Raw genomic sequence first — 230,686 nt, 5'->3', positions numbered from 1 at the left:
ATTTTATTTCCAATTATAGCAACTTTGGCAGTAGTTACTTCATCCTGGTAATTTAAAAATCTCCCTTCAGACATTTTAGCATTTTCAATAAACTGAAAATCATAGGAAACGCCTTGTATACCGTAAACCAAGGCCTCTTTTCCATAATTTACAGACACATTACGGACAAATATCCTGGGCGATTTGTACTCAATTTTATCTCCAAACAATGCAAGTGAAGATTCATAATTTTCATTTTTCAGCTGGATACTCCTTCCGGGGTTTAGCCCCTTAAATTCTTTGGAAGTTACCCCCGGCCAAACCCACACGCTGGTAGCAGCATCTTCTTCAAATTCATGGGCAACACCATTTTGCATTCCCTGACCAAAACCTAATAAAATTACCAGAATAAAAATACCGGAGGCCACAGACAGACCTGTGAGGAAAGTCCGTAATTTATTTTTACGGATCGTGTCAAATATTTCCTGCCATCTTTCGAGATCGAGCATGGAGTTGGTTGAATTATAATTGATGGTTTAACCCCTTATAAATAAGACTTCAGGATATGGTAATTGTTACAGTAGGAACAGTAAAAAACTGTTAAAATCGGGGCTGTTTTTATGACCTCAATTTTCTGTAAACAAAGTAAAAAAGAACGCCCAGCAAAATATAAGGAAGCGCCATCAAATAAACAATCCCATTATTAATACCTTCAGCCATAGAATTATCGTCCTGACTTTCCAGAACTGCCCTGCACATGGCACATTGAGCTGCTGATAGCCGAGGCAGTAAAACGAATAGAATTACCAGTATAAAGTCTCTAATTTTCAATACAGTATATAGTAATTAATAAACATTATAAAATACATATTTTTAATATTCGTAATAAGGTGAAATCATTAAATAGACAATGACTCCGGTAACTGCTACATATAGCCAAATGGGGAATGTGATTTTCGCCAGCTTACGGTGGCGCTCAAAATCTTTTAAATATGCCCGGGCATAAGTCTTAAGCACAAGCGGTATGATAACAACAGATAACATAATATGCGAGAAAAGTATAAAGTAATATACATACTTAATTGCACCTATACCTCCATAAGAAGTAGAATCGGCTGTCATATGATATGCAATATACATTAGCAAAAACAGCAAAGACAGAACAATACATGTACTCATAATATTCTGATGCAAAACTCTTTTACCATTCTTAATGGCCCAAACGGCATAAATAAGTAAGATCGCTGTAATTCCATTTATAGTGGCATAGATTGGGGGAAGAAATCCTAAAGGCTCAGAATTCGGGATTTTGACACCAAATAAAACAACCACCACCAAAGGAACCAAAACTGATACCACAGTAATTATCCTGTTAAACTTCCGCTCTTCGGCTGCCATACTTTGTTTATTCATTTAAAAGCTTTTTTATGTCTTCCTTTAAAATACTGACCTCCTGTATTTCGCCTTCGTCATTTTCTCCCTGAGACTCACTAATGGTTCCTCTGTAATAAATAATTGGATTACCAAAATCGTCCGTTCGCGAGCGGAGATATCCATTTTTGTCGACAAGTGCAAATAAGCCCGAATGTTCAAATCCTCCGGGAACTCCCTGGTTTTCTGCTGCAAAAATATTAAATCCGATATTTGCCAGGTCATAGATTGCCTGCCTGTTACCGGTCATTAAGTGCCAATCCATATCATTAATACCATATTTCTCGGCATATTGTTTCAGAATCCTGGGCGTATCGTATTCCGGATTAATTGTAAACGAGGCTACACCAAAATTATCAAAGTCCCTGAACTCTTCCTGGATTTCAACCAAATTAGAATTCATAACCGGACAAATTGTAGGGCACGTTGTGAAAAAAAACTCCACTACATAAACCTTTCCTTCGTAGTCTTTTTCTGAGATTAAGAGGCTATCCTGATTGAGAAATTGAAAAGACGGGACCTTTCTTTTCTCATTATTCAAATAAATAAAATTGAGTGGTTCATCAGCCTCAGTTTGATTCATACGATCGTGTTCTATAATCGTACCTGTTTTTATGCGTTCAATAATTTTGGGAATAAATATTATGCCGAAAACAAGGATTACAAGGGATACCCAAACATAGGTGTATTTATTTTTCATTAATTGGTTCTATCAGCGTTGTTTTTCTTTAGTGCCAAGCGATACTCTGCCAGAATGATTTTTACATCATCCTCCATTTTATTATTAAGTTCGGCAACAGAGGTGGCGTTAAAGCCATACTTGGTGGTCTCCTCTTCATCGTTTGTCCTTCCCCTTAGATTTTTGTCCTTGTCAATTATGAAAACATAGTGGGTTCCTAAACTTTCGTCAAGACTGAGATTGGTCTTTAATGAATTGAAAACTGCTTCGATTCTTTCGTCTTCCGTAAATATAAAATTCCAATTCTTTATATCAACTAAATTGCCAAGTTCTGCTTTTAATTCCTCAACTTTTTCCTCAGTTCCTATAGGCATTATCATGACAATTTGAAAATCATTAAACTCATAGAATGGTTTGTATATTTTCTGATTCAGATTAAATGCATTGCCTTTTTTAAGTTCAACATTATATCCTAAAAAGCCCAAAATTGTAATCTTATTCTCGAAAGTTATATTATCTGCATTTTCAGGAGCATTTAGGACTTCCTCAGTCAGTACAGGAAGTTTTCCAAAATTGTTTACTCCGGAGGCAAAAAACAAGTAGGCAACCAGTGGCAGAATAAAAAGTACCACCAGAACGAATGTCTTTTTCATTTAACATTATTTAGACATTACAAAAATAAAAAAGACGGTTGTTATACCGTCTTTATGTGTTGTTAATTCCTTGTTAGAAATTCCAGGTTACGTAGCCGTCTTTAAAGACATTATAAATATAATCCGCTTCGAACAAGAGTATAAAAATAAGATAGGCCACCAAAAAAATTGGAGTCCATACAATGGCCCTTCGCAAGGACTTTTTCTCATCTCGCAAATGCATGAAATCCCATGCTATGTAGTAAGCTTTAACCAGGGTAAGGATTATAAAGATCCAATTAAGCAGTTTCATACCCAAAAATGTATTCACTGTAAGAACATGTGGTTTCGTAATCCCGAGAGCTACCTCTATAGCAGTGACTATTGTCAGGAAAACCAGTACACCCCATATCTTTTGGGTGTTGGATTTAAATTTTATTAGTCCTCTAAAAATCTCCAGCTTGTGCGCGTGTGCCATTTTAAATTGTGTTTATTATATTGATCTTCTTTTATTAATTCTTTGCGTCTTTTTCTTAAACCAGATAGAAAAACGTGAAAACAAATACCCAGACTAAATCAACAAAATGCCAATAGAGTCCTACCTTTTCGACCATTTCATAATGACCCCTTCTTTCATAAGTGCCCAGAATCACATTAAAGAAAATAATAATGTTGATAATTACACCGGAAAATACGTGGAATCCATGAAAGCCGGTAATGAAGAAAAAGAAATCAGCAAAAAGTCGACTTCCATACTCATTCCTTATCAGGTTGGCACCTTCAACAACTAATTTGGCATCTTTGATTTTATTTAATGATTCTTCCCTGGTCAAAAGTGTTTTTTCTCCTTCAGAATTAATGGTTTCTGTTCTGATCAGAATATTAGGATTTGATTTTAACCCTTCTGTAACCTCATTAACGGTATAGGAAGGAAGCGCTTCGCCCTTATAAAACCAAACACCGTTTTTTCTTTCATGATCCAAGCGCTCCGAAGGTAATTCCTTGGAAAAATCTGCTAACGCAGCCCTTTCACCGGTATCCGCTTTTACAAATTGCAAAATTCTTCCACCCTTTGTCTCCAAAGCTCCGTAATCTCCTTTTATGAATGTAGCCCATTCCCAAGCCTGAGAACCCACAAATATAGCACCCCCTATAATCGTAAGGAACATATAAATAATGGTCTTGTTCTTCATCATCTTGTGTCCTGCATCAACCGCAAGCACCATAGTGACAGATGACATTATCAGGATAAATGTCATAAAAGCAACGTAGTACATCGGAAAATTTCCATGAAAAAATGGAACGTGCGTAAACACCTCATCGGCTATTGGCCAAGTTTCGATAAATTTAAATCTGGAGAAACCATAAGAGGCTAAAAATCCCGAAAACGTCAAAGCATCCGAGACTATAAAAAACCACATCATTAGCTTTCCGTAACTCGCTCCTAAAGGTCGGTTTCCACCTCCCCAAACGCTTTCTTCTGTACTTGTTGCTACTGTAGAATCCATAAACAAATTTATCGTGTTATAAGAATAATGGCAAATTTACATTTTTTTCAACTATAGAAAAGCCCAAATAGGATTCAAATGAAATTTTATATTCATTTATTATCCAAAGAAATAAAAAAACAATATAAGATAGACCCATAAGAGATCCAAAAAATGCCAAAAAGTAATTCCCAGTTCAACTCCGAGGATATTATTGGCAGAGTAATTACCCCGGATATTATTGTACAATACCACCAAAAGAGAAATGAGCCCCGAAATAACATGCACAATGTGTACAGCTGCAATTAAAAAAATGTAAGACATTGTAATATTACTGGTAGGCCCGGTAAAATAGTATCCCTGCTCAATTAACTGAGAAAATCCGGAGAACTGAATAATAATAAACGCAATACCAAGTATCAGAGTTAAAAACAACCATTTAGTACCAAGGCCGGCGTTATTTGCCCGGATTGCTTTTTTTGCAAGGATGTAGGTGCCACTGCTTAGGATTATGATTGCGGTGCTTAATAAAAATGCCGACGGAAGAACAAAGTCCTTAAGCCAATCTGCGCGGGAACTGCTTACGATGTAGGCACTTGTCCATCCTGCAAAACCCATAAGCAGACTTGCTATTCCAAACCACAACATCATTTTCTTTGCCCTGGCTTTCTTTTCTTTATTTGTACCTTGTGTAAGATCCATACGAATTATAAAAATTTATCGATTACATAAACCAATTGCATAAGTGTTATATAGCTTACGCTGATCAACATAAGTTTCCTTGCGGATTTATTATCTCTTTTTTCAAATAATACAAAGCCAAAAACCAACATTACCAATCCCAAAATAAGGATTATTACAGCAGCCGGAATAGACAAATGTAATCTGCCTGTTATTCCAAAGGCCGGTATTACGGAGATGATTATCATCCATACGGTATACATTATTATCTGAATCGCAGTACCCTTATCCTTTTTCCCGGTAGGTAACATTTTGAAACCTCCTTTTTGATAATCTTCATCCAGCATCCATGCCAATGCCCAAAAGTGAGGAAACTGCCAAAAAAATTGAATCATGAACAGAGTACCCGGCTCAATTCCGAAATTATTGGTAGCAGCAACCCAACCCAGCATAAAAGGTATGGCTCCCGGAATTGCACCTACAAAAACCGATAAAGGTGTTTTTGTTTTTAAAGGTGTATAAACGCTGGTATAAATGAATATTGATATAGCACCAAACATCGCTGTTTTAGGGTTGAGTACATACAGGCTTACCACACCGGAAATTGTCATCAAAACAGCCAGGGTCATGGCCTTGTTAACAGACATTCTGCCTGCAGGAATAGGCCTGTTACGGGTCCTATTCATCAAAGCATCGAGGTCTTTTTCAATAACCTGATTAAAAGCATTGGAAGCACCTACCATACAATAACCCCCGAATGCCAATAGTAGTAGTGCTAATGGATTTACTTCATAGGCTCCTAAAAGGTAGCCGGCTAAAGATGAAAAGACAACGCTTAATGCGAGTCTTGATTTGGTAATCTCCTTAAAATCAGCAAAAGTCAATAAACTTTTTGTATTGTTTGCCGATCCAACAGCCGTCTTCATTTGAAATCCTTAATGTATAGAAAGTGAAGCATTATCTTCACTTTTATGAGGTGGCAAAGATAAGGCCCATTACATTTTCATGCAACCAATTGTGTTTGTTTATATTATCTTTAAAGCACTCATTAATAAATATATAAATCTATGGCCTTTTACAAAACTAAAGTCGGGTTTTTCATCTTCATTTCATCCTTTTGTGTTTCATTGTTATCTGCACAAGAGGAGGAAGTGGTTATAAGCATTGATAAACTTTCCAGCGACGTTTATATGCTTACAGGACAAGGCGGCAATATCGGTATTTATATTGGGCAAAAACATGTCTTTATGATCGATGACCAATTTGATCGTTTAAGTGATAAAATAAAGGCTGCTATTGCATCACTTACCAATAAGCCTATTGCATTTCTGTTTAATACACACATGCACGGGGATCATACAGGGGGTAATGCAAATTTTAATACAGACCTTACCACTCTGGTAGCTCATGATAATGTTCGAAAGCGCGTAATGGCCGGTCAGCAAAAAAAACTAGATGATAAAAAAATTACTTTGGCATACTACAATAACATGTTACCTGAAGTTACTTTTTCTGAAGATATAAGCTTTTATGACGATGATGAGACCATAATGGCATTTCATGTTCATAATGCGCACACAGACGGCGATGCCATGGTCTATTTTGTAAATAATGATGTAATACATATGGGCGATACCTATTTTGCCGGGAGGTATCCCTATATTGATCTGAAAAGTGGTGGTAGTCTACAGGGTTTTATTGATGCGCATAAAAAAGCATTGATGGTAATAAGTGAAGAGACTAAAATTATACCGGGTCATGGAAGACCTTCTTCAAAAAAGGAACTGGAAAGTTATGTTGGCATGTTAGAAGATCTGAAATCCAATATAATGGCTGCAATTGTGGCGGGAAAAAGTCTGGAAGAGGTAAAAAGCGACAACAGCATTAGTGCCGCTTATGATAACTCTCATGGCAGTGGGTTTATTAAACCCGAGGTTATGAGGGAGACCTTCTATAGAAGTTTAAAGAGTCAATAATTTAATACAGAAAAAAACCCTGCCGTTTTTTGCGGTCAGGGTTTAAATATATTATTGATTTTTGTGCTTATTGCAATTTAAACGTAATTGGAATACTAAAAGGCACCCTAACCGCTCTTCCTCTTTGCTTACCAGGAGTCATCCTGGGAAGTTTCTCAATAATTCTCAATGCTTCCTGTTCCAGGTTTTTATCCGGACCTCTGTATCTGATATTTCCAATGCTTCCATCCTTCTGAATGGTAAACATAACATTTACTCTTCCCTGTACACCCATTTCCTGAGCAATTTCAGGATAACGGAAATTTTTACGAATATGTTTTTGCATCATTTCATTGAAACAGGCTCTTTTATCACTGGCTCCTTCACAGCCTGGAAATATTGGCACATCTTCAATAACCGCAAATGGAACATCAATATCTTCTTCTATTTCCTCAACATCAACGTCTTCAACTTCTATAACTTCTTCTTCCTGACTTGTTTCTGTTGATTCAATCACCGTTTCTTCTACTTCTTCCTCATCCTCAACAACTTCAATAACTTCAGGAGCTGCAGGCGGTGGCGGCGGTGGAGGTGTTTTGATCTGTTCTGTCATGGGAACTTCCTCATCCAGATTATCTTCAACATTCAATGAAATGTCGTATTCATTAGTTTTATCATAAGTTTTCCACTCAAAGGCCCCCCAAACAATTAACATAACAAAGGCCAATCCTAAAACAAAATAAAGCCCGCTATTATTTCTCAAATCGGCTTTCGGATTCTTTTTTAGTTCCATCTTCTAAAATTTTAATATTCGCTAATTTAACTATTAATTTAATTAAAAAACAATTAATCTTTCCATTTTAACGGGGTTTTACCCAAAAAAAGAATAAATATTATGCCGCCTCCAAAAAAAGCGCCAAGGCTATTGGCAAGCACATCATATAAATCTCCGCTTCTGTAATTCGTAAATGTATTTTGAATTACTTCAATAACTATACCATAGATGATAACAACCACCATGGAAATAATTACTGTTCCTAATAGGTTAAATTGTCCTTTAGTCCGTTCCTTTATCAACATTGATCCCAAGATGGCAGCTATGAAATAAAAAACGAAGTGTACTAACTTATCAAGATGAGGAATGCTTATTTTTTGAGTGTCAAAACCCTCAAATGAATAGAGACTAAGTATAGTGATTAGTAGCATCCAGCAGATAAAACCACTGGTAAAAACATATTGTTTAAACACCAATAAGCTCCTTATAATCTGCCTCACTCATAAGACTATCAATCTCCGAGGCATCATTTATCTTCACTTTAATCATCCAGCCATCACCATAAGGGTCCGAATTCACTTTTTCGGGCTCATCCTCAAGAAGTTCGTTTAATTCGATTATCTCCCCACTTAAAGGCAGAAAAAGATCGGATACGGTCTTTACTGCTTCCACAGTTCCAAAAACCTCATCCCTGTCTAAAGTTTCATCCAATGTTTCTACTTCTACATAAACTATATCGCCAAGTTCTCCCTGTGCAAAATCTGTAATACCTACAGTAGCTATATCACCTTCGATCCTGATCCATTCATGATCTTTGGTGTACTTTAAATCGGATGGTATATTCATTTTATTTCGTTTTGTATTGCCCGCAAATGTACTGGATAATCTGTTTGTTTTCAAAAAAAATTAAATTAGATATGCGGCTGAATTCTGGAGTGGTTAAAAATTATAACATAACAAAATCTCAACAGATAAATCTTTGGTCTTTTCCTACAAACACGATGCTGAATAGGATTAATTTCCAAAATTATATCGAATGGTAAACCCTGTATTGATGGTAGTCTGTGGAAAGGCCGTAGAAACCGCGAATTTGGAGAAAGAATAGTCGAAAAAGAACAATGCATTCAGGTTTTTACTTAGAGCGTAGTCTGCCGTAAATTTGGTGGATAACAAATTCTGCCCTGCAGTTGTCTGATTATTATCCAGACTGAGATTCCTGATAATAGTAAGGTTATCTCTTAATGTAAAATCTGCCTTTAGATTTAAATCACCCTTCAAACGCTGCTTTTGCCCACCAATATTTGTTACAAATTTTACATCCTTGAAACGATATCCCAGTCCCAATGTATAATCCTGGCCATTTATCTCTGTAAGCAAATTATTATCGAAGCTAAAGGAATAAGCTCTGTCTGTGCCTACTTCTGCCACAACGCTTAATGAATTTTGCATTTCAAAATCTACCCTTATTAAGGGATTAAACTGGTCTGTAAGAACCACATTGTTAATAATATTCTCAGGAAGATAATCCTGTGTTTCCTGATTAATCGGAGGGAGATTGTCATTTACAAGCTGTGATCTTTCGAGGTTGGTTTGGAATGTATTTATACTGTATGCAGAACGATAACCATGGCTCAGAGAAAATCGTTTGAACTTCTTTTTAAACGATTTAATGCGCATTAACCCGGTATACTTAATATTCCAGTTAGGGACAGGGATTTCCCTAAAAGCATCCAGATTAACTCTGTTTACATCCTGACCGGTGTAGGCGGCAAAGAAAGCCGGCAAAATCACATCCTGGCTGGTGGGGCCATACCTCAATGGGTATCCATTTTCATCTACGCCTTCATCCGGACTCGACCTGTCCGAGAATAACCTCTCTGCTACGACAATTCTATTATTTTTGAATGTTTCAAAATTCTTCGATTGAAATTCATCACTTTTACTAAACGATGTGCCAATCATTATAGTTGATATACTGAAGTTTCCAAAAGTGTTCGGCGTCTGAGGTGTATACACCCCATCATTGATCTCAAAATTCTCCTGCAAACTGCTGGAAAATTGCCTGTCTGCCAATAAATCAATGGTCAAATCCCTGACCGGTTGGGCCGTAGCCGTAATATTCAGTTGTTTGTTAGTTCGTTTTATAAATTGTTCATTGAACTCGTTATAAGGGGTAAGCCAGCCGTTGCGGGCCGCTTCAAAGCGCACATCTTTCTGGCTTCCGAAGACAAATCCCAATGAAGGCCTTGTTGTTCCAATAAACCCGATAGACTGCGTATATCCGGGCAAAACCGTACCATTATTCTCTCTGTAATTTACGTTGATACGCTTCACCATTGTTACTATATCAATAACAGTATTGAATGCACCACTACTTTTCTTTTTTGGTTTTTCCTGCCCGGCAGCCGGGTTTCCCGCTTTATCGAGCCGAACAGCAGCAGTACCGGCATTTCCCTTGCCATCCCTCCTTTTAAGCCCTATCTGGTCATATAAACGTTGCATACTTAACGCGGCGGTGATGGTATGAGTATTGGCATTTTGAATAGTATTAATAACAGCATTTGGATCTCCAAGGGCATCCTGGACAACTTCATTTAAGGCATCACCCCCCCGTTGCCAATCAAAGTTACTGGTGTACGTATATTGCGCATTGACAAAGTCAAGAATAGGTATCTTGTTAAGTGGAATATCATAATTGAGCTGAAATTGCTGGGCATGGCGGTTAGGCTCTCCTATGTCGAAGAAGCCATTCCAGATATTCAGGTCGCGGTTAATATCTGAATCCGGGTTCCCATCCTCCGTAAAGTAGTTACGAACAATATTATTGTTAGAAGTCGTAATATTCAGGCGCAAAGATTTAGACAAACTATAATTAAGGGCATATTGCCAATTAAAAAGATAGTTCCTTTGCTGCAGTAATGGCAATGGAAGCTTATCCACGCCAGCCTCCAGAACATCCCTGAAACGCTGCTGATTGAATTGACGATTGTAATCTGACTGGACAGAAAAGCTGGTTGGCAACAAATTAAAATTCATTTCTTTCAACCATTTCAAATAACTCCCGGTAAACAGGGAATCCTGTTTTTCAAAAGGAGCTACGGAAGCAGGTTTAAAATTATAGTTATATACAAATCCTGTCTTTATATTCTGATCCTTTAAACTTGCTACCTCAAAATCCCTGTGCTCTGTTTCGTTGTAGGAGTAATTAAATGTAAAATTTTCAATATCATAAATATGGGACTTGGCTTCAGGACCCCTGTTTTTTCTTACCCCAATAAAGTTTATACTTGTCCTCTTTGTATAGTCTTCTGCCTGTTCCCTTATTTCCTCCTCTTCTTCCTTTGTATTTGCCGCGTCGATCCTGTCTTCAAGCTTTAAATCGTCATATACAGGATCAAATTCAGGGGTTATTAATTGCTCCGAAACGCCATAATTGAAAGGAATTTGTACATTCCATTTTTTAGGAAGAAGTTGTCCGAGAGATACATTTGTAACCACATCATAAGCTACGGCATCCTCCCTGGAGCGTTCATTTGGCCTTTGATCCACAGAGCCAAATCCCGGAGTGCTTTTACCCCCCGTAGCCGTGACATTAGCAAAATCTGCAAGGTTTGCATCAACAGCAGCAAGTGCAGCCCATCCGCCATTATTATCTAAGCCTGCCATGCGCAATTCGTTAAACCAAACTTCACCACGAGCGGGTAGGTTATCAATATTCTTTACACCCAGCATCGCACTTCGCAGTGTCCCTATTGATGGATTACCCCTTATTCCTATTCGAATCTGCCCTAATTCTCTTGGAGCAAACTCATCAACTGCAACTACTTCCCCATCTATTATTTCATAAAAATTAAGCTCATTCAAGGATTGGTCGGCGATACCTTGAGATTTAACTTTCGTAAGGTCACTCAGGGCAATATCCAATTCATTTATTTCCGGCCATATTTCTTCCGGAGTAGCAGAACCAAAAGGCGTAAATTTTAAAGGGACTTCTATTTGATAAAAATTTTCAGAGAAATCTGTCCCTATCCTAAGAAATGCAACCAGGGGCACATCGTCATCCAGGTAATCAGAATTCACAATCTTCTCCGCATGCAAAAACATCTTTAACCTTTTGTATTGCCGGACATCAATATTTACATTTTTAAAGACACCCCGGGAGTCCTGAGGTTCAAGATTCTCTACCTTGAAAGACAAAGACTGTTCATTTTGACGAATGATGGTGTTATTATTATTTAATTGCTCTCTAAGAACACCCGGGGGCAAAACATAAGGAATAGGCGTTCTGGAATTATTCTCTTCTATATTCACAGTGTTAACATCCACGACTGTGGCATCATCTGATGGGTCATCATTATCCGAGGAAAGAGTTTTTAAATAAGTTCTCCAATCGATACGCACAAGATCCAGGGTGGCAAATCGTAAAACTACATCATCTGTAAAGCCCGTAAGATACATCCGCATAAAACTGATAGATCTGAAATCCGTTACCCCGCCTATTGCATCTGTAAAATCACTTAATGGAATCTTGTATTGAATCCATCGACGGTTTAGTTGTGTTCCGTTTGGTAAATCAGGGGTGGTTCCTTCACTGATATCTGTTACATAGAGATCGTTAATCGTGGTGTTAGGTTTAATAGGAATGCGATACTCGAAATAGCTGTTAATTGTATTCATGGTAAGGTCGCGGTTAACGTCTTCCACATCGGGCAGGGTTGTAGATCCCCTGTCAGTATTTGTTACAGTAACAGGTGAATTTCCCTCAGTATTATTAAAGTCGATGTAGCGCTCTAAAATACCCCCTTCCCTATTCAGATAGTACTGAAAATTATCAAGTGCGGGATCTTCTGGTGGTCCATTGTAGCCCTGTGCTGCTTCCTGACTATTATCAAGGCCATCAAAACCAATATCCTGTAGTGATCGGTTAGTTTCACTGGCATCAAAAGCATAAACCAAAGACTGGGTAGCCGGCACTACCCCCCAAGGAGTAGGTGTAGTGAGATCATTACTCTCTACGCCGGGCAAACCGTTTTCATATTGTTTTCTTCCATCATTAAGAATGTCCTCTGAAATATTTCCCAAATTTATAACCAACTCACCGGGGCCGGTAGCTATGCCATCTACATAAGGATCCATGACCCAGAATTGAACAAACTCAACATTTGATTGTTCAAAATTTGTACTACTTAAAGAACGCATCATACCTGCCCATTTTTGATCGGGTTGCAGACCATCGAAAGTAGTGCTGGCATTATAAGGCCCTTTCTGATTTGGATAATAAGCCATATCAAAAGTATTCTGGACTGTAGTTTGCCCCTGGGCTATATCTGTCTGTGGAAATACTTCATCGATAAAAACCCTGCGCGTCTCATTTGTAGATATATCATCATCATTAATCCCCGAAGGACGCTGGTTTGTATAAAAAATAGGGTCTATAGTATACCAGGCCATTTTTGCCCTTTCAAAACCTGTTTCGAAATCCTGCTCTCCATCTATCTGAAACTCTACGGGCGTACTGGCCAATGACCAGCCTAATGACGAACGGATATCTATGAGGGCCTGAGCACCTTCAAAATCATCTAAATATGTTGTGGTTTCCCCTTGAAAGTCGGCATTTTTGGGAGAGTTTGGGTTGAGGTATGCGGCTTCCGCGCGAACAGATACATTAGAGGCTACATCCGTATCTATATTAGGTAATTTATTTACAAGCCTGGTTAGAAAAGGGACTTCTGTCGAAAAATTTGCATTAAGACCAAAAATGCTATTATTTACGGGCTCAACACCATAATTAGACTTCTGAGTCAGTGGCCTTTCATTCAGGTTTTGAAAAGTTCCTCCCAAAATAAAGTTCTGACTGAATTGGTGTTCAATATTAAAACCGGTGAATCTTCTGGTTTGCTGGCCAAAAATTGCATTGTTTTCTACAGAAATATTTATTGGTGTATTTGAAGCCTGTAAACTGGGGTCTAAAATCTGAACCGTTCCAGCCTGGTAATTTACCGTGTAATCTATTCCTTCCTGCAATTGACGGCCGCCTGCGGTTACACGGACAGATCCCCTGGGCACATTAAAAGCACCTATAGGGATACCGCTTGATCCTTCGGATTTATAGCGCCCTTTAAGTTTGAATCTGTTTTTCTCAGCATCCTGCAAAGAAGCGGCTTTGGTGAGGGCATACATATTTCTAAAAACATACTTTTGCTGGTTTTCGTTATATCCCTGATCATTATCTACATCATAGTCACCACCACCCAGGACATCAAATAAAAACTCTCCAAAAGGTTCTACCTTGGTAAATAGAATTAAACCATTCTGCGTGTTCACTGTAATACCCGGAACAAAATCGAAGAACCCATCCCCGCCTCTCTGAACATCATTAAAAGCATTCAGGCGGTCGAGATTAAAAACATCCAGCAGAATTCTATCCTGCAATGCTCCCTCCGGTGAATTTTCATCGGGCCATCCGGAACCAGGTCCTTCAACCACAGGTAAGATATAATTTCTGGGGGTCGGATCTGAATATAAAATATTAAACTTGAAATCTTCCTGACTAAGTTGAAAAGCACCTGTTGCATAAATGTTTTTCATCATTAGATCCCAGATAGGATCGGCCACATTGGTAATGTTACTCTTTAATAATTTAAGGACCAGCGTATTGTTATTAATTTGAGGTACCTCAACACCAGGTGAGACCGAAGTCGCATCTATGCCCCCATTTGCAAATTCCCCAACCTGAAAAATTTCACCATTATAAGTGTACTGAAAGGCTACTGCCAGCACTTCATCATTGCTTAAGCGCTGGTTCAGAGAAATATATCCCAATTGTGAATCGAACTGGTAATCTCTTCCTGTTTCCAGTTTTCTCGCGTTTTCCAAAATGGCATAGTCAAATCCCTGATTTATCTGATATCCCGTATTTATATCAAAACCATCATCTACTGTGGCAATATCTCTAATGTTGGAGTTTAAAACTCCCCCATTATCGATTAATTGAGGGTCGTAGTCATTTGCATTATTTCTTGGTAATTCCTGGTTAGTAGCTGAGGTGTTAAAAAATCCTGCCGGTTCGCCATTTGCAATTCCAATCCTGGTATTATCCTTAAGGGCCTCGCCCAAATCCTGAATAGCAACTATGTTCCTGACGTTAAGTGTTTGCTGGCCTCTATTTGTAACCCAAACTTCGAGACGGGTTATTTGAACCTGACTTTTAATAAAGGGGTAATTGGTTAAAGCGTCATCATATTGATCTCTAAAAAACTGGGCCAGAAAAAAGTGTTTGTCCTCATCGTAGTCCAGAGCAGATAATTCAAAATCATTCAAGGTTCCGCCACCCTGAGCCACTACCGAACTGTTTTGGGATTGTTGCTCCGAGAAGACCGCGGTTATAGTGGTCCTGCCAAATTGCAATTGTGTTTTTACACCGAAAAGGCTCTGAGCCCCTCTGATCAATGAACTATTTAAAGGAAAGCTCACATTACCTACCTCAATTTTTCTTATTATATCATCTTCGGTTGGTGTATAATCCAACTTTATTAAATTCTGAAAATCGAAAGTGGCCTCAGTATCGTAATTGGCAGTTACCTGCAAACGCTCGCCAATTTTGCCCAGCAAGCTTAAACTAATCCGCTGATCAAAATCAAATGAGAGATTGGTACGGTTTCTTGGAGAAAGAGCAGGATTGTCATTTTTTTGCCAAATAACACCGAGGTCCATCGCAACAGATCCCTGGGGGATAACTTCAATAGTATTGCCCCCAAAAATGGTTTCAAAAAATCCGCTGTTAACATAAAAATTTGGAAGCAGGTTTTTTCGGGCTTCCTCGGAGCCTTCTTTTTTCCCTGAGAAGGCATCTATTTTCTCTTTGAAATAGGACTTCATGTTTTCTTGTTGAACAAGATCCAAATACTGCTCCGGTGTAAGTATAATTGGGTAGCTAATATCAAAATCCCCCACCATCTCAGAATAGATATACATGTCTAGTTTGGGATCATAGGTATATTTGGAAACAATGCTATTGGGGTTTTCCATTGCAATTCTACCCAGAGCAAATCCTGTCTGAACTGAATCTACCTGTACAGAATCTGTCTCCTGTTCATTAGTCTCCTGGGCCTGTGCAGTATTCCAAACTCCTAGAAAAATGAAGGATAGTAAAAAAAGCTTAAATGAAAATGATTTAAGATTTGATTTTGCCCCTTTTTTCAAACTTATTACAAATTTTTAAGCGCATGTTTTATAATGTCCTCTGCGCTTAGTGAGGGGTCCTGGGCCAAAACCTTGTCCACAGCCTTTTCTGACTGTCTCCGGACAAACCCGAGAACCTCTAAAGCAGATAACGCTTCTTCTTTATTTGTATTGTTTGAATTTTGTGAAACTTCATCCAGATCATAGATTTTTAAAATCTTGTCTTTTAGGTCTAAAATTACCCGTTGTGCTGTTTTGGCACCTATACCCTTGACAGCCTGAATTGTAGGAACATCCCCACAGGCAATTGCGTCTCTAATCTGAAAGGGGGTGAGTGAAGAAAGCATCGTCCTTGCTATATTTGATCCGATACCGGATACGGACAATAATAACCTGAATATTTCTCTTTCAGAGTTTTCCGCAAACCCATATAGCGTATGCGAGTCTTCCTTTATTTGTAAATGTGTATAAAGCTGAATGTTTTCTGAATCTGAAATTTTTGAAAACGTATGGAGTGAAATGTTTACGAAGTAGCCAACACCGGCGCATTCTATTACCACATAAGTGGGATTCTTTTCAACAAGCCTGCCTTTTAGATGGGTAATCATTCGTGCTATATTTGTAATTGATTAGGTTTATTAATCTGGCTGGTTGTTCCGTTTCATTTTTACCTTTCGCCTTTTCTCACGCTCCTGAGCATCTATAACCGCAACAGCAGTCATATTTACCATTTCCTCCACACTGGCTCCTAATTGCAAAACATGCACAGCCTTTCTAAGACCGAGCATAATAGGACCTATTGAATCTCCGGCATGAAGCTCTTTCAGTAGTTTGTAGGTAATATTGGCAGATTCAAGATTTGGGAATATTAAGGTATTCACTTTTTTACCCCCGAGTGTTGAAAAAGGAAACTGGCTTTTTCGCAGTTTTTTATTCAGTGCAAAATCTGTTTGTATTTCTCCATCTACCACTAATTCCGGATTTCTTGCATGCAATATCTTAATGGCTTCTCTTACTTTAACTGCGTGCGGATGATTGGAAGAGCCAAAATTAGAATAGGAAAGAAGTGCCAAAACAGGATCAAAACCAAATGCCAGGCCAAGATTAGCTGTCATTTGGGCAATTTCAGCTAATTCTTCTGAATTTGGATCAATATTTATGGAAGTATCAGACAGGATCAAGGGGCCCCTTTGGGTAATCATAATATGCGCTGTTGCGGCTTTTGAAACATTATTTGCTTTTCCTATAACTTCAAAAATTGGTTTCACCACATTGGCATAAGCCCTTGAATGCCCTGAAATCATGCCATCGGCATCACCTTCCAGAACCATCATTGCCCCAAAATAATTGCGCTCTCTCATTTTGGTGTTTGCCCCGTATAAAGTAACCCCGCTCCTTTTTCTGGCTTCGAAGAATTTGGCAGCGTAACTCTTTCTTTTCCCTTCCGAATCTTCATCCTTAGGGTCAATAATCAATACATCTGCATCAAATTCCAATTCCTTTTTCAATTCCAGTATTACCTCTTTATTTCCTAACAGGATAGGAGTTGCAATCCCTTCTTCATGTGCAATTTGAGCTGTTTTTAATACATCAAGATGATTCGCTTCTGCAAAAACTATCTTTTTTGGGTTGCTCTTGGCCCTATTCATCAGCAGGCGCATTACTTTATTATCATCTCCGGATCTTTTAAGGAGTTCCTCCCTATATCTGTTCCAGTCTTCAATAGGTTCTTTGGCAACACCACTGTCCATAGCTGCTTGTGCTACCGCCGGGGGTATTTCCGCTATAAGCCTGGGATCAAAAGGTTTTGGTATTATATAATCTTTGCCAAAGGTTAATCTGGTTTCGCCATAAGCAATATTTACCTGTTCCGGAACCGGCTGTTTGGTAAGTTCAGACAATGCTTTTACGGCAGCCATTTTCATTGCTTCGTTAATTTTGGTTGCCCTGACATCCAGTGCCCCGCGAAAAATAAATGGAAAGCCCAGGACATTATTTACCTGATTAGGATGGTCAGATCTTCCTGTGGCCATAATAACATCACCTCTGGTTTTGCAGGCAAGTTTATAGTTTATCTCAGGATCCGGATTGGCCATAGCAAAGACAATAGGGTCTTTTGCCATTGACTTAAGCATCTCTGGCGTGAGGATATCAGCAATTGAAAGACCTATAAAAACGTCTGCGTCCAGCACAGCTTCCTCTAAGGTATCTATCTTCCGCTTTGTGGCAAATTCACGTTTTTCCGGGCTAAGGTTTTCCGCATCTTCGCGAATTACGCCTTTGCTATCCAACATTACAATATTCTCCGAAATCGCTCCAAAGGCCTTATAAAGTCTGGTACATGAAACCGCTGCAGCCCCTGCTCCACTTACCACGATTTTTACTTTATCAATTTTCTTTTTCGCTATCTCCAATGCATTTAACAATGCTGCCGCCGAAATAATCGCTGTCCCGTGCTGATCGTCATGCATCACCGGAATATCCAGCTCTTCCTTTAATCTGCGTTCAATTTCAAAAGCTTCAGGAGCTTTAATATCTTCCAGGTTTATCCCCCCAAAAGTGGGTGCTATGATCTTTACGGTTTCTACAAATTTATCTACATCTTTTGTATCCAGTTCTATATCAATTCCGTCTATGTCCGCGAAAATTTTAAATAATAAACTCTTGCCTTCCATTACAGGCTTGGAAGCCTCGGGTCCAATATCCCCCAGCCCAAGAACCGCTGTGCCATTGGAAATAATGGCTACAATATTTCCCTTGGCGGTATATTTATAGACATTTTCCTTATCCTTTTTAATTTCCAGGCAAGGTTCTGCTACGCCCGGGGAGTAGGCAAGAGCCAAATCGCGCTGGGTGGCATAAGGCTTTGTAGGAACAACTTTAATTTTGCCGGGCTGTGGCTTCGCATGATAGATTAATGCCTCCCTTCTTTTCTTTTCTTCGGACATGGATTCATTTTGAGTATCAAATTTAAGAGTATTTCTTTGGATACAAACATATCTTTGAATACAATTAAAATTACATCAATGTTTGGATGATATTTACGGGACTTTAATAATTCTTGCTGAAATAAAGAATCCAATAAAGTATTGACGCAGTAAGTAATAGGGCTGTTGAATTTTTGATTTTCGTTATTCCCTTATTACTGTTTCTTTTCAGCAGTTACGTTAAGGCGCAGAGCTAAAATTGCTGCAATTATAAAGAATGTGCCTCCAAAGAGCATTGCGTTTACGGCATTACCTCCCAGGAATAGCTTAAAGATTGGCCCGAAGGTAAGTGTTTCAATTCCCATGGGAATCACAATCATCATATTCAAAATACCCATATACACACCACGCCGCTCCTGAGGCACTATGTTAGAGACCATAGTATAAGGAATACCCATCATGGCGGCCCAACCGATACCGAAAAGTACCATTGGAAACAGGACATAAATTGGATCTGCAATAAAAGGTATGCTCATTAATGCTAATCCGGTACCAAATAAACTTGCTGCATAAATTTTCTTTCCGCCAAACTTTAATGTCAATGGAACCAAGGCTAAAGCAACAACAACGGTTGCAATATTGTAAGTCGTACTCATTTTTGCAGATTGAGCAGCTGCGGATGAGAGATCATATCCCATAGTTTTCATAAACAAGGGTGTTATAAATTGCCAATAAACAAATAACGCATACCATTGGAAAAGATATACTACCGAGAGCTTCCACATAAATTTTGGCATTTCCTTCACCGCTTCAGCAATTTCAATAAATGGCATTTTAAAACGTTCTGTAAAAGGCAATTTCTTATGCGAGTTAATTACCTCAAGTTCCTCATCGCTTGGAGGAATTTCCGGGGTTTTGAGAACAGACCATAAAATAGTCGTTACCGACAAAACCGAACCTATAAAAAAGGAGTAATACAACCATTTAGGAATGGAACCTGCTACCTCCGAACCGGCATCTCCACCAAACCAATCCTGGAACAAGAAAATTGAGGCATTGGCTAGTACAATACCGGCACCAACAAAAAGACTCTGCATTTGATATCCCAAACTTAATTGTCTACTGGGTAACTTGTCGCCTACAAAGGCCCTGTAAGGTTCCATAGCCATGTTGTTACCCACATCTAAAATCCAAAGTAACCCAACAGCAAACCATAGAGCCGGACTTAAAGGAAATGCGAACAGACACAAACTTCCAATTATAGCCCCGATAAGAAAAAATGGTTTTCTACGACCCCATCTCGGTGACCATGTTTTATCTGAAATGGCTCCAATAAGAGGCTGAACTATTAAACCCGTAACCGGACCGGCAATATTTAAAATTGGCAGCATATCTTCAGGGGCCCCTAAAAAAAGAAAAATAGGGTTGATCGCACTCTGTTGTAGCCCAAAACTGAATTGGATGCCAAGAAAACCGACGTTCATATTGAAAATTTGCCAAAAACTTAACTCGGGTTTCATAATCTTCATAGTACTCGCTTTGTAGATAAAACAAATTTAATTTTATTTTAAATACTTGGTAAACAGTGCTTCAATATAGCTCTTTATCTTTGTTAACAATAAAATCTTACTTAAAACTTACTTATTTCAGCTTCGAAAACGTTATAGTTCCAAAGGTGCCTTATTCCAGAAATTTTATGTTTCGCTTTAAACCTGAAAATTTCGTGCGTTTAACCGCGGATTTCTGAAAAACCCTCTTAAAAACGTCTTCCGTGATTTCTTCCCAGTCCTTTTTGGTCATTGATAACAGTTCCGGATGCGGATTAAAAAGCGGTTCTGCATGGGGTTTTGAAAATCTATTCCAGGGGCATACATCCTGGCAGATATCGCAACCAAAGATCCAGTCGTCAAACTTATTTTTTACAGAAGTCGGAATTTCATTCTTGAGTTCTATAGTGAAATAAGAAATACATTTGCTACCATCTACTACATAGGGCTCCACAATAGCTTCTGTTGGACAGGCATCTATGCAGGCTGTGCAGCTCCCGCAATGATCTGTGACCGGCGCATCATATTCGAGTTCCAGGTCAATAATCAGTTCTGCGATGAAGTAAAAAGAACCTAATTGCTGTGTAAGGAGATTGGTATGTTTCCCCATCCAGCCCAGGCCACTTTTGGCTGCCCATGCCTTGTCGAGCACAGGGGCGGAATCTACAAAAGCCCTGCCATGTACTTCCCCAATTTCTTCTGTGATGAATTCCTGAAGTTGCCTTAATTTGGATTTGATAACATGATGGTAATCCTGCCCATAGGCGTACTTGGAGACTTTATAGGTGTCTTTGTTTTGAATTTCCTGAGGATAATAATTCAGTAAAAGTGAAATAACAGATTTGGCGCCATCTACCAACAAACGCGGATCCAGGCGTTTGTCAAAATGGTTCTCCATATACTGCATTTCGCCATGCATATTGTTCTTCAACCACTTTTCTAAACGGGGCGCTTCTTCCTCCAAAAAATCAGCTTTGGAAAAGCCACAAGACAAAAAACCGAGGCGTTTGGCTTCAGCTTTAATTAAGTGTGAATATTTTCTTTTTCTATTCAACAATAGACCCTAAATTATTCGGAAAGAGGCTTCCTTTTTACTATCAATCTAAGATATAACTTATACAATTGGAAATAACCGGATTTATCCGGCGTGTTTCTTTGTTTTCAAAACATCCAGAACCCATGATTTCGACTAAATTAACTGATTATTCCAAAATGGCATTAAGCGATCAAGCAAATCAGGAAGTTTACCTTGGCTCAAAACTGATGGGCACAGTAACAGGTTTTAAGGAAATCATTGGGTTTACTTCAACGGTTTTCAAATTGGTACTAATTCGATACTGCTTAATAATCTGTGCTATAGCAATGATCATCTCATACATGGCAAAGTTGTTCCCTACACACATTCTGGGGCCAGCGCCAAAAGGATAGTAATAATTGGAATAGTCTCTTCTCAAGGATATATCGAAGCGGTCCGGATTGAATTCTTCCGGTGCATCCCAGAATGCCGATGCTCTGTGTAATTCGTAAACAGACATTAAAACCAAAGAACCCTTGGGAAAAATTTGCCCCTGAACAATATCATCCGATATTGCTGTTCTATCGATGACATAAGCAGGCGGATAGAGCCTTAAAGCTTCTTCTATACATTGTTTGGTGTACGTTAATTTAGAAAGGCACTGCATGAGGTCTTCAGAATCCAAGTCTGTGTTTTCAACTTCCTTTAAAACCTTATCCTGAATGGATGGGTTTTTAGCCAACAGATGAAGCGTAAAACTAAGGGCATTGGCAGTGGTCTCATGACCTGCCGTAAATAATATCAGGACTTCATCTATTAATTGCCGCCTGGGCATATGTGTGCCGTCTTCATAGGTTGCATTTAAAAGCATGTCCAGCAAATCATCCTTCTTTTCCCCGGATGCTATTCGCTCTTCGATGATATCATTTAGAATCTTCCTTCCCTGTTCGGCCAGCGCCAGGTGTTTATTAATTTTACCACTTAGTTTAAACCACCATTTGAGGTATGGCTGTCTCATTTCCCTGATTAACATCTTTTGGTTGCGCTCCGTATAATCCTGAAGCTGTTCCATGCTTTGCTGAATATCATACCGGCTAAAAAGGGCTTGTGCTACAACCTGGAAAGCCAAATCGCCCATTAAAGGAAATACATCCTGAGTTGTTCCGGGCTCTATTCTTTTTAATTCTGAGTCAATTGCCTGCTTCATGATACCCAATAAACCGATGAGTTTCTTTTTATGAAATGCGGGTTGTACCATGCGACGGTGTACCCGCCAATGTTCTCCATTCGAAGTCAGGATTCCGTGCCCGATATATTTTGCAAGATCTACGGTTTGGAGCTCTGATTTTTCATAATTTTTATGCTGTTTTTGAAGTATGTGCTTTATAATAGTAGCATCTCGAGTGAAGATAACAGCCTTTCGAAAACCAACGTTCACCTTGAAAATATCTCCATATTTTTCAAAATTAGCCCTGTGGAATGGCAAAGGGTTTTTTAGAATTGTCTTTCTGTTCTTAAAAACCTGAAACTGAGAAATTGTAGGAAGTTCTTTCACCTATAAACTATTTGTCAGGCTGAGGGCAGTCGAAGCCATTAATTTTGATAATCATGGTATTTATAATGTGTCGCATTCCTGCACTCAGAAAGAATTTGAAGTAATTGCCAATCACCACGAATCAAAGCTTCTTTTTTTCTTCTTGTCCACCCCTTTACTTTCTTTTCAAAATAAATTGCCTGCAATACATCGGCAAATTCCTGATAAAATTCAAGTTCAAGAGGTCTTCTTTTGTAGGTATAGCTATCCTTTTTAATTCCCGATTGATGTTGTTCAATTCTTTTATCAAGGTCATTGGTAATCCCTGTATAATAGGATTGATCTGAACATTTTAATATGTAAACATAATAACTATACATTTTCTGTTTTGTTTGGGCTTCGACTGCGCTCAGCCTGACATATTGGAATCCTTTTTTAAATAAGGCTTCGATCGCGCTCAGCCTGACATATTGGAATCCTTCTTTACTTAAGGCTTCGACTGCGCTCAGCCTGACATATTGGAATCCTTCTTTACTTAAGGCTTCGACTGCGCTCAGCCTGACATATTGGAATCCTTCTTTACTTAAGGCCTCGACTGCGTTCAGCCTGACATATTGGAATCCTTTTTTCCTTAAGGCTTCGACTGCACTCAGCCTGACATATGGGAATCCTTTTTTAAATAAGGCTTCGATCGCGCTCAGCCTGACATACATTAAATAAACTAAAATAAACCTGGCTGGGAACCTCCTTTAATACGGCCCAAATGGGTGTAGGCCAACTCAGTTACCTCCCTGCCCCTGGGTGTACGCATAATGAAACCCTGCTGAATTAAGAAAGGTTCGTAGACTTCTTCAATAGTTTCAGCACTTTCTGATACCGCTGTAGCCAATGTAGTAATCCCCACGGGGCCTCCTTTAAATTTATCAATAATTGTAGTCAGAATTTTATTATCCATTTCATCTAATCCATGGGTATCCACGTTCAGGGCTTTTAACCCATACCTGGATATAGAAATATCAATATTCCCATCACCCTTGATTTGAGCAAAATCCCTTACTCTTCTTAGCAAGGCATTACTGATTCTTGGGGTTCCTCTGCTTCTTCCCGCTATTTCAATTGCTGCATCATCCTCAATAGGAACTTTGAGTATATCTGCACTGCGCATTACTATCGTAGATAATAATTCCGTTCTGTAGTACTCAAGCCTGCTCGTTATTCCAAATCTGGCACGCATGGGAGCAGTTAATAATCCGGAACGTGTGGTTGCGCCGATTAATGTAAAAGGGTTTAAATTAATTTGTACCGACCTGGCATTTGGGCCGGTTTCAATCATGATATCAATTTTATAATCTTCCATGGCAGAGTACAAATACTCCTCAACTATTGGGCTTAACCTATGAATTTCATCAATGAATAAGACATCTCGTTCATCCAGATTGGTCAAAAGTCCTGCAAGATCCCCCGGTTTATCCAAAACCGGACCCGAAGTAATTTTAATTCCAACCCCCAATTCATTGGCAAGGATATGTGCCAGTGTGGTTTTTCCCAATCCCGGTGGGCCATGAAATAATGTATGATCCAATGCTTCATTTCGCTGGTTGGCTGCCTGCACAAAAACTTTCAGGTTCTCCAAGACCTGCTCCTGACCTGTAAAATCATCAAAAGTAATAGGTCTCAATGCACGTTCAATATCCAATTCCTCTTGCGAAAATGAGGAACCGGTTGGATCAAGGTTTTCATTCATATTTTCAAAGATAGTAAAAAAGAAAAGCGGTAAATATCACAAAATGTTCTTACTTTTTTATATCACGACAATTCCCCGGAAGCACATGATATTTGTCATCTTTTTTACAAAGATTTATTGCCTTCTTTGCATGGAAATTAGAAATTATCATTAAATTATCGCTACTTAGGAAAGTACAATCTTCAAAAACAAAAAATCAATGAAAACATCTTTTAATCTTGAAAAATACGGTATAGAAACAGAAAAGATATACAGGAATAGCAGCGTTCCGGTTCTTTATGAATTAGGACTTCGATTAGAAAAGGGTACTGCCATTTCTAATGTAGGTGCACTTATGACCTACTCCGGCGAAAAAACAGGCCGTAGCCCTAAAGATAAAAGAATCGTAAGACACCCCGATTCTGAAAATAATATTGACTGGGGACCCATCAATATTGGATTGGATGAGCATACATTTATGGTAAACCATGAACGTGCCTTGGATTTCTTAAATATCTGCGATCACCTTTATGTAGTTGATGCTTTTGCCGGTTGGGATCCAAAATACAGGCTTAAAGTCAGAATTATATGCACAAGAGCGTATCACGCACTCTTTATGCAGAATATGTTAATCATGCCAACTGCAGAAGAACTGGAAAATTTTGGAGAACCGGATTATGTTGTTCTTAACGCAGGAGGGTTCCCGGCTAACAGGTATACTTCTGAAATGACTTCTAAAACAAGTGTTGACCTTAATTTGGAACGCAAAGAAATCGTAATTCTTGGAACACAGTATGCGGGTGAGATGAAAAAAGGCATCTTCTCGGTTATGAATTATCTGATGCCTCTGGAAAATGTATTACCTATGCACTGCTCAGCAAATGTAGGTGAAAAGGATGATGTAACTATTTTGTTTGGTTTATCCGGAACAGGAAAAACCACGCTAAGTGCCGATCCTAAACGAAGATTAATTGGAGACGACGAGCACTGCTGGACAGACCAGGGTACATTCAATATTGAAGGAGGATGTTATGCTAAAGCGATTAACCTTTCAGAAGAAAACGAACCGGATATATATAATGCCATAAAATTTGGAACAGTTCTGGAAAATGTGGTATACGATAAATTCACCAGGGAAGTAGATTATACAGATACTTCTATAACTCAGAATACAAGAGCTTCCTATCCAATTGAGTATATAGATAATGTACAAATACCTTGTGTTGCAGGTCATCCGGAAAATATAATCTTCCTTACCTGTGATGCTTTTGGTGTGTTACCTCCGGTAAGTAAACTAACCCCTGAACAGGCTAGTTATCACTTTATTTCAGGATATACCGCAAAGGTGGCAGGCACCGAAATGGGTGTAACCGAACCACAGGCAACATTCAGTGCTTGTTTTGGGGCAGCATTTATGATGTGGCATCCAAATAAATATGCAGAATTGCTGGCAGAAAAAATCAAAGAACACAAGGCTACTGCCTGGTTGGTTAATACAGGATGGACTGGTGGAGCACATGGTGTGGGATCAAGGATGAGCCTTAAGTATACCCGGGCAATGATCGATGCAATTCATAATAATGATTTCGACAATGTAGAATTTACCACAGATGAGGAGTTTGGCGTTCAAATTCCACTAAGTTGTCCGAATGTGCCTTCTGAGATTCTCATACCAAAGAATACATGGGAAGACAAGGAGCAATATCAGGAAGTAAAGAAGAAGTTAGTAGGGCTTTTTAATGAAAACTTTAAAAAGTTCGAAGCTGATGTAAATAGCGAAATCGTGGAAGCGGGTCCTAAAGCAGATTTTACACTGCAGTCCTAACCACGCTGAGTTTACAAAAACCCCCATCACAAGGGCGATGGGGGTTTTTTTTTATAATGTCTCTAATAAAACTATTACTCCTCTCTCTTATATAACTCAGAAGTATTCAGAAATTCATTCAAAATTATTTTGGGGTTTCCCCATAAATAAGTCTTAGCTGAACCACTGGACGAGAGTTCTATAATTTTGTAGGCGTTCACCCATGCTCTGGCTGTTTCTCCTATAACAGCGCTCATAACTCCGGCTTCCATTTTTTGACCCTTAAGGTCGCTGCTTCCGGACAATTTTATATTCAAAGTATCCGCAGTCCCTTCAACCACTGCTGAGGAATTATTATGCATCTCAATAGTACCTTGGGCAGTTGTTGTATAAATATTGAGGTTTATCTTCTCTTTTAGAACCAGATCTATGGAATCAGACTGTATGTTTAGATTCCCTGAACTGGTTCCCTCCATGTTTAAACGAACAATCGAAGCCCGCGCATTTAATTCAATCTTAGAAGTTCCAAATGTGCTGATTTTAAGCTCATCGGCATTAATCATATTTTTTGTAACAAGTTTCCCTTGCTGCAAAACTATGCTTTGGAGTTCATTGTAATTTATTGTTATATCGAGTTGTTTCCTGGCTGTGATATTGTAAAAGGATCTTATAATAAGGGTGTTGTCTTCGACATCAAATCTTAAAATATCTATTAAATTATCATCTGCAGTAATTGAATATCCGGGAAGAGTAGTCTCATTCAAAGAGATTTCAAGATCATCCTTGACTTCTATCGCATTAAAGAAAGGCAGGTCTTCATTAACATTTACAATAGATTTATTGCCTTTTATCTTAGGTTTTCTCTGGGCACTAACCGCCAAAGTGGTGAATGCTAAAAAAAATATAACAAAGTTTTTCACGATAACGAATTTAATAATTATTCCCGCCAAAAATAAGTCAGTTATATTTTTTTATACAAACCTTATAATAATCCCTATATCAATAACAACAAAAAGCCCATCCTGGTGGATGGGCCTTACTATTTTGTAATTGAAACTTCGTCTTTAATGATTCAGTTCCTCTTCATCTTGTTGCAGTGGTATATTTTGCGGAACAAAATCCTGACCCGGAATTATGTACTCCCCATTTTCATCAATTTTGCTATAGTCATATGCCCATCTGTGTACATGCGGAATCTCACCTTCCCAGTTTCCATGGAAATGCTCTATTGGTGCAGTCCACTCCAATGTATTGGATTTCCATGGGTTTTGCTCGGTGGGTTTCCCATAAAAAATACTACTTATGAAATTATATAAGAAAACTAATTGAGCAAGCCCGGCTATTAGAGCAAAAACTGTAATAAGTATATTTACATCTGTCAATTCATCGAACATTGGGAAGGCTGTGTTTTGATAATAGCGTCTTGGAACGCCGGCCATACCAACAAAGTGCATAGGAAAGAATACGCCGTACGCACAGATTGCAGTAACCCAAAAATGCACATAGCCCAGATTCTTATTCATCATTCGCTTAAACATTTTTGGGAACCAATGGTAGACCCCTGCGAATAAGCCATATAAGGCTGAAATACCCATTACCAGGTGGAAGTGAGCCACAACAAAATATGTATCGTGAACATTAATATCCAAAGTACTGTCACCAAGAATAATACCGGTTAATCCACCAGTTATAAAGGTCGACACCAATCCTATAGAGAAAAGCATTGCCGGATTAAGCTGTAAATTTCCCTTCCACAACGTGGTGATATAATTAAATGCCTTGACCGCAGACGGGATTGCTATTAAGAGTGTTGTAAATGTAAATACGGATCCTAGGAATGGATTCATTCCCGAAATAAACATATGGTGCCCCCAAACTATGGTTGATAAAAATGCAATTGCCAAAATTGATGCTACCATTGCTCTATAACCAAATATTGGTTTTCGGGCATTAGTAGACATAACTTCAGAAGTTATCCCCAGGGCAGGAAGGAGTACTATGTATACCTCGGGATGCCCTAAAAACCAAAACAAGTGTTCAAACAATACAGGAGAACCTCCCTGATAGTGCAAGACTTCACCCTGAATAAAAATATCAGACAAAAAGAAAGACGTTCCAAAACTTCTATCCATTATCAAAAGTAAAGCAGCTGATAGCAATACGGGAAAAGAAATTACTCCAATTATTGCGGTTACGAAAAACGCCCAAATAGTTAATGGAAGCCTTGTCATAGACATCCCCTTAGTTCTGAGGTTGATTACCGTTACAATGTAGTTCAATGATCCCAATAAGGAAGAAGCAATAAAGATCGCCATGGATACCAACCACAATGTCATCCCCATCCCGGATCCTGGCTGTGCCATTGGCAGAGCACTAAGCGGCGGGTAAATTGTCCATCCTGCAGCCGCGGGTCCTGCCTCCACAAAAAGCGAAATAACCATGATAACACTGGATACAAAGAACATCCAATACGATAACATATTTAGGAAACCTGAAGCCATATCTCTTGCCCCAATCTGCAATGGTATCAGAAGATTACTAAAAGTACCGCTTAAGCCGGCTGTAAGGACAAAGAATACCATTATGGTACCATGTATGGTAACCAATGCCAGGTACATATCTGCATCCAAAACACCACCTGGTGCCCAACCTCCTAAAAATGTCTCGAAAATAGGAAATGATTCTCCGGGCCAGGCCAATTGCATTCTGAATAAAAGAGACATAGCAATGCCAATAATACCCATAATCAAACCAGTTATAAGATACTGTTTTGAAATCATCTTATGATCCTGACTAAATATATACTTTGTTACAAATGTCTCTTTATGATGATGTACATGATCATCTGCGTGATCATCAACGTGGGCATGTGCAGTAACAGACATAATTAAATTTTTTTATATTAATCTTCTTTTTATATAGCCTTATTTATTGTATCGATGCCATGGTCTGACTAAAAGTCTGCTGACTTTCAATCCATGCATTATACTCTTCTTCACTTTCTACAATGATCTTCATCTGCATATTATAGTGCGATTTACCACAAATTTTATTACACAACAAGACATAATCAAATTCCCAGGGATCGGAGTTATCCTCGCCATTGGCTGCGCGTTCTGCTCTAATTATATTTGTCCTCTTTACCTTGTCTACCACATCAGGATTCATTCTCATCTCAGCTGTAGTTATAGTAGGTGTAAAAGAGAACTCCGTGGTCATTCCGGGCACGCAATTCATCTGGGCTCTAAAATGTGGCATATAAGCCGAATGCAATACATCCTGCGAACGCATTTTAAAGTTTACTTTTCTTCCAACAGGCAGATGTAATTCTTTTACAATAATATCATCAGAAGCATTGGGGTCAGATTCATCCAATCCCAAAATATTTGCCTTATCAATATCTATCATTCTAACATTGGAAGTTCCCAGTACATTGTCTGCACCACCATATCTGGCAGTCCAGTTAAATTGTTGTGCATAAAGTTCTACAATCAGAGGATCATCTTCATCATTGATATCCATTATGCTGGTCCAGGTGTATAAACCCCATAAGATTAATCCGGCTAAAACAATCACCGGAATTATCGTCCATATAAATTCCAGCCTGTCATTATCTGCAAAGAACAAAGCTTTTTTACCCTTTTCACCGCGATATTTATACCCAAAATAATGCAATAAAGCCTGGGTAAGGGTTTGTACAAAAAAGATGATTATAAACGAAACAAGCATTAAGTAATCATAATCACCTCCATGAGCCGAAGCAGCTTCAGGCAATAACACTTTAGTGTATTTATAAAAACTAAATATGGTTATCCCATAAATAAATATCAAAAAAGCAAACAACAAGTAACCATTATACTTGTTATCCTTATCCGTCGCCACTTGTGAATCTATTGTCTTTAGCTTGGACAATTCAAAGATTTTGGTCATTTGCCAAATTGCAATTGCCACGAGTACTAAAACAATTAAGATCAATAATGTAGTCATTGTATGTATTGAAATTATACTTTAAAATTACTAATAATGAAAATGCCTGCTTTCTTCTATAAAAGGATTACGACTCGGCTGCAAGGGAGCATGGGTTAATGCCCGGAAAACCCAGAAAATAAAAGCTCCTGAGAAAAAGAGAATTGCACCTATTTCCGGAACCCCAATATACCATTGGTCTCCAACCGTTGCCGGCATTATCATATTAAATATATCTAAATAATGTCCTGCAAGTAAAACGATGCCGGTCATAATTACAAACCAATTCACCCTTTTATAATCGCTGTTCATGAGCAACAATAATGGAAATACAAAATTCATTGCTACCATTCCAAAAAATGGCAGGTTATAATCTTCAATCCTAGTAACGAAATACGTAACTTCTTCAGGAATATTAGCATACCATATTAACATAAACTGACCAAACCAAAGATAAGTCCAGAAGATACTAAAGCCAAACATAAATTTTGCAAGGTCATGGATATGGCTGTCATTAACATCCGGCAAATACCCTTTTGATTTAAGGTAAATAGTAACCATGGCGATAACAGTTATGCCCGAAACGATCATACTTGCAAAAACATACCATCCAAAAAGTGTACTGAACCAATGCGGATCAACACTCATAATCCAATCCCAAGACATAATGGATTCTGAAATAAGATAAAATACAAGGAAAGCTGCTGAAAATCTGAAGTTCTTTTTGAAATTGGAATTATCATCTGCATTATCCTGAGCAATAGAAAGTCTTCGTGATATTTCACGGTAACCAATCCATCCTCCAAGGAAGATGGCAGCACGTATCAGAAAGAAAGTAGGATTGAGATATCCGGCTTTATTCTGAAGCAATTTGTCATGAGCCACAACATCGGCATCCATCCATGTAAACATATGATTGAAATGCAATACGGATAGTACCAGTATTACAAATACAATTATTCCACCAGGAACCAGGTATGCTGTAATTCCTTCCATTACCCTGAACAACAAAGGTGACCATCCGGCTTGTGAAGCCCTTTGAATACCATAGAATGCAAGGACACCTAAAGCAATCATAAAGAAAAAGAAAGCAGCCACATATAAAGCAGCCCATGGTCTGTTTTGCAGTTGGTGTAACAAGTGCTCATCATGATCGCTATTGTGATCAGAGGCCCCACCGTGGTCAGAAGCCATAGCATGGGATGCTTCCTCTCCATGAGAATCTCCATGACCGTCATCATGCGCGGCCACCATGGCTTTGGCTTCCTCTACCGTAGCTGGTGCAGACACAAAGCCAATACCAATTCCCAATACCCCAACAGCCATGAGAATAAAGGAAGCTATTTTTAATCTGTTTGAAAACGTGTACATATTAAAGGTCTATGTATTATTTTGTTAAGTCTTGTTTCAATTGCATTACGTATTCTGATACTTGCCAACGCTCTTCATAATCAAGCTGTCCTGCATAGGAACCCATGGAATTCAGTCCGTAATAAATAGTATGATAGGTGCTTCCAACGGTAATATTCCTTGCGGCATCAGCATAACTGGGCACCCCCAATATTTTTTCTCTTTTTACCAAAGTCCCTTGGCCTTTTCCCAGGTTGCCATGGCATATACCACAATATATGGTATAAAGTTCTTTGCCTTTGGCAAGATTTGCTTCCATTAGCAAAGTATCCAATGGACTTGGTTGCATTCTCGCCATTTCCTTGCCCTCAAGATCATTTGCAAATTCATAAGGCAACCACCCTCTGTGAATTGTATTTTCCGGAGGAGTCATAGCTTCAGTACCGCCTGGAAGAAAATCTACTTGCTGATAGGTTTCATAACCAACCGGCTCATACATATTTGGCATATATTGATAATTTGGACTATTGCTATCTGCACATGCAGAAACCAATCCAATTATTGCCAGAATCATTACTATTTTTATAAAACCCTTCATTTTCTAATGACTGTTTTTAATAATGTTCAACTCTACTGCCCCTGTATCCAACAACAAGTCCTTCAATTCAGACTCATTATTATGCACTTCAATCTCCATAATAAAATGAGCGTCTGTTGTTCTAACATCAGGGTTCTCAGCTTTTTTAAATGGCCATAACCTGCTGCGCAAATAAAATGTAATCACCATTAAATGTGCTGCAAAGAAAACCGTTAATTCAAACATAATTGGCACAAAAGCTGGCATATTTTCTATGTAGCTAAAGCTGGGTTTTCCACCAATATCCATTGGCCAGTCATCGATCATTATGTACTTCATCATAACAATAGAAACAATTAACCCCAAACATCCATACATAAAGGATGTAATAGCAATTCTGGTCGGAGCTAAGCCCATTGCCTTGTCCAAACCATGCACCGGGAACGGGCAATAGACCTCCTCGATGTGATGTTTTTCAGCTTTTACCTTTTTAACGGCGTGCATCAGTACATCATCATCATCATAATATGCGTGGATAACAGTAGCTGCCATAATTATTTATCGTTGTTTAAAAACATTTTTGCTTGTCCCGCCCAATCATCTCTCTGAGCTCTTCCGGGAAAAGCACCAGTAAGAGCGTCTAGCATATCATATTCTTTCTGTGTCATTTTGCTCACCTGTAAAAAGCTGAAAATACCCAATTTATTCAGGGTTTTTTCCATTAAAGGGCCAATCCCTTTTACCTTTTTAAGATCGTCCGGCTCCTGAGTTCCCGAATCAAAACTACCAAGTGTACTAAGCAAACTTTCTTTATCAGGTTCTGCAGAAACAGCAGCCTCCTCTTCATTACCAATAATTGTTTCCCTTACAATTCCATTTTTACTTATAGTATATAATGGTTTGCCAGCATCTCTAAGGGCTTTAAAACGAGATCCTGATGATTTTAAAATAGATTTTACCTCAGCCTGAGCAATTACCGGGAAGGTTCTTGAATATAATAGAAAGAGCACAAAGAAGAAGCCAATAGTACCTATGAAAATTCCAATGTCCACAAAAGTTGGTGAGAACATAGTCCATGAGGAAGGTAAATAATCCCGGTGCAATGATGTAACAATAATCACAAATCTTTCAAACCACATACCTACATTTACTACGATAGATATAATAAATGAAATTACTATGCTGGTTCTGATTTTCTTGAACCACATGATCTGTGGTGAAACAACATTACAACTCATCATCAAAAGATATGCCCACCAATATGGTCCTGTTGCCCTGTTTAAGAAAGCATACTGTTCGTATTCAACACCTGAATACCAGGCAATAAAAAGCTCAGTGATATACGCACAACCGACGATTGAACCCGTAATCATAATTACTATATTCATCAGTTCAATATGCTGAACGGTAATATAATCTTCAAGGTGACTTACCTTTCTCATAATTATCAAGAGTGTTTGCACCATCGCAAATCCTGAGAATATTGCTCCCGCAACAAAGTAAGGCGGGAAAATAGTGGTATGCCAGCCCGGAATAACAGAAGTGGCAAAGTCAAAAGATACAATAGTATGTACAGAAAGTACAAGTGGCGTTGCCAGCCCTGCAAGAACAAGTGAAACCTCTTCAAAGCGCTGCCAGTCCTTCGCGCGGCCTGTCCAACCAAAACTAACCAAACCGTAAATTTTCTTTTGGAAAGGTTTAACAGCCCTGTCGCGAATCATACCAAAATCCGGGAGTAAACCTGTCCACCAGAACACCAATGAAACAGAAAGGTAAGTTGATATGGCAAAAACATCCCATAACAAGGGTGAATTAAAGTTAACCCATAAGGAACCAAACTGATTAGGTATTGGGACAACCCAATACGCCAGCCATGGTCTACCCATATGTATTATCGGGAATAAGCCTGCCTGAATTACAGAAAATATCGTCATGGCTTCCGCAGATCGGTTAATTGCCATTCTCCATTTTTGCCTAAATAATAAAAGTACTGCAGAAATTAAGGTTCCGGCGTGTCCAATACCTACCCACCAAACGAAGTTTGTAATATCCCAGGCCCAGTTAACTGTTTTGTTAAGTCCCCAGGTTCCTATACCAGTCGATATTGTGTAAATTATGGCACCTACCCCCCAAAGGAGTGCTGCCAATGCAATGGAAAAAACAATCCACCATTGTTTATTAGCCCGTCCTTCAACCGGAGCTGCAATATCTACCGATACATCATGGTAGCCTTTGTCCCCAAGAACTAAGGGTTTACGTATTGGTGCTTCGTAATGCGACGCCATATAGTTTTATTATAGTTGTATTCTTCCTTAATTGATTATGCTTCATTTGTGTTTCTCACTTTTACCTGATAAAACACATTTGGTTTTGTTCCAACGCTCTCCAGTAAATGATACATCCTGTCATTCTTCTTTAATTCCGTAACCTGACTCTTTTCGTCATTTGAATCGCCAAATACTATAGCTCCGTTGCTACATGCATTGGAACACGCCGTCTGAAACTCGCCATCCACTATTTCCCTGCCCTCGCGTTTAGCATCAAGAATTGTTTTTTGGGTCATCTGGATACAGAGAGAACATTTCTCAATGACTCCTCTGGACCTTACGGTAACATCAGGGTTAATGACCATTTTTCCCAGATCATTATTGAAGTGATAATCAAACTCATCATTATTATTGGTCAGGAACCAGTTAAACCTTCTTACTTTATAAGGACAGTTATTGGCACAATATCTTGTTCCAACACATCTGTTATATGCCATATGGTTCTGGCCCTGACGACTATGTGAAGTTGCTGCCACCGGACATACGGTTTCACAAGGTGCATGGTTACAATGCTGACACATTACAGGTTGAAAAGCAACCTGAGGATTTACTGCAGCCTGTTCCATTTCTTCAAAGCCCGACTTGGTCTGTGAAGCACCTGAAAATTCATCTTTTTTAGTATTGTCCTGGTCAAAAGTATCTTCAGAAGAATAATATCTGTCTATTCGCAACCAGTGCATGTCTCTGGATTTCCGAACCTCTTCTTTACCAACTACCGGTACATTATTCTCCGCATGGCAAGCTATTACACAAGCACCGCAACCGGTACATGCATTAAGATCTATAGACATATTAAAGTGATGTCCAATAGACCTGTCAAAACTATCCCAAAGATCAACCGTTGTAGCCGGAACTTCCTGATGGTTCAATGATACCTGAGGTACATGATTCCATTCCGAATGATCTTTTGTGTTAAATATCTCTAAAGTGGTTTCCTTTATGATATCACCTCTACCCATGAGGGTGTTATGAAGCTGGATACAAGCAAATTCATGCATTCCTGCTGCTTTTTCCAGAGTTACATTTTGCACACTATTGAATCCCTGGTAAAGGGTATAGGCGTTAACACCGGTCTGCATTTCAGTTTTCATACCTACCTTACGGCCATATCCGAACGAAAGTCCCACAGTTCCTGCAGCCTGTCCCGGCTGAATCATTACAGGTACGTTTTCCAGGGTAAGCCCGTTTACCGTAAGTTTTGCATAGCTTCCGTTAAGACCACCATTAGCCACATTTTCATTTATCAGTCCCAGTGCAGAGGCATCCGCTCTGGACACAGTAACATAATTATCCCAGGTTACTCTCGTTATGGGATCAGGAAATTCCTGCAACCAGGGGTTATTTGCCTGCTGGCCATCACCCATCCCTATTTTTGGATAGAGAACGAGTTCCATTCCCTCGGTTGATGAATTTGCCAGTGAACTAACCGCTGAAGAAATTGGTGCTACAGTTGTATTGGTTTCTGCCTGTTGGTTCCTTGCCTGAACATCGGCAGTAGTTTCTCCTTCTTCATTTGCTTCCAGCACAAAAACACCATCATGCAGTGCCTTGTTCCAGGATGCTTCATTCTCTAAACTCCAAGATTGCTTAATGTAATTGTAATAACTTATATCACTTCCCATCCAGATCAGAAGCGACTGTTGAAATTGCCTGGTATCAAACAGTTCCTTTATAGCGGGCTGCATAAGGCTGTAGTGTCCTTTTACGAATTCTGCATCGCCCCAGGATTCTAAGAAATGATTAGACGCAGCAGTAAATTCTGTAATTTCTGTTGTTTCATTCCAATTCGTAGAAAAAGTAACCGTTAAATCTACCTTTGAAACACCTTCAGCAAAATCAGAAGCGTTAGGGAGGGTATACATAGGATTCACACCGTCCATAATCAAAGCTCCGACCTTACCGGAATTCATATCCTGAATAAGACCATTAACCGCCTGGGTATTTCCTTGTCTGATATATCTTTGTTTGCCCGGGTGAAACGCCTCACTGGCCAGCATCTCATTTATAGACAAAGTGACTGCCTGTGCATTTACATCGTCCAGTCCTGTTACAACAACTGCCTTATTTCCCGCTTTCTTAATTTCGGCTGCAACATCGTCTACAGCTTTGCTGATAGCATCACCGAGATCAACGCTAACAGCGCTGTTGTTTAGTTTGCCAAATAAACTCGCCAGTGCCTTTTTCTGTTCTGATGGCTTTAGTGCAATACGCTTATCTGCATTTGCTCCGGTAAGTGACATATTGGATTCAAACTGAATATGTCTGGACATTTTGCCTTCTCTGGGAATTCGCCCTTTGGAATAACCACTGTCATATCCGCCACCTTGCCAATCAGCCAGGAAGTCTGCACCAAAAGAAACAATGATTTCAGCTTTTTCAAAATCATATGAAGGCAGCGCTCGTTCTCCAAATTTAGCTTCATATGCAGCCAAAGCAGCATCTTCACTTACGGCGTCATAGGTAATGTGATTAACATTAGCATAAACCTCTTTAAACTCACCAATCAACTTTGAAGTAGACGGGCTGGCATAGGTTTGAGTAAGCAATACTATTTGCTTCCCCGAATCCTTCAATCCTTCTAAGCTGTTTTTTACTGAGGCATCCAGTGCACTCCAATCAACAGCTTCCCCATTTGCCAATGGGCCTTGTAATCTGGTGCTGTCATATAGTGAAAGAACAGATGCCTGTATCCTGGCATTGCCATTGCCATTTGATTTAGCTTCCTTGTTGTTTTCAATTTTAATGGGTCTGCCTTCCCTTGTTTTTACCAAAATACTGGCAAAATCATACCCATCGGCTATAGTAGTAGCATAATAATTTGCGACACCCGGGATTATTTGTTCAGGCTTTACAACATACGGTATAGACTTTCGAACAGGGCCTTCACAGGCGGCTATGGACGCCGCAGCAGTACTGAACCCAACATATTTAAGAAAATCTCGCCTATTGGTTGTACTGGCAGACAAATTCTTCTTATCCCCTAAAAAATCATCAACTGGTATTTCTTCCGGAAATTCGTTTTGTCTTAGCGTCTCAACAATGGAATCGTTGGGATTTAACTCCGCTTCGCTTTTCCAATACTTTTTTGATGCCATACTATATATCTGTAATTAGATGCTTGTTTTTTTCTTAATAATGACACTTGCCACATTCCAAACCGCCCATTTGTGCTGCGGTAAGACTTTCCACGCCATATTTTTTTGACAATTCTTTATGTATTTTGGCATAGTAAGCGTTATCCTCTACCTTAACATTTGTCTCTCTATGGCAATTAATACACCATCCCATAGTTAGTGACGAATATTGATACATAATCTCCATTTCCTCAACAGGGCCATGGCAGGTTTGACATTCAATACCAGCAACGGAAACATGTTGAGAGTGATTAAAATAAGCCAAATCCGGAAGGTTGTGAATCCTTACCCATTCAACGGGCTTGCTCTCTCCTGTATATTTTTGATTCTCCTCGTCCCAGCCTACTGCTTTATACAACTTCTTAATTTCCCCGGTGTAGAATTCATTTGTATACCCATTGGCCAAATCTTCCGGACTTGGACCTTCAGGATTTCCTTTGTATTCATAAATGGATTTATGACAATTCATACAAACATTTAATGAGGGGATCCCTGAATGTTTTGACACCCTTGCTGAAGAATGGCAGTATTTACATTCAATTTTATTATCTCCGGCATGTATTTTATGAGAATAATGGATAGGTTGAATTGGAGCATATCCCTGATCTACACCCACTTGCATCATCCATCCATAGGCAAAATATGCACTTGCCAATAGCAGAAAAATGGAAGAAACCAGAACCAGGAACTGATTTTGAGCAAAAGCTTTCCATAATGGCGTTCTCTTAACGGCTTTATCCTTTTCAAGCACAACGCCATTAGCTTCGGCTATGCGCTGTAATGTATTGTTCACTAAAAACAACATCATCACCAGCAAGGCAAAAACCAATACTAGTGCCCCTAAAATAATTTCATTGGTAATCCCCGAAGAGTCACCACCTCCATCACTTGCTGCAGTTGCAGTAGCTGCGGCCACAGGCGCCGGTGCAGGAGCAGCTGTATAAGCCAAAATATCATCAATATCCGCATTGGAAAGCGTAGGAAAGGCAGTCATTGCTGCCTGATTGTACTCCTCGTAAATTTTATTTGCATAGGAGTCACCGGAACTAATCATTCCGGCACTATTTTTTATCCATGCATATAGCCACTCTTTATCTAACCCCTCCTCTTCAGCCAGGCGGCTCTCGACATTAGCCAAAGCCGGCCCCGTCATTTTCCTGTTTAACGCATGACAGGCGGCACAGTTCTGATTAAATAGCTGTTTTCCGTTTGCAGCATCTCCGGAAACCGCATCAGCTGTTTCAGCGGCGGCTTCAGTATCACCCGTAACACTGAGTTCAGAGTTTTCTTCCTGAGCTAATAGAGGAATTGAAAAGAATAGATAAGCTACTAGAGTAAAAGCTAAAAGTTTCGAAATCTGATGGCGGTACAAAACCTTTTTCATATTTAAAATATTTCTATCTTAATTCTGGCACGATAATTACTGGTATAATAAGAAAAAAAGGTAATTTATCGCCGCTCAAATTGACGACAAAAATAAGACTTTGACTTTATTTGAGAAATGTTAAGGGTTTTATAATTTATAATTTATATTAATTCTAAATAAGCGGTTAAGCTTTTGTTTAACCTTCAATAAATTACTTTTGCATTATATGTTTAAACTCAATAAAGTTAACACCATGAAGACGGCAATACTATCAGTAATACTTCTTGGATTCATCACTTGCGGTATGGGGCAGAGCGGGGAAATCAGCATTAAACAAGATGCAAGTATTACCCGTCTTCTGGACGTATATAAAATAAGTAATTCCGAATCCGGTTTCTATACAATTCAGGTTGGATTTGGCTCTTATGCCAAGGCAGAAGAACTTAAACAGCAAGTTGATATTGATTTTCCTGACCTAAAAGCGAAAATTATTTTTGATTCCCCGACTTACCGGGTTCAGATTGGTCAGTTTAAATCGAAGCTGGAAGGGGAACGTAAATTCAGAGAGGTTCGGATAAAATATCCTGAATCACTTTTATTAAAACCAGAAAAAGCAAAAACGACCAATTAGGTCGTTTTTTTTTTCATTCATTAAATCTATCCCGGGAAAAAGAAATTTCTTTAGCCTAAATTACCAAAGAATACATGGTCCGGATTAAAGCTTTTTCTTTACCGCCACTTCCTGGAAGGCTTCTACAATATCGCCTTCCTTTATATCATTATAGTTCTTTATCTGCAGTCCGCAATCATAGCCTTTGGCAACTTCTTTTACGTCATCCTTAAACCTTTTCAAAGAAGACAGTTCTCCTGTAAATATCACAACACCATCTCTTATAAGACGTATACTGGAGTTTCTAAATATTTTGCCCGTGGTTACCATGCAACCAGCAATGGTACCTACCTTAGATATTTTGAAGGTTTCCCTGATTTCGGCTGTACCCGTAATTTCCTCTTTCATCTCCGGAGACAACATCCCCTCCATCGCATCCTTGAGATCATTGATAGCGTCATAAATAATTGAATACATCCTTATATCAATCTCTTCTTTGTCCGCAATATCCCTTGCATTGCCCATTGGCCTTACATTAAATCCAATTACAATAGCATCAGAAGCTGAAGCCAATAACACATCAGATTCAGTTATTGCCCCCACCCCTTTATGAATAATATTGACTTGTATTTCATCTGTGGACAACTTCTGGAAGGAATCCGTTAATGCCTCCACAGATCCGTCAACATCTCCTTTTAGAATAATATTCAACTCTTTAAATTCACCCAAAGCAATTCGCCTGCCAATTTCATCAAGGGTAATATGCCTTTGCGTTCTTACTGATTGTTCACGCTGAAGCTGACTCCTTTTGGAAGCAATTTGTTTGGCTTCTTTTTCATCTTCAAACACATTAAATTTATCCCCGGCCTGTGGTGCCCCGTCCAATCCCAAAATGGAAATTGGTGTAGAAGGACCGGCTTTTTTTACCGACTTGCCACGTTCATCCTGCATTGCCTTAATCTTGCCACTGCAAGTGCCCGCCAAAACGTAATCTCCTATTTCCAAAGTACCGGTCTGCACCAAAATAGTAGAAACATATCCTCTACCTTTATCCAGAAATGCTTCCACTACGGTACCGGAAGCTAACTTATCCGGATTAGCTTTTAATTCTAAAAGTTCTGCCTCTAAAAGAACTTTTTCCAAAAGATCTTTTACACCTTCACCTGTTTTTGCTGATATATCATGAGATTGAATTTTACCGCCCCAATCCTCTACAAGTAAATTCATGGCCGCCAAACCTTCTTTAATCTTTTCAGGATTTGCTGTAGGCCTGTCTATTTTATTAATCGCAAAAACTATTGGAACACCTGCCGCCTGAGCGTGACTTATAGCCTCTTTGGTCTGAGGCATAATATCATCATCCGCAGCAACTACAATTATGGCAATATCTGTAACCTGCGCTCCCCGTGCCCGCATCGCAGTAAATGCTTCGTGGCCCGGCGTATCCAAAAAGGTAATTTTCTGCCCTCCTGATAATGCAACACTATAGGCGCCTATGTGTTGCGTTATACCTCCACTTTCTCCGGCAATTACATTTTCCTCCCGGATGTAATCTAATAATGATGTTTTACCGTGATCGACATGACCCATAACCGTAACGATGGGTGCTCTGGGTTTTAAATCTTCCGGTGCATCTACTTCTTCTTCAATAGATTCTTCAAGATCTGCTGTAATAAACTCAACCTCATAACCAAATTCTTCAGCTACAATTGAAAGTGTTTCAGCATCCAGTCTTTGGTTCATTGTAACCATGATCCCCAGAGACATACAGGCAGAAATTATTTCAGTAGAAGAAATATCCATCATGGTAGCAACTTCCCCAACGGTTACAAACTCCGTAACCTTAAGTATTTTACTTTCCAGCTCCTGTTGTTCCAGATCTTTTTCAGTCTGTTGTCTGTGCTGGTCTCTTTTATCCCTTCTATACTTTGCCCCTTTTCCTTTTTTGGATTTGCCCTGAAGTTTTTCCAGGGTCTCTCGCACCTGTTTTTGCACTTCTTCTTCCGTTGGCTCTAACTTTGGTGTTGACGCAAAACGCTGTCCTTTTCTTGCCGTGGTTTTACTTCTGCCACTGCCAGGTGAACCATTACTAATAATCCGCTTTCTTCTTTTGCGCTTATCTGCTTCGGAAGATTCTTTAGCAGTTTCCTTCTTTTTTTTGGGTTTATCAAACTTGGAGAGATCAATTTTATCTCCCATTATTTTTGGTCCGGATAGTTTTTTATACTGTGTAGTGATAGAGTCGACCTCATCCGGCTTTTCTGCCTCCGGCACTTTTACATCCCCTTTTTTTTCCTCCACAACCTTTTCCGGCTTAATTTCTTCAGCAACGTCTTTGGCTATAGTTTCTTCCTTTTCTTCGGCAATTACCTCTTCCTTTGGGACGGGTTTCTCTTCAACTTTCTTGGGTTCTGGTTTAGCCTTTTTACCGGCTTCAAGATCAATTTTACCTACTTTTTTTGGTCCTGACAGTTCAACCCTGGCTTTCACTACCTCCCTGGAGGCAGCTCTTTTTTCTCTTTGCAGTCTTTTTTCTTCCTGCTCCTGCTCCAATTGCAGCCTTATAGCTTCTTTTTCCTTGCGCTTTTCTTCACCTACCTCCTGGGATGCAACTTTCTTGCTCATATCCGTCTGGAATTCGTCTAAAAGAACCTGGTGTATGTCTTCAGAAATCTTTGTAGTAGGCCTGGCATCCACCTTATGCCCCTTAGAAGCAAGGAATTCTACCGCTCTATCCAAAGAAATATTAAGTTCTCTCAAGACTTTATTAAGCCTTATTGTTGCATTGTCTGCCATAAATACTATTTACTCTCTACTTTTATACTGCTAATATATAGCTTAATCTTCAAATTCTTCTTTAAGGATTCGTACGACGTCCGAAATAGTTTCCTCCTCCAGATCGGTACGTTTCACCAAATCATCTATATCTTGCTCCAAAACACTTCTGGCGGTATCCAGACCAATCTTTTTTAGTTCTTCAATTATCCAGCCCTCAATTTCATCAGAGAACTCTGTAAGCTCTACATCTTCTTCCACGCCTTCACGGAATACATCTATCTCATAACCAGTAAGCTGTCCTGCAAGTCTTATATTATGACCACCCCTGCCAATGGCTTTTGAAACTTCTTCGGGTCTCAAGTATACCTGAGCCGTCTTTTTTTCATCATTTAAAGTCACCGTGGAAACACGAGCAGGACTAAGTGCGCGGGTAACCATTAACTGTGAATTATTTGTCCAGTTAATAACATCTATATTTTCGTTTCCAAGCTCACGCACTATTCCATGAATACGGCTTCCTTTCATCCCCACGCAGGCCCCTACCGGATCTATTCTGTCATCATAAGAATCTACTGCCACCTTAGCTTTTTCACCTGGAATTCTAACTGCTTTTTTTATGGTAATTAGTCCATCGAACACTTCTGGTATTTCCTGAAAGAACAATTGCTCCAGGAAGACTGGCGAAGTTCTAGACATTATGATCATTGGCTTATTACCCTTGAGCTCGACACTTTCGATAATACCCCTCACATTGTCTCCCTTTCTAAAAAAGTCAGAAGGTATCTGTTTATCCTTGGGAAGGATTATTTCGTTGCCTTCATCATCCAATAAGATAATAGCCTTATGTCTTATATGGTGCACCTCAGCAGTATAAATCTCACCTTCAAGGTCTTTAAATTGCTTATATATGGTAGTATTGTCATGCTCATGAATTTTGGATATAAGGTTTTGACGTAAAGCCAAAATTGCCCTTCTTCCGAGGTCTATAAGTTTAACTTCTTCAGAAACATCTTCCCCAACTTCAAAATCAGGTTCAATCTTACGAGCTTCGGAAAGGGATATTTCCTCATTTGGTTCTTCAACTTCCCCATCTTCCACAACTATCCTGTTTCTCCAAATTTCCAAATCTCCTTTGTCCGGATTAATAATAATATCAAAATTATCATCGGATCCAAATTTCTTTTTTAAAGCGTTCCTAAAAACGTCTTCTAATATCGCCATTAGGGTTACCCGATCAATGAATTTATCATCCTTAAATTCCGAGAAAGATTCGATCAATGCAATATTTTCCATTTTGCCCTGTAATTAAAATTTTAATTTAACTTTTGCCTCATCAATTTCAGATATGGCTATTTTTTTTCTTTTCTGAACGGTTCTTTTTCCTTTGCCCACTGGTTTCGGTTCACGTTCTTTCCACTCCAGTGTTATGCTGTTTTCTGTAGCCTCGGTGAGGTCGCCTTCATAATTTTCAGCCGCTGTTTTTACGACTAACTTCCTGCCAATATTTTTTGGGTACTGGCGGGCCATCACAATAGGTTCTGCCGCACCTGCTGAAGTAACTTCAAGGGAAAAATCATGTTCCTCCCTATCTAAATTGTGTTCGATGGCTCTGCTTATGGCCATACAGTCCTTAAGGTTTACTCCTTCATCTCCATCGAGGACGATCCTGATAGTGTTATCAGGAGTAATTGAAAAATCAATTAAAAACAATTTTTTATTCTCCTCCAGTGCCTTCGCTAAAAGCTCTTCAACTTGTGTCTTTAACATAACCATAAGTAACAAAAGAGGGGACAATTTGTCCCCTCATGAATACAATTATATTCTTTCAGTGGCGCAAATATACAACTTTTTTTGATTCCTAAAACAGAAGCTTCCCCCATTTATAATACATACTATTAAGTGTATCCTGAACGTTTGATTTTTAGCAGTACTTTTATAAAGGATGCAATAAATCCAAATAATTCAATCAACCCATGGACGTCTTTAATTCCTATAACCTTATAATTGAGGCTTCGTTAATACTTATTCTATCGTTTTTATTTAATGGCATAGCTAAAAGGACAAACATTCCTTCAGTTTTAATGCTTATCCTCCTGGGCTTTATTTTACAATTCGTTCTGAAGTATTTCACGGCGGAAAAAGTCGATTTCTTTCCAGCGCTTGAAGTTCTTGGCATAATCGGCCTAATTATGATAGTCCTTGAAGCTGCATTGGAACTTGAGTTAAAAAGGGAAAAACTAATTCCCATTTTAAAATCAATGGCCATAGCCCTGACCGGTTTAATAGGCTCTGCCTGGGTTGCAGCATTGATTCTACATCAATTTATCCCGGAAATGTCTATGGATGCGGCATGGTTATATGCCACACCTTTATCAATCCTGTCCAGTGCTATTATCATTCCAAGTGTTAGTGAGCTTTCAGAAAAGAAAAAAGAATTCCATATCTATGAGAGTACATTTTCGGACATTATGGGAATCATGATGTTCTATTTCCTGGTAAGTGGGTTAAATCCTGCTGAAGATTCAGGTGCCGGAGGTTTCGCTCTCAATATTCTGCTAACAATAGTCATTTCACTCATTGCCAGCTATGCAATAATTCTAATTTTTCAAAAAATTAAAAGTCAGGCTAAATTATTCCTTCTAATAGCTGTTCTGCTACTGCTATACGCGATTGGCAAACAATTGCATCTCTCCTCATTACTGATAATACTCATTTTCGGGTTAGTAATTGCGAATATGAAATTGTTCTTTGGAGGAAAACTTTCCAAATTTCTTGAGTATGAAAAAGCACATAGAATATACCATGAGCTTCATATAGTTACGCTCGAAACGGCCTTTGTAGTGCGCACTTTCTTCTTCGTTATTTTTGGATTAACTATTGCCATAGCTTCGTTATTTAATATACAGGTAGTATTGGTAAGTCTGCTTATTATTCTTTCAATTTATGTGATACGGTTTGTCATCCTAAGAACATTTATAGGCAGTGATATTCTCCCTCAATTATTTATTGCTCCAAGGGGGCTTATTACAATTCTCCTTTTTTATGCAATTCCCGCGGAGGCACAGGTAGCAAACTTTGAACCCGGGATTCTGCTTTTTGTAATTATAGGCACAAGTCTTATAATGACCTGGGCTATGATTAAGGACAAGAAAAAAATGAGCACTATTCTGGATCTGGCAGACAGGGAAATTGAGATATTACAGGAGGAAAGCGAATTAAATAAAGAAAGAGATCTTCCGAAACCTTCCGCTCCCGGGCTACCTGATGAATTAAGTCAGGATTCCCGATGATTCATCACAACATTGAAAAATATTAAACTACGCTTTTGTCTGACATCGGTATATCAGATGTAAAAATCCAGTCAATTTTGGAAATTCCAAAACTGTAATGGAAAATCGGAGATTATCCACCAGGATGACCAGTATCATTTGTTTCCAATGCTAATGTTGTTTTCTTAGCCTTAAAATGTTATCGAAACAAATATTTTGACAAATGAATACTATAAAGTTTACTGCAGTAATTCTTATACTTCTATTAACATCCTGCGTTAGCCAGAAAAAATATGCTGCCGCCCATGACCGGGCTGCACTGTGTGAAACTAATTTAAAGAATAGCCAAAACGAGAATTCAATGTTGGAAGCCAGTATTGCCAATGAAAAGAACAGGGCCAAATCCCTTGAACAACAATTGGAATACTTTAAAAGCACCAACACCAACCTGCTGGAACGCCTATCAGATCTTGCAGTTGTTAGTAAATCTGGTGCCGAGAGTATCAAGAAATCTCTTGAAGCCCTAAACGAACAGAATAAATATATTAAGGATCTTACATCATCTATGCAACGGAAGGATTCTCTAAACCTGGTTCTTGTAATGAACCTTAAACGCTCGCTGGAGAATTTTGACGATGAGGACATCAACATCGAAGTAAAGAAAGGTGTAGTCTATGTGTCTATTTCGGATAAGATGTTGTTCCGCTCTGGCAGCTATCAAATTAGCAACCGTGCGGAGGAGGTTATAGGTAAAATCGCAAAGATTGTAAACGATCATAAGGAATTGGATATCCTTGTAGAAGGACATACAGACAATGTGCCAATTTCCACTGAATGCATGGCAGACAACTGGGATTTGAGCGTAAAAAGGGCCACATCAATAGTGCGTCTGATGCAAAACAAATTTAACGTTCAACCCTCAAGAATGACTGCAGGTGGACGGTCGGAATATTTACCTAAGACCACCAACGAAACGGTAGAAGGTCGCGCAAAAAACAGACGGACAGAGATTGTGATCCTGCCCAAGCTAGACCAATTCTTTGAATTGATGGAGCCCCCAACTACAAGCCTGGAAATGGAAGAGTGACAAGTTATCAATCTAAGGCTCAATACTCTTTGACTAAAATTGATCAAATGAACAAAATTATTACACTTACTATGAATCCGGTTGTGGACAAAGACACTTCTGTGGCAGGCATTGTTCCTAATAAAAAATTACGATGCATGTCGCCACGGTACTATGCGGGGGGAGGTGGCATCAATATCTCACGGGCACTCAAAAAATTAGGTGGTGACTCACTCTGTATGTATGTCGCGGGCGGACCTTATGGCATTCATTTACAGCAGTTGGTATCAGAAGAAGGCATCCAGCAAAGAGTAATCGATATCCGGGGATGGACACGCGAAAACCTTTCTGTAACGGACACAAACACCAATTTACAGTATCGCTTTGGTGTGCCGGGACCGAATGTAATTAAAGAAGAGTGGGAGGAAGTTCTACAAGCAGTGGAAGAGAATATTGATGAAGGTGACTATTTGGTGGCCAGCGGAAAACTTCCTTTGGGAATTCCAAAGGATTTTTATGTTAGTGTCTCCAAAATTGTAAAAAAGAAAAACGGACGGTTTGTTCTGGATACTTCCGGCGATGCCCTTTTACCCAGTATGAAAGCTAATATTTTCCTGATGAAACCAAATCTTGCTGAATTTAGCATTCTTTGTGGCGCGGAGTCTATATCTGTTTTGGAACTGGATTCTCTGGCTAAAAATTTTTTAGATGAAAATGCCGTAGAAGTGCTGGTGGTTTCCCTTGGGGCAAAGGGCGCTCTATTGGCTACCGGGGATGTAATGCAATATATTACCGCACCCACTGTATATCAAAAAAGTGCCATTGGAGCAGGCGACAGTATGGTTGCGGGAATGGTATATAAACTCTTACAAGGTAAATCAATTTCTGAAATGGCTCAGTATGGGGTCGCCTGTGGAACAGCCGCCACCTTACACCCCGGCACACAGCTTTGTAAAAAAGAAGATGCAGACCATCTGTTTGAATGGATTAGTTCGCAAAATGTTAAAAAAACAAAAAAAACACCTAACCTGATCTAAATCATGTCATACATCATCACGGCTGCTTATTTTAGCTGAACATTTAAAAAAAGTTCTTTGAATAATATTAATATATGGGTTTTTAAATCGGGGGAATTAAAGAGCCCATAGGAATAGAAACCGTCTTGGACGCCCTTTAAACCTTTTGAATTGCGAACGGATCTAGCTGATAGTTCCTATTAGGGATCAGTGTAAGCGGTCATTGGGAAAAATTGACAGTTTCTTGGAAACCGGGATATTTCGGTATCCCGGTTTCTTTTTAAAATTATCAGAATGGGTTTTTTTATTGTGAGAATAAGAAAATCTAAAAATACAGAAGCCGTCAAAGGCATCCATTAAACCATTTGAATTGCGAACGGATCTAGCGATAGTTCCTATTAGGGATCAGTGTAAGCGGTCATTGGATAGTGTTGACAGTTTCTTGGAAACCGGGATGCTTTTGTATCCCGGTTTCTTTAAAAAAAGGATTGATTTATATAGTTGTTAGAAGATATAAGTCAAATGAAGTGTTAAATACCTTATTTGCCCGCATGAATAAGACATTATCTTAGAAATAGGATAATGAAGGATTATGTTCGGAAGCAACAAAAGTAAAAAACACTTCATAGGAAACAGGAGACTTCGGTTTCCTGTTTCTTTTTATAACTACCCCAAACCATGAGAGACCTTATTCCATTTAAACAACGTAACGTTTGTATTGATCTGCTCAAAAAGTAATTTCGTTTTTTGACAAGTGAATATGTCGATTCAGTTTTTTGATGGTAAAAACATTACCATCCATCATAATATTCAAGCTGAATGGCAATTTCCTGAAGTTTTAGACTAAGATACCAAAAGAAAAATCCCAACACCTGACAGCACTGGGATAGACTTATAATTCTAGTTGGCCTACTAGGACTCGAACCTAGAACGACTGGACCAAAACCAGCTGTGTTGCCAATTACACCATAGGCCATTAGTGTATAAGAGCCTGCAAATTTAAGACAAACTTTTATTTGCACAAATATTTTGGATACATTCCACTAAAAAAAGAACCACACGCTGCTGTTAAAGGTTTGACAAAATTATAAGCCCATATCTATTTTAATTAGTAAATTCGCCCAGACTGGTAAACTTCATAGTACATGTTTTCAAAGAATTTCGAGAAATGGGACACCATCCTTGGATGGGTCGTTTTTTTTATAGCCCTTATAACTTACGCTATTACCGTAGAACCCACAGGGAGTTTTTGGGATGCTGGGGAATACATAACAACTTCGGCCAAATTGCAGGTAGCACACCCACCGGGCGCTCCTTTACTTCAAATGATTGGCGCCTTTTTTGCCATGTTCGCTTTTGAACCTGACCAGATTGCACGAATGGTAAATTATGTTTCCGGCGTTTCCAGTGCTTTTACCATTTTGTTTATGTTCTGGACCATTACCAATATTACAAGAAAGTTAATATCCAAAAAAGAAAAGTTTACCAATAGTAATGCCATCGCAGTTTTGAGCAGTGGCCTGGTCGGCGCTTTGGCATTTGCTTTCTCAGATAGTTTCTGGTTTAATGCAGTAGAAACAGAAGTTTACGCCATGGCGAGCTTTATTATGGCACTGTTATTATGGCTTGGGTTAAAATGGACAGATGATCTTGAGGATCAAAGGGGCAACCGATGGTTGATACTTATTTCCTTTGTAGTTGGTCTTACCTTTGGTGTTCAGTTTATGGGCTTTTTGGCCATTCCAACAATAGGATTATTATACTATTTCAAAAAATACAAGACCACTACCGTTAAGAACTTTCTTTTGGCCAATATCATTGTAGTTGCAATATTAATGCTGGTCTACAAATTTTCATTGACCTACGTTCTAAAATTATTTGGCTGGAGCGAAGTTTTCTTTATTAACAGTATTGGTTTACCATTTAATTCGGGGACCGTGATTATGCTTTTAATTTTTATCGGTGCCTTTTACTATGGATTGAGCTACACAAGAAAAAACAATTACAGGGTAGCCAATACTTTGGTCCTCTGTGCAATGTTTTTGTTCCTTGGATTTTCTTCCTGGCTTATGTTACCAATCCGGGCAAATGCCAATGTGGTAGTCAATGAAAATAATCCTTCTGATGCGCGCTCATTGCTCGCATATTATAACAGAGAACAATATCCTCAGGTAGATAGCCCTATTTATGGCACGTATTATTCAGATACGTTTGCCCCGGCAGGACCGGAAAAAGATGATAAACCAAAATATGAAAAAGATGAAGAGCTCGGCAAATACATTATTGTAAATAAATACAAGAATGCAATGCAGGGTCCCAATGAAGATCACAGGGGCTTGTTACCCAGAATGTGGAGTGATCAGAACGCGGAGAACTATATGAAATATTTCGGCCCTTTGAATTTTAGAATGAAGACCTCTAATGAAGAGTTACGAAAAGCGGTTACACAAGTTAAATCGGGTCTTGCCAATGGTGAGATAGATGAGGAGCAATATATTGGTTTTTTACGCCAATTCGGGGAATATTTGGAAGTAGAACCCCCTAGCGTGTGGCAGAACATTAAATATATGTTTCAATTTCAATTTGGTTACATGTACTGGCGTTATTTTATGTGGAATTTTGTCGGAAAACAAAACGATGTACAGGGCAGATATAATGGCAATGGCGAATGGTTAAGCGGAATAGGGTTTATTGACAGCCTGCGCCTGGGAAGTCAGAAGAACCTGCCTAAAGATGTTTTGGAAAATAAAGGAAGAAACACCTATTTCTTTTTGCCCCTGATTCTGGGAATTATAGGTTTGGTTTTCCAGTTCACAAAAAACCCTAAACAATTCTGGGCACTTTTTGTGTTTTTTATATTTACGGGAATTGCAATACAATTCTATACTAATCCCTATATTTTTCAGCCAAGGGAACGGGATTATTCTCTTGTTGGTTCCTTTTATATTTTCGCCTTGTGGATTGGTTTAGGGGTATATGGCCTGTATGAGGAATTTAAAAAATTTATAAATCCAAAGGTGCTGGGACCGGTTATTCTGGTGATATGCCTTTTAGCTGTACCCGGAGTTATGGCCTTTCAGAATTGGGATGATCATGACCGCTCTAATCGCTATACCGCACGTGCCAGTGCCAAAGCCTATCTGGACTCATGCCAGGAAGATGCAGGCGCTATGTTATTTACAATTGGAGACAATGACACTTTTCCACTTTGGTATGCACAGGAAATTGAGGGATACCGGACTGATATACGCATAATTTGTACCAGCCTTTTCGCAACGGATTGGTATGTAGATCAAATGAAGCGAAAGGCTTACAAAAGTGACCCCATACCCTCTCAGCTTACACATGATCTTTACAGATATGGTAACAGGGATGTAATCTATTATCAGGGACTTCCAGGGGTGGCTGAAAAAAGATGGAATATCAAAGATTTCATGAATTGGGTGGGCAGTAATAAACCTCAGACAAAGTTCAGATATATACTTGAAAAACAAGGTGCTGACCTAAGTGAATATTCCGAGAGCACTTTAGATCTTGTTTATTATCCGACTAATAAAATCAGAGTCCCGGTTAATAAGAAAAATGTATTGGAAAGTGGGCTCGTTAAAGAAAAAGATTCTGCCTTAATTGTTGATTATATTGATATAGACCTGCCCAAAAGTGCCTTGCCAAAAAACAGGATTATGATGTTGGATATTATTGCCAATAATGATTGGGAAAGGCCAATCTACTTTTCCGGCGGAAGTTTTGACAAAGCAGAATACATTTGGATGAAAGAGTATTTACAGCTTGAAGGGTTAGCCTATAAATTAGTGCCAATCTACACCAAGAATCAAAGTTCTTTTGAAATGGGACGAATAGATACGGAATTAATGTACGAAATTGTAAAAGGATGGGATTGGGGAAATTCAGGAAGTTCAGATATCTATCATGACCCCCAGACCCGGTCACAAGGTTTATCTTTCAGGGGCAATCTTGCAAGGTTAACGGAAGCTCTGATTAATGAAAACAAAATAGACAAAGCCAAAGATGTAATTAACATTGCCATAACCAATATGCCTGTAGAGCACTATGGTTTTTATGCTTTTGTAGAACCTTATGTAGCTAGTTATTACAAGGTAGGGGAAACAAAGAAGGCCCGGGATTTGTTCTATAAATTAAGGGATATTTATCAGGATCGATTAGACTATTATTCCAGTATACCACTAGATGAACAATACGATAATATTGAAAACATTATTGGTGACATGGAAGCATATAGAAGAAATATTGATATTCTTATTGAAAACAATGACAGGGAGTTGGCAGAAAAAGAAACTTTAATTTTTAATGAGCATATAGACAGGTTCAGTCATTTCTATAAAGATGAAGTATTAGAAGAACCGCCATTAATAGAGGAGTCTAATCCGGATATGTCAGATACTCTGCAGGTTGAAAAAGATTCAATTCCTGATGAATGAGTAAGATCCGGGCCTAGAACTTGCCGGAGTATGGAAATGTAAATTAAATCTTATCAGAGGGTATTGAATCTGGAACCAATATTAAAACTTAAAGATATTCGTTAAGTATTCCTATCAATGTATTCGCATCTTGTTCGCCACTTTGCCTCCATACCATTTCCCCTTTTTTGTAGATCATAAGGGTTGGAAGACCTTTAATTCTAAGTGCTTGTGATAATTCTTTATTCTTATCAACATCTATTTTTATAACCTTTCCTTTGTCTCCCAGGGCGGCTGCCACATCCCGCAAGACGGGGTGCATAGAGGTAGATTGTTCGTTCCACTCCGCATAGAAATCAAGTAACACGGGGATATTTAAATCTATAAGTTCACCGAATTTCGACATATAAAATACATTGGGTTATAGATCAAATGTATGAAAAAATGTTAAAAAATCTGGCATCCCCTTAAATTTGGGCATTACTTGGAAGTTAAATTCAAGTTAATTCTTTCTTTTTTAAAGTAATAACGGTGATTTCAGGCCATATCCCAACTCTTCCGGGGTATCCTAAAAAACCGAATCCACGGTTGACATTTATGAATTCTCCAAGTTCTTCATAAACTCCTGCCCAATACTTATAGCGCCATTTAACCGGACTCCATTTCACCCATCCGGGAATTTCAATCCCAAACTGCATTCCATGTGTATGGCCACTTAGTGTGAGATGATAGTGGTACTTATCTTTTAAAACTACATCTTCCCAATGAGATGGATCATGGCTCAGAAGGATTTTGAAATCGTCCTGGCTAATTTCAGAAGCAGCCTTTTTTAAATCACCCGACTTTCTAAAACCTCCTCGTCCCCAATTTTCTACGCCAATTAAAGCCAATTTATCCTCCTCTTTTTTCAGATATCTACTCTCATTCAGCAAAAGATCAAAACCCATTTCTTTTTGCATAAGTTTAAGATCATCCAAATTTTGCATTTTTTCCTCTTCTGTATCCCAGCTTATATAATCTCCATAATCATGATTCCCCAGAATTGAATATTTGCCGTCTGCGGCCTTTAAGCTCGAAAACAATTCAGCCCATGGTTTCATTTCATCAGCCTTATTGTTTACCATGTCTCCGGTAAAAAAAATAACATCACTCTTTTGCTTATTGATCAAATCAACCGCATATTCAATTTTTTTTCTATTATCAAAACTTCCGCTGTGAATATCTGATATTTGAGTAATCTGATATCCATCAAAAGCAGGCGGCAGATCTTCATATTCCATTTGGTATTTCAATACTTTAAAATTGTATTTCCCCCTATACATCCCGTATAGCAATGATCCAAAAGGAATTGCTGCAATTCCCATTGCTATCAAACTTAAAAACCTCCTTCTTTCCGGCAGGCTGAATTCCCTGTCGGTACCATAAAATTTATGATACCCTGCGGAAATGAATCTGAAAATATCTTCAGAAAACAGAAATATTATCGTGATTATTTTAAACGTAAGGATGGCAATTAAAAACCCAAAAGCATAACTTTTAGGCCTGCTTAGTACCCTACCGCCCTCCTCGCCAAAGGTAAATTGAAAAATAAAATTTCCAAGCACCAGCAGGGATATCGCTGCAAATACAAAATAAACCCAAGGAAACCTGCTTACGGTCTTCAGGGCTTGTAAGGTATAGAATCCCAGAATAAGATAAATTATTACAAAAATTATCCAGCGCAGCATATATTTTTTTTACAAATATATTTCTTTAGAAGAGTATTACTTTACATCTTCACCATTATTTAACGCTTTGAACCAGAGTACGTACTATCTCCGGATCGGTTAGGGCTATTTCATCATCTTTCAGATATGTTGCGTTGTTCATTGAAGGTTCAGGGGTTTTTTCAAGTGTTTTTCTAAACATTAACCCCGAAAGATGTATTGCTTCAAATCCATTTTTTTTAAAAAGCAGCACGTTGTTGTTTCGTATTCCCCCACCAGGCATAACAATACATTTATTTACTTTGCTTTTCCACAATACGAGCTCATTTATGGCCTCTTCCGCCTTTTGCCTTCCCCCGGAGGTCAAAACACAATCAGCCCCTAAATCTTCCAGTTCAAATAGAGTTTTTAAAGGGTCTTCTACCCAATCAAACGCCCGGTGAAAAGTAAAATGCAAATTCCTCGCTGCAGAAATTAATTCCCCGGTTCGCTGCTTATCCAGGGTGCCGTTTGAATGCAAAACTCCCGAAACAATTCCGGATACACCAAGATCTGCGCAAAGAGCAATATTTGTTTTCATAATCTCAAACTCATCCGCAGAGTAAGTAAAATCGCCACTGCGTGGTCTTATTAAAACATGAATTGGAATAGTAAGATTTTCTGACACCTTCTTTACCAAACCGTAAGACGGTGTTACACCTCCTACAGCCAATTCTGAGCAGAGCTCTATCCTGGCGGCACCGGCTTGCTCTGCATTGAGGGCAGATTGATAAGAATTGGCGCATACTTCTACGATCATTTCATATATTTAGACAGATAAAAATAAGCAACCCTACCAGATGAAACGTAGAAAATTTTTAAAAAATTCTTCCTTAAGTACTGCCGGTATCTTTTTCTGCTTCAATTCTATCGGCCTGCGAAACAGAAAAGAAAGAAGAAACGCCCCATGAAATACAAAAACCAATTGTCATTGCAACATGGGATGTACCCAATGCAACGAACAAAGCCTGGGAAGTTCTTAGCAATGCCGGTAACGCTTTAGACGCAGTAGAACAGGGAGTAATGATTGAAGAAGCAGATATTGAGAATCAATCTGTAGGTAAGGGGGGCAGGCCAGACAGGGAAGGTAATGTTACCCTGGGGATGCATGTATAATGGACAAAGACAGCAATTGCGGAGCCGTTGTGTGCCTTCAAAATATAGTACATCCGGTTTCAGTTGCTAGGAAAGTTATGGAAGATACGCCTCATGTAATGCTCGCGGGAAAGGGTGCCGAAATGTTTGCATATGAAAGGGGTTTTAAAAAAGAAAACTTACTAACGGAGAAATCGAAGAAGGAGTGGATAGAATGGAAAAAACTTCAAAATACCAACCTGTTATAAATATAGAAAATCATGATACCATTGGGATGTTAGCAATTGACAATAAAGGAGATCTTGCTGGTGCTTGCACAACTAGTGGAATGGCCTATAAAATGGCAGGTAGTATAGGTGATTCACCCATAATTGGAGCCGGATTATTTATAGACTATGAGGTTGGCGGGCCCACAGCTACAGGAGTTGGGAAAGAAGTAGTTCGCACTGTAGGGAGTTTTCTTATTGTAGAATTAATGAGGCAGGGTAAAACACCTCAAGAGGCGTGTGAGGAAGGTGTAAAACGCATCATAGAGAAAAACGAGGAGAAACTGGATTTCCAGATTGGCTTTATTGCCATTAATAAAAAGGGGGAAACCGGAGGTTATTGCATTCAGCCCGGTTTTACCTACAGGGTCTTTTCCGAAAAAGGACATAGCAATAACACAGCAAGTAGCTATATAAGCACTTAAATACTTTACTAAAGCACTTAAACTTTGTAGATTTGAAATTCTACTAGAACTCAAAAAATGGCAGACCAGAAAAGACTTTTTTTATTGGATGCATACGCTCTGATATTCAGGGGATACTATGCCCTGATTAAAAATCCCAGGATAAATTCCAAAGGAATGGACACTTCGGCAATCATGGGGTTTGTAAATTCCCTTTTTGATGTTATAAAACGGGAGAAGCCAGACCACCTCGCCGTTTGTTTCGATAAGGACGGTAGTGCGGAGCGCACAGAATTATTTGCAGAATACAAGGCAAACCGCCTTGAGACACCAGATGCTATTCGGGTAGCAATACCAATAATTCAGGATATTCTTAAAGCCATGCATATCCCTTGTATAGAGGTATCTGGATTGGAAGCCGATGACATTATTGGCACATTGGCCAAACAGGCAGAGAAAGAAGGCTACAAAGTTTACATGGTAACACCCGACAAGGATTTTGGACAATTGGTATCGGAAAATATTTTTATGTACCGCCCTTCCCGAATGGGTAACGGTGTTGAAATTTGGGGAATCCCTGAAATACAAACTCGATTTGGAGTTGAACGCCCCGAACAAGTGATTGACTATTTGGGAATGATGGGAGATGCCAGTGATAATATTCCGGGACTTCCCGGAGTTGGAGATAAAACTGCCAAAAAATTTATAGCCGAATTTGGCTCCCTGGAAGGTTTGCTTGCAAATACGGATAAGCTTAAGGGGAAAATGAAAGAGAAGGTGGAAGAATATGCCGAGCTGGGCAGACTGTCCAGGAAATTAGCAACAATTTGTGTAACCTGCAATGTTACATTTGACGACAAGGATTATGAATTGTCTGAACCAGATAGTGAAGAAGTACAAAAAATATTTGAGGAATTAGAATTCAGAAGGCTTAAGGAACAATTTTTAAGGATTTTCTCCAAAGAAACTGAAAATGCAGTTACTGAAGGTAAAAGTGAAGAACCAAAACCTAAAAAAGAGCAGCAGGCTGCCGGAAGTGGCCAGTTTTCTCTTTTTGGAAGTGATGGGGATTCTCCGGCGACATTAAAAGAATTTTCCAGCAGAAAAACCATAAATGATGTAGCCCATGTGTATCAGAGTGTTTCACCGGGGATGGGCATGAAGTTATTCCTTCAAAATCTAATGAAACAAACCAAGGTATGTTTTGATACGGAAACAACCTCTTTGAATCCTCTGGTAGCCGAACTCGTGGGAATCGCTTTTTCATGGGAAGCGCACAAAGGTTTTTATATACCTTTTCCGGAAGGACTTGAAAATGCACAGGAATCAATTGAACAGCTCCGTCCATTTTTTGAAGCGGAACATATAGAGAAAATTGGTCAGAATTTAAAATATGATATCAAAGTACTTCACAAGTACAATATTACAGTCAAGGGGAGGTTATTTGATACCATGCTGGCCCATTATCTTATAAATCCGGATATGCGCCATAACATGGATGTTTTATCAGAGACCTACCTGAACTATACACCAATTTCCATTACGGAACTAATAGGAAAAAAGGGTAAAAATCAACTGAGTATGCGCGATGTTAGTCTGGATAAACAGACAGAATATGCAGTAGAAGATGCGGATATAACATTTCAACTTGCAAATCAGTTTGCAAAGGAACTCAGGGAAGCCAAAACACAAGAGCTGTTCAGGAATATTGAAGTTCCGTTAGTGAGTGTTCTCGCGGATATGGAATTAGAAGGGATTAACCTTGACAAGGAATTTCTTCATTCACTTTCAAAAGATTTAGATGAAGACATAAAGAATCTGGAAGTAAAGATTTATCAGGAAGCCGGAGAAGAATTTAATATTGCATCCCCAAAGCAGTTAGGTGAAATTTTATTTAATAAATTAAAACTTGTCAACAAGCCTAAAAAAACAAAAACGGGGCAGTATTCTACTTCTGAAGATGTACTTTCTTCTCTTGCCAAGGAACACGACATCATTAAAGATGTCCTTAATTATAGAGGTCTGGCCAAACTAAAGAGTACTTATATTGATGCATTGCCGGAGCAGGTTGAAGAAAGTACGGGCAGGGTGCATACAGATTATATGCAGACTGTAGCTGCCACAGGAAGATTGAGCAGCAATAATCCTAACCTTCAAAACATACCAATCCGAACCGAGCGAGGCAGGCAGGTGCGTAAGGCATTTATTCCAAGAGATGATAATTATCTTCTTCTGGCCGCAGATTATTCTCAAATAGAACTTCGTATAATTGCTTCTCTAAGTAAAGAAACAACAATGATTGAAGCCTTCAAAAAAGGCGAAGACATTCACGCTTCAACCGCTTCAAAAGTTTTTAACGTTCCTCTGGAGGAAGTTACAAGAGATCAGAGAAGTAATGCCAAAACTGTGAATTTTGGTATAATATACGGAGTATCGGCATTTGGATTGAGCAATCAAACAGATTTATCGCGGACTGAGGCTAAGGAACTAATTGACACCTACTACAAGACGTACCCAAAACTGCGAAATTATATCAGCGATCAAATAGATTTCGCCAGGGAACACGGTTATGTGCAGACAGTACTTGGCAGAAGACGCTATTTAAAAGATATTAATGGCAGTAATGCCATTGTGCGAGGTGCTGCAGAAAGAAATGCCGTTAATGCACCCATACAAGGCAGCGCAGCAGATATAATAAAAATTGCCATGATCAATATCCACAAAAAACTTACAGAGGGGAATTATAAATCCAAGATGCTCCTACAGGTGCATGATGAACTGGTATTTGATATTTATAAGCCGGAACTGGAAGACCTAAAGGTCATGATCAAAACCGAAATGGAAAATGCTTATGAACTGCTTGTGCCACTTGATGTAGAACTGGGTATCGGCAAAAATTGGCTGGAAGCGCACTGATACAAAAAAACCCTTTGAACTATGCAAAGGGTTTTGATAATCCGTATTTGTGTATTTCTTATTATCTTTTTGTAAAGATCAATTCACCACCATCGTCAAAATTGGCAAAATCTAATTCCACAGCATTTACCCTCATCGTATTTCCTGAAATGATTACCTTGACCTTAGTCTCTATTTCATTCTCGTCTATATAGGTAAGAACTCCTCCTTCATAAAGATAACTATCTACACTAGTGTCTTTCTCAGTTGGACATGGAACATCAAGCCCTGTTCCTCCGGTAATTACGTTAATATCCAGGTAATTTCCTGAATTTTCTGTGATAACAGTTTGGTCCGCATTAAAAGTAATCGTCAGAAGAGAGCAATCTAATGCCGATAAAAAACTTAAAATATCCCGCGCAAATTTTTCATCGTCACTTGCTGTGTTGTCATCAATTTCCAATGCGGTTAATTCCCATGACCCAATAATATCATTTTCCTGATTTGTATCATCTTTGTCTGATGAGCATGAGAATAATAAAGCTGTTGCAATAAAAAGGGCTAATAGGTTACGTTTCATTTTTTTCGGTTTATTAAGATTTCATCAGTTGAAAAACGTAAAATATTACCATATAGTATGTTTGGTTAGCTGGTTTAGCAAACGATTTAAAATAAAAATCAACGGTCCTTTGTTTGTCCATTCATATAACAATCAAAATCTTGCGCTATATATCAGAATCAAAAACACCTGATTATTTTAAAAAAAATTGAGAAATAAGGGTTTGCATTTAAACTTAATAGTTGTACATTTGCAGCCCGTTAAACGGGATTAAAGTGTTTAATTAATAAATATAAAGTAGTGGATACATTAAGCTACAAGACCAAATCTGCTAATAAGAACACCGTTGAAAAACAGTGGTTATTAGTTGATGCCGAAGGCCAGACTTTGGGACGACTTGCTTCTAAAGTAGCAAAAATTTTAAGAGGCAAATACAAACCAAGTTTTACACCACATGTTGACTGCGGGGACAATGTTGTAATTGTGAACGCAGAAAAAATTCAACTTAGTGGAAACAAATGGGAAGACAAGACCTACCTAAGGTATACTGGCTATCCCGGAGGTCAAAGATCAACCACTGCTCGGGAACTCTTAGATAAAAATCCCGCAAGCATTATTGAGAAAGCAGTAAAAGGTATGCTTCCTAAAAACAAACTGGGGGCCGAATTATTCAGAAACTTAAGAGTTTATGCCGGAACTGAACATGATCAGGAAGCACAAAAACCAAAGGCTATTAACTTAAATGACCTAAATTAAATGGACATAATTCATAAAATAGGTAGAAGAAAAACGGCAGTTGCGCGCGTATATATTTCTGAAGGGAAAGGTAAGATTACTGTTAATGACAGGGCATTAGATGATTATTTTTCTACTGCTACTTTACAGTATAAAGTAAAGCAGCCTTTTGCTTTAACCAATACCGTAGACAATTACGATGTTAAAGTTAATGTTTTCGGAGGTGGAATAACAGGTCAGGCAGAAGCAGTGAGATTAGCTTTGTCCAGGGGCCTATGTGAGATTGAAGCAGAAAACAGGGAATTGTTAAAACCTGAAGGATTACTTACCAGAGATCCCAGAATGGTTGAACGTAAAAAGTTTGGTCAGAAAAAAGCAAGGAAGAAATTCCAATTCTCCAAACGATAAAATATAGTCCTGGAACGAATTCAGGATTTTAACCCAAGTTCATTGAAAGTCTCGGTTTATAGAGACAATTAAAAATCTAATCCTTCCGGTTACTTATATTTAGAGTATCAATAAAAGGAGGTATAGATAAAATTTAGTTTAGCATCTAAATGCTGGAGGCTTTCCCTTAAAAAGGAATACCACTTCAACATTGCTAATTCAAAAGAACGTAAACTAAGTATAAAAATGGCTAAGAAAGCTGAAGTAAAAGAATTATTGGAAGCAGGTGTGCACTTTGGACACCTTACACGAAAATGGAATCCGAATATGGCTCCCTATATCTACATGGAGCGGAATGGAATTCACGTAATCAATTTGTACAAAACAGTCGCTAAATTGGAGGAGGCAAATGAAGCCTTGTCTAAAATTGCAGCTTCCGGAAGGAAGATACTGTTTGTGGCTACAAAGAAACAGGCAAAAGATATTGTTGCTGAGAAAGTGGCCAATGTAAATATGCCTTATATCACCGAAAGATGGCCAGGTGGTATGTTGACCAACTTTGTAACTATCAGAAAGGCAGTTAAAAAAATGGCTTCTATTGATAGGATGAAGAAGGACGGGACCTTTAATACCCTTTCCAAAAAAGAGCGCTTACAAGTAGACCGACTTCGTGCTAAATTGGAAAAAAACCTTGGTTCTATCTCGGATATGACACGTTTACCCGGGGCTTTATTTATTGTAGATACTATGCGGGAACATATCGCAGTAAAAGAGGCCCAAAAATTGAATATTCCAATATTTGCAATGGTAGATACCAACTCGGATCCAAGGCCCATCAATTATGTAATTCCTTCCAACGATGATGCATCCAAATCCATCAATATTATTTTAACGGAAGTTACAAATGCAATTGCCGCCGGTCTGGAGGAGCGCAAATCTGAAAAACAAGCTGAAAAAGAAGGTGTTGCCCAAGAAACTGCCGCCCCTTCCAAAGCAGAGGTCGTAGAAAAAGTTGAGGAAGAAAAGGCAGTGACTGCGAAAGCCCCTAAGGAAGAAAAGGCTGAAGCTCCTAAAGCAAAAGATACTCCTGAGCAAGTAAAAGACGATGCTGAAGTGATATCAGAAAAGAAAGAAAAACCCGAAGCTAAAAAAGCTGTAAAAGCAGAATCTGACGATCTTACAAAAATTGAGGGTATAGGTCCAAAGGCTGCTGAGGCACTTTCTAATGCCGGAATTGATTCATATGCAAAACTAGCGAAGGCAAATGCAGATAAAATCAAGGAAATTCTAACTGAGGCAAGTTCCAGGATGGCGCATTTAGATCCAGGTTCCTGGCCAAAACAGGCAAAAATGGCTGCTGATGGTAACTGGGATGAATTGCAGGACTGGCAGGAGAAGGCTAAGGGAGGAGTAGAATAACTAAAGGTTTATAAAATAATTTACAACTGAACATGGGTTAACATGTTCAATAAAAAGAAAATAAAATGGTGAAAATTACCGCCGCAGAAGTTAACAATTTAAGAAAGACAACTGGTGCAGGAATGATGGACTGCAAAAATGCACTTGTCGAAGCCGAAGGAGATTTTGAAAAAGCTATTGAAATCCTTCGAAAAAAAGGACAGAAAGTGGCTGCAAAGAGAGCAGATAGAGATTCATCTGAAGGAGCCGCTATTGCCCAGGTTAATTCTGACAAAACCAGTGGAGTTTTAATTTCTCTTAATTGTGAAACAGATTTTGTTGCCAAGAATGATAGTTTTGTTGCCCTGGCCAATGAGCTGGCTAAACTTGCACTTGATTTTGACAGTAAAGATGAATTCCTGAATGCAAATTACAATGGCATTAGCGTAAAGGAAAAACTTACTGAGCAAACCGGTGTAATTGGTGAAAAAATTGAAATTGGCGGCTTTAAAAAACTGAATGCCCCCTATGTTGGATCTTATATTCATGCAGGTAACAAGATTGCAACTTTGGTAGGACTTTCTAGTGCAGTTGAAGGTGCGGATGTAGCGGCCAAAGATATAGCTATGCAGGCAGCAGCTATGAATCCGGTTGCACTTGATGAATCGGCAGTAGATCAATCCGTTATTGATAAGGAGATAGAAATAGCCAAAGACCAGTTGCGTCAGGAAGGTAAGCCCGAGGCCATGCTGGACAATATTGCAAAAGGCAAATTAAAACGTTTCTTTAAAGACAATACTCTTGTTAACCAGGATTTTATTAAAGACAGCAAGCAGAGTGTTTCTCAATACATCCAATCCGTCAATCCTGATTTGAAAATAACAGGCTTCGAAAGGTTGGCTTTAGGCTAAAACAACAATTTAATTATTAAAAAACCACTTTTCAAAAGAGAAGTGGTTTTTTTATGTGTGAAATCCTAAACTTATTGTTAAAGAAACATTTACTATTTACAGGAGGGCTGTTAGCCTTTAAGCCATGCTTTTCTGAGTTTAGATTGAGGTGTGTTCTCCAGGCTATCAATGGGCACAATAGTGGTCACTTTTAGCATCGGCGTCCCAACTTTCCCTTGTAAGGTTAAATCTTCATCACCACGAGTAACAACCATGGTGATTTCCCTGTCGGATGTCCATCCAAAACTTTGTCCAATAATAGGTCTGATGGATTCTAATGAAATTGGCATCCCGTCAATACTTCTTATTGTATCACCTCCTTGTGCACCAAGATCTGTAAAGAAAGTGTTTAATTCAATCCCGTTTCTGATAAATATCGCATCATTATTGCTTGGATCAATATCTATAAAAGGCACCTCTCCATTTAAGAAATAACCGCTTCGCTCCTGACTATCTGTAGTCCTCAATCCTACCGAGGCTAAAATCTCGTCATAATCCAAAGGGGTATTCCCCTGGACATATAATTCAAAAAATGATCTGATTTCAGGATAGGTCATTGCCACGATTTCATCAATAATTTCGTCATCCTCAAATGGTGTGTCATCGTCATATTTCTTTGAAAGTTCCTTCATTAACCACAATACTCCTTTTTCTCCATTGCTCAGGTCCCTGAGCCTGATATCCAAACTCATATTTAATAAAGTTCCTTTTTCATATACATTGGCATAATTTCCTTTATAAGGGTTTTCCAAAATATTACTACTCATAGTTGTAAATGACATTTCATCATCATAGGATTTGGAATTGTTTATTTTGTCTACAATTCGCGTGAAGAAGTCAGCCTCATCAATCAGCCCTTGTTGGATCTGGAATAGGTTGGCGAAATATTCTGTAGTTCCTTCATACATCCACAGATGTTGAGACATTTTAGGATCGTTGAAATCAAAAAATTGAATTTCCTTTGAATGGACATTCAAGGGAGTAACAATGTGAAAAAATTCATGTGAAACCACATCTATCATTGCCGTTTCGAGGGCCTCCAGTGGCATTTGCTCCGGAAGTACTACAACGGTAGATGTATGATGTTCCAAAGCTCCGAATCCTGAAGCATCATTTTGATCCAGTGTAGATAGATACAATAGTATGTTATATTCCTTTGTTCCGTCTATTTCACCAAGAAAAGCCTTTTGAGCACGCATCATGCGCTCCATACTCTCTTTTAGGTCTGTGGCCGCATAGCGGTCATTTGGAGAGTAAACACTAAGATTAATTGTAATATCATTTATAACAAACGAAGCTGTGTTTTCCTTTGCATAGAGAATTGGGTTATCTACTACTTCAAAATATCTTGAAGCGACAAATGTATCTGTCATACTTTCAGCTACTTCCGGCTTTTTGTTCAATGATGTTGTGGGTACCAGGTTTGAAGGAGAGGAAATAATTAATTCGTAGGGCACTTCCTTTAATCCCTCGAAGTATCCCACAAAACCATGAAGATTCAAAACAAAATTTTTATCCTTTAAGATATTTGTGCCGGCAGGAGAAAATACCGGATCGTTTAATTCACTTTCAGTATCATAAGTGTCCGTAACATAATAAGATATCTTATCTAATTTTGTGGCATCGGAAATATTCCACTCATTGGCTCCAATTGACGTAACCAAAAGTTCATTACCCTTATAATCATAGGCTTTCAGGTCCTCAATATACTTTCCGTAGTTATCTTCACTATATGTTCCCGGAACTGTTTTTGGGATAAAGAAGGAAATGTTGTTCTTACTAAATGATCCCGGATTAATAGTTACATTAACCCTGTCATTTGCAACATTTACCAAATCTATAGTTGTTTCAATAACTGTATTTTCTTCAGATAAAACAGATTTTGAAGTGCCACAACTATATAATAAAGCAAGCAAAACATATAGGATAATTAATTTTTTCATGTATATCTGTGATATAATGGTTAAAAAACAAGATTATTAAAATTAATCCAGATCATGATAATCATTAGCAAATAATTAAGATGAACATTAAACCTATTAACGAAGACTTCTCATAAATATTTTTGATTATTTTTGTTTGCGAATCAGCTTAGGACAATATGTTATATAAACGAATACTTCTTAAACTCAGTGGTGAAGCACTAATGGGCAACAAACAGTACGGGATTGATGCCGCTAGACTGGCTGAATATGCACAAGAAATAAAGGAAGTGGTGAATCTGGGTGTTGAAGTAGCGATTGTCATTGGCGGAGGAAATATTTTTAGAGGACTTGCGGGTGCAAGTAATGGAATGGACAGGGTTCAGGCAGATCATATGGGGATGCTGGCAACCGTCATAAATGGCCTGGCATTACAGAGTGCTTTGGAACTCAATGGTGTGCAAACAAGATTACAATCTGCTATAAAGATAAACGAAGTTGCGGAACCATTTATTAGAAGAAGGGCTATGCGCCATTTGGAAAAAGGACGAGTAGTAATTTTTGGAGGGGGTACCGGAAACCCATATTTCACAACAGATTCTGCTGCAGTTTTGAGGGCTATTGAAGTTGAAGCAGACGTTATCCTAAAAGGCACCAGAGTGGATGGTATTTACACGAGTGATCCTGAAAAAGATAAAACGGCTACCAAGTTTGAAACTATTAGTTTTAATGACGTCCTTACCAAGGGCTTAAAAGTAATGGATACAACAGCATTTACCCTTAGTCAGGAAAACAATCTGCCAATTGTTGTTTTTGATATGAATAAAAAAGGTAATCTCCTTAAAATAGTATCAGGCGAAAATATTGGGACGGTAGTGGATCTTTAGTTTAGTATAATTTGCGTAAAATAAGTTATAAAGTTTGTTATGGACGAAGATGTTAAATTTATTTTGGAAGCCACCAAAGAAAGTATGGATGGCGCTATTGTGCATTTGGAAAAAGCATTAGTTAAAATTAGAGCAGGAAAAGCCAACCCCTCAATGCTATCAACGGTAATGGTAGACTATTATGGCTCTCAAACTCCCTTATCGCAAGTATCTAATATAAATACACCAGATGCGCGAACACTTTCTGTTCAGCCCTGGGAAAAAAGTTTGCTGACAGAAATAGAAACTGCAATTATGAATGCCAACCTTGGTTTTAATCCAATGAATAACGGAGAGGTGGTCATTATTAATGTTCCTCCTCTAACTGAAGAAAGAAGAATACAATTAGTTAAGCAGGCAAAATCGGAGGCGGAAGATGCCAAAATCAGTGTTCGAAGTGCAAGACAGGAAGCTAATAAAGAAATAAAACATCTGGGTATTTCAGAAGATCTTGAAAAAAATGCAGAAATAGATATTCAGGAAATGACCAATATGTACACTGAAAAAATAGACAAGATACTTGAGGTCAAGGAAGCTGAGATTATGAAAGTTTAATTCATGCTGCGCCGTCCTTTCAGCTAATTATTTGGATATGGACCAGTATCCATTAATTAAGTTTTCTACTATCCCCTAAAATATATCGCAATAATCGCTGCAATAACTATAATAGCAGAAATGACTATCAAAACCCTGTATAGAATAATTGCAATTTTACTATAGTTTTTTTCATCGGTCATAGCATCATTTCTTTAACAATTTTCATAGTGGAATTTACTATCTCGCAGTTTTACATCCTTTCAATTTACATAAATTCTGTAGCAAATAACCTTTTGAGATGAAAATGTTGAGATTCACTATTTTATAAAGCGTTTCTAGGTACAGTCCTCGATGTTTTCTACCTTTGCCGCTATTAAAAAATATTATGCCTGTTGAATTGGTCTTCAGACCCGGGTGCATTCTAAGCCCATTCAATTTTTAAATAATAATATGGTTTCGAAGATTACAAGTGGATTTTGGGCTAAGGTTGGAAGAATAATTCTTAGAAACAGAATTCTGATTTTAGTAGGAATCGCTGTCTTCACTGTTTTTCTGGGTTTTCAATGGAAGAACATGAAATTTTCCACCTCTGAGGCCAATTTACTCCCCGATAATCACCCGCTGAATATTGCCTATGAAAATTTTCTTCAAAAATTTGGCGAAGAAGGAAATACAATTGTTTTTGCTATTAAAGACAGTTCGCTGTATGAAGTTGAAAATTTCAACAGATGGAACAGATTAAGCAAACAATTGGCAGCTTTTCCGGAAGTAGATTACGTTGTATCTGTAGATAATCTTAAGGAACTAATAAGGGACAAAAAGGAACAGCAATTTATTCTGCGTCCGTTAATTGAGCAGACCCCGGTAAATGATATTGAGGTAGATAGCCTAACCCAATATATGTTCAATAATTTACCTTTCTATGATAACCTGTTGTACAATAAAGAAACGAGGACTATAAGAACACTTGTCTATATGGACAAGGATATAGTAAATACTCCGGTTCGGAAAGACTTTATTCTTAAAGACCTTCATATACTAATATCCGACTTTGAGAAAGAAACAAATATGGATGTTCGGGTCTCAGGAATGCCGTATATACGCACCATGAATACCCAAAATATAATTAATGAAATTGGAATATTCATTGCAGCAGCTCTTATTGTTACTTCCCTAATTTTCTTTTTCTTTTTCCGCAGTATCCGTGCAACATTAATTTCCATGTGTGTAGTCCTTATTGGAGTTATGTGGGCCTTTGGGATCCTGGGGCTATTAAAATATGAAATTACAGTTTTAACAGCCCTTATTCCCCCGCTTATCATAGTAATCGGGATACCTAATTGTATTTTTCTAATTAATAAATATCAACAGGAGGTTAAAAAACATGGAAATCAGGCTTTATCATTAAAAAGGGTCATATCAAAAATTGGTAATGCAACACTTATGACGAATGTTACCACAGCATGTGGTTTTGCCACCTTCATCATAACAGACAGTAAACTTTTGACTGAATTTGGCATAGTAGCTTCAATAAATATTCTATGCATCTTTATTCTTTCCATACTTATTATACCAATAGTGTATAGTTTTATGTACCCTCCAAAATCAAAACATCTGAAACACCTCAACAAAAAATGGATAGATGCTTTTGTAAACTGGATGGAACACATAGTAAGAGAAAAAAGGATCACTATTTATTCAATCTCATTGATAGCATTGATAATTAGTATTATTGGAATTTATCAAATCAAAATATCCGGGAATCTTGTTGAAGATATGCCTAAAAGCACCGGGTTTTATAAAGACATTCAATTTTTTGATGAAGAGTTCAATGGAATCATGCCTATTGAAATTGTCATAGATACAGAAAGGAAAAATGGAGTATTGAAACCGGTTACACTAAAAAAAATGAATGAGCTGGGGGAAATGATTGATGAGACCCCGGCTTTATCAAAACCCATATCCGTTGTTAATTTAGTAAAATATTCCAAACAAGCTTTCTATAATGGAATTCCTAAATATTACCAACTACCCACTTCTCAGGAATACAATTTTATTATGGATGTAGCCAGAAAGTCTCAGGGAAATGAAGGCTTAATTGAAAACTTCGTCGACAGCACAGGGCAGGTTGCCAGGATCACCACTTTCATCAAGGATGTTCCTACAGAGCAAATGGAAGAAATTGAAAAATCGATGCTGGATGAAATCAGCAAAATATTTCCCGCGGATCGATTTAATGTATATGTGACCGGGAAAGCACTGCTTTTTTTAAAAGGCACCAAATATTTGGTAAAAAATCTGGTACTGTCCTTATCCCTAGCTATTGGGTTAATAGCTTTATTTATCGCATATTTATTCCGTTCCTTCCGAATGATCGTTATTTCCCTGATTCCGAATCTTTTGCCCTTGGCCATTACTGCGGGTGTTATGGGTTTTGTGGGAGTGCCAATTAAACCTTCTACAATATTAGTTTTTAGTATCGCATTCGGGATATCGGTTGATGATACCATTCACTTTCTGGCTAAATACCGACAAGAACTCATCGCTAATCACTGGCGCATTCAAAAATCTGTATATGCCGCTTTACGGGAGACCGGTGTAAGCATGTTTTATACCTCTATTGTCCTTTTCTTTGGATTTTCGGTATTTACAATTTCCAGTTTTGGAGGCACGGTTGCTTTGGGTGCATTAGTATCGGCTACACTGCTCTTTGCCATGTTAGCCAATTTAATTTTACTTCCTTCACTCCTGCTCTCCCTGGAGCGGAGCATTGCTAACAAGGAAGTTCTAAAAAAACCTCAAATAGACATCCTTCCAAAAGAGGAGTTGCCCAGAGGCAGATCATAAGATTGATCCAATGGTTTTCACTTGCCATTTTATAAGTCGTTTAAAGCCGTATATTTTGACCAATAAGTTATCTTTGCCATTTAAATTCAGAACTGATCTGGTATGAAATCATACAGTATAAATGAGCTACTTCAGTCACCCCCTTTAAAACAAAAGGTAGAAGTAAATGGATGGGTCAAAACATTTCGAAGCAACAGATTTATTGCATTGAATGATGGTTCCACCATTAAAAACATTCAATGTGTGGTCGATTTTGAACGATTCGATGAAGATTTACTAAAGAAAATTGCAACGGGTGCTGCATTAAAAATAAAGGGTGTCCTTGTGGAAAGCCTTGGAAAAGGGCAAAGTGTTGAGATACAAGCAGAAGAAATTTTTGTTCATGGCCTCTCCGATCCGGACAGCTATCCCATTCAACCCAAAAAGCATTCAATGGAGTTTTTAAGGGAACAGGCACATCTAAGGATACGCACTAATACCTTTGCTGCCGTTATGCGTGTGAGATCGGCTCTTTCTTTTGCGATTCACGCGTATTTTCAGAAAAACGGATTTTACTATTTTCATGCCCCAATAATTACTGGCTCGGATGCCGAAGGGGCAGGCGAAATGTTCAGGGTCAGCACATTAGATCCCAAAAATCCCCCTTTGACAGACAGTGGTGAAGTAAATTATAAAGAAGATTTTTTTGGGAAGGAAACCAATCTTACGGTCTCCGGGCAACTTGAAGCAGAAGCGTATGCTATGGGATTGGGCAAAGTCTATACATTTGGCCCAACTTTTAGGGCTGAAAATTCTAATACTTCCAGGCATCTGGCAGAGTTTTGGATGATTGAACCTGAAATGGCTTTTTACGATCTTAAAGACAATATGGACCTGGCAGAAGATTTTATTAAAAATATCATTTCTTATCTGTTGGAAAATTGTGAAGAGGATTTGGCATTCTTAGAAAATCGGCTTCTCGATGAAGAGAAAACAAAGCCAATGGCGGAACGAAGCGATATGAAGCTTACAGAAAGGTTGAAATTTGTAGTGGATAATGAATTTATTAGAATCACCTATACCGAAGCAATTGACATTTTAAGAAACAGCAAGCCAAACAAAAAGAAAAAGTTTCAATATCTAATTAACGAATGGGGTGCAGATCTGCAGAGTGAGCATGAGCGCTATTTAGTAGAAAAGCATTTTAAATGTCCGGTTATTTTATTTGACTATCCTGCTAAAATAAAGGCGTTTTATATGCGTTTAAATGAAGATGGGAAGACAGTTAGAGCTATGGATATCTTATTTCCCGGAATAGGAGAAATTGTAGGAGGCTCTCAGCGTGAAGAGCGATTGGATGTCTTAAAAGAAAAAATAGCAGCTTTAGGGATTGATGAAAAAGAACTTTGGTGGTATCTGGATCTAAGGAAATTTGGAACTGCTGTTCACAGTGGATTTGGACTAGGTTTTGAACGTATGGTGCAATTTACTACCGGAATGGGCAATATAAGAGATGTGATCCCTTTTCCCAGAACCCCGCAGAACGCAGAGTTTTAAGGCCAAAATCACAACATGATATTAATTCTTTAACTTTATAGATAGGAAAAGAATACAAGCTTATGCTCAAACAGCACTTACAGTTTAAATTATCGCAAAAGCTATCTCCGCAGCAAATTCAGTTGATGAAACTTATTCAGCTGCCTACACAGGCATTTGAACAACGAATAAGCCAGGAACTTGAAGAAAACCCCGCATTGGAACGAGGTAAAGAAGAAAAGGATTCATTAGATGATGATTTTAACGAAGACTTTGAAGGTGACTCAGAGGGCGAAAGTATAGCAGCAGAAGATATTAATATTGATGATTACTTAAGTGACGATGAGGTACCTGACTATAGAACAAGAACCAGTAATTATAGTCCGGATGATGACGAAAAAAGCATTCCTTATGCAGCCGGCATTTCGTTTCATCAGTATCTGATTAATCAATTAAACACCATATATCTCAGTGATCAGGACTGGGCAATTGCCGAATTTTTGGTTGGTAGTGTTGATGAGAGCGGATATATAAGGCGGCCCCTCGCTGATATTGCAGACGATTTGGCCTTTACTCAAAACATCTATTGTGAAGAGGAAGATATTAAACGGGTCTTAAAAATTGTCCAGGAATTGGATCCGCCCGGTATTGCTGCAAGAACATTGGACGAGTGCCTTATACTTCAGCTTAAACGCAAAGAGAGAACTTCAAGTATTGAATTGGCGATTAACATTCTGGATAAATCTTTTGAACAATTTACCAAAAAACACTTTAAAAAATTACTTCAGAAATTTGATATAACTGAAGAGGAACTTAAAGAAGCCGTTGCTGAAATTGAAAAATTAAATCCCAAGCCAGGAGGTTCTTATTCTGGCAGCAATAAGGTAATTGAACATATTGTTCCGGATTTTTCTATTAAGATTGTGGATGGAGAGCTGGAATTAACCTTAAATGGAAGAAATGCACCAGAACTTCATATTTCCAATGAGTATAGCAATATGTTGGCTGGTTATAAAGGTGCTAAGGATAAATCCAAAGCACAAAAAGATGCCGTTATGTTTATCAAGCAAAAATTGGATTCTGCCAAATGGTTTATAGATGCCGTTAAACAGCGGCAGCAAACACTATTTGTTACTATGAATGCGATAATGCAATATCAAAAAGAGTACTTTCTCAGTGGTGATGAACGGAAATTGCGACCCATGATCCTGAAAGATATTGCAGATGCTATTCACATGGACGTATCCACAGTTTCGCGGGTTGCGAATAGCAAATATGTTGACACACCTTATGGCACCAAACTAATTAAGGAATATTTCTCTGAATCAATGAAAAATGTAGAAGGAGAAGATGTTTCTACCAGGGAGATCAAAAGTATTTTGGAAACCGTAATAAAGGATGAAGAAAAGAAAAAACCACTAACAGATGATAAATTAGCAGCCATCCTAAAACAGAAGGGATATCCAATAGCAAGGCGCACTGTGGCTAAATACAGGGAACAAATGGGTATTCCTGTGGCCCGTCTAAGAAAACAGATTTAATGAAACTGTTTTTCAAAATATTCTCTTATTTGTTTCATCCTATTTTTGTGCCTGTTGCAGGAACCATAACTTATTTTGTAATAACCCCGAAATACAGCCCTCTTGAACTTCAAAGTGGCAATATTTTACCTATTTTCATTCTAACTGTTATCATACCTATTATCAGTTTTCTAATTCTGAAAAACCTGGGAGTTGTTAGTTCTATTTTTTTGCCGGGAACAAACGAACGCAAATACCCATTGATTATCCAAATTGCTTTGCTTCTGATGATCATAATAAAGGTAATCCCCAATAATTATACCCTGGAACTGTATTTTTTCTTTGTAGGATTGCTCAGTGCTACGATGGCCTGTCTGTTTTTGATTTTTCTCAAGTTTAGAACGAGTCTGCATATGGTAGGTTTGGGCAGCTTTCTTATGTTCTTAATAGCCCTGAGTATGCATTTTGAAATAAATATTATTTTTGCAATAAGTCTTTTTACTTTATTGACAGGAATACTGGCAACTGCCAGGCTTTATCTCAACAGACACAGCAGAGCTGAAGTCCTTATAGGCTTTATTATTGGATTTGGGTCGCAATTACTGACTATCAAATTCTGGCTATAGCACTAGAGAATGTAAAAGATAATTCCTATTCTTAAAGGTCTGAATTCAATTGATTCGCCTTCTACCGTGCTTATATTATCGTTGAACAAATTACTAAGTGCGTAATAGGCATGTACATTAACGGTGCTATAACCAAAATTGAGCATAATACCATATCTAAAATTACGGACATCAGTATTATTAAATGATATTTTAGCAGAGTCAGAAACAAACTTTGATCTACTCCCTACCACATAGCCTAATTTCATTCCTGCGTAAACCCGCCAAAATTTATAATCACTTGGTGTAGACGTACGCCATCTGAGTTCAATGGGAATTTCTATAACATGGGTATCCAATTTATTTCGCTTATAAGACACCTCGGAATCAAGCACAGTATATTCCAAACCATTCTCTGTTTTATCAACGAACAGGTTGGTATAATAGTTATTATAGGCATATCCCAATCCCACACCAAATCCAAAATTCCTGCGTTTGTTTAAGGGAAAGTCTTTAATAAATCCGCCCATTAAACCGTAAGAAAAATTACCCTGGGTAACACCATCTGGTTTGTTCAGCACCAAATTATATGTTATACCAAGATAAAATTGATCCTCCAGATATTTAAGATCCTCAGCCTTTGAACTCTCTTGTGCACAAAGATTTATTGTGAAACTTATAATTAAAAATAGTATATGGCGTTTCATAGGATTTTAAAGGTAAATAATAAACGAAACCAAGAACAAAAAAAAGTGCTTCAAAATATTTTTTGAAGCACTTTTTACGATTAATTAAGTATGAAAGTTAATTCTTTACTGCAAATTTCTAAAAGCATCACCCTCATAAGTCGTGTAATTGACCTTTAGAGCATTTACTTTTCTTAACTCTTGTTTTATATCCGATATAAGACCCATATTGGCGTCTTTATCTACTTTAAGAGCAGTAGTTAGGACATTCTGTAGTTCCTGAGCCTTTTTAGCTCTCTCCTGCAAAATGAAATCTCCAACTTCGGAAACGTTTGCAAATTTGTCATTCAGTTGTATTTTTGGTTCCGTACCAAAAACCTTCTGATATTCTCGGGTAGGTTTCCCTACATAGATGTATAATACCCTATCCTTTTTTTCCAGCTTCTTTACCTCACTCGCATTTGGCAAGGTATTCTGAACCATTAACGAGCTGTCTTTCATTACGGTTACCGTCATAAAAAAGAACAATAGCATGAAAACAATATCAGGCAAGGAAGCCGTAGATACCGCGGGTAAATCCCCATCTTTTTTCTTATTAAATTTTGCCATAATTATAACTTAGCTCCTGATTAATTACTGGTTGATGTTTCTGCCTCAGACAACTTTTGAGGAAAGAGTTCTTGTATTTTCTTAACCTTTTCCTTCAAATCATCCCTAATGCCTGAAGGTGTTTCAGGGTTTAGAAATTCTGATTCCATTTCTGTAAAATTTCTTCCATACAGACGTTGTCCCTCTCTATTACGAAGATCATTGTAAGCTCCTACCAACTCATTTTGAACTGTGATATAGGTGCCATAACTTGTCTCCCGGTCATTTTTCAGAGATATAATGGCTTTTGTAGGATTATCCGATGAACTGTCATCCTTTTTACCCTTACAATAGTTACAACTTCCATCACCCCCATTATCAAGAAATGCAATTGCTCTGGCTCTGAGTTGTTTAAGATCAAGCAACTCTTCTTCTACCAACAACTGACCATTCTTATTGATATTAACAGTAAAAATGTTCTTTTGTTTAATTACAACATCTGTGTCTGGCGGCTCCATCGGCGGAAGCATCCTGTCTAAACCGGCATCTGTTTCAATAGTAGTCGTTACTAAGAAAAAAATGAGCAGTAAGAAGGCAATGTCTGCCATAGATCCTGCATTAACTTCTGGTGGTCCTCCTCTTCTAGGCATAGTTTAAAATTTTTATTTGTTTGTCATTTTCTTAAAAGCACCCAAGGCCATAGCTACAACAGCTATAAGGACAAGGAGAAAAAACATATTGAGACCAGTCCCAATTCTTCTTATCGTAGTTTCTGAAGTTGCAATACCCCTGTTGGCCATTTCTTCGATACTAACATCCGTACCACTCGCAAGAACATAAGAAAAGATAACAACCAGCACAAATCCGCCAATAACCATCAGGGTTTTTTTCAGACTTTTAGGATTTGCAAATAAACTCTTTATTGTAAATACAAGACTTACGGCTACTGCTATTCCCAGCAAAATGTATGTGATAATAAACATAAAATTCATGGCAGCACTACCCACTGCTTCTGAAGCAGGAACATCTCTTCCAGGCAGCTGATACCAGAGTATAGCCGATAGCACTCCTAAAACAACCAATACTATTTTAACAATTTTATTCATAATATGTATTATTTAGTGTGCGAATTATTTTTTGTGGTCTACCAACATATCGATCAACGTGATCGACGAATCTTCCATGTCGTTTACAATAGAATCTATTTTAGCAATAATATAATTATAAAAAATCTGAAGAATAATAGCCGTTATCAAACCAAAAACCGTAGTTAATAAAGCAACCTGAATGTCCCCTGCAATTAATGAGGCACTAAGGTTACCAACCGCACTAATCTTCTGGAAAGCCTGAATCATACCAATAACCGTTCCCATGAATCCTAACATAGGTGCAATAGCGATAAATAAGGACAACCAGGAAACATTTTTCTCTAACTGACCCATCTGAACACCACCATAAGCCACTACTGCCTTTTCAGCAGATTCAATGCTCTCGCCTGCTCTGTCCAGACCCTGGTAATAAATAGACGCAACGGGTCCTTTCGTATTTCTGCATACTTCCTTTGCAGCTTCAACACCTCCGGATGCAAGGGCATCTTCCACTTGTTGCTTCAATTTTGAAGTATTGGTACTTGCCATATTTAAATAAATGATTCTTTCAATAGCAACTGCCAAACCTAAAATTAAACATAATAGAACAATCCCCATGAATCCAGCTCCACCTTGAATGAACTGCTCTTTTAAAACCTGGGTAAAACCTTTAGCCGATTCACCTGCAGCTTCTTCCTGAAGCATAATAGTAGCAGTAGCTGCTGTTGCAGATAAATTGGAAACTATTGCGCTCGCTTTTGCGCTTACCGTATTTGTGTTTAGAACAAATAACCCGGCCATTGCCAGGATCGAGAATAATCTTTTCATTTCTTTCAAACTTAAATTTAGTTAGTTAATAGGGTTAAAGATAAAAAAAAAATACAATTAAAAAATTAAATCTTTGCACTATTAGGAGGCCATTATTACCGAATTTGATAATTCTTTCCCATTCGTGTTAAAAATGTTAATTTTGGTTTCATTATATCCAAAAAACTAATTACAGATTTTTTGTTCCTAGCAGAGAGGAAGGGATTCGAACCCTCGATACACTTTTGGTGTATACACACTTTCCAGGCGTGCGCCTTCGACCACTCGGCCACCTCTCTATACTGTAAATTACAGGGCGAGCAATTAACAAAAAAAAATTTGGTTTAAAAAACTTTCATCACTTAATTTTAGGACAATTCTCCTCTTAATGAAGTTTCAAAAATTGTTCTAAATGATTTATGTGAAACACCACTGCCCAAAAGGTACATAAGTTTGGTGATTGCTGCTTCGGAAGTGATATCACTTCCATCTATGAGCTGAATTTTCCTCAGTTCTTCACTTGTACTATATCTGCCCATAATTACTGAACCCCCGGAACATTGAGTTACATTTACAATATGCAACCCTTTCTTTATTGCTTCCTTAAGATCTGACAATAACCACTCATCCGTTGGAGCATTACCTGCGCCATACGTCTCAAAAACCAGTGCTTTCAAATTGGGTATGTTCAGTATTCCATGTAGCAATTCACGGCTAAATCCTGGAAAAAGTTTAAAAATTGCCACATTCGTGTCCATTGTCTTATGGACTGCCAGCTTTTGATTTTTTTTATGTTTCAGAAGATAATTACGATTTATCTTTAAATGAACACCGGACTCCGCCAAAGCCGGAAAATTTAATGAAGAGAAGGCCTGAAAGTGCTCAGCATTAATTTTGGTGGTTCTGTTTGCGCGGTATAATTTGTATTCAAAATATAGGCACACCTCCTGTATTACCGCCTGGCTGTTTTCCTGCAATGCTGCTATCTGAATAGAGGTGATCAGATTTTCCTTGGCATCAGTACGCAGGTCTCCAATAGGCAATTGTGAACCCGTAAAAATTACAGGTTTAGAGAGATTTTCCAGCATATAACTCAAGGCTGATGAAGAATAGCTCATAGTATCACTACCCTGAAGTACAACAAACCCGTCATAGCTGTCATAATGCTTTTCAATTATAGAGGCTATTTCAACCCAATGTGAAGGGTTCATATCAGAGGAGTCTATTGGTTGCTTAAATGATATACTTTCAATTTTACAATCCAATTGGCTTAATTCGGGGATATAAGTAACTAACTTTTTAAAGTCAAAAGCTCTTAAAGTTCCGGAAGGATAATCTTTTACCATACCTATAGTACCCCCCGTATAAATAAGTAATATTCTGACTTTTTTGCCCATTTAGCAAAGTGAATTTTTGTTGAGAACTATTTTATAAATATCGCTTTTGTGACTTCATAAGGTTTATATTCCAAATACCTCTTTTGAATTCCTGGTCGTAATATCGGCAACAACTTTCTCGTCCAGACCATAGATTTGGGAGAGCTTTTTTAAAACCTCCAGTAAATATACACTTTCATTGCGTTTACCTCTATAGGGTGCAGGGGCCAGGTAAGGGCTATCTGTTTCCAATACAATATGATTCAGGTCAATCCTGTTTAAAAACGTATCAATTTTTCCGTTTTTAAAGGTAACTACTCCTCCTATCCCCAGCTTCATATTATAACTCAATGCCCTTTTCGCCTGTTCTTCAGTACCTGTAAAACAGTGAAAAATCCCAAAAAGATCCTCTGATTTTTCTTCTTCGAGGACTTCAAAAATTTCATCGAAAGAGTCTCTGCAATGAATGACTATAGGTAAGCTATATTTTTTTGCCAGGCTTATTTGAAATTTGAAGGCTTTTCGCTGTTCTTTTATATAAGTCTTATCCCAATAGAGATCTATTCCTATCTCGCCTACCGCATAGAAATGTCTTTGAGACAACATATGTTCAACATGTTTGAGTTCTTCTTTATAACCATCTTTTACATGAGTGGGGTGTAAACCCATCATCAAAAACATGTTTTCAGGATATCGCTTTTCAAGATCCAGCATGGATTGGGTATAGCCAGCATCTATAGCCGGTATAAAAAAGCGTGTGATACCATTGCTTATGGCTTTTTGTATGACTTCATCCCTATCCTCATCAAAGGCTTCATTATACAAATGGGTATGGGTATCCGTTATAATCATAGAGCAAAAATAGAATTATCTTTGTCAAAAAACATATTGAATGAGTAAACTGAAGAAACTTTTAAAAAATAAAGGATATGCCAAAATTCCACTGGTTCTTGGGGACACCAACCATTTGGAAGTTACTGCCCGCATTAATGGAGTTTCCGGGCGCTTTATTTTAGATACAGGTGCATCTAATACCTGTGTGGGCGTTGATAAAGCCGGCTATTTTAAACTTGTTTCAAAGGACTCTGAGATCAAAGCCGCTGGCGCCGGAGCTACCGACATGGATACACTGGTTTCAGTAAAAAATAAAATTGAAATGGGAGGATGGAAAAAGGCAAAACAACAGATAGTAGTGTTTGACCTGGTGCATGTTAATGAAGCCCTCAAAGCACATAAATCCCTTCCGGTAGATGGGATCATTGGGGCAGATATCCTGATAAAATGTAAGGCAGTGATTGATTATGCTTCCAGAAATCTATTTTTAAAAAACAAAAAATAGCCTTAGTACAATTCTACTCCTTATAATTCTATAACTCCAGTGACTTTTCAGGAGATCCATCCATTAATATTTCCACAGGGTTTTCCAAAGCTTCTTTTACTTCCACCAGAAATCCTACGGATTCTTTCCCATCAATAATTCGATGATCATAGGATAATGCAACGTACATTATTGGCGCAATAACTATAGCGCCTTCCTTTACAACAGGCCTTTCTACAATATTATGCATACCTAGAATTCCGCTTTGGGGTGGATTTATTATGGGGGTGGATAACATTGATCCAAAAACTCCTCCATTGGAAATCGTAAAAGTCCCTCCGGTCATTTCGTCTACGGTAATCTGTCCATCCCGTGCTCTAATAGCAAGACGTTTAACTTCTGCTTCAATACCTCTAAATGTAAGATTTTCAGCATTTCTTATAACCGGCACCATCAGACCTTTTGGACCAGAAACGGCAATACTTATATCACAAAAATCAAAAGATACCATCTCTTTGCCATCAATCATGGAATTTACAGAAGGGAACATTTGCAATGCCCTGATCACAGCCTTTGTAAAAAATGACATAAATCCAAGACTTACATCATGTTTATCTTTGAACGTTTCCTTGTATTGTTTTCGTAATGCAAAAATTGCCGACATGTCTACTTCATTAAATGTAGTAAGCATAGCCGTTTCGTTTTTAGCAGCTACAAGTCGTTCTGCCACTTTGCGTCTTAACATGGAAAGCTTAGTTCTTTGTTCTCCTCGCTTACCACCTGTAGGAGTGCCCATTGAAGGAACAGATTTCACCGCATCTTCTTTGGTAATTCTTCCATCCTTGCCTGTTCCTTTTAAACTTGCGGCATCTATGCCTTTCTCGTCAAGTATTTTTCGGGCAGCAGGCGAAGGCACGCCTTTAGCATAGGACTCTTTTGCAACTTCTTCCCTGACATTTTCTTCCTGCCGGACAGCAACTTCAGTTTTGTCAACCTTGGTTTTTTCGGTACTTACATCTCCATCTTTTGGTTTTTCCGCACTGGTATCTATCAGGCAGACAACTTCTCCAACGGCCACAGCATCTCCTTCTTCGGCTTTCAAGGTAATTATACCACTCTCTTCAGCGGGCAATTCCAGAGTTGCTTTATCCGAATCTACTTCGGCAATTGCCTGGTCCTTTTCAACATAGTCTCCATCGCTAACCAGCCATTCTGCTATTTCAACTTCGGTAATGGATTCACCCGGAGATGGAACTTTCATTTCTAAAATCATGCCTTACACTTTTATATCAGTTTCTTTAATTATTATTACTAATAAAATCTTCTTTTACCGGAAGATAATCCATTCTAATCTCTCCATTGACTTCAATGCGATCAAAATATAATTTGGCTCCTATTGAATCTTCCATTTCCAATGCATTTTGCAAACTTAAATGCAAGTGAGCTTCTGTTGAATTCCCGGAGTTACCGCATTTGGCAATAATTTCTCCCTTTCTTATGTCTTGCCCCTCTTCCACAACTATTGAGTTCTTCATTAAATGCGCCAGTAGCACATACTCATCTCTATCGGTTCGCAAGACTATCGTATTTCCTGTCACTTCCTGCACATTGGTTTCTCCCGGAATATTGTCAGGCACCCCATCAATTACTTTAACCACCCGGCCATCACATGGTGCTATGATATCTTCACCGAATGCGAAATAGCTTTCGTTTAGTAAAGGATCTCCCTCATAAGAGGCCCCGTCTTTTACCTTCAAAATATCGTAGGCATATTGCTGTGTCTCTTCAAGAACATGATAATTCTCCGCTTCCGTAACTCCTCCCCAATATACAAACCATTCCCCATTAAACGGTAAACTAATTAAGGTAGTATTTCTTTCCAGTATCGGTTTCTCCAGAGGCTTAGTCCTGGAAATTGACAAACCATTTATCTTATTCTGAGGCGATAGTGTAACTGTCATATCTGCTACAGACTTATCAAAAATTACCCTGTAAACATGTGCACCTTCCCGCAAAGTATAAAATTGCATAGATTCGATCTCACCGGTTAATCTCTTAATATTTTTTTCAAAGAAATTTCTGGTTTCAATACTGGTGTATGCATTTTTCATCCCGGCATCGTATAAATCGTAAATACCATCGTAATCACCATTGTTAAAGCGCTCGGTAAATACGGAAACAAACCTTTCATAATTAGGTTGCTCATCCTGCGAGAATAATTTAAGAGAAATGAATACCAATACTATTAGTACAATTCTCATGCCTTCCCGTATTCATTTTTAGTAACCCGTCTGGTCATATTGTCTTTGGTTTTATCAAAGACGTAATCTATAACCTGCTGCTGTCGTAACTTGGACCGAACGGCACTACCGGCCGCAGGAGATGCATAAAAACGTCTTGATGCTACACGAAACTTTTGAGCCTCGCCATAATGGGTAAACATATGGCTCCATGCACCCATATTCCTTGGTTCTTCCTGCGCCCAAACCCAATCATTGGCCTTTTTATACTTCTTGATAATTGCCGTCATTTTTTGCTCAGGCACCGGAAATAGTTGCTCCACCCGTACTAAAGCAACATCATCTCGATTATTGGCTTCTTTAAAGGCAAGCAAGTCGTAATAGAATTTTCCGGTACAGAAAACAAGGCTTCTGACCTTATTAATATCCGCACTGGCGTCATCTATTACCTCCTCAAAACAGCCATTGGAAAACTCCTCTACACTGGATACAGCTCTTGGATGACGCAATAGACTTTTAGGTGTAAACACAATTAAGGGTTTTCTAAAATTTGCTTTCATCTGCCTTCTTAACAAATGAAACATGTTCGCAGGAGTAGTACAGTCTGTGACATACATATTGTCTCTTGCACATAATTGAAGATACCTTTCCATTCTTGCTGAGGAGTGCTCTGCACCCTGCCCCTCATATCCATGAGGCAGAAGCATTACAAGCCCATTTTGTAATTTCCATTTATCTTCTGCTGCTGAAATATACTGATCTATCATTATCTGGGCCCCATTACTAAAATCACCAAACTGGGCTTCCCATATGGTTAGCGTATTTGGACTGGCCATGGCATACCCGTAATCAAAACCTACAACACCGTATTCCGATAAAAGAGAATTATATATCTGAAATCTGCCCTGCGTTTCACTCAGATTGTTTAATAACATTATCTCTTCCTCACTCTCTTCCACTTTCATTACTGCATGGCGGTGTGAGAAAGTCCCTCTTTCTACATCCTGCCCGGACATACGAACATCAAAACCTTCTTCTAAGAGGGTGCCGTAGGCAAGTAATTCTCCCATTGCCCAATCCAGCTTATCTGTCTCAAAGAACATTTTTTTCCGATCCCCCACGAGTTTTTCAACTTTACGCAAAAACTTTTTATCCTTTGGTAGCTGCGTAATAACCTTTGCAATTTCAGCTAATTTTGCTTTATCATAGGTTGTATCTACGGGATCTAGCATCTCCCATTCACGGACATTTTGAAAACCACTCCACTCATCAGCCATAAACGGGGTAATAATGGTCTTATCTTCTTTTCTGGAATCTTCCAGTTCTTCCTCCAGACTTTCTTTATACTCCAGTTCCAACTCCTTAACAAAATCTTTATTTATGATTCCCTCTTCAATTAACTTTTCGGAATATATATCTCTTGGATTCTTATGCTTGGCTATGGCCTTATACAATTTAGGCTGCGTAAAACGAGGCTCATCGCCTTCATTATGCCCATACTTTCTATAGCCCAGTAAGTCGAGAAAAACATCACTTTTAAAACGCATTCTATATTCCAAAGCAAACAGGGAAGCATGAACCACGGCCTCTACATCATCAGAATTAACATGTAAAACAGGACTTAAGGTAACTTTGCCAACATCCGTGCAATATGTGGAAGATCTACCATCGAGATAATTCGTAGTAAACCCAATTTGATTGTTTACCACAATATGAATTGTACCATTGGTCTTATAACCATCTAATTGTGCCATTTGTACTAATTCATAGGCTATTCCCTGTCCGGCAATAGCGGCATCTCCATGAACTACAATTGGCAAAACTTTAGAAAAGTCCTCCGGATAATGTGCATCTTGTTTTGCCCTGCTAATACCTTCGACTACTGCACCGACGGTTTCCAGATGCGAAGGGTTGGGAGCAATATTCATATTAATTTTATTCCCATTTTCTGTCTTGCGCTCGGAGGTCCAACCCAAATGATACTTTACGTCCCCGTCAAAAATTTCCTCCTCATAGTCCTTGCCTTCAAACTCACTAAAAATATCTTTGGCAGATTTTCCAAAAATATTGGTCAGAACGTTAAGTCTTCCCCTATGGGCCATCCCCATAACAAATTGCTTGACGCCCATTTCAGCTGCTTTTCCTATAACCGCATCAATTGCAGGGATAAGCGATTCATTTCCTTCCAGTGAAAATCTTTTTTGACCCACATATTTTGTGTGTAAAAATGCTTCAAAAGATACGGCCTGATTAAGTTTTCGAAGAATCTGTTTCTTACGGCCAGCGTCGAAATTCGGATGATTGTCATTTACATTTAACCATTCCTGTATCCATTGAACACGTTCCGGTTTTCTAATGTACATGTATTCCACACCAGTAGCGTCACAATATATGCGTTGCAAATGGCTGATTATCTCACTTAACTTTCTCGGACCCAACCCAATCACTTCACCAGCATTAAACACAGTATCCAAATCATCTTTGGATAATCCAAAATTTTCTATGTCCAGGGTTGGCGTATATTTCCTTCTTTCTCTAACAGGGTTGGTTTTGGTAAACAGATGACCCCTGCTACGGTATCCATCAATTAACTTTACCACTTGAAATTCTTTGAACAAGGTCTCAGGAATCGAAACCGCCTGTCCATCAACAATAACCGGTGAGCCGTTTAGATCGGATATGCCTACTTCATCGAGGGCACTTTCCATTCCAAAATCAAATCCCTGAAAAAAAGCCCGCCAACTAGGCTCAACACTGTCGGGACTTGTGAGATACCTGTCATATAATTCAGCAAAGAAAGACGTATGCGCGGTATTTAAAAAGGAATATTTATCCATAAACGCCAAATCAATATATTGTAAAAAATTAGATCAAAAATACAATAATTAATAGTTTATGAGATTATATAAGGGTGTATTAATTAAAAATCATAGCTCATGGCCTTGAAACGATTATTCAGATATAAGTATTTTGCTTTGGTAGTGGTTTTCACCTTGGTGAGTCTGACTTCTTATTCACAGCAATTGAAACCACAAAATGAGTTTTGGAGAAATGTGCGATATGGAGGTGCCTTAGGTCTGGGATTCGGAAGTAATAGCTTTAGTATTGCAGTTGCTCCGAGTGCTATTTATCAGGTAAGTGAAATGTTTGGAACAGGTTTAGGATTGAATTTTGAATATTCCAAATTCGGAGATTCTGAATTTACCGCTTATGGGGGAAGCATTTTAAACTTTTTTAATCCAATACCACCTATACAATTATCAGCCGTACTTCAACAATTAAGGGTTAGTACGAATTATAGTTCTTCTTCTCTCTTGCTGGATGAAAACTACTGGACTACCGCTCTTTTTATGGGAGTGGGATACAGCACCAGAAATGTTACTTTTGGCATCCAATACGATGTGTTACATAATGACCGAAGTATTTATGCCGATCCCTGGGTGCCATTCATAAGGGTGTTTTTCTAGATTCGTATTCGATATAGCAACTATTTATACTTATGCCGAAACCATACTTTTTGCCAGACCCTTTTTAAAATAAGAAATGTATAATGTTCACTAATATGCTGATCACCAATGTTCAATGTTTTTTTTGCCGTTGCTTCAGGTAAATCCACAACATACAGGAGATTTAAAAAATCTGAAAAATTCTCCTCAATCAGAAATTGAATGTTTTTTTGCAGTAAATATTTGAGTTCATTCGGATTGCACCCGGCCGGTAAGTCCAATGTTAAATTAGCTAAACCAAAATCCTTTTGAATTTGCATTACAAGATCTTCGTACAACTGAACCGAACTTGCATACCAAATTAATTCCCCGCTTTCTTTGAATTCAGGCATCATATAATGCAGAAACGTTATTTATTCAAAACTACTAAAGCCACCTGCAACAGCTTTCAGGATAACTATTTTTTTCATTTCAACAAGTAACTTTTTGGCGTTTAATTTCGTATTTTTTGTTCCCAGTCCCAGGCAGATTTCATAGCCTGGTCTAAGGTAGAACATGCTTTCCAACCTAAAACCTCATTGGCTTTTTTAGTATCGGCATATGCAGTGGTAATATCACCGGGCCTCCTTTCTACGATAGAATAATTAAGTTTCTTTCCGGAAACCCGCTCAAAACTAGCAATAACTTCAAGTACCGAACTTCCCTGGCCTGTTCCTACATTATAGACTTCATAATTCTCCGGGTTCTCTCCTTTTAAAAGCCGTTCTAAAGCTACTACATGGGCTTTTGCCAGATCAACCACATGTATATAATCTCTAATACATGTGCCATCCGGTGTCGGGTAATCATCCCCAAAAACCGAGAGTTGTTCTCTTAAACCAATCCCCGTTTGTGTGATAAATGGAACCAAATTTTGTGGGACACCAATTGGTAGTTCTCCTATTTCCGCACTTGGATGAGCCCCCATTGGGTTAAAATATCTTAAAGAGATAGCTTGCAATCCGGAATTTACTTTACAAGTATCTTTAATAATTTCCTCTCCAATCTGTTTTGTATTACCGTAGGGTGATTCTGCCATTTTCACCGGAGCATCCTCCGTAATAGGCATTTTATCTGCTTGTCCGTAAACAGTACATGAGGAACTGAAAATAAAACTCTGCCTTTTTTTTGCGGTTATCTCCTTCAGCAGATATATGAGAGTACTTAAATTGTTTTCATAATAGTGCAAAGGTTTTTCCACACTTTCCCCAACGGCTTTTGAAGCAGCAAAATGAATTGTTCCCATTATATCTGCGTGCCTTGTGAAAAAATCCCCAACCTTTTCTTTTTCCCGCAAATCAATTTTCTCATAAACCGGCCTTTTACCCGTAATTGCAAAAATGCCTTCCAGGACATTCTCGGAGGAATTGGAACAATCGTCTATGATTACAACTTCATAGCCAGAATTCTGCAACTCTACCACAGTATGTGATCCAATAAATCCGAGCCCCCCGGTTACAAGTATTTTCATTAATAGCTTTTTAATTTAAAATGAGTAGTCAAACGGTGGTTGCCAGGAATCAAATAACTAATTTTTTAAAAACTGAATTACCGTATCAGTGATAAATGAGATTTGGTCATCCTCCAATTCTGTATGCATAGGAAGTGATATAACTTCGTTGATAAGCGCATTGGTCACAGGAAAATCAGATTCCCTGTATCGTGGATCCGCATAAGCTTTTTGTTTATGTAATGGAATTGGGTAATAAATTCCAAAAGGGATATTATTTTCAGCCAGATGCGTGGCCAGTCCATCTCTTTTGTCATTCATAATTCGAATTGTAAATTGATGGAACACATGACAATCACAGTCTTCGCAAAACCCGGAACAAGCAATTCCGGTTTTAGGTAAAACGATCAAATCATGTCCCCGGAAAGCGTTCATATATTTACGGGCAGCCTCTCTCCTCCTGCTGCAATATGCGTCAAGATGTGGTAGCTTTGCGCTTAAAACGGCTGCCTGGATAGTATCTAATCTGGAATTCACACCAACAACATCATGATGGTAACGGGTATACATTCCGTGGTTAACAATTCCTCTTATAGTATGAGCCAGTTCATCGTCATCTGTAAATATTGCCCCACCATCTCCATAGCAACCCAGATTTTTGGATGGAAAAAAAGAGGTAGAGGCCACATGGCCAATTGTACCGGCTTTTTTCTTCTTACCATTCTTATAGGTATAATTGGCACCTATAGCCTGGGCATTATCTTCTATAACAAAAAGGTCATGTTTTGCAGCAATACTCATGATGGCCTCCATATTTGCGCACTGACCAAAAAGATGAACAGGCACAATAGCTTTGGTTTTTGAAGTTATGGCCTTTTCAATGGCATTTGGGTCTATATTAAAAGAGTCTGGTTCAACATCCACTAATACCGGTGTCAGCCTTAATAAGGCGATTACTTCAACAGTAGCTGCAAAAGTAAAATCTGCAGTAATAACCTCATCTCCCGGCTGAAGCCCCAGACCCATCATAGCAATTTGAAGGGCGTCTGTGCCATTAGCACATGGAATTACATGTTTTACCTGTAAATAATTTTCCAATTCTTTTTGAAAGGAATGCACCTCCGGTCCATTTATGAAAGTTGCAGAATTTAATATCTGATTTATGGACTCATCTACCTGCTTTTTAATGCCTTGGTACTGACCTATAAGATCAACCATTTGTAGCTTTTTCATAAGCGCTTGTTAAGTGAACAATATTACAAAAATAAGGAACCCCGGCCAATGAAATTTAACAAAGAAGCGTATTTTAGCTGCAAATTCACAGTACGTGTATATCCTTTATAATTTAGCAATATATATTACCTCCTTATTCCTGCCTGTAATTGCATTATTCAATGCCAAAGTCAGCCTTTTCGTCAATGGAAGAAAAAGTGTTCTCACTGAATTAAAAAAACATATTACAGATAAAGATTCTACTATTTGGATACACGCTGCCTCTCTTGGGGAATATGAACAAGGGTTGCCAATTGTAGAAAAACTAAAAGCAGAGTATCCCACATTTAAAATTGTAGTCTCATTTTTTTCCCCATCCGGTTATGAAGTAATAAAGCAATCCGCCACTGCCGATTTGGTAACTTATCTTCCGCTCGATACGGCTCACAATGTTAAGAGGTTTATTAAATTACTGCAACCAAAAATAGCCATTTTCATAAAGTATGAAATCTGGCCAAATATGCTAAAAGAACTTCAAAACAAGGGTATTCCCATCCTTCTTATTTCCGCAATTTTTAAAAATGATCAGACCTATTTCAAATGGTATGGCGGATTTATGAGAGATGCGTTGGAAAGATTCTCGCATTTCTTTATTCAGGATTCTGAATCGGAAAAATTATTGAATTCTATAGGCATCCATAATACCACTATAACCGGTGACACAAGATTTGACCGGGTTTCTGAAATTCTACAGCAAAACAATAGGCTGGAATTTATGGATAATTTCACTCAAAATAACTCTTGTTTTGTAATGGGCAGTACATGGCCTGAGGATGAAGAGCTATTGGTAGCATATATTAATGCATCTTCGCATGAAATGAAATACGTAATTGCTCCTCATAATATCGTTCCTAAAGAAATAGCGCGACTTCAGCACCAAATAAAAAAGCGGACGGTTTTATTATCTGAAATTTCGGAAAACTCTCCAGTGGATCCTGAAGTTATGATAGTAGATACTATCGGACTATTGACCAAAATCTACAGTTATGCGGATATCGCTTATGTAGGAGGGGCTTTCACAGCAGGAGGGCTTCACAACACCCTGGAACCTGCTGTGTTTGGGATACCGGTTATTATTGGTCCAAATTATACCGGATTTAAGGAAGCTGAAGAATTGGTTAAGCTTAGAGGAATTTTTACAGTCAGCGATATAGCGGAGTTTACCCACCTGGCGGATAAATTTATTCTGGATTCTGATTTCAGAACTGAAACCGGTTCTATAAATACCTCTTACATCAGCAATAATAAAGGAGCAAGCATCCAAGTAATGAATCATATACGTACATTACTGTAGTTATTCATAGTTGATTAGATAGAATTATGACAAAGTAATATTGGTTGTCGAGGAGTCGCACAATAGTAAATTGAACTTTTTCTAAACCGGTATATTTTTTGCGATTACACTAAAAACAGGACTGATGAAATTTGCCCCTTTTCACACCTTAATGATATGTCTTTTGATTTGTTCAATATCCTGCAAGGATAATCCATCGGAAGCTAATGAACCAGACAAGAAACAGAACATCGTACCCAATTCTGAACGCAATTTTGACAATAAGAAAAATCAGGATATAAAAGAAGATCCCGGCACCTTAAAACCTACAAAAGAACAATTGGACAGGGCTATTGAAAAAAAGAAAAAAAATAGTATTTTGGATTCTTTGAAACCAAAGACTGCCTGACTTCCATTCCTATTTGATATTCTCTTCCTTTTTTTTTGCTAGATTTACCAAAACCAGCAAACCATGGACAAAAGGATTTTCAGAATATCACTAACCGCCGCATTGGCAGGTTTTTTATTTGGCTTTGATACCGTTGTAATTAGCGGGGCCAATTTGCCTATTAAAGAATTGTGGAACACTTCACCATGGTTCCATGGAACTTTTATAATGTCCATGGCTTTGTGGGGTACGGTATTAGGGTCACTTTTTGGAGGTATACCATGTGATCTTTTTGGTCGGAAAAAGACCTTATTCTGGATTGGTGTTTTATATTTTGTATCCGCTATGGGGTCTGCTTTGGCCGTTGACCCCTATATGTTTTCTTTCTTCCGGTTCATTGGAGGCCTGGGAGTGGGTGCTTCCTCTGTTGCTGCTCCAATTTATGTTTCGGAGATATCATCATCTAAGAACCGGGGACAATTAGTAGCTCTGTATCAATTCAATATTGTTTTCGGGATTTTTGTGGCCTTTATTTCCAATTATTTGCTCAAAGGTTTCGACGGTGCCAATGACTGGCGCTGGATGCTTGGGGTAGAGGCTATTCCTGCCTTAATATACAGTATAATGGTTCTCAAAATTCCCAACAGCCCTCGATGGCTGGTTATAAAAAAACAAGACAATACAAGGGCGTTAAAAGTGTTGGAATTTCTTTCAAATAAAGAACATGCAAAGCAAAAGCTCGAAGAAATAAAGAATTCCTTTAAGACTACGGATGTAAAAGAAAAGCTCTTTACAAGCAAATACAAAAAACCACTTATACTCGCTTTTTTACTTGCTTTCTTCAACCAGTTGTCCGGCATAAATTTTGTGCTTTATTACGCACCCGAGATTTTGGAAAGGGCAGGCCTGGCTGCCAGGGAATCCTTGTTCAGTTCTATTTCCATAGGTATCGTCAATTTAATTTTTACCCTTGTGGGGATACGATTAATTGATAAGATGGGCAGACGCAAATTAATGTATATAGGCTCTATAGGCTATATCATTAGTCTGGCGATGGTGGGTTGGTGTTTTTACAGCGGAGCCGATTCTACTGTACTTCTTATTTTTATTCTGATTTTTATAGCTTCACACGCTATCGGGCAAGGTGCTGTTATATGGGTTTTTATCTCAGAGATTTTTCCAAACAAGGTAAGAGCATTTGGCCAGTCATGGGGCACAGGCACGCATTGGGTTTTTGCCGCTTTAATCACACTCGTTACTCCAATATTCCTGGATGCCAATGATGGGATTTTTAAGGACAACCCCTGGCCAATCTTTATATTCTTTTCCTTTATGATGGTATTACAATTGTTATTTGTAATATTTATGATGCCTGAAACCAAAGGAATTTCACTCGAGGACTTAGAAAAGATGCTAAGCCCGGATAAAAGTTCTTAAAAAGGAAACTCCCTTTTACCGAAAATTCAGGTATTACATCTCAAAAAGGCCTGTTGTGATGGACTTTTAGTCGAATTATGGTATTCCAAATGTAATTTTATTGTCATAAATATGTACATTGTAGGAAATTATATGAATTATGGAAGATCAATTAACATTTGGCACAAAGCTCCTTAATGGGTTCCTGAGCATAATGGTAGTGGTTTTGGTCTTAATTTTAGCCGCCGTAGTGATTTGTCTTATTTTGGCAGGTCTTGGCTTCTTTTAGAAAAGACACAAATCCGGTTTTCCCCAATCTTGCCCCCTTAACTTTTCCTATTTACTCTTTTTTTTGACCGTTTGGAATTTATTAGCCGGATATCCTTTTATCAGCTTAGGATAAAAGTGATATTCAACAAAGGAATTGCCAAAAAAAGTTATTGCCATTGACTTTCCAAACAGTTTTGTTGCTGAACTAATATCTCCAAATTCCGGTTAGTTCGGTCTTAGTTCCCAACAGGTAGTTGGAACTCCGATTCAACAAACACTCATCTCATTATTTTTTCAGAGCAAATTATTCCTGTTAATAACCATCTACTTATGTATATTGCAAATAGAAACTTTAAAGAAGATTTAATGCGCTTCAGGACTCTTCCGTATTTTCTTTTACTAATTACAGGATTATTTAGCTGCAATCAATTAGAGAAAACAAAGACCATTAAATTGGCTCATGGGCTGGATGTAAATCACTCCGTTCACAAAGCTATGGTTAAAATGGGAGAGGATTTAAAAGAACTTTCAGGCGGCAAACTCGGCCTGGAAATATATCCCAGTCAGCAATTAGGAACCGAGCGACAATGTCTGGAGCTTTTACAAATTGGAAGCCTGGATATGACCAAAGTTTCTGTCGGTGTACTTGAAAATTTTGCTCCCAAAATGAAAGTCCTGGGACTACCTTTTCTTTTCAGGGACAGGGCACATGCTTTTAAAGTATTAGACGGACCTGTGGGGCAACAATTATTGGAGGATGGAGAAAAATACTGGCTTAAAGGTTTGGGCTATTATGATGCCGGCAGCAGAAGTTTTTATACAAAAGACAGGCCAATAAATTCTCCCGAAGACCTTGACGGGCTAAAAATAAGAGTGATGGAAAGTGTTACTGCCATAGATATGGTATCTGGTCTGGGAGGTTCCCCAACGCCTATTTCCTGGGGTGAATTGTATACGTCTCTGCAACAAGGGGTGGTAGATGGTGCAGAAAACAATCCACCAAGTTTCTACTTATCACGTCATTATGAAGTTTGTAAATACTATACGCTGGATGAGCATACAGTTTTACCCGATGTACTTCTGGCCGGAACACATTTATGGAAAAGACTTTCTACAGAAGAAAAAGAATGGCTTACACAGGCTGTTGAAAAATCTATTATTTATCAGAGGAAATTATGGCTACAGTCCGAAGAAGAAGCATTGAATGCAGTGCAACAGGCTGGTGTTGAGATTATCAGACCAGATAAAAGCCTGTTTTCTGAAAAGGTTAAGGGCATTTACCAACAGTACGAAACGAATGAAGAACTATACACACTAATACGAAAGATTCAGGAAACACAATAAATGGAACTAAGAAAAAAGATAGATAAGATTCTGGCCAGGCTTTTGATACTCATTATGAGCATTATGGTAATTAATGTTCTCTGGCAGGTGTTTAGCAGGTATTTTTTGGGAGCCCCCAGCTCCTTTACCGATGAACTGGCGAGATACCTGATGATATGGGTAGGTATACTGGGAGCAGCCTATGTTTCAGGCAGAAATAAGCATGTTGCCATAGATGTCCTTCCCTCTCGATTAAGCACAAAAACTCAAAAAAAATTAAAACTAATAGTCCGGGTTTTAATTATCCTTTTCTGCTTGTTTGCTTTGGTCATTGGCGGTTCCAGATTAGTCTATGTTACTTATGTCTTAGACCAATACTCCCCTGCATTGCAAATGCCATTAGCTGCAGTATACATAATTATACCTGTTAGTGGTTTGCTAATCATATATTATAAAATGTCAGATATTTTAAATCAATAAAAGCTATGGATTATATTCCTATTCTTGTTTTGGTGATAAGCTTTATTTGCTTGCTGGCTATTGGCACCCCTGTGGCCTGGAGTATTACTATATCTGCATTGCTCACCATGTTGGTGAGCATACCGGCATTACCTGCACTTACAACGGTCGCTCAACGTATTGGGACAGGACTGGACAGTTTTGCACTCCTCGCCATTCCATTTTTTATTCTCTCCGGTGAATTAATGAACAAAGGAGGTATAGCACACCGGTTGATAGCCTTTGCAAAAACATTGGTTGGTGCGCTACCCGGTGGACTGGCACTAATAAATATAATTTCAGCTATGTTAATGGGTGCTATTGCGGGATCGGCTATGGCATCGGCATCTGCTATGGGAAGTATTTTGGGCCCTGAAATGGAAAAAGACGGATACTCCAAAGAGTTTGGTGCTGCTGTGAACATAACTTCCGCTACCACCGGACTCCTTATTCCTCCCAGTAACGTTCTGATAGTATATTCCCTGGCAAGTGGCGGGGCATCTATAGCAGCCTTATTTTTAGCAGGATATATTCCCGGTATCCTCACTGGTTTATTATTAATGCTCGTAGCTTCTTTCTGGGCCAGAAAAAAAGGGTATAAGCTTGGAAAACCAAGTACATTCAAGAATATATTTAAAACATTTATTGATGCGGTTCCCAGCTTATTTATGTTGGTGGTTGTAATAGGAGGCATAGTAACAGGCATATTTACAGCTACCGAAGCATCCGCTATTGCTGTGCTTTACAGCGTTATACTTGGCTTTATTTATAAAGAAATCACCTTTGATAAACTACCCCAAATTTTATTGGACTCATCTGCTACAACAGCGATCGTAATGTTATTGATAGGGGCATCCATGAGCATGTCATGGGCACTGTCTTTCGAAAATATTCCCCAGGATATAAGTACCGGTTTGCTGAGTATTAGTGATAATAAAATTATGATATTACTTATCATAAATCTACTGCTGCTGTTTGTTGGCATATTTATGGATATGACTCCGGCGGTACTTATATTCACACCCATATTTTTACCTGTAGTGATGAAACTTGGCCTGGATCCTGTGCATTTTGGAATTATTATGATTTTGAACCTATGTATAGGTTTGTGCACTCCACCGGTAGGCTCAGTGTTATTTGTAGGTGTTGGCATCGCCAATACCACCATCGAAAAAGTAATTAAACCACTCCTTCCCCTTTTTGTGGTAATGATTATTGCCTTGTTTCTGATTACCTATTTCCCACAATTAAGCCTTTGGCTGCCAGGCTTGTTTGATTTGTAATACGAGCCATATTATTTATGAAGTAATAGCTAAGGCCTTTTGAATTTTGAATTAGGATAGCTTGGTTGAAGCCAGGTAAAAAGTTATTAAACCGGCTAGTATTACAGGTATGGAAAAAATCATAAAATTCTCTGCCATTGAAAGCCCGATCCCTATAAGGACACCGCCCAGAGCCGGGCCAATAACACCCCCTAGCCTTCCAACTCCAATCGCCCAGCCCAGCCCCGTTGTTCTGAATTCTGTCGGATATATCCTTGCGGCCACAACATATAAGCCAACAAATCCACCCTGTAGGGTAAACCCGAGCAAACCAATTACAAAGAGCAAGGTATTAGACCCGATAAACATTTTAAAAGTAGCCATCAAAATCCCTGTTATGCCTAAAAATAATGCCACTGTCCTCTTTATTCCCATTCTGGAAGAAATATAGCCCTGGCTAATGATCCCGAAAAAGGCCCCCATATTAAAAACCGTGCCGGCATAGATTGCCAATGACATTGAAAGACCAGTAGCCTCTGTAAGTTTTGGTATCCAGCTTAGCAGAAAGTACAAACACCCGAATGCCATAAATAAGGCCGTCCATAACTGGAGTGTAGGCATACTATATTCTTTGTTGAGTAGCTTGTTTACAGGAATACCCGAAGATTTCAACTCTATTTCCGGTAGACTATCCAATGCAACGTGCTCCATTCTCCCCAATATCTTATTCACAAGATGTAATGCACCTTTGGGCTGCTTTTTCAGATAATAATAAATAGACTCTGCCAATAAAAAATAGATAAGTGGCAAGCAGATAAAGGAAGCCAGACCGGCCAGTATAAACATAACGGCCCAGCCATACTCAGGCACTACATTTGCTGATACCATACCGGTTATAACAGCTCCAACCGGATAACCCGACAAAACAAAACTGACCCAAAAATCCTTTTTACGATCCGGAGCATATTCCGCAGTCAGTGTAGCTGTACTTGCAAGCATGCTTCCTATGCCTATGCCACTTAAAAACCGTAAAAATATCAACTGGGTAATGGTTTGCGACCAGGCCGTCATTAGTACGCTGGCACCCATTAAAAAAGCACTAATCAGTATCATTCTCTTTCTTCCTATATGATCGGCAAAAGGTGCTAAAAACATAGCCCCAATCATCATCCCCGCAAGTCCGGAACTAAAAACCATGCCCAGCTCCTCCGGCCCAACCTGCCAGGATGATGCTATAGCAGACGCGCAATAGGAAATAACCATGACGTCCATCCCATCGAGTATATTCATGACAAAGCATACAAAGAAGGTGGTATATTGTAATTTTGACAGAGCCTGTCCGTCTATTAGCTCCTTTGTTGTTTTTTGCATTCCCTGGTTTTTAGATTCAATAGATCGGGCTAAAACACTTCTATTAGTCTTCTGTTAATTGGCTTAAATTTTCAAAAAATCCTATAGATTATTGAAACTGATTTTTAAGTTCCTCCTATTTTGGATTGATTAGGTAAAGTTATGGATTTAGATACATTGGATAGTATTGAACACACTGTAAGTTTAATTTCTAAGACATTTTAAGGAGCATCAAAAAAAAATTGTTTTCGTAATAAGGTTGCCTATTTAAAAAGCCGACTTTTAGAAGTTGGCTTTTACCTTTGTGCAGGCGGAGAGACTTCCCGCCTATGGAGGGATAGACTTCTCGTCTCTCCGAAATATCAACTTTCCTGAAAAGAAAAAACCTCCGATCTTCGGAGGTTTTTGTAATCGTACAGGCGGAGAGACTTCCCGCCATAGGCGGGATAGACTTCTCGTCTCTCCGCAATATCAACTTTCCTGAAAAGAAAAAACCTCCGATCTTCGGAGGTTTTTGTAATCGTACAGGCGGAGAGACTCGAACTCTCACACCTTTCGGCACTAGATCCTAAGTCTAGCGTGTCTACCAATTCCACCACGCCTGCAAAAACTATTTTTCAAAATACAGAATTAGACCCTAAGTCTATCGTGTCTGCCTCCCGATAGCTATCGGGACCACCACGCCTGCATTTTCCGTACCGATTGCTTCTCCTTCGTAATACTATGGAGAAGGAACTACCGGTTAAACGGGGATGCAAATATAAAGCAAAATTTCAATTTAAAAATAATTGAACTTCAAATTTATCTGCCTTCTTTTCGTAAATTTAGCCATTCTTCAAACTTTTGATAATGCAAAACATAAAGGCTTACCTGGATCAACACAAAGAACGTTTTATCAATGAACTTATAGAGCTCCTGAAAATGCCCTCTGTTAGCGCAGATTCAGCCTATTCCCATGATGTGCTTGCCACGGCTGAAGCTTTTGCAACTTCTCTGAAGAATGCGGGTTGCGATGTTGTGGAAATTTGTGAAACTGATGGATATCCTATCGTATACGGCGAAAAAATTATTGATGAGAAATTGCCAACAGTTTTAGTTTATGGCCATTACGATGTTCAACCCCCGGATCCATTAAACTTATGGGATTCTCCTCCCTTTGAGCCAGTTATTAAAAAAACGGATCTCCACCCCGATGGAGCAATATATGCCAGGGGAGCTTCAGATGATAAAGGCCAGGTATATATGCATGTTAAAGCCCTGGAGTTTATGGTTACTAACAATACCCTTCCCTGCAATATCAAATTTATGATTGAAGGTGAAGAAGAAGTTGGAAGCGTAAGCTTGTCGGCATTTGTGAAAGAACATCATGAAAAACTTTCAAATGATATTATTCTCATTTCAGATACCGGACTTATTGCAAATGACATCCCCTCAATTACCACCGGGTTAAGAGGGTTAAGTTATGTAGAAGTAGAAGTTACTGGTGCAAACCGGGACCTCCATTCCGGGCTTTACGGCGGAGCTGTGGCCAATCCAATCAACATTCTGGCAAAAATGATTGCCACTTTACATGATGAAAATAACCATATAACCATACCGGGATTTTATGATAAGGTAGATGAACTCACCAAGGAAGAAAGGGCCGCAATGGCCAAAGCACCTTTTGATCTTGATGCCTATAAAAAAGCACTTGATATCCAGGATATCTATGGAGAAAAATCCTATTCCACCAATGAAAGGAACTCCATTCGCCCCACCCTTGATGTAAACGGAATATGGGGAGGATATACAGGCGAAGGAGCTAAAACAGTAATCCCAAGCAAGGCATACGCCAAAATATCCATGAGACTGGTACCTCATCAGGACTGGCAGGAAATCACCCGGTTGTTTACACAGCATTTTGAAAATATAGCCCCTCCCGGCGTAAGGATAAAGGTTAACCCGCATCATGGCGGGGAGAGCTATGTAACACCTATAGACAGCATTGGCTATAAGGCCGCGAGTAAAGCTTTTGAAACTACTTTTGGAAAAGTTCCGGTACCCAAAAGGAATGGAGGAAGTATCCCTATTGTACCTCTATTCGAGGAAGAATTGGGCAGCAAATCAATCCTTATGGGTTTCGGCCTTGACAGTAATGCCATCCATTCCCCCAACGAACATTTCGGGGTCTGGAACTATTTAAAAGGAATTGAGACAATTCCCTATTTTTATAAATACTATACCGAACTCTTTTCCCAAAGAACTTAAATTTCTCAAAAGGCTTTGCTTTCCCAGAAATATTTAGGGAATGCTTTCAGATAGCATAATACCGACTTAATAAGCTGTTTTTATTTCATTTTAGTGTAACAAATCAGAACAAATTGCGTTCTAACCAGTAGAATCAAAAACGAACACTATTATGATACGACGCTTTTTTATCCTCTGTTCCGGAGCGGACACGGGCATTCTGGAATCCTGTTCTTCAGGAGAGCAAAACAAATACGCGGGCATTGGAGCAACTGTTTTTTTTACGGCTGTAATGGCCTTTATCGCCGCTTCTTATGCACTCTATACGGTATTTGACAACCTTTATACTGCTATCTTCTTTGGCCTTATTTGGGGCCTGTTGATTTTTAACCTGGACCGGTTCATAGTCTCGACCATTAAAAAAAGAGACAGCTTTAAAAGTGAGTTTTTACAGGCAACTCCCAGGATAATTTTGGCAGTCATTATTGCCGTTGTGATATCCAAGCCGTTGGAAATGAAAATTTTCGAAAAGGAAATCAACCAGGTTTTATTGGAACAAAAAAATGAACTCACCCTTGCAAACAAAGCGCAAATTGCCCGGCAATATACCCCTGTGGTAGCGAATCTGAATGAAGATATTACTTCGCTTAAGAATGAAATAAATATAAAGGAAGCAGAGACCAATGCCCTTTACGATACCTATATTTCCGAGGCAGAGGGAAGAGCAGGAACAATGCTTTTGGGCAAAGGACCGGTGTACAAGGAGAAAAGGGAAAAGCACGATGCTGCCCTGTTGGAATTAAGACAATTAAAAGAGGCCAATGCACTGAAGATTGCGGATAAAGAATCTCAAATTGCTGCTTTAAACAAAGAATATTCGCTGGCGGTTGAAGATTCTCAACCAGTCATTGACGGATTTGATGGCCTTATGGCCCGCATAAATGCGTTGGGAGAATTGTCATGGTTTCCATCCTTTTTTATTTTCCTGCTTTTTCTTGCCATTGAAACCTCACCAATAATTGTAAAACTTCTCGCTCCAAAAGGGCCCTACGACCTTAAACTGGAAGATGAGGAAAGTGCCGTGGAAACCTGGGTGATGCAAAAAGTACAACAACGTCAAAAAATCCTGGCTACAGACACTTTACTGAATGAGAAAATATATGGTGAAATAGCAGAGGAAGAAGCCGTTTATACCTATAAAAAACAGAAAGCAGAAGAATTGCTTCGACTACAGGCAGATACTTTTCATGATTTGCAGATTAAAAGTTTGTAAGTTTTCTAAACCTTAAAAAAATCAGGTATCTGAGATTAATTACCCCAGATCCTTGCCCACAATTCTATTAAAACGTTTTGTGCATCTTCTTTGAATTTTGGAGTTTCTTCCACGATGACCTCATTGTTTATTTTAAGGAGCTTGTAGCTAAAAGCAAATTTGGGATTAATAGGATTAAGGCTAATCAAGCCAAAACGAAGGTCATTGAAGAGCAGGGATTGCTCCTTGCGTGATATCGTATACCAGCCTTCTGCTATTTTTATAAGGCGATGAATTTTATCCTCACCGGCCAGGTCTCCCAATAAGCGATGGTTTTTAGGATATGCCCTGAATATAATTGGCTTAGTGTCGAACAGTGAATATTCACCTATTAAATATTCTTTGCCGGCATCTACATTGGCAGTCCAAAGTATGGAATTAAAAGGTGTAGGCCTGGTCTCTATCTGTTCAAAAGCAATGCGCTGCTCCTTCAAATTATCGGTAAACTTTATATAGGTTATTCCTTTCAATAGCAATGTTACTGCCAGATAACCACTGCTAACCATAAGTCCTATTCTATTATACTTTCTCCTCTCGGGTGACAGTCTGTGCATTCTCATGCTTAAAATCAGAAAAAACAGAAAAGGAAAAGTATACAAAGGATCTATAACAAAAATATTCTGAAAGGCCAGACGAAGATCAAAAGGCCAAAAAAGTTGAGTGCCCCAGGTAGTAAAGGAGTCCAAAACAGGATGGGTAAACAATCCCCAGAACATAAGTTTAGACCATTCCTGCCAGCTAACACCAGATTTTATCTCGATTTTTGAAATGATCCAGCCAAAAACAGGTGCAAACAAAAGGCTAAACAGAATAGAATGACTAAAACCCCTGTGCCATTCCGTGGCCGTAACGGTATCAACAAAATAGCGACTCAAGACATCAAGATCCGGGATAGTGCCTGCTATTGCCCCATAAAACATGGCTTTATTACCCACCTTTTTGCCTAGCACAACCTCTCCTACAGAGGCCCCTAAAACTATTTGTGTTAATGAATCCATATACTATTCAACTATATTCATTTTCTTCAATAAAAATGAGGCATTCATATTCTGACAAATCCCTTTTTTGAATTTATAATCAAAATGCAGTTCATCCTCTATAATTTCCGCATCAAAATAATAGTTTTCAACCTTGTTGAGACTTTTAGCCACTTCACAAAGGCTTAAGTCATGAGTAGCAATAAGTCCGGTGGAATCAGAACCAACTAATTTTTCAACAAACTTTCTGGAACCTATTGCCTTATCCGTGCTGTTGGTCCCTTTCAGGATTTCATCCAGCACAATAAAATATTCATCATTCCTGATACTATCAATAATAAACTTCAGGCGTTTGAGTTCAGAAAAAAAGTAGGATTCATGCGCAGTTAAAGAATCTACAGTGCGCATACTTGTTATAAGTTTTATTGGCTGGTATCTTACCGAACTTGCGCATACCGGCAAACCTATATTGGCCATAATAATCTGGAGTGAGATGGTACGAAGAAATGTGCTCTTACCGGCCATATTGGCGCCGGTGATAACAAAAAATTCTTCCCTGCAAATCTTAAAATTATTTGTTACCCCTTCTGCAGGGTCCAGCATAGGATGAGAGACATTCACCGCCTCAAGGACAAGATCATTTTTTATTATTTCAGGAAAGGAATATTCGGGGTGATTAAAAGCAAAATTTCCGAGGCTATTGTAAGCATCAAAATTAGCAATGGAATTCAGCCAGCGCTCTACATTCTTACCGTGTATACCAATCCATTTTTCTATGTTACAGGCATATCTCAGGTCCCATAACAGAAATCCATTTGCCAGGACTCCAAAAAGCATATTATTTCTTTGCTCGAAGCCATTGAGCATTCCTGAAAATTGTTTAAGAACTTTGGAAACCCTGATCCCATTCTCCAAAATGTTATTTTTTTCTTTTTCCAAAACTCTGGCTTGAAAATTCATATCCTCAAGAAGCAAAATCAATTTTTGATACTGCCTAAAACTGTTCTGTAAATTTGATGTGTTCTGAGAAAGGATATTAACCTTCCTCAAATATTTACCTGTAATCCCCAGGCCAATGAAGAACCAAAACAGCAATCCCCATCCCGGTAAATAGTTAAAGTAATAAAGGCCAATTGCTGCCAGGGAGAAGACTGAAAAAATATTGGGGAATATCTTCATCAGTTTAGGAACGAATGTCTGATATGTTTTTAACCAGCCAATTAAATTCTCCGACGAAATCTCCGTTTTTATCAATCCGGCAACCGCAGAAAATTCCTGTCTCCATTCCGCTATGGATCGAAGTTCTTTTATCGCTTCCTGTTTGTCAATTACATTTTCGATATTGTTTTCCGTAAGCAGTGCAGCCAATGATTTACTGCCTTCCGCTATAGCTGTTCGATTGCAATATTGGTAAAAAGATCCCTTCCCGAAAAGATCTATATCCTGACTATAAAAATGGCCGGGATCTATAAATTCATTACCATCTGGTAAATGATAATATTTTCTGCCCAATACCTGTAACTCCGTTTCATTTATGGAGATCAAAGCCTTCAGTCTGCTTTTCTGGTAGTTCAGGTCTGTATGTCTTGAAACCAAAAAAATGAAGAGTATTGCGGAAAACAGAATAACCAAAATGATGTAATCAGAATTGTCGTAAAGTAAGTATATCCCCAGAATTGTAAGGACAAAAACCGAAAGTCTAAGCATGCCGGAAACCTTTAATTGCCTGTTCACCTTAAAAAGCAAGTTGTTCAGGCTGTCCAGCCTTTCGTAGTAGAATTTAGTGGGATTAAGCATATAATCTTGCTCTTTGAATTCAGGTGTTAAAGATATAGTATTATAAAAGGTATTTGAAGATTAAATCATACCCCCGAGCTCTGCTTTTTGTTTTTTTGTTAGCCCGGAAACAACCAATTCATAGGAATGATGGACAAGGTCTGATATAAGGTTTGCAGGTAATTGTTCCAGAAACAAGGTGTTCCAATGTACCTTGCTCATATGATAGCCCGGGATAATAATCCCGTCATAGGTTTCCCGCAACTCAATAGCCCTTTCAGGGTCACATTTCAGATTTACCTGTGTTGGAATACGTTCCAGGGGGGCAATGGTAAAAATTTTACCCATCACTTTAAAGACCAGGGTATCGGCATCAAAAGGAAATTCTTCCGTAACTCCTTTTTTTTGCAAACAAAGTTCTCTGAATTCCTCGATATTCATTTTAAAAAGCCCTTAATGCAATCCTTAACTGAAATATTTTGTGAAATAAGCTGAGGTTATTCTTCGAAAGGTTATAGTTTGATCCCCTGCGAATCATAAACGATTACTTTATTCCACAGGTTTTGTGCCTCTTCAATAAATTCCAGATGTGCCTTTTCATTTTGGTACTTCTCCTGTTCTTTGGCAGATTTAAAACTTACAATCAGAGCATAAGTAAAGGAATCGTCTACAACATCACGGGTGGCCTTAGGTGGTTTTCCCACATAGTGCGTATTTGCATGTTTCGACTTCTTCATGAATTTCTTCATTGCCTTTTCAAATTGCTTCTGGTCTTCCTCACTATCGGGATTATTGAGCCAAAAGTATACGGTGTGCACAAAACGTGGATCTAAATTCTTCATTTGTTTATCTTGTTGACTATAAGCTGTTATGCTAATAAATAAAAGGGTTAAAATACAAACTGTCTTTTTCATTCTATGATGATTTATATTAAAATAATTATTTTTCAATAAAAGGTTTATTGTGTTCACTTAATTCCAAAGCCGAGTAATCCAATTTCCAACCGATAGTTTCAACGATTTTCTCAATCAATAAAACTGCTTCCAAAGCTTCCCGCCTTGCTGTATCCATCAGGCCGCTTTCAGGGATTTTCTCCATAACATGTTTTTTTGCTTCCTGATTCAATGACGTCAGATCACTTGGCGTAAATGAATTGAAAAGTCCGTTTTTTATATCGTAGAATTCAAGTTCCGGTTCTATTGAAAGAACTTCAGGTTGGGGAAAGTTAGAAAGGATTATCTTTTTTTTATCCGTGTCGGCATGCATAAGAACCTTTTTGAGATCGTATCCTATTTGAGCTTTTGCATTAATTACAATCAAAGCCTTCTTTTTACTGCTAAGCAGGCTCATAAAATGTTCCCTCGTATTCTCATACCTGTAAATCTCGGCAAAATCCCCTTCCACTGATATTAATTTACAAACACTTTTAATTTTTTCCAGGATAATAGTAGATTGATGTTCCGTAAGTTCTTTCCTCCTCTTTATTCGAAATAATGAATACATCCAATACATGAGGATAGCACCTAATACCGATCCTAAAAAAAGTTCAAAAATACTTTCCATTGTTCTTTCCTAATTTACTTAAATGTGAGTACTTAAATCCCTTCACATACTTTAAAACTAATCCCATATTGTCGTCCGGGGAGGAATGGCAAAATAAAATATTCATTGTTCCTTTTTTTAAAGGAATAGAAATGTTTTCCCCAGAAAGATTAAAAACTATATCCAATTCCCCAAATTTACAAGGATTTTCATGATTCCAGTACTTTATACAAAACCGGCCTGCTGGGGCTGGCGTCATTTTCAATGGGCGCCAGTTGCAAATTCAAAATATAAGTTCCGTCTTTAATAAAATTCTCCACAAAGATAAATTCCGTAATAGTGGCCTTTGTTCGCCTCTGGCCTTCCAATTGCCAGAAAGCATTATGGGCCAGAAGAGCACCATTGTCTTTTTCTTTGTCAACTGATGGGAGGTCTATCAGCAAATGATCTATCCCTTTATCCACTAAATATTGCGCGGCTTCTTCCAATAGATAAGGTGGATTGGTGCCGGAATACTTCCTTGATAATTTTTCTGTCAGGTTAGGCAAGGTCCGGATGACGATTGCTTCGCAATTTTTATTTCCAATTGCATATTGAATTTGCTTTTTAGAGACCACAAAATCATCCTGATACTTTTCCGGGGCAATAGTTACGACCTCCGCAAGGAAAAAGTAGCTGGTAAGTTGTTTATTTACAGAATAGCTTTCTTTTGCGATATGTCCGAGGCATTCTGTATGAGTTACATGTGCATGAGGATTAAAATTGATGTCGTTAAAATTGACTGAAGCGCCTTCTGAAACTTTGCCAATAAATCCTTCCTCTACATGCGGCACTATCAAAGGTGCATCCAGGTTCCAGGCCCGGAGATTAGATTCATTACCTTTTAAAGAAATTGAAATATCCAGCGGTTTTGAAAGGTCTATCTGATAATCCCCGCTCTTGTGTTTTATATGTGCCAGCATAAATCTTAAGGTAAGAATCTTAATTCAATTTAATCATAAATAAATCACTTGCGATCCCATCGCACAAAAACTTTCCTTTTTTAGTAACCCCTAGCATTTCCCTATCGGCAAAAAGCAATCCCTCTTTAATATATTTATCTGATTGTTTTAAAACGTAGTCATAGTAAAATTTGCCAAATTCTGTTTGAATTTTCTTCAGTGATATCCCCCAAATCGTCCGAAGCCCGGTCATGATATATTCATTATATCTGTCCATAACAGTTAAAATTTCTTCTTCCAATGGCAGTATATCCTGATTAATGGATTTTATATATTTAGAATTATTTCTAATATTCCATCCCCTTTTCTTACCGTCATAAGAATGTGCAGAAGGACCTATTCCCAAATACTTTTTCCCCTGCCAGTAGGATGTGTTATTCTTTGAATAAAAACCCTCTTTCCCAAAATTAGAAATTTCATAATTCACAAACCCTTCCGTTTCCAATTTGTTAAGTAACAAATAGAACTGTTCTTGTGCTGTTTCATCATCGACATCCGGAATTAACCCTTTTTCTATAAATGCCTTCAAGGCCGTTTTAGGCTCCACGGTTAATGCATAACTAGAGATATGTGGTAGGTCATAAGATAGTGCCCTGGCAATATTCTCCTCCCAGCGCATGTTTGTCAGCCCGGGTATCCCGTAAATCAGATCAATTGAAATATTGTCGAAATGTTTCCGGGCCTCGATAAGACAATTATGGGCATCATCGGCAGTGTGTGCCCTATTCATCAATTTTAGGTCCTGATCAAAAAAAGACTGTATGCCAATACTTAGTCTGTTGACGGCTGAATCGCTGAGTTCATCAATTTTGCTTACCGATAAATCATCGGGGTTGGCCTCCAATGTAATTTCCGGGTTCTCTATTACCTGATAATACTTGCTTATTGCATCAATTATTTGGGCAATTTCATTTTTTTCCAATAAGGACGGTGTTCCCCCTCCAAAATAAATAGTTTCAATTTCCTCATTTTTGAATTCCTCTTTTCTCAAATACAGTTCCTGCTTCAGAGCCACTATCATAGCATCTTTTTTGGCCAGGCTGGTTGAAAAATGAAAGTCACAGTAATAGCAGGCCTGTTTGCAAAAAGGGATATGGATATAAATGCCTGCCATTAGCTATTTTGAAATAGAACAATTAGGTAAGACAAACCAAAGCTTAGGTTTACATAGGCAATATAGGAAAGTATAAATACTATAAATGACTTTATGATAATCACTGATTTATTTGTGCTTATAACAGAACACATAGCATAAATAAAATAAACTAACATTAGAAGTATTTCTAAAAGTTTCATTTCCTTACCCACTCCTACCACTAAAAATAAATTCAGAGTAATTAATAGAGTATTAATCCCTGTTAAATAAAAAGAAATGGCAAAATATTCCGCCAGGGAATATCTCTTGTAGAAGAATAATTTCGAAAATAGGGCCAGTGTGATTACAAAAATAAAAAGCAGCTTATTGATATTGAACAACATAAAATCACGTGCCTTGATTAAAAGCTGCCCATCCTTAGTGCTTTCAACTTCAACCACGTTATCATTAAAAGGATCAAAACCAATTGCCGAACGAATAACCAGATATGCTACTGTGGTAAGTAAAAAAAAGGCAACTGGCTTATAATATTTTTTTCGTTTACCCTCTAGATACTCTCTTAATACAATCCCGGGATTTACGATAAGTTGTTTTAATGTTATAAAAAACGGTGCATTTAATGATAAGGCAGCATCAATAAAATCGTGGATAGTCTCTTTAAAGCTTACTTTATATACAGAGGTGCGTTGTCCACAGTTTTCACAATATTTATTTGAAACCGTAATTCCGCAATTCCTGCAATATTTTAATTCGGAAGTCAATGCTGTTTATTTTAATCGATCTTCATTTTGTTTTACATATGCAGACCATCCGGTATAATTTTTACCTGCCTCTACCCTTCCTTCATTATAGAAATGACAAACTGCTGCCGCCAGACCATCTGTACTGTCCAAGTTTTTAGGTAGTGATTTTAATCCAAGTGTGCTTTGAAGCATTTTTGCAACTTGTTCCTTACTGGCATTACCATTACCGGTAATGGCCATTTTTATTTTTTTGGGAAAATATTCTGTTATTGGAATCTGTCTGGAAAGCCCGGCCGCCATAGCTACTCCCTGCGCCCGGCCAAGTTTTAGCATCGACTGAACATTTTTGCCATAAAAGGGAGCTTCTATGGCAATTTCATCCGGATGGTAGGTGTCAATAAGTTCAATGGTTCGCTCAAAAATAAGTTTGAGCTTGGTAAAAGGGTCTTTGTATTTTTTGAGCAGTAATTCATTCATTTGAATAAATGTCATCTTCTTACCGGTCACTTTAATAATCCCGAATCCCATGATAGAAGTTCCGGGATCGATACCCAATATTATTTTTTCGTTTTGCACTTTACTTGGTTTCCTCTGAATTTAAAACAATCGGGATTCTGAATTTGGCATTTACGGGCATTCCTCTTTTTAAAGCAGGCCCCAATGGGGGAAGACTTTTTAGACTTCTGCTTATAATACCATCAAATTCAGGAATCTGTTCCTGAATAATTCTGTTTTTATCAATATTCAAAACACTGATTTTTCCTTCTTTATCGACGAGGAAATCTACATATACCGCTTCATTAACATCTTTGTCTAATATAAATTCAAATTCCTCCAAGGTCTTTGAAAAATGCAATAGCAATGTATTTTCAAAGCACTCTTTTTGTGAAGATTTGGACACTGATTCGTCACAAACTTCAAAAAGGGGGAATTGATCAACGTCATTCCAGTTTATTGCCTGTAATTCTTTTTCCACCAATTGTTGTGTTTTCACTTCTGAAGAAGTAAACAAATCACAGGAGGACAGCAGGCATAGACAAGACAAAATTAGCAACTTCCTCATTTAATAGGTATTCTTGCGGAAAATTACGACTTTTTCGGGCAAATAGGTCTCAGAAATTACGGATTTCCCGCTTCCTCAAAAAGACATGTAACAAATAGACCCTATCTTCGTCCTATAGCAAATTGTTTTCATGGACATTACCTTGTTCTTTTTGGGGTTCATTTTTATGATAGTGGGCATTCTGGGGAGTTTTTTACCTGTATTGCCCGGCCCTCCGGTAAGCTGGATAGGATTATTGCTATTGGTCCTTACAAAGGCAATTCCTAATGACTGGTGGTTTTTGGGGATCACTTTTTTGGTTGCGGCAATTGTATTTGCATTAGATTACTTAATTCCGGCAATAGGCACCAGAAAATTTGGCGGAAGCAAAGCCGGGATGGCAGGAACCATTATAGGGCTGCTTGTTGCCATTTTATTTCCAATTCTTGGTGTTTTTGGAATAATAATCTGGCCGTTTATTGGTGCACTTATAGGGGAACTCATTAATAAAGCAGATAATAAAACAGCCCTCAAAGCTGCTTTCGGCTCATTTATTGGCTTTCTTACCGGTACCTTCCTGAAATTTGTAGTAACTATAATTTATCTGGGGCTTTTTATAGCCAAGACATGGGAATACAAAAAAGAACTATTCCCGTTTTTTTTTAGTTCTTAATTAAACCATACTACCTTATCCTGAATGGGCTTTCTTTCCACAACAGAGATTTCCTCTTCATAACGTCCCATATATAAAAATCCGAGGCATTGCTCTCCATCTGCCAGCTCAATAAACTCCCCCATATATTTAATAAGACCCGGGGAACTCCAATAGCAGCCTATTCCCATTTCCGTACAACATAGCCACATATTCTGAACAGCCATTGAAGTAGCGGCAATTTCCTCCCATTCGGGAAGGCTTTCTTTCGGATCCCTCTGCATGCATATTGCTATGACCGCCGCAGATCTGCCTGGGTTACTCAGAAGTTTTTTTACTTTAAAAGCCTTTGGGTTCGTTTCGGTCTCCTTATACTTTTTTGCAAGGAACTGACCCAATTCCTCTTTTGAATTTTGCAAAAAGACCTTAAACCGCCAGGGTTCCGTTTTCTTATGGGTAGGTGCCCAGTTGGCAGACTCCAGGATTTTTTCAATCTCCGATTTGTGTATCGGCTGTTTTGTGTATTGTGCGGGAAATACAGAACGCCTCTTTTTAATCAATTCAAATACCATTCGAAACATTTTAGTTTTGCAAAGTTAGAACTTCTAATTGTGATATAATATTCAAATTAAAGTGGGGTGTCAATCCTATTTTTCTGAAACTTATTGAATACATTTATGGTACCAAAAAAATGATTTAATGGTTTCATCAACGCAAACCTTTCTCTATGGCGAGGAAGAACTTAGTTGCAGCATAGCGCTGGGAATTGAATCTGGATCTGTGCAAGGCCTGTTATCAGATACCGCCAGAAATCGGGTTCGGAAGAGCAAGCGTGTGGTTGAAAAAATTGTTGAAAAAGGACAAGCCGTATATGGGATAAATACGGGGTTCGGACCCCTGTGCACTACAAATATTTCCAAAGAAGAAACCAGAGTTTTACAGACAAACATTCTCAAAAGCCATAGTGTTGGTGTTGGCAAGCCAATTAAATCTGAATTGGCTAAACTGATGCTTATTTTAAAGATTCACGCTCTTGCCCGGGGGTATTCAGGAATAGCAGAGGAAACATTAGACCGGATTCTCTGGCATATAGAAAACAATGTCATTCCAATAGTGCCGTCGCAGGGTTCCGTAGGGGCTTCAGGTGACCTGGCACCGCTTGCGCACCTTTTTTTACCTCTTATAGGTTTTGGCAAAGTGTATTATGAAGATACCACCATCGAGACCGGGGAATTATTCAGAAAAACCGGACTTAAGCCACTGGAACTTGGTCCAAAGGAAGGATTGGCACTAATAAATGGTACCCAGTTCATCACAGCACATGCAATAAAAGTGTTAGACAAATTTCACAATTGCCTGACTCATGCAGATATTATAGGAGCAATGATGGTTGAAGGTTTACAAGGCTCCATAAAACCATTCTACTCTGAATTGCATGGGCTACGTCCTTTTAAGGGAAATATTCATGTGGCAGAGCGGGTTAAGCTGCTCCTGAAAGGTTCTGAGATAATGGAAGATCATATTGACTGTGAACGTGTGCAGGATCCCTATTCTTTGCGTTGTATTCCCCAGGTCCATGGGGCCTCCAGAAACGCCTGGCTGCATCTCAAGGAATTGGTTCAGATAGAATTAAATGCTGTAACAGATAATCCGGTTATTATTAATGAAGAACTGACAATAAGCGGTGGTAATTTTCACGGCCAGCCATTAGCCATGGCATTGGATTATGCCTGTCTGGCAGCGTCCGAACTGGGCAATATTTCTGATAGGCGCATATATCTTGCACTGGAGGGTAATCCCGGGGTTCCAAAATTGCTAATGGAAGATACGGGCATTAATTCAGGATACATGATCCTGCAATATACGACTGCGGCTTTGGCCAGCGAAAATAAAGGACTTTGCTTTCCTTCGAGCGCAGATAGCATCCCTACTTCCATGGGGCAGGAAGACCATGTAAGCATGGGTTCTATTGGAGCCAGAAAAGCGCTGCGTGTTCTTGGAAATCTTGAAAAAATATTAGCCATAGAACTGCTGACTGCCACTCAGGCTTTTGAATTCAGGAAACCTTTAAAATCGGGAATTTTGCTTGATGAAGTACATAAAGAAGTTCGGAAAAAAGTGGCCTTTGCCAAAAAAGACCGGGTTTTTGCCGATGATATAGAGCAAGGGATAGAATTGGTACAGAAACAAACCATCATACAACGTATTCATGAGGTTTGTAAAAGAGAGCAACTTTCTTTAAAGACGACTTATTCAGAGGAGTTTGAAAATTATTAACGACTATGAAGGAGCTAATACTTATTGGTCCATTAAGCCAGGTAATTACTATGACGGGAATACCCTTAAAAGGACCTGTCTCAGATAACCAGCTTCAGCTTATTGAAGATGCAGGGATTTTTTGCGAAGATGGCCTGGTCAAATCAATAGATAAATATAAAAAGCTGCTATCTGAATTAAAAGACGTGGATGTTCAATTAATTCAGCTGGAAGGAAATCATATTTGCCTTCCGGGGTTTGTGGATTCTCATACACATATTTGTTTTGGAGGATCGCGCGCCAGGGATTATGCCATGAGGAATGCGGGCAAAACTTATTTGGAAATAGCAGAAGAAGGGGGCGGTATCTGGGACACCGTGCAACAAACAAGGAAAGCTACCCAAAAAGAATTGGTCAGGGGAATCCTTAAAAGGGCCAAACAGCATCTTAAAAACGGTGTTACCACCATTGAGGTAAAAAGTGGTTATGGACTTTCGGTAGAAGAAGAACTGAAAATGCTTAAAGCAATTAAAGAGGCTGACAACCACTACCCGTTGGATTTTATTTCAACTTGTTTAGCTGCACATATGCTCCCCAGAGATTTTAATGGAAGTTCATCAGAGTATCTTTCAGAAATAAGTGACCAATTGTTCCCGATATTAAAAAAAGACAAATTGGCAAACAGGGTTGATGCTTTTATTGAGAAAGGGGCATTTAATGAAGCAGACATCACCCCATACCTGACAAAAGCTGTTGAAATGGGTTTTGATATTACCATTCACGCAGATCAGTTTTCAGTTGGAGGAAGTGCGGTTGCGGTTAAATTCAATGCCGTTAGTGCAGATCATTTGGAGGCAAGTACATCTTATGAAATAGAGTTACTGGCCAAAAGCAATGTTATTGCCACAGCCTTGCCGGGGGCCTCATTAGGCCTGGGCTGTAATTTTACCCCGGCAAGGAAAATACTGGATGCAGGTGGTTCCCTGGTTATTGCCAGCGATCACAATCCGGGTTCAGCTCCCATGGGAGACCTGCTTACCCAGGCGGCCATATTAGGGACCATGGAAAAATTAACGAATGCCGAAGTACTGGCAGGAATTACATTCAGAGCCGCTGCTGCTCTCAAGCTTGCTAACCGCGGGAAATTACAACAGGGTTATTTTGCGGATTTTAGTTTATTTCATACTTCTGATTTTAATGAAGTACTTTATAACCAGGGGTCTTTCAAACCGTGCATGGTATTTAAAAAAGGGAAATTAATCTACGATAAACATAAGCCCTAAAAGAGATGGATAATTCCAAGACACAATTGCGTTTTCGAGATGAGATCCTGATGGGAATTCCGAAGGAATTACCAGCACCAAAATCGCGTATTGCTGAATTAAATCATGCACCAAAGAGAAAGCAAATACTGAGCCGGGAAGAAAAAAAACTGGCCATAAGAAATGCATTGCGCTATTTTCCCGATACCTGGCATGGTGAACTTTCTAAAGAATTTGCTGCTGAATTGGAAAAATATGGCCGCATTTATATGTATCGTTTTAAACCCGGATATAAAATGCATGCCCGGCCAATTTCTGAATATCCTGCCACAACCGTTGAAAGTGCAGCGATAATGCTTATGATACAGAATAATCTGGATCCTGAAGTAGCACAACATCCTGACGAATTGATAACCTATGGAGGAAATGGTGCGGTCTTTCAGAATTGGGCACAATATCTCCTTACTATGAAGTATCTGGCTACCATGACCGCAGAACAAACCCTCCATATGTATTCGGGGCATCCAATGGGATTGTTCCCTTCTTCAAAGGACGCACCCAGAGTAGTAATAACCAACGGTATGATGATTCCTAACTATTCCTCTCAGGAAGATTGGGAAAAATACAATGCCCTGGGCGTAACTCAATACGGGCAAATGACTGCCGGCTCTTATATGTATATTGGACCACAGGGTATAGTTCATGGAACCGCGATTACTGTAATGAATGCATTTAGGAAGGTATTGTCAAAAACGGAATCCCCAAAAGGGAAAATATTTCTCACTGCGGGCCTGGGGGGCATGAGTGGCGCGCAGCCAAAAGCCGGAAATATTGCTGGCTGCATTACAGTTTGTGCAGAGGTAAATGAAGCGGCTGCAACCAAAAGATTTGAACAGGGTTGGGTAGATGAGCTCCATAAAACTTTTGATACGCTGATTGCCCGAACCAAAGAAGCCATAAATAAGAATGAAATAGTTTCCCTTGCGTATGTCGGTAATGTAGTGGATGTATGGGAACGGTTTTGCGAAGAAGAGCTTTTTATTCATCTCGGATCAGATCAAACCTCTTTACACAATCCATGGGCCGGAGGGTATTACCCGGCTGGACTAACCTTTGAGGAAGCAAACACCATGATGGCTGAAAATCCAGGACTCTTTAAGGAAAAGGTTCAGGAATCTTTAAGACGACAAGTAAATGCGATAAATAAACATGCGGCTAAAGGAACCTATTTCTTTGACTATGGCAATGCTTTTTTGCTGGAGGCTTCCAGGGCCGGTGCGGATATCATGTCCGAAAACAATATTGATTTTAAATATCCATCTTATGTTCAGGATATTTTGGGCCCAATGTGTTTTGATTATGGTTTTGGCCCATTCAGATGGGTTTGTACCTCCGGAAATCCTGAAGACCTGCAGAAGACAGACGCGATAGCTTTAAACGTAATGGAGCAAATTAGACAAACAGCACCAGAAGAGATTCAACAGCAAATGGAGGATAATATAAAATGGATTCGTGAAGCAGAATCGAATAAGCTGGTAGTAGGTTCACAGGCCCGGATATTGTATGCAGATGCAGAAGGAAGGATTAAGATTGCCGAGGCTTTTAATGCAGCCATTGAAGCAGGCCAAATTTCTTCCCCAGTCGTCCTGGGAAGGGATCACCATGATGTAAGCGGTACAGATTCGCCATTCAGGGAAACCAGCAATATTTATGACGGAAGCCGGTTTACGGCAGACATGGCTATCCACAATGTAATAGGAGATAGTTTTAGAGGTGCAAGCTGGGTTTCTATTCACAACGGTGGCGGGGTCGGATGGGGCGAAGTTATCAACGGTGGTTTCGGGATGGTACTCGATGGCTCAGGAGAGGCTGCTAAACGCCTGAAAAATATGCTGTTTTATGATGTAAATAATGGAATATCACGCAGGAGCTGGGCCAGAAACAAAGAAGCACTATTTGCAATTAAAAGGGAAATGAAGCGAAGCCCGGGTCTAAAAGTTACATTGCCCAACCTGGTAGCTGATAAATTATTAGACGAATTATTTGAATAACCCAATGAATTTGTACAAACCAACAGACGAAAATATTTGGACAGGACGCGAAAGCAGTAAGGATTTGTATGTTTATCAGAAAGTAAAACAAATTGACCTTGAAATTCAAAACATACCTGTCACAGCAAATAATTCTTTTATATTACTGGGTTATGAATGTGATGAAGGGGTACGAAGAAACGGAGGAAGACAAGGTTCCGGGAAAGGGCCTCAGGCTGCCCGAAGCCAGTTGGCAAAACTACCACATCATTTAGATGAAAGTACAGCTATTTTTGATGCCGGCAATGTGGTATGCCTTGGGGATGATATGGAGAAAGCGCAAAGCGTATTGGCTGAAAAAGTAACTCAGGTACTGAATAATAAGGGGATGCCTTTATTGTTAGGAGGGGGTCATGATATAGCCTATGGACATTATAATGGAATTAAAAAGCATATTGAGCGTGATCAAAAAATCGGGATCATCAATCTTGATGCCCATTTCGATCTGAGATCTAATGAAATTGGCAACAATTCCGGAACCCCATTTTATCAAATAGCAGTTGAATGCCAGGATGAAAATCCAGGTTTTTCTTATTTATGCCTGGGGATAAGAAATGATGCCAATGACAGTATTTTATTTCAGCGCGCCCGTGAATGGGATGTTAAATATATAGAGGCCGAACTCTTCCACAAGGAGAATACCTCTTATGTGATCAATAAGATAAATGAGTTCTGTGAGGAGCTCGATTTTATATATCTGACCATTGACTTAGATGGTTTTTCCTCTGCTTTTGCGCCTGGTGTTAGTGCGGCTTCGCCTATGGGTTTTTCTGTAGATATCGCCCTTGTTGCAATACATACCATCATCGCAACAAATAAACTGATAAGTGCTGATGTGGCCGAACTAAACCCATCCTACGACCGGGATGACCAAACAGCCAAATTAGCTGCAAGCCTGCTTCACTTTATTATGCACAAAGTTGCACTACTCTAGCCAGGATTGATAGTAAGTGCCATCATCTATTTTTAGAGCGGCATCCGTTAATTGCAATGGTTTAAATGTGTCTACCATTACTGCGTATTCCTCCGTACCACTTTTGCCTATACTGGCTTCATAGGTGCCCGGATGAGGGCCGTGCGGGATCCCTGCAGGGTGCAAAGAAATGTACCCTTTATCAATATTTTTGCGGCTCATAAAATCTCCTTCCACATAATAGAGCACTTCATCCGAATCTATGTTTGAATGATTGTAGGGTGCCGGTATGGCCTGTGGATGGTAATCATACAGTCTGGGACAGAAAGAACATACTACAAAAGCACTGGTCTCAAAAGTCTGATGCACCGGTGGTGGCTGATGCACCCGCCCTGTGATTGGTTCAAAATCATGTATTGAAAAAGCGTACGGGTAGTTATAACCATCCCAGCCAACCACATCAAAAGGATGTGAAGCATATATCATATGATGCAACTGACCTTGTTTCTTTACCTTAATAAGGAATTCTCCAAGTTCATCATGAGTTTGCAAATTTTCCGGTAACCTAAAATCGCGTTCACAAAATGGTGAATGCTCCAAATGTTGCCCAAACCAGTTCCTGTATCGTTTTGGCGTATAAATTGGATGATACGATTCTGTTATGAAGAGCCTGTTATCCTCATCTTCAAAAGTAATCTGATAAATCATGCCACGGGGTATCAGAATGTAATCCCCATAGCCAAAAGGAATTTCACCCAGCATAGTTTTCAGGATTCCTTTACCCCTGTGTACAAATAGTAATTCATCGGCATCCGCATTTTTATAGAAATAATCCGTCATTGATTTTTTAGGGGCTGACAGGGCCAGGTGAACATCGCTATTGAATAACACAACTTTGCGGCTATCGAGATAATCATCCTCAGGAGATACCTGAAAGCCCTTAAGCAATCTGGATTTTATATTATACTTAACCGCTGCCTTAGGGGAAAGGTCTTCCGCTTCACCAATATCTTTGACCATAGTTGGACGGTATAAATGATACATGAGGGAAGACATCCCGTCAAATCCTATGGTTCCGAATAGTTGCTCATAATGCAAACTGCCGTCTTTTTTCTTAAAAACCGTGTGTCTTTTATGTGGTAAATCTCCAAGTTTATGATATAATGGCATGAGCAAATCTGTTTAAAAATCATCACTAAAATTACGACAAATTGGAGGTTTTGTAAAATAATGCCATATAAAGTTCGGGCAATTTGCATTTCATGCCAAACAAAGTATGTTCCAAACAAAAAAAGCCTCCCAAATTGGAAAGCCTTTCATTGGTAAGTGTCAAATAAATATCGACATCTACACACATACACCATTATTAATGATGTACAACACAACACTACAAAGATATGAAAGGATTCCAAATTAGTTGTTATAAACTGATCGATTTCTATTCCGGACCTGAAGGTACTGACTATTAACCGGGCATCCTTATCCTGGTTGATCTACTTTTATGCCCATTAAAAAAAATGATCCTGTTTCTAAATCCAACCAGAGATATCATTTGAAGTAGCGCACAAAAGCAGCTCCCATAATTATTACTCCCTTATTCCTGGTTTTTGGAAGATTCCTACAATTAATAGCAGGAAAAATTAGCAAGTACTTACCGTTCGTCGATGTTTTTGAACTATGTCGAAAAGATCGGGTTTCTGTTAAAAACTCATTTCCGGGATAATGTGCCAATAGCGAGGTTTTTAGTCGGACATACCATTCATTGATCGTAAAATTCAACCGTGACTGTCTTTCCTGAGTAACTTTATAAAAGATTCCCCCAATCTAAAACCACCTTACAATGCTTAAAAATATACTTTTTATAGTGCTTATTGGGATCTGCATCTCTTCCTGTACTCTGGATTCAGTTTATGAGTATACGGATATAGAAGAGACTGAGGCAATTTCTTCTGACCTCACCGAAAACCAGTTTAAAAATCCCCTTGGCAATGAAGAACTGGAAATCTATAATTGGATCACCCATGTTCAGCTAAACAACGGGCTTTTAACAAGTACCGAAGATTCAAACTTTGTTTCGCTCTACGATAATTCATTAGCTGCCTTGGCATTCATTTCTGTTGGAGAATATGCAAGAGCAGAACAAATTTTTGATTTTTTCAATGGAAAAATCGAGTCAGAATTCATACCAAACGGAGGAGGCTTTTTTCAATTCAGAGATACTACCGGGAACAATGGCAATACAATTTGGCTTGGCGATAATGCCTGGTTATTAATCGCTCTAAATAATTATAAAGAAAAAACAGGAAATAACAGCTATAATGAACTGAGCAAATTACTGGAAAATTGGATCAGGAGTTTGCAGGATGAGGATGGAGGCTTATGGGGTGGTTTCAGAGAAAATGGACAAAAAATTCATAAAATAACCGAAGGAATTATAACCGCATTTAATGCTATTGAAGGTTATGATGACTTTCATAGCGGCATATTAGCTTATCTTAAGCAAGAGCGATGGGATCTGAATGACAGGCTTCTGGTAGCATGGCCCGAAAATGAGGTACACTATTATGCCATGGACCTGCATTCGCTGGGTTATTTAATTTTTGAAAATTTTCCAAAAGAGGTGCTTTCCAAGGCTGAACGTTACAAAAACACCCAGGTGGCCAGTTTTAACGGAGAAACAATATCGGGCTATTGTTTTGATGAAGACAAGGATGTAATTTGGTTAGAAGGTACCGCTCAAATGGCCGTGGCTTTTAATTCAGCAAATATGGTAAGTGAAGCAAATAGCACACTTCAGGAGTTGCAAAAAGCGCAAATGAAGAATTCTTCCTGGGATGGTGCAATGGGTATCCCGTATGCAACCAATGAAGGCACCAGTTATGGTTCTTCTTTATTGTGGGATGAGGCTCCTATCACACCGGCTATTTCATCAAGTATTTGGTATTTGTTTAGCGTACTTAGCTTTAATCCTCTGGATTTTGGACGGCAAAAAAATATTCCGGCTGAAGATATGTTCTGGAATAATTAATTTTCCACAGATTTATAATTGCTTTAACACCGGTCTTTTTTGATTTTAGATAACTTTAAAATAAAAAATGAAAACTTCTGCAATGTTCTGGGTTGGGGCAACTACGATTCTTTTAATAATAGTTACTATAATGGCCTCTATGAATTTTGCCTTTAGCTGGGTTTTTTATCTTACGGTTCTGGGTCAGACAATGATAGTTTACATGGTCTATAAAGTACTTACAGACCATTATAAAACTTCAAAAACATTTGAAGACTTTTATGAGGATAACCCGGTAAGGAAATAACCCAATCTATTTCCCGGAGACAAATTTCACCTTATATAATAATTTTACTAGTCGGGCAATACCAGAAGAGGTATTGGTGTATGAAAGGCTATGCGCTTCACAACTGGTTCTCTAACCAATTCTTCCAAAAATCCGTGGCGGTAATACACTAATGAGAGCATTTGTATACCATACTCCTTTATGAAAAATTCAATTACATCTGATTTGCTGGCAAAATATGGCATGCTCCTTATAAAATGAGGTACAGAGGAAACATAATCCAGCAGTATATCTTTATTTGAGTGTTGGTACTTGTTTAATTGTTCCTCTTCATTTATATGCATTATATTTATTGTAGCTCCAAACTTAGCAGTGAGCTGCATCAAAGGCGCAATTACTTCAGCGCTAAAATTTCTTTTAAAATCCGTTGGGAAGCCAATTCTAGTTGGCTTTATATATTCAAAATTTTCAGGCACTGCAAGGATTGGACACGTTCTTACCGCCTTAATGATTCTTACGGTATTGCTGCCTAAAAAAACCTCCTCAAAGCCGGAGGCTCCTTTTGTACCAGTTACTATAAAATCAATATCCTCGCACTCTACAAGCTCTTTGATCTCTTCGGTAAGCAAATTAAATGAAGATACACTTCTAAAGCTGTGTTGCGGGTATTTATAATATGCATTGATTTCATCCAGCAGCTCTTCTAATCCCTTTTCAGAATCCGTTCGGACGTTATCTTCCAATAAGCCACCATGAATAGTTGTGGCCATAAAACGACTATGAACTATAGCAGGGGTATAGGTATTTAACAGATAAAAAATACATTCTTCATCTTTAAAAAATTCGACTGCATACTTTATTGCATTTAGGGAATTTTTGGAAAAATCTGTTGGCAATAATATTCTTTTCATACACCCGATTAATAAAACAATGGTGTAAAAATACTTCTGTGATTAGATCGAAACAATGATATATGTCAGGTTTTCAAATCCAATGCAACTATTGGCAGGGCTTTATTTAAGGCAGACGAGGAGTATATAGGAGTTTTTTCTAAAATCCTTCAGCAAGATCTCTTAGTTTCTTTTCATCCAAAATTCCAAGTTTCTTACCGGAACTTTTTAACAAGCCCTTCTTTTTAAATTCCGAAATAATCCGAATGCAGGATTCTGTAGCAGTACCCACAACATTGGCAATATCTTCTCTGGAAAGAGTAAGAACTAAATAGCCTTTCTCGTCCTCACCATAGTTAGATTTAAGATAAAGGAACGCTTCCGCAATACGTTGTTTTACAGTTTTCTGCGAAATATTTACGATTACATCATCTGCTTCTCTAAGGTCATGCGCCATAAGACGAAGCACTTCATAAGTGAAATCAGGATTCTTGTGTAAGGTATTAACAATTACTTCTTTTGGAATAAAGCAAAGCTCCATATCGTTAACGGCCACTGCGCTCAAATTTGAAGTCTCCTCTGCAATTACGGAACGCTGACCCATTACTTCACCCTTAGTAGCCAATTTAACTATTTGGTCTTTCCCATTGGAGCTTAGTTTGGAAAGCTTTGAAACTCCTTCCTTTACGCAAAAAACACCATTAAGTTTTTCACCTTCTTCGAAAATTGCCTCCCCTTTTTTAATAACCCTGGAGGTTTTTGAATCCGATACCTGCTTTAACTCTTCCTTACTCATAGCACGCAAAGAATTAAACTGACGTATTATGCAATTCTCACACCTGCTTTCAGAACCCATAAATTTTTGTTTAGGCTTTAGTAGCCCAAAATTATCGAAAAGGTGACAAATATCATATATATTTTCTGTAAATTACTACAATTTCGCGATCAGGTAATTAGCAAATGTTTCAGAATATGACTAAATGTTACCACTGTAGTGATAATTGCGGCACTACAGCGATAGTATTTGACGAAAAGAACTTCTGTTGTAACGGGTGTAAAACGGTTTATGAGATTTTTCAGACGAACGATCTGACCTATTTCTATGACCTGCAATCTGGTGCGGGTACTTCTCCCAAGGCAATTGAAGGAAAATATGATTTCCTTGATTCCGATAAAATCTCCCAACGATTAATTGAATTCGATGATGGAACAATTCAAATTGTAAATCTTTTCATTCCCGGCATACACTGCAGTTCGTGTATATGGGTTTTGGAAAATTTAAAAAAATTACATCCGGGAGTCACAAATTCACAGGTAGATTTCCCTAAAAAAATGATTCGGGTAACATTTAAAAGAGCAGGGATTTCATTAAAGGATTTGGTTATTCTACTGGCAAGAATTGGATATGAGCCTTATATCTCCCTTGATGATTATGATAAAGGGCAAAGTACAACCGACAGAAGTATTTTGTATAAACTTGGAGTTGCGGGTTTTGCTTTTGGAAATATTATGTTTTTATCCTTTCCGGAGTATTTCGAAGTAGGAGAGTTTTGGCTCGATCAATACAAAGGTTTATTCAGGTGGCTGATGTTTGCTTTTTCACTGCCTGTGGTATTTTATGCAGGCAGCGACTATTTTATTTCCGCCTATAAGGGATTGCGCTCGAAGCTTTTGAATATTGATGTGCCAATAGCTTTAGGAATTCTTGTCCTTTTTTTACGAAGCAGTTTTGAGATAGCCTTCAATCTGGGTTCCGGATTTTTTGACAGTCTCACCGGATTGATATTTTTCCTCCTGATAGGCCGGTTCTTTCAACAAAAAACATATTCATTCCTTTCGTTTGAGCGCGATTATAAATCCTATTTTCCAATTGCGGTTACAAGATTAAATGAAAAAAAGAAAGAGGAAACGGTTCAGGTATATGATATAAAAAGAGGCGACAGATTACTAATAAGGAATAAGGAACTCATCCCGGTAGATGGAATCCTAATAAGTAATAAAGCCCAAATAGATTATAGTTTTGTAACCGGAGAATCTGAACCTGTCAAAAAAAATTCCGGAGATAAAGTTTTTGCCGGAGGCAGACAGACTTATGGGGCTATTGAAATAGAAACTTTGAAAAGTGTTTCCCAGAGCTATCTTACGCAATTGTGGAGCAATTCTGTTTTCGAAAAAGACAAGGCAACTACATTTCAAACCTTAACGGACAGTATTGGAAAACGTTTTACTATCGCTGTATTGACAATTGCATTTATTGCCGCCTCTTTTTGGATGTTCCATGACAGCAGCAAGGCATTGAATGTATTTACGGCAGTACTTATAATAGCTTGCCCGTGCGCCATTGCCCTTGCAGCCCCTTTTACCCTGGGCAATATGTTACGGATTTTCGGGCGCAATAAATTTTATCTGAAAGACAGCGGTGTTATAGAGCAACTGGCTCTTATAGATACTGCAATATTTGATAAAACAGGAACAATAACTACTACGCAATCCAGCGCAATCACTTATGAAGGTATGGAATTGACAGCTGAAGAGGAATCCCTTTTAAAAAACACTCTCAGGGCCTCCAATCATCCTCTGAGCAGATCGCTCTATGAGCTGTTAAAAGAACACAATATAGAAACGCTTGATGATTACACAGAATATACCGGCAAGGGAGTGCACGGTGTTAAGGATAAAAGTGATATAAAAGTTGGTTCTGCAGATTTTGTGGGACATCAGCAACAAAGTGATTATAAAAGTACTGCTGTTCATGTAAGCACGAATGATCTCTATAAGGGGTGTTTTGTTTTTCATAATAATTACAGGGAAGGGGTTTCGGAAGTATTTGAAAATATGGGGCACTATTTGGATCTGGCCGTGATATCAGGTGATAATGAAGGTGAAAAAGGAAGGCTGGAAAAGCTTTTACCAAAGTTGACCCCCTTATTCTTTAATCAAAAACCAACGGATAAGCTTGAATTCATTAAAGAGTTGCAGGCCAATGACAAAAAGGTACTTATGGTAGGCGACGGCCTAAATGATGCGGGTGCACTGGCACAAAGCAATGTTGGCCTGGCCATTTCTGAAAACATAAATGTATTCTCCCCAGCCTGCGATGGAATTCTTGATGCTACAAAATTCAGATATCTTAACAAATATATTCTGGCCTCAAAAAAGGCTATGAAAATCATAAAATTATGCTTTGTCCTTTCATTGATGTACAATGTGGTTGGCCTTTACTTTGCGGTAACAGGTCAGTTAGAACCTGTTATTGCTGCTATTTTAATGCCACTTAGTTCTATTAGCATTGTGGCCTTTGCAACCCTTGCAACAAATATGATAGGAAAGAAATTAAATTAATTAAAAACCTGACATATGTCATTTTTTCAAATTGGTGAGGAATGTAGTTTTACGCCAGAATTCAGGTAGGTATGAGTGTTATTTATTTATTGCTTACAATCAGTATTGTGGTAGCACTGGTTTTCTTTGCTGCTTTTATCATTTCTGTACGCAGTGGTCAGTATGACGATTCTTACACTCCCTCGGTAAGAATGTTATTTGAAGATGAGTTAATAAAAACTAAGGCTGCGAAGTCTGATCCCAAAATAAAAAAATCAATCCAACTAAATAAAAAGCAAAAATTGTAATTATGGAAGTACAACAGTTCTATTACGATAACAAAATCGTAAAAAAATTCCTCTATGCTACTTTATTCTGGGGAATCATTGGCATGCTGGTAGGACTACTACTGGCATTTATGTTTCTGTTCCCTAATATTACCGATGGGATATCATTTCTAAGTTTTGGTCGACTTCGCCCATTGCATACAAATGCTGTGATTTTTGCGTTTGTAGGGAACGCCATCTTTGCCGGGGTTTATTACTCCACACAGCGCTTGCTCAAAGCCCGTATGTTCAGTGACTTCCTTAGTAATTTTAATTTCTGGGGGTGGCAAACCATAATTGTAGCAGCGGCAATAACACTTCCACTTGGCATAACTACCTCTAAGGAATATGCGGAACTGGAGTGGCCAATTGATATTGCAATTGCACTGGTATGGGTGGCTTTTGGATGGAACCTGATTGGAACAATGTTAAAGAGAAGACAACGTCATCTCTACGTGGCCATTTGGTTTTATCTGGCCACATTTGTAACCGTAGCTGTTCTCCATATCTTCAATAGTCTGGAATTACCGGTTAGTGCTTTAAAAAGCTACTCCGTATATGCGGGAGTTCAGGATGCTCTGGTTCAATGGTGGTATGGGCATAATGCAGTAGCTTTCTTCCTTACCACGCCCTTTTTGGGATTGATGTATTATTTTGTTCCGAAAGCCGCCAACAGGCCTGTATATTCATACAGACTTTCCATAGTGCATTTCTGGTCATTGATTTTTATATATATCTGGGCAGGACCTCATCATTTACTCTATTCCTCCTTGCCGGATTGGGCACAAAATTTAGGTGTTGCGTTTTCTGTAATGCTAATTGCTCCTTCCTGGGGTGGTATGATAAATGGATTGTTAACCCTGAGAGGTGCATGGGATAAAGTTCGAACAGACCCAACCCTTAAATTTATGGTGGTTGCAATAACAGGCTATGGGATGGCAACTTTTGAAGGTCCTATGTTATCCTTAAAAAATGTAAATGCAATTGCGCATTTTAGTGATTGGATTATTGCCCATGTGCATGTGGGTGCCCTGGCTTGGAATGGTTTTCTTGCCTTTGGTATGATTTACTGGCTGGTTCCTAAAATGTTTAAAACCAGGTTGTATTCTACACCAATGGCCAATTTCCATTTCTGGATTGGGACATTAGGGATCATTTTATATGCATTGCCAATGTATGTAGCCGGATTTACCCAGGCATTAATGTGGAAAGATTTTAATCCGGATGGCTCCCTGGTTTACGGGAATTTCCTGGAGACCGTTAATGAAATAATTCCAATGTACTGGATGCGGGCCATTGGAGGTACTCTTTACATTGTTGGCTTTGTTGTAATGTTGTACAACATAGTGGTAACTGTTCGCTCGGGAAGCGAGGTTGAAGATGAACTGGCCGAAGCAGCTGCGCTAACAAGGGTGTCTAAAAAAAGAACAGCAGGAGAAACATACCATACCTGGCTGGAACGCAAGCCTATTAAATTAACCATATTCGCAACTATTGCCATACTTATCGGGGGGGTTGTACAGATAGTCCCAACTATTCTGGTAAAGTCTAATATACCAACAATTACTAGTGTTAAACCATATACACCTTTGGAGTTGGAGGGAAGAGATCTTTATATACGAGAAGGATGTGTAGGTTGTCATTCTCAGATGATTCGCCCTTTCCGAAGTGAGGTGGAACGCTATGGTGAATACGCCAAAGCAGGCGAATTTGTATATGACCACCCATTCCTCTGGGGCAGTAAACGAACAGGTCCCGATTTATTGCGAATTGGGGGCAAATATTCCGATAGCTGGCATCTTAACCATATGTATGACCCGCAAAGTACCTCATCAGGTTCTATTATGCCTGCATATCAGTGGTTGGTTCGCGACAAACATGATCGTAGCGGTATAAAAGGTAAAATGGAGGCTATGGTTACTCTTGGTGTTCCTTATACCGAAGAAGATATTGCAAATGCTGCTGCTTCTATGGAAGAGCAGTCTATTCAGATAGAAGAAAACCTTTATGCGGATCCCGATTTCGTCAAATCTTATGAGGCAGATAAAAAATATGCAGCAGAAAACGGATTGGAATTTGTGGAAATGCGAGATCGCGAGATCGTTTCACTAATCGCCTATTTACAGCGCTTAGGTACGGATATAAAAGTTAAGGAAACAGACGAATTATTGTCAGAAAACAAGTAGATCATGCTAAAATTCATAAAAAATCACATGGAAAGTATGGAAGGTATTGCCACCTATCCCATGATATCACTACTAATCTTCTTTGTATTTTTTGCTGTTCTTTTTTGGTGGGTATTTACCGCCTCCAAAGAGCATATAAAAGAAGTAAGTGAAATACCCTTAGAAGATAATCAACCAAAACAATAAAAGCCATGAAAAATATGTCACCCTGGTGGATCAGAATCCCAATACTATTCTTTATCATCTTCGGACTGATGGAATACTTTATTGACTCCGGAGAAAAACCTGCATTTATTGAGTATCCGATAACGCAATTCTTTTTATTGATGGTGTTATTGATTTTAATTGCAATAGAACTTATTTTAAAGTCAATTGAAAATGTCATGTTTCAAACCCTTTCCGAAGAAGGTAAGGAAAGGTATCTGGAAACTAAATCAAAACAATGGGAATGGAGCTGGGGTAAGAAGATGTACAAAAAACTGCTTGGCTCGGAACCCATAGAAGCTGAAGGAGAAATCATTCTGGACCATAATTATGACGGCATAAAAGAGCTGGACAACAAGTTGCCGCCTTGGTGGGTTTACCTATTTTATGCGACGATTCTTTTTGGTGTCATTTACCTGATCAGATTTGAAATTTATGGTGATTACGATCAGGAACTGGAATATGAACTTGAGGTCGCTGCAGCTCAGGCTGAAATAGAAGCATACAAAAAAACAGCCAAGGATTTGGTAGATGTCAATACCGTTGAATTGTTAACTGAGGCCTCGGATATTAGTGCGGGAAAAGCAATTTTTGAAACCAATTGCGTGGTATGTCATATGGCAGACGGTGGCGGAGGAATAGGGCCCAATCTCACAGATGAATACTGGATTTTGGGAGGAGGAATTAAAAATGTCTTTAATACCGTTTCTGAAGGAGGACGGGCCGGCAAAGGAATGGTGTCATGGAAGCAAACCCTGAAACCGTTGGAAATGGCTCAGGTTTCAAGTTATTTACTTACTTTCCAGGGAACTACACCTGCCAATCCCAAGGCGGCCGAAGGTGATCTATGGGTAGACGAGAATGCTCCACAACAGGAAGCTACTCCGGAGGAAGAAGCAGCGCCGGCACAGGAGGCTGATTCTACTTCGGTGGTTATGAATGAATAGTTCATTTCTGCCTAATCGATTTGAATAGAAAAAGCTATGGATGAAAATTTCAGGGATAGTATTGGCACCATTAACGAAGAAGGAAAACGGGCCTGGATATTTCCCAAAAAACCTAGTGGCAGGTTTTACGAATATCGTAAATGGGTCAGTTATGTTTTGTTGATTTTCCTCTTTGCCTCACCATTTATTAAAATAAATGGCAACCAGTTCCTGATGTTTAATGTTTTGGAACGGAGATTCAATATTTTTAGTTTCCCATTCTGGCCGCAGGATTTTCATCTTTTTGTTATTTCCATGATCATTGGGGTAATTTTTGTTGCCTTCTTTACCGTTGCATTTGGCCGTATTTTTTGTGGATGGATGTGCCCGCAAACAATTTTTATGGAGATGGTTTTCAGGCGAATTGAGTATTGGATAGATGGAGATAGAGGTGCTCAGATGCGTTTGGCAAAGCAGTCGTGGAATGGAGAAAAAATAAGGAAACGATTGCTAAAATGGTTTGTCTTCTTTGTAATATCCTTTTTAATTGCAAATGTCTTCCTGGCCTATCTTATTGGCAGTGACCAATTAATACAATACGTTACTGATGGCCCTCTGGCGCACACAAGTACTTTGGTATCCCTGCTTATTTTTACGGCAGTATTCTATTTTGTCTTTGCCTGGTTCAGAGAACAGGTCTGTATAATTGCCTGTCCCTATGGGAGAATGCAAGGGGTCTTGTTAGATAACAAATCCATTGTTGTGGCCTATGACCATAAACGTGGTGAATCTGAAAACGGGCGCAAGAAATTTCGTAAAAATGAAGATCGGAATGCGCTTGGTTATGGCGATTGCATAGACTGCTTTCAATGTGTGCATGTATGCCCAACCGGTATTGATATCAGAAATGGCACCCAGTTAGAATGTGTGAACTGCACGGCTTGTATTGATGAGTGCGACACTATTATGGAAAAAATAAATCTTCCAAAAGGTCTTATTCGGTATGCCAGCGAAGATAATATTGAACGAAAAGCAAAATTTACGTTTAATCCCAGATTAAAAGGCTATTCTGCTGTACTTGTAATTTTAATTGGAGTACTTATTGGCATGCTTTTCTTAAGAAATGATCTGGAAGCCAATATTTTGCGATTGCCGGGACAGCTCTATGAACGCAAAGAAGGTAATATTATCAGTAATGTGTATACCTACAAGCTGATAAATAAAACATCCAAAGATATTGAAAATGTAAGTTTTAAACTTCTCTCGCATAAAGGAAATATTGATTTGGTTTCGCACCGCAGTTTTGAAGTCCCTGCACAGCAATTGTCCGAAGGTACCTTGTTTATAGAGATAAATAATTCCGCCCTTAGTGGTGATAAAGATAAGCTGAAGATTGGTGTATATAGCGGAGAAGAACTGATTGAAACAACAACGGCCAGGTTCCTGGCACCAAGAAGTTATAATTAACAATATTTAATACTATGAAATTAAAAATATGAAGTTTAATTGGGGAACCGGAATAGTTTTGGCTTTTGCTGCGTTTATCACATTTATACTGTATTTCGTAGTTCTTGCCAGCACAGATAATCGTGCAAACCATGATTTGGTAACAGAAGAGTATTACAAGGAAGAACTGGCCTATCAGAATGAGATTGATGCGTTAACCAATGCCAGGGATTATGCCCCTCAATTCACTTTTGTCAAACATGAAAATGGGCTGGCAATTACGTTTCCTCCAAAAATGAATTATAAAGATATAGAGGGTAAAGTGTCCCTATACAGACCATCCAATAAACACTTGGATTTTGACTTTCCTATAAGTTTATCCAGTAAACATTTGCTCATACCTGACAAACGTTTGTTGGATGGTCGCTGGGACATAAAAATATATTGGAATTATCAGGGCAAAGAGCACCTGGTTAAAAAAAGCATCACCTATTAATTAATAGCATGTTATTATCCGCTTTGGTTTTGGGCCTCATGGGAAGTTTACACTGCATAGGCATGTGCGGCCCCATTGCGTTTATGCTCCCGGTAAATCAGAATAATAAGTATAAAAAAGCAGGTCAGGTCTTAATCTACCATTTTGGAAGATTAATGGCCTATGGGGTTATTGGTGGATTATTCGGGCTTTTAGGTAAGGGACTATACATATTTGGCATTCAGCAAAAGCTATCAATTTTAGTTGGTGTACTTATGATATTAGCTGTAATAATACCTTACAATTCCATGAGCAGGTTTGGTCTTTCAAAACCGGTATACAGGCTCATTGGAAAAATTAAAAATAGTTTAGGTAAAGCGTTGAAAAAGAAAACAGCAGATACATTTCTCACAATAGGTTTTCTGAATGGATTCCTGCCTTGCGGATTGGTTTATATGGCCCTCCTGGGTGCTATTGCAATGGGCTCAGCCGTTGAAGGTTCTTTATACATGATCTTGTTTGGTCTGGGAACAGTTCCTTTAATGACTGCAGCAGTTTACCTGAGTGGAGTCTTAAAGGATTCTGCTAAACAACGAATACGGAAATTAATCCCGGTTTTTGTGATTATAATCGGAGTACTTTTTATTTTAAGAGGGATGGGATTAGGAATACCCTATGTATCTCCTAAACAAATGACTGAAGTGGTTAGCACGGAATTAGAATGTCACTAGCCTTGATCCGTTTTTTGATAAGGCATTTTATAAATCCAATAAAAATACTAACATGAAAATTGTTACTGCGGCAGAAGCTGCTTCTATTGTTAATTCGGGAGATCGGATATTCTTGCAGGGAGCTGCCATGACTCCTAATACTTTAATAAATGGTATTTGTGAAAGGTATGAGGAATTAGAGGATGTAGAAATTATTTCAATACACACTGAAGGGGAGGTAAAATATGCCATCCCTCCATATAATGAGGCCTTTAATATAAATAGTTGTTTTGTTGGCGGTAATGTCCGAAAAGCAGTTAATACAAATAAAGGGGATTATATCCCTATTTTTCTTAGCGAAATACACTTTCTTTTCAGGCGGAATATTTTACCTCTTGATATTGCCGTGGTCCAGGTTTCTCCACCGGACCGACATGGGTATTGTTCTTTAGGTGTATCTGTAGATATAGCAATTCCGGCAATACAAACGGCTAAGAAAGTAATTGCTCAGATTAATCCGCAGGTTCCAAGAACACATGGAGATGGCATTATACATAAAAACCGCATTGATCTGGCCATAGAGGTAGACGAGCCTATCCATGTTGCACCAATTACGCAAATAACGGATTTAGAGCACAAAATAGGTAAAAATGTTGCCAGCCTTATTGAAGATGGTGCCACTTTGCAACTGGGCATAGGAAATATCCCCAATGCTGTTTTGAGCAATCTGCACAATCATCGAAGATTGGGCGTACATACAGAAATGTTTTCCGATGGTCTGCTGCCATTAGTGGAGAAAGGCATTATTACCGGTGAGGAAAAGAAGATAAAAACCAACAAAATTGTAACAAGTTTCGCTGCCGGAACTAAAAAATTATACGACTTTGTAGATGACAATCCGTTGGTGCATTTTAAAGAGGCGGCATATACCAATGACACCAATGTAATCGCCAGAAACCCCAGGGTAACTGCAATAAACAGCGCTATTGAAATAGATCTAACAGGTCAGGTATGCGCCGATAGTATTGGACAGCGTCACTTTTCCGGCGTAGGGGGTCAAATGGATTTTATACGGGGTGCGACAATTTCTGAAGGGGGAAAACCAATTTTTGCTATTTCCTCTGCAACGCCAAAAGGAGTAAGCAAGATTACGCCTACCCTTAAAGAAGGTGCTGGGGTCACTACCACAAGAGCACATGTTCATTACGTAGTTACCGAATATGGTGTGGTAAACCTTTTTGGCAAGAATTTATATGAAAGGGCAAAAGCTTTGATTTCTATTGCACATCCCGACCATCGTGAAATGCTCATTAAAGCTGCCTATGAACGATTTGAGCGATCTTAAAAAGTATTTATGCCAATAGAAAGACATATCGATCACACTTTATTAAAACCGGTGGCAACCCCCGAGGCAATAAAACAGTTATGTGCTGAGGCCCTGGAATATAATTTTTATGCCGTTTGTGTTAATAGTTGTTATGTAGCACTGGCCAGGGAAGAATTGAAGGGTTCCGGTGTCAAAATTGCCGCAGTTGTTGGTTTTCCATTAGGTGCCATGTCTACAGAAGCCAAAGTATTCGAGGCTAAGTATTGCATGGAAAAAGGCGCCGATGAAATAGATATGGTGATGAATCTTGGTTGGTTAAAATCCGGGGAATTCAGACTTGTAAAAGAGGAAATAGCTTTAATAAAACGGGCCATTGGTTCCAGGAAATTGAAAGTAATTATTGAGACTTGCTACTTAACTGCTGAGGAAAAAAAATTAGCTGGTATGCTGGTAGTCGAGGGTAAGGCAGATTTTATAAAAACTTCGACCGGGTTTGGCTCCGGGGGGGCCACATTTGAAGATATTAAACTAATAAGTAATGTGATTCAAAATAAAATACAGATCAAAGCTTCAGGAGGAATCAAGGATAAAAAAACCGCCCTGCGTTATTTGGATATGGGCGTTTCGCGCTTAGGTACCTCTTCGGGAATTGCTATTGTTAAAGAAACAAATCCATAAGCTATGAGTGCACACATAAATGCAAAAAAGAACGAGATTGCAGATTCTGTCCTTATGCCAGGCGACCCACTACGGGCCAAATGGATGGCTGAAACGTTTTTGGATAAACCCTATTGTTACTCAAATGTTCGGGGTATGCTTGGTTATACCGGTGAATTTAAAGGGCAACGTATTTCAATACAGGGAAGCGGCATGGGGATACCCTCCGCCATGATTTACTATCATGAACTTATTAATGATTATGATGTGAAAAGAATAATCCGGGTAGGCACAGCAGGATCCTATCAAAAGGATGTCAATCTTAGAGATGTTGTTTTAGCCCTGTCTGCTTCAACAAATTCCGGGATTAACAATGCTATTTTTAATGATGTAAACTATGCCCCTACGGCAAACTTCGACTTACTCATGAAAGCTGTTACCTATACAAAGGAAACTAACATTCCCATAAAAGTTGGCAATGTTCTTTCTTCGGACCTTTATTACGAGCACGATCCAAGGGCTTATAAAAAGTGGGCTGAATATGGCGTTAAGTGTGTTGAGATGGAAGCGGCGGGCCTTTATAGTATTGCGGCAAAATTTAATATTGAAGCCTTGGCAATTCTTACAATTTCTGATTCATTGGTAACCGGAGAGAAATGCAGTTTTGAAGAGCGGGAACGCACATTCGAAGAAATGGTTAAAATTGCACTGAACATATGCCTAGACCAAACTAGCAGCGTTGAACGATGATATACAGGCACATTCCCGGGGTAAAAGTAAAGGCCCTGTTTTCTGACTGCAAAAAATTTCGATACCAGCTTACTATAGAAGATACTTCAAAAAGTAATGGGGATAGCGTATGTGTTATTATGCAAAACCCCAGTATTGCCAATACAGAAATTGCCGATAAGTCTGTTCAATTTCTTGAAAAACTCATTTTTGAAAAAGAAGTTGAGTTATTTAGAAATGTAAAAACGATCATAATCGTTAACCAGTTTGCCCGAATTCAAACGAAATATTTTGAAGGTAAAGCCGAGGATATTGGACCGGATAATGATATCCATATTCGCAGGGCGATAGATCAATCAGACATAATCCTGATTGCCTGGGGGAAGACAAACCCATTTTTAAAACGACAACAAGACATCATCGGAATCATTTCTTTCTACAAGGATAAAAAGGTTTTAATGACAAAGAAACATCCTTCCCGGGGTACTTATCAAAAGTTTATAGTGCCCTTTTCAAATTAAAAATCCTTTCTTCTGGCCTTGTATGCCAATCGCCATATAGGCAAAACGGTCCAAAGGATAAGTGTGGTAATGGAAACGGTCAAACCCGTGTAAGTCCCGAAGAACTGGTTAAATATGGCCCCTGTATAACCTAAAAGTGCTGAAATATCCAATTTTAGAAGAATCAGGGTTCGTGAAAGGTCAATCGGGTTGAACATTATGGCTGCCAAAGAAAAAGAATCTAAGGGATATTCTTCAAACAGGATTAATGACATTAAGAATAAACCATCATAAATAACCGCTAAAAAAAGCCATAGCAATACGGCATACCCGAATCCTTTGATTTTGTTTTCATTGGATATGGCAATATTAAAGGCCAAAGCGGCAAAAATAAATGTTAGAAATGCCCCGGTTATTAACAATAATGAAAAATCCCAGATGGTATCACTTTTAAACAAACCGTAAAGAACAAAAGGTATTCCCAATCCCAGGACCAGGCTAAGTGTTAAAGAACCAGCCACGCCCAGATATTGCCCCAGGAAAATTGAACTCCTTTTCAAAGGTTGAGCCAATAACAGTTCGGTAAATTCTTTTGAATTATAGAAATACATGACCCCGAAAATGGTGCTTATCAATGGTACAAGAACAATGATAACGTTCATTAAGGTAATTACAGCTTTTGAAAGGTCATTGTTAAGAAACAAAAGCACAAAGCCCAATGCCAAATAAAACAGAAAATACACATAGCTCCACCTGCTTCGCATTAAATCATAAAAACTATATTTTAAAATCTTAAGCATCTGATGTCTGGGTTGCTATGGCCGCTATGGCATGTTCAAAATCTGTTTGATTGGTTTTGGCCTTCAATTGTTCAACATTCCCTTTAAAGAAAATGTTGCCTTCCAGGAGATATACAATTTCATCTGACATTTCTTCAACAAACTGCATAATATGAGTGGTGATTAAGATGGTCTTTCCTTTGTTCTTTTCCCGAAGGAGCAGTTCCTTTAACTTTATGAGCGACCCGGGATCTAAACCTGTAGTAGGTTCATCAAGTATAATCAAGGGGCTATCGAACATAAAAGTCAATACAATATTTACCTTTTGTTTGGTACCGCCAGAAAGGGTGCTTAATTTTTTGTCCAAAAAAGTATCCAAGGCAAAAAGTCTAATCAAATCTTCTTCCTTACTATCCATTTGACGAAGGTCTTTGATCATCCTAATTAATTCTTTTACTTTGAGGTTGCCTGGAAAGTTAGCTATTTGAGGGAGGTAATTTATTTCTCGTCTGTATTTCCAGTTCCTTTTTATTGTGTTGCCCTGAACTTGAATTTCACCTGAAGATGGAACTACCATACCCAAAATGCATTTAATCAATGTGGTTTTGCCTGAACCATTGGGGCCAAGCACAGCAAATATTCCATTACCATGAATATCCAAATCCAGATTAGAAAGCACCTGGTTTTTTCCAAATTTTTTATACAAATTTTCTATCTGTATCATTCTGATCTTTTCATTAACGGCATTGCATCCAATAAGTTATCCGGTGTAAAAACAGGCGATACTTTTTCGGAGAAATCAATTATATCCATAAACATACTGCGTAAAAGTACAATCGTTTCTGGTGTCCGGTTCACAACATATGAAAACAATTTAACAGGTCGGTAAGGCACATCGCCTATCCCATCTTTATCCAAATCATATCCGGTATAATTGCTCCAATAATTTTTTTCAAATACATTATCGTTCAATTTACTATTATATGAAATATCAAATGAATTGTAGAGGAAATTATTATTGATAAATGAATTGGTATAACAGGCCCCTAATACTTTCACTGCCCACCCATTACTAATAAAGTTATTGTTTTTATATTCAATACGATTTGAACCTTCGATATTGATGCCAATAGTATTTTCCTCAAAAGTATTGCCAATTATCTCAGCATCATTGATCTCCTTGAGCAACATCCCAAATGCAGCCGTACCCCAATTTTTTTTAAATACATTACCAACCATTCTGATGCGTTTGGAAAACATTACGGCCACACCTGCACCATTGTTCTCAAAAGTATTACCCGTATATACATCATCGTTCGAAAACATAAAATGAAGGCCATACCTGAGGTTATTTGCACTGATGTTGTTATTTATGGCAATATTGTCAGAAAACTCCAAGTAAATACCATCGCGAACGCCTTGCACAATATTCCGGTCTACCTGAACATGGTGAGAATACCATAGTTGAATACCATTGCCAGAATTATATTCATCCAATGCATCCCCAATAATCTTGTTGTTATACACTTTCCCGTTGTTCGATCTTTCCAGATATATACCGAAAAACAGCTTCTCTAATACTACATTTTGTATCAGAAAGTTATCACTTTTAACCACACGAATAGCCGCGTAATCTGTAGTGTAACTGGTACCTACGTTTATAATATGTAGCCCATCAATTGTCACATTATCGGAAACAATGCGAATGATTTCACCGCGATCTTCTCCGTCTATCACCGGGTAATTTTCACCTATCAGGGTTAATGGTTTGTCAACAACGATATTGAATTCTTTATAGTTGCCATTTTTAATCAGAAGAGTATCAAAATCTGTTGCAAGAGCAACCCCTTCTTTTATTGATTTCACTTCACAACCAGCGCATACCTCAATCGTTTTACCCCATAGGGAAGTTCCAATAAAAAATATAAAAACCAGGAAATGTAGCTGAAATTTGTACATTATCGTATTATCAAAAATTTGGAGTTTTCATTGGCTTTAACGAAATGAGGCGTAGCTTTAAGGAAATTAAAATTTTGTTGTGTTTTTAGTTGGTATGAATTTCCATTAATATGAAAAACAATATTACCCTCCAATACGATCAATTGTGCATCCTTAGGTGATCTATGTTCGGGAAAAGTTGCACCCTTTTCCAAACTAATACTGAGAATCTCCAAAGCATCTGTTTTTACTATTTTTTTTATTTGCAGATTGTCAAAGGGTTGATCCGCTATTTGATTGCCAACTGTATAAATCATATAATATTTTATTTAAAAAAATAATGGTTAACAGAATTTAACGGGCTTAAAATTACCGCATACCATTAACCATTAAATTGAATCTTATTATTCTACTTTAAATCTTGTCAACAACTCATTCCAGGAGTATAATTTACCATTATTCTCGTCTTCAATATTCTCAGCTTCAACTCTGGATTGAAACCCTGACAAGTATTCGCCCATAGGACTAGGAATTTCCTTACTAATTAAAAAAGTAGCCTTTTTGGCATCGATTAAATCGCCAGGTGTTTGGTAATCATTAACCAAAAAAAGTTCAATTGTTGCCACATCAACATCCTTTAAATGATTCACCATACACTCCACCGCATCAAATTTAAAAGCCTTACCTTTTTTGGTTACTATTTGCGCCGCATGCTGTTTATCCACAATGGTCATAGAACAAAAATGACACCCGTCAGAACCATAATTAATTGGCTTAGGACTTACCTCGCAAGACGCAAATACAAATAGAACTAAGCTCAGATAAACTAATTTATTGATCATTTGATTTTACTTTGATAGGGCTCACCGCACCAGCCTCGCCTTTGGGTTGCCATGCTTTTTTGCCCATAAAAAATGCTATTAAAGTCGTCATCATGCCAACAAACATCAACCACGCACCAGTAGAAGGTAAAGAGGTTACGTCAAAATTAAGCATTTTTACATGGCCGAAAAGTGGTGGTTTATAGCTCACGGGAGTTCCATCTGCGTTGGTGAGTTTCATTATAGCATTTGGATCTAAATTGGTACCGTAATCTACCATCCATGCATTGAAATCATACATGCCTAGTACTCCCAATATACTCATAAGCACGAACCATCCCATGAACCATTTGTAGCTAACTTTTTCAAAAAATCCCAGCAGACCAATCATTACACCCAGGGCCACCATTGCCCCAATGACCCATGGAAAGGTACTAAACTCCCACATATCCTCCGGTTTTGGCAGAGTCCGCATCCCGATATAATGATTAAGGCCATCAATGTTCTGAATATCAAATTCGCTAACTCCCTTAATACCATCAATATAAATGTTCATCCCTAAAGGTTCAGGGTATTGTGGTGCACCCAGCATTATGTTCCATAGCGGGAAAACGTATAAGCCCAAAAGAAACAAAGGACCAATAATCATAAGGATACTTGCTTTTTTCATCATTTCTAATTTTCGGTCGTTTAATAATTAAACATGGATTTGGAGGCGTACTTTAATTTTAGAATAAAGCGGGCAGGTCCAAGACACAGCCCGCTTTTATTTGTGAACTAAACAATCTCTCTGAGAACTTTTATTCTCCTAAAGACCAGGAAAGGTCAATATTTGAATTAGCAGGAGATACTCTAATATAACCTTGCATCTCCTGGTGTAAGGCGGAACAAAAATCCGTACAATAGAATGGCCATACACCAACCTTTTTAGGTTCCCACAACGAAGTCTTGGTTTGCCCCGGCATTACCAGAATTTCGGAAGTTCCCTGTCCTATTATGGTGAAGCCATGTGGTACGTCAAAATCTTGCTCATGGTTCGTGATATGGAAATACACCTTATCACCAACTTTGATTCCCTCAATATTGTCGGGTGTAAAATGGCTTCGGATGGTAGACATATATATGTGTACTTCATTCCCATCGCGTTCTACCCGTGCATCATCAGGACCTATAGTGGCATATTTATGTTTGTTTTCATCTAATCGATAGATTTTTTTCGATTTTGATGCCAACAACTCCGCAGGGCATCCCGCAGCATAATGGGGTTCACCGTGGGTTGGGAAATCATATATCAATTCCATTTTTTCTCCTGAAATATCATAAATCTGCGCAGAGTGTTCCATTTCGGGGCCGGTAGGAAGATACCGGTCTTTGGTAATCTTGTTCATTGCTACCACATACTTACCGAATGGCTTCCTGGAGTTTCCTCCCGGGATCATCAAATGCCCTACAGAATAATAGGTCGGTTTTCTATCTACAACCTCCCAGGTTCCTACTTTCCATTTAACAACTTCTGAAGAAATAAAGAAGGTGGTGTATGCATTACCCTTATCATCGAATTCGGTATGTAATGGCCCTAAACCTCCACTTTTAACGGTTCCTGCCAAGACCTCTTCGAATTTCAGTATAGGAATACCGTACGCTTCTCCATCAAATTTTTCACCTTCAATAGCGGCAATCATCTTGTCAAATGAGTGTACTGTAATGTCTGCAGAAAGTTTTCCGCTTCCAATAATATATTGTCCGGTTGGGTTTACATCACAGCCGTGTGGCGATTTAGGAGTTGGCAGGAAGTATAAAGATCCCGGCACTTGGGTTGGATCTACCGTAACTACCTCTTTTATCATCGTAGAAGTTCCTGTATGGGTTTCTTCATCATAGACATTGTGTGCATAGTTAGCCGGCATTTTCGTCCCGCCACCATTTTTTACATACTCCTCTATTTTCTTCCAGTTTACAGCAGCGATAAAATCCTTGTCGTTTTGCGAAGCCATAACTTCCAGCAAAGAATTGGCCTCTTCAGTATTATATGTTGAAAAGAAGAACCATCCATGAGATTTCCCTCTACCAGGATGCGAAAGGTCATAATTGAAACCTGGCATTAGTACCTGGAATTCCAGATTTAATCGCCCATTATCCGGAGCTACACTAATAAAAGACAAAGCGCCTTTAAAATTTCCCTTGTATTCATTGATTGGCATATCTCGCTGAGGTACCGGTACTGAAAATCTGGTCCCTGCTACAACATACTCTGTGTTTTCCGTAATAAATGATGAACTGTGGTTACCTGCACTATTGGGAACTTCAATGATCTCCTCTGTCTCAAAAGTACTCAGACTTACCCGCGCTATTCGGGGCGTGTTGTTACCATTCACAAAAATCCATCGTCCATCCAATTCACCATTGGTTTGAGAAATATCCGGGTGGTGTAAATCATCCCAGGGAACAAATCCAAAGGAAGTATTCAACATCGGCTTTGTTTCTTCGGAGTATCCATAGCCAGAAGTAGGGAATTGTGAAAATACCGGGATTTCCTTGAACATACGTCCTGAGGGCAGCCCATATACGGTAAGGTTACCGCTATACCCTCCGGACAGGAAAGCATAAAACTCGTCTTGTTCACCTGGGGCTACATAAACTTTTTCTGCAGCACTTGATGCCAAAGCACCATTAGTTTTTTGAGATTGATTGCAACTACTCAAGGTAATACCTAGCCCTATGAGAATGCAAATTAAATAGTTTAAATTTTTCATTGTTTTATCTTTAGTTTTAATTGATTAATGATTTCTATTCTTCCGGTGGCAGCATTACCTTGTCTACGACATGGACAATTCCATTGCCTGCTTTCACACTTCCAAGAATTTTAGCCCCTCCAACCAAAACTTCATCTCCCTCAACAACAATCATTACATCCTGATCATTGGCCTGTCCTAATTTTTTAAACTTCTTTAAAAAATCCTTGGAATAATTTCCCGGGGTAACATGATATTTTAAGATGTTGGCCAACGCATCCTTATTTTCCGGTTTTAATAGGTTCTCTACAGTTCCTTCAGGAAGTGCATCAAAAGCCTCATTGGTTGGTGCAAATACCATTAAAGGACCTGCGTTCACAAGAGCATTTTCAAGATTGGCGGCTTGTACTGCTGCAACAAGTGTTGTATGATCTGGTGAACCAATAGCAATCTGTAATACATTAGGCGTAGATCCATCATCTTCTATAAAGGCCTGGCCTGATTCTTTTGATAACTGCTCAGGCTGGGTGGCCGTAGAAGTATTAGTTTTGGCCTCATTTTTACATCCGACCAACAAAGTCAGCACAAAAAATGATCCTGCAATAAGTCTTAATTTAGTTTTTGTTTTCATTTGATTGTTTTATTATGTTATAAGGTTCTGAAATACTCCAGGACAGCCCTTGCCTGTTCTTCGGTAAGGCCCTGATTCGCCATAGGGGAACCATTGAACTCTACCAACAAATCTTTGGCCAAGGGGTCTTCTTTAACCATCTGTTCGGGATTAAGAATCATGTTCATAACCCATTCCGGCGTACGTCTTTCAAGAATGCCATCAGGGGCCGGGCCAATAAATTTTTTGCCAATTCTATGACATGCAAGACACATTTGGTTATATACCTCTTTTCCTGTTGCAGCCATTGCCTGATCGATTTCCGAACTTAAGGCTACTGATGTTACAGGACCAACACCCTTATTGTTCAGATCTACACGTTCTGATGCTTTTGTTACATCGGCATCCGGAGTAGTTGCAGGCTTCTCCGTTTCTGCCTTTTGTCTGGTAACACTAAAACCGTCATTTTTCTTTTCTTCTTTTCCGCCACAACTCATAATTATTAGAGCTAACAGGAATACGGTAGTTTTTAGTAGTTGTTTCATTCGATTTTTCTTGTTAATTATTGGTCAAAAATAAGATTGGAAGTAAACTAAAAACATGATATTAATCATATTTAAGATAAAAATATCTTTTTATCATTATATTTGAGTTTTGAATCCAAAATATGCTCTCAAATTCTTCCAAATATGCCTTAAAAGCCGTATTGTATCTTGCGTTACATACAGATGAGAACAACAAAATGATGGTTAAAGATTTCAGTGAAAGAATAAACGTCCCTAAAGCCTATATTGCCAAGTTATTACAAGAACTTGCTAAACGTAAAATTATCTCCTCTGCAAAAGGCCCTTATGGAGGGTTTTATATCACGGAGTCGAATAAAAAACATACGATAATGGAAATTATCGAGATAATAGACGGCAAGAAAAGAATAGAATCCTGTATGCTGGGCCTGGAAGATTGCAATGAAAAAAAGCCCTGTCCAATTCACAGCTTGATAAGTCCCTCAAGATCAAAAATGATCGCTCTCCTGAAAAGCAAAACAATAGATGACCTGGCTAAAGATTTAGAATTAAACAAGGTTTTTCTGCCTGTTTGACTAACTTCTTGGAGTACATCTTAAAAAAGCTTAATTTAAACTGCTTAAAACAGAACACCTTTACTTCAAACTACAACATGAGCAAGAACCAATCGAGAAGAATCTTTTTAAGGCGCGCTGGTTTGGGAGCTGCTGCAATTTCAACAGCTCCACAAATTTTAGCTTCCTCTTATAATCAAAAACTAATACTAAACAGAACCTATCAGGAAAACACGTTTACAATAAATGATCAGATAAATTTGGCATTAATCGGATCCGGTATCCAGGGAATTTATGACACTACTGCTGCATTAAAAGTGCAGGGTGTTAAGCTTGTAGCTGCCTGCGATCTTTATCTGGGAAGGTTAGACCGGGCGAAAGAACTTTGGGGCGATGATATAGCAGTTACCAGAGATTATAGGGAGATACTAAATCGAAACGATATTGATGCGGTCATTGTAGCCGTCCCGGATCACTGGCACAAAAAAATTACTATTGATGCCATGAAAGCGGGAAAAGCAGTATACTGTGAAAAGCCCATGGTTCAAAAATTTGAAGAAGGTCATGAAATAATAAAGGTTCAAAAAGAAACCGGTTCACTCTGCCAGGTTGGAAGTCAGGGGATGTCTTCTTTAGGAAATGAAAAAGCCCGACTCCTTTATGAGGATGGCGCCATTGGTGACCTGGTACTTCTGGACATGTATAATGACCGTTATTCTTCGGAAGGAGCCTGGCAGTATCCAATTCCTCCGGACGCTAATCCGGATACAGTTGATTTTGATACCTTCCTGGGAAATACACCAAAAGTATCGTTTGATAAGACGCGTTTTTTCAGATGGAGAAATTACAGAGATTATGGAACAGGTGTTGCCGGAGATCTGTTTGTTCATGCTTTTTCAACTTTGAATTATATCATCAGTTCTAATGGCCCTTCCCGGGCGATTTCCACTGGCGGTTTGCGCTACTGGAAAGATGGACGCGATGTTCCCGATGTTACATTAACTTTTTATGATTATCCTGAAACTGAAACACATGCCGCTTTTAATGCCTCTTTCAGGGTGAATTTTATTGCCGGCTCCGGAGGTGGAGGAGGCTTCAGGCTGGTTGGAACGGAAGGAGTTATGGAAGTAGGTTCCAATTCTGTAAAACTAGTTCGTTCTAAACTGGGAATGACCCCCGGCAATTATTCCATGATTGCTTATACAGAAGAAACGCAAGAGAAAATTAAGAAAGAATACGCTTCAAAAAGCTTAGAAAACAGAGAATCTGCCATGAAGACGGGGGAAACACTCTGGGAAGCTCCCCGAGATTACAAAGGTGGCCACTATGACCATTTTTACAACTTCTTCCAGGCAATCCGTGGCAAAAATACAATAATTCAGGACCCCAACTTCGGGCTTAGGGCAGCAGGAGCGGCTTTGCTGGCAAATGAAAGCTATTACAAAAACAAACCGGTTAACTGGGACCCTGTTGCAATGAAACTAACCTAAACCGCAAATTATGAGAAGTCTGCTCCTTACTTTTTTTTTATTATTTACTTTCCATGTATGTAATGCTCAAACCAGTACTGTAAATGTCATTGTATTTGGTGCCCACCCGGATGATTGCGATGCAGATGCCGGTGGGACAGCTATTTTACTGGCAAGGATGGGCCATAGGGTAAAATTCGTTTCTCTTACCAATGGGGATGCCGGACATTATAACAAAGGCGGTGGTACATTGGCAAAAATCAGGATTGCCGAAGCCGAAGAAGCCGGAAAACGTTTTGGGGTAGAATATACAGTTTTGGATAATCACGATGGGGAACTAATGCCTACACTGGAAAACAGGCTGAAGGTCATCCGTGAGATCCGTAAATGGAATGCCGATGTAGTAATAGCTCCCAGGCCAAATGATTACCATCCGGATCATCGCTACACGGGTATCCTGGTGCAGGATGCGGCCTATATGGTTATTGTGCCAAATGTTGCAGCCGATACTCCCCCCCTAAAAAAGAATCCTGTTTTTTTGTATTCCGAAGATCGGTTTCAACGTCCAAACCCTTTTGAGCCGGATATTGCTGTGGCTATCGATGCTGTTTTTGATCAGAAAATATACGCCCTGGCAGCACATGAATCGCAATTTTTTGAATGGCTTCCATGGACATCAGGAAATCTGGAAAAAGTTCCGAAAGGAGAACAGGAACGACTCAAAATGCTGGCGAACTGGCGTTCAAATGCACCCAATGAAGCGGCATTGACGGCTCTTAAAAAATGGTATGGAGATAAAGCCTCTGAAATAAAGCATGTAGAGAGTTTTGAAATTTGTGAATACGGAAAACAACCAACAGATGAGGAATTAAGAAAGTTGTTTCCTATGCTCAAAAATCTATAACAAGGAGTTTAGCTCCACAATCTGTCCCAGGCTCTGATCTTGTCCCATTGCGGAGTAGGAGCAAATAATTTTTCGCCTTTGATCAAGTATTTCTTTACAACTTCGTCGTTCAATTCCACTCCTAATCCGGGTTTGTCAGGAACTGTGACATAACCATCTTTTACAATCGGGCCCTCGAATCCTGTAACCAGGTTTTCCCAATCCTTCTTGTCCACGGCATGGTGCTCCAACCACATGAAATTTTCCGTGGCTGCCGCGCTATGTACACATCCAATAAACGATACAGGACCTGCTGCATGATGATGCATAAACCCTATTCCATGTCTTGAAGCAAAATCGCCTATCTTTTTTGTTTCCAGAATTCCACCTGCAGTATTTGGATCCGGATGTACAATATCCACGGACCTGGTTTTAATCAGTTCTTCAAAGCCCCCCTGAAGCATGTAAATATCCTCTCCTGTTTGGGTAGGTGTAGTGGAAGATTGTGTAATTTCTTTCCATTGTTCTGTGTATTGCCATGGAATTATATCCTCTATATAAGCCAGGTTATATGGTTCTGTAGCCCGTGCAATTTTAATAGCTTCATTCACCCCAAAATGACCCCAATGATCCGTACCCATCGGAATATCATAGCCAATTTTGGAACGCATCACATCCAGATATTCCATTAATAAATCTATACCCTTGTCCGTAATCTGAACCCTTGTAAAGGGGTGCTTTGTTTGACTATAGGATTGATATTCATAACGATAAGGATTGTAGTCGGCATCCGGAGAATTAATTATTGCTCCGGGAATATCTTTGATAAGATTAATCCCAATATCCATCTTAAGTGCGGTATACCCCTGATCAATTCTGGCCTGCATTCTATTGGCATATTCATTGGCATCCCTGGAAACTGTAGTATCACAATATACGCGCACTTTATCCCTGTACTTTCCCCCCAGCATCTGGTAAACAGGCACATTATAGGCCTTGCCGGCAAGATCCCAGAGAGCCATTTCCACTGCAGATACTCCCCCTCCCTGTCTTCCATGAAATCCAAATTGTTTTATAATGCCAAATAAGCGTTCTACATTGCAGGGATTTTCTCCCAAAATCCTGCTTTTTAAAAACAATGCGTATTCCTTTGCTGCGCCATCCCTTACATCGCCATGCCCAACAATTCCCTGGTTAGTATAAATCCGGACGATTGGGGTTCTGAATGCAACATCTCCTCCAATTTCTGCGATGCGCATATCTGTAATTTTAAGGGTAGACGGACTGGAGTTCCTGTTTACATTTTGGGAAACATAGGAAAGCTCGTCATTCGCAGATGCCGAGGTTAAAGCTGCCAGGCTTAATCCGCCCAAACCTACTTTCTTTATAAAATCCCGTCGTCCTTTAGAATCTCTTTGTTTTGTGCTATTTCCGGGTGTTTCCTTTTTATTGGCGTACATATTAAGTGGGTATTGATAAGTTATTGAATTAGAAATTTTATAGTATTACCATGTCCTGGTTTTTAAGAAGTCATCAAATTCTTTTTTGCTCATTGGCAGCTTGTCCTGATTTTCTTCAATCCAGTTTAAAAAATCAGCTTTGATCGCCTCCGTCCATTTTGTATCAATTTCACCAGGGGTATACTTTCCTTCTTTCAATCTCAAATGACCAAATTCATCTTTTAAAGCCACAAATTCTGCCTGTGTTATGACCTGTTCCACGAGGTGGGCAGGAATAAAAATGACGCCCTCCCGTTTGGCCAGTACCAGATCCCCAGGCATAACGGTAGACCTCCCAATTCTTATTGGGGTATTTAAACCTGTAAGCATCATATCTTTTATATAAGACGGGTCCCAGCCCCTTACAAATGCATTGAAACCCTCGATGCGCTCCAATCCTTCAAGGTCTCTTAGGGAACCATCAAATACTACCCCGTTTCCCGAATTAGCATAAATGGCATTACCCAGATTGTCTCCGATAAGAGTGCCATCAATAATTTTTCCAAATCCATCAGCCACATAAATATCTCCCTGCTGTAATGCATCAATTGGCCATGAATTAGACGCTCCTATTCTCCCTTCTTCTTTACCCTTTTTTGTTATCACATCATTGATATCAGGCCTGGTTGGCATGTATTGCGCTGTTAATGCCCGCCCTGTCATTGGCATATCTTCATGTATCATTATCCAACCACCTTCAAATTGATTGTAATACCCCTGGCCTCTCATAGCGCCCCAGGCCTCTTCAATAGAGATATTTTTTGCTCGCTCCAGGTAACTATCCGGAATTTTTGGCCGGCCATCTTCAAACCGCTCCCCTGACCAGGAAGCAGTATAAGCAATCATCTGTTCCCTGGACATGTTCTGAGCGATCAACGGTGTACAAACCAGAAAATATATGAATAGGAATAAATAGAAAAAACAGGTTTTCATAATTGGTTAGCAGTTAAATGATTAATAGGAATTTAAGCTACATAAGATAACCAAAAAAAACGTAAAAAAAGCTATTAAGCTTTTTAAGATTGCAGAAAAAACAGTTTACAATTGCATCGGTAATTTGTTGGGAAATAATTCATGGAACCGGCTTCTCGGAGAATTCTTCTATCCATGCCAAAAGGTATCAATGGCATTAACGGTTTGGCATAAATAAAGGGGAATCTTTTTGGATCCCCCTTTATCATATTAAATTAATTATTCAACCTAAAACTATATTTTAAAAGTAATCACCGGAATTTTGGAATGGTTGGTTATATCCTCTCCAATACTTCCCATAAAGAAATGTGAGAGTCCTTTCCTGCCATGAGTTGGGATACCGATTACATCGGCCTGGATACTTTCACTAAAATTTAAAACGCCTTTTTCTACGCTATAATCATTGTAAACGTTTACTTCCTTTCCTGCACCGGCTTTTTGCAAATATTTATTCACTTTTTCATATGCGTCCTGTGTGCTTAAAAAGTTGTCTCCGGGAGTATTTATATAGACCAAATGTAATTTAGCCGATAATTTATCCGCAAACTCCTGGGCTTTTTTAAAAGCTGCAAGACTTTCGTCCTTAAATGCACATGCGAATACAAAATTTTCAGCTTTGAAATCTTCCATTTCATCCTTAATTACCAGAACCGGAATCTCAGAATTTCTAACTACTTTTTCAGCATTTGAACCCACAAATATTTCTTTAAGTCCATCACTGCCATGTGAGCCCATAATAATCATATCAGCACCATGTTTTTCAGCAACATCGTTAACTTCACTAAATACTTTAAAGTGCTTTATAATAGGTGTTACATTCTTTACGCCCTCTAAATAAGGTTTATCCAAGAACTCGTTTATACGTTTTTCCGCCATCTTAATCAGGAATACCGTTTGTTCAGGGTGAAATCCTTCTGAAGACGAAATCATTGCCTCATTAAGTTCGAGCATATGCAAGGCTATAATTTCAGAGCCGTGCTTTTTGGCAAGGCTGGCAGCAACTTTTAAAGCATTTTCTGATTGCTCCGAAAAGTCAATTGGCACTATAATTGTTTTCATGATCTTAGATTTTAAGGTGATTAAACACTTTTAAATAGTCATGGAAAACAGCCTGGTTTCAGGTGCTTTCCTATGTAACAACAAATCAAAAGCCATACATATGTTTCTAATGAAGGGCCTTCCTTTTTCAGTAACTTTTATACTATTAACGCTAATTTCAACTAATTCGTCTTTTTCCATTTCCCTTAGACGGGTCAAGATCTGTTCTAAAAATATCAAATTTTTACTTTCAGGATCCCAATGTGTCTCAAATCTACACATTAAATTCAATATATGTCCTCTTATAATTTGATCTTCCTCCGTTAGAATGTGCCCTCTATAAATGGGTATGATCTTATTTTCCACAAGGTGTTCGTATTCCTCCAGGCTTTTGACGTTCTGTGCAAAGCTATACCAGCTGTCACTTATACTGGATACGCCAAGGCCAATCATTAATTGGGTTTTGGAAGCGGTATACCCCATAAAATTCCTGTGAAGTTTTCCGGATTCCATAGCAGTGTATAAAGAATCGCTTTCCAGTGCAAAATGATCCATTCCAATTTCATGGTAACCTACCTCAGCCAATAAGGATTTTCCACTCTCGTACTGGTTGCGTTTTTCTTCTGCCGTGGGAAGGTCTTCATCTAAATATCCTCTTTGCCCGTTCCCTTTAAGCCAGGGCACATGGGCATAACTGTAAAAGGCCAGACGATCGGGCATTAACAATTTGGTTTTCAAAATGGTATCCTTAACATGTTCCAGAGATTGATGAGGAAGGCCAAAAATCAGATCGTGACCTACAGATGTGTACCCAATTTCACGAGACCATGCGGTAACATCTCTAACCTTTTCAAAAGGCTGAATGCGGTGTATTGCTTTTTGAACGGTTTCGTTATAATCCTGTACCCCATAACTCACCCTTCTAAACCCAAGATCAAATAACACCTGTAAATGTGCCCTCGTAGTATTATTTGGATGTCCTTCGAAGCTAAATTCGTAATTTTCGGCTCTTTCGGCATGCCTGAATATTCCGTTAATTAATCTCCTAAGGTGTTCCGGAGAAAAGAAAGTTGGGGTTCCACCTCCCAAATGCAATTCCTTAACTATGGGTTTGGCATCAAAAAGTTCACAATATAAACTCCACTCTTTTAATAAGGTATTTATATAAGGTTTCTCTACTTCATGCCTTTTTGTAATTCGCTTATGACAGCCACAAAACGTACACATTTGTTCGCAAAACGGCAAATGAATATAGAGACTAATGCCTTCTTTGGCATTACTTTCTTCAAAACTTTTCTTTAGCGTAGATTTCCAGGCTTTTCCCGAAAAAGTATCCATATTCCAGTATGGAACCGTAGGATAACTGGTATAGCGCGGGCCGGGGATATTGTATTTGTGTACTAAGTTGCACATCTGAAAAAGTGTTTTCAACAAATCTATTTGTTTTATGTTCTAAATAATATGACATAAATCAGTTTTAAATTATGGTTAAATCTTAACAGAGTTTATGATTCCCGTTTTAAAAACTTATTTTTGCCGCCATAACAACAGAATTATGACACTATTACTAATGGCGGCCGGGAGAGGCAGCCGATATGGAAAACTTAAACAATTTGACGGCCTTGGACCTAAGGATGAATTTCTTATGGAATTCAGCATCTATGACGCTTTGGAAAATGGTTTTGATCATATAGTTGTAATTACACAGAAGGACAATGTTGATTTTTTAAAAAATTACCTGTCTCCAAAATTACCGAACCACATAAAGCTCGATGTCCTTTCACAGGAGCTTACAGACCTGCCTGAAGGAACGGGATTCAATGGGGAAAGAAGTAAACCATGGGGAACTGCGCATGCAGTATGGACTGCAAGACATGTCATTAAAGATTCGTTTGCAATCATAAATGCAGACGACTACTATGGAAAAGGAGCCTTTAAAAATGCGTCACATTTTATAAAAACAAGAGAAAACAAGGATGCATATGCCCTGGTAGCCTATACACTTTCGGATACACTTTCGGAATATGGTTCCGTTTCCAGAGGAGTTTGCCAAAGGGATGGAAATAAATTGCATTCCGTAGTGGAACGCACAAAAATTCAAAAAGTTAACGAAGGTCTCATAGATTCAGATTCCGGACTCCACTTTAGTGGAGATGAATTGGTAAGTATGAATTTTTGGGTTTGTAATCCTTCTATTTTCGACCATATTGAAAATGATCTTCGAATATTTCTGGAAGATGAGGGAAACATTGCGGGAGGTGAAGTATATATTCCTTTTGTTATTCAAAAAATGTTAGAACAAAATGAAGTGAGTGTTGCGGTAATACCTTCAGACAGCAAGTGGTTTGGAGTAACTTATGCCGATGATAAGGAAAAAGCAATGAAGGAATTGCAGAACATGACAGAACTCGGGGAATACAGAACGCCTCTATGGCCCGTTGAAACTGCATAGACTACACCCATGGTTAGCAATGGTCCCCATGCTGTATTGCCATATTTTTCCATTGAAAGAAGGAACTATAAAATACAGCCTATAAGTCAAGGTTATATCAATGACACTTTCGCGCTTCTGAAAGATGGTGAACCCGTCTATATTTTACAACGACTTAATGCTAAAGTGCTGAGCAATATTGAGGTAATGATGCAGAATATTCATCATGCATTGCCCTACCTGAATGATGAAAATTACCATCAAATATCATTAATAAATACCCTTGACGGGAAGCCTTATTTAAACCTAAGCGAAAGTGAATGCTGGCGGTTAATGACCATGGTTCCAGACAGCATGGCTTTTAATACTATAGAAGATGAAAAGATGGCTGCAGAAGCCGGTAGAATAATTGGAAAATTCCATTCCCTTCTCAAGGAGGCTCCTATGGATGTATTTAAGGACTCCATACCCGGGTTTAATGATCTTTCATTGCGCATCCGACAATTTGAAAAAGCCCTGGAAAGTGCAACCCCGGACAGGTTAAAAAATTCGGAAAAGGCGATTTTTATTGCGAAAAAGACACTCAAAGAACTGCGCCTTTATGATCCCGGGAACCTGCCTCTCAGAATTTGCCATAATGACACCAAACTAAATAATATCCTCTTTGATAAAACGAATAAACGAGCACTATGCCTGATAGATCTTGATACTATAATGAAAGGGTATTTTCACTACGATTTTGGTGATGCCGTCCGAACCATAGTTAATACAGTGGAAGAAGATGAAAAAGACCTCAGCAAAATAACATTTAACAAAGGGCTCTTTGAGGCATTTCTTGACGGGCTGTGCATGAATTCAGAATTCCTGACAGAAGCAGAAATTGAATATTTGTCTATAGGCGTAAAAATAATGCCTTTTATGCATGGAATTCGGGCGTTGACAGATTATTTGCAAAGAAATATCTACTACAAAGTGACGTATGAAACTCAGAATCTGGACAGATGCCTTAGCCTTTTTGCATTTACATTAAAAGCTAGCGAGCATATGGAATACATGCAGGAAATTATAGCTGAGAAATTTTGAAGAGCGAGCTTTATTTAAAAGCGTTATGCCCTGTAATATCCGCACCCGTTATTAGTAAATGAATATCATGAGTTCCTTCATAGGTGATAACACTTTCCAGGTTCATCATATGGCGCATTATACTATACTCTCCGGTAATCCCCATACCTCCGAGAACCTGCCTGGCTTCCCGGGCTATCTTAATTGCCATCTCAACATTGTTACGTTTGGCCATAGAAATTTGTGCAGTAGTAGCCCTTCCCTCATTTTTTAATTGTCCCAGGCGAAATGCCAAAAGCTGGGCTTTGGTAATTTCGGTAATCATCTCTGCTAATTTCTTTTGCTGCAACTGGGTTGCTGCGATTGGTTTTCCAAATTGAATTCGTTCCTTCGCATAACGAAGTGCCGTATCATAACAGTCCATGGCGGCCCCTATGGCTCCCCAGGCAATGCCGTATCTTGCAGAGTCCAGGCATCCTAATGGAGCACCCAGCCCATTTTTGCCCGGTAACAGGTTTTCCTTTGGTACTTTGACATTATCAAATATTAATTCTCCGGTTGCAGAAGCTCTCAGTGACCATTTATTGTGTGTTTCCGGTGTTGAAAATCCTTCCATTCCCCTTTCCACAATTAATCCGTGAATTCTACCTTCTTCATTTTTGGCCCAAACAACTGCAATATCTGCAAATGGCGAATTAGAGATCCAGAGTTTGGCCCCGTTTAACAAAAAATGATCTCCTTTGTCTTTAAAATTGGTTACCATCCCGCTGGGGTTAGACCCATGATCCGGTTCAGTTAAACCAAAACAACCCATATATTCTCCCGTAGCCAATTTAGGCAAGTACTTCTTTCTTTGGTCTTCCGTTCCATAAGCAAATATAGGGTACATCACCAGGGAAGACTGAACAGAAGCTGTAGACCGAACCCCGCTGTCACCACGTTCAATTTCCTGCATAATAAGTCCATAGCTTATTTGGTCCAGGCCGGCTCCGCCATACTCCACAGGAATATATGGCCCAAAGGCTCCAATTTCTGCAAGTCCACCTATAATCTGTTTGGGAAATTCTGCTTTTTGAGCAAATTCCTCAATTATCGGCGTGATATCGCGCTTTACCCATTGACGGGCGGCATCGCGCACTAACTTGTGTTCTTCACTTAAAAGCTCATCAAGGTTATAGTAGTCCGGTGCTTCAAACAAGTCTGGCCTCATTCGTAAATTTTTTTTCAAAGGTAATTAAAGGAATATAACAAACCAATGAAGAGAATGGACATTTTATAACAGAAAAACAGCCTTAAAACAATCATTTATGAATTTATGAATTCTGCCAGAAGCCGGTGAAAATGATGAACCCCTTTTTCCCGTGTTGGTGAAAACCGGCCTGCCTTATAAAAGCGAGAGCGAATACCCTTCTGCACGCCTTCAACTACAGCTTCATCTTCCATTTCTACCTTATCCAATTGCGAACCGGCCCCTTTATCTAATTTTGAAGGGTCATAGACATAACTATAGAAGGAAACTTTAGTCTTATTCATTTCAAGGGGCTGGACCAAATTTACGGAAACACCCCAGGGGTAAAAATTAAACATCATATTTGGGAAAACCCAGTAGTAATAAGCCGCTATTTTTTTTCCAAAATCCGGATGATTTTCAGGAAGATCAAAGACCTCTTCGGTACCTTCGGCATAGCCTATCTGCAAATTCATATGGTCGTGCAAAATAGTATCATAGTCCCCGTAATCTAAAACTGAATTCAGATCCTCGTGGACAAAGGGGATATGAAAACCTTCCAAATAATTATCACAATACAGTGCCCAGTTTGCATTTATAAAATAATCTTTAGTTCGCTTTTCATCAGGTTTAAACTCCTGCAAAGGCATAAATCCTACCCTTTTATTCATGGCATCCAATACCTTTTGCATCTCAAAGGCGGGATTGAGGCCTACAAATAAAAAAGGTCCCCAGGGCTGCAATGGAAATTTTTTAAGGTTATCGCATGTCCCGGGAAAATTCTCAACATCTTCAAATTCCGGCATATGCTCCATTTTACCATGAATACTAAAGCTTCTCCCATGGTAACCGCAAATAAGTTTTTTAGCAGCCTTTGTGCTTTCAACAACTAAATTTCCGCGATGTGTGCAAACGTTCGTAAGGCAGGAAAGCCTCTCTGACTTATCCCGGGTTAAAAGCATGGGCTCAGTTAAAAATTTATCCAGTAATATAAATGGATATGCGTTCTGCCCGGCACCCATTAAACCTTCATGGCCGATCCATTGCCAGGACCTGTAGAAAACGCGCTCCTTTACCGCCTCAAAATAATCAGGATTGCGATAAAATGAGGCCGGCAAAGTCTCTGCCTTTTTGATATCCGGATCAATTCTAAGTTTTTCAGTCACCGAGTTATATAAGTTTGTACATTTAAAAATATATAATTCTTTTCATAACCAACCTAAACCAATGAACCAAAACAAGAATAATAAAAAACTGGGGCTATGGATGAGCACATCTCTGGTAATCGGGAATATGATTGGAGCAGGTGTTTTTCTAATGCCGGCAGCCCTGGCAGCCTACGGCGGAATCAGTATTCTTGGTTGGCTGGCCTCCTCATTGGGTACTTTTGTACTGGCCCTGGTTTTTAGTAAACTCAGTAAATTATTCCTGGATAAAGCCGGTGGGCCCTATGCCTATACAAAGTCGGGCTTCGGGGAATTCGCCGGATTTTTGGTGGCCTGGGGATATTGGATTTCTATTTGGATTGGTATGGCAATAATGGCCATTGCCTTTGTAAGTGCTTTGAGTATTTTGTTCCCGATATTGGGGAATAATCCGTTGGTTTCTGTCCTAACGGGACTAAGTGCAATTTGGTTGCTCACCTGGATCAATTCCAAAGGGGTGAGGGAATCAGGTAAAATACAGGTTGTCACAACCATACTTAAACTCACCCCCATCGTAATGATTATAGTTGGGGGCTTTTTCTATTTTAATATTGACAACTTTATACCCTTCAATGTAAGTGATTCATCCAGTTTTGAAGCTATTGCTATAACCTCCACCATGACGCTCTATGCTTTTTTGGGGTTTGAAAGTGCAACTATTCCCTCAGATAACGTAAAAGACCCCGGAAAAACCATTCCCAGAGCCACTATGCTGGGAACATTAATAACCACTATGGTTTATATATTGGGAACAATAGCAGTTATGGGGATGGTGCCCCTAGGAGAACTTGCCATTTCACCGGCACCATTTGCAGATGCCATGGGGATTATGACCGGAGAACTTGGACGTGGTCTAGTAGCAGGGGGAGCAGCAATTGCTGCCTTTGGAGCGCTTAATGGATGGATCTTAATTGTAGGTCAATTACCAAAGGCCACAGCAAAAGATAAGCTCTTTCCGGGAATTTTTAAGAAAGAAAACAAAAAAGGTGTTCCTGTTTATGGAATGCTCATAGGCAGTGCTTTGGCTTCTGCAGTAATGTTAATGAACTATACCGAAGGCCTGGTAGAGCAATTCAGGTTTCTAATTTTACTGGGCACCATGATTGCCGTAGTTCCATATCTCTTTACGGCTGCCGCCTATGTAAGCATCCTTTTAGAAAAAAAATTGCCTTCCCAACCTTGGCTGGGAATATACGGCATGGGGAGTCTGGCTTTTTCTTACTCCCTTTGGGCCATATTCGGCGCAGGGGAAAAGTCCGTATTTTGGGGCTTTATTCTGTTACTATTAGGGATACCCTTTTATGTATTTGTTAAATGGAAAAATAAAGACTCAACCTAATAGTCAGATGCAATATACCTGTCAGTCTGAATACAAAAAAATGGAACGCGTGGTTATCAAAACCGCGGAACAGGCATTTATTAGTGAGGAGAAACTAAAAAAGGAATGGGCTGCTCATAATTACCTTTCCAAACCAGATCTGACCAGGGCAAAAGAGGAATATGAAGAATTCAAAAATTTACTTGTTCGGAAAGTACCCCACATAAGTTGTTTCCCAGAATCTGAATCTGTTACCATAGATTCCATCTATTGCCGTGATGCCAGTATAGCCACAGATCATGGCATGATAATTTGCAATATGGGAAAGCAAGCCCGTTCTATGGAACCAAAGGCACAAAAAGAATTCTTCCAGGCCAGTGATATCCCGGTTCTTGGCACTATTAAACCCCCGGGAACCCTTGAAGGGGGAGATGTTGCATGGTTAAACAAAAATACATTGGCCGCAGGGCATACGTATCGCACAAATTTATCCGGCATAGAACAATTAAAAGAACTGCTTGCTCCATACCATATTGAGGTTTTGGTGGCAGAGCTTCCCCATTACAAAGGCCCTTCAGATGTCTTCCATTTAATGTCAATTTTAAGTCCGGTAGATAAGGACCTGGCGGTCGTTTATTCCCCACTCATGCCCATTTCATTCAGAAATAAACTTCTGGAACGTGGGTTTTCCCTTGTGGAGGTACCCGAACAAGAATTCGAATCTATGGGTTGCAATGTGCTTGCAATTGCTCCGAGGGAATGTATAATGGTAGCAGGAAATCCGCTTACCGAATATGCTTTGCGAAAAGCAGGGTGTATTGTATATACCTATAAGGGCCGGGAAATAAGTTATAAGGGCGGGGGTGGTCCTACCTGCCTGACCCGACCCATTTACAGAATCGATTAAGCTTACATTTTAAGATAGAAATCCCGGGTAAGCTTAATATATTCCTCCGTATACCGGTGTCTGGACTTTTCGATAATCAGTTCACTTGTAATAATGTCGGTTTTTTTAAATTGGAATTCCATGAGGCTTCGTTTAACTTCAGAAGACGGATGGCCTTTTACATGCATTAAACGCGATGGATACAGCCCAAATCTTAATGCTTCTTTTTTTACGTTCTTTTCTTCTTTAAAGGGAGTTACCAGTGCAAAAATGCCATTTTCTGAGAGCAGTTCAGAGACCCCCTTTAAAAGAAGGCCAAAAGGCAGGGAACTATTCTGACGTGCCTGGTCTCTTGCCCTATCCCCACTGGAAAATTCTTCAGAATAAAAAGGCGGGTTGGAAATGATCAGGTCATATTTATCCTCTACCTCATCAAGGAATTCATCCAGGGAAGCATGGAAACAAAATAGTCTGTCTGCCCAGGGCGAGGCCTCAAAATTCTCAACGCATTGTTCAAAACCATCCTCATCTATCTCAATGGCATCGATGCTATCCGCAGAACATCTTTGAGCCATCATTAACCCAATTACCCCTGTGCCGGCGCCAATATCCAAAATAGATTCAGGTGAATTGGAGGTATTCGCCCAGGCCCCCAACAAAACGCCATCTGTGCCTATCTTCATGGCACAACGATCCTGATAAATAGTAAATTGTTTAAACTTAAATGGTTTTCTCATTCAATGCTACCTGCCGGTCTGTTATCCGTTCCTTCCATATCCTTCAAGGAATCCCCTAGTTTTTTTCGCATCGAATCTGCAAGCTGTTCTATTTCTTCGACAACTTCGGGATATTCAGCAGCTACATTTATGGTTTCGCCCGCGTCTTCTGAAAGGTCATAAAGTTCAATTTCATTTAAATCCAGATACACATAATCGCCGGGAAGGCCATCCTTTCCCGGTTGCTGGCCTTTCATAGTTCTGTAATTATGCGGGAAATAAAGCTTCCAATTCCCATATCGGACACCGTGAAGTTCATTTACCCGGTAATAAAAATAATATGCCTCCTGTGGGCTCTTTTTACTATCTCCTTTAAGCAATTCCCAAACACTTTTACCGTCAATAACAGCTTCAGGCAATTTTGATCCTGTAATAGCGGCAATCGTAGGTAAGATATCTATGGCCATTACGGCAGCATCAATAGTGCGGCCTCCTTTTAAACCTTCAGGATATCTCAGTATAAATGGTTCTCTGTGACCCCCTTCCCAGGCTGTGCCCTTACCTTCGCGAAATGGCAAAGCACTGCCCGCATGATTTCCGTAGGATAACCAGGGACCATTATCCGAAGTAAAAATAACAACTGTATTTTCATCAAGATTATTGGTTTTTAATGCATTCAATATCTCTCCTACAGACCAGTCAATCTCCATAATTACGTCGCCATATAATCCCCTACCCGACTTTCCCCTGAATTTATCAGATACGAATAAAGGCACGTGGGGTTGTGGATGCGGCACATAAAGGAAGAAGGGACGATCTTTATTCCTGTTTATAAAATCAACGCTGCGTTCTGTGATTTCAGTCGTTAATTGAGACTGGTTGGTTAAAGTGTCTATTATGGTTTCATTCTCATATAAAGGCAAGGGTCCAAAATTAAACACGGGCCCCTGTTGCGGATGAAAAGGCCACATATCGTTGGAATAGGGAATTCCAAAATACTCATCAAACCCTTGTTTGGTTGGTAAAAAATCCGGATGGTCCCCTAAATGCCATTTTCCAAAAATACCGGTTGCATATCCTTTTGTTCTTAGCATTTCCGCAATAGTCGTTTCAGAAGGATTTAACCCAATTTTGCTATCTGGCATGAAGGCATTGTGAATCCCGATACGATTAGGATAACATCCTGTTAACAGCCCGGCTCTTGACGCTGAGCATACGGCCTGGGCGGCATAAAAACTGGTTAATTTAATACCGTCGCTGGCCATCTGATCCAGATGTGGCGTAGGGATATCATTCGCTCCGAAGACCCCCACATCCTGATAACCCTGATCATCGGTAAAAATCAGGACAATATTCGGAGGTTTCTCTTCCCTGGATGCTGCTTTTTCTGCTTTATGCTTGCATCCCGCTGTAAACAGGATCAGGATACTCAAAGAAAGGTTACGAAGCATAAATAAGGTGATTTTTCAAAATTCTGTTTTGTAAAGTTTTATTAAATACTTGTAAGTTGGGCTGAATATAATTAATTTTCCTTCATCAGGTATAGTATTCGGAGCTTGTTATAAATTTAAAGTATGCTAACTAAAATATCCAGGGATTTAAAAATCCCGGCCCAAAAATGTTTGTCCCTGTTTTTTCTTCTTATTCTTATAACAGCCGGCTGCAAAACCAAAAATGAAGGGCCACACCCTGTTGAAATGGTAATTAGTACCATGTCGGACACCTTACCTGTTTTAAGCATTCCTGAGGATGAAGATCCGGAAAGTGAAAACTGGAAAGGCATTGACCTGGACCCAAAAAACCCTGTACTCCCTTTATATCCTGATGAAGAAGCCAGTCACTTTCTTTTACCTCCGGGATATAAAATAGAACCTATACTCACAGAACCACAGATTGAGCAGCCGGGTGCAATTTCGTTTGACGGAAACGGACGAATGTACGTATTGGAATTACGCACATATATGTTAACCGCTGATTCAGACGGAACCCTGGAACCCGTCAGTAGAATTTCTCGCTGGGAGGATACGGACAAGGACGGAAAGTATGAAACCGGGGGTGTTTTTGTAGACAGCTTAATCTTTCCCAGATTTGTACTGCCCTATGGAAAAGATGCTGTTTTGACCATGAATTCAGATGAAGATAACGTATACAAATACTCGGATACCGATGGGGATGGCAAAGCAGACAAAAAAGAATTTTTTACCAATAAATATGGTCGCTCGGGGAATGTAGAGCACCAACAGGCTTTTATGTATTGGGGTATGGATAATTGGCTGTACAGTACGGTAAACGCTTTCAGGGTAAAAGAAACACCAGGCGGAGTTATAAGGGAAAAAACAGGATATAACAGGGCACAATGGGGCATTACGCATGATGATGATGGCAAGCTTTGGTTTCAGGGTGGGGCCAGTGGTGTACCTTCCTATTTTCAATTCCCTATTCACTATGGCACTTTTAAGGTTGAAAATCAATTTGCCGAAGGTTTTGAAGTCCCATGGGGCGCAGCGGTAAAAATTGCTGATATGCAAGGGGGTATGGATGAGATCCGCCAGCCCGACGGCTCTTTGAATAGAGTGACCGGGTCTGCAGGTAACGACATTTATCGGGGCGACCGATTACCCGGGGAATTATACGGCCAATTGTTTTACGGGGAGCCGGTGGCTCGAATAGTGCGTCAGATAAACCCGGTTGTAACGGAAGGACTTACGACACTGCATAATGTTTATCAGGATGAAAAATCTGAATTCCTCCGGAGTACAGATCCTTTATTCAGGCCGGTAGATATGGCAACGGCTCCGGATGGCACTATGTATGTGGTAGATATGTATCATGGCATCATACAAGAGGGACAATGGGCTCAAAAAGGAACATATCTGCGTACGAAAATTGAACAATACCAATTGGATAAAGTTATAGGCTTGGGCCGCATATGGCGAATTACCCATGAAGATACTGCCCGTGATAAAACAAAACCCAGGATGTTTGAAGAAAGCCCTTCAGAACTGGTAAAACATCTGGAGCACCCTAATGGCTGGTGGCGTGATAAGGCACAACAATTGATTGTTATGTCGCGGGATAGAAGTGTGGTGCCGGAGCTTGAACAAATGGTGCGGGAAAGCAAAAACCATTTGACGCGTATTCATGCATTGTGGAGTTTGGAAGGATTGGGAGCATTAGATAGAATGCTGGTACGTCAATTGTTTAAAGACCAAAATCCGCGAATGCGCATACAGGCACTTCGAGTAAGTGAAACTTTATATAAAGGAGGTGACCAAGAACTGGCTAAAGACTACATACTTTTATTGAAAGACACCAATGTGGACGTTGCCATACAGGCTATGCTAACAGCCAATTTAACAAAGATCCCCACTTTAGATGAGGAAATTACGGCATTGATGGCATCCAATAACGCCAGGGGAATACAGGTGTTGGGTGAACAGATTTTGAATCCGGTTGAACTAAAAGGATGGATGATAGATTCAGGTCCCGAATTGACAGCCGCACAACAGGAGCAAATGGAAAGGGGTGGTGTAATTTTTAACGAACTATGCGTACAGTGCCACGGTGCAGATGGCACGGGCACCTCTTTAGGCAACGGAACCGTTATGGCACCACCCCTGACAGGTTCTCCCAGGGTTCAGTCGCATCCGGAATATGTTATAAAAACACTCCTGCATGGGTTGGAAGGACCTTTAGACGGACAGACTTATCCGGGAGGGCTCATGGTGGGAATGGGTGATCAGTCAGATGATTGGATTGCCGATATTGCCAGCTACATTCGTGTAAATTTGACCAATGAAGCTTCAATTGTTTCACCGGAACAGGTGGCAGAGGTTCGTTTAGAAAGTAAAGCACAAAAAGGGCCATACCTTTACGAGGAATTATTAGCTTCTGTGCCTCAAATCCTGGTTCCAACTGACCTTTGGAAGGTAAGCGCCAGTCATACAAAACCTTCTCGTATTGGGGGTACGGCTTCCCCGTCGAGTGCATTTAATTTTGAAGGATGGACAACAGGCGAAAGACAAAGCAAAGGCATGTGGTATCAGATTGAATTTCCGGATGTTAACACCATTACTGAAATACATTTTAATTCTCCTCCCAAAAGACGGGGAAATTACAGGGACCGTATACCTCCTTATCAGAGCTATCCCAGGGCCTACGAATTACAGGTTTCTATGGATGGCACACAATGGAATACCGTTGATGCCGGGAAATGCGATTCCCCGGATACTATATTATCCTTTGCGCCAAGCAAAACCAAATTCCTGCGGTTTGTCTTAACTGATAATTTAAAGGAAGAAGGAGAAATTCCCTGGTCCATGAGACAACTGAAAATATTTGGCATACTTCATAACGAAAAGTTGATAAACTAAAGTAACCCCTAACGAACAACATTATGGAAAATAAAAAAAGCAATTTTAGCAGAAGAAAGTTCCTTGGTACTACTGCAACTTTTGCAGCCGGTGCTGCCATATCTGGTCCCTACCTTCTTGCAGCTCCATCAAAACTAAAAACCCCCTACCGGCCAAATTCAATAATAAACGGAGTACAGATTGGTGTAATCACCTATTCTTTCAGAAGCATGCCCGATCAAAGTGCCGAGGCTACCTTAAAGTACATATTGGATTGTGGAATCAGTGCCATTGAACTTATGGGAGATCCGGCCGAGTCCTTTGCAGGGAAACCGGAAAACCCGGTTAACCGTCGTGCCTATTACTCTTTAATGAGATCTAAACGCAGAGGAGAAGTGCTTAGTGATGTGCAGGAAAAAGAGTTGGCAGAAATGGAGGAAAAAACGGCAGCTTACAACAAAGAAGTTGCACAATGGCGTTCAACGGTATCCATGGACAAATTTGAAGAACTCAGGAAGATGTATAATGATGCCGGGGTTACCATTTATGCTTTTAAACCAAGGGCCTTTGGAAAGGACAATACTGACGACGAAATTAATTGGGGAATGCGGGCAGCGAAAACTTTAGGAGCCAGCCATGTAACCCTGGAGCACCCGGATGATGATATTCATACCCAAAAACTTGGAGCTATGGCAAAAAAACACGGTATCTATGTAGCCTACCATGGTCATGAACAACAAACCCCCACCTTCTGGGATACAGCACTGAAACAATCCAAATACAACGCATTGAACCTGGATCTGGGCCATTATGTAGCTGCCGGAAATAAAGCCCCGCTGGATATTATAAAGAGCAAACATAAGCGGATAATGAGCATGCACACCAAAGATCGGCAAACACCGGAGCATGGAAAAGGAAATCTTCCCTGGGGAACCGGAGATACTCCTATAACCCAGGCCCTTCAATTAATCAGGGATAACAAGTATAAATTTCCTGTAACCATAGAACTGGAATACGATATCCCGGAGGGCTCAAATGCTGTAGAGGAGGTTAAAAAGTGCCTGGAGTATTGTAAAATGTCTCTGGCTTAAAATGCCTTTAAATTCATCCCTGCAATAACAATTTCGAAAAACCCATTTCCTGATAGATTAATTTGAAACTTTAAGTTTAAGTTCTCTATCGCGGTTGTTGAAGAAATGCCAGCAAATCAGCCATTTGCTGTTTATTAATTCCAGCTTCCAGTCCTTCCGGCATTAGAGATTTTCCGGTAGACATAAATACTTCAATTGTATTTTTAGGAATAATTACTTCTTCCCCACCTGTCATTTTTAATGCCAGTTCTGTATCTGTTTCATTACTGACAAGCCCAAAATAGATGCTTCCGCCAGTTGTGATTACTTTGTAGTTTAAATATCGGGTATCCACGGCGGCATTAGGGTCCAGAATTTCATGAACCAGAGATTCCTTACTTTTCCTGCTTATTTCGGTTAAAACAGGACCTACCTCATTGCCTGTACTTCCATAAATATGGCAACTTGAACACAAATTTTTAAATACAACACTTCCCTTTTCTGAATCACCATTAAGGGCTAAAGCAGCTTGCATTTCTAATATTACCTGTTTCCTTTGAACAACTCCGCTATCTGAAAACAATGCCTCCGCTCGTTTTCGAATATCTTCATCATCAGAAAACAATAATACTCTCCTGCGCTCCAGGTCAAGATTAAATTCACCGAGGTTCACTGTACCATCTTCCATGGCAGTTAAAAGTACATCATGATTAAAAGATTTATATAACAGAATATCCGTTGCGTGCTTTCTGGCTTCCGGAGCCAAAGAATTCCACATACCTAAAAGCCTTGGCCCCACTTCTTTTTCATTAGAATTCCATAATTGTCGAAGGGATTCCTTTTGCAAAACCATTGGTCTTTTACTATCCAGCAGTTTGTAAAGCAAAGAGGCCCTGTTTTCGAAATCAGACAAGCCAATTAATTTTAGTTGCAGCAATTGCTCATCTATACTCCCCTTTTGCTCTAAAATATCCTTCTGGGATTTCGCCATTATTTCATTGATCTTTTCAGAAGAAGGAAATCCCATGGCCAGGCGAAGTTCTCCAGCGGCTTTTATTATTCCAAGGTCATTGGTGTTTTCCAGAGCTCTCAAAGCCTTTATGATTGAATTCTCACTGTCTTTGTCTGCCATTTGATCCACTCTCTGTACGTATCCTTTGGAAAGTGATTCAATAAACCCGGCTTTTAAAGGTTTTGGTATATTACTTTTATAGATTCCATCCAGGACCGATTTAATACTCGGAACATCCATTTCTTTTCCAATTATTGCGGTCAAAATTCCCAGTACCTGTTTTTGATCTTCTGTTAGCTCCTCGTTATATGTCAATTCTTCACCTACAAAACGACCGGCCTGTCTGCTTAATGCAAATGACATTGCCATTCTGTTCCATTGATCGGATTGAGTTTCCTTTAATACCTTTCTCATTGAGGACGCTATTTGACCCCTATTTGCAAAATATAAAGAATCTGAGATAGCACTGAGGGTAAGAGCAGCCTGCATTCTAAGGCGTGGATTACTTGCCAGGGTCAAACCCAGCAATGGTTCCATAAACTCGTTAATTTCTTCTGGTCTTGTCTCTAGAATTTTCAGGGCATTTTCGGCAATAGGGCTATAAGGATCATTTAAAGCTTTCATTAATTGCTTGTTATTCAGGCTACCCAGGCCCTCCAGTGTCCATAAACTATGGATTCTTGCCAACGGATTTTGAGTGCTGTCCAATTGTGTTGCCAGTAAAGGAACTGATTTATAATTCTTTTGGGTTACGAGTAATTGTTGCGCTGTCTTCCTTATCCATTGGTTTTTGTTCCCCAGGGCTGCTACAAGTTCTGTTTCACTAAAACTTTCCAGATCTTTTGGTTTGTCATAGTTATATTGGATTCCGGTAATACGGTAGATCCTTCCTTCCTTTCTCCCGGCATTTAAATCCAGTTCGGCCTCAATATCATCCGGAATCCATTCAGGATGTTCAATTACTTCCCTGTGCATATCTAAAACATAAAGAGACCCATCCGGGCCCACAGTCATATTAACCGGTCTAAATGCCCTGTCACTAGACGCCAGAAATTCGGTTTTATCTCCAACCCTGCTTGCTTTCGAAGCTGCGTTGTTTTCGGTTAACATGTCCATATGGACAAGATTCAGAACGCAATCAGCCACTAATAAAGATGAATTAAAATCTTCGGGGAATATTCCTCCCCCATAAAATGTAATTCCGCATGCACCTGAAAAATACCCGGATTGCTCAGGGTGATTTACCCTGGTTTCCTGCTCACCAATGGGATAAATTCTGGACAAACCGTTTTCATCATGGTCGGAGATATTTGTTAATGCATGTCCGGGGGTAACAGGTAAATTTTGAAAATAACGATCCTCAAATACCAATTGGGAAACATGTTCCAGGTTATGCGTTTCATACAATCTACCCCATTCGTCAAAAGTAATTTTAAATCCACCGGAAGATTCCCCTACTCTTTCGGCAATTTCATTTTCCAAATCCAGACGGAGATCACCACCTCTTAAATTCAGAACGGCATCAGGTTTAGAGAAAAAATACGGTTTTCCTGAATTTCCTCCATTTGCGGCATAGATCCAGTTATCCAATCCATAAGTCAATCCATTAAAATTATGCTGAAGATTATCATTGCTAAAGCCATCCATAATATGAACTCGTTCATCGGCCAACCCATCAAAGTCCTGGTCCGAAATCCAAATAAGATGAGGCGGGGAAGCTACCAGAAAACCACCTTTATAAAACATAAAAGAGGAAGCTACTCCCAGGCTGTCAGCATAGACTTTCCTTTCATCATAAACTCCATCATCATCGGTATCTTTCAAAAGTATAATACGGCTTTGTTCATCACGCAGAGGATAACCGGGCATTTCTAAAACGTAGGCTTTGCCCGAGGGAGAGAACTGCATGTCCACCGGATCATAAACCAATGGTTCAGAAGCAACTAATTCAATTTTAAAATCAGGGTGTATTTCAAAACCTTCAATAGATTTCGAAGGTTCGGTTGCGCAGCTTAAAAATAAAGCATTAGCCAAAACATAAAAAACAATTCGGATGTTCATTTTTTAAACCAAAATAAAAGATAATGAAAGATAGAAAAAAAAGAAAGAACCTAACCAATACTATCCTTTTCTACTCTCAATTGGAAATACTAGGAAAGATAAAGGTCTACCAGTCCTTCAGGGGTAGTTACATAAAGAATTTTATTGGCCCTGTCAACTTCATCAATAATATTATCGGCTACGGGGATCAATAGTTCTTTATCCCCTTTTTTTACCTCAAAGAGCGCCTGGGAAACAGAGTCATTTACAGCTATAATACTTCCAATGTTCCCATGCTGGCTATCGATGACCTCAAACCCGATAATTTCATGATAATAGAATTTGTTTCCCGAAAGTTTGGGCAGGAATTCTAAGGGAAGGTACAAATGAGAGCCGATGATACGATCTGCATCAGCCTCAGAGGAAATGTCTTCAAACCGAATACGAAGCAGATTCGATTTATGCAAATAACACTTTTCAATAAAAAATGGAACCAGATTGTTTCCTATTGAAACAAAAACTGATTCCATGTTTTCGTATATCTCGGGCTCATCAGTATCGAGTTTAACAAGTACCTCCCCCTTAAAACTGTGTTTTGAAACGATTTTGCCCAGGTAGAAACAATCTTCCTTCTGCATCTCGTTTAAAAATTATTCTTTCTTTTCAGAAGCAGTAGGCTTTTCTTCCGTGTCAGCTTCTTCTTTTGCAGTGTCTTCTGCCTTAGCAGGAGCAGCTTCTTCAACTGCAGGAGCAGCCTCTTCGGCTTTTTCTTCTGCTACAGCTTCTTCAGCTACAGGAGTAGCTTCCTCCACTTTTTCTTCTGTTACAGCTTCTTCAGCTACAGGAGTAGCTTCCTCCACTTTTTCTTCTGTTACAGCTTCTTCAGCTACTGGAGCAGCTTCTTCTGCCACGGCAGTTGCTTCGGCTTCCTCTGTAACTATTATTTCTTCTTCCGTTATTTCTGCTTCAGCCTCTTCGCTTAATGCCTCAGTAGCTGCCAAAGCTCTTTTTTCGCTTACTTCTTTTTCAGCTTCTAAAGCTTTTGCTTTTGCATCAGCCTTTGCTTTATCCAGGCCGGCCTCTTTCTTTGCAATAGTATTTTCTTTTTCCTCAACCCAGGCATTGAATTTTGCTTCTGCCTGTTCTTCGGTCAAAGCACCTTTGCGAACACCCCCTAATAAGTGATGCTTATATAAAACACCTTTATAAGATAAAATTCTTCTGGCAGTATCTGAAGGCTGAGCTCCGTTTACAAGCCATTGAACAGAATTCTCAATGTTTAAGTCAATGGTGGCGGGATTGGTGTTTGGGTTGTAGCTCCCCAACTTTTCAAGATACTTACCATCTCTTTTTGAGCGCGCATCTGCTGCTACGATCCAATAAAATGGTTTTCCTTTTTTTCCGTGTCTTTGTAATCTAATTCTAACTGGCATATCACATTAATTTTGCAGGGTGCCCGACCCTCGATTATTAATTCTTTAATTTTCCCCATAAATGGGCTGCAAATATACGCGTTTTCTATAAACCACCAATACTTTTAAAAGAATTCCTTTTATTCTGTTTCTACCAATTGATCCTGACCTTTTACCAATTTAGTTAGGTGCCCGGAAATAAGCGAATTAATCTCTTTAATAACATCCGGATTTTCTATGGCTACGTCATATCGTTCTTCCGGATCCGTGCTTAAATTATATAGTATGGGAGGGTTGTGCACTTCTTTCTTGCCGAATTGGCCGTATTCTCCCTGGGTAATAAAATGTGCCTTGAAATCTCCCAAACGCACAGCATATATATCGGTCCCCCTGTAATAAAAAAGCTTCTTTCGGGGACTTGGATTCCCGTGGAGCAAAGTTTCACTTAAATCGTACCCGTCAATCATCCTGTCTTGCGGAATTTTAACTCCTGCCAATCGGCTGAATGTTGTGAACAGATCCATAGTAGAGCCCAGGCCACTTACCAATCCCGGCTTGATTAAGCCCGGCCCCCAGAAAATACCCGGCTCCCTCATACCCCCTTCCCATGTTGTTCCTTTACCGGCTCTTAGAAGTCCGGCACTTCCGCCGTTAAGCTTAAAACTTAACCATGGACCATTATCCGAAGTGAAAACCACTATCGTGTTCTTTTCGAGACCTTCTTCCTTCAAGGCGGCAATTATTTTTCCAACCCCATCATCAATTTCCTCCAACACATCGCCGTATAACCCACGCTTACTTTTGCCTTTGAATTCTTTTGAAACAAACAAAGGTATATGCGGCTGGTTATGTGCTAAATAAATAAAAAATGGGTTTTCCTTGTTTTTCTTTATAAATGAAATAGTTTCCCTGGTATATCTTACAGTGATTGTATTTTGGTTAGCCGGGCGTTCTATGATCTCTGTATTCCGCATTAGCGGAACATTAAAATGATTTGTTTTTATTGCGTCATTGCCTAGTTTCCAATACTCCCAATAGGGAATCTCAACCACCATATCCATATCATTGGAATAGGGAATCCCATAATAATAATCAAAACCATTGTTGGTTGGGAGATATTGCTCCTTATGACCCAAATGCCATTTTCCTATGCAGGCCGTTTTATAACCTACCTTCTTGAGTTGTTCAGCAAGGGTGATTTCAGATGCCGGCAAACCATTTTTCGAATTAGGATAAAGCACTCTTCTTTTGTTGCTGGACATGCCGCTCCTTACGGTCAATCTCCCCGTGAGCAAAGCTGCCCTGCTGGGCGTACATACACTGGCCGCTGCATAAAAATTGGTCCATTTCTGTCCCTCCTGCGCCATTTGATCCAGGTTGGGTGTTTGAATAGTAGGGTGGCCGTAAACCCCCAGGTCGCCGTAACCAAGGTCGTCTGCAAAGATTATAATAAAATTGGGTGGCTTGGTATTATTTTGTCCAAAGGTTTTTTGCAACCCTATTGCGCAAAACAGGACACTCAATATTAGCTGTAAATACCACAATTTGATCTTAAAATTCATTTCTTATAACTTTATGTAGTTTTAAAGATATGTATCTCAAAAGAACTTAAAAAATATTATCTGTGCCGGCGTTAATAACTCTTGACAACTCTGCTTTATATGAATTTTGTTTTTGATTATTTTTAGCTACTTTTTTTCAGCTGAAACCAAATTACTATGTACCTCATTTTTGATACTGAAACCACCGGCCTGCCAAAGAGATGGGACGCTCCGGTAAGTGATACCGAAAACTGGCCCCGTTGTATTCAAATTGCCTGGCAATTGCACGATGCAATGGGCAATTTGTTGGATCGGCAGGACTACCTGATACAGCCAGATGGTTTCAATATCCCTTATGACGCCGAAAAAATTCACGGAATATCTACCGAACTTGCCCTTGAAAAGGGGCATCCCCTGCCGGAAATTTTGGAAAAGTTTAATGAGGCCCTTGCCAGAACCAAATTTGTAGTAGGCCAGAATGTTGGTTTTGATATTAACATAATGGGGGCCGAATTTCACAGGGCCAATCTGAAAACCTTACTGGGAGAATTACCCGTGCTGGATACATGTACTGAACATACGGCCACCCTATGTGCTCTTCCGGGAGGACGGGGCGGCAAATTTAAGCTTCCCACCCTTACGGAGCTTCATCAGCATTTGTTCAATACGCCTTTTGAAGAAGCACACAATGCCACAGCAGATGTAGAAGCCACTACACGATGCTTTCTGGAACTCATAAGGAGAAAACTCTACACTAAAGGACAATTGGATGTACAACCAGATTACTTTGAAAAATTTACGGAAGCCAACCCACAGGAAATTCAGTTAATAGGTTTAAAACATATCAACCTAAAGAAGACCTCTGAAAAAATAGCCAAAAATCTCCATAATTTAGATGTAACGGAAGTTTCCGAGGAGGACCTCTACAAAAATATTAAGTCTCTTGAAGATGCAGAATTTATACATCTGCACAACCATTCTCAGTTTTCCGTCCTGCAATCTACCATTAAGGTAAAGGATCTGGTTGCTATCGCCTCCGAGAACAGGATGCCGGCAGTGGCATTGACAGATCATGCCAATATGATGGGAGCTTTTCACTTCGTTAAAGAGGTGAATGCCCATAATAAAATGGTCGAAGAAACTGCTGCCGGAGAAGCAGAAAATGAAGATGCCATTCCAAGAAATATTATAAAACCGATTATCGGTTGCGAATTTTTTGTTTGTGATGACCATACCAATAAAAATGTAAAAGACTTTGGGTATCAAATGGTATTGCTGGCAAAAAATAAAAATGGCTATCACAACCTGGCAAAAATGTCTTCTATTGCTTATACTGATGGCTTCTACTACGTGCCCAGAATTGATAAAAATATTGTATCGCAGTATAAAGATGATATCATTGTCCTGAGCGGAAACCTTTATGGCGAAGTAGCTTCCAAAATTCTGAACATTGGCGAAAATCAGGCTGAAGAGGCCCTGCTTTGGTGGAAAAAAATGTTTAAAGATGACTTTTACATAGAAATCATGAGGCATGGCCAGGAAGATGAAGAAAGAGCAAATAAAGTACTTGTTGAATTAGCCAAAAAACATCAGGTAAAACTGGTAGCCACTAACAATACTTATTATTGCGCGAAGGAAGATGCCAACGCGCACGATATTTTATTATGCGTTAAGGATGGTGAAAAACAGGCCACCCCAATAGGCAGGGGTCGGGGCTACAGGTATGGACTGCCCAACCAGGAATACTACTTTAAGAGTGGTTCTGAAATGAAAGAATTGTTTAAAGACCTGCCGGAATCTATTCTGAATATTCAGGAAATCATAGACAAAATAGAGCCTTATGAACTGGCCAGGGACGTACTTTTACCGGAGTTTGAAATTCCGGATGAATTTAAGGTAAAAGAAGATGAAGCAGATGGGGGGAAACGCGGTGAAAATGCCTACCTCAGGCATATTACCTATGAAGGGGCCAAAAAAAGATATGGTGAGATTACAGATGAGATAAGGGAACGAATAGATTTTGAATTAAAAACGGTTGAGAACTCCGGATATCCGGGTTACTTTCTCATTGTTGAGGATTTCATAAGGGAAGCAAGGAATATGGACGTTTCGGTGGGCCCGGGAAGAGGGTCTGCAGCAGGTTCTGTAGTGGCCTATTGCCTTTGGATAACCAATATTGACCCTCTGAAATACGACCTGCTGTTTGAGCGCTTCCTTAACCCGGACAGGGTGTCAATGCCAGATATAGACATTGATTTTGATGATGAAGGCCGTGGAAAAGTCATGGATTATGTTATCAATAAATATGGTGCGAACCAGGTGGCTCAGATTATAACGTATGGTACCATGGCCGCCAAATCTTCTATCAGAGACACGGCAAGAGTTCTGGATCTGCCTTTAAACGATGCAGACCGTATTGCGAAACTAATTCCCAATATGTCCAAACTTAGCAAAATCTTTGGGGTTCCCGAAGCGGATCTTAAAAAGCGGTTCCGGTCTGATGAATTGGAAAAAGTAAATAGCCTGCTCAATATATCGGAAGGAGAAGATTTGGAGGCGCAGACCGTTAAGATGGCCAGGGTGCTCGAAGGTTCATTGCGAAATACAGGCATCCATGCTTGCGGGGTTATAATCACCCCGGATGACATAACCAATTTTGTTCCTGTAGCCACCGCTAAGGATTCTGATCTATACGTAACCCAATTCGACAATTCCGTAGTAGAGAATGCGGGTCTCTTAAAAATGGATTTCCTTGGTCTGAAAACGCTGACCCTAATAAAGGATACCGTTAAAATTGTAAAAGCCAGGCATGGAATACAATTAGTTCCGGATGATTTTCCCCTGGATGATGCCCCCACTTATGAGCTATTCCAGAAAGGGGATACCGTTGGGATATTTCAATATGAATCTTTAGGGATGCAGAAACACCTGAAAGATCTGAAGCCTTCGGTATTTGACGATTTAATAGCCATGAATGCGCTTTATCGTCCCGGTCCTATGGAATATATTCCCAGTTTTATCGCCCGGAAGAAAGGCGAAGAGGAAATTACCTATGACCTTCCCGAGATGGAGGAGTACCTAAAAGAAACCTACGGGATAACCGTCTATCAGGAGCAGGTGATGTTGCTATCACAAAAACTTGCAGGTTTTTCTAAAGGCGAAGCAGATGTTCTCAGGAAAGCAATGGGTAAAAAAATATTTTCCCTGCTCCAAAAACTGAAGCCACAGTTCCTGGATGGGGGTGAAAAAAAAGGACATCCCAGGGAAATCCTGGAAAAGGTCTGGAAGGATTGGGAAGCCTTTGCTTCCTATGCCTTTAACAAAAGTCATTCTACCTGTTATGCGTATATCGCCTATCAAACGGCCTATTTGAAAGCACACTATCCTGCAGAATATATGGCAGCCGTTCTTTCGAACAATATGAACGACATTAAGCAGGTTACATTTTTTATGGAAGAATGCAAACGCATGGGGCTTGAAGTCCTTGGTCCGGATGTAAATGAATCCTACTATAAATTCGCAGTGAATAAAGACAATGCGGTTCGCTTTGGAATGGGAGCAATTAAAGGGGTAGGACGTTCAGCCGTAGAGACCATTGTTGAAAACCGAAAAGAGGACGGTGCCTTTAAATCGGTGTTTGATTTGGCTAAACGAATAGATTTAAGAGCAGCCAATAAAAAAGCATTTGAAAACCTTGCTTTAGCCGGAGGCTTCGATTCCTTTGGGGAATCACACAGAGCACAATATTTTCACAAGACGGGAGATAGCAGCACCTTCCTTGAAATGGTTATAAAATACGGTTCCAAATTTCAGGAAAGTGAAAACTCATCTCAGGTAAGTTTGTTTGGTGAAACCAGCGAAGTTCAGATTCCGGAACCTGAAGTACCTCCTTGTGAAGAATGGGGTACTATGGAAAAACTCAGAAGAGAAAAAGAGGTAGTAGGTATTTATATCTCCGGACATCCACTGGATGATTTCAGGACGGAGATCAATGCGTTTTGCAATGCCAATGTTTCTTTTTTCAATAATCTGGAAGAATACGTAAACAGGGAACTTGCTTTTGCCGGAGTTATAACGGATGTACAACACAGGGTATCTAAAAATGGTAAGGGATGGGCCTTATTTACCATGGAGGATTATACAGATACCTATGAGTTTCGAATTTTTGGTGAAGAATATTTAAAATTCCGACACTTTCTGATGATTAATTCATTTGTATTTGTGAAAGTCTTTGTCAGGGAGGGATGGACAAACCGCGATACCGGCAAAAAAGGAGACGCGCGCTTGCAGTATGTCAATTTTATGCTGTTGCAGGAAACAATGGAAAACTTTGCCAAAAAGCTAACCATAAAATTGAATATTGACCAACTAAGAGAAGAAAATATTCACGCGCTAAAAGATACGCTTATCTCTTACAAAGGGAAGCATCCGCTAAATTTTGTTATTTACGAAATGAACGAAGAAATTAAAGTAAACCTGTCCAGTAGAAAACAAAAAGTAGAGATCACCAGCGAACTTCTTCATACACTGGAAGAAAAGGATGTACATTATAAATTAAACTAAATAAGCTTTTTCAATAGGGTAATAAGAAAAACGAATGCTATTGGAGTAATGAAAGAGTCGAATAATTGACTAAATTTGCATAATTATAAAACAAAACAATATGGCTTTAGAGATAACAGATGCTACTTTTGATGAAGTAGTTTTAAAAAGTGATAAACCCGTAGTGGTAGATTTTTGGGCAGCATGGTGCGGTCCTTGTAGAATGGTAGGACCTATCATAGAGGAAGTAAGTGCTGAATATGATGGTAAGGCGGTTGTGGGAAAAGTTGATGTTGATACCAATCAGGAATACGCTGCAAAATATGGAGTACGAAACATCCCGACAGTTCTTGTATTCAAGAATGGAGAAATAGTGACAAGACAGGTTGGCGTATCGCCGAAAAAAGTATATACTGATGCAATTGAAGCAGTGCTTTAATTAAAAAGGAAACTTCAATTTTAAAAAAGGTTTAGCAATTGCTAAACCTTTTTTAGTTTATCTTGGTCTTATGGATTTGCGGTCAGAATTACATAGCGCACCCTTATTTCAAAACCTGGAATTATTGGCGAACCAAATAGTGGAGGGTTTTATCAGTGGTATCCACAAAAGCCCTTTTCATGGGTTTTCTGCAGAATTTGCCGAACACAAAATTTATAATACCGGTGAGAGCACCAAACATATAGACTGGAAGTTGTATGCAAAAACAGACAAGCTTTATACAAAACGGTATGAAGAGGAAACCAATCTAAGGTGTCATATGATTTTAGACAATTCGGCATCCATGTACTACCCTGAAATAAAGAAGCTCTCTATTAATAATTTAAATAAAATTGGTTTTGGCGTGCTTGCCATTGCCGCTTTGATGAACATCCTTAAAAAGCAGCGTGATGCCGTTGGCTTAAGCGTGTTTTCTGATAGCTATAGCTTCTACGCTTCTGAGAAGGGCAGCGAAAGACACCACCAAATGTTACTGGCCAAACTAAGCGAGATAAGCCTTGACAGGAAACCCGCCAAACAGACAGAGATATATACCTATTTACATCAGATAGCCGAGAAGATCAAAAGACGAAGCCTTGTTTTCCTCTTTACAGATATGTTTCAGACTGCGACTTCAGATGAAAAGCTATTTGATGCCATGCGGCATTTAAAATACAATAAACACGAGGTAGTTTTATTTCATTTGCTTGATAACGAAACGGAATTGCATTTTAATTTTGAGAATACCCCCAAACGCTTTGTTGATGTTGAAACCGGCAGGCATATAGACCTCTATGCAGACAGTATAAAAGAGGCTTATGAGGGCGGGATCAGTGACTATTTAAATGACTTAAAACTAAAATGTGCGCAGTATAAAATAAAATATGTGGAGGTAGATATACGGCAACCTTTTACCAAAGTTTTGAATACCTTTATGATAGAGCGACAGAATTTTTTATAGTCTCAGTGGAATTTTAAATAAATTGTTTGTGGAATTCATTTAGCAACGTATATTTGCACCCACCTTCACTTCAGTAGAAGTTTTGGCGGACAAAGCAAGCTTTAGAAAAGCAATGTAACAAGGTTTGAAGCTGACGGTCGTCAGCGTCCACCTGAGGCGGATAAAATCATTGGTCTGGTAGTTCAGTTGGTTATCCCGAGTACTCGGGACTGCCTGTCACAAGGCAAACACGTTCTTAGAAGTATGTTTTTTGTATATATCATTGAAAGTGCTGTAGATAACTCTTTTTATATTGGTCAAACTAAAGATTTGATAAAAAGAGTGAAATATCATAATGATGGCCTTTCTAAATACACTTCAAAGAAAACACCATGGAAATTGGTGTATTCTGAAGAGTTCAATACAAGAACTGAAGCTATAAAGAGAGAAAGATTTTTAAAAAATCAAAAAAATCGTACTTTTTATAAACGCTTAATACAAAATTGGTCTGGTAGTTCAGTTGGTTAGAATACCTGCCTGTCACGCAGGGGGTCGCGGGTTCGAGTCCCGTCCAGACCGCAGTAAAGCAGAGTCCTTTGCACGCAAGTGCTTAGGACTTTTTTATTTAGGAGCATTGGAGTTTACTTAGAACTGTGGATAAAGGAAAAAGAATAACTGGTTTCTTTGAAACCAGAAGGACTTGCTTTACCGCTGGGTCCACTCCCTTAGGCCGATTTCCGAACAGAGAGAGGAAATCAATCCCGTCCAGACCGCAGAGAAATTCCCTAATAGTTTAATTTATAAACTTTTAGGGTTTTTTGTTTTCTGATCTTCCCCGCTCCTTCCCCATAATTCTCTTCTTTACCTATTATCTGATCCTCTACTATATCCCAGATAACCTCAACGAAGAACATATCTAGTGCATAAAGGACATATTTTGTAGTGCCATCAATATAAATATCTAAGAACTTGCCTTTGGAAAATACAGTATCGTACTGCTCATCTTCTGAAAGCATTTTGTATTCGTAGAGTGTCATTGTGCCAAATTTATTATATTGACCGAAACTATAATGCAGAATTAGATTGTTTTAATTATACCCGTTGTTGTGCTTTCGTTATTAGTTTAAATCACAATTAATAGCCTCAGTTAGTTCTTTGATCAAGCTCACTTTGGAGTTGTTTCAGCGTATTTTCTATATTATCCTTCAAATCAGAATAAAAATATGCATTCAGAAAAGATCCGGTAATAAAAAAGAAGGTTAGTTGATTGTCAAATTCAATATTCTTTATCAGCACTTTACTAGATAACTTAAAAGGGCTGTTAGAAATCTCCAAAGCAAATCTATTATTTGCTAATGCATTTTTTAAGGACTTTCTACCATTACCCCATTTGTTCATTAAATCAATCAATTTATACCGAGGTTTGGAATGCTCTTCTTCCTGAAACAAGACGCTGGTAAGAATTCCATCCCATGAGGCCAGTTTTAGTCGCAGCTCCTTATTAGAAATAATACTTAATTTACCAGAGTTGACCAACTCAATAAGAATGCCTGGGCTAGGACGGTATTGAATTTCAGCCATAATTGTGCGATACATTAAAGAATCAAATACCTTTTCAGTCAAATCTAGATCAGAAGTTCCCATTTTATTTAAAAGTGCATTCGCGTACGCCAAACCTTTCGCATTTAGTTTCATTACTCGTTCTACTTCTATGAGGTTATTTGAGAATTCATCATGAAGGGCATTTAGATATAATATTTCTGTATCCTTAACCTTGTCAATCTCATTCAAATTATTTAACTGAAGCGCAATTAATATCCCAATAACCACTAGCACAATTTCACCAATGGCATAAAGTAGATATTTACTGAATTTGTTTTCAGTCAGCATTTTTTGACGAATTTTTCTAAAGAATTTTATCATTGGAAAGTGGTTGGTTAAACTTCCTAAGGTAAGGAATTATTCTATGTGACTTTAAATCATGCTTCCGTATTCAATACGGTTGATTCGTTTTGGTAGATTTCGTGAGACCTGTTACCTAAACCAATAAACATTCAAATCACGTTAGAATGCTTAAAAGGCCTTTACAGTCTTGTCGGTATCTTCTGTAAGGTTTACCCTTTTTCGTATTATATTTTTATTTATTAATTACATATTCTCATCCGGTCCAAATAAGGGAACTTCCATGTTTTGAACATTAATGCTTTTTGCTTCTCTTGGTACGCCGTAGGCGTAAGCCAATAAGAGTTTCAAGTGCGGAAAACTGTCTTCAGATAGTCTGGCTATATGCTCAAATGCTTTCTCTTCACTACCATAGATCCGCTCCATTGCACTAATGCACAAAGTTCTTATTCGATCTTCATCTTCTTTGCTTTTACGGCCTCCTCCCGGTCGTCTCCTGCCTTTCATGTTATTTCGTTTTATTAATAAACTGCCAATTAACTAATGCTTTTATTATAAAAACAGTTTTTGTGCAAAAGTGTTAAATGAAAAGGGTCATTTACGGACATTATTTATCAACAAAAGAAGGGGCTTAAAAACATGAGATAAGTAAGCTTATTCCTTAAATGTTGAGTAAAATAGGACCTAACCACAGAAGTTGTAAATTGTGCTAGGACCGAAAAGAAAAAGAGTACAATCAAAATGGTAGGAGCCATAGTAGTGGCGGTGGTGATTATTATTTGCTCATTTGCAGTTTTTTTCTTGGCTACATTCTTTCTTGGAGTTTGGGGTGCATTGAGTAATCAGGGTTTTGATGTAGATAAACGGATGAGCTTGGTGGCTGTAATTCATGGATTGGCCTTGTTGGTTTGGCTGTCAATTATTGTCTGGAAAAATAAAAAGAGACAATAAGGTTGAAATAATTGAACTGTGAGCGTTTTAGTGCGTTCTAACGCGTCTTTGGCAGTTTAGTATAGGTTTAGTTTTCTTCTAATTTCAGAACCATTTTCATCTGTTAGATCAAAGGCATCTATCAAGTGCCATAAATTCGGGTTCTTCTTTCCCAACATATTTACCTGGTGTTAAGTAGTTGAATATATCGTTGTGTTTTCTTCCATAGGTTGGTTAGGCACTTCTTTTGCGTATGTTGTACCCCCTATCTTAATCTCATTAACGTAAACATCTGCCAAATCCGTTCCATCTGAATAATTCGTTTCGTTTTCAAGCCAGTCGTTTACATGGATATTAAACCCCTTGCTATTTAGTTCTAAGGCCGCATCTAACCACTAGTAATATTCGCTCTTATCGGGGAATGAGATGATGTTATAATCCATTGGGGGGTTAAAGGCGATGTTTGTGTCGCTTTTAAATAAAACAGCCTTTTATTGCATGAGGTTGAATAGATGAAAAAAGGGGCCCGTAAACCGGGGCCTTTTTATAATGTGTTCAAAAAACTTGTCAAATCAGTTTCTTTTTCTAGCCCTAATTTCTTTTTGAGGCGGTATTTTGATTTCAAAATACTATCGGGCAGCACATTCATAGTGGTCGCAATCTCCTTAGTAGTGAGGTTCATACGTAGAAAAGCCGCCAATCGGATTTCCTTTTCAGAGATATGAGTACAAAGCGTTTTGAGTTTTGCGTCAAAGTCGTTGTGAACTTCTGAGAAGTAGGTCTTAAAGGTTTCCCAATCTTTGTCTGAGGCCTTTTCCTTTTTCAGCAGCATCACAATCCGCCGAAACTCCATTTTGAACTTGTCTGGTGAGTTCCTTAGGTTTTCCAGGTTCTCTTTCAGCTCTTCTAAGAAGGTGTTCTTTTGTACCAGGTGCAAGGTTTGGCTGGCGAGTTCTTTTTTCTTGTGTTCGATTTCTTGCTTATATATTTCTTCCCGTTTTTCTCTGGCAATACGGTTCTTTTTGATCCGCTGACGATAGCCAAAAACAGAAAGACCAAATAAGGCCAGAGCAGAGGCCATTCCTCCGGCATAGAGGCCTTTGGTTAGTTTATTGACCTTCGCTTTTTCGTTCAATGTTCGTATTTCTTCCTGTTGAACCTGAATTTTTGCATTTTTCACCTCTGCTTCGTAATACTCCTGTAGGTTGGTGACTTCTTTTTGTTTTGTGATATCAAAAAGAGAGTCATTAAGCGTTATATATCGTTCTAAGGCATCAATGGCATCATTGTAATTACCATTATTTTTAAGGGCTTTCGCCTGAAGCAGATAGGCATCAATGACCTGCTCGTCTAAAAACCCTTTTTCGATTTCACTTTTCAAAGTTTCGGTAGCATAGTTTAAGCCAAGCTCATCACGGCCCAAGGCCAAATAATTTTCGCTGATTATGCCGGCATTATGGCTGATTAAGATTTGTTCGTTTACATCCTGGGCCTCCTTTAGGTTGGCAAGACCCAATATTAGGCTTTTGTCATAATCGCCAGCTAAAAAGTAAGCCTCAGCCAAATGGGTCTTTGCGTGAAGTTCGTGGGGATCATCTTTAAAAAATGAAATCGCCCTTGGCAATTTGTCTATGACTTCCTCAGGACTGTTCAGCTCGTTCATCGCTATGCCCCAGTTAACCAGCGATAAGTGGTACATGTAATTATCTTTTCCTTCCGATATCTGCATAGATTCTAAAAACCGCTCTTTTGCCAGGTGATAATCTTTGTTGGACAAATAGATGTTTCCCATAACAAAAACTGGGGCGATACGCTGGCGGGTAATCGAGCTTTTATCAGCCAGAGGCCTTGTTTGGGTTAAGATTTCAAGGGCACGCTTTGACTTACCCTGTCTATGATACGTATCGGCCATAAGAATTTGAGCATCCATAATTTGAGCTGTATCTTGGGCCTTTTCAGCCCATTCAATGCTTTTAGCGAAGGCTGGCATAATACTGTCGCTTTGTTCAAGTCTGATAAAAATATTGGCCATGCGCTTATAAAATAGGCTTTGGGTTAAAGGCCTATTTAAAGAATCTGGTAATGAGAGGCCTTTTTTTACGTACCGTTTGCAATCTTCAATGTTGCCAAAGTAATAAAGGCCGGTAGTTATTTCCTTATAGACCATGGCCAGGCTACTATCCTTTTCAGCTCTACCCAACTCAATCGCTTCCTCGTAATGATCTAAACATTTCTGCCCTTCCTTCTTTAGACAGTTATCACCCTTCTCTATCGCTGTTTTGATGTCATCGCTTAAAAAGGGAAAAAAATCTTGACTGAAAAGACATGTTGGAAATAAAAGTAAAATAAGAATGGTTTTCATGAGGTCATTGATTTTAAACTAAGTTAAGAAAAAACGACGGTCAAGTACTTGCCTACCGTAACAACCACAAATTATAGTTATCGTGTTTGTCCATATGAAGTAGAGGTAACCCCGCGTTATTTTATTATTTAATATATTGTATATCAAGTATTTGAAAAGTTTTTTAGCTGAAACTAATTATTGGTAGTCCATGGTTTAAAAATGCATAATGCAAGACAGATGTCCATACTTTGTCCATGGACAAAATTAGGTAAAGGAGGGTGCTGCTTCTAGTTTTGGGGTGTTGAATCCTTAAAACCAAAAAATTATGAAAACAAGGCGATTATTACAGTTTACATACGTATTCTTCGGATTGGCTCTTTTGCTGAACACAGGGTGTAGCAAAGACGAAGACCCGAATACACCACAACCACCCGTAGCCGGAGAAGAAGGGGAATTAGAGCAAGGCGCAGGCATAAGTGAAGAGGACCTGACCACCTTTGAGGGTGAAATAGGTATTTTGTTGGATGCCAGGCCCTATGTTAAAAAAGGCCAGCCGGTGACGATGGTAAAAGTCACGCCCTCGAATACCGATTTTTTTGATTCCCAATTGTTGGAGGTAGACCCATTTACCAACTTCGCCAGTTTTAAACTTGCTTTGGAAAATTTGACCGATGAGGCTGAAGAAACCTTACGCAACGGGGTTGATTTAACTATTGAGCTGTTGGATGAGAATGAAACCACCCTATTTACGGAAGCCTTGAATAACGTATTGTTCAAGGAAAATGGTACACAAGAAGAGTTGCGGGGTGAAAATGTGGCCGATTCAAATACAGCTGTGCACCTTAAACCCGACACCCCCTATTTTGTACAATTGGTCTCCGACGATGGAGAAATTCAGACAAAAGCTTTGGATAACCACCCTGGTTTGGTTTTTGGCGAAGAGAATGCAGTCATTACATGTATTGATGAATACAATACTTTTTTTCGATATCCTTCCCTTAACGCTGAGGCGAGTTTTGCAAGTAATAACCTTTCCCAACAGTTTTATTTTCAAAAGCATGATGGAGAAGAAAACGTGTACAGCATTATAAGTATAAGTACAAACACCTATTTGAAAAATAATTCGAGAAACATAGGACTGATTGAATCAAATGAAGTGTCGACTTCTGACATAACCAAGACCCCCAATTTTGATTCGCTCGGGAACGAGTTTAAGTTTCGAATTAAAAAAGAAAATAACACCTATCAACTATATGCATACGGAGCAGATACGCCACTGTACTTTTATACAAGAACCGCAAGCTGTTCTCTGATTGGAACCGCCACAATAGAATATGAAAGAACGACATTATTCAGTTCATCCATTTTTACTGCTGAGGGCCAGAACTTTAGAATTGTAACCACAGATGTGGAATATGAGACGGAAAGTATTGAAACCTGGTACGGTGAACCCATACTGCCTTCACCGGAAAACTCGTTCAAATTCAATAGCACTTTGACCAATTGTACCTCGCGGGATCTGGTACAAGAAGTGGGCACCGAAGTCACTGAAAGTACGACCATGTCGCTGTCATGGGAAGAAACCATCGGGCTCACTTCCAGTGTTACCTCCACCAGTTCGGTATCCGTTAGTGCAGAAGCTGGGGTGGATTTCTTTGGAACAGGAGGAAAAGTGTCCGGCACAGTTTCCCAAGAATTGGCAGTGTCGGTTGAAGTATCAAAATCGGCAACTACGGCCGAAGGGCAATCCTCAACAAGCGAGAACATCATTTTGACCGCACGTACCGTAACTGTTTCCCCTGGAAAACAGGTATTGGCCTATGATGCGGTACAGACCTATCCGGATATCACCATACCTTTTGTACAACGGATTAAGCTATCAGGGCGTAATTCAGATGGCGTGGATTTAACCGGGCAAGAATTGGCTACCCAAACCGCTTTTGGGGGCTTTACCGGCACAATTACTGAAATAGGGTCCAACTCCATTGAGATAACCGTTAGAGGCACAACCACATTTAAACAAGCAGTTGACGCCATCAGTGAGGCCACCGAGTCCGACGCTAATTGCAATTAAGGAGAATGTTTATTAATGCAGCGGGCACCTAAAGTTGCGATTCAACAACTTGGTGTCGGCTGTTTTTTTAATACTTCCAACGGAGCAAGATTAGGCTTTCGTTCTTTATGCCAATTAATACAATAGGATTATTCAATCTTGTATTCAATTGAATGCTGTAATTTCAAGGAAGCAATCCCCTCTCTGCAATAGATTCATTATTAAAAGAAACTCAGGCAAATTGGAAAGAGCACTTTGTGACAGCACCACCCTTAGGCCCATTTCCGAACGGAGAGAGGAAATCAATCCCGTCCAGACCGCATAAATCCTTGATAGTTCGTTGACTGTCAAGGATTTTTATTTTTAACATCATTGATAGGTAAGTTCAAATAAACGATCTATGAATAGACAGAATTAAAGACAACCCCATAGCAGCAATAAATTAACAAGTTAATACATCCTTAAGTTGTACACAATTAAAGAAAGACAATCCACAATTTGTGATGAGGCTTAACATTAACATTGCCTTAAATAGTTGGTTTTGAACCGAACATAAAATACTTTTGAAAGTAAATAAATTGAACAATGACCCAAAAAAGTACAGTATTCCTCATTTTTATGCTACTATTGAATTTTGCGTTGCGTGCACAAAATCCAATTGCAACCGAACCCCATGGCCATAGTCATTATATTGAGCATGATTCAGTGACCGCCCATAAATTGATTTTTCCATCCAAGACGCCAGATCGGGTAATAGCAAACCTAACAACAGATCCCGCCCACAGTTTTGCGGTCAATTGGCGAACCGATCAGCAAATTAAATCTGGAGTGGTAGAAGTTGCCTTAGCTACCGACGGACCCGAATTCTTGCTTGGGGAAGTTCGCAAGATTACTGCAAAAAGACAATTGTTTCAAAACCGCAACATAAATGAACCTTTGGTCAAGGCGGTATATTATTCGGCCGTAGTTCCTGATCTTGAACCCCATACAATGTATGTGTATCGCGTTGGAAACGGGTCGGATGATGACGGTTGTTGGAGCGAGTGGTTTCAATTTACTACTGCGCACACTGATAGTAAAGAACCGTTTAGTTTCATTTATTTCGGGGATGCCCAAAACAGCGTAAAATCGATGTGGTCACGGGTCATTCGGAATTCCTACAAGCAATTTCCTCAAGTGGACTTCATGTTGCATGCCGGTGATTTGATCAATGATAGGGACGCGAATTTAGAATGGGGAGAATGGTTTTATTCAGGCAGTTTTATTCATGCGACAGTACCAAGTATGATGACTCCTGGCAATCACGAGTATCGAGACGGTGTTTTAACTTCTTTATGGAGGCCACAATTTACCCTACCCGAAAATGGCCCTACTGAAGAACTGAAGGAAACATGTTATGCCCTTGACTATCAGAACATGAAGTTGATATCAATAGATGCAGAGGGTTTCAACAAAAGTATGGAGTCACGTGCAGCACAAATAAAATGGCTGGATAGTGTTTTGCGGTCCAACACAAAAAAATGGACAGCAATCACGATGCACTATCCTATTTATTCAACAGCCAGGGGAAGGGACAACAAAGAGTTAAGGGAAGCTTTGCAACCTTTAATTAATACCTATGAAGTCGACTTGGTATTGCAAGGCCATGATCATACCTATGCCCGCGGTTACATTGAGAACGAGGGCAAAGGCCTTACGGTAGTAAAAAATGCCGGAACAATTTACGCGGTTTCGGTAAGTGGACCAAAAATGTACGAATCAAAAGACCAGGATTGGATGGTACGAAGGGGAGAATATACCCAACTATTCCAGATAATTACCGTCTCAAAGAACATTATAAAATATGAAGCGTACACACCACTGGGAAAACTTTACGATGCATTTGACCTAATTAAGAAGAAAAGTCGTAGAAAGTTGAAAAACAAAGTGCCAAACTCTGCTGTTCGGTTAAAAAAGGATTTTGTTGAGTGAAAGTATTAGACCCCACTAAATCTGCATCCAATACGATAATTAATAATTTAGTCACATAGTCCATCCCGATAGCTCCTTCTCCATAGTATTACGAAGGAGAAGCTATCGGGACCCAAAAGTTCAAATAAAGGATAAAACAAATCACTAAAAGATACTGAAATGAAAAATATAGCTTTGATTTTAACATTTTTTCTATGTATTGGATGTAAAAATAACCATCGTGACATAAATACTTCCCAGGTAAAAACAAGCGGTCACGAGGATCATAATGATACCCGATCAGAACATAGCTCAGCTAATGAGCAAATGCACCAATCTTCCGTTGAAAAGCTGATCGAACGATTCGAGTCTCCAGAAAGAGATGCGTATCAACAACCTGAAAAAGTTTTGGAATTTTTAGGGGACCTACAAGGTCAAACGATTATGGATATTGGAGCTGGTTCTGGTTATTTCTCCGTGAAATTAGCAGAAAAAGGGGCGAAAGTTATTGCGGCGGATGTGGATGATGAGTTTCAAGAGTTTCTACAAAGACGAATCGAAAAAAACAATTTAGATAATATTGAAACCCGTAAAATACCGTATGATTCCCCTAACTTGAAGAAGGAAGAAGTGGACATGGTATTAATCGTTAATACGTATCATCATATTGAAAACCGCCTTGAATACTTTACTAAGGTAAAAAAGGGCACAAAGCCTGAAGGCCAGTTGGTGATTATTGATTTTTTCAAATCTGAAATCCCCGTGGGTCCTCCCTTGGGTCATAGGTTACCCATCGATGTTGTAGTCAATGAATTAAAAAAAGCGGACTATAATTCTTTTGAGGTAAACGTAGATTTGCTTCCATATCAATATATTATTAAAGCAAAATAATGTTTGTAGAGTAAAAGAGTCTGTGACAATTTATAAATGTATTAAAAACGCATTTTATGTCAGATTGTATAAATGTTCAAATAAAGGATAACATGATAGATTATAATTCCAATAGTTATGCAAGTCTTGAACTTCCTGTTCAGTGGGGCGATATGGACGCAGCGAAGCACGTGAACAATACTATTTATCTTCGTTGGATGGAATCAGCCCGAATCGAGATGTTTCAAAAAATGCATAAAGGCGAATTTGTGTTCAAGAATATAGTGCCAATTCTGGCCTGGCAGGATTGTAAATATATCTTTCCAGTTACCTTTCCAGATATTGTTATCATTAACTTGGATATTATCGAACTATTAGAAGATAGAGTGCTTTGTGAAGGAAAAATTTATAGTAAAAAGCATAAACGAATTGTAGCTATATCCAAATCTTTGCTAATGGCCTATGATATGGAGGAATTAAAAAAACATCCTTTTCCTGAGACATGGAGAAAGTCATTCATAGATTTTTACGGTGAATCGATTTTAAAATAATTCAGTTGCAAACAAAGTTCAAATAAACCCTTCATACTTAGTATGAGAAATTTTTTTAAACCGATTTAAATTAAACTAAGGGTTTTCAAATAGCTTTCCATCAACCGAAGGTATTTATCTACTTCAAATAATGCTTTTGTTCTTGCATTTTCATTCACAGCACTCTTTGCCCGCAAACTATTGACCTTGGCACGTACATTAGCCCGATAGGCCTTGTAAAAAACAAAAAGATGGTGTTCTTCCGACGATTTCATGGAGGGAAAAAATTCATTGTAATATTCCATGAATAGCTCAGATAAATCTTTTTCCCCAAATGCATCGAGATCCATACAGAGGAAGGCAACTTCGTTCAAAACATCAATTTGCCGGTAATCATCATTGAATTCTATACAATCGAAAGGCTGAGGCGATGGCAGTAAAAAAATATTCCTGGAATGAAGGTCGCCATGGCAATCCCTGAAGAAACCGGCCCTTAGTCTTTCTGCCAGCAATTCCTTGTTTTTCTCTAAAAAAGTGTTAGAGGTTTTTACGGCATTGGCAATAATAGATGCATATTTATCGCCATTTGGTTGCGCTTTCAGATATTTCTTTTCCGCTTCCAAATCGTTGAATTTTTCCTGAATATCCAGCATGTCCTTTTGTTGGATTATAGCAGTATTCTCATGAAAGCGGGCGATTTTTTTGGCCAGGTTTTGAATGTCCGATTTCGTTACTTTTTTTTGAAGCAAAAGCCGGTCCATTTGTTTGGTCCCATCCATTTTAAACATCCTTACGGCATATTCGATTACCGTTCCTGCTTTACCTCCTATTTTATAATGATCATTCAATTTATTTACAGGAACCACATCCAGGTAAATGCCAGTGGTAAGGCGCTTGTTCAATTCAATTTCCCTTTCGCAATATTTTTTTCGTTTTTCAAGGGTAGAAAAATCAAGAAATGAATATTTAATGGGCTTTTTTATTTTGTATACGAATCGGTGACAAATAAACACCCAGGATATGTGGGTTTCAATCAATTGCCTTTCTGTTGAAACTTCGGGAAATTCCCCTTCTAAGAGCAGGCTATTTATCTGTTCCTGTATCATTCTTCCAACCCAGGTACCTGGCAGCTTTTAGCAACATTTCTTCAATATTATTATTAGTGGATTCCAACACCAAATGGGGCTTATTAAACGGTTCCCATTGTTGCCGGATTAGTTTATACACTTCAAAATCGGCTTCACTATAAGGCCTGCTTTTCTTTAATCGCTCTTTGATCGTACTCTCGGCCGAATGTATTTCAATATAAAAAACCTCGTCCAGATCTGATAATTGCTTCATAAACTTATCTCTGGTTTCCTTTTTATGGAATGTGGCGTCGAGCACCAGATTTTGACTAATGGCAATTGCTTCTTTCGCTTTACTGAGCATAGTATCATAGACCTCTTTTTTCTCATCATAGGAATATGTTCTTTTTGCAAACAGTTCCTTCCTTAACTTATCGCTATTCAGATAGCTGGCATCTATAATTTTGGCAAGTCTTGAAGCAAAAAAACTCTTGCCTGTACCCGGCAAACCAAAAACAAATACAATCATCCTGTTTACTCTTTTAGGATACGAAGTTAAACCGGGGATTTCAGAAGTTTGATGATTAATATCATAAGCCACATTGCGCTTAAATGATACACATATCATGCGATTTAAAACAGAATAAATCAATTAGACCATTAAATGAAAAAGTTTCTTTTTGCTTTTAATTCTTCCATAATTTTTTCTCTGGCATCCCTCTCTTTTTATTTAAGTACGATTCGAGCATTTTAAACCTCTTGTTAGCAGTATTATTATCCTTTTTATATTTCTATATAACTATTAATCAACGGATCCCAGGTATTGATACGAGAGGAAACATATAAAGCCCGGCAGACAGTATATATAAATGGTTTTTATCCCACATACAAACCCACTTACCTATTTTTGAATTATTGATTTTGCAGTTTCTCCTTAATTAATTGAAGGACAATTTGACTCTCTTCGAGAACTACCCGCATTCTTGTATTAAAAAAATTTCGCTGGATTTTACGTTTATGAATCATCGACAAAAAATACGTATCATTCATTTGCACATCAAAGTCGTAGGGCTTCAATATCAGGTTGTTATTCCCTGAAACGGGAAAAAAATTGCGATCTATATATTCGATTTCGGCACTCGTGGAAGACCAGCTAAACATTTTTAACATTTCGGGAAACGATTCATCAAAAAGTTTTACGATTTCATTTTTAAGAACGTCATCCTGAATGTAATCAGACCCCATATTCTTTAAAGATTCATATGCCACATCTGAAAAATGAAAATCGTCAAGGTTCAATAAGGCACTGTTTAAAACATTATCAAGTGAATCTGAATAGGGAATGTCCCTTTCCAGCACTTTAATGACATAATCAGAGTATTCATTAAAACGTTCGGCTTTTCTGATGTATTTCTCTATATTTTCAATGTTGTACTCAATATTATTAGCCAGTTCTTCCAGAACCTTTATACCCTTTTGAGCGTCTTTCCGTTCTTCATTCCAATTATTAATCTGCAAGGCAATCAGGATCCCAATAACCACCAACAAAATCTCTCCGATAGCATACCTCATATATTTCAATGGCTTGTTATCGTCTGCGAGATTTCTGCGTATGCGCCTAAAGAAATTAATCATTTTTGTCTTTCCTTATTTCCATTGGTTAGAAATATTATTCGATCTAACGCTTTTCTAATTTTATCTTCTTCATCCTCTACAACATTTAACAAAGTGCTCGCATCGCCACGTCGATCAATAATTAAATTTTCAAATTCTATCGAGTTCATAAAAGATAAATCTACCCTATCATCATTAATACCCTCAATATAAGGCCGTGGTATTCTTTTTGCCAAATATGGAATTATAGTTTGCCGGGTATAATTTATTGCCTGCCCCTCTCTTTCGAAATAGTCAGATATCAGATCATCCCATTGAATTAGCAAAGATCGAAGTTCAGTATTCGAAATAAATTCAAAGGACGAGGTATTGATTAAAGCTGAAATAGATCCCATTGATAAATCGGCCGTGCCGAGATTTCGAATCTCACTCAATGCTCTTGATAAAGAGTCCTTATTCATTTCACTTCGGATAACAGGTAGTGATTTTAGCAAATAGTTGCACTGCTCCCGAATGTGTACATAAGTTCTGATAGTGCTTTCTAACTCTTCTTTGTTGAATTTAAATTCAATATTAATTTCTCTGAGCAACAGACTTTCCCTGATGGAGTTGATTCTATTTTGATTCCAATTATTGATCTGCAAGGCAATTAAAATACCTATAACCACCAGCAAAATCTCACCAATGGCATATAACAAGTATTTGGAAATGTTGTTCTCTTTGAGGAATTGATGACGGAGATGTCTGAAGAATTTGATCATTTAGTCCTGCTTATTTGTTTTTTAACTTTAGATCTTGTTCACAAAGGATAATTATTTCCTCAATACGCTTTTTGAGTCGTTTATAATTGTTTTCATTTTTTTTATTCCATATTCTGTGGCTATTCACAATGTTTTCAAATTCCTGCAATTTATAAATGTCCCGGTAGTCCGTGTTGAACCCGGAGGGAATATCAGTTATGTAGTTCATACCTCCGGAAATGTTTGTGTAGTTTGAATTTCTGTAAAGGAATGGTAAAGTAATAGTATTCCTTTCATTTACTGCCCAAGTCTCATCTTCTTTCACATCGTTAAGTATTCCGCCCCAATTGGAAAGAATATTTTTTAATTTATCATTTTTTAAAATATGTATTTTGCCCGAATTGATAATGTCTTCCAGTATGCCACCGCTTGCATCATATGTAATAATACCCAATAAGCCGGTGCTTATAAGTGAATCACTTTCATGTCTGGATAATTTCATTTCACGGGTTCCTGTGTTTTTTAATAATGCCTCAGACTTTTTCTGAATTACTTGTGCTTTCTCGATAGAACGATTCAATTCAATTTCATTAAATTTAAATTCTTTATGAAGAGACTGTAAAAGCTCTATTTCTTGTTTATTTGTTTTCCTTATTTCATTCCAGTTATTTACCTGCAATGCCAATAATATCCCTATCATTACCAGGACAATTTCACCCATGGCATAAAATATGTACTTTGAAAACTTATTTTCAATAATAAATCGCCGACGTAACCGATGGTAAAATTTTATCATAATTTATCGCTCAAAATGGTTTGCAGATTTTTGTTTTTTTCCTTCAGTGCGCCCAGCGTAATCAGGGCATTCGATGTGCTCATTCTGAGAGCTATCAGCAACCCTTTAAAATCTGAATCCTTAAAATGTTTTGAAATCACATCCATGTCCAATGTATTCCCAATATCGCTGTTATCATACCTTTCCGGGGTAAAATAATTCTCAATTTTCGTGGCACTTATATTGCCAAAATAATCCCTTACCTCATTTTTTATAATACTTTCAAGACGAACGGCGTCTGAGATGGCGGCATTTTCATATTTAATATAAACATTGACCTCTCGCCTGATATGGAGATCTTTAATAAATTCCAATTCGGTTAACTGATTCTTGCCGGAAATCAGATTGAGTTCGGGAGCAGCATTAACCCGTCTTATATTAAATGTGCTATCCTGTATACCATTGTTCTGCGAAAGCTGATACAGGTAATAATGCAAGTCCTGCTTTTTAGTAAGATTTGTTAGCATCTGGTTGATGGTCTGCTCATCGTTTTGCAGGTCATTAAGTATGTTTTGATAGCGCTGTTTTTCAACCTGCTTTTCTTTATTTTCTTCATTCCAGTTATTGATCTGCAGGGCGATGAGAATTCCAATCACCACCAATAGAATTTCCCCTAGGGCATACCTTAGGTATTTTAATGGCTTGTTATCGGCTGCGAGTACTTTGCGTAATGGTCTGAAGAAGCGCATTGTTTTCAAGATAGTTCTTATAAATATACCGAAATTCCGGTAAGCGGGCTATAAGACTTTATTGCTGGTCTTTATTATATTTCAAGGACTTATGGCCCAAGTGCTTCCAATTCATCGGACACCAGCTGGAGGCCATAATTGAGTGTGCTTTCGAAATAGTTAAGTCTGTGAATGAAATTAGATGCCATATCCTGCTCAATTTTAATACGATCCAATAGTTCTTTTTTATCAAGGATCCTGCTATCCAATGGGATGCTCACTAATTTATAGCTGCTGTCAGGTAGCCGTATCAAAGTACGTTTCCAGAGGGCGTCGTGCATAGCGGTAATATCGTGCTCTTCCCGCAGGTTATTTATAAATCCATTTGTAAATTCTTCTACCCTGGGCAGGTCGAGCTCGTAAATTGCCGTGAGCCCTGAGCGGACGGAATCATTACTGATCTTATCCAGACCAACGGATTTGATGGTTTCATAAGGCCCGATGTTATAGTTGAGGTAATATGAAATTGTCATTTTATTGTATGCCTTCAGAAGGACCGAATCCGGGTAGGATTCTTCCGACGCAACCATTTTCAGCATTTCCTGTATGCCCTGTAGTTTTAACTCATTCCTCTCTTTTAAAAACTGGCATATGCCCAGATCATCACTAAAAGCCTTCTTGACTTCAGTAAGCATGCGGATCTCAAATTGTCTGGACAGCCTGTCTTCATTCCAGTTATTAATCTGTAATGCGATAAGTATTCCAATTACAACCAGTAAAATTTCCCCTAAAGCATATCTGGCGTATTTCAGCGGCTTGTTATCATCTGCCAGTTGTTTGCGGATTTTTCTGAAGAAGTTGATCATAGTAAGGAAGTGGTTGGTTGTTCTTTCTAAGGTAAGGAATTATTAAATATTCCTTTTAGATTGATTTGGTATTGATCATCCCATGCTTTCCTGCTTTAAAAATACTGTTCTGTCCAATCTCTATACATTAAAAGGACATATTCCGGATTTCTCTTAAAATTTTTCCGGTAAGTAAGCATAAATCTGGATGACGCAGGTCATTTACTTCATCTTTCTTAGTCACTACATTTGTTTTTATCCATTGTTATGGTGGAGAATCAAATCCTTAATTTTAAACAACATCTTATGTCTGGTAAAAATAAAACTTTGCGCAAGCTGTCTGATTATTTACTGATTTTTATCCTGTTATGTGTTGGCTTAATTATAAGCAGTTGCAATGAGCAAGCGATTGGATTTGCGTTACCTGAAGGCGACATTGAAGTAGGAAAAGCAACCTATAAGAGATTAGACTGCAATGAATGCCATAGTATTTCGGAGATTGAGTGGAAGGCAGGAAGTGATAATATTAACATACAGCTCGGTGGCGAAGTAGCTGTTCAGAAATCCTATGGAAATCTGGTCACTTCGGTTATAAATCCTTCGCACAAAATTGCACCACGCTACAAACAAAAAACCTCTGTCGAAGCTACCGAAGAAGGTCTTTCAAAGATGAAGAATTACAATGAAGTTATGACTGTGCAGGAACTCGTGGATTTAGTTACTTTTCTTCAATCAGAATATGAAGTAGTAGGGATACCAACATCGGATTACTATCCTTATCATTATTGAAGAATTACTGACCGTACCGAAACGGCGATTTAGGCAGCAAGTGTTTCACTACCTTTCATTTCCATGATCTGAATCATTTTGTGCTTCTTGCTACATGTCTATTTTTATCCTTACAGGCAATATTAAGATGGATCAAACACTTAACCTGTTTCTTTGCGGTGATGTAATGACCGGGCGCGGCATAGACCAGATATTGCCCAATCCAAATGATCCGGTGATTTACGAAGGCTATCTGAAAAATGCAAAGGACTATGTAAAACTTGCCGAAAAAGCAAGTGGTCCTATTAAACAAGCTGTGGATTTTAATTACATCTGGGGTTATGCCATAGGAGCTATGAAAGAGGCCGACATCAGGTTAATAAATCTGGAAACCAGCATTACCAAAAACGGGGATTACGTTAACAAAGGTATCAATTACAGGATGCATCCCAAAAATATTGCATGCCTTACCATAGCCAATATAGATTGTTGTGCCTTAGCCAATAACCATATATTGGACTGGGGTCAAAAAGGGTTATTGGAAACCCTGGAGACTTTGGAAAGTGCAGAAATAAAATATACCGGTGCCGGGCTTAATATCAGGGAGGCCAATACGCCTGCTATTTTATCTGTAAAGGACAAAGGCAGGGTTCTGGTATTTTCTTTTGGCTTATCCTCAAGTGGAATCCCCGCTGATTGGAAAGCAACTGAGGTTGTCCCGGGACTGAATGTACTGGTTAATTTATCTATGGAGACCATCAAAAGGATCGGAAAGGAAATCAGACAAGTAAAACAGACGGGAGACCTGGTCGTAGTCTCTATCCATTGGGGCGGTAATTGGGGTTATAAAGTCCAGGAACCGCACAGAATATTCGCACATAACCTGATTGACCATGCAGGGGTCGATATTGTCCATGGTCATTCCTCACACCATTTCAAAGGATTGGAAGTATATAAAAACAAGCCGATCATATATGGCTGCGGCGATTTTCTGAATGACTATGAAGGAATCAGTGGCCATGAATCTTACCGCAGTGATCTGGGCCTGATGTATTTTGTTAAGTGGGATTGCACAAAAGGAAATTTTGTCTCGCTGCTATTGGTCCCCACACAAATCAGGAAATTACAAATAAACAAACCCAATAAAAAGGATTGTAACTGGATAAAGAATGTCCTGAACCGGGAAGGGAAAAAGTTTGGCACCAAAGCGGAATGGGTTAATGAGCATACTTTGAAACTGATCTGGAATTGATATTGTTGTTAAGTCCGAAAATAAGCGTGTTCAATGATCAAGATCATTACAAAACCAATAATTCCAAACTATATTGGATGCCTGAATAATAGATTTGATTCCACTTATCATGAAAGACACTTTATACATACCAGGGAAGGAAACACCAAATATGCCGGATTATGATTCTTTGTGTGATAAGTTTAAATGGGAGAATGAATTTAAAAATTTAGAGAGGCTCCCGGGAGGCGGGCTAAATATCGCACACGAAGCAGTAGACCGGCACGCCAATAGCCATCTTGCAAATACAGTTGCCCTTAGATGGATTCGAAAGGATAGATCCTTAATAGATTTCACCTATTCCGATTTAAAAATTCAGACCTCGCAATTTGCAAATGTTCTGGAAAAGCTGGCTATAAAAAAGAACGATAGTGTTTTTTCTCTTGTGGGAAGAATTCCTTACTTATACGTTGCCGCATTGGGAACACTAAAAACCGGAGCTGTATTTTGTCCCATGTTTTCAGTTTTTGGACCAGAACCTGCATTTCAGCGCTTAAGTAAAGGGAAGGCAAAGGTTTTAATAACTACAACAAAACTATATCAGAAAAAAATAAAACAATTGATGCCTCGGCTTCCGTTGCTTAGGCATATTTTATTGACAGATGCAAAACAACATATAGACGAAAAGGTCTTGTCGCTATCCATGTTAATGGATGAAGCTCCTGATGAATACCTAATTAGTAATACACAGCCGGAAGATCCTGCTTTATTGCATTTTACAAGTGGTACCACCGGGATGCCAAAAGGTGCTTTGCATGTTCATCAGGCCGTCCTTACACATTACGTTACCGGAAAATATGTTCTCGACCTACAACCCGGGGATATATTCTGGTGTACAGCCGATCCTGGATGGGTAACCGGAACTTCTTATGGGATCATTGCTCCACTTGTCAACGGGGTTACCAATATTGTGGATGAAGAAGAGTTCGATGCGGAGCGCTGGTATTCCATTCTTGAAGAACACCGTGTAAATGTATGGTATACCGCTCCAACTGCTATCCGCAGGTTAATGCGCCTTGATTTTAAGCCCCTGGAAAAGTATGATCTGTCTAACCTGCGCCTAATACATAGTGTTGGGGAACCCCTGCATGCAGAGGAAGTAATTTGGGGTAAAAAAACTTTTGGGATGCCCATTTGCGATAACTGGTGGCAAACGGAGACCGGAGGCATCATGATTTCTAACTATAGCTCTATGGAAGTACGGCCTGGTTCAATGGGCAAACCATTGCCGGGGATCGAGGCTGCAATTGGAAATATTGTTGAGGACAAAGTACAGCTCTTAACAAAACCCATGGAACAAGGACATCTTTTGCTAAAAAAAGGATGGCCCTCAATGTTCAGGGCATATCTCGATGAGGAGGAACGCTATAAGAAATGTTTTAAAGGGGAATGGTATGTTACCGGTGATCTGGCAAAGAAAGATGAGGATGGCTATTTCTGGTTCGTGGGAAGGGCCGACGACATTATCAAAACATCCGGTCATATGGTAGGGCCATTTGAAGTGGAAAGCACCTTGATGGAGCACCCCGCAGTGTCTGAAGCAGCTATCATAGGGAAACCAGACCCCCTTATCGGGGAACTGGTTAAGGCCTTTGTTGTTTTAAAACCCGGGCATGAAAGGAGTGAAAAAACGAAACTGGATATCAAAGGATTTTCCCGTAAAAAATTGGGGCCGGCGGTAGCACCTAAAGAAATAACATTTACGGACAGTTTGCCTAAGACAAAAAGTGGTAAAATCCTGAGGCGATTATTAAAAGCTAGAGAGCTGGGGTTACCCGAAGGAGACAAATCAACATTGGAATAATATGGAAAAAGAAGAAATAAAGTTAAATCCGGCAATCACAAGAGAACTTGGCCTCAAACTTCTGTACCAGATGATTCTCATCAGAAGGTTCGAGGAGAAGTCTGCAGAATTGTATACCAAAGAAAAAATTCGCGGTTTTCTGCATCTCTATATTGGTGAAGAGGCAGTAGCCGTGGGTACCATGCACTCCTTAACAGATGAAGATAATATTCTGAGTACCTACCGTGAACATGGACATGCATTGGCAAGGGGCCTTGATCCTGGAAGCATCATGGCTGAGATGTACGGCAAACAAGAGGGGTGCAGCATGGGGCGTGGAGGCTCCATGCATTTATTTGATGCTTCCAAAAGATTCTTTGGAGGAAATGCCATTGTTGGAGGTCATTTACCCATGGCAGTAGGTATGGCCCTGGCATCCAAAAAACAAGGCCTTAACAATATTACCAGTTGTTTTTTTGGTGAAGGAGCAATAGCCGAGGGAGAATTCCATGAATCTATGAACCTGGCTGCACTATGGGGTGTTCCTGTTCTTTTTCTCTGTGAAAATAACCTTTACGGTATGGGGACTGCGCTCCGTTTTTCGCATTCTGTTCAGGATTTGGAAAAAAAAGGAGCGGCATACGGGGTTGAATCAGCAAAAACCAACGGAATGGATGTGCTGGAGGTAAAAAATGCAGTTGAAAAGGCTATAGCATACATCAAATCTACCGGAAAACCATATTTTCTGGTATGCAACACCTATCGCTTTAGAGCGCACTCCATGTTCGATGCCCAACTGTATCGTGAGAAAACGGAAGTTGATGAATGGAAAAAACGCGATCCCATTCTAACATTTAGCAATCAATTATTACAAAACGAACTAATCTCCCGGGACGATATTGATACTATTGAGAACAAGGTCAGCGCTGAAATACAAAAAGCTGTTGATTTTGCTGAAGCCGGAACTTTTGAACCTGTTGAAGATTTAAAAAAATTTGTTTATAGCCCATAGTTATGACTGATAAAACAACATTGAAAATTACGTATAGGGAGGCGTTAAAACAGGGAATGCACGAAGCCCTGATTACTAATGATAAAGTATTCCTGATGGGGGAAGATGTGGGGCGCTATGGAGGAGCCTTTGCAGTGAGTAAAGGATTCCTTGAGGAATTTGGTGAAGATCGTATCATGGACGTTCCCTTGTCAGAATCAGGCTTTGTTGGAGCAGGTATAGGTGCTGCTTTAGCGGGAATGCGGCCCATAGTGGAAGTCATGACAGTCAACTTCAGCCTGCTTGCACTAGACCAGATCATTAACAATGCAGCTACCTTATTACATATGTCGGGAGGTCAGATAAATGTCCCTGTAGTTATCCGAATGAATTCAGGGATTGGAAACCAGCTCGCGGCCCAGCATTCTCATAGTTGGGAACCATTCTATGCCCATATTCCCGGATTGAAGATTGTTTCCGCCGGCACACATGAAGATGCCAGGGGAATGCTCTTAACTGCCCTGGAGAGTCCTGATCCCGTGGTGATTTTTGAGTATACATCCCTCTTAAACATGGAATCGGAAATCCCGTCAAGTTCTGGCGCAGTAGATATTGATAAAGCTAAAATACGAAGGGAAGGAAAAGATCTTTCGATCATTACATATGGCCCCGGAGTATACAAAGCTTTGGCAGCAGCAGAAATATTGGCTTCATCCGGAATTGATGTAGAAATAATTGATCTTCGCGTCCTCAATCCTATCGATAATGAAACCATCATTAATTCTGTGGCTAAAACCCATAAAGTATTGATCGTAGAAGAGGCATGGCGTTCGGTCAGCATATCCTCAGAGATCATTTCCAGAATAATGGAGAACGCCTTTTTTAGTTTGGATGCGCCGGTTGAACGGCTTTGCGGAATTGAAGTGCCTATTCCATATCCCAAACATCTGGAGGATGCATCGATTCCACAGAAACAGGATATTGTTGACTCGGCTTTAAAAATGATACAGAATGATTGAATTTACAATGCCCAGTCTTGGCGCCGACATGGAGGATGGTACGCTCGTAGAATGGAGGGTAAAATCTGGCGATTTCGTTAAACGAGGCGATATCATAGCAGATGTTGATACCCAAAAAGGTTTGATTGAAATAGAAGTCTTTGATGAAGGCACTATCAATGAGCTTATTGTCAAAGAAGGGGAAAAAGTGCCTGTAGGAACGGTAATGGCCATCATTATCCCGGTTGGAGAAAAAGTGTCTGCCAAAAAGAAATCCAGGATTAAAAAAGAACCTATAAAAGAGATGGTAAAAGAGGGTTCAATAAAAGTTGATGATCGATTAAAGGTATCCCCCCTGGCGAAAAAAATTGCAGAGGAAAAAGGAATCGATCTTTCGGCCATAAAAGGAAGCGGTCCGGAAGGCAGTATTATAAAAAAGGATATCGACCTGGCTGCAGCTAAGAAAGCAGAATCGCATGTAGAAGTTACCGGGGGCAAAAAAGAAATAGCTGCGAAAGGTCTGCGAACAGCAATTGCTTCTGCCATGAGCAAGTCTAACAGAGAGATTCCTCATTTTTACCTCGAGACAAGGATCGATATGACAAAAGCGCTCAATTGGTTGCGCGAATGGAACAAGGAAAGGGAACTTAAAGACAGATTGCTGGCTGTTGTGCTGCTAATAAAAGCAACAGCAAAAGCAATTAAAGAAGTTCCATCAGTTAATGCTTTTTGGGAAAATGGTCTGCAGTTGAAAAATGCCATCAATATAGGCTTTGCCGTTTCATTGCGCAAAGGAGGAGTTGTGATTCCGGCAATCCCGGAGGCAGACAAAAAATCCCTGAATCAGTTAATGGACTTGTTGAATGATTTGATACCGCGTGCAAGGGCATTGCAATTGAGAAGTTCAGAATTAAGCGAATCCACCATTACAATTTCCAATATCGGGGAAGGCAGTACGGACAAAGTTTTTGGGGTTATCTACCCGCCACAGGTTGCCATTTTAGGCTTCGGCAATATCGTGGAAGAAGCATGGGCCGAAGATGGTAAATTAAGCGCCCGCCCCGTAGTTCATGTGACACTCGCCGCAGACCACAGGGCCATTGATGGTTATCTGGGGAGCAGGTTTTTAATGGCCCTTAAGCGGAATCTACAAAAGCCCGAAGCCCTATGAAAGACGAGGAAATAAAAGCAACTATCCTTAAATTGCTGCAAGAAATAGCACCGGACATAGATCCCGAAGAACTCGGAATGGATGACAATATCAGGGAAGTTTTTGGTATCGACTCATTCGATTTTCTGCAACTCATAATTGGCATTGACAAGGAATTTGGCATCACAACCCCGGAAGCGGATTATGGCAAAATAACCACGCTAAGGTCTTTGATAGCTTATGTAAAAGCTACAAAATAGGCGCTCTTTTTTTTTATTTCAGATTCAGTATTACCAATAGAATATCCCTATTTGGTGCCTGTGTTGTTTTGTCAATAATATTAAATCCCTAAGTTTATTGAAAGAAAAGAAGAATATGAAAGCGGCCATTACCTTAAGATCCGGTAATCCGGAAGTCATTGAAATTCAGGATATGCCTGTCCCGGCAGCCAAAAGCGGCTGGGTTTTGATAAAAATCAAGGCCTTTGGTTTAAACAGATCCGAATTGTTTACCCGCCGGGGACATTCACCGGGTGTAGTATTTCCCAGAATCCAGGGTATAGAATGTGTGGGCACTGTTGAAGAAGACTTATCAGGAACATACTCAAAAGGTCAGAAGGTAGCTGCAATTATGGGCGGTATGGGAAGGGAATTTGATGGGGGATATGCAGAGTACACCCTGGTACCATGGCAAATTGTTTTCCCTTTCGAAAGCAATTTACCCTGGAGCATTCTTGGGGCTATTCCGGAAATGTTTCAAACTGTTTCGGGGTCCTTAACCCAGGCACTCGAAGTCAAAAAGGGAGAAACATTACTTATAAGAGGTGGTACATCCTCCATAGGTATGCTCTCCTGCCAGCTGGCAAAACATTCGGGGCTCACTGTCATTTCTACTACCAGGAACGAAGCCAAAAAGAAATTTCTAATTGAAAACGGGGCAGACCATGTCCTAATTGATAATGGAACTGTTACTGAAGAATTAAGAGCATTGTTTCCTGAAGGGGTAGACAAGGTCCTTGAATTAATTGGAATAAAAACCCTTAAAGACTCCTTAAAATGCATTAAACCCGGGGGTGTTGTTTGCATGACAGGAATACTTGGGGGTGAATGGACAATGGAGGAATTCACACCCATGGGCGACATCCCTTCTCTGGGAAGATTGACAGTTTACATGGGTGAAGCGACTAATTTGAGGAAAGAATTATTGCAGGATTTTATTGATGCTGTTGAGAATGAGAAAATAACCCTTAATATTGATAAGGTTTTCCATCTGGATCATATTGTTGAAGCTCATACTTATATGGAAAACAATTTAGCCACGGGGAAACTTGTGATTGAGATATAGGTCTTCAGGTTTCATCCATTAATCATAAAAAATCCAAATTCTTTGAATTCCAATAAAGGGTCATTGTTCAACTTTAACAAAGTACTGCATAAGTCATTTATTCAAAGTGATGGAGTTTTTACCTATCTATTAGCCCCAAACCGGCACTTTGGGTAGGATAGAGTATGCCTTTTTCCAGTTTAAAAAGGCCCATAAAGGGATCATTTTCAATATCCAGATGCCCGTCAAGATCTGCATAATGGATATTGGGTCGGGATAAGGCAAAATGAAGTCCGGCAGAGATTCCTAAACTACATTCATCTATACATCCAACCATAGCTTCCAGATTTGCAGATTTGGCCACTGAATTAATATGCATTGCCACAGAAATACCCCCCACTTTCATCAATTTGATATTGACCATATCAATCCGTTCATTTTGAGCCAAACGAAAAGCATCAGCCAGAGTTTTGATACTCTCGTCTGCCATTACAGGGATATGAGTCCTATCTGTTACCTCGCCCAATTTCTTTTCACGTTCAACTTTTGTGGGTTGTTCAAATATCTGGATCCCGATTTTTTTGGTCGCTTCCACAAAAGCAATCGATTCTGCAACATTATAACCCTGATTACCATCAAACCTAAGTACTGTTTGAGGAAATTTTTCATGTATCAGAATCATTTTTTCAATATCCTCCTGAAAATTCAGACCCCCTTTAATTTTTAGGATGGTGAATCCCTGTTTTACAAAATCACCTGCCCGTTTCAGCGTTTCATCCAAGGGCAATATCCCAATGGTTATACTCGTGGCAATGCAATTGCGATATCCCCCAAGAAATTGATACAAAGGCACTTCTGCTTTCTTTGCTATAAGGTCATACAGCGCAATATCGACCATTGCCAAAGCGGACGATTTATCACCCAACATTTCCTTTAGTTCCGTTAAAATCCTGATATATGTAAATGGGTTTTTACCTTTTAAATACGGTATAATAATATCTTTTATAGATTCCTCTACCTGCTCCGGGCTTTCTCCTGTTACAGTAACATCGGGTGCTGAACAGCCATAAGCCGTCCATTTACTTTCTGTCTCCAGCTTTAGAATAAAGTTCGTCGTTTCTTCTACAGTCTCATAAGCTATGGTATAGGGCTCCACGAGTTTTAATTGAAGCCGCTCATAGGATATCTTTGTAATTCTCATTAATACCGCTTTTGATATAAATCTTTTAAAGGAGCGTTTTTTATAGATTCAACAAACCTTATCATATGCAGGATCATCAGGTCCCACATTTTTCTGCCTTTTTCTGCCGTAGCCTTGGTAGCATCCCCCATAACTCCGCTTTCTGAGATTTTATGGGTATGAACATACCAGTTAACACTGGATTCACTATCATAATCCAGATATTTATTGTCAAACATCATAGTCTCATTGACAGCCTTATCCATTTGAACCAATTCCGGCCGAATCGCAAGGGTGGTGCTGGTTTCAATCTCACCGGCATGAATATCATTTGGAGTATCGATTAGTTTATAAAGGTGGGCATCGCTGGTTTCCCCGGTGTCTAAACAGACAAAAATATTAGTATCCCTTGTAATCATTTGAGCCGCATAGCTAAGCGTAGGTGCGTTGTCTCCATGACCATTCAGAATTATTAATTTTTTTACCCCATTTTTAGCAAGGCTCATCCCCAGGTCATATACAAATTTAGAGAGTGCATCATTTGTGATACTTAGAGTACCTTTAAAATCGTCGTGATGAAATGAGACGCCAAACGGAATTGTAGGCAACACCAATGGTTTTGGATCTTTACAGCCCTCTGCCACCTTGTAAGCCATGTATTTAGCATCAAAATAATCAACATCTACCGGTAAGTGAGGACCGTGCTGCTCTATTGCTCCGCATGGAAGGATTGCTGTATCTACTGTTTTAAGATATGCTTCAATTTCCGGCCAGGTCATTTGCTCCCAAAGGAAACCGGCTCTTTTAGTTGTTGTATTCATTTTCTTTAGTTAAAAAATAAGGTATATTAATTTGTTCCTGATCAAATTCGAATGTTTGCCATTTCCGATCTTTTAATTGTACGGCTGCATCAGAATATTTGGTGAAAATACGGAAAAGAGGTGCTCTGATATATTTGGGCATATCTTCCAAATTGCTCCTTTCCCGGTCAAAGCGGAGTTGCATAATTTCCGGGTGTTCCTTTGCCAGTTTACGGGTATGCTCGTTCACTTCAATCAATTTCTTACTCACTAAGATATAGTACAACTGCGCTGCATCCGAGCCAAGCTGTTTAATACTCTGTTTGGAAAGCGCGTCCAGCCCTTTCTTAATTTGCTCTTCAGAATAACCACACCTTTTCGGGTCCTCATCCAATGCTTTCAACATCCCTACTATTCGCCTGCATTTTTCGCAATTCCCGCAAGGCAGCATCAAACCGCCTTGTGCATGTGCCGCATGACAGGACACTTGCTGTCTTTGGAGTTCAGGGTATCTCTTCACTAATATCTTTAATATCAGTAGTTCGGATAGACTACGTAAAATAGAATATTGAAAAATATCCCATCCCTTTTTATGATAGTATCTGCTCATGGCATTATCGAAATAAGCACTCTGGTCATAAAGGCCCTTATAATGTGTTATACCGTTATGGTTTCCTTTTAATGTAGTGTCATATTCGTTGCCTATCAGAATATTTCCAATGTTTCGCTTACGCACAACAGGCAAAACGCCGAAAAGAAATACGGCTACTGTCCATAATCTTATGGGATAGATGTCAGCCCTGATATTTTGAAAATTTTCTTTGATAAAAGGCATTTGTCTTACCATCCAATTAAAGATACGATCGCTGTTGCACCAGGGTTTGGCTGTATTTGGTTCCGTTCTTTGAAGGTATTTATAGGCATTAACAGCTGTAAACCAGTGTCGCCCGGATTCATTGATAAAGACCGGGTGCGCCTCGCCAATTTCTTTGATTAACCCGTAAGTCAGCAAACTGTCTTTACCTCCGCTACTCAAAATAGCGTAATGTGATTTGTCTGTTTTCGCACTATCCTTTTTAAGTGCCAAATGATAAAACCGGGTATTCGTGAAAGTCAATTTCGCGGCCGAATAACGATCCATTTTTTCAGCCGTAATAGTATCAAATGGTGGTTTTAAAAACTCATTTTTGCTCAGGAATTTGTTGACTAATATTTCCCTCGATGTGTTTTCCATCATATCGTGGAGAAATCGTTGATCTGCCTGATCAAAAAGACCATCAAACTCAATGTTTTCAAAAAAAAGTCCGTAATTTAAGGCTACCTGGACCACCATCATAGAAGCAAGGTTAACATCATTCGGATTTTTTCGATCAAAGTAGGTGTTATCGTAGGAATAGATCAACTCATTTTTCTCTTCACTCCCGTCATTTTTCACAATCGTATAAACCGCCTTTACGCGTTTGGGCTCAACGTTTATATTGTGTACTTTAAGTAAAGGAAAAACAACAAGTGATCTGATGTCCATCGTTTTATTTTATTTTCGCCTTCAATAAACCTATAAGTTCATCAGCCCCATGGGCTAACACATCAAAAGCAGGTAAGCCGGTTTCTTCAGATATTTTATCGCAGGCAGGTAAAATTTCATCTTCGGCCATTAGTTCGTGGTTCACCGTAATTGCCAGTACTTCTTTCCCCGATATAACCTCTATAGCATTGATCTGTTCTTTCAGGGAATGCAGTTTATAGCCCGGAAAACCATCATACTCCAGTCTTTTTGGAGCATGCTGTAAAATAACATAATCAGGTCTCCCGGCTGCAAGAATTTCAAACCCCCCCGGATAGGCAGGGTTCATTAAACTCCCTTGCCCTTCAATAACAATAACATCCGGGTGTTCTTTTTCCCAGGCAGTAACAACCGCATGTTCTATCTCACCTGAAACAAAATCATTTATACAACTGTCCAAAATCATGCTGTATTTGGCGCCTTGCATCCAGGCAGTTTGCCCCGTTCCAATTAGCTCGGCCTTAAGCCCGGCCTTCCTAAAACCATGAACAAGGATCCATGCTGTCGTTCTTTTACCCAATGCAGAGTCTGTTCCCAACACAGCCAATTTAAGGCAACTTACCTTTTCAATATCCCCGGTAAAAAAATGAAGTTTGTCCCTTTCCGGAGTCATCCGCACGTCCCTGATTATACATCCACACGTATCCGCCAGACTGGCCAGTATTTTATCTTTGGATAAAAAATCATGTAGGCCACTATCAATATTCCAACCCATTTCCAGGGCTTCCTTGACGGCAGATTTTGCTGCGGCCGGCAATCGCCCACCATCCGGAGCAAGTCCTATGACAAAATAAGAAGGTAACTTTTTAGTTTCCGTTAAACTTTTTGTAGCTGCCGCCACACTTCTAAATATGGGTATTCCGTTTGGTTTCCCATCTAAAACTTCACCGGCATCCTTACCGGCATAGCTACTGTCGACAACGCCGACAATTTCATAACGTTCAGTAAACCGGACCAGTCCGTGAGCAGTTTTTCCGTTTGGAGTATTGAATGCGTTCTGGCAATATACCAGAGCTCTCCCGTCTATACTTTTTTTCATTTCTTCTATTTTAACACTTAGTATCTGGCCGTTAATATGGCCACAAACCGGTCTGGTTCAAAGTCCAGTTTTTCATCAAGTTCCAATAATGCAATAAGTCCGGCTGTTGCCGCGGGAAGTATTTTAATCCCTTCTTTTTTAAGTAAAAGCGAACTCATTTCCTTCATCTTTTTATCACTTATATTAAATGCTTCTCCCTTGGATTCCCTGATAGCATAAAGTGCTTCATCTCCGTCAAAACTGTGCCAGTTTATGAGAGGTTCATTGTATTGTGTTTCCTTGATAATTTCCGGACTCAAATCTTTACACACCTCCAATCCCAGCTTAAAGGACTGCACTATAGGATTCTTCCTGCTTGATGAGGCGGCTATCATCTTTGGGATTCTCGAAGTTTTCCCTCTTTTGTACAAATTCACGAAACCACGGTAAATTCCGGCAAACAACGTTCCGTTAGAGACGGGAGCCGCACAATATTTAGGGGCGTCCCCAAGGTCTTCCACAATTTCGTCGGCAATTTTGGAATAAGCCGAAATTTGCAGAGGTGTGTTTGCTCCTCCCGGATTTGCATCATACCACTCATTCTGCCTGGCCAGTTCACTGCTCTTGACAACCACTTCTTCATAGCTCGCATTTAGCCGTATAATTTCTGCGTTCAGTATCTCCATTTCCTTGATCCGTTCCGTATGATATGCCGCCGGAATGAATATTTTGCATTTGATTCCCGCCAGATTTGCTGCCAGGGCCATCGCCACACCGTAGTTACCGCAAGTTGCCAGTGTAACTACATCAAACTCCCTGCGCAATGCGTCGTAAATCTGAGCAAAAGCTATACGGTCCTTCTGAGTTCCGGTAGGATTATCTCCTTCATATTTTGTATAAAGTTGCCTAATATTAAATTCCCGCTCCAGTGTCTTGGCCCTGTATAACCCTGTATCCCCTACTTCAATATTTATGATGTCCTCATAACTTTCCAGCCTGTCTATCAGAGCATTGTCCTTGTTCCGAACAAATAAACTCAAGTTACTGGTCTCTGCGGAGACTTTGTTTTCTGCAGTTTTAACCCCATCTTTAAGATTCATTTTATTGGCCTATTATTCTGCTTAAATGTATACTAAATATCAGTTATAAAGTTTAAAAAAGGGTAAAATTATTGTCTGATTCAATCCTCTGAATCGGGTTAGGAATGGGTTTGTAGAACTAATCTAAATAACCTACATTGTATACCAACAAACTTAGGACATGAAAACAGGAAATACATCAAAGGTGGCCAGAAAAACCGGATTAGCACCAGGCACTGTTGTCTATGTTGGAAAAAAAGCCACTAAAGATTTATTTATAGATGTTTTTGATTACAACAAGGATTATCTGGATGAAAAGAAACTCAAAAATATTGAAGAAGCCTTCACTTATGAAAATAAAGAAACCATAACCTGGATTAATGTTAATGGGCTCAATCATGTAAAGGAGATTGAAAAATTAGGGAAAGATTTTGAACTGCACCCCCTGATCCTTGAAGACATTACCAATACCCAGCAAAGGCCCAAAATGGAAGAGCATGAGGAATATATTTTCATGGTTTTAAAAATGCTTTATTTTGATAAAGATCAGAATCTGAAATTCGAGAATATTAGTTTCATTCAGGGCTCCAACTATTTATTGTCTTTTCAGGAAGCAGATGGCGATGTTTTTGATGCTGTCAGGGATCGGTTGCGAAATAGTAAGGGCCGTGTAAGGAGCAACGGAGCCGACTACTTGCTTTACGCGCTTATGGATGCCATAGTGGATAATTATTTTAACCTTATGGAAACAATGGGGGATAAGATTGAAGAACTGGAGGAAAATTTATTTTCGGAAAAACCAAATAAGGATCTCATCCATGAAATCCACGGTCTCAAACGGGAAATTCTAAAAATACGCCGTGCAGTATACCCCCTTCGGGAAGTAGTTAACCAAATAGATAAAGTTGATCTTTCACTGATTACGGAAAAAACACAATTATACCTCAGGGATTTGTATGACCATGTAATTCAGGTATCGGAAAGTATAGATATTCAGCGCGAATTGATCTGGAGTCTTATGGACATGCATATGACTACCATTAGTAACCGTATGAATGAAGTAATGAAAGTGCTCACAATTATGGCGACTATTTTTATACCGCTAACTTTTATAGCCGGAATCTATGGAATGAATTTCGAAAATATCCCCGAGCTTAAATTTAAATATGGGTATTTTGTGTTATGGGGTGTTATGATCGGGATATTTTTGGCTATGCTCTACTACTTCAAGCGCAAAGAGTGGCTTTAAAACAGAGGTCCTTATCAAAAATTTATTCAATCAGTAAAGTGCCATTGATTTATCCTTCTTTTTATTTTTCCTGTCAGATTTGTTTCTCTTTACATAGTATTTACCTTCTTTTTTCGAAAACAATTCAATACTAATACCAACGGTTACCCCACCCAGAGCCGTTGCAGCCAAATCGCCATTATCCCATTCACCACCATTCCCGGTATCAATGGCTTCTTTTGCTAATCCGGCTAGAACACTAGCTGCAACAGAACCGGTTACCGTCCAGAAACGATTTCTCTTGGTTACTTTAGAAGCAATCAATGCTCCGGTTGCACCGGCAAATGCCCCTGCTGCAAAATGAAGGGCCTTATCCTGTTCTATTTGCCCCCGTACTGAAAATTGAATAAGAAGCAATAGAACAAAAGTAGAAATGAAAGCTGATCTCATTAGTCTAAAATATAAATATTTTAATTAACAGAAAGTTCCTTTTGGTAAATATCCTATCTGTTTTAATAAAATCCGTTTTTGAAGCAATAAAATTTCCTGTATCTCTTTTAACTCCTTACTTTTCCTTACTTTTATTGGTCCAATACCAAATATCTTATGAAGTTAAAATCGTTATATTTATTAGTCCTGTTTTCTCTCCTGTTTTTAGGCTGCAAGGATAAATCGGCCCAAAAAGAACCCGGCATGGAAGCAAAAAAGATTTCATATGCCAATACAATAAATCCGGATAATTTTAAAGCAGTTATTGAAGGTGATAGCGTTAACTTGTATACGCTGACCAATAAAAACGGACTTAAAGCCGACTTCACCAATTTCGGACAAAGATTAATTGCCTTACATGTGCCTGACAAGGATGGTGAAATGGGCGATGTAGTTCTTGGGTTACCTACACTCGATGCTTATATGAATGGTCCTAAAAACAATTTCGGGGCGGTCATTGGCAGGTATGGAAACCGAATTGCCAAAGGTAAATTTTCAATCGGGAATACTGAATATCAACTTGCGAAGAATAATGGGGAAAACCATTTACATGGCGGCACAATTGGTTTTGACGCAGTGATCTGGAAAGTCAGGCAATCCGGAATTGATCAAATTGAATTTACACGAATTTCTCCGGATATGGAAGAAGGTTACCCGGGGAACCTGGATGTAAAGGTAACCTACGAGCTTACAGATGAAAATGAACTAAAAATCAGCTATGAGGCTACTACGGATAAAGCTACGATTATTAATCTAACCAACCATTCGTATTTTAATCTTAAAGGGGAAGGAAAGGGTGATATCAATGATCATGTTATGATGATAAACGCTTCCGGATATACTCCGGTGGATGCGGGTCTTATCCCTATTGGAACCATTGAAAGTGTTGAAGGCACTCCCTTTGATTTTACCAGCCCTAAAACTATTCGCCAGGATCTGAACAGCAATCATCCGCAAATGGTCATAGGAGGAGGTTACGATCATAATTTTGTGCTCAATGAAACTCCCAAAAACAGTGGAGGCCTTGTCCTGGCTGCCAGGGTTACCGAACCTACCAGTGGCCGTGTAATGGAGGTATATACGTCCGAGCCCGGCGTTCAGCTTTATGGCGGCAACTTCTTAAATGGCAATAGCACCGGCAAAGGTGGTAAGCCTTATATGAAAAGAAATGCTTTTTGCCTGGAAACGCAACATTTTCCTGATTCTCCAAACCAGCCTGATTTCCCAGGCACCTTGTTAAAGCCGGGAGAGATATATAAATCCACAACCGTTTATAAATTCGATGTGGTAAAATAACTAATTTTACATTTTACAACTAATCCCTGAAAATTATGCAAGTACAATGGAAGGGCGTAATGCCCGCCGTAACAACGAAATTCACAGAAGCGGATACCCTGGATTTAAAAATGTTTGAGGTAAACATCAATGCACAGGTGCAGGCAGGTGTTAGCGGAATTATTCTTGGGGGAACCCTGGGAGAAGCCAGTACTCTTTCAGACGATGAAAAGAGAATACTTATAGAGACCACCGTTAATATTGTGGATGGGAAAATACCAGTTATAATAAACATAGCGGAACAATCTACCAAAGGGGCTGTCAGGGCTGTATATAATGCAGCAAAATACGGTGCGAGCGGACTTATGATGCTACCGCCGATGCGCTATAAAGCGACTGATTTTGAAACTGTTACCTATTTTAAGGCTATTGCCCAAAGTACAGAACTGCCCATCATGATCTATAACAATCCGGTAGATTATGGCATTGAAGTTACGTTGGATATGTTTGAGGAAATGCTACAATGCAACAATATACAGGCGGTAAAAGAATCTACCCGTGATATTTCTAATATCACCCGGATAAAAAACAGATTTGGAGATCGGTTAAAAGTACTTACCGGGGTAGACACCCTTGGTCTTGAAAGTTTATTAATGGGGGCCGATGGCTGGGTGGCCGGACTGGTCTGCGCCTTTCCACAGGAAACCGTTGCCATTTTTGAACTTGTGAAAGCCGGCAAAATTGCAGAAGCCCTGGAAATTTACCGCTGGTTCTTACCGTTGCTGGAACTGGATATAAGCCCGCAACTTGTCCAGAATATTAAACTGGCTGAAGTTGCCACCGGTATAGGGACAGAGAATGTAAGGGCTCCAAGGCTACCGCTTCGCGGAGAGGAACGCCGGAGGGTTTTACAAATTATCGGAAAAAGGATGAATGCCAGACCAGATCTGCCGGTTTATAAGGACTTGAATAAAAAATCATATCATAGCGCGTAACTAAAAAATTATGATCACAGGAAAAAATTATATTGGTAATAAACACTCTGCCAATGGCGGCAAAACCTATAAAACTTTTAACCCTAAATTAAATCTGGAAAACGAATGGACCTTTTATGAAGCTACTGAGGAGGAACTGAATGAAGCAGCAAAACTCGCGGCGACAGCTTTCGAAAGGTACAGAAATTTTACACCAGAACGCAAGGCGGGTTTTTTAAGAGTAATTGCTGATGAGATAGAAGCCCTGGGCGATTTGCTTATCGAAACTTATTGTCTGGAAAGTGGTCTGCCCGAAGGAAGGGCAAAAGGGGAACGTGGCCGTACAGTGGGTCAATTGAGAACTTTTGCCAATGCTTTGGAAGATGGTTCCTGGGTAGAGGCAAGTATAGATACAGCCCTGCCAGCAAGGACCCCTGTGCCAAAACCGGATATAAGAAAGATGCTTTTACCGATGGGGCCTGTTGCCGTATTTGGCTCCAGTAATTTCCCCCTGGCATATTCCACTGCCGGTGGTGACACTGCAAGTGCACTTGCGGCCGGATGCCCTGTTATTGTAAAAAGTCATCCTATGCATGCTGGTACCGGTGAACTGGTGGCCTCAGCCATTCAAAAAGCAGCAAAAAAAACAGATATGCCAAATGGTGTCTTTTCCAACTTAAACAGCAGCGGTATAGAAGTAGGCCAGCAACTTGTTAAACACCCGGCGATAAAAGCCGTAGGATTTACCGGAAGCATCAGGGGTGGAACAGCCTTGCATAAATTGGCCAATGAGCGATCAGAACCTATACCGGTGTTTGCAGAAATGGGCAGTATTAACCCTGTGGTGATTTTTCCATCCGCCCTCGGGGAAAAAGGAAGTTTTTGGGCAGAACAGTACGCCGGATCAATTATGTTGGGGGCTGGACAATTTTGTACTAATCCGGGATTAATTTTAGGTCTGAAAAGTGAAGCCCTGGATACATTTATTACTTCCCTTGGTAAAGAAATTGCAAAGCTGGAACCCAGTTGTATGTTGCATCCCAATATTTACGGCAATTATGAAAAAGGAAAGAAAATAGCTTCTGAGCAGTCTGGCACCAGCCCAATAGCAAAATTTGAAACCGAAGCACAGCCTTATTTTGCCCAACAACTTGTGCTTACCACCGAAGGAAAAAATTTTCTGGAGAATCCTAAACTCCACCAGGAAGTATTTGGTCCCTTTTCTATTGTTGTTCAATGTGAGGATACCCAACAACTCACGGATATTCTTAATCATTTGGAAGGACAACTTACCGGCACTGTTTTAGGAAGCGAACATGAAGTAGGTGAACATGAAAATGTGGTAGCCGCTTTGGGTAGCAGGGTGGGAAGGATTATTTTTAACGGCGTTCCTACCGGGGTAGAGGTTTGCCCGTCAATGGTGCATGGCGGCCCTTTCCCCGCTTCTACAGACAGCAGATTTACTGCAGTGGGCCCTTACGCAATTAAACGCTGGGTAAGGCCTGTTGCTTTTCAGAACTGGCCACAGGAATTTCTCCCGGATGCCCTTAAAGATGAAAATCCCCTGCAAATTTTGCGATTGGTCAATGGGGTTTATACAGATGCAGCGATTTAATTGTCCACGAGCCAATGGCTATAGCTACCTTTAAGTGTATTGATGCTCATACGTGCGGTAACCCCGTAAGGGTTGTGGCTCATGGCGGCCCTGATCTTCAGGGTCGGAACATGAGCGAAAAGCGTCAGCATTTTTTAAAATCATATGACTGGATTCGCAAAGGCCTTATGTTTGAACCCCGTGGCCATGACATGATGAGCGGCAGTATTTTTTACCCTCCGGCAGATCCTGAAAACGACCTCGGTATATTATTTATTGAAACCAGTGGTTGTTTACCTATGTGCGGACATGGTACCATTGGCTCCATAACTATCGGAATTGAAGAAGGGTTAATATCCCCGAAAGTACCCGGGACAATAAGGCTCGAAACCCCGGCAGGCCTCGTGAAAGTTACGTATCGCCAAACAGGTAAAAAAGTAGATTGGGTAAAATTCAACAATGTGAAATCCTTTCTGGCGGCCAGTAATTTAAATGTAGAAAGCACTCATTTAGGCAGAATAGTTTTTGATGTTTCGTATGGTGGAAATTTTTATGCCATTATAGACCCTCAGAAAAACTTTAATGGATTGCAGGATTATACCGCGACCGAACTCATTCAGTTTAGCCGGGAAATACGGGAGCGTATTAACAACAAATACGCCAATCAATTTATACATCCGGAAAATGAAACCATCAAAGATGTGAGTCATGTTCTCTGGACGGGTAAAACTCTGGCAGAAAATGCCACGGCCCGAAATGCCGTTTTTTACGGAGATAATGCCATTGACCGATCACCCTGTGGCACAGGGACCTCGGCCCGGATGGCGCAATGGCATGCAAAAGACCTCCTTAAACCAGGTGAGGATTTTATCCACGAGAGTTTTATTGGCTCCCAATTTTTAGGTCGTATTGAAGAAGTTACTACTTTAGATAACCAACCCGCTATTGTTCCCAGCATTAGAGGATGGGCCAGGGTTTATGGATATAATAAAATAATAATTGATGATGATGACCCTTTTGCACAGGGTTTTCAGGTAATTTAATATGGGTAAGCGTATAGTTATCATTGGCGGTGGAATTGCAGGTTTGAGTTCTGCCTATTATCTAAATAAGGAAGGGCATCAGGTGACGGTCATAGATAAATCTGATATTTCTGCAGGTGCTTCTTTTGTTAATGCAGGCTACATAACGCCTAGCCATATTATTCCACTGGCCTCTCCGGGAATGATTACTAAAGGTATTAAATGGATGTTTAATTCTGCAAGTCCGTTTTATTTGAAACCACGTTGGGACCCTGACTTTTTCAGGTGGTCCTGGTATTTTCACAAATCTTCAACTCAGGCCAAAGTAGCAAAGGCCATTCCCGTGATCAAAGACATTAATATTCTAAGCCGTGGTTTATTCGAAGATATATATTCTTGTGGCGATTTAGGCCAATTTCAACTTGAAAATAAAGGCCTGCTAATGCTTTATAAAACAGATAAAGCAGGTGAAGATGAATTAGAAGTAGCCCAAAAAGCGCGTTTTCTTGGACTGGAAGTAAAATCCCTGAATAATGCAGAATTGAAGAAGTTAGAACCCAATGTAAAATTAGACGTTAAAGGGGCCATACATTATGAATGTGACCGACATACCACCCCCACTGAATTTATGCCAAAAATGGTAAAATATCTGAAGGGTGTCGGGGTAGAGTTGAAAACCAATGAAGAAGTTCTTGAAATAGCAACGTCAGCCGGTCTTGTTACTGAAATAAAAACCTCGAAAGGGTTCTACAATGCAGACGAAATTGTGTTGGCAGCAGGTTCGTGGAGTGGCAAAATATCCAAACAATTGGCGATTAAACTTCCGTTGCAAGCCGGAAAGGGATATTCAATTAATGTAAAAAGACCTACCGGTATCAGCATTCCCGCCGTACTCATGGAAGCTAAAGCTGCCGTAACCCCTATGCAGGGTTTTACCCGTTTTGCAGGTACTATGGAATTCTCGGGAATAAATGATATTATCAGAAAGGAGCGGGTGGAGGCCATTGCAAATGCCGCAAAAAGTTATTACCCGGAAATTGAAATCAGCCAGAATGACAAGTCGAATGCCAAAAGCGGGCTTCGGCCTGTAAGTCCGGACGGCTTGCCTTATATTGGCAGGAGTAAATCTTATAGCAATCTTGTTTTTGCCACGGGCCACGCTATGATGGGTTGGAGTCTTGGTCCGGCTACAGGTAAACTTGTTTCGGAAATTATTGATGGCAAAAACACGGCCATGGATATTAAACCATTTACCCCGGACAGAAAATTTTAAAACGAAAAGCTGAAGATCTTAATTAATAGAAATGGGTGATCGGGATTTGAATAAAGTTATAGTAAGTTCTCCCGGGAGAATCAACATAATTGGAGAGCATACAGACTATAACCTGGGCTATGTACTGCCTACTTCAATAGATAAAAGAATACGCTTTACTCTTAAAAAAAATAATACAGATACACAATGTGAAATCAGAAGCCGGGGATATGAAAAAGCACTGGTTGTAGATCTTAAACATATCTCCCCAAGCAACACGCAGTGGGAAAATTACATTCTGGGGGTATTGTATGAAATTTATAAAAGGAACAAGGAACTAAAAGGATTTCAATGTACAATAGAAAGTGATCTGCCGGTTGGATCTGGAGTCAGTTCTTCAGCCGCACTTGAATGTGGCCTCGCTTTTGGCTTGAATGAACTTTTTGATCTGGGATTGTCCAAGCTTGATATCGTAACACTTTCCCGGGATGCGGAACACAATTATGTAGGTACCAAATGCGGAATAATGGACCAGTTTGCTTCAGTAATGGGCAAAAAAGATCATTTAATCTTACTAGACTGTAAAAGTATGGATTATACCTATGTGCCCTTTTTCATTGCCCCCTGCAAACTTGTTTTATTAAACAGTAATGTTACCCATAGTCTGGCCGATAGCGAATACAACACCCGTAGAAATGAATGCGAAGAAGGTGTTTCCATCCTGCAAAAAAAATATCCGTTTATAGCTTCACTTAGGGAAGTCAATTTGGATATGATCGAATCATGTAAAATGGCTATGAGTCTCAAAGTGCTGAATAGATGTACCTATGTAGTGCAAGAGAACGAAAGGGTTTTAGATGCAGTTAAAGCTTTAGAAAAGGGCGATTTAAAAACGCTTGGATCATTAATGTATCAAACCCATGAAGGCTTGCGCAATTTATATGAAGTCAGTTGCCCTGAACTGGATTTCTTAGTGGATTTTTCAAAAAATGTGGACGGGGTTTTAGGTTCTCGTTTGATGGGTGGAGGCTTCGGTGGATGCACCTTAAATTTAGTACATGAAGACATGGCAGATGCTTTTATTTTATCGGTATCTGAAGCATATGAAAAGGAATTTCATATTAAATTGACCTCTTTTGAGGGACTTCCTGATATGGGGACTACCCTACTATAACTCCAGCTTAAAATAGTGATACTTTTTTTGTACTTTAAAAGTGTAAAAAAAATACCATGAAAGTACCTAAAAATGACCGTCGGGAATTTGTGAAAAAAAGTAGCTTAGGCCTTATGGGATTAACCCTCCTGCCTTCACTGACAACAAAAATACCCGCAAGTGACCGATTGCGTGTTGCACATATAGGGGTCGGTGGCATGGGAAACAACCACTTGAAATGGTTTGCAGGTTTGAATGAAGTTGATGTGGTTGCCCTTTGTGATGTAGATGAATTGCATTTAGCCGAGAGCTTAAAAACGCTGGAAAACCTACGACCCGGATCTAATGCGAAAGGTTTTAAGGACTTTCGCAGAATTTTGGATCGAAAGGATATTGACGCCATAACCTGTGCTACCCCGGATCATTGGCACAGCCAGATTGCCACCCTTGCATTCCAGGCCGGGAAAGACGTCTACGGCGAAAAACCACTTTCTTATGACGTCAAAGAAGGACAAATGATGCTTAAGGCCCAAAGGAAATACAACCGTATTTTTCAGTTGGGAACACAAATTCACGCCACAGACAATTACCATAGGGTGGTAGAGCTAATCCAGTCCGGGGCAATAGGAAAAGTCCATACCGTAAGGTTGTGGAAAACCGGATTGCCTCCGGATTTGACAGAGACAAAAGTCAAACCGATTCCCAAAACACTGGATTGGGATATGTGGTTGGGGCCGGCTCCTTATGTAGATTATATTCCATCGAAATGCCATTTTACCTATAGGTATTTTATGGATTATTCCGGTGGCGTATTTGCCGATTTCTGGTGCCATATAGCAGATGTGGTCTATTGGGCTATTCAGCCAAAAGGCCTGAAGAGCATCTCTGCAAGAGGAGAAGAAGCAGACGGGATAGCCAATACCCCCAAATGGATAGATGTGGATTATGAATTTGAAGACTTGAAGCTGTTCTGGACTTCTACGCCTCCGGATGTTCCCGGTGCTGCAAACAGGGGGATCGGAGCATATTTTGAAGGCGAAAAGGGCACGCTAATCTGCGATTATGAGACCCGGGAAATCACGATCAATGGTGAGAGGGTTACGGACATTCCTGAAATCCCCAAAACATTGCAGCGCTCTCCCGGCCATCAACAAAATTTTGTTGATTCAGTAAAATCCCGTACCCCCTCAGAGTCCAATTTGGCCTATGCCAGAGAGATGACGCTTCCCATGCACCTGGGACTAATTTCATGGCAGTTGAACAGAAAATTGCAATGGAACGCGGAAAAAGAAAAATTTATTGGCGATAAAGAAGCAAATGCCATGCTTTCCAGAAAGCCAAGGAAAAAATGGGATTTAACCTAGTCGAAAATCAAATTTTTTAGAAAATAGAAATCAAAATTGTTTTATCCAATTGAAAAAGAATATTGTAGTACCTAAGAAGCTCCCGGCATTACCTTTTGATGAATGGACGGATACTCGTTTAACCATTCACTTAATACTTCAAATTATTGGAAAGACAAGGTTAAAATCTACGACAAGAAAAAACCATTGGTGGTACATTACGCTTTATGTTACACCCAGGGGTTTTGGCACGCATGGTATTCCCATAAATGATGGTCTGGACAGCTTTGAGATAGAGCTTGACATAAAAAGAAAAGCGGTAATAATTTCGCGAAGTTCCGGTGAGGATATTGAATTATCACTGGCAGACAATCCCGGTATTGCAGAATTTTATACGCGCTTTATGACCGAAATAAATTCTCTCGGTGTATTTCCTAAATTTATTGAAAAACCATTTGATGTAGGTATCGATAAACGATTTGATGAGATAACTGAATATCACCATTACAATTGGAAATTTATTAACACTTTTTGGAAACTCATGCTATGGAATAACAGTGTTTTTCAGGAATTTAGCGGTCGTTTTTATGGCAAATCCTGTCCCGTACATATTTACTGGCACCATCTCGATTTAGTAGTTACCCGATTCTCCGGAAAAAAGCTTCCTGCCATGGATAAATCTGCAAGAATTTTGGAAAAAGACACCTATTCCCATGAGCAAATTAGTTTTGGGTTTTGGGTGGGCGACAACAATGTGCCGGAGCCTATGTATTATTCTTACACCTACCCTTCCCCTGATAGGATAGATGATGAAACCCTGCAACCTAGGGAGGCATTCTGGCAGGATAGCAATGGTAGCCCCATGGCGTTGTTGCGTTATGAGGATGTTAAGAATTCTGTGAATCCTCGAAAAATGGTGCTCAGTTTTTTAGAAAGCACCTACCTGGCAGGTGCAAAAAGAGCGAAATGGAACATAGATGAGTTGACAGTACCTGATCTAGATCAACTTTAAACAGAAGATAGTATGACGCCAAGAGTAATCTTCATCCTTTTTATTATTAGCCTGTCCGCCTAATTTAATATACTCATAAATCACTATGAAACGAAGACAATTTATAAAGAATACGGCAGCCTGCAGCACTTTACTATCCTTACCCTTTCCTTCTGCCAGCAGGCTGTTTGCAGCAAATCTTCCTTCGGATTTGACCAATTTAAGCGCCTCTGACCTCTCACTCGCCATACGGACAAAACAGGCAAGTTGCGTGGAGGTGATGCAGGCCTATCTGGATCGCATACATCGCTACAATCCCATATATAATGCCATTGTGAGTATGGTCAGCGACGATGAGCTGTTGAAACAGGCACTGCAAGCAGACCAGGCACTGGCCAGAAATGAATATTGGGGCTGGATGCATGGAATGCCACATGCGGTAAAGGATTTGACTCCGGTGGCAGGCCTGAGATACACGAGCGGATCACCTATGTTTGCTAGTCGAATAGCTGAAGAAGATAGTTCCTTTGTGACCAAAATTCGAAGTCAGGGAGCCATCTTTATTGGTAAGACCAATACGCCGGAGTTTGGCCTGGGTTCTCAATGTTACAACCCTGTATTTGGTACGACGGGAAGTGCTTGCAATCCGGCACTCACCTCTGGAGGCAGTAGTGGTGGTGCGGCATGTGGGCTTGGTACTCATATGCTTCCGGTAGCTGATGGCGGTGACATGATGGGTTCCCTAAGAAATCCCGGTGCCTTTAATAATGTGATAGGTTTCAGACCGAGTACAACCGTTGTAATGGAGGAGGGGGATGCTAAAAATCGGCTTCTCTGGACCTCAGGACCAATGGGTCGCAATACCCGTGACACGATAAATCTATTACAGACAATGGCTCTCAACCCTGTTTTTAACGATTTGAAACCCCTGACTCTTGACAAGATCAAAATTGGATGGATGGGTAATCTGGATAATTATCTGGCCATGGAGCCTGGAATAATAGAATTATGCGAAGCCAGTCTTGCAGAAGTAGCCGGTGCAGGCGCTCTGGTTGAATCCATGCAGTCTGGTTTCACCATGTCAGATTTATGGGAGAGCTGGACTACACTGCGTCATTACGGGCGTATGAATATGCTGGACTACTATGAGGATCCCAATACGCGAGAACTTCTCAAACCTGAGTTGATCTGGGAAATTGAACAAGGCCTGAATTATAATGAGCAAGATGCAGAGAAGGCAAACATAATTCGCACAAACTGGTACTCGGAATTAGACAGAATGTTTGGTGAATATGATTTCCTTGTTTTACCTACCGCACAGGTATTCCCGTTTCCTAAAGAGATCCATTGGCCTAAAGAAATAAACGGACGAGAAATGGACACCTATCACCGATGGATGGAAGTCGTTATTTTGGGTAGCATGGGTGGTATCCCCGCAGTTAATGTCCCGGTTGGTTTTGATACAAAGGACAGGCCTATGGGCATGCAAGTCATGGGTAAATTTGGAGACGATAAAAAAGTACTGGAGTTTGCTTTGGCCTATGAGCAGATTACCGGGCATTTAGACAAAAGACCCAATTTAATTGCTGTTGATGATTAGAATTCTCAGGAGATCAAACCAATTGCCTTCCCCTGAATATAGAATCATTATCTTCGGGCAAGAAAATACAAACCACAAACTTTTAAATAAAATATTATAATATGAATTCAAATTTAGCCGTGCTAATCGACGGTGATAATATTCCGTCAGCTTATGTAACAGAGATGATGGAAGAAATAGCAAAATATGGTAATCCCACTATAAAAAGGATTTATGGTGACTGGACCAAACCTCGTTTGACCAAATGGAAAAATCTTCTCCTTGAGAACGCGATTACTCCTATACAGCAATATGGTTATACCACCGGAAAGAACGCCACAGATTCAGCGATGATTATCGATGCAATGGATATCCTGTATTCCGGAAAAGTTCATGGATTCTGCCTGGTTTCCAGTGACAGCGACTTTACCCGCTTAGCCACACGGCTAAGGGAAGCAGGAATGCAAGTGATTGGAATTGGAGAAAAAAAGACGCCAAATCCGTTTATAGTCGCATGCGACAAATTTATATATATTGAAATCCTGAAAAACCAATCTAAGGAGGCCGTATCTGAAAGTGAAAAAACTACAACCAAGGATAGTGTAGACAAAATAACTCCCAAGGAAATCAAATTAATTGCAACAACCATTGACGACACATCAGACGATGACGGATGGGCCTTTTTGGGAGATGTTGGCAGTTTGTTGCAAAAGAAACAACCGAATTTTGATCCAAGGAATTACGGTTTTCAAAAATTGACACCTTTAATTAAATCCCTTGGTAAATTTGAAATAGAGCAAAGAGAAAGCCCAAAAAGCAGGCATAAACTAATTTATGTGAAAAACAAAAAAAGAGGCTAAAGGTTCTGCTTTAGGTTATTCCTGAAATTAACCAAAACATGAAAAATAACATTATTCATCTTTTTTTAGCATGGACGAGGATAACTAGTAAACCTTACCTTAGAAAATCTGCGAATCTCCGCCTGACTTCTTTATTTTTTAAGGGTCTTTGCTTTGGCGGACTTTTACTCTCCGTTTCCTGTCAGGAAAAAGAACCTAAAACTGTTTTTAGACCTGTCCATAATACTATTCTGGATTACCCCATTCAGCCCGTGCCCTTTACTTCGGTTCAAATAGAGGATCAATTCTGGACTCCCCGTCTGGAAACCAATCGGCAGGTAACGCTACCTTATAATTTTAAAAAATGTGAGGAAACAGGTAGGATTCGAAATTTTGCTATTGCCGGAGGGCTGGAAGAGGGAGAATTTGAAGGCATCTATTTTAATGATTCTGATGTTTTCAAGGTAATTGAAGGAGCCAGTTATTCACTGCAGGTACATGATGATCCCGAGCTCAAATCCTATCTGGACGATTTGATTGCCAAAATAGCGGCAGCCCAGGAAGAAGATGGCTATCTTTATACAAACCGTTCAATAGACCCGGAAAAGGCCGCGGATGGCGGGGGGACAAAAAGATGGACCAATCTCCAAACCTATCACGAATTGTATAATGTGGGACATCTGTATGAAGCAGCAGTTGCACATTACCAGGCAACTGGGGAAAGGACCTTACTGGATGTCGCCCTTAAAAATGCCGACCTGGTGGAACATGTATTTGGACCGGGTAAAAACATGGGGGTTCCCGGCCATCAGGAAATTGAACTTGGATTGGTAAAGCTGTACCGAGTTACAGGGGAAAAAAAGTATCTGGACCTTGCCAAATTTTTTATAGATCAGCGGGGCAACGCAGAAGGTCATAATACCATCGAGGGGAAATATGCCGGAAAATATCAGCAGGACCATGTGCCGCTTCCGCTACAAAAAGAAGCTGTCGGGCATGCCGTAAGGGCAGGATATTTCTATGCAGCAGCTACAGATGTTGCCGCCCTGACAGGAGAGAGCGCTTATGATGAAGCGCTCCACAACATTTGGAATAATATCGTACACCAAAAAATTTACCTAACCGGGGGAATTGGCGCAGAACCCAGGCACGAAGGCTTTGGTCCCAATTATGAACTTCCCAATGCAACTGCATATACCGAAACCTGCGCCGCAATTGCGCTAATGTTATGGAATCAACGTATGTTTCTCAAAAGCGGAGAGGTGAAATATATGGACCTTTTTGAGCGGACCCTTTATAATGGTTTTCTATCCGGGGTTTCTTTTGAAGGCAATACATTCTTTTATCCAAATCCTCTTGAGGCCGATGGGTTTACCAAATTTAACCAGGGGGTTTGCGGCAGATCGCCCTGGTTTGATTGTTCTTGCTGTCCGGTAAATGTTGTTCGCATTTTACCTTCGCTTCCGGGTTATATCTATGCCACTAAAGAGAATGAAGTATTCGTTAACCTTTATATGAGTAATAGGGCTGAGATTGCCCTTGGAAACCAAACCCTGCATCTAAGCCAGACTACAAAATACCCCTGGGATGGTAAGATTGAAATGGAAGTCTTAAATACACCAACTGTTGCTGCCGTTTTTAACTTAAGAGTTCCCGGATGGGTACGAAATGAAGTCATGGATGGTGATCTTTATAGTTATACAGATGAACACACACCAGCGATATCCGTAAAGGTAAACGGTAAAAATGTGAATCCTTTTATAGAAGATGGTTACATAACTCTGGAAAAACAAAACTGGCAAAACAACGATAAAATAACTATTTCCTTTGAAATGCCCGTTCGTAAAGTGGAAAGCAATGAACTTGTATCCGCAAATAAAGGTAAGATGGCCCTGGAACGGGGACCCCTGGTTTTTTGTGCTGAAGAAGCAGATAATCCCGATGGAATACTGAATTCACAAGTGCCGTCTGACGAAGTTTTTACCTATAAATATGAGCAGGAATTACTTGGTGGCGTAGGCAAAATAACAAGTCCATCGATTACCGCCATCCCTTATTATGCCTGGGCACATAGGGGAAATGGGGAAATGGCAGTTTGGTTAAACAAGATTTCCACTCAATGAAGGATACAGTTTCTCCTTTTCTTGTGATTTTGATATGCCTTATTATTTTTCAAAGCTGTGAACTTCCTAAAGAAGAGCCCAAAAAACAACTTCCTCCAAATATTATTCTGATCCTGGCAGACGATATGGGATATTCAGATATTGGTTGTTACGGAGGTGAAATTAATACCCCAGTGCTGGACCAACTGGCAGGAAATGGTTTGCGATTCACTCAATTTTATAACGGGGCTCGCTGCTGCCCCAGCCGTGCCTCATTGCTTACCGGTTTATACCCGCAACAGGCAGGAATAGGCCATATGGTATATGACAGGGGAATGCCAGCATTCAGGGGAGATTTGAGCAACAATGCGGTAACCATTGCCGAGGCTTTAAAAAGAGGGGGCTATTCTACCTATATGTCTGGAAAATGGCATATTACCCCATACGTCATAGATAAGCCGGATAAAAGTAACTGGCCAAGGCAAAGAGGTTTTGATAAGTTTTATGGCATGATCTCTGGTGCGGGCAGCCATTACGATCCTCGTTCTTTGGCAGAAGAAAATGACTATGTGCCTCCGTCAGAAGATTTTTATAGCACCACAGTCTTTACAGATTATGCCGTAAAATGTATAGAAGAACATAGAAGGGATTCTCCCTTTTTTCTCTATTTATCATATCCCGCACCACATTGGCCGTTGCAGGCACCTTCGAAAGCTATTGCTGCGTACAAAGGGAAATATGACAAGGGTTGGGACGAAATGAGAAAAGCTCGTTTTAAAAGGATGAAGAAGATGGGGTTAGCGAATGAAGAATGGGAATTAAGCCCCAGGGATTCTTTTGTGCAACCCTGGTCGGAGAATGTACCCGACAAAGCCTGGGAGCTTGCAAATATGGAAACCTATGCGGCAATGACCACATTAATGGATAAAGGAATTGGCCGGGTGGTGGATGCACTGGAGGCCAAAGGGCAATTAGAGAATACCGTAATATTTTATTTACAGGACAATGGGGCATGCGCCGAAGAATTAGATTGGATAAAAAAACGCCCGAATAGTGAGGATATAGTGGCTCTGGCTCAGGATGATGTGCAAACGGAAATGATCCCTTTTACCAGTCGCGAAGGGAAGCCCGTTAAAATAATGAAAGAAGGATGGCCAGGCCCAGCAGATGGTTATACTGCATATGGCCTTAATTGGGCAAATGCCAGTAATACCCCATTTAGAGAGTACAAACATTGGGTGCATGAAGGTGGTATTGCTACCCCTCTAATTGTACATTGGCCGGCAAAAATTAAAAAGGGCGGTGAATTAAGAGAAAACCCTGCGCATCTGATAGACATTATGGCAACCTGTATGGATATAAGTGGACAGCAATACCCCGCCAGTTACAACGGAAATACCATTTATCCAATGGAAGGGACAAGTTTAGTGCCCGCAATGGAAGGAAATGACCTGGAGCGAGAGGCCATTTATTGGGAGCATGAAGGCAACCGTGCGGTTAGAATGGGAAAGTGGAAGTTGATTTCTAAAGCGAGCAAGAAAAATTCTTATCTCTGGGATAAAACAGCTGAGTTGGAATTAAAAGACTGGGAACTTTTTGACATAGAAAAAGACCGGACAGAAATGCATGATATAGCGGCTACTAATCCGGAAATGGTTAAGACAATGGCTCAAATGTGGCTGGAATGGGGAAAAAGGACAGGGATTATACCCAGGCCTTCTAAGAAATAATTAAAATTGTCAAAGCTTTAAAATTTGAACCGTTAGACGAATACTTCTTACTGTCCCATTACATCATACGCCTTAAAAGCTGTCCAGGCAAGGGCCACTTGAAGTAATGCAATAATTACACCTATCTTATCTGTAAGTCCATGAGGCTCTCCCATAGAAAATAGTACTGCCTGCAAAGGGATCGGAGTCAGTAAAAGCATTGCCCAGAACTTGTTTTTTTTGGTTCCCTTAGCCACAAAGGAATATTTACGGTCTTCCAGGATAACATATACCACGAAAGTCCCCACTACGATCATTAGGGGGATGACAATAAAGGAAAGATCTAAATGAATATTAAGGGTGTCTCCATGGAACATGTAGCCTTCTCCTGCGAAGACCTCGAAAAAAGAATTTGCAATCATACTTCCATACCATAAAATCAATAAAAGGTAAAACGCTATTCTGTTTTTTATCCAGTAAAAGGAGTACATAAGCATCAGACCTATAATTACATTTAGGACTACATAGTAAAAGTCTCCGGAAATGCCCTTGCCGTAAAATACGTTTCCAAAAAGACTGGCGCCCCATTGGTAGGATTCGCCGTCAGCAATTCCCCTTATAAAAGGAAGCCAACTTGTCGCAAAAGTAAAACTGGTTAGGATAAGTAAGAACTTGAGTTTCTTAAAAAAGTAGCCGTTTTTTGTAGTATTCATGGATAGTTGTTTCAATAAAAGATAACAACTCACTCAATATGTTACAGCTAAGTATTCTTTGTAAATAAGGAAAACTACTAACGGACTAAGCTCTTTGCATTAAAAAAGCAATTTTGTTTATCCCTTGTTCTGTATTATATTCTTTGACTTTTCTAAAATGAAAACCATAGTACAAATCTTTGGCCGGTTCATTGGCCAGGCCGGTTTCTACAGTAAAAGTATTGGTATTGTAATTGTCTAATACAAATTGTACAAGGGCGCTACCTATTCCCTTTCTGAAATATGCGGGGTGGACTACCAGGCTTTGGATATGAGTGTTGTTTGTTTCTGTTTTCACCTCAACGACCCCTGCCAAGTTTTTTCCTTTATAGAAACCATAAAACTCATTTTTACTATCTAAAAATTCTACCAAAGTTCTTTTTAAAGGCGGAAAATCTATCGCGTTTAACAGTTTTGCCTCAATGGCATAGGAAGCCTGAAAAACGGTACGGATTTTATGGGCTACCTGCTGTTCTTTGTGATTTAGTGTACGGATCAATTGTTGGCTTAAATAAGGTCTGCTTTCATTTTGGTTTTTATTAAAATTACCGAAACTTAAATCCTTCAACCTATTTTGGCTTGTGAATTAAAAAAAAGGAAGCCGATAGAATAAAAATAATTATTGGAAGTATTAGGGCATCCCAACTGGCATCAGGCTCTTTTAAAAAGTCTGTAACTGCAAAAGTTACAAGGGCAAATAAAATGGTTTTCCACAACATTGTTTTTAGTTCATCCAGACTGCTAACATTTAGCCATTGGGGCAACTTCTTTCCTTCGGTCTTATCAAAAATAAACAATCGGGCTATTCCCAGCCCAAAAATCATAAAAACCAAAGAGATCATAAAAGAATCCAGGGCTTCCAGTAAATATAGTCCCGGATGATGCCCTTCAGATATAAAAAAATCCTTTTTAAAAAAAGCCTTGTAACCTTTTATACTTCTGGCAATCCCTGCGCCAATAAAGAAAACTGAATTTATTAGGGTAATTATTACCGCTACGATATAGACATACTTAAAGGGCGTTATTTTATGAAGCATCTGGAGTTTTGATTAAAAATACATATTATATCCAATTCTCAAAAAATACTACGCTTATTTCTCAGGTGCTGTCAAACGCTTTTTATTGGCGGTCTTCATATCCGCATACCTGGGATCCTGGATCACCTCCTGTTTTTGCATCTTTATGGTCTCTATACTTAAGAAGCCAAACTCACTTACCACCTTGCCGTAGAACCTATAAATACCCCTGCCCCTAAAATAGTATTTGGCAGCTACCGGGGGAAAAAGCACCGTGTCAAAAACCTCCCCATGCTGGTCTACACAAGTAGCAAAATGCATGCGTTTGCCGTTATGTGTATTCGTGTTCTTAACGGTAACCAAATAGCCATAGATATCTATATTCCTGTTTAGATACCGCTCCAAATCCCTGCTGCCATTTGTATTTTTAGGGGGCTCCTTTAACAAATGAAAAGGAGAACACAGGCAGAATCCAAGGAGTTCCAATTGGGTAAAGGCCATCTCCAGGTCTGTAGTATGCAGGCGTGGAATCTTAAACTTCTGATGGGTGGGTGGAAACAGTTTGGGATGGTCCACAATAGTGCCCTTGGAAAGAAATAAATGCGCCTCCCACAACAGTTTGTGTTTGTTGATTTTTGTAAACCGGAACGCGTTTATGCGTATAAGGATACCCAGCTGCTCTATGGAAATAGGTACCCGATCTAAAAAATCTTCCAAAGAAGTAAAGACCCCATGCAGCTGCCGCTCTTTTAAAATACGTTCCATTACCCGGCTCTCCAGTTCTTTTAAATACATATAGCCCAGATAAATGTCTGTCCCATAAATACAGTTTACCGCAAAGCTCTTGTTAATACAGGGTGCATGTATAGTAGCCCCCATCATACGGGCTTCGTGCACATAAAACTCGGAACGGTAAAAACCGCCCCCATTGTTAAGCACTGCCACCAGATATTCCAGAGGGTAATAAGCCCTTAAAAACAGGGTCTGGTAACTCTCCACGGCATAAGAAGCTGAATGCCCCTTGGCAAAAGCATAGCCGGCAAAACTGGCTACCTGGTGCCAGATCTCGGAGATCAGCTTTTCTTCATACCCCTTTTTACGGCAGTTGTCCATAAACTTATCCTGCACCTTCTGGAACTCTTCCCGCGAACGAAATTTTCCGCTCATCCCTCTTCGCAGCACATCGGCCTCACCAAGGGTAAGTCCGGCAAAATAGTGGGCCACTTTTATGACATCTTCCTGGTAGACCATAATGCCATAGGTCTCAGGCATGATGTTTAGCATTACCGGGTGGCCCTTTTCCTCTGCCCTGCCCTTTTGACGATGCCGCAGAATGTATTCGCGCATCATTCCACTCTTGGCCACCCCGGGGCGGATAATGGAACTGGCTGCTACCAGTCCCAAATAATTATCTACCTCCAGCTTTTTTAGCAACATCCGCATAGCAGGGGATTCTACGTAAAAACACCCCATGCACTGGGCGGTTTTTATCAGTTGGTTAATGCGTGGGTCCTCTTTAAAGCTTTTGATATTATGGATGTCTATTTCATGAAACTTTTCAGGCCTATTTAACTGAAGGATCTGCAGGGTTTCCTTGATCTTTGCCAGGCCCCGCTGGCCTAAAATGTCAAATTTGTAAAGGCCTACATCTTCAGCAATAACCATATCAAACATGGCAGTGGCAAAGCCCTTTGGGGGTAAATGCGTAGCTGAAAAATAGTGGATGGGCCTTTGGGTAATTAAGATCCCCCCCGCATGGATGCTCAGGTAGTTGGGGAAGCCTTTTATTAACTGTCCGTATTTTAACACAAGCAGCGATACCCCATCTAGTTGGGAAAGCTGGTAGTGTCCGTCGCTTAAAACATCAATTTCTGCCTTTGGCAGACCAAAGACTTTTCCCAATTCGCGTACAATGCCTTTATGTTTAAATGTGACATAGGTGCCCAATAGGCAGACATGGTCAAAGCGATCAAAAATATACTGAGTAATCTCTTCCCGGTCCCTCCATGAAAAATCAATATCAAAATCGGGCGGATTGGCACGGTAGAGATTAATGAAGCGCTCAAAATACAGGTCGAGTTCTATAGGGTCTACATCGGTAATTCGCAGCAAATAAGCCACAATGCTGTTGGCGCCACTACCCCGCCCCACATAGAAAAACCCTTTTTTACGGGCCTTCGAAACAATATCCCAATTGATTAAAAAATAGGAAACAAAGTTCTTCTCTTTTATCAGTCCCAGCTCCTTTTCCAGACGCTCCAGTACAGGCTGGTCAACCTCGGGGTATCGGTAAGGGAGCCCGTCCCGGCACAATTGCTCCAGGAGTTTTTCGTCTTCTTCTTTGCTCCCCAGGTAGGTCTGCAAATTTTGAGGGATGCGGTTTTTGGAAAAATCAAAATGGATGCTGCAGGAATTCATGAGCCATTCTGTGTTTTCAAGAATAAAAGGAAATTCTGCAAAGGCCATGGCCAGGTTCTGAATAGGAAACATTTTTTCGTCCTCGTCGGCCTCCTCCTCTTTTGGAAGCTTGCTCAGCAGCACATTCTTGTCTATTGCCCGTAACAAACGGTGCGCATTAAAGTCGCGTTTATTCCTGAACGTAACGGGTTGCAATACTACCAATTTGTCTTTTTTTTCCACCAACCTGGAGAAGGGGAGCCGCCGGAGATCTTTTATGGAAATTCCTATAAACTCCTGTTCCCGGAAATCGGTCTGGTCGTTGAGCAATACTTTTTCAAAGGGGTAGATGATAAAAGCGTGTTTAAACTTCGGGGCTCTTTGGGGGATTTCTTTTTCTTCGTGGAGGCAGGCAGAGAGGAAGGCGTTTAGTTCCTGATAGCCATCATTGTTTTTGGCAATGCCCACAAAGCATTGGTCTGCCCCGTTTCTGAAATCGATCCCTAAAATAGGTTTTATGTTGTATTCAGTCGCTTTACGAACAAAATTAAGGCCTGCGGAGGTATTGTTGATATCTGTAAGGGCCAGTTGGGTCACCTGGTTTTCCCGGGCAAGTTCCAAGAGGGCTACTTCGGAAAAAGTCCCGTATCGAAGGCTGTAGTATGTGTGACAGTTGAGATACATAGGTGTTGGTATTCGATTTGTTATTGTTTTAGTTCTTCACTTTCTTTATGTTCTCTTCATTTCTTTTGTTCGTCCAAAAGAAACGAAGCAAAGAAAAGGGCGCCTTATCCAAGGAATTTTTTCAATTCACAAATTGAAAAACCACGCCTGAAACTCCGCGTCGCTTCCTTCCTCAGCTCCTGATTTCGGAGCTTTCATGCACTATTCTGCGGATAAGGGTTTTTTAATTCCATTTTTATCTACCATAGCCTGCAAGAGCAAAGGTGGATTTTACTGCTTTCTATGTGCCAGCACTATGGGTGGTTGACCATTAAAGGGGTTGTGCATTCTTCCAATGGTTTTTGCACCCAGGCCGGAGGCTCTCAGCACGCTTTTATCACCAAAGCGTTCCCGGATGTTATCCATTGCAGCATAGAGGTTCAGGGCTTCTTCGGTATCTTCAAACAGGTTTATCTGGTAATTTCCCGGCACCAGATGACTGAAGCGGATACCTATAAGCCTCACCAGCAAACGCCTGTTATACAGGACTCTGAACAGCTCCAGGATTTTTGGGATCAGAATATGGTCTGCGCTGGTGTAGGGAATACGAAGCTGTTTGGAATAGGTATTAAAATCTGAATACCTGATCTTAACAGCAATGCAGGCAGTAAGTTTTTCGCCCCTGCGGAGCTGGTAGGCCAGGTTCTCTGTCATGGCGATAAGGATGCCCTTTAGTTTACTAACATCTATGGTATCGCGGTCAAAAGTGCGTTCTGTGGAAATAGACTTACGGTCCGAGAAGGGAATCACAGGGGTATTGTCTACCCCGTTGGCCCGTTTCCAGATGACAGCGCCATTTGCCCCAAGTACGCGTCGCATAAGGTCTATAGGCATTTCCTGTACGGTTTTTACTTTTCTGAGCCCCAGGTTTCTCAGTGTCTGGTAGGTTTTATCGCCAACCATAGGGATTTTTTTGATAGAGAGTGGGGCCAGAAAAGGTTTTTCATAGCCAAAATCTACTTTCAGCTGGTTGTTGGGTTTGGCTTCATTGGTGGCTACTTTAGAGACTACTTTGTTTACAGAAAGCCCGAAGGAAATAGGTAGCCCGGTTTCTTTAATGATCATTTTCCGCAATTCAGAAGCGTAGTGGTAGCAGCCAAAAAAACGATCCATCCCGGAGAGGTCTGCGTAGAATTCATCTATGCTCGATTTCTCAAAAAGGGGGACCTGTTCTTTGATGATTTCGGTTACCAGATCGGAGTGCTTGCTATAAGTGCCCGCATTACCACGGATGACAATGGCTTCAGGGCAAAGTTCCCGTGCCATTTTCATGGGCATCCCGGAATGTACACCAAAACCCCGGGTTTCGTAGCTGCATGCAGCTACCACTCCCCTATCACTTGTGCCACCCACCAGCAGGGGTTTGTTTTGCAGCTCAGAATTAATGAGCCGCTCTACGGATACAAAAAAAGTATCCAGATCCAGGTGAAGAATGGTCTTTTGCATAACTATCTGATTAAAAGAATAGCTAATTTATGGATTATTTCCTATTTATTGGAATATTTCCATTTAAATTATGTGTTGTTTTAAAAAGAATAGTTTTTTTAGAAAATTATTTGGTAAATAATACGAAACGTATTATTTTTATAGTACGATTCGTATTATTATGAAAACAACAAGAAAACCCACTTCACTGGATTATGCTATCCTTGGTCTGGTAAACCAACAGCCACAAACAGGCTATGGTATCCGGAAAGCTTTTGAAACTACTGCTTTAGGGAATTACAGCAGCAGTCCGGGAGTCATTTATCCGGCCCTTAAAAGATTGCAAGAACTGGGACTGGTTGTAAACGCAACCATAAACGACACAAAAAAAAGCAAGTTTCATTGTACCGAAGAAGGAGAATCTATCCTTAAAGAATGGCTTTTAAAGCCCATAGAAGTTACAGATATAGCCAAAAACCTGAATGACCTTCTACTTCGATTTGCTTTTATGGAAAACTTACTTAATAGAGAATTACAGCTAGAATTTCTAAGCTCTTTTCAAGATGTACTGAAAAAATATATAAAATCGCTTAAAGAATACCATAAAAGTCAATTTAATACCATGCCCTTGAATGCCAGATTGGCTTTTGAGCATGGAATAGACTCCTACACAACTACCTTAAAATGGTGTGTGAAAACGATCTCAGACTTAAAAAAACAGAAAAATGAAAACTAATTTATTCGCAAAATCAATTTTAGGAGCACTGTTGCTGACAGCGCTATACACACTTTTTAACATGATCCTTGGCCAAACCTCAGCCATTGCTAATTTATTTTGGGGAATATTGTCTAATTTCCTGGTCGCACTTCTGCTGGGTTATTACATAATGTCATCCAGTCTGAGTGGAATACGGCTAGGTATTTCCGTTTTTCTTATCTATTTCATGATTGGTCACTTTAATCTTCTTATAGAAGCCTATATTTTTAATGTCAGTTCCCGCCAGGAAACTGCTGTTGAATTAATAAGAGGATTTCTTATTTCGTTAACATTTGCCCCGCTCTATGTTTATATATTCAGAAACAAAACAGCGAAGCAAGCGGTGAATTTTTCAAAAAGATCTCTTATAAGCTGGATCTGGAGAATTCTTGTAGCCGATATTTTATACCTCTTTCTTTATATTATTGCGGGATTTGTTTTAACCCTTGTATACCCTCAATTACTACAGTTTTATGAAGGTAAGATCCCTCCCTTTGATATTTTGATTAACACCCAACTATTTATAAGAGGATTTATATTTATTGGCATAGCGCTATTAATGCTTCATACCCTAAACATTTCGGCAGTAAAAAAAGGCATATTAATAGGTATTACTTTTGCTATCCTTGGTGGCATAGCTCCATTGATACCACCAAGTGATCTCATGCCTTCTTATGTACGGCTGGGCCACGGTTTTGAAGTTGGCATTTCAAACTTTGTATATGGAGTTCTTCTGACCTTGCTGCTAAATTTAAAAAGTAGCACAAAGGCAGATTTACAGCCGGGCATGGCGGTCAGACCTGCGGATTAATCCCTGTATAAGTAAAACGTCAAAAGAAAAAACTGCGCTTGCAAAACCAACCAGTAAGTTCATATTAGTCGAATGCAAATCCTGTAGACACTCTAAAGATAAATGCATAGAGTGCGATCAGGAACATAGCAAAGCTAAACCATGCAAAAAGTTTAAAATAATTCCGAACAATAAGGGTTCCTAAATTCCTGAATCCTTCCAAATAAATTTCCCTAAGTAATTCTATCGTTTTCATAACATTGATTTTAGAATTCACTTATAAGACCTCAAAATCTGTTCTAAGTTTAGCTTTTTGCCATTCTTTTAGCCAAGGGAACAGAATTCCCGGATAAAATGCACAATTCTTAAACGGTAACCCCGGAATGGCGATTACGGAAAACCCATGGGAGGGTAGCAACAAAAAATCCCTGCAAGTGTAAACCTTACAGGGATATTATTATTCAGGTTGGTTATTTAATCCACCTTTGTTCTTAAAAACTAAGTAACTTCTTTAGATCTTCTTTATTGCACTCCTGCCGCTGTCATTATCATAAACATCATCACAGAAATGAATAAACATCCTGCAGCAACAAGAACATCAACTAAGGTATATCCTTTATGTCTTTGAGCCATAATAGTATATTTAAGTTAGTAATTAATCAAATGCAAAGCCTGTATACACTCTGAAAATAAAGGCATAAAGGACCATGGCATACATTATAAAACTAAACCAGGCAAAAGCCTTAAAGTACTTCTGCACAATAATGTTTCCCAAATTCCTGAAACCTTCTAAATAGATTTCTTTAATAAGTAAAGCTGTTTTCATATCCCAAATCTTATAAAATTATTATGCTGCCAAATTGCATCTTTTATGAATTTCTATTTCAAATCTTGGACCAAAAACACATTAATTTGATAAGATGCATATTCTACACATATGAACGAAAAATATTGCAGATTGCGGAGATTTGAAAATTTACTTCCCTTAGATAAACAGACAGATCATGACGTCTAACGGACCCTAATCCTGGTCTTAATAACAATTGATTGAAGTAAACTTCTGGTGAAAACAACCTCAAAACAAACTACGGAAGAACCCATGTCTACTTTTATAACTGACAGGAATAAAAATAGAATGGAGGGTTAAAAAGAATGTATTACCAGAATTATCATCGAAATTACAAAACACAAACAGGCAAAAAGTACGGCCGAATATCTGGTCAATAATCTTTTTGGTTTGTAAAAATTCCGAAGCAGGACTTTATTTAAATTTAAAACAGGCTTCATAGCTAAGCTTGGTTGGCTCTTCTATAATATTAGGCAAGGAATCGTTCTAAAAGGTCTAATCAAAGGCAAAGCCAGTAGATAACCTGTAAATGAATGCATATAAAACTATAAAGAACATAATAAAACTAAACCATGCAAAGGCTTTAAAATACTTCTTAATAATAATATTGCCAAGATTCCTGAAACCTTCCAAATAAATTTCTTTAATAAGTAAAATTGTTTTCATAAACTAGATATTTTGTTGTCAATTAGATTACAAAGCTCATACCTGGTTTGCTTTTTTTAAGGAATTTTAGTCGAAGTTTAAGATAAACAGGTTGAATTGTCTAAAAGAGGTCTTCTGTTTTGAAAGTGACTTAAATTGTAATGAATTAGGAAAGGGATTAGTGGTGCAGATTATCGATTAACGACAACGGGGACAAATCTATTAAAGCTCTTGAGGGAGGTCAATTAATTCTAAACTAAAAAAGCCTGCCGGTATTTCCCGGCAGGCTTATAAATTTTAAACAGACTATTTGTTGGGATTAACGATTCTTTCTTGTGAGCAATTACTTAAAAGCGGGTATTCCCAAACTGTTTATGCTAGAAATCAGCGTCGTTATCCCCCTCTCCTATAGGTTCTTTACCAGTTCTGATAAAGCCCATATTCAAGTTTATAGAATAACTAAAATAAATTGGTTTCTCATTTCTCAAAATATCAATAATATTTGGATACATGGAAATAGGGTAGCGCAGGTACACCAATTTATTTCTTTTATCGTAACTGTTTTCCGGGATGCTTTTATTATCAGGATAGAAATTTAGCTGTACCACAAAATCATCATGATTGTAACATTTTACTAAGGCACGAGGATAAACACGACTCTTCTCAGCTCCTCCTGCCTGAAAGTGAACCCAATAATGGTCTATTTCGCTATCTATTAATTTCATTGAATCTAGGTTTAATTGATTAATAAGGTAACAAGTTAAAGATTATTTCACAAGATAGAAATAGATATGGCAAAAAAAGATTCCATTTATAATAAAAAAAAGAGGGTGGTCAAATAGACAAGATAAAGAAATAACATCATTATATGCTTTCTGTATTTTCGCATTTTGACTGTTTTCCAAACTAACAGGCGCAAACCATTTTCTATTGCTGCGCCATTTCCAAATTAATAGTCATATTGACCTCATCACCTAAAGTGGGGGTATCGCCACCTACACCAAAGTCCAAACGGTCGACTGTTCCCGTTAACTTGAGTCCGGCCTTTAGTTTTTGGCTGCGCTGATCCGTAATGATACCATTCAACTTACCTTCCAAAGTAACGGGCTTGGTCACGCCGTGCATGGTCAGGTCGCCAGTAAGCTTAAAGGTCTTTTCCCCTGTTTTCTCAAAAGAGGTGGTCTTGAAGGTCAGGGAAGGGTGCTTTTCCACATCAAAGAAATCGGCACTGCGCAAATGGTCGTCCCTGCGATCATTGTCAGTATCGATACTGGTCGTCTTGATATCAACAGTAAAGTTGGGCTCACTGAAAGATTCGTCGGCCGTGGCCTGGATGTCGAATTCCCCGAAATTGCCTTCTACTTCGGAAATCATCAAATGGGTAATGGCAAAACCTACTTTGGAATGCGCATTGTCGGCCTTCCAGGTATCCTGTGCCGTAACTGTCGCAAAAGCGACGAACGATAAAATAAAGATTACTTTTCTCATAGTGTTTGAATTTAATTTTTTGTAAATGATATTAGGGGGTTAAGTTTTTATGGTCTCTCAGAACTTTTCCAATGGAATTAAAAAACTTAATCAACATTCAAAAATCCTTTTTTTGAATCAGAGATTATTCAAGTTTTCTGCGAACGACATTAATACTACAGTAAACAACAGAATGTTAAATTAAAACACATCCATATGAGTCAAATCCAGCTTTATAATTATTAATTTAAACACATGAAAACAACAGTAATATTATCCATACTGATTCTTCTTATTAGCTGTGGAGAAGTAGTTAAGAAGTCACCAGAAATGACTCAAGCCAGAATAGACAGTTTAAGGACTATAATAACTGACCTAGACAGGGAGATAGGGATAATAAGTGATAATGCTCCTGACAGCAATCATCCTATCGTCATTCACCTGACTGCTCTAAAAGATAGCCTTGAATCACTCCTTCCATAAGACTCTATTTGAGATAATAAATGTTATAGCACAAGCACATATCAAGATAAATAACTGATGTTGCATGTTTTAACTTAATTACGGTATGCTTAGATTACAGTTTATTCAGTAAATCAATGAAAATGGTAAGAATTATGTAATTCTGAACACCTAAAAATTAGCCTATCTGCACACCTTAACTTGAGCCATTATAACAGCAACTCAAAGTATAATTCTATCAAATAAAGTATAGGAACGTGATTTGAATATGCGTATCCTGAGTTAGCCTTTCTGTAGAAATCTAGGATTTTGACTTTGTCAAATCTGATGTTTAAGATCCGAAGTTTCTGAAAGTAGGAAAACGACTTTTATTAAATTTGGGAAAGTATCATAATCCAGATACTTTTTTATTCACTAAAAATAAATTGTTTTCGAAACTTTTATTTGTTTCGACAACAGCAAGGATTGATAATGCGAATAACGGAATAACTATAATAGCAATGGTGGCCCAGGTTGATTTGCTTTTACTCTGTATATAAACATTAACTATTTCATTAGAATCTATAGGGATTTTGACCATATTTCCATTTAATTTCTCAAAACCATAAAATTGCCCCTCTTCAAACGTAATTCGTTTATAGTAGTATTTTTTCTTGGAGGTGGTAATAATCTTAGTGCGTTTTACTTCGCTGGCAGCTACCTCTAGACTTACCGGGGTACTTTGATAAGCCACGCAACTCTGAAGCATCATAATTGTTATAAAGAAAAGGGTGATGGATTTCAACCATTTTTTAAGTGCAATCATGGTAAAAAGGATAGGATATTTAGCTAAAGATAAATTAAACTACAATAATGGAATTATTTTTCAGATAGAAGTTAGGTCTTTTTGTGGCAACCAGGATAGAACCATACGAACACTTTAATAGATAATTCCTTACCTTAGGAAGTACAACCAACCACTTTCCAATGATCAACTTCTTTAGAAAAA

Annotated in this window: 203 protein-coding genes, 4 tRNA genes and 3 pseudogenes (2 of these 210 cut by a window edge); 93 read left to right on the top strand and 117 right to left on the bottom strand. The window is 39.3% G+C overall.

Annotation, left to right across the window (positions count from 1 at the left end; genetic code table 11):
* From G504_RS0113565 to cyoE, 8 genes are all read right to left on the bottom strand, one after another.
* A protein-coding gene (locus G504_RS0113565; RefSeq protein WP_019670735.1) for an ABC transporter permease crosses the window boundary here: on the bottom strand, window positions 1–488 show its beginning. It extends 757 nt beyond the left edge of the window; 488 of the gene's 1,245 nt are visible here — the first part of the coding sequence; the start codon lies at window positions 486–488; its stop codon lies beyond the left edge, outside the window.
* Window positions 489–852: 364 nt separating this feature from the next.
* Window positions 853–1,392: a DUF420 domain-containing protein gene (locus G504_RS0113555; RefSeq protein WP_019670733.1), complete on the bottom strand. Its 540-nt coding sequence runs from the start codon at window positions 1,390–1,392 to the stop codon at window positions 853–855.
* Complete coding sequence (locus tag G504_RS0113550; protein WP_019670732.1) at window positions 1,385–2,110, bottom strand: SCO family protein; 726 nt, start codon at window positions 2,108–2,110, stop codon at window positions 1,385–1,387. Before G504_RS0113550 ends, G504_RS0113555 begins: the two co-directional genes overlap by 8 nt.
* Window positions 2,110–2,742 carry a hypothetical protein gene (locus G504_RS0113545; protein ID WP_019670731.1) on the bottom strand — a complete coding sequence of 211 codons (633 nt, stop codon included), beginning with the start codon at window positions 2,740–2,742 and terminating at the stop codon, window positions 2,110–2,112. Before G504_RS0113545 ends, G504_RS0113550 begins: the two co-directional genes overlap by 1 nt.
* A 73-nt stretch (window positions 2,743–2,815) precedes the next feature.
* Entirely contained in the window at window positions 2,816–3,199 is a 384-nt protein-coding gene (locus tag G504_RS0113540; RefSeq protein WP_019670730.1) for a cytochrome C oxidase subunit IV family protein, read from the bottom strand.
* Window positions 3,200–3,254: 55 nt separating this feature from the next.
* A complete protein-coding gene (locus tag G504_RS0113535) occupies window positions 3,255–4,229 on the bottom strand; it encodes a cytochrome c oxidase subunit 3 (RefSeq protein WP_019670729.1) in 975 nt (324 codons plus the stop codon).
* Window positions 4,230–4,328: 99 nt separating this feature from the next.
* Window positions 4,329–4,910 (bottom strand): cytochrome c oxidase subunit 3, encoded by a 582-nt coding sequence (locus G504_RS0113530; RefSeq protein ID WP_019670728.1) that lies wholly within the window; start codon window positions 4,908–4,910, stop codon window positions 4,329–4,331.
* Window positions 4,911–4,915: 5 nt separating this feature from the next.
* A complete protein-coding gene (gene cyoE / locus G504_RS0113525) occupies window positions 4,916–5,815 on the bottom strand; it encodes a heme o synthase (protein WP_019670727.1) in 900 nt (299 codons plus the stop codon).
* A 141-nt stretch (window positions 5,816–5,956) separates the two neighbouring features.
* Here cyoE and G504_RS0113520 point away from each other — a divergent pair, with 141 nt between their 5' ends.
* Window positions 5,957–6,865, top strand: coding sequence for an MBL fold metallo-hydrolase (locus G504_RS0113520; protein ID WP_019670726.1), 909 nt, complete (start codon window positions 5,957–5,959; stop codon window positions 6,863–6,865).
* Between the two features lie 67 nt (window positions 6,866–6,932).
* On the opposite strand, the gene G504_RS0113515 is transcribed toward G504_RS0113520, so the two are convergent.
* The 12 genes and pseudogenes from G504_RS0113515 to ruvB all read right to left on the bottom strand — a co-directional run bounded on the left by G504_RS0113515 (window position 6,933) and on the right by ruvB (window position 24,567).
* A complete protein-coding gene (locus tag G504_RS0113515) occupies window positions 6,933–7,637 on the bottom strand; it encodes an energy transducer TonB (protein ID WP_019670725.1) in 705 nt (234 codons plus the stop codon).
* Between the two features lie 53 nt (window positions 7,638–7,690).
* On the bottom strand, window positions 7,691–8,050 hold the full coding sequence (locus tag G504_RS0113510; protein ID WP_083930767.1) for a VanZ family protein: 360 nt from the start codon (window positions 8,048–8,050) through the stop codon (window positions 7,691–7,693).
* A 34-nt stretch (window positions 8,051–8,084) separates the two neighbouring features.
* The gene (gene gcvH / locus G504_RS0113505) at window positions 8,085–8,465 is read right to left on the bottom strand and encodes a glycine cleavage system protein GcvH (RefSeq protein WP_019670723.1); all 381 of its coding nucleotides are present in this window, start codon (window positions 8,463–8,465) and stop codon (window positions 8,085–8,087) included.
* A gap of 168 nt (window positions 8,466–8,633) precedes the next feature.
* The gene (gene sov / locus G504_RS0113500; protein ID WP_019670722.1) at window positions 8,634–15,821 is read right to left on the bottom strand and encodes a T9SS outer membrane translocon Sov/SprA; all 7,188 of its coding nucleotides are present in this window, start codon (window positions 15,819–15,821) and stop codon (window positions 8,634–8,636) included.
* 5 nt (window positions 15,822–15,826) lie between these two features.
* Window positions 15,827–16,408 (bottom strand): Holliday junction branch migration protein RuvA, encoded by a 582-nt coding sequence (gene ruvA, locus G504_RS0113495; RefSeq protein ID WP_019670721.1) that lies wholly within the window; start codon window positions 16,406–16,408, stop codon window positions 15,827–15,829.
* 30 nt (window positions 16,409–16,438) lie between these two features.
* Window positions 16,439–18,748, bottom strand: coding sequence for an NADP-dependent malic enzyme (locus G504_RS0113490; RefSeq protein WP_019670720.1), 2,310 nt, complete (start codon window positions 18,746–18,748; stop codon window positions 16,439–16,441).
* 194 nt (window positions 18,749–18,942) lie between these two features.
* Window positions 18,943–20,256 (bottom strand): MFS transporter, encoded by a 1,314-nt coding sequence (locus G504_RS0113485; RefSeq protein WP_019670719.1) that lies wholly within the window; start codon window positions 20,254–20,256, stop codon window positions 18,943–18,945.
* A gap of 151 nt (window positions 20,257–20,407) precedes the next feature.
* A complete protein-coding gene (queG, locus tag G504_RS0113480) occupies window positions 20,408–21,328 on the bottom strand; it encodes a tRNA epoxyqueuosine(34) reductase QueG (protein ID WP_019670718.1) in 921 nt (306 codons plus the stop codon).
* Between the two features lie 190 nt (window positions 21,329–21,518).
* Window positions 21,519–22,844, bottom strand: a complete 1,326-nt coding sequence (locus G504_RS0113475; RefSeq protein ID WP_019670717.1) for a cytochrome P450 — start codon at window positions 22,842–22,844, stop codon at window positions 21,519–21,521.
* 38 nt (window positions 22,845–22,882) lie between these two features.
* Window positions 22,883–23,203, bottom strand: a complete 321-nt coding sequence (locus G504_RS0113470; protein ID WP_026348579.1) for a GIY-YIG nuclease family protein — start codon at window positions 23,201–23,203, stop codon at window positions 22,883–22,885.
* A 72-nt stretch (window positions 23,204–23,275) separates the two neighbouring features.
* Window positions 23,276–23,536, bottom strand: a pseudogene (locus tag G504_RS20145) (HEAT repeat domain-containing protein); the annotation flags it as partial.
* A gap of 8 nt (window positions 23,537–23,544) precedes the next feature.
* Window positions 23,545–24,567, bottom strand: a complete 1,023-nt coding sequence (gene ruvB, locus G504_RS0113465) for a Holliday junction branch migration DNA helicase RuvB (protein WP_019670715.1) — start codon at window positions 24,565–24,567, stop codon at window positions 23,545–23,547.
* 199 nt (window positions 24,568–24,766) lie between these two features.
* Here ruvB and pckA point away from each other — a divergent pair, with 199 nt between their 5' ends.
* Window positions 24,767–26,371 carry a phosphoenolpyruvate carboxykinase (ATP) gene (pckA, locus tag G504_RS0113460; RefSeq protein WP_019670714.1) on the top strand — a complete coding sequence of 535 codons (1,605 nt, stop codon included), beginning with the start codon at window positions 24,767–24,769 and terminating at the stop codon, window positions 26,369–26,371.
* 74 nt (window positions 26,372–26,445) lie between these two features.
* Here the strand turns inward: pckA and G504_RS0113455 are convergent, their stop codons facing one another.
* From G504_RS0113455 to G504_RS0113415, 9 genes are all read right to left on the bottom strand, one after another.
* Window positions 26,446–27,270 (bottom strand): GIN domain-containing protein, encoded by an 825-nt coding sequence (locus G504_RS0113455; protein WP_019670713.1) that lies wholly within the window; start codon window positions 27,268–27,270, stop codon window positions 26,446–26,448.
* A gap of 144 nt (window positions 27,271–27,414) precedes the next feature.
* Window positions 27,415–29,235: a cytochrome c oxidase subunit I gene (locus G504_RS0113450; RefSeq protein WP_019670712.1), complete on the bottom strand. Its 1,821-nt coding sequence runs from the start codon at window positions 29,233–29,235 to the stop codon at window positions 27,415–27,417.
* A 43-nt stretch (window positions 29,236–29,278) separates the two neighbouring features.
* The gene (locus tag G504_RS0113445) at window positions 29,279–30,337 is read right to left on the bottom strand and encodes a cytochrome c oxidase subunit II (protein WP_019670711.1); all 1,059 of its coding nucleotides are present in this window, start codon (window positions 30,335–30,337) and stop codon (window positions 29,279–29,281) included.
* 30 nt (window positions 30,338–30,367) lie between these two features.
* Window positions 30,368–31,687, bottom strand: a complete 1,320-nt coding sequence (locus G504_RS0113440; RefSeq protein WP_019670710.1) for a hypothetical protein — start codon at window positions 31,685–31,687, stop codon at window positions 30,368–30,370.
* A gap of 16 nt (window positions 31,688–31,703) precedes the next feature.
* Window positions 31,704–32,264, bottom strand: a complete 561-nt coding sequence (locus G504_RS0113435) for a c-type cytochrome (protein WP_019670709.1) — start codon at window positions 32,262–32,264, stop codon at window positions 31,704–31,706.
* Window positions 32,265–32,267: 3 nt separating this feature from the next.
* Window positions 32,268–32,795, bottom strand: coding sequence for a DUF3341 domain-containing protein (locus G504_RS0113430; protein ID WP_019670708.1), 528 nt, complete (start codon window positions 32,793–32,795; stop codon window positions 32,268–32,270).
* A gap of 2 nt (window positions 32,796–32,797) precedes the next feature.
* Window positions 32,798–34,528 carry an NrfD/PsrC family molybdoenzyme membrane anchor subunit gene (gene nrfD / locus G504_RS18740; RefSeq protein ID WP_019670707.1) on the bottom strand — a complete coding sequence of 577 codons (1,731 nt, stop codon included), beginning with the start codon at window positions 34,526–34,528 and terminating at the stop codon, window positions 32,798–32,800.
* Window positions 34,529–34,563: 35 nt separating this feature from the next.
* On the bottom strand, window positions 34,564–37,665 hold the full coding sequence (locus G504_RS0113420) for a TAT-variant-translocated molybdopterin oxidoreductase (protein ID WP_019670706.1): 3,102 nt from the start codon (window positions 37,663–37,665) through the stop codon (window positions 34,564–34,566).
* Between the two features lie 34 nt (window positions 37,666–37,699).
* On the bottom strand, window positions 37,700–39,088 hold the full coding sequence (locus tag G504_RS0113415) for a cytochrome c3 family protein (protein WP_019670705.1): 1,389 nt from the start codon (window positions 39,086–39,088) through the stop codon (window positions 37,700–37,702).
* Window positions 39,089–39,323: 235 nt separating this feature from the next.
* Here G504_RS0113415 and G504_RS0113410 point away from each other — a divergent pair, with 235 nt between their 5' ends.
* The gene (locus G504_RS0113410; protein ID WP_157473346.1) at window positions 39,324–39,701 is read left to right on the top strand and encodes an SPOR domain-containing protein; all 378 of its coding nucleotides are present in this window, start codon (window positions 39,324–39,326) and stop codon (window positions 39,699–39,701) included.
* An 84-nt stretch (window positions 39,702–39,785) separates the two neighbouring features.
* Here G504_RS0113410 and infB read toward each other — a convergent pair whose 3' ends face one another.
* The 3 genes from infB to rimP are packed head-to-tail and all read right to left on the bottom strand — an operon-like array spanning window position 39,786 to window position 44,225.
* Window positions 39,786–42,476: a translation initiation factor IF-2 gene (infB, locus tag G504_RS0113405; RefSeq protein ID WP_019670703.1), complete on the bottom strand. Its 2,691-nt coding sequence runs from the start codon at window positions 42,474–42,476 to the stop codon at window positions 39,786–39,788.
* 42 nt (window positions 42,477–42,518) lie between these two features.
* The gene (nusA, locus tag G504_RS0113400; protein WP_019670702.1) at window positions 42,519–43,751 is read right to left on the bottom strand and encodes a transcription termination factor NusA; all 1,233 of its coding nucleotides are present in this window, start codon (window positions 43,749–43,751) and stop codon (window positions 42,519–42,521) included.
* 12 nt (window positions 43,752–43,763) lie between these two features.
* The gene (rimP, locus tag G504_RS0113395; RefSeq protein ID WP_019670701.1) at window positions 43,764–44,225 is read right to left on the bottom strand and encodes a ribosome assembly cofactor RimP; all 462 of its coding nucleotides are present in this window, start codon (window positions 44,223–44,225) and stop codon (window positions 43,764–43,766) included.
* A 206-nt stretch (window positions 44,226–44,431) separates the two neighbouring features.
* Between rimP and G504_RS0113390 the strand changes: the two genes are divergently transcribed.
* The 3 genes from G504_RS0113390 (at window position 44,432) to G504_RS0113380 (ending at window position 47,830) form a co-directional block, all read left to right on the top strand.
* Window positions 44,432–45,748 carry a cation:proton antiporter domain-containing protein gene (locus G504_RS0113390; RefSeq protein WP_019670700.1) on the top strand — a complete coding sequence of 439 codons (1,317 nt, stop codon included), beginning with the start codon at window positions 44,432–44,434 and terminating at the stop codon, window positions 45,746–45,748.
* A gap of 202 nt (window positions 45,749–45,950) precedes the next feature.
* Window positions 45,951–46,814, top strand: coding sequence for an OmpA/MotB family protein (locus tag G504_RS0113385; protein ID WP_019670699.1), 864 nt, complete (start codon window positions 45,951–45,953; stop codon window positions 46,812–46,814).
* Window positions 46,815–46,861: 47 nt separating this feature from the next.
* Complete coding sequence (locus G504_RS0113380; protein WP_019670698.1) at window positions 46,862–47,830, top strand: 1-phosphofructokinase family hexose kinase; 969 nt, start codon at window positions 46,862–46,864, stop codon at window positions 47,828–47,830.
* Between the two features lie 883 nt (window positions 47,831–48,713).
* Here the strand turns inward: G504_RS0113380 and G504_RS0113370 are convergent.
* Window positions 48,714–48,785, bottom strand: a tRNA-Gln gene (locus tag G504_RS0113370).
* 169 nt (window positions 48,786–48,954) lie between these two features.
* On the opposite strand from G504_RS0113370, the gene G504_RS0113365 reads away from it, so the two are divergent.
* Window positions 48,955–52,269: a glycosyltransferase family 117 protein gene (locus G504_RS0113365; RefSeq protein ID WP_019670696.1), complete on the top strand. Its 3,315-nt coding sequence runs from the start codon at window positions 48,955–48,957 to the stop codon at window positions 52,267–52,269.
* Between the two features lie 88 nt (window positions 52,270–52,357).
* Here G504_RS0113365 and G504_RS0113360 read toward each other — a convergent pair whose 3' ends face one another.
* The 3 genes from G504_RS0113360 to G504_RS0113350 form a co-directional block, all read right to left on the bottom strand.
* Window positions 52,358–52,654: a thioredoxin family protein gene (locus tag G504_RS0113360; protein ID WP_019670695.1), complete on the bottom strand. Its 297-nt coding sequence runs from the start codon at window positions 52,652–52,654 to the stop codon at window positions 52,358–52,360.
* 91 nt (window positions 52,655–52,745) lie between these two features.
* Complete coding sequence (locus G504_RS0113355) at window positions 52,746–53,975, bottom strand: metallophosphoesterase (protein ID WP_019670694.1); 1,230 nt, start codon at window positions 53,973–53,975, stop codon at window positions 52,746–52,748.
* 55 nt (window positions 53,976–54,030) lie between these two features.
* Window positions 54,031–54,753 (bottom strand): copper homeostasis protein CutC, encoded by a 723-nt coding sequence (locus tag G504_RS0113350; protein WP_019670693.1) that lies wholly within the window; start codon window positions 54,751–54,753, stop codon window positions 54,031–54,033.
* 40 nt (window positions 54,754–54,793) lie between these two features.
* On the opposite strand from G504_RS0113350, the pseudogene G504_RS18735 reads away from it, so the two are divergent.
* Both G504_RS18735 and polA read left to right on the top strand, forming a co-directional pair.
* Window positions 54,794–55,779, top strand: a pseudogene (locus G504_RS18735) (isoaspartyl peptidase/L-asparaginase family protein).
* Between the two features lie 57 nt (window positions 55,780–55,836).
* Window positions 55,837–58,674, top strand: coding sequence for a DNA polymerase I (gene polA, locus G504_RS0113340; RefSeq protein ID WP_019670691.1), 2,838 nt, complete (start codon window positions 55,837–55,839; stop codon window positions 58,672–58,674).
* A 61-nt stretch (window positions 58,675–58,735) separates the two neighbouring features.
* Here polA and G504_RS0113335 read toward each other — a convergent pair whose 3' ends face one another.
* A complete protein-coding gene (locus tag G504_RS0113335) occupies window positions 58,736–59,233 on the bottom strand; it encodes a hypothetical protein (protein ID WP_019670690.1) in 498 nt (165 codons plus the stop codon).
* A gap of 279 nt (window positions 59,234–59,512) precedes the next feature.
* Between G504_RS0113335 and rplM the strand changes: the two genes are divergently transcribed.
* The 4 genes from rplM (at window position 59,513) to tsf (ending at window position 62,643) form a co-directional block, all read left to right on the top strand.
* Window positions 59,513–59,968 (top strand): 50S ribosomal protein L13, encoded by a 456-nt coding sequence (gene rplM / locus G504_RS0113330; protein WP_019670689.1) that lies wholly within the window; start codon window positions 59,513–59,515, stop codon window positions 59,966–59,968.
* Window positions 59,969–60,355, top strand: a complete 387-nt coding sequence (rpsI, locus tag G504_RS0113325) for a 30S ribosomal protein S9 (RefSeq protein WP_019670688.1) — start codon at window positions 59,969–59,971, stop codon at window positions 60,353–60,355.
* 225 nt (window positions 60,356–60,580) lie between these two features.
* The gene (rpsB, locus tag G504_RS0113320; RefSeq protein ID WP_019670687.1) at window positions 60,581–61,753 is read left to right on the top strand and encodes a 30S ribosomal protein S2; all 1,173 of its coding nucleotides are present in this window, start codon (window positions 60,581–60,583) and stop codon (window positions 61,751–61,753) included.
* 65 nt (window positions 61,754–61,818) lie between these two features.
* The gene (gene tsf, locus G504_RS0113315) at window positions 61,819–62,643 is read left to right on the top strand and encodes a translation elongation factor Ts (protein ID WP_019670686.1); all 825 of its coding nucleotides are present in this window, start codon (window positions 61,819–61,821) and stop codon (window positions 62,641–62,643) included.
* A gap of 110 nt (window positions 62,644–62,753) precedes the next feature.
* On the opposite strand, the gene G504_RS0113310 is transcribed toward tsf, so the two are convergent.
* Window positions 62,754–64,625 (bottom strand): M61 family metallopeptidase, encoded by a 1,872-nt coding sequence (locus G504_RS0113310; protein WP_019670685.1) that lies wholly within the window; start codon window positions 64,623–64,625, stop codon window positions 62,754–62,756.
* Window positions 64,626–64,783: 158 nt separating this feature from the next.
* Here G504_RS0113310 and pyrH point away from each other — a divergent pair, with 158 nt between their 5' ends.
* The 6 genes from pyrH (at window position 64,784) to G504_RS0113280 (ending at window position 72,575) form a co-directional block, all read left to right on the top strand.
* Window positions 64,784–65,491: a UMP kinase gene (pyrH, locus tag G504_RS0113305; RefSeq protein WP_019670684.1), complete on the top strand. Its 708-nt coding sequence runs from the start codon at window positions 64,784–64,786 to the stop codon at window positions 65,489–65,491.
* Window positions 65,492–65,530: 39 nt separating this feature from the next.
* Window positions 65,531–66,085 (top strand): ribosome recycling factor, encoded by a 555-nt coding sequence (gene frr, locus G504_RS0113300; protein WP_019670683.1) that lies wholly within the window; start codon window positions 65,531–65,533, stop codon window positions 66,083–66,085.
* Between the two features lie 432 nt (window positions 66,086–66,517).
* A complete protein-coding gene (locus G504_RS0113295) occupies window positions 66,518–68,914 on the top strand; it encodes an efflux RND transporter permease subunit (protein WP_019670682.1) in 2,397 nt (798 codons plus the stop codon).
* A 102-nt stretch (window positions 68,915–69,016) separates the two neighbouring features.
* A complete protein-coding gene (asnS, locus tag G504_RS0113290) occupies window positions 69,017–70,450 on the top strand; it encodes an asparagine--tRNA ligase (protein WP_019670681.1) in 1,434 nt (477 codons plus the stop codon).
* Window positions 70,451–70,512: 62 nt separating this feature from the next.
* Window positions 70,513–71,970, top strand: coding sequence for an RNA polymerase factor sigma-54 (gene rpoN, locus G504_RS0113285; RefSeq protein ID WP_019670680.1), 1,458 nt, complete (start codon window positions 70,513–70,515; stop codon window positions 71,968–71,970).
* Window positions 71,970–72,575, top strand: a complete 606-nt coding sequence (locus G504_RS0113280) for a hypothetical protein (RefSeq protein ID WP_026348578.1) — start codon at window positions 71,970–71,972, stop codon at window positions 72,573–72,575. Before rpoN ends, G504_RS0113280 begins: the two co-directional genes overlap by 1 nt.
* Window positions 72,576–72,577: 2 nt before the next feature.
* On the opposite strand, the gene G504_RS0113275 is transcribed toward G504_RS0113280, so the two are convergent.
* From G504_RS0113275 to G504_RS0113240, 8 genes are all read right to left on the bottom strand, one after another.
* On the bottom strand, window positions 72,578–73,261 hold the full coding sequence (locus G504_RS0113275; protein ID WP_019670678.1) for a porin family protein: 684 nt from the start codon (window positions 73,259–73,261) through the stop codon (window positions 72,578–72,580).
* Between the two features lie 105 nt (window positions 73,262–73,366).
* Entirely contained in the window at window positions 73,367–73,849 is a 483-nt protein-coding gene (locus tag G504_RS0113270) for an ExbD/TolR family protein (RefSeq protein WP_019670677.1), read from the bottom strand.
* A 20-nt stretch (window positions 73,850–73,869) separates the two neighbouring features.
* Window positions 73,870–74,478, bottom strand: a complete 609-nt coding sequence (locus G504_RS0113265) for an ExbD/TolR family protein (protein WP_019670676.1) — start codon at window positions 74,476–74,478, stop codon at window positions 73,870–73,872.
* A 12-nt stretch (window positions 74,479–74,490) separates the two neighbouring features.
* Window positions 74,491–74,934, bottom strand: coding sequence for a hypothetical protein (locus G504_RS0113260; RefSeq protein ID WP_019670675.1), 444 nt, complete (start codon window positions 74,932–74,934; stop codon window positions 74,491–74,493).
* Between the two features lie 24 nt (window positions 74,935–74,958).
* Window positions 74,959–75,744, bottom strand: coding sequence for a MotA/TolQ/ExbB proton channel family protein (locus tag G504_RS0113255; RefSeq protein ID WP_019670674.1), 786 nt, complete (start codon window positions 75,742–75,744; stop codon window positions 74,959–74,961).
* A gap of 190 nt (window positions 75,745–75,934) precedes the next feature.
* A tRNA-Ser gene (locus G504_RS0113250) sits at window positions 75,935–76,022 on the bottom strand.
* Between the two features lie 69 nt (window positions 76,023–76,091).
* The gene (locus G504_RS0113245; RefSeq protein ID WP_019670673.1) at window positions 76,092–77,120 is read right to left on the bottom strand and encodes an asparaginase; all 1,029 of its coding nucleotides are present in this window, start codon (window positions 77,118–77,120) and stop codon (window positions 76,092–76,094) included.
* A gap of 63 nt (window positions 77,121–77,183) precedes the next feature.
* On the bottom strand, window positions 77,184–77,951 hold the full coding sequence (locus G504_RS0113240) for a TatD family hydrolase (protein ID WP_019670672.1): 768 nt from the start codon (window positions 77,949–77,951) through the stop codon (window positions 77,184–77,186).
* A gap of 40 nt (window positions 77,952–77,991) precedes the next feature.
* Here G504_RS0113240 and G504_RS0113235 point away from each other — a divergent pair, with 40 nt between their 5' ends.
* The gene (locus G504_RS0113235) at window positions 77,992–78,438 is read left to right on the top strand and encodes a retropepsin-like aspartic protease (protein WP_019670671.1); all 447 of its coding nucleotides are present in this window, start codon (window positions 77,992–77,994) and stop codon (window positions 78,436–78,438) included.
* Window positions 78,439–78,466: 28 nt separating this feature from the next.
* Here the strand turns inward: G504_RS0113235 and odhB are convergent, their stop codons facing one another.
* Genes odhB through G504_RS0113220 form a run of 3 tightly spaced genes read right to left on the bottom strand, consistent with a single transcriptional unit; the run spans window position 78,467 to window position 83,494 of the window.
* Window positions 78,467–79,690, bottom strand: a complete 1,224-nt coding sequence (odhB, locus tag G504_RS0113230) for a 2-oxoglutarate dehydrogenase complex dihydrolipoyllysine-residue succinyltransferase (RefSeq protein WP_019670670.1) — start codon at window positions 79,688–79,690, stop codon at window positions 78,467–78,469.
* 25 nt (window positions 79,691–79,715) lie between these two features.
* Window positions 79,716–80,678: a peptidoglycan DD-metalloendopeptidase family protein gene (locus tag G504_RS0113225; RefSeq protein ID WP_019670669.1), complete on the bottom strand. Its 963-nt coding sequence runs from the start codon at window positions 80,676–80,678 to the stop codon at window positions 79,716–79,718.
* The gene (locus tag G504_RS0113220) at window positions 80,675–83,494 is read right to left on the bottom strand and encodes a 2-oxoglutarate dehydrogenase E1 component (RefSeq protein ID WP_019670668.1); all 2,820 of its coding nucleotides are present in this window, start codon (window positions 83,492–83,494) and stop codon (window positions 80,675–80,677) included. Before G504_RS0113220 ends, G504_RS0113225 begins: the two co-directional genes overlap by 4 nt.
* Window positions 83,495–83,593: 99 nt before the next feature.
* Between G504_RS0113220 and G504_RS0113215 the strand changes: the two genes are divergently transcribed.
* Window positions 83,594–84,124, top strand: coding sequence for a hypothetical protein (locus G504_RS0113215; RefSeq protein ID WP_019670667.1), 531 nt, complete (start codon window positions 83,594–83,596; stop codon window positions 84,122–84,124).
* A 20-nt stretch (window positions 84,125–84,144) separates the two neighbouring features.
* Here the strand turns inward: G504_RS0113215 and G504_RS0113210 are convergent, their stop codons facing one another.
* From G504_RS0113210 to G504_RS0113200, 3 genes are all read right to left on the bottom strand, one after another.
* A complete protein-coding gene (locus tag G504_RS0113210; protein ID WP_019670666.1) occupies window positions 84,145–84,498 on the bottom strand; it encodes a hypothetical protein in 354 nt (117 codons plus the stop codon).
* 98 nt (window positions 84,499–84,596) lie between these two features.
* The gene (gene galE / locus G504_RS0113205; RefSeq protein ID WP_019670665.1) at window positions 84,597–85,613 is read right to left on the bottom strand and encodes a UDP-glucose 4-epimerase GalE; all 1,017 of its coding nucleotides are present in this window, start codon (window positions 85,611–85,613) and stop codon (window positions 84,597–84,599) included.
* 57 nt (window positions 85,614–85,670) lie between these two features.
* Window positions 85,671–86,825: a DegT/DnrJ/EryC1/StrS family aminotransferase gene (locus G504_RS0113200; protein WP_019670664.1), complete on the bottom strand. Its 1,155-nt coding sequence runs from the start codon at window positions 86,823–86,825 to the stop codon at window positions 85,671–85,673.
* Window positions 86,826–86,919: 94 nt separating this feature from the next.
* On the opposite strand from G504_RS0113200, the gene G504_RS0113195 reads away from it, so the two are divergent.
* From G504_RS0113195 to G504_RS0113165, 7 genes are all read left to right on the top strand, one after another.
* Window positions 86,920–88,158, top strand: a complete 1,239-nt coding sequence (locus G504_RS0113195) for a 3-deoxy-D-manno-octulosonic acid transferase (protein WP_019670663.1) — start codon at window positions 86,920–86,922, stop codon at window positions 88,156–88,158.
* Window positions 88,159–88,282: 124 nt separating this feature from the next.
* Window positions 88,283–88,546 (top strand): hypothetical protein, encoded by a 264-nt coding sequence (locus G504_RS0113190; RefSeq protein ID WP_019670662.1) that lies wholly within the window; start codon window positions 88,283–88,285, stop codon window positions 88,544–88,546.
* 63 nt (window positions 88,547–88,609) lie between these two features.
* Window positions 88,610–89,962 (top strand): sugar porter family MFS transporter, encoded by a 1,353-nt coding sequence (locus G504_RS0113185; RefSeq protein ID WP_019670661.1) that lies wholly within the window; start codon window positions 88,610–88,612, stop codon window positions 89,960–89,962.
* A gap of 139 nt (window positions 89,963–90,101) precedes the next feature.
* A complete protein-coding gene (locus tag G504_RS20075) occupies window positions 90,102–90,230 on the top strand; it encodes a hypothetical protein (protein WP_262493645.1) in 129 nt (42 codons plus the stop codon).
* A 311-nt stretch (window positions 90,231–90,541) separates the two neighbouring features.
* Window positions 90,542–91,555, top strand: a complete 1,014-nt coding sequence (locus tag G504_RS0113175; RefSeq protein ID WP_019670659.1) for a TRAP transporter substrate-binding protein — start codon at window positions 90,542–90,544, stop codon at window positions 91,553–91,555.
* Window positions 91,556–92,014 carry a TRAP transporter small permease gene (locus tag G504_RS0113170; protein ID WP_019670658.1) on the top strand — a complete coding sequence of 153 codons (459 nt, stop codon included), beginning with the start codon at window positions 91,556–91,558 and terminating at the stop codon, window positions 92,012–92,014.
* A gap of 5 nt (window positions 92,015–92,019) precedes the next feature.
* The gene (locus G504_RS0113165) at window positions 92,020–93,315 is read left to right on the top strand and encodes a TRAP transporter large permease (protein ID WP_019670657.1); all 1,296 of its coding nucleotides are present in this window, start codon (window positions 92,020–92,022) and stop codon (window positions 93,313–93,315) included.
* Between the two features lie 51 nt (window positions 93,316–93,366).
* Here G504_RS0113165 and G504_RS0113160 read toward each other — a convergent pair whose 3' ends face one another.
* Together G504_RS0113160 and G504_RS0113155 are read right to left on the bottom strand one after the other, a co-directional pair.
* On the bottom strand, window positions 93,367–94,665 hold the full coding sequence (locus tag G504_RS0113160) for an MFS transporter (protein ID WP_019670656.1): 1,299 nt from the start codon (window positions 94,663–94,665) through the stop codon (window positions 93,367–93,369).
* Window positions 94,666–95,167: 502 nt separating this feature from the next.
* Window positions 95,168–95,249, bottom strand: a tRNA-Leu gene (locus G504_RS0113155).
* 244 nt (window positions 95,250–95,493) lie between these two features.
* Here G504_RS0113155 and G504_RS0113150 point away from each other — a divergent pair.
* Together G504_RS0113150 and G504_RS0113145 are read left to right on the top strand one after the other, a co-directional pair.
* Window positions 95,494–96,891, top strand: a complete 1,398-nt coding sequence (locus tag G504_RS0113150) for a dipeptidase (RefSeq protein WP_019670655.1) — start codon at window positions 95,494–95,496, stop codon at window positions 96,889–96,891.
* 151 nt (window positions 96,892–97,042) lie between these two features.
* Complete coding sequence (locus tag G504_RS0113145) at window positions 97,043–98,143, top strand: DUF4407 domain-containing protein (RefSeq protein ID WP_019670654.1); 1,101 nt, start codon at window positions 97,043–97,045, stop codon at window positions 98,141–98,143.
* A gap of 35 nt (window positions 98,144–98,178) precedes the next feature.
* Here G504_RS0113145 and G504_RS0113140 read toward each other — a convergent pair whose 3' ends face one another.
* The 10 genes from G504_RS0113140 to G504_RS0113090 all read right to left on the bottom strand — a co-directional run bounded on the left by G504_RS0113140 (window position 98,179) and on the right by G504_RS0113090 (window position 106,380).
* A complete protein-coding gene (locus tag G504_RS0113140) occupies window positions 98,179–99,180 on the bottom strand; it encodes a metal-dependent hydrolase (RefSeq protein WP_019670653.1) in 1,002 nt (333 codons plus the stop codon).
* A 3-nt stretch (window positions 99,181–99,183) separates the two neighbouring features.
* Entirely contained in the window at window positions 99,184–100,956 is a 1,773-nt protein-coding gene (locus G504_RS0113135) for a MutS-related protein (RefSeq protein WP_019670652.1), read from the bottom strand.
* A 60-nt stretch (window positions 100,957–101,016) separates the two neighbouring features.
* A complete protein-coding gene (locus G504_RS0113130; protein WP_019670651.1) occupies window positions 101,017–101,376 on the bottom strand; it encodes an MmcQ/YjbR family DNA-binding protein in 360 nt (119 codons plus the stop codon).
* A gap of 71 nt (window positions 101,377–101,447) precedes the next feature.
* The gene (locus G504_RS0113125; protein WP_240473047.1) at window positions 101,448–101,777 is read right to left on the bottom strand and encodes a Dabb family protein; all 330 of its coding nucleotides are present in this window, start codon (window positions 101,775–101,777) and stop codon (window positions 101,448–101,450) included.
* A gap of 97 nt (window positions 101,778–101,874) precedes the next feature.
* Window positions 101,875–102,498: a DUF4230 domain-containing protein gene (locus G504_RS0113120; protein WP_019670649.1), complete on the bottom strand. Its 624-nt coding sequence runs from the start codon at window positions 102,496–102,498 to the stop codon at window positions 101,875–101,877.
* A 188-nt stretch (window positions 102,499–102,686) separates the two neighbouring features.
* On the bottom strand, window positions 102,687–103,439 hold the full coding sequence (locus G504_RS0113110; RefSeq protein WP_019670647.1) for a cyclase family protein: 753 nt from the start codon (window positions 103,437–103,439) through the stop codon (window positions 102,687–102,689).
* 19 nt (window positions 103,440–103,458) lie between these two features.
* A complete protein-coding gene (hemW, locus tag G504_RS0113105) occupies window positions 103,459–104,592 on the bottom strand; it encodes a radical SAM family heme chaperone HemW (protein WP_019670646.1) in 1,134 nt (377 codons plus the stop codon).
* A complete protein-coding gene (locus G504_RS0113100; RefSeq protein ID WP_019670645.1) occupies window positions 104,592–105,335 on the bottom strand; it encodes a DUF3667 domain-containing protein in 744 nt (247 codons plus the stop codon). The genes hemW and G504_RS0113100 overlap by 1 nt, the downstream gene beginning before the upstream one ends.
* 6 nt (window positions 105,336–105,341) lie before the next feature.
* Window positions 105,342–105,893, bottom strand: a complete 552-nt coding sequence (ruvC, locus tag G504_RS0113095; RefSeq protein WP_019670644.1) for a crossover junction endodeoxyribonuclease RuvC — start codon at window positions 105,891–105,893, stop codon at window positions 105,342–105,344.
* Window position 105,894: 1 nt separating this feature from the next.
* Window positions 105,895–106,380: a hypothetical protein gene (locus G504_RS0113090; RefSeq protein ID WP_026348575.1), complete on the bottom strand. Its 486-nt coding sequence runs from the start codon at window positions 106,378–106,380 to the stop codon at window positions 105,895–105,897.
* 130 nt (window positions 106,381–106,510) lie between these two features.
* Between G504_RS0113090 and G504_RS0113085 the strand changes: the two genes are divergently transcribed.
* Window positions 106,511–107,032 (top strand): DUF456 domain-containing protein, encoded by a 522-nt coding sequence (locus G504_RS0113085; RefSeq protein WP_026348574.1) that lies wholly within the window; start codon window positions 106,511–106,513, stop codon window positions 107,030–107,032.
* On the opposite strand, the gene G504_RS0113080 is transcribed toward G504_RS0113085, so the two are convergent.
* The gene (locus G504_RS0113080; protein WP_019670641.1) at window positions 107,029–107,583 is read right to left on the bottom strand and encodes a nitroreductase family protein; all 555 of its coding nucleotides are present in this window, start codon (window positions 107,581–107,583) and stop codon (window positions 107,029–107,031) included. The two genes, G504_RS0113085 and G504_RS0113080, sit on opposite strands and share 4 nt — an antisense overlap.
* Window positions 107,584–107,710: 127 nt before the next feature.
* On the opposite strand from G504_RS0113080, the gene hutH reads away from it, so the two are divergent.
* The 4 genes from hutH to hutG are packed head-to-tail and all read left to right on the top strand — an operon-like array spanning window position 107,711 to window position 113,553.
* On the top strand, window positions 107,711–109,288 hold the full coding sequence (gene hutH, locus G504_RS0113075; protein ID WP_019670640.1) for a histidine ammonia-lyase: 1,578 nt from the start codon (window positions 107,711–107,713) through the stop codon (window positions 109,286–109,288).
* A 5-nt stretch (window positions 109,289–109,293) separates the two neighbouring features.
* Complete coding sequence (gene hutI / locus G504_RS0113070; RefSeq protein WP_019670639.1) at window positions 109,294–110,550, top strand: imidazolonepropionase; 1,257 nt, start codon at window positions 109,294–109,296, stop codon at window positions 110,548–110,550.
* A gap of 5 nt (window positions 110,551–110,555) precedes the next feature.
* Window positions 110,556–112,580, top strand: a complete 2,025-nt coding sequence (locus G504_RS0113065) for a urocanate hydratase (protein ID WP_019670638.1) — start codon at window positions 110,556–110,558, stop codon at window positions 112,578–112,580.
* Window positions 112,581–112,584: 4 nt separating this feature from the next.
* Complete coding sequence (gene hutG, locus G504_RS0113060; protein ID WP_019670637.1) at window positions 112,585–113,553, top strand: formimidoylglutamase; 969 nt, start codon at window positions 112,585–112,587, stop codon at window positions 113,551–113,553.
* On the opposite strand, the gene G504_RS0113055 is transcribed toward hutG, so the two are convergent.
* The gene (locus G504_RS0113055) at window positions 113,545–114,702 is read right to left on the bottom strand and encodes a homogentisate 1,2-dioxygenase (RefSeq protein ID WP_019670636.1); all 1,158 of its coding nucleotides are present in this window, start codon (window positions 114,700–114,702) and stop codon (window positions 113,545–113,547) included. The genes hutG and G504_RS0113055 overlap by 9 nt on opposite strands.
* Window positions 114,703–115,372: 670 nt before the next feature.
* Here G504_RS0113055 and G504_RS0113045 point away from each other — a divergent pair.
* Both G504_RS0113045 and G504_RS0113040 read left to right on the top strand, forming a co-directional pair.
* Complete coding sequence (locus G504_RS0113045; RefSeq protein ID WP_019670634.1) at window positions 115,373–116,560, top strand: hypothetical protein; 1,188 nt, start codon at window positions 115,373–115,375, stop codon at window positions 116,558–116,560.
* A 67-nt stretch (window positions 116,561–116,627) separates the two neighbouring features.
* Window positions 116,628–116,846 carry a hypothetical protein gene (locus tag G504_RS0113040; RefSeq protein ID WP_019670633.1) on the top strand — a complete coding sequence of 73 codons (219 nt, stop codon included), beginning with the start codon at window positions 116,628–116,630 and terminating at the stop codon, window positions 116,844–116,846.
* 47 nt (window positions 116,847–116,893) lie between these two features.
* Here G504_RS0113040 and G504_RS0113035 read toward each other — a convergent pair whose 3' ends face one another.
* Both G504_RS0113035 and G504_RS0113030 read right to left on the bottom strand, forming a co-directional pair.
* Window positions 116,894–117,736: a universal stress protein gene (locus tag G504_RS0113035; protein WP_019670632.1), complete on the bottom strand. Its 843-nt coding sequence runs from the start codon at window positions 117,734–117,736 to the stop codon at window positions 116,894–116,896.
* A gap of 139 nt (window positions 117,737–117,875) precedes the next feature.
* Complete coding sequence (locus G504_RS0113030) at window positions 117,876–118,571, bottom strand: Crp/Fnr family transcriptional regulator (protein WP_026348572.1); 696 nt, start codon at window positions 118,569–118,571, stop codon at window positions 117,876–117,878.
* Between the two features lie 116 nt (window positions 118,572–118,687).
* Here G504_RS0113030 and G504_RS0113025 point away from each other — a divergent pair, with 116 nt between their 5' ends.
* The 12 genes from G504_RS0113025 (at window position 118,688) to G504_RS0112970 (ending at window position 130,543) form a co-directional block, all read left to right on the top strand.
* Window positions 118,688–121,057 carry a heavy metal translocating P-type ATPase gene (locus G504_RS0113025; RefSeq protein ID WP_157473343.1) on the top strand — a complete coding sequence of 790 codons (2,370 nt, stop codon included), beginning with the start codon at window positions 118,688–118,690 and terminating at the stop codon, window positions 121,055–121,057.
* A gap of 71 nt (window positions 121,058–121,128) precedes the next feature.
* A complete protein-coding gene (gene ccoS, locus G504_RS0113020) occupies window positions 121,129–121,344 on the top strand; it encodes a cbb3-type cytochrome oxidase assembly protein CcoS (protein ID WP_019670629.1) in 216 nt (71 codons plus the stop codon).
* 2 nt (window positions 121,345–121,346) lie between these two features.
* Entirely contained in the window at window positions 121,347–123,548 is a 2,202-nt protein-coding gene (ccoN, locus tag G504_RS0113015) for a cytochrome-c oxidase, cbb3-type subunit I (protein WP_019670628.1), read from the top strand.
* Window positions 123,549–123,551: 3 nt separating this feature from the next.
* Window positions 123,552–123,734, top strand: a complete 183-nt coding sequence (locus tag G504_RS0113010) for a CcoQ/FixQ family Cbb3-type cytochrome c oxidase assembly chaperone (RefSeq protein ID WP_019670627.1) — start codon at window positions 123,552–123,554, stop codon at window positions 123,732–123,734.
* Window positions 123,735–123,739: 5 nt separating this feature from the next.
* Entirely contained in the window at window positions 123,740–124,699 is a 960-nt protein-coding gene (locus tag G504_RS0113005; RefSeq protein WP_026348571.1) for a cbb3-type cytochrome c oxidase N-terminal domain-containing protein, read from the top strand.
* A gap of 36 nt (window positions 124,700–124,735) precedes the next feature.
* The gene (ccoG, locus tag G504_RS0113000; RefSeq protein WP_019670625.1) at window positions 124,736–126,145 is read left to right on the top strand and encodes a cytochrome c oxidase accessory protein CcoG; all 1,410 of its coding nucleotides are present in this window, start codon (window positions 124,736–124,738) and stop codon (window positions 126,143–126,145) included.
* A 28-nt stretch (window positions 126,146–126,173) separates the two neighbouring features.
* Window positions 126,174–126,620, top strand: a complete 447-nt coding sequence (locus G504_RS0112995; RefSeq protein WP_019670624.1) for a FixH family protein — start codon at window positions 126,174–126,176, stop codon at window positions 126,618–126,620.
* Window positions 126,621–126,628: 8 nt separating this feature from the next.
* On the top strand, window positions 126,629–127,330 hold the full coding sequence (locus G504_RS0112990) for a sulfite exporter TauE/SafE family protein (RefSeq protein ID WP_026348569.1): 702 nt from the start codon (window positions 126,629–126,631) through the stop codon (window positions 127,328–127,330).
* Window positions 127,331–127,382: 52 nt separating this feature from the next.
* Window positions 127,383–128,654: an acetyl-CoA hydrolase/transferase family protein gene (locus G504_RS0112985; RefSeq protein WP_019670622.1), complete on the top strand. Its 1,272-nt coding sequence runs from the start codon at window positions 127,383–127,385 to the stop codon at window positions 128,652–128,654.
* 9 nt (window positions 128,655–128,663) lie between these two features.
* Window positions 128,664–129,314 carry a deoxyribose-phosphate aldolase gene (gene deoC / locus G504_RS0112980; RefSeq protein ID WP_019670621.1) on the top strand — a complete coding sequence of 217 codons (651 nt, stop codon included), beginning with the start codon at window positions 128,664–128,666 and terminating at the stop codon, window positions 129,312–129,314.
* A 3-nt stretch (window positions 129,315–129,317) separates the two neighbouring features.
* Window positions 129,318–130,043 carry a purine-nucleoside phosphorylase gene (gene deoD / locus G504_RS0112975; protein WP_019670620.1) on the top strand — a complete coding sequence of 242 codons (726 nt, stop codon included), beginning with the start codon at window positions 129,318–129,320 and terminating at the stop codon, window positions 130,041–130,043.
* Window positions 130,040–130,543, top strand: a complete 504-nt coding sequence (locus G504_RS0112970) for a DUF1643 domain-containing protein (protein ID WP_019670619.1) — start codon at window positions 130,040–130,042, stop codon at window positions 130,541–130,543. Before deoD ends, G504_RS0112970 begins: the two co-directional genes overlap by 4 nt.
* Here the strand turns inward: G504_RS0112970 and G504_RS0112965 are convergent.
* The 9 genes from G504_RS0112965 to G504_RS0112925 form a co-directional block, all read right to left on the bottom strand.
* A complete protein-coding gene (locus tag G504_RS0112965; protein WP_019670618.1) occupies window positions 130,540–131,322 on the bottom strand; it encodes an ABC transporter permease in 783 nt (260 codons plus the stop codon). The genes G504_RS0112970 and G504_RS0112965 overlap by 4 nt on opposite strands.
* On the bottom strand, window positions 131,315–132,025 hold the full coding sequence (locus tag G504_RS0112960; RefSeq protein WP_019670617.1) for an ABC transporter ATP-binding protein: 711 nt from the start codon (window positions 132,023–132,025) through the stop codon (window positions 131,315–131,317). The genes G504_RS0112965 and G504_RS0112960 overlap by 8 nt, the downstream gene beginning before the upstream one ends.
* Complete coding sequence (locus G504_RS0112955; RefSeq protein WP_019670616.1) at window positions 132,022–133,260, bottom strand: nitrous oxide reductase family maturation protein NosD; 1,239 nt, start codon at window positions 133,258–133,260, stop codon at window positions 132,022–132,024. The genes G504_RS0112960 and G504_RS0112955 overlap by 4 nt, the downstream gene beginning before the upstream one ends.
* Window positions 133,260–133,556: a cupin domain-containing protein gene (locus tag G504_RS0112950; RefSeq protein ID WP_019670615.1), complete on the bottom strand. Its 297-nt coding sequence runs from the start codon at window positions 133,554–133,556 to the stop codon at window positions 133,260–133,262. The genes G504_RS0112955 and G504_RS0112950 overlap by 1 nt, the downstream gene beginning before the upstream one ends.
* Window positions 133,557–133,643: 87 nt before the next feature.
* Entirely contained in the window at window positions 133,644–134,081 is a 438-nt protein-coding gene (locus tag G504_RS0112945; protein ID WP_026348568.1) for a nitrous oxide reductase accessory protein NosL, read from the bottom strand.
* On the bottom strand, window positions 134,071–134,730 hold the full coding sequence (locus G504_RS18720) for a hypothetical protein (protein ID WP_019670613.1): 660 nt from the start codon (window positions 134,728–134,730) through the stop codon (window positions 134,071–134,073). Before G504_RS18720 ends, G504_RS0112945 begins: the two co-directional genes overlap by 11 nt.
* A 130-nt stretch (window positions 134,731–134,860) precedes the next feature.
* Entirely contained in the window at window positions 134,861–136,813 is a 1,953-nt protein-coding gene (gene nosZ / locus G504_RS0112935) for a Sec-dependent nitrous-oxide reductase (protein WP_019670612.1), read from the bottom strand.
* Window positions 136,814–136,847: 34 nt separating this feature from the next.
* On the bottom strand, window positions 136,848–137,423 hold the full coding sequence (locus G504_RS0112930) for a fasciclin domain-containing protein (protein ID WP_019670611.1): 576 nt from the start codon (window positions 137,421–137,423) through the stop codon (window positions 136,848–136,850).
* 17 nt (window positions 137,424–137,440) lie between these two features.
* Window positions 137,441–137,947, bottom strand: a complete 507-nt coding sequence (locus G504_RS0112925; protein ID WP_019670610.1) for a c-type cytochrome — start codon at window positions 137,945–137,947, stop codon at window positions 137,441–137,443.
* A gap of 122 nt (window positions 137,948–138,069) precedes the next feature.
* On the opposite strand from G504_RS0112925, the gene G504_RS0112920 reads away from it, so the two are divergent.
* From G504_RS0112920 to G504_RS0112910, 3 genes are all read left to right on the top strand, one after another.
* The gene (locus tag G504_RS0112920; RefSeq protein ID WP_019670609.1) at window positions 138,070–138,501 is read left to right on the top strand and encodes an RrF2 family transcriptional regulator; all 432 of its coding nucleotides are present in this window, start codon (window positions 138,070–138,072) and stop codon (window positions 138,499–138,501) included.
* Between the two features lie 77 nt (window positions 138,502–138,578).
* Entirely contained in the window at window positions 138,579–139,970 is a 1,392-nt protein-coding gene (locus tag G504_RS0112915) for a Gfo/Idh/MocA family protein (RefSeq protein ID WP_019670608.1), read from the top strand.
* A gap of 10 nt (window positions 139,971–139,980) precedes the next feature.
* Window positions 139,981–140,853 carry a PIG-L deacetylase family protein gene (locus G504_RS0112910; protein WP_019670607.1) on the top strand — a complete coding sequence of 291 codons (873 nt, stop codon included), beginning with the start codon at window positions 139,981–139,983 and terminating at the stop codon, window positions 140,851–140,853.
* 8 nt (window positions 140,854–140,861) lie between these two features.
* On the opposite strand, the gene G504_RS0112905 is transcribed toward G504_RS0112910, so the two are convergent.
* The 4 genes from G504_RS0112905 to hemN all read right to left on the bottom strand — a co-directional run bounded on the left by G504_RS0112905 (window position 140,862) and on the right by hemN (window position 145,754).
* Window positions 140,862–142,292, bottom strand: a complete 1,431-nt coding sequence (locus G504_RS0112905) for a mandelate racemase/muconate lactonizing enzyme family protein (protein ID WP_019670606.1) — start codon at window positions 142,290–142,292, stop codon at window positions 140,862–140,864.
* Window positions 142,293–142,337: 45 nt separating this feature from the next.
* A complete protein-coding gene (locus G504_RS0112900; protein ID WP_019670605.1) occupies window positions 142,338–143,192 on the bottom strand; it encodes an RraA family protein in 855 nt (284 codons plus the stop codon).
* 345 nt (window positions 143,193–143,537) lie between these two features.
* Window positions 143,538–144,362, bottom strand: a complete 825-nt coding sequence (locus G504_RS0112890) for a universal stress protein (protein ID WP_019670603.1) — start codon at window positions 144,360–144,362, stop codon at window positions 143,538–143,540.
* A gap of 30 nt (window positions 144,363–144,392) precedes the next feature.
* A complete protein-coding gene (hemN, locus tag G504_RS0112885) occupies window positions 144,393–145,754 on the bottom strand; it encodes an oxygen-independent coproporphyrinogen III oxidase (protein WP_019670602.1) in 1,362 nt (453 codons plus the stop codon).
* 142 nt (window positions 145,755–145,896) lie between these two features.
* Here hemN and G504_RS0112880 point away from each other — a divergent pair, with 142 nt between their 5' ends.
* Window positions 145,897–146,793: a nucleotidyltransferase family protein gene (locus G504_RS0112880; RefSeq protein WP_040444179.1), complete on the top strand. Its 897-nt coding sequence runs from the start codon at window positions 145,897–145,899 to the stop codon at window positions 146,791–146,793.
* Between the two features lie 9 nt (window positions 146,794–146,802).
* Window positions 146,803–147,855: a phosphotransferase enzyme family protein gene (locus G504_RS0112875; protein ID WP_019670600.1), complete on the top strand. Its 1,053-nt coding sequence runs from the start codon at window positions 146,803–146,805 to the stop codon at window positions 147,853–147,855.
* Window positions 147,856–147,865: 10 nt separating this feature from the next.
* On the opposite strand, the gene G504_RS0112870 is transcribed toward G504_RS0112875, so the two are convergent.
* Complete coding sequence (locus G504_RS0112870) at window positions 147,866–149,044, bottom strand: acyl-CoA dehydrogenase family protein (protein WP_019670599.1); 1,179 nt, start codon at window positions 149,042–149,044, stop codon at window positions 147,866–147,868.
* A 95-nt stretch (window positions 149,045–149,139) separates the two neighbouring features.
* Complete coding sequence (locus tag G504_RS0112865) at window positions 149,140–150,228, bottom strand: SRPBCC family protein (RefSeq protein ID WP_019670598.1); 1,089 nt, start codon at window positions 150,226–150,228, stop codon at window positions 149,140–149,142.
* Between the two features lie 61 nt (window positions 150,229–150,289).
* Between G504_RS0112865 and G504_RS0112860 the strand changes: the two genes are divergently transcribed.
* Complete coding sequence (locus tag G504_RS0112860; RefSeq protein WP_019670597.1) at window positions 150,290–151,606, top strand: amino acid permease; 1,317 nt, start codon at window positions 150,290–150,292, stop codon at window positions 151,604–151,606.
* 7 nt (window positions 151,607–151,613) lie between these two features.
* Window positions 151,614–152,492, top strand: coding sequence for a dimethylarginine dimethylaminohydrolase family protein (locus tag G504_RS0112855; protein WP_026348566.1), 879 nt, complete (start codon window positions 151,614–151,616; stop codon window positions 152,490–152,492).
* Window positions 152,493–152,494: 2 nt separating this feature from the next.
* On the opposite strand, the gene G504_RS0112850 is transcribed toward G504_RS0112855, so the two are convergent.
* Together G504_RS0112850 and G504_RS0112845 are read right to left on the bottom strand one after the other, a co-directional pair.
* Complete coding sequence (locus G504_RS0112850) at window positions 152,495–153,208, bottom strand: tRNA1(Val) (adenine(37)-N6)-methyltransferase (protein ID WP_019670595.1); 714 nt, start codon at window positions 153,206–153,208, stop codon at window positions 152,495–152,497.
* Window positions 153,205–154,638 carry a sulfatase family protein gene (locus G504_RS0112845; RefSeq protein ID WP_019670594.1) on the bottom strand — a complete coding sequence of 478 codons (1,434 nt, stop codon included), beginning with the start codon at window positions 154,636–154,638 and terminating at the stop codon, window positions 153,205–153,207. Before G504_RS0112845 ends, G504_RS0112850 begins: the two co-directional genes overlap by 4 nt.
* 123 nt (window positions 154,639–154,761) lie before the next feature.
* On the opposite strand from G504_RS0112845, the gene G504_RS0112840 reads away from it, so the two are divergent.
* Together G504_RS0112840 and G504_RS0112835 are read left to right on the top strand one after the other, a co-directional pair.
* Window positions 154,762–157,560, top strand: a complete 2,799-nt coding sequence (locus G504_RS0112840) for a DUF7133 domain-containing protein (protein ID WP_019670593.1) — start codon at window positions 154,762–154,764, stop codon at window positions 157,558–157,560.
* A gap of 23 nt (window positions 157,561–157,583) precedes the next feature.
* The gene (locus G504_RS0112835) at window positions 157,584–158,630 is read left to right on the top strand and encodes a sugar phosphate isomerase/epimerase family protein (protein ID WP_019670592.1); all 1,047 of its coding nucleotides are present in this window, start codon (window positions 157,584–157,586) and stop codon (window positions 158,628–158,630) included.
* Between the two features lie 85 nt (window positions 158,631–158,715).
* On the opposite strand, the gene G504_RS0112830 is transcribed toward G504_RS0112835, so the two are convergent.
* The 4 genes and pseudogenes from G504_RS0112830 to G504_RS0112815 form a co-directional block, all read right to left on the bottom strand.
* Window positions 158,716–161,682 carry a PVC-type heme-binding CxxCH protein gene (locus G504_RS0112830; protein WP_019670591.1) on the bottom strand — a complete coding sequence of 989 codons (2,967 nt, stop codon included), beginning with the start codon at window positions 161,680–161,682 and terminating at the stop codon, window positions 158,716–158,718.
* Window positions 161,683–161,771: 89 nt separating this feature from the next.
* A complete protein-coding gene (gene rimM, locus G504_RS0112825; protein ID WP_019670590.1) occupies window positions 161,772–162,299 on the bottom strand; it encodes a ribosome maturation factor RimM in 528 nt (175 codons plus the stop codon).
* Window positions 162,300–162,560: 261 nt separating this feature from the next.
* Window positions 162,561–163,094 (bottom strand): annotated as a pseudogene (locus tag G504_RS18715) (30S ribosomal protein S16); the annotation flags it as partial.
* Between the two features lie 119 nt (window positions 163,095–163,213).
* A complete protein-coding gene (locus G504_RS0112815; RefSeq protein WP_019670588.1) occupies window positions 163,214–164,635 on the bottom strand; it encodes a sulfatase family protein in 1,422 nt (473 codons plus the stop codon).
* Window positions 164,636–164,791: 156 nt separating this feature from the next.
* Between G504_RS0112815 and dnaE the strand changes: the two genes are divergently transcribed.
* The 5 genes from dnaE (at window position 164,792) to G504_RS0112790 (ending at window position 171,153) form a co-directional block, all read left to right on the top strand.
* Window positions 164,792–169,177 carry a DNA polymerase III subunit alpha gene (dnaE, locus tag G504_RS0112810; RefSeq protein ID WP_019670587.1) on the top strand — a complete coding sequence of 1,462 codons (4,386 nt, stop codon included), beginning with the start codon at window positions 164,792–164,794 and terminating at the stop codon, window positions 169,175–169,177.
* 100 nt (window positions 169,178–169,277) lie between these two features.
* Window positions 169,278–169,595 (top strand): thioredoxin, encoded by a 318-nt coding sequence (gene trxA / locus G504_RS0112805; protein WP_019670586.1) that lies wholly within the window; start codon window positions 169,278–169,280, stop codon window positions 169,593–169,595.
* Window positions 169,596–169,665: 70 nt separating this feature from the next.
* The gene (locus G504_RS0112800) at window positions 169,666–170,595 is read left to right on the top strand and encodes a DUF58 domain-containing protein (RefSeq protein WP_019670585.1); all 930 of its coding nucleotides are present in this window, start codon (window positions 169,666–169,668) and stop codon (window positions 170,593–170,595) included.
* A 243-nt stretch (window positions 170,596–170,838) separates the two neighbouring features.
* Window positions 170,839–171,102, top strand: coding sequence for a GIY-YIG nuclease family protein (locus G504_RS19275; protein WP_026348565.1), 264 nt, complete (start codon window positions 170,839–170,841; stop codon window positions 171,100–171,102).
* Window positions 171,080–171,153: transfer RNA gene (locus tag G504_RS0112790), tRNA-Asp, on the top strand. The genes G504_RS19275 and G504_RS0112790 overlap by 23 nt, the downstream gene beginning before the upstream one ends.
* 206 nt (window positions 171,154–171,359) lie before the next feature.
* Here G504_RS0112790 and G504_RS18710 read toward each other — a convergent pair.
* The 3 genes from G504_RS18710 to G504_RS0112775 all read right to left on the bottom strand — a co-directional run bounded on the left by G504_RS18710 (window position 171,360) and on the right by G504_RS0112775 (window position 172,983).
* The gene (locus tag G504_RS18710; RefSeq protein WP_019670584.1) at window positions 171,360–171,611 is read right to left on the bottom strand and encodes a hypothetical protein; all 252 of its coding nucleotides are present in this window, start codon (window positions 171,609–171,611) and stop codon (window positions 171,360–171,362) included.
* Window positions 171,612–171,717: 106 nt separating this feature from the next.
* Complete coding sequence (locus G504_RS18705) at window positions 171,718–172,497, bottom strand: DUF6090 family protein (protein WP_157473340.1); 780 nt, start codon at window positions 172,495–172,497, stop codon at window positions 171,718–171,720.
* A gap of 225 nt (window positions 172,498–172,722) precedes the next feature.
* Entirely contained in the window at window positions 172,723–172,983 is a 261-nt protein-coding gene (locus G504_RS0112775; RefSeq protein ID WP_019670582.1) for a hypothetical protein, read from the bottom strand.
* 234 nt (window positions 172,984–173,217) lie between these two features.
* Between G504_RS0112775 and G504_RS0112770 the strand changes: the two genes are divergently transcribed.
* Window positions 173,218–173,427, top strand: coding sequence for a hypothetical protein (locus G504_RS0112770; RefSeq protein ID WP_019670581.1), 210 nt, complete (start codon window positions 173,218–173,220; stop codon window positions 173,425–173,427).
* A 523-nt stretch (window positions 173,428–173,950) separates the two neighbouring features.
* Here G504_RS0112770 and G504_RS19270 read toward each other — a convergent pair.
* The gene (locus G504_RS19270) at window positions 173,951–175,768 is read right to left on the bottom strand and encodes a tetratricopeptide repeat protein (RefSeq protein WP_019670580.1); all 1,818 of its coding nucleotides are present in this window, start codon (window positions 175,766–175,768) and stop codon (window positions 173,951–173,953) included.
* A gap of 307 nt (window positions 175,769–176,075) precedes the next feature.
* Between G504_RS19270 and G504_RS0112760 the strand changes: the two genes are divergently transcribed.
* From G504_RS0112760 to G504_RS0112740, 4 genes are all read left to right on the top strand, one after another.
* On the top strand, window positions 176,076–177,824 hold the full coding sequence (locus G504_RS0112760; protein WP_019670579.1) for a hypothetical protein: 1,749 nt from the start codon (window positions 176,076–176,078) through the stop codon (window positions 177,822–177,824).
* Between the two features lie 564 nt (window positions 177,825–178,388).
* On the top strand, window positions 178,389–179,774 hold the full coding sequence (locus tag G504_RS0112750) for a purple acid phosphatase family protein (RefSeq protein ID WP_019670577.1): 1,386 nt from the start codon (window positions 178,389–178,391) through the stop codon (window positions 179,772–179,774).
* 159 nt (window positions 179,775–179,933) lie between these two features.
* On the top strand, window positions 179,934–180,644 hold the full coding sequence (locus G504_RS0112745) for a class I SAM-dependent methyltransferase (RefSeq protein ID WP_019670576.1): 711 nt from the start codon (window positions 179,934–179,936) through the stop codon (window positions 180,642–180,644).
* 56 nt (window positions 180,645–180,700) lie between these two features.
* A complete protein-coding gene (locus tag G504_RS0112740) occupies window positions 180,701–181,174 on the top strand; it encodes an acyl-CoA thioesterase (protein WP_019670575.1) in 474 nt (157 codons plus the stop codon).
* Window positions 181,175–181,239: 65 nt separating this feature from the next.
* Here G504_RS0112740 and G504_RS0112735 read toward each other — a convergent pair whose 3' ends face one another.
* From G504_RS0112735 to G504_RS0112705, 7 genes are all read right to left on the bottom strand, one after another.
* On the bottom strand, window positions 181,240–182,259 hold the full coding sequence (locus tag G504_RS0112735; protein ID WP_019670574.1) for a hypothetical protein: 1,020 nt from the start codon (window positions 182,257–182,259) through the stop codon (window positions 181,240–181,242).
* Window positions 182,237–182,848, bottom strand: a complete 612-nt coding sequence (locus G504_RS0112730; RefSeq protein WP_019670573.1) for an AAA family ATPase — start codon at window positions 182,846–182,848, stop codon at window positions 182,237–182,239. The genes G504_RS0112735 and G504_RS0112730 overlap by 23 nt, the downstream gene beginning before the upstream one ends.
* Window positions 182,849–183,132: 284 nt before the next feature.
* Window positions 183,133–183,855: a DUF6090 family protein gene (locus tag G504_RS18695; RefSeq protein WP_019670572.1), complete on the bottom strand. Its 723-nt coding sequence runs from the start codon at window positions 183,853–183,855 to the stop codon at window positions 183,133–183,135.
* The gene (locus G504_RS0112720) at window positions 183,852–184,595 is read right to left on the bottom strand and encodes a hypothetical protein (protein WP_026348564.1); all 744 of its coding nucleotides are present in this window, start codon (window positions 184,593–184,595) and stop codon (window positions 183,852–183,854) included. Before G504_RS0112720 ends, G504_RS18695 begins: the two co-directional genes overlap by 4 nt.
* 10 nt (window positions 184,596–184,605) lie before the next feature.
* A complete protein-coding gene (locus G504_RS0112715) occupies window positions 184,606–185,370 on the bottom strand; it encodes a DUF6090 family protein (RefSeq protein ID WP_019670570.1) in 765 nt (254 codons plus the stop codon).
* A complete protein-coding gene (locus G504_RS0112710; protein ID WP_019670569.1) occupies window positions 185,367–186,098 on the bottom strand; it encodes a DUF6090 family protein in 732 nt (243 codons plus the stop codon). The genes G504_RS0112715 and G504_RS0112710 overlap by 4 nt, the downstream gene beginning before the upstream one ends.
* Before the next feature lie 89 nt (window positions 186,099–186,187).
* Window positions 186,188–186,943 carry a DUF6090 family protein gene (locus G504_RS0112705; RefSeq protein WP_019670568.1) on the bottom strand — a complete coding sequence of 252 codons (756 nt, stop codon included), beginning with the start codon at window positions 186,941–186,943 and terminating at the stop codon, window positions 186,188–186,190.
* Window positions 186,944–187,228: 285 nt separating this feature from the next.
* Between G504_RS0112705 and G504_RS18690 the strand changes: the two genes are divergently transcribed.
* From G504_RS18690 to G504_RS0112665, 8 genes are all read left to right on the top strand, one after another.
* The gene (locus G504_RS18690; protein ID WP_083930769.1) at window positions 187,229–187,711 is read left to right on the top strand and encodes a hypothetical protein; all 483 of its coding nucleotides are present in this window, start codon (window positions 187,229–187,231) and stop codon (window positions 187,709–187,711) included.
* Between the two features lie 127 nt (window positions 187,712–187,838).
* Window positions 187,839–188,942, top strand: a complete 1,104-nt coding sequence (locus G504_RS0112695) for a CapA family protein (protein WP_040444215.1) — start codon at window positions 187,839–187,841, stop codon at window positions 188,940–188,942.
* A 109-nt stretch (window positions 188,943–189,051) separates the two neighbouring features.
* Complete coding sequence (acsA, locus tag G504_RS0112690) at window positions 189,052–190,785, top strand: acetate--CoA ligase (protein WP_019670565.1); 1,734 nt, start codon at window positions 189,052–189,054, stop codon at window positions 190,783–190,785.
* A 1-nt stretch (window position 190,786) separates the two neighbouring features.
* Window positions 190,787–191,776, top strand: coding sequence for a pyruvate dehydrogenase (acetyl-transferring) E1 component subunit alpha (gene pdhA, locus G504_RS0112685; protein WP_019670564.1), 990 nt, complete (start codon window positions 190,787–190,789; stop codon window positions 191,774–191,776).
* 2 nt (window positions 191,777–191,778) lie between these two features.
* Window positions 191,779–192,774: an alpha-ketoacid dehydrogenase subunit beta gene (locus tag G504_RS0112680; RefSeq protein WP_019670563.1), complete on the top strand. Its 996-nt coding sequence runs from the start codon at window positions 191,779–191,781 to the stop codon at window positions 192,772–192,774.
* Complete coding sequence (locus G504_RS0112675; RefSeq protein ID WP_019670562.1) at window positions 192,767–193,924, top strand: dihydrolipoamide acetyltransferase family protein; 1,158 nt, start codon at window positions 192,767–192,769, stop codon at window positions 193,922–193,924. Before G504_RS0112680 ends, G504_RS0112675 begins: the two co-directional genes overlap by 8 nt.
* Window positions 193,921–194,163 (top strand): acyl carrier protein, encoded by a 243-nt coding sequence (locus tag G504_RS0112670; protein ID WP_019670561.1) that lies wholly within the window; start codon window positions 193,921–193,923, stop codon window positions 194,161–194,163. Before G504_RS0112675 ends, G504_RS0112670 begins: the two co-directional genes overlap by 4 nt.
* 97 nt (window positions 194,164–194,260) lie before the next feature.
* Window positions 194,261–195,247, top strand: coding sequence for a zinc-binding alcohol dehydrogenase family protein (locus tag G504_RS0112665; protein WP_019670560.1), 987 nt, complete (start codon window positions 194,261–194,263; stop codon window positions 195,245–195,247).
* A 118-nt stretch (window positions 195,248–195,365) separates the two neighbouring features.
* Here the strand turns inward: G504_RS0112665 and G504_RS0112660 are convergent, their stop codons facing one another.
* Genes G504_RS0112660 through G504_RS0112645 form a run of 5 tightly spaced genes read right to left on the bottom strand, consistent with a single transcriptional unit; the run spans window position 195,366 to window position 200,888 of the window.
* On the bottom strand, window positions 195,366–196,427 hold the full coding sequence (locus tag G504_RS0112660; protein ID WP_019670559.1) for a mandelate racemase/muconate lactonizing enzyme family protein: 1,062 nt from the start codon (window positions 196,425–196,427) through the stop codon (window positions 195,366–195,368).
* Window positions 196,427–197,227, bottom strand: coding sequence for a creatininase family protein (locus G504_RS19265; RefSeq protein WP_019670558.1), 801 nt, complete (start codon window positions 197,225–197,227; stop codon window positions 196,427–196,429). Before G504_RS19265 ends, G504_RS0112660 begins: the two co-directional genes overlap by 1 nt.
* Window positions 197,211–198,731, bottom strand: a complete 1,521-nt coding sequence (locus G504_RS18685) for a hypothetical protein (protein WP_019670557.1) — start codon at window positions 198,729–198,731, stop codon at window positions 197,211–197,213. The genes G504_RS19265 and G504_RS18685 overlap by 17 nt, the downstream gene beginning before the upstream one ends.
* A gap of 4 nt (window positions 198,732–198,735) precedes the next feature.
* Window positions 198,736–199,809, bottom strand: a complete 1,074-nt coding sequence (locus tag G504_RS0112650; RefSeq protein WP_019670556.1) for a DUF1611 domain-containing protein — start codon at window positions 199,807–199,809, stop codon at window positions 198,736–198,738.
* A 17-nt stretch (window positions 199,810–199,826) separates the two neighbouring features.
* Window positions 199,827–200,888 (bottom strand): pyridoxal-phosphate dependent enzyme, encoded by a 1,062-nt coding sequence (locus G504_RS0112645; protein WP_019670555.1) that lies wholly within the window; start codon window positions 200,886–200,888, stop codon window positions 199,827–199,829.
* Window positions 200,889–201,048: 160 nt separating this feature from the next.
* Here G504_RS0112645 and corA point away from each other — a divergent pair, with 160 nt between their 5' ends.
* On the top strand, window positions 201,049–202,116 hold the full coding sequence (gene corA, locus G504_RS0112640) for a magnesium/cobalt transporter CorA (RefSeq protein ID WP_019670554.1): 1,068 nt from the start codon (window positions 201,049–201,051) through the stop codon (window positions 202,114–202,116).
* 30 nt (window positions 202,117–202,146) lie between these two features.
* Here the strand turns inward: corA and G504_RS18680 are convergent, their stop codons facing one another.
* Window positions 202,147–202,545, bottom strand: coding sequence for a hypothetical protein (locus G504_RS18680; protein WP_019670553.1), 399 nt, complete (start codon window positions 202,543–202,545; stop codon window positions 202,147–202,149).
* Between the two features lie 156 nt (window positions 202,546–202,701).
* On the opposite strand from G504_RS18680, the gene G504_RS0112630 reads away from it, so the two are divergent.
* The 12 genes from G504_RS0112630 to G504_RS0112575 all read left to right on the top strand — a co-directional run bounded on the left by G504_RS0112630 (window position 202,702) and on the right by G504_RS0112575 (window position 218,438).
* On the top strand, window positions 202,702–203,880 hold the full coding sequence (locus G504_RS0112630) for an aldose epimerase family protein (RefSeq protein ID WP_019670552.1): 1,179 nt from the start codon (window positions 202,702–202,704) through the stop codon (window positions 203,878–203,880).
* Window positions 203,881–203,915: 35 nt separating this feature from the next.
* Window positions 203,916–204,854 carry a dihydrodipicolinate synthase family protein gene (locus G504_RS0112625; protein ID WP_019670551.1) on the top strand — a complete coding sequence of 313 codons (939 nt, stop codon included), beginning with the start codon at window positions 203,916–203,918 and terminating at the stop codon, window positions 204,852–204,854.
* 10 nt (window positions 204,855–204,864) lie between these two features.
* A complete protein-coding gene (locus G504_RS0112620) occupies window positions 204,865–206,448 on the top strand; it encodes an aldehyde dehydrogenase (NADP(+)) (RefSeq protein WP_019670550.1) in 1,584 nt (527 codons plus the stop codon).
* Window positions 206,449–206,462: 14 nt separating this feature from the next.
* Window positions 206,463–207,470: a 4-hydroxyproline epimerase gene (locus G504_RS0112615; RefSeq protein WP_019670549.1), complete on the top strand. Its 1,008-nt coding sequence runs from the start codon at window positions 206,463–206,465 to the stop codon at window positions 207,468–207,470.
* Window position 207,471: 1 nt separating this feature from the next.
* Entirely contained in the window at window positions 207,472–208,722 is a 1,251-nt protein-coding gene (locus G504_RS0112610; protein WP_019670548.1) for an NAD(P)/FAD-dependent oxidoreductase, read from the top strand.
* 31 nt (window positions 208,723–208,753) lie between these two features.
* The gene (gene galK / locus G504_RS0112605; RefSeq protein ID WP_019670547.1) at window positions 208,754–209,875 is read left to right on the top strand and encodes a galactokinase; all 1,122 of its coding nucleotides are present in this window, start codon (window positions 208,754–208,756) and stop codon (window positions 209,873–209,875) included.
* Window positions 209,876–209,931: 56 nt separating this feature from the next.
* Window positions 209,932–211,218 (top strand): Gfo/Idh/MocA family protein, encoded by a 1,287-nt coding sequence (locus G504_RS0112600; RefSeq protein WP_019670546.1) that lies wholly within the window; start codon window positions 209,932–209,934, stop codon window positions 211,216–211,218.
* A 49-nt stretch (window positions 211,219–211,267) separates the two neighbouring features.
* A complete protein-coding gene (locus G504_RS0112595; protein ID WP_019670545.1) occupies window positions 211,268–212,209 on the top strand; it encodes a DUF5996 family protein in 942 nt (313 codons plus the stop codon).
* Between the two features lie 85 nt (window positions 212,210–212,294).
* Window positions 212,295–213,788: an amidase gene (locus G504_RS0112590; protein WP_019670544.1), complete on the top strand. Its 1,494-nt coding sequence runs from the start codon at window positions 212,295–212,297 to the stop codon at window positions 213,786–213,788.
* A gap of 101 nt (window positions 213,789–213,889) precedes the next feature.
* Window positions 213,890–214,627 carry an NYN domain-containing protein gene (locus G504_RS0112585; protein ID WP_019670543.1) on the top strand — a complete coding sequence of 246 codons (738 nt, stop codon included), beginning with the start codon at window positions 213,890–213,892 and terminating at the stop codon, window positions 214,625–214,627.
* Between the two features lie 38 nt (window positions 214,628–214,665).
* On the top strand, window positions 214,666–216,729 hold the full coding sequence (locus G504_RS0112580; RefSeq protein ID WP_019670542.1) for a glycoside hydrolase family 127 protein: 2,064 nt from the start codon (window positions 214,666–214,668) through the stop codon (window positions 216,727–216,729).
* Complete coding sequence (locus tag G504_RS0112575; protein ID WP_019670541.1) at window positions 216,726–218,438, top strand: arylsulfatase; 1,713 nt, start codon at window positions 216,726–216,728, stop codon at window positions 218,436–218,438. Before G504_RS0112580 ends, G504_RS0112575 begins: the two co-directional genes overlap by 4 nt.
* Window positions 218,439–218,485: 47 nt before the next feature.
* Here the strand turns inward: G504_RS0112575 and G504_RS0112570 are convergent, their stop codons facing one another.
* The 5 genes from G504_RS0112570 to G504_RS0112550 form a co-directional block, all read right to left on the bottom strand.
* A complete protein-coding gene (locus tag G504_RS0112570; RefSeq protein ID WP_019670540.1) occupies window positions 218,486–219,130 on the bottom strand; it encodes a hypothetical protein in 645 nt (214 codons plus the stop codon).
* 85 nt (window positions 219,131–219,215) lie between these two features.
* Window positions 219,216–219,737, bottom strand: a complete 522-nt coding sequence (locus G504_RS0112565) for a GNAT family N-acetyltransferase (RefSeq protein WP_019670539.1) — start codon at window positions 219,735–219,737, stop codon at window positions 219,216–219,218.
* A gap of 1 nt (window position 219,738) precedes the next feature.
* The gene (locus G504_RS0112560) at window positions 219,739–220,206 is read right to left on the bottom strand and encodes a YqhA family protein (RefSeq protein WP_019670538.1); all 468 of its coding nucleotides are present in this window, start codon (window positions 220,204–220,206) and stop codon (window positions 219,739–219,741) included.
* 54 nt (window positions 220,207–220,260) lie between these two features.
* Window positions 220,261–223,266 (bottom strand): DNA polymerase III subunit alpha, encoded by a 3,006-nt coding sequence (locus G504_RS0112555; protein ID WP_026348559.1) that lies wholly within the window; start codon window positions 223,264–223,266, stop codon window positions 220,261–220,263.
* Window positions 223,267–223,536: 270 nt separating this feature from the next.
* A complete protein-coding gene (locus G504_RS0112550; RefSeq protein WP_019670536.1) occupies window positions 223,537–224,751 on the bottom strand; it encodes a DNA polymerase Y family protein in 1,215 nt (404 codons plus the stop codon).
* 160 nt (window positions 224,752–224,911) lie between these two features.
* Here G504_RS0112550 and G504_RS0112545 point away from each other — a divergent pair, with 160 nt between their 5' ends.
* A complete protein-coding gene (locus tag G504_RS0112545; RefSeq protein WP_019670534.1) occupies window positions 224,912–225,466 on the top strand; it encodes a PadR family transcriptional regulator in 555 nt (184 codons plus the stop codon).
* Window positions 225,456–226,298 carry a hypothetical protein gene (locus G504_RS0112540; protein WP_019670533.1) on the top strand — a complete coding sequence of 281 codons (843 nt, stop codon included), beginning with the start codon at window positions 225,456–225,458 and terminating at the stop codon, window positions 226,296–226,298. Before G504_RS0112545 ends, G504_RS0112540 begins: the two co-directional genes overlap by 11 nt.
* 64 nt (window positions 226,299–226,362) lie before the next feature.
* Here G504_RS0112540 and G504_RS19830 read toward each other — a convergent pair whose 3' ends face one another.
* From G504_RS19830 to G504_RS0112510, 5 genes are all read right to left on the bottom strand, one after another.
* Window positions 226,363–226,533: a DUF6747 family protein gene (locus G504_RS19830; RefSeq protein ID WP_019670532.1), complete on the bottom strand. Its 171-nt coding sequence runs from the start codon at window positions 226,531–226,533 to the stop codon at window positions 226,363–226,365.
* A 399-nt stretch (window positions 226,534–226,932) separates the two neighbouring features.
* Window positions 226,933–227,103 carry a DUF6747 family protein gene (locus tag G504_RS19825; protein ID WP_019670530.1) on the bottom strand — a complete coding sequence of 57 codons (171 nt, stop codon included), beginning with the start codon at window positions 227,101–227,103 and terminating at the stop codon, window positions 226,933–226,935.
* A 516-nt stretch (window positions 227,104–227,619) separates the two neighbouring features.
* Window positions 227,620–227,790 carry a DUF6747 family protein gene (locus tag G504_RS19820; protein WP_019670529.1) on the bottom strand — a complete coding sequence of 57 codons (171 nt, stop codon included), beginning with the start codon at window positions 227,788–227,790 and terminating at the stop codon, window positions 227,620–227,622.
* 356 nt (window positions 227,791–228,146) lie between these two features.
* Window positions 228,147–228,494: a hypothetical protein gene (locus G504_RS18675; protein ID WP_019670528.1), complete on the bottom strand. Its 348-nt coding sequence runs from the start codon at window positions 228,492–228,494 to the stop codon at window positions 228,147–228,149.
* 202 nt (window positions 228,495–228,696) lie between these two features.
* Window positions 228,697–229,257 (bottom strand): YceI family protein, encoded by a 561-nt coding sequence (locus G504_RS0112510; protein WP_019670527.1) that lies wholly within the window; start codon window positions 229,255–229,257, stop codon window positions 228,697–228,699.
* A gap of 234 nt (window positions 229,258–229,491) precedes the next feature.
* Here G504_RS0112510 and G504_RS0112505 point away from each other — a divergent pair, with 234 nt between their 5' ends.
* On the top strand, window positions 229,492–229,719 hold the full coding sequence (locus tag G504_RS0112505; RefSeq protein ID WP_019670526.1) for a hypothetical protein: 228 nt from the start codon (window positions 229,492–229,494) through the stop codon (window positions 229,717–229,719).
* A 367-nt stretch (window positions 229,720–230,086) separates the two neighbouring features.
* Here G504_RS0112505 and G504_RS0112500 read toward each other — a convergent pair whose 3' ends face one another.
* Entirely contained in the window at window positions 230,087–230,503 is a 417-nt protein-coding gene (locus tag G504_RS0112500) for a hypothetical protein (RefSeq protein ID WP_019670525.1), read from the bottom strand.
* A 161-nt stretch (window positions 230,504–230,664) separates the two neighbouring features.
* On the opposite strand from G504_RS0112500, the gene G504_RS0112495 reads away from it, so the two are divergent.
* A protein-coding gene (locus G504_RS0112495) for a DUF6090 family protein (RefSeq protein WP_019670524.1) crosses the window boundary here: on the top strand, window positions 230,665–230,686 show its start. 803 nt of this gene lie beyond the right edge of the window; the window shows 22 of its 825 coding nt (coding positions 1–22); it begins with the start codon at window positions 230,665–230,667; its stop codon lies beyond the right edge, outside the window.

This window comes from Eudoraea adriatica DSM 19308, assembly GCF_000382125.1.
GTDB lineage: Bacteria > Bacteroidota > Bacteroidia > Flavobacteriales > Flavobacteriaceae > Eudoraea > Eudoraea adriatica.
The sequence above is the reverse complement of the archived record's forward strand: the minus strand, read 5'-3'. Positions and strand labels throughout refer to the sequence as shown.

Excerpts from the sequence above, each read along its gene's own strand:
- G504_RS0113245 (WP_019670673.1), bottom strand. The coding sequence starts at position 77,120 with ATGGGCAAAAAAGTCAGAATATTACTTATTTATACGGGGGGTACTATA.
- nrfD (WP_019670707.1), bottom strand. The coding sequence starts at position 34,528 with ATGGCGTCGCATTACGAAGCACCAATACGTAAACCCTTAGTTCTTGGG.
- asnS (WP_019670681.1), top strand. The coding sequence starts at position 69,017 with ATGAAATCATACAGTATAAATGAGCTACTTCAGTCACCCCCTTTAAAA.
- G504_RS0113275 (WP_019670678.1), bottom strand. The coding sequence starts at position 73,261 with ATGAAACGCCATATACTATTTTTAATTATAAGTTTCACAATAAATCTT.
- G504_RS0112985 (WP_019670622.1), top strand. The coding sequence starts at position 127,383 with ATGAAAATTGTTACTGCGGCAGAAGCTGCTTCTATTGTTAATTCGGGA.
- G504_RS0113410 (WP_157473346.1), top strand. The coding sequence starts at position 39,324 with ATGAAGACGGCAATACTATCAGTAATACTTCTTGGATTCATCACTTGC.
- G504_RS0113360 (WP_019670695.1), bottom strand. The coding sequence starts at position 52,654 with ATGTCGAAATTCGGTGAACTTATAGATTTAAATATCCCCGTGTTACTT.
- G504_RS0112680 (WP_019670563.1), top strand. The coding sequence starts at position 191,779 with ATGACTGATAAAACAACATTGAAAATTACGTATAGGGAGGCGTTAAAA.
- G504_RS0113420 (WP_019670706.1), bottom strand. The coding sequence starts at position 37,665 with ATGGCATCAAAAAAGTATTGGAAAAGCGAAGCGGAGTTAAATCCCAAC.
- G504_RS0113055 (WP_019670636.1), bottom strand. The coding sequence starts at position 114,702 with ATGCCATTATATCATAAACTTGGAGATTTACCACATAAAAGACACACG.
- G504_RS0113450 (WP_019670712.1), bottom strand. The coding sequence starts at position 29,235 with ATGTCTGTTACTGCACATGCCCACGTTGATGATCACGCAGATGATCAT.
- G504_RS0112945 (WP_026348568.1), bottom strand. The coding sequence starts at position 134,081 with ATGATCAATAAATTAGTTTATCTGAGCTTAGTTCTATTTGTATTTGCG.
- ruvB (WP_019670715.1), bottom strand. The coding sequence starts at position 24,567 with ATGAATGAAAACCTTGATCCAACCGGTTCCTCATTTTCGCAAGAGGAA.
- G504_RS0112705 (WP_019670568.1), bottom strand. The coding sequence starts at position 186,943 with ATGATCAACTTCTTCAGAAAAATCCGCAAACAACTGGCAGATGATAAC.
- G504_RS0113310 (WP_019670685.1), bottom strand. The coding sequence starts at position 64,625 with ATGAAAAAATTAATTATCCTATATGTTTTGCTTGCTTTATTATATAGT.
- G504_RS0112745 (WP_019670576.1), top strand. The coding sequence starts at position 179,934 with ATGAAAAATATAGCTTTGATTTTAACATTTTTTCTATGTATTGGATGT.
- G504_RS0113025 (WP_157473343.1), top strand. The coding sequence starts at position 118,688 with ATGACTAAATGTTACCACTGTAGTGATAATTGCGGCACTACAGCGATA.
- G504_RS0112890 (WP_019670603.1), bottom strand. The coding sequence starts at position 144,362 with ATGAAAACAATTATAGTGCCAATTGACTTTTCGGAGCAATCAGAAAAT.
- G504_RS19270 (WP_019670580.1), bottom strand. The coding sequence starts at position 175,768 with ATGAAAACCATTCTTATTTTACTTTTATTTCCAACATGTCTTTTCAGT.
- G504_RS0113135 (WP_019670652.1), bottom strand. The coding sequence starts at position 100,956 with ATGCTTAATCCCACTAAATTCTACTACGAAAGGCTGGACAGCCTGAAC.
- G504_RS0112695 (WP_040444215.1), top strand. The coding sequence starts at position 187,839 with ATGGATCAAACACTTAACCTGTTTCTTTGCGGTGATGTAATGACCGGG.
- frr (WP_019670683.1), top strand. The coding sequence starts at position 65,531 with ATGGACGAAGATGTTAAATTTATTTTGGAAGCCACCAAAGAAAGTATG.
- rpsB (WP_019670687.1), top strand. The coding sequence starts at position 60,581 with ATGGCTAAGAAAGCTGAAGTAAAAGAATTATTGGAAGCAGGTGTGCAC.
- galE (WP_019670665.1), bottom strand. The coding sequence starts at position 85,613 with ATGAAAATACTTGTAACCGGGGGGCTCGGATTTATTGGATCACATACT.
- G504_RS0113470 (WP_026348579.1), bottom strand. The coding sequence starts at position 23,203 with ATGTATAGTTATTATGTTTACATATTAAAATGTTCAGATCAATCCTAT.
- dnaE (WP_019670587.1), top strand. The coding sequence starts at position 164,792 with ATGTACCTCATTTTTGATACTGAAACCACCGGCCTGCCAAAGAGATGG.
- G504_RS0113080 (WP_019670641.1), bottom strand. The coding sequence starts at position 107,583 with ATGGTATTTGAATTGATTAAAAAGAGGCGTTCTGTATTTCCCGCACAA.
- G504_RS0113085 (WP_026348574.1), top strand. The coding sequence starts at position 106,511 with ATGGACATTACCTTGTTCTTTTTGGGGTTCATTTTTATGATAGTGGGC.
- G504_RS19830 (WP_019670532.1), bottom strand. The coding sequence starts at position 226,533 with ATGAAAACGATAGAATTACTTAGGGAAATTTATTTGGAAGGATTCAGG.
- G504_RS0113130 (WP_019670651.1), bottom strand. The coding sequence starts at position 101,376 with ATGAATATCGAGGAATTCAGAGAACTTTGTTTGCAAAAAAAAGGAGTT.
- G504_RS0113150 (WP_019670655.1), top strand. The coding sequence starts at position 95,494 with ATGCAAAACATAAAGGCTTACCTGGATCAACACAAAGAACGTTTTATC.
- acsA (WP_019670565.1), top strand. The coding sequence starts at position 189,052 with ATGAAAGACACTTTATACATACCAGGGAAGGAAACACCAAATATGCCG.
- G504_RS0112905 (WP_019670606.1), bottom strand. The coding sequence starts at position 142,292 with ATGTACGCCAATAAAAAGGAAACACCCGGAAATAGCACAAAACAAAGA.
- G504_RS0112960 (WP_019670617.1), bottom strand. The coding sequence starts at position 132,025 with ATGATACAGATAGAAAATTTGTATAAAAAATTTGGAAAAAACCAGGTG.
- G504_RS0113295 (WP_019670682.1), top strand. The coding sequence starts at position 66,518 with ATGGTTTCGAAGATTACAAGTGGATTTTGGGCTAAGGTTGGAAGAATA.
- rpoN (WP_019670680.1), top strand. The coding sequence starts at position 70,513 with ATGCTCAAACAGCACTTACAGTTTAAATTATCGCAAAAGCTATCTCCG.
- G504_RS0113125 (WP_240473047.1), bottom strand. The coding sequence starts at position 101,777 with ATGAAGAATTTAGATCCACGTTTTGTGCACACCGTATACTTTTGGCTC.
- G504_RS0113210 (WP_019670666.1), bottom strand. The coding sequence starts at position 84,498 with ATGATGCCTGAATTCAAAGAAAGCGGGGAATTAATTTGGTATGCAAGT.
- G504_RS0113535 (WP_019670729.1), bottom strand. The coding sequence starts at position 4,229 with ATGGATTCTACAGTAGCAACAAGTACAGAAGAAAGCGTTTGGGGAGGT.
- G504_RS0113040 (WP_019670633.1), top strand. The coding sequence starts at position 116,628 with ATGAAAACTTCTGCAATGTTCTGGGTTGGGGCAACTACGATTCTTTTA.
- G504_RS0113090 (WP_026348575.1), bottom strand. The coding sequence starts at position 106,380 with ATGAGGAAGTTGCTAATTTTGTCTTGTCTATGCCTGCTGTCCTCCTGT.
- G504_RS0113235 (WP_019670671.1), top strand. The coding sequence starts at position 77,992 with ATGAGTAAACTGAAGAAACTTTTAAAAAATAAAGGATATGCCAAAATT.
- ccoG (WP_019670625.1), top strand. The coding sequence starts at position 124,736 with ATGGATGAAAATTTCAGGGATAGTATTGGCACCATTAACGAAGAAGGA.
- odhB (WP_019670670.1), bottom strand. The coding sequence starts at position 79,690 with ATGATTTTAGAAATGAAAGTTCCATCTCCGGGTGAATCCATTACCGAA.
- G504_RS0113355 (WP_019670694.1), bottom strand. The coding sequence starts at position 53,975 with ATGCTGCGCTGGATAATTTTTGTAATAATTTATCTTATTCTGGGATTC.
- G504_RS0112510 (WP_019670527.1), bottom strand. The coding sequence starts at position 229,257 with ATGAGAAAAGTAATCTTTATTTTATCGTTCGTCGCTTTTGCGACAGTT.
- G504_RS0113045 (WP_019670634.1), top strand. The coding sequence starts at position 115,373 with ATGCTTAAAAATATACTTTTTATAGTGCTTATTGGGATCTGCATCTCT.
- G504_RS0112540 (WP_019670533.1), top strand. The coding sequence starts at position 225,456 with ATGAAAACTAATTTATTCGCAAAATCAATTTTAGGAGCACTGTTGCTG.
- G504_RS18710 (WP_019670584.1), bottom strand. The coding sequence starts at position 171,611 with ATGACACTCTACGAATACAAAATGCTTTCAGAAGATGAGCAGTACGAT.
- G504_RS0113145 (WP_019670654.1), top strand. The coding sequence starts at position 97,043 with ATGATACGACGCTTTTTTATCCTCTGTTCCGGAGCGGACACGGGCATT.
- G504_RS0113510 (WP_083930767.1), bottom strand. The coding sequence starts at position 8,050 with ATGCTACTAATCACTATACTTAGTCTCTATTCATTTGAGGGTTTTGAC.
- G504_RS0112730 (WP_019670573.1), bottom strand. The coding sequence starts at position 182,848 with ATGATATGTGTATCATTTAAGCGCAATGTGGCTTATGATATTAATCAT.
- G504_RS0112965 (WP_019670618.1), bottom strand. The coding sequence starts at position 131,322 with ATGCTTAAGATTTTAAAATATAGTTTTTATGATTTAATGCGAAGCAGG.
- G504_RS0112570 (WP_019670540.1), bottom strand. The coding sequence starts at position 219,130 with ATGAATACTACAAAAAACGGCTACTTTTTTAAGAAACTCAAGTTCTTA.
- hutI (WP_019670639.1), top strand. The coding sequence starts at position 109,294 with ATGAAGGAGCTAATACTTATTGGTCCATTAAGCCAGGTAATTACTATG.
- G504_RS0112740 (WP_019670575.1), top strand. The coding sequence starts at position 180,701 with ATGTCAGATTGTATAAATGTTCAAATAAAGGATAACATGATAGATTAT.
- G504_RS0113200 (WP_019670664.1), bottom strand. The coding sequence starts at position 86,825 with ATGAAAAAGCTACAAATGGTTGATCTTATAGGTCAGTACCAAGGCATT.
- G504_RS0112625 (WP_019670551.1), top strand. The coding sequence starts at position 203,916 with ATGCAAGTACAATGGAAGGGCGTAATGCCCGCCGTAACAACGAAATTC.
- G504_RS0112750 (WP_019670577.1), top strand. The coding sequence starts at position 178,389 with ATGACCCAAAAAAGTACAGTATTCCTCATTTTTATGCTACTATTGAAT.
- polA (WP_019670691.1), top strand. The coding sequence starts at position 55,837 with ATGGCAGACCAGAAAAGACTTTTTTTATTGGATGCATACGCTCTGATA.
- trxA (WP_019670586.1), top strand. The coding sequence starts at position 169,278 with ATGGCTTTAGAGATAACAGATGCTACTTTTGATGAAGTAGTTTTAAAA.
- G504_RS20075 (WP_262493645.1), top strand. The coding sequence starts at position 90,102 with ATGGAAGATCAATTAACATTTGGCACAAAGCTCCTTAATGGGTTCCTG.
- G504_RS19275 (WP_026348565.1), top strand. The coding sequence starts at position 170,839 with ATGTTTTTTGTATATATCATTGAAAGTGCTGTAGATAACTCTTTTTAT.
- hemN (WP_019670602.1), bottom strand. The coding sequence starts at position 145,754 with ATGTGCAACTTAGTACACAAATACAATATCCCCGGCCCGCGCTATACC.
- G504_RS0112970 (WP_019670619.1), top strand. The coding sequence starts at position 130,040 with ATGATATACAGGCACATTCCCGGGGTAAAAGTAAAGGCCCTGTTTTCT.
- G504_RS19820 (WP_019670529.1), bottom strand. The coding sequence starts at position 227,790 with ATGAAAACAATTTTACTTATTAAAGAAATTTATTTGGAAGGTTTCAGG.
- G504_RS0112930 (WP_019670611.1), bottom strand. The coding sequence starts at position 137,423 with ATGAAAACAAAAACTAAATTAAGACTTATTGCAGGATCATTTTTTGTG.
- G504_RS19825 (WP_019670530.1), bottom strand. The coding sequence starts at position 227,103 with ATGAAAACAGCTTTACTTATTAAAGAAATCTATTTAGAAGGTTTCAGG.
- G504_RS0112845 (WP_019670594.1), bottom strand. The coding sequence starts at position 154,638 with ATGCTTCGTAACCTTTCTTTGAGTATCCTGATCCTGTTTACAGCGGGA.
- G504_RS0113380 (WP_019670698.1), top strand. The coding sequence starts at position 46,862 with ATGAACAAAATTATTACACTTACTATGAATCCGGTTGTGGACAAAGAC.
- G504_RS0113160 (WP_019670656.1), bottom strand. The coding sequence starts at position 94,665 with ATGCAAAAAACAACAAAGGAGCTAATAGACGGACAGGCTCTGTCAAAA.
- G504_RS0113120 (WP_019670649.1), bottom strand. The coding sequence starts at position 102,498 with ATGGAAAGTATTTTTGAACTTTTTTTAGGATCGGTATTAGGTGCTATC.
- G504_RS0113540 (WP_019670730.1), bottom strand. The coding sequence starts at position 3,199 with ATGGCACACGCGCACAAGCTGGAGATTTTTAGAGGACTAATAAAATTT.
- G504_RS0112555 (WP_026348559.1), bottom strand. The coding sequence starts at position 223,266 with ATGTATCTCAACTGTCACACATACTACAGCCTTCGATACGGGACTTTT.
- G504_RS0112675 (WP_019670562.1), top strand. The coding sequence starts at position 192,767 with ATGATTGAATTTACAATGCCCAGTCTTGGCGCCGACATGGAGGATGGT.
- G504_RS0113255 (WP_019670674.1), bottom strand. The coding sequence starts at position 75,744 with ATGAAAAGATTATTCTCGATCCTGGCAATGGCCGGGTTATTTGTTCTA.
- G504_RS0112995 (WP_019670624.1), top strand. The coding sequence starts at position 126,174 with ATGAAGTTTAATTGGGGAACCGGAATAGTTTTGGCTTTTGCTGCGTTT.
- G504_RS0112925 (WP_019670610.1), bottom strand. The coding sequence starts at position 137,947 with ATGAAACAACTACTAAAAACTACCGTATTCCTGTTAGCTCTAATAATT.
- G504_RS0112600 (WP_019670546.1), top strand. The coding sequence starts at position 209,932 with ATGAAAGTACCTAAAAATGACCGTCGGGAATTTGTGAAAAAAAGTAGC.
- G504_RS18685 (WP_019670557.1), bottom strand. The coding sequence starts at position 198,731 with ATGGACATCAGATCACTTGTTGTTTTTCCTTTACTTAAAGTACACAAT.
- G504_RS0112840 (WP_019670593.1), top strand. The coding sequence starts at position 154,762 with ATGCTAACTAAAATATCCAGGGATTTAAAAATCCCGGCCCAAAAATGT.
- G504_RS0112645 (WP_019670555.1), bottom strand. The coding sequence starts at position 200,888 with ATGAATCTTAAAGATGGGGTTAAAACTGCAGAAAACAAAGTCTCCGCA.
- G504_RS18695 (WP_019670572.1), bottom strand. The coding sequence starts at position 183,855 with ATGATTAATTTCTTTAGGCGCATACGCAGAAATCTCGCAGACGATAAC.
- G504_RS0112800 (WP_019670585.1), top strand. The coding sequence starts at position 169,666 with ATGGATTTGCGGTCAGAATTACATAGCGCACCCTTATTTCAAAACCTG.
- G504_RS0113445 (WP_019670711.1), bottom strand. The coding sequence starts at position 30,337 with ATGACTACATTATTGATCTTAATTGTTTTAGTACTCGTGGCAATTGCA.
- G504_RS0112660 (WP_019670559.1), bottom strand. The coding sequence starts at position 196,427 with ATGAGAATTACAAAGATATCCTATGAGCGGCTTCAATTAAAACTCGTG.
- rimM (WP_019670590.1), bottom strand. The coding sequence starts at position 162,299 with ATGCAGAAGGAAGATTGTTTCTACCTGGGCAAAATCGTTTCAAAACAC.
- G504_RS0112830 (WP_019670591.1), bottom strand. The coding sequence starts at position 161,682 with ATGAACATCCGAATTGTTTTTTATGTTTTGGCTAATGCTTTATTTTTA.
- deoC (WP_019670621.1), top strand. The coding sequence starts at position 128,664 with ATGCCAATAGAAAGACATATCGATCACACTTTATTAAAACCGGTGGCA.
- G504_RS0112835 (WP_019670592.1), top strand. The coding sequence starts at position 157,584 with ATGGAAAATAAAAAAAGCAATTTTAGCAGAAGAAAGTTCCTTGGTACT.
- G504_RS0112850 (WP_019670595.1), bottom strand. The coding sequence starts at position 153,208 with ATGAGAAAACCATTTAAGTTTAAACAATTTACTATTTATCAGGATCGT.
- G504_RS0113385 (WP_019670699.1), top strand. The coding sequence starts at position 45,951 with ATGAATACTATAAAGTTTACTGCAGTAATTCTTATACTTCTATTAACA.
- G504_RS0112590 (WP_019670544.1), top strand. The coding sequence starts at position 212,295 with ATGAAACGAAGACAATTTATAAAGAATACGGCAGCCTGCAGCACTTTA.
- G504_RS0112735 (WP_019670574.1), bottom strand. The coding sequence starts at position 182,259 with ATGATACAGGAACAGATAAATAGCCTGCTCTTAGAAGGGGAATTTCCC.
- G504_RS0112920 (WP_019670609.1), top strand. The coding sequence starts at position 138,070 with ATGCTCTCAAATTCTTCCAAATATGCCTTAAAAGCCGTATTGTATCTT.
- G504_RS0113265 (WP_019670676.1), bottom strand. The coding sequence starts at position 74,478 with ATGCCTAGAAGAGGAGGACCACCAGAAGTTAATGCAGGATCTATGGCA.
- G504_RS0112670 (WP_019670561.1), top strand. The coding sequence starts at position 193,921 with ATGAAAGACGAGGAAATAAAAGCAACTATCCTTAAATTGCTGCAAGAA.
- ccoN (WP_019670628.1), top strand. The coding sequence starts at position 121,347 with ATGGAAGTACAACAGTTCTATTACGATAACAAAATCGTAAAAAAATTC.
- G504_RS0113515 (WP_019670725.1), bottom strand. The coding sequence starts at position 7,637 with ATGGAACTAAAAAAGAATCCGAAAGCCGATTTGAGAAATAATAGCGGG.
- nusA (WP_019670702.1), bottom strand. The coding sequence starts at position 43,751 with ATGGAAAATATTGCATTGATCGAATCTTTCTCGGAATTTAAGGATGAT.
- G504_RS0113170 (WP_019670658.1), top strand. The coding sequence starts at position 91,556 with ATGGAACTAAGAAAAAAGATAGATAAGATTCTGGCCAGGCTTTTGATA.
- G504_RS0113240 (WP_019670672.1), bottom strand. The coding sequence starts at position 77,951 with ATGATTATAACGGATACCCATACCCATTTGTATAATGAAGCCTTTGAT.
- G504_RS0112775 (WP_019670582.1), bottom strand. The coding sequence starts at position 172,983 with ATGAAAGGCAGGAGACGACCGGGAGGAGGCCGTAAAAGCAAAGAAGAT.
- G504_RS0112950 (WP_019670615.1), bottom strand. The coding sequence starts at position 133,556 with ATGATTTATACAGTTGGCAATCAAATAGCGGATCAACCCTTTGACAAT.
- G504_RS0113485 (WP_019670719.1), bottom strand. The coding sequence starts at position 20,256 with ATGAAGATTATGAAACCCGAGTTAAGTTTTTGGCAAATTTTCAATATG.
- cyoE (WP_019670727.1), bottom strand. The coding sequence starts at position 5,815 with ATGAAGACGGCTGTTGGATCGGCAAACAATACAAAAAGTTTATTGACT.
- G504_RS0112500 (WP_019670525.1), bottom strand. The coding sequence starts at position 230,503 with ATGATTGCACTTAAAAAATGGTTGAAATCCATCACCCTTTTCTTTATA.
- G504_RS0112720 (WP_026348564.1), bottom strand. The coding sequence starts at position 184,595 with ATGATCAAATTCTTCAGACATCTCCGTCATCAATTCCTCAAAGAGAAC.
- ccoS (WP_019670629.1), top strand. The coding sequence starts at position 121,129 with ATGAGTGTTATTTATTTATTGCTTACAATCAGTATTGTGGTAGCACTG.
- G504_RS0112880 (WP_040444179.1), top strand. The coding sequence starts at position 145,897 with ATGACACTATTACTAATGGCGGCCGGGAGAGGCAGCCGATATGGAAAA.
- G504_RS0112715 (WP_019670570.1), bottom strand. The coding sequence starts at position 185,370 with ATGATAAAATTTTACCATCGGTTACGTCGGCGATTTATTATTGAAAAT.
- G504_RS0112870 (WP_019670599.1), bottom strand. The coding sequence starts at position 149,044 with ATGAGGCCAGACTTGTTTGAAGCACCGGACTACTATAACCTTGATGAG.
- G504_RS0112910 (WP_019670607.1), top strand. The coding sequence starts at position 139,981 with ATGAGAAGTCTGCTCCTTACTTTTTTTTTATTATTTACTTTCCATGTA.
- G504_RS0113365 (WP_019670696.1), top strand. The coding sequence starts at position 48,955 with ATGTTTTCAAAGAATTTCGAGAAATGGGACACCATCCTTGGATGGGTC.
- rpsI (WP_019670688.1), top strand. The coding sequence starts at position 59,969 with ATGGACATAATTCATAAAATAGGTAGAAGAAAAACGGCAGTTGCGCGC.
- G504_RS0113415 (WP_019670705.1), bottom strand. The coding sequence starts at position 39,088 with ATGAAAAAGGTTTTGTACCGCCATCAGATTTCGAAACTTTTAGCTTTT.
- G504_RS0113550 (WP_019670732.1), bottom strand. The coding sequence starts at position 2,110 with ATGAAAAATAAATACACCTATGTTTGGGTATCCCTTGTAATCCTTGTT.
- G504_RS18680 (WP_019670553.1), bottom strand. The coding sequence starts at position 202,545 with ATGAGATCAGCTTTCATTTCTACTTTTGTTCTATTGCTTCTTATTCAA.
- G504_RS0112955 (WP_019670616.1), bottom strand. The coding sequence starts at position 133,260 with ATGTACAAATTTCAGCTACATTTCCTGGTTTTTATATTTTTTATTGGA.
- G504_RS0113185 (WP_019670661.1), top strand. The coding sequence starts at position 88,610 with ATGGACAAAAGGATTTTCAGAATATCACTAACCGCCGCATTGGCAGGT.
- G504_RS0113520 (WP_019670726.1), top strand. The coding sequence starts at position 5,957 with ATGGCCTTTTACAAAACTAAAGTCGGGTTTTTCATCTTCATTTCATCC.
- G504_RS18720 (WP_019670613.1), bottom strand. The coding sequence starts at position 134,730 with ATGAAAAAAGCAAGTATCCTTATGATTATTGGTCCTTTGTTTCTTTTG.
- gcvH (WP_019670723.1), bottom strand. The coding sequence starts at position 8,465 with ATGAATATACCATCCGATTTAAAGTACACCAAAGATCATGAATGGATC.
- G504_RS0113390 (WP_019670700.1), top strand. The coding sequence starts at position 44,432 with ATGGACGTCTTTAATTCCTATAACCTTATAATTGAGGCTTCGTTAATA.
- corA (WP_019670554.1), top strand. The coding sequence starts at position 201,049 with ATGAAAACAGGAAATACATCAAAGGTGGCCAGAAAAACCGGATTAGCA.
- G504_RS0113350 (WP_019670693.1), bottom strand. The coding sequence starts at position 54,753 with ATGATCGTAGAAGTATGCGCCAATTCTTATCAATCTGCCCTCAATGCA.
- galK (WP_019670547.1), top strand. The coding sequence starts at position 208,754 with ATGGGTGATCGGGATTTGAATAAAGTTATAGTAAGTTCTCCCGGGAGA.
- G504_RS0113065 (WP_019670638.1), top strand. The coding sequence starts at position 110,556 with ATGGATAATTCCAAGACACAATTGCGTTTTCGAGATGAGATCCTGATG.
- G504_RS0112505 (WP_019670526.1), top strand. The coding sequence starts at position 229,492 with ATGAAAACAACAGTAATATTATCCATACTGATTCTTCTTATTAGCTGT.
- G504_RS0113010 (WP_019670627.1), top strand. The coding sequence starts at position 123,552 with ATGCTAAAATTCATAAAAAATCACATGGAAAGTATGGAAGGTATTGCC.
- G504_RS0113030 (WP_026348572.1), bottom strand. The coding sequence starts at position 118,571 with ATGGGTTCTGAAAGCAGGTGTGAGAATTGCATAATACGTCAGTTTAAT.
- G504_RS0113430 (WP_019670708.1), bottom strand. The coding sequence starts at position 32,795 with ATGGCAGCTACTGTTATCCACGCATATTATGATGATGATGATGTACTG.
- G504_RS18690 (WP_083930769.1), top strand. The coding sequence starts at position 187,229 with ATGTCTGGTAAAAATAAAACTTTGCGCAAGCTGTCTGATTATTTACTG.
- pyrH (WP_019670684.1), top strand. The coding sequence starts at position 64,784 with ATGTTATATAAACGAATACTTCTTAAACTCAGTGGTGAAGCACTAATG.
- G504_RS0112900 (WP_019670605.1), bottom strand. The coding sequence starts at position 143,192 with ATGTCCAGGGAACAGATGATTGCTTATACTGCTTCCTGGTCAGGGGAG.
- G504_RS0113260 (WP_019670675.1), bottom strand. The coding sequence starts at position 74,934 with ATGAATAAAATTGTTAAAATAGTATTGGTTGTTTTAGGAGTGCTATCG.
- G504_RS0113140 (WP_019670653.1), bottom strand. The coding sequence starts at position 99,180 with ATGGATTCATTAACACAAATAGTTTTAGGGGCCTCTGTAGGAGAGGTT.
- G504_RS0113335 (WP_019670690.1), bottom strand. The coding sequence starts at position 59,233 with ATGAAACGTAACCTATTAGCCCTTTTTATTGCAACAGCTTTATTATTC.
- G504_RS0112860 (WP_019670597.1), top strand. The coding sequence starts at position 150,290 with ATGAACCAAAACAAGAATAATAAAAAACTGGGGCTATGGATGAGCACA.
- G504_RS0113110 (WP_019670647.1), bottom strand. The coding sequence starts at position 103,439 with ATGCTGGCACATATAAAACACAAGAGCGGGGATTATCAGATAGACCTT.
- hutG (WP_019670637.1), top strand. The coding sequence starts at position 112,585 with ATGAATTTGTACAAACCAACAGACGAAAATATTTGGACAGGACGCGAA.
- G504_RS0113545 (WP_019670731.1), bottom strand. The coding sequence starts at position 2,742 with ATGAAAAAGACATTCGTTCTGGTGGTACTTTTTATTCTGCCACTGGTT.
- G504_RS0112550 (WP_019670536.1), bottom strand. The coding sequence starts at position 224,751 with ATGCAAAAGACCATTCTTCACCTGGATCTGGATACTTTTTTTGTATCC.
- G504_RS0113280 (WP_026348578.1), top strand. The coding sequence starts at position 71,970 with ATGAAACTGTTTTTCAAAATATTCTCTTATTTGTTTCATCCTATTTTT.
- G504_RS0112575 (WP_019670541.1), top strand. The coding sequence starts at position 216,726 with ATGAAGGATACAGTTTCTCCTTTTCTTGTGATTTTGATATGCCTTATT.
- G504_RS0112560 (WP_019670538.1), bottom strand. The coding sequence starts at position 220,206 with ATGCTTCATAAAATAACGCCCTTTAAGTATGTCTATATCGTAGCGGTA.
- G504_RS0113175 (WP_019670659.1), top strand. The coding sequence starts at position 90,542 with ATGTATATTGCAAATAGAAACTTTAAAGAAGATTTAATGCGCTTCAGG.
- G504_RS18705 (WP_157473340.1), bottom strand. The coding sequence starts at position 172,497 with ATGATAAAATTCTTTAGAAAAATTCGTCAAAAAATGCTGACTGAAAAC.
- G504_RS0112815 (WP_019670588.1), bottom strand. The coding sequence starts at position 164,635 with ATGAATTTTAAGATCAAATTGTGGTATTTACAGCTAATATTGAGTGTC.
- G504_RS0113270 (WP_019670677.1), bottom strand. The coding sequence starts at position 73,849 with ATGGCAAAATTTAATAAGAAAAAAGATGGGGATTTACCCGCGGTATCT.
- G504_RS0112630 (WP_019670552.1), top strand. The coding sequence starts at position 202,702 with ATGAAGTTAAAATCGTTATATTTATTAGTCCTGTTTTCTCTCCTGTTT.
- pdhA (WP_019670564.1), top strand. The coding sequence starts at position 190,787 with ATGGAAAAAGAAGAAATAAAGTTAAATCCGGCAATCACAAGAGAACTT.
- G504_RS0113435 (WP_019670709.1), bottom strand. The coding sequence starts at position 32,264 with ATGAAGGGTTTTATAAAAATAGTAATGATTCTGGCAATAATTGGATTG.
- G504_RS0113220 (WP_019670668.1), bottom strand. The coding sequence starts at position 83,494 with ATGGATAAATATTCCTTTTTAAATACCGCGCATACGTCTTTCTTTGCT.
- G504_RS0112615 (WP_019670549.1), top strand. The coding sequence starts at position 206,463 with ATGGCTATAGCTACCTTTAAGTGTATTGATGCTCATACGTGCGGTAAC.
- rimP (WP_019670701.1), bottom strand. The coding sequence starts at position 44,225 with ATGTTAAAGACACAAGTTGAAGAGCTTTTAGCGAAGGCACTGGAGGAG.
- G504_RS19265 (WP_019670558.1), bottom strand. The coding sequence starts at position 197,227 with ATGAATACAACAACTAAAAGAGCCGGTTTCCTTTGGGAGCAAATGACC.
- G504_RS0113165 (WP_019670657.1), top strand. The coding sequence starts at position 92,020 with ATGGATTATATTCCTATTCTTGTTTTGGTGATAAGCTTTATTTGCTTG.
- pckA (WP_019670714.1), top strand. The coding sequence starts at position 24,767 with ATGAAAACATCTTTTAATCTTGAAAAATACGGTATAGAAACAGAAAAG.
- G504_RS0112620 (WP_019670550.1), top strand. The coding sequence starts at position 204,865 with ATGATCACAGGAAAAAATTATATTGGTAATAAACACTCTGCCAATGGC.
- G504_RS0112770 (WP_019670581.1), top strand. The coding sequence starts at position 173,218 with ATGGTAGGAGCCATAGTAGTGGCGGTGGTGATTATTATTTGCTCATTT.
- G504_RS0113190 (WP_019670662.1), top strand. The coding sequence starts at position 88,283 with ATGAAATTTGCCCCTTTTCACACCTTAATGATATGTCTTTTGATTTGT.
- G504_RS0113035 (WP_019670632.1), bottom strand. The coding sequence starts at position 117,736 with ATGAAAAGAATATTATTGCCAACAGATTTTTCCAAAAATTCCCTAAAT.
- G504_RS18675 (WP_019670528.1), bottom strand. The coding sequence starts at position 228,494 with ATGAAATTAATAGATAGCGAAATAGACCATTATTGGGTTCACTTTCAG.
- infB (WP_019670703.1), bottom strand. The coding sequence starts at position 42,476 with ATGGCAGACAATGCAACAATAAGGCTTAATAAAGTCTTGAGAGAACTT.
- G504_RS0112855 (WP_026348566.1), top strand. The coding sequence starts at position 151,614 with ATGCAATATACCTGTCAGTCTGAATACAAAAAAATGGAACGCGTGGTT.
- G504_RS0112585 (WP_019670543.1), top strand. The coding sequence starts at position 213,890 with ATGAATTCAAATTTAGCCGTGCTAATCGACGGTGATAATATTCCGTCA.
- G504_RS0112990 (WP_026348569.1), top strand. The coding sequence starts at position 126,629 with ATGTTATTATCCGCTTTGGTTTTGGGCCTCATGGGAAGTTTACACTGC.
- hemW (WP_019670646.1), bottom strand. The coding sequence starts at position 104,592 with ATGGCAGGCATTTATATCCATATCCCTTTTTGCAAACAGGCCTGCTAT.
- G504_RS0113555 (WP_019670733.1), bottom strand. The coding sequence starts at position 1,392 with ATGAATAAACAAAGTATGGCAGCCGAAGAGCGGAAGTTTAACAGGATA.
- G504_RS0113005 (WP_026348571.1), top strand. The coding sequence starts at position 123,740 with ATGAAAAATATGTCACCCTGGTGGATCAGAATCCCAATACTATTCTTT.
- G504_RS0112710 (WP_019670569.1), bottom strand. The coding sequence starts at position 186,098 with ATGCGCTTCTTCAGACCATTACGCAAAGTACTCGCAGCCGATAACAAG.
- G504_RS0112545 (WP_019670534.1), top strand. The coding sequence starts at position 224,912 with ATGAAAACAACAAGAAAACCCACTTCACTGGATTATGCTATCCTTGGT.
- G504_RS0112610 (WP_019670548.1), top strand. The coding sequence starts at position 207,472 with ATGGGTAAGCGTATAGTTATCATTGGCGGTGGAATTGCAGGTTTGAGT.
- G504_RS0112650 (WP_019670556.1), bottom strand. The coding sequence starts at position 199,809 with ATGAAAAAAAGTATAGACGGGAGAGCTCTGGTATATTGCCAGAACGCA.
- hutH (WP_019670640.1), top strand. The coding sequence starts at position 107,711 with ATGGTTTCATCAACGCAAACCTTTCTCTATGGCGAGGAAGAACTTAGT.
- G504_RS0113490 (WP_019670720.1), bottom strand. The coding sequence starts at position 18,748 with ATGTCCGAAGAAAAGAAAAGAAGGGAGGCATTAATCTATCATGCGAAG.
- G504_RS0112875 (WP_019670600.1), top strand. The coding sequence starts at position 146,803 with ATGGTTAGCAATGGTCCCCATGCTGTATTGCCATATTTTTCCATTGAA.
- nosZ (WP_019670612.1), bottom strand. The coding sequence starts at position 136,813 with ATGAAAAATTTAAACTATTTAATTTGCATTCTCATAGGGCTAGGTATT.
- G504_RS0112760 (WP_019670579.1), top strand. The coding sequence starts at position 176,076 with ATGAAAACAAGGCGATTATTACAGTTTACATACGTATTCTTCGGATTG.
- G504_RS0112915 (WP_019670608.1), top strand. The coding sequence starts at position 138,579 with ATGAGCAAGAACCAATCGAGAAGAATCTTTTTAAGGCGCGCTGGTTTG.
- G504_RS0112580 (WP_019670542.1), top strand. The coding sequence starts at position 214,666 with ATGAAAAATAACATTATTCATCTTTTTTTAGCATGGACGAGGATAACT.
- tsf (WP_019670686.1), top strand. The coding sequence starts at position 61,819 with ATGGTGAAAATTACCGCCGCAGAAGTTAACAATTTAAGAAAGACAACT.
- G504_RS0113225 (WP_019670669.1), bottom strand. The coding sequence starts at position 80,678 with ATGAGAATTGTACTAATAGTATTGGTATTCATTTCTCTTAAATTATTC.
- G504_RS0113440 (WP_019670710.1), bottom strand. The coding sequence starts at position 31,687 with ATGTACACGTTTTCAAACAGATTAAAAATAGCTTCCTTTATTCTCATG.
- G504_RS0113530 (WP_019670728.1), bottom strand. The coding sequence starts at position 4,910 with ATGGATCTTACACAAGGTACAAATAAAGAAAAGAAAGCCAGGGCAAAG.
- G504_RS0113215 (WP_019670667.1), top strand. The coding sequence starts at position 83,594 with ATGGCCTTGAAACGATTATTCAGATATAAGTATTTTGCTTTGGTAGTG.
- deoD (WP_019670620.1), top strand. The coding sequence starts at position 129,318 with ATGAGTGCACACATAAATGCAAAAAAGAACGAGATTGCAGATTCTGTC.
- ruvA (WP_019670721.1), bottom strand. The coding sequence starts at position 16,408 with ATGATTACCCATCTAAAAGGCAGGCTTGTTGAAAAGAATCCCACTTAT.